The organism is Myxococcus sp. CA033 (assembly GCF_013336625.1).
In the GTDB taxonomy this organism is placed as follows: domain Bacteria; phylum Myxococcota; class Myxococcia; order Myxococcales; family Myxococcaceae; genus Myxococcus; species Myxococcus llanfairpwllgwyngyllgogerychwyrndrobwllllantysiliogogogochensis.
In genome coordinates this window covers 182645-376900 of sequence record NZ_JABUMU010000005.1, presented here as the reverse complement: position 1 = coordinate 376900, position 194256 = coordinate 182645, and the positions used below count along the sequence as shown (strand labels likewise).

Here is a 194256-nt window from a genome sequence, read left to right as displayed (position 1 = left end):
TCCGGCTGGAGCTGGTGGAGGAACCAGAGGCGCTCCTGGGCGAAGGAGGCGCGAGGAGGGAGGGAGGAGGGAGAGGGGTTGGGGAGAGGGAGGGCAGGCGCGTGGTGCTGAGCGAGTGTGGCGGCCAGTCCCGCGACGGAGGGAGAGGCGAAGAGGGAAGCGAGAGGAAGCTCGACGCCGAAGGCGAGGCGGATGCGGGAGACGAGGCGGGTGGCGGAGAGGGAGTGGCCGCCGAGGGAGAAGAAGTCAGCGTCGCGAGGGACGACGGAGAGGGAGAGGACGTCAGCGAAGAGCTGGGAGAGGAGAGCCTCTGCCTGGCCACGAGGAGCGGAGTCGGAAGAGGACTCGGCCGCGACAGCGGAGGAGATGTCGAAGGAGGAGAGGGCCGTCCTGTCGACCTTGCCGCTGGTGGTGAAGGGGAGGGAGGGGAGGGAGAGGAAGCGGGAGGGGACGAGGGCTTCCGGAAGAGAGGAGGCCAGCGCGTCGCGAAGAGAGGAGAGAGAGGGTGCGGAGTCGTCGAGGACGAGGAAGGCGACGAGGAAGGTGTCGCGAGAAGGGCGGAAGGGGAGGACAGCGGCCTGACGGACGCCGTGGAGGCGAAGGAGAGCGGCTTCGATTTCCTCGACTTCGACGCGGACGCCGCGGAGCTTGAGCTGGAAGTCGGAGCGTCCGAGGAAGGAGAGGGAGCCGTCGTCATTCCAGCGGGCCCTGTCGCCCGTGTCGTAGAGGCGAGAGCCGGGGGAGGAAGAGAAGGCGTCTGGGATGAAGCGCTCAGCGGTGAGGTGAGGAAGGGAGTGGTAGCCGCGAGCGAGGCAGATGCCGCCGATGAAGAGCTTGCCTGGGACGCCTGGGGGGAGAGGCTGGAGGGAGTCGTCGAGGACGTAGAGGCGGCAGCGAGGAAGAGGGCGGCCGAGACGAACGGGGCGGTGGGGGAGGGAGATTTCGGCGGCGACGTTGATGCTGGCTTCAGTGGGCCCGTAGGTGTTGACGAGACGGGTGGAAGTCAGCGCGAGGGATTGGACGAGAGAGTCGGGGAGGACTTCGCCGCCAGTGACGAGGACGGAGAGAGAGCGGAAGGCGTCGAAGGCACCGGGCTCCTCGAGGGCGGTGGCGAGGGAGGAGGGGGTGATGACGACGTGGGAGACGCGGTGGCGGAGGATGTCGCGCGCGAGGCCGAGGGGGCCGACGTCGCGGAGGATGACGCGAGCGCCGCGGGAGAGGCTGAAGAGGATTTCCTCCTGGTGGATGTCGAAGGAGAGGCTGCCGGAGGCGGCCCAGGTGTGGCCGGGGGCAGTGGAGTAGAGGGAGTCGAAGGCGTCGAAGCAGTGGACGACGTTCTGCTGGGTGGAGAGGACGCCCTTGGGCAGGCCGGTGGAGCCCGAGGTGTAGAGGATGTACGCCAGGTTGTCCGGCTGCGCGCGCAGTGGCTCGGCCTGCGCGGCATGCGGCTGCTGTGCGGCACCCGGCTCAATGACCACAATCCCAAGCTGCGTTCCCTCGAACAGTGAAGGCGAGGAGATGACGAGGCAGGCTCGGGACTGCTGAAGCAGCAGGGCTCGGCGTGCCGGCGGATGAGACGGCTCCAGCGGAAGACACGTTGCGCCCGCGAGATGGACGGCGAGCAGCGAGACGACGGCCTCGGAGGAACGCTCGACGCAGACACCGACAACGGCCTCGGGACGGACCCCCAGCGCGGCGAGGTGGAACGCGAGACGCGAGGCGCGAGCGTGAAGCTGCGCGAAGGTGAGCGTGGCGTCCGGAGCGACGAGCGCGACGGCGTCGGGAGTGCGAGCGAACGCGGCTTCAAGAAGAGACGCGACGGTTCCGTCGGAGTCGAAGGCCCGGTCGGTGTCGTTGAAGTCGAGGAGGACGCGGCGTCGCTCGTCGGTGTCGAGAAGAGAGAACTCGGAGAGGGGAAGCTGGGGAGCGGCGAGGGCCTGCTCCAGCAGCAGGACGAAGTGGGACAGCATCCGCTCGACGGAGGCGTGTTCGAAGAGGTCGGTGCGGAACTGGAAGTAGAGCTGGAGGGAGGAGTCGGGAAGCTCGGTGGCGGTGAGGGCGAGGTCGAGCTGACTGGTGCCGTTGTCGACGAAGACATGCTGCGATGACAGGCCGGAGAAGGAGAGAGGCGAGTCGACGCGGCGCAGGTCGAACATCACCTGGAACAGCGGCGCGTGGCTCAGGCTGCGCTCGACGTGGAGCGCATCGACGACCCGCTCGAAGGGCGCATCCTGGTGGCTGAAGGCGTCGAGCGAACTGCTCCGGACCTGGGCCAGCAGCGCGGCGAAGGTCATCCCCGCGGGGAAGTGGGTACGAAGGACCAGCGTGTTGAGAAAGAGGCCGACGATGTCCTCGGTGGCGGCGAGGGTCCGGCCGGAGACAGGCGTGCCGATGCACAGCTCCCGCTCACCGGAGTAGCGGTGGAGCAGGGTGGCGAAGACGCCATAGAGCGCCATGAACGGCGTCACCTGATGCTGTCGGCACAGGGCCTCCAGGCGCTGACGGACGTCACGGGGCAGGGCGTGGTGACGTGAGAAGCCACCCTGGTCCGTGATGACGGGCGGCCGAGGCTTGTCGGTGGGAAGCGCGAGCAACGCTGGGGCATCGGCGAGCTGCTGCTTCCAGTAGTCGAGGTGGACCTCCTCACGCGCACGAACCTCGGGAGTGCGCTGCCAGGCGGAGACATCCGCGTACGACAGGAGCGGAGTGGGCAGCACCGGAGACCGTCGCTGACTCAGCTCTGAGTATCCCTGTGCCAGCTCCACCAGGAGCCGATCCATGGACAGGCCGTCCACGACGATGTGATGGATGACCATCAGCAGCACATGCTGGTCAGCGGCCAGCCTGAACAGGCGGAAGCGATAGAGCGGCCCGTGCTCCAGTGAGAACGGGCGAGCACTCTCTTCCTCCAGGCGCCGCGTGAGCAGCGCACGCAACGGCTCTTCACCCCGAGCACCCGTCCGCAGGTCTTCCACGTGGAGCACGCGCTCGGACACGGGCTGGAATTCCATCCGAGGCTGACCCTCCGACGAGCCGAAGACGGCGCGAAGGGACGAGTGCCGCTCCGGCAACAGCCGCAGCGCCGTCTCGAGGGCCTCGGTGTCCAGCGCGCCCGTCAGCTCGAGCGCTTCGGGAATCACATACGCGGCGGAGTCCGGCTGGAGCTGGTGGAGGAACCAGAGGCGCTCCTGGGCGAAGGAGGCGCGAGGAGGGAGGGAGGAGGGAGAGGGGTTGGGGAGAGGGAGGGCAGGCGCGTGGTGCTGAGCGAGTGTGGCGGCCAGTCCCGCGACGGAGGGAGAGGCGAAGAGGGAAGCGAGAGGAAGCTCGACGCCGAAGGCGAGGCGGATGCGGGAGACGAGGCGGGTGGCGGAGAGGGAGTGGCCGCCGAGGGAGAAGAAGTCAGCGTCGCGAGGGACGACGGAGAGGGAGAGGACGTCAGCGAAGAGCTGGGAGAGGAGAGCCTCTGCCTGGCCACGAGGAGCGGAGTCGGAAGAGGACTCGGCCGCGACAGCGGAGGAGATGTCGAAGGAGGAGAGGGCCGTCCTGTCGACCTTGCCGCTGGTGGTGAAGGGGAGGGAGGGGAGGGAGAGGAAGCGGGAGGGGACGAGGGCTTCCGGAAGAGAGGAGGCCAGCGCGTCGCGAAGAGAGGAGAGAGAGGGTGCGGAGTCGTCGAGGACGAGGAAGGCGACGAGGAAGGTGTCGCGAGAAGGGCGGAAGGGGAGGACAGCGGCCTGACGGACGCCGTGGAGGCGAAGGAGAGCGGCTTCGATTTCCTCGACTTCGACGCGGACGCCGCGGAGCTTGAGCTGGAAGTCGGAGCGTCCGAGGAAGGAGAGGGAGCCGTCGTCATTCCAGCGGGCCCTGTCGCCCGTGTCGTAGAGGCGAGAGCCGGGGGAGGAAGAGAAGGCGTCTGGGATGAAGCGCTCAGCGGTGAGGTGAGGAAGGGAGTGGTAGCCGCGAGCGAGGCAGATGCCGCCGATGAAGAGCTTGCCTGGGACGCCTGGGGGGAGAGGCTGGAGGGAGTCGTCGAGGACGTAGAGGCGGCAGCGAGGAAGAGGGCGGCCGAGACGAACGGGGCGGTGGGGGAGGGAGATTTCGGCGGCGACGTTGATGCTGGCTTCAGTGGGCCCGTAGGTGTTGACGAGACGGGTGGAAGTCAGCGCGAGGGATTGGACGAGAGAGTCGGGGAGGACTTCGCCGCCAGTGACGAGGACGGAGAGAGAGCGGAAGGCGTCGAAGGCACCGGGCTCCTCGAGGGCGGTGGCGAGGGAGGAGGGGGTGATGACGACGTGGGAGACGCGGTGGCGGAGGATGTCGCGCGCGAGGCCGAGGGGGCCGACGTCGCGGAGGATGACGCGAGCGCCGCGGGAGAGGCTGAAGAGGATTTCCTCCTGGTGGATGTCGAAGGAGAGGCTGCCGGAGGCGGCCCAGGTGTGGCCGGGGGCAGTGGAGTAGAGGGAGTCGAAGGCGTCGAAGCAGTGGACGACGTTCTGCTGGGTGGAGAGGACGCCCTTGGGCAGGCCGGTGGAGCCCGAGGTGTAGAGGATGTACGCCAGGTTGTCCGGCTGCGCGCGTGAGGGCTGCGCGAGCGCCGCACCGGGTCGCAGGGCGTCCTGTGGCTGCACGAGCACCGCGTCGAGTTGAACGCCGTCAAACAGCGAAGGCGAAGTGACGACGAGGCTGGCACGGGACTGCTGAAGCAGCAGTGCACGGCGTGCTGGTGGATGAGACGGCTCCAGCGGAAGGCATGCGGCGCCGGTGAGGTGGACGGCGAGCAGCGAGACGACGGCCTCGGAGGACCGCTCCACGCAGACGCCAACAACGGCCTCGGGACGAGCCCCCAGCGCGGCGAGGTGGAACGCGAGACGCGAGGCGCGAGCGTGAAGCTGCGCGAAGGTGAGCGTGGCATCCGGAGCGACGAGCGCGATGGCGTCGGGAGTGCGAGCGAACGCGGCTTCAAGAAGAGAAGCGACAGAGCCGTCTGCGTCGAAGGCCCGGTCGGTGTCGTTGAAGTCGAGCAGGACGCGGCGTCGCTCGTCGGCGTCGAGGAGGGAGAGCTCGGAGAGGGGAAGCTGGGGAGCGGCGAGGGCCTGTTCCAGCAGCAGGACGAAGTGGGACAGCATCCGCTCGACGGAGGCGTGCTCGAAGAGGTCGGTGCGGAACTGGAAGAAGAGCTGGAGCGAAGAGTCCGGCAGTTCGGTGGCGGTGAGCGCGAGGTCGAGCTGGCTGGTGCCGTTGTCGACGAAGACGTGCTGCGAAGACAGGCCAGTGAACGAGAGGGGCGAGTCGACGCGGCGCAGGTCGAACATCACCTGGAACAGCGGCGCGTGGCTCAGGCTGCGCTCGACGTGGAGCGCATCGACGACCCGCTCGAAGGGGGCGTGCTGGTGGCTGAAGGTCTCCAGTGACATCGCCCAGACGTGCGCCAGCAGCATGGAGAAGGGCGCGGCTGGCAACAGGTGGGTGCGCAGCACGAGCGTGTTGATGAAGAGACCGACGATCTCCTCCGTGGACTCGTGGCTGCGGCCGGAGACAGGCGTGCCGATGCACAGCTCCTGCTCACCGGAGTAACGGTGGAGCAGGGTGGCGAAGACGGCATAGAGCGCCATGAAAGGCGTCACCTGGTGATGCCGGCACAGGGCCTCCAGGCGCTGACGGACCTCGCGGGGCAGCACGTGTCGACGCGAGTACGCGCCCCGGTCGGAGAGCACCGGCGGTCGAGGCTTGTCGGTGGGAAGCATGAGCAGCGCCGGGGCTCCGGCGAGCTGTCGCTTCCAGTACTCGAGGTGGATGTCCTCACGCGCGCGCACCTCGGGGGTGCGCTGCCACGCGGAGACATCCGCGTAGGTCATGGTCACCGGAGCCGGGGCGGGCTCACGGCCTTCCTGGAGGGCGGAGTACGTCCGCGCCAGCTCATTCAGGAGGATGCCCATGGACAGGCCATCCACCACCAGGTGGTGAAGCACCAGGAGCAGCACGTGCTGCTCGGGGCCAACGCTGAAGAGGCGGAACCGGTACAGCGGCCCGTCTTCCAACGAGAGCGGGCGCGCGGCTTCTTCACTCAGTCGGCGCTGGAGCACCGCCTCCGGTGTCCCCGCCTCGCGCGGGAGCCGCGACAGGTCTTCCACGGCGAGCACGGGCTCGTGCACCGCGTGGGTGCGCAAGCGCGGGCTGCCCTCGACGGGCGTGAAGGTGACGCGAAGCGCGGCATGTCGCTCCACCATCCGGCGCAGCGTGGCCTCCATCGCGGGCACGCTCAGCACGCCCCGGAACTCCAGCGCGTCGACGACGAGGTACGCCGCCGAGTCGGGCTGAAGCTGTTGAAGGAACCACAGCCGCTCCTGTGCCAGGGACGTCATCGGGACGGCGTCGGCGGGAAGCTGCGTGGGGCCCGCGAGGGGCGCTCCGAGCGACGCGGCCTTGGGCCCCAGCGCGCGCGCCAGGGAGGCCACCGTGGCGTGGGAGAACAGCGCGCTCAGCGGCAGCTCCACCCCCACCGCATGCTGTACGCGCGCCAGCAGCCGCGTCGCGCTCAACGAGTGCCCACCCAGGTCGAAGAAGTCGCTGTCCCGTCCCACCCTCTCCACACCCAGCACCTGCTGGAACAGGCCCGCGAGCAGCGCCTCCAGCTTTCCTCGAGGCTCGCCTCCAGGGACAGCGCCCGATGCATCGCCGCGCTCGAGCGGCATCACCCCCAGCGCTCGCCGGTCCACCTTCCCCGAGGTCGTCAGGGGCAGGGTGGAGAGCGTCATGAGCACGGAGGGCACCAGGTGCTCGGGGAGCTGCTGTCGCAGCCACGCACGCAGGGCCGTGCTGACACGGGCCGCATCCAGGCCCACGTCCGGGACGATGAAGGCCACCAGCGACAGCTCTCCGGCCGTCACCTCGCGCGCGAGCACCGCGACTTCGCGGACCTCGGGATGGCGCGCGAGCAGGGCTTCGACTTCACCCGGCTCCACGCGCATGCCGCGCAGCTTCACCTGTGTGTCGGCGCGGCCCGCGTACTCGAGCTCTCCGTCCGGCGTCCACCGCGCCAGGTCTCCGGTGCGGTACAGCCGCGCGCCGGGGATGGGGCTGAAGGGATGGGGCAGGAAGCGCTCCGCCGTGAGGTCTGGACGGCCCAGGTATCCACGGGCCACGCCCACGCCGCCGATGTACAGCTCGCCGGCCACGCCGGGGGGCAGGGGCTCCAGCGCTTCGTCGAGCACATAGAGCCGCGTGTTGGGCCACGGCGTGCCCAGGGTGATGGCGCCCGGTACCACCGCGTGCGGAGTGATGGCGGCACAGACGCTGGCCTCCGTCGGGCCGTAGGCGTTGAGCATCCGGCGCCCCTCGCTCCAGCGCTCGGCCACGGCGATGGGCAGGGCTTCGCCCGCGGAGATGACGGTGCGCAGCCCCTCCAGTCCCTCCGTCTCCAACTGCGCGAGCACGGATGGGGTGAGGGTGACGGCGGTGACGGCGCGCTCACGCAGCAGCGCTCGCAGGGGCGCGTCGGGAAGCAGTCGCTCCTGGGGCGCGAGCACCAGCGTCGCGCCCGCGAGCAGCGTGGCGAAGACCTCGCACACGGAGGCGTCGAAGGTCATCGACGCGAACTGGAGCACCCGGTCCTCCGGCCGGAAGCCATGCGCCTGGACCGCGGCCAAAGCCGTATTGCGCAGACCCGCGTGTGGCACCAGGACGCCCTTGGGGCGTCCCGTGGAACCGGAGGTGTAGATGACGTAGGCGAGGTGCTCCGGCGTGACCACCGCGTCCAGTCGTCCGACGGACAGGTGCGCGTACTCCGGCCGGGGGCCCTCCAGCTCCACCAGCATCTCGCCTCGCAGCGGCAGCTCGTCCATCACCCGCTGGTGCGCGAGCACCACGGGCGCGCCGCTGTCGGAGAGCATGAAGCCCTGGCGCTCGGGAGGATGCGCCGGGTCCAACGGAACGAACGCACCTCCCGCCTTGAGGATGCCCAGCATCCCCACCACCTGCTCCACGGAGCGCTCCGCGCACAGCGCCACGCGCGTCTCCGGCCCCACGCTCAACGAGCGCAGGTGGCGCGCGAGCCGGTTGGCGCGCTCATCCAGCTCCCGGTACGTCAGCCGCGTGCCCTCGAAGTCGAGCGCCGTCGCGTCGGGCGCACGGTCCACCTGCTGCTCGAAGCAGGCCACCACCGTGTCGCCGCCCTCGAACTCCCGCTCGGAGGCGTTGAAGGTGGAGAGCACCCGCTGGCGCTGCTCGTCGGAGAGGACGGGGCGCGGTCCGGGCTCGTGCGCTGGAGCGTGTTCGGGCAGAGGGGTGGCGGCGCCGGGCGCGGCGACGGAATCGACAGGGGGAACCTTCCGTCCTTGCTGGCTGGGGGAGGCCGGGGCGGAATCGTCTGGAACTGTCATGTGGGTAGGGCTCAGAGCCTGAGGCGAACGTTGATGCCCGCGCGGAACAGCCCCATGTCCACCGGTGCACCAGGCGCCACGGTGGGGTCGGGCTGAAAGCGGAACTCGCCGCCGCGCTCTCCAAAGGGAACTTCCACGAAGGCCGCGACCGTCACGTCACGCAGCCGGGAGGCGTTGATGTCCAGCCGGACGACGTAGGAGGGGTCGCCCACGTTGCCCAGCAAGGTGAGCGTTGTCGTCGGCTCGTAGATGTTGCGCGCGGTGACGGCGACCTGCGCCATGCCATAGAAGCGGCCGAAGTAGAGCGGCTGGAAGTCGCCGACGGTCTGCACCCACGTCAGCAGCTCGCGGTCATCGCTGCCCAACTGGTTGTAGAAGCCCTCCAACCGCACCACCGTCTTGAAGGTGTCCGCCACCCGCAGCTCGACCTGCATGCCGCCACTGGCCTGCACCTGCAACCCGTCCAGCGCCCGCACCTGGAAGCCACCGTCCGCCGCGCGCTCCCACGTGGCCACGTCCGCGCCATGCACCAGGGCGATCTCCGTGTTGAAGTCCAGCCGCCCCAGGCCCAGCGAGTAGTCCAGGCCATAGCGGGGGCGCCGCCCCTCATAGAACGAGCCCGTCGCCGCCAGCTCGCTGGTGCCCAGCGCGATTTCCGCGCGCACCGCGCCGCCGTAGCGCACGCGGTCCTCGTCCTCCAGTCCGCCCACTCCACTCGTCGTGTCCACCAGGTCCGCGGTGCCGATGATCCACAGGTTGGCGGCCATCTCCTCCCACGGCACGTTGACCTTCACCATGTCCACGCCGGGCCTCAAGTCATAGAGGAACAACGGGTCCGGATTGCGCGAGCGCAGGAAGTCGGTGGTGTTCCAGATCTTCGAGCTGCCCCACTTGATGTGCTGACGGCCCGCGGTGATGAAGACGTGGTCGAAGAGGCCGAAGTAGATCCACAGCCGGTCCAGGCTCGTCACGGGCGTGGAGAGCAGCGGGTCCAACGGGTCGTACGCCATCCGGCCCACCGCGAAGCTGCGCAGCCCGTCGAACGGCTTGAAGTCCAGGTACACGTCCAGCAGCGCCGGGAAGAACGGGTCCACGCCCGTCTTCGCGCTCAGCGCCCGGGTGGCGCCGGATACCTCCGCGCGCTGCAGATAGAAGCCGCCCACCGTGAGCAGCTCCGGCACCTTGAGGAATGCGGAAGGGTGCAGAGGGTCTTCCACCGCGGCCTCCTCCGTCACGGGCTGGGGCCCCTCGCCCGGCACGGAGGGGCCCGAGGTGACAGACGTCCCCATGTCCGCCACCACCACGGGCCGCAGCGAGGTGTCCACGTCAGCGGACGCTGGTGGACGCGGTGCCTGGCCCTCGCCTTCGCCGTCGATGGTCGGCACCGCCAGCGCCAGGCTCGCGGCGGCGGGCGCGTTCGCGGTGTCGGAGGCGGGCTCCGCGAAGGCCTCCACGGTGTTGCCGTCGGCGGTCTCCGTGTCGTCCTCCGCGTCGGTGCCGGACGCGGACACGGTGTCGCCCGATGCGTTCGTGCTCCGAACGCCGTCGCTCCCCGCGCCCAGCTCCAGCGGCGGCTCCACGCTGGAGGAGAGCGCGAGGCGCCCCCGGACAGGACGCTCGTAGGTCAGCGCGCGCACGTCGGCACCGGTGAAGAACACCGCCAGGCCGCGCGAGGGATAGTGGAAGTACAGCGTGGTGTCCGCCGTGGCCTTCACCAGGTAGCAGGGCTTCTTGCTCCGGCCGACCTTGGGACAGGCCGCGCCGAATTGTTTCTCCACCGAGGCGCGCGAGGGAGGCCGGGTGGGAAAGACATCGATGCGCTGGAGCCTTCGGGTGCGTGTATCCACCGTGAAACGCGCATGCCTCGTGCCCGCCGGCGAGGACTGACCCTGATAGTCGAGCACCAGCGCGCCATCCTCACGACGTCGTGAGTCGGGCTCGCCGAACAGGATGCGCAACTGCGACTCCGTCGTGGTGCCGGGTCTGGCTTTCTTCCAGGGCTCCGCGTGGGCGGTGCCATGAAGCAGACACAACATGGCCACGATGCGCACGACGGAGGGGGCAGGGGGCATGGATGAACGCAGTCTAGTGGCGTTGTGACAGGTGAGGAAAGCCACGGTGGGTTGACATTCCCCCAGCGTTCCCCCGAGCATCCGCCTCCCCTGTGTAGTGGAGGCCATCCCATGGCGTCGGAAGAGACTGCTCAGTCCCCCTCCGAATTGGCTGCTACAGCAGTATCCACATCGACTACCGCCGAGGCGGTGTCCGCTGCTCCCGAGAAGCTCGACGAGATAGAGGAGATCGACTTCCTCCTCGAGGAAATCGAAAGCAAGATCGCCCCGCTCGCCCTGGCATGAGCGCGGCCCACGAGGTCCGCCCGTACCGGGACGCTTTCGCCCCGTACTGGCATCCGGTGGCGTACTCCCACGAGCTGCGGGACGCGCCTCTTCCAGCCCGGCTGCTGGAGACGGATCTGGTCCTCTGGCGCACCGGCTCTGGCGTCGCGGCCTCTCAGCGCTACTGCGCGCACCGTGGCGCGGACCTCTGCTCAGGCTCCATCACCCCCGAGGGCCTTCGCTGCGCGTTCCATGGCTGGACGTACGGCGAGAGCGGGCGCTGCGTCCGGATTCCCTCGCAACCCCAGACGCCCATTCCGGAGCGGGCGCGGCTCGCGACGTTTCATGCCGCGGAGCGGCATGGCCTGGTCTGGGTCTGTCTTTCACCCGAGCCCGCCGCGCCATTGCCAGAATGGCCGGAGCTGTCTGACACGACGACGGTGGCCACGGTGCCGCTGCCGCGCCTGGACTGGGATATCGCCGCCGGCCGCATGGTGGAAATCGTCCTGGACGTGGCCCACCTCTCCTTCGTGCATGAGGGGACGTTCGGCAATCCGGACCAGCCCGAGGTGCCGCCCTACGACGTGGAGAAGCGGTCGGACGGACTCTCCGCGCGCATCGTGTATCCCGCGCTGGCGCCCGGTGTTGGTGGCGCGCCGCCCCGGGTGGACCGGACCACGCTCACCTATGACGTGACGTTCCCTTTCGCCGCGCGGCTGTCCTTCAAGCCGACCCTCTTCTATCCGCACACCGTCTACGCGGTGGCCTCGCCCTGGTCCGAGGAGAAGATGCAGTGCTTCTACTTCGCCTCGTACCACCCGAGGATCCGCAACTTCGCGGACCTGTTCGTGAAGTCGGAGTCGGCCATCCTGGAGCAGGACCGCCGCATCGCGGAGGGGCAGCGTCCGCGCGCGCACCCGCTGGACTTCGCGGGCGAGGTCCTGGTGAAGGCGGACCGGCTCCCCATCGAATACCGCCGGGCCCTCACGGCCCTGCGCTCGGGCCGTCCGGTGGACGGGCCCCCCTTGGAATAGGAACGGGAGACACTCGAGTGAACGCAGGGAGTCGAAGCTGGGGGTGGAGTGTGTCCGTGGTGCTGCTCGTCGCCGGGGCGGCCTGTCGTCAACGGGAAGAGGCTCCCAAGGCGCCACCTCCAGCCCCGCCCGTGGTCGCCGCGAAGCCGGTGGCGCCTCCCGCGCCTACCGTGGTGCCCGCATCGGCTGACCCGGCGCTCGTGGCCCGGGGACGGTATCTGGCGGAGTCGGTGCTCGGCTGCGTCGGCTGCCACACCGAGCGGGATTACGGCCGCTTCGGCGGGCCGGTGTCGGGGCCGGTGCTGGCGGGCGCGTGTTTCGGTGAGGAATGGGAGATGCCGGGCACCCTGTGCGCGCCCAACATCACCTCAGACCCCGAGCACGGCGTGGGGCGCTGGACGGACGAGCAGCTGCTGCGCACCCTGCGTGAGGGCTACGGCCGCGACGGACGGACGCTGTTTCCCATGATGCCGTACATGGAGTGGCGCACCACCCTGTCGGACGGTGACGCCCGCGCCGTGGTGGCCTGGCTGCGCACGGTGCCCGCGGTGGCCCGCGCCACGCCCCCCTCCAAGCTGCTTCCGGAGGTGACGGCGGAGATCCAGGACCTGGCCGCGCCCCTCCCCGGACCCGTCGCCGAGCCCGCCGCGGACCCCATCGCCAGGGGCCGCTACCTGGCGACCGTCGCCCAATGCGCCTTCTGCCACGCCAGCGCGGACGAGGAACCCAAGCCCTTCGCGGGTGGCCGCGCCGCGCCCACCCCCTTCGGCGCGGAGCCCATTCCGTCCCTCTTGCCCGGGGGGCCCGTCATGAAGGGGCTGGACGAGGACGCCTTCGTCGCCCGCTTCACCGCCTTCAAGGACCTGGGCGCCGCGCCCAGCCGCAAGGGCCAGGTCAACAAGCTGGCCATGCCCTGGCAGGCCTTCGCCTCCATGAAGGAGGAGGATCTGCGCGCCATGTACCGCTTCCTGAAGACCCAGGGGACCCCGACGCGACGCGCCAGCGGCCAGTGATTGGCGCGGCGCATTCTTAGAAAGTAGGATACACGCCTTGCCCTACACCGTCCCCTGTTCTCGGTGCGCCGGGCTGGACTCGAACCCCATGACACTGTCCCTGAAAAAGCTGGTCCTGATGCTCCCGGTGTTGGCGGTCGCCTCGGGGTGCAACCTGTTCGACACGGCCGACACGGAAGGAACCCGTGGCCGGGGTGCTCGCGCGTTCGACCCGTACGACAGCTCCGCCTCCGGTGCCATCTCCCTGTCCCTGCTGTGGTTCAAGGGCTGCGCCATCCTCCCCACGGGTGAGCCCGTGACGAAGGGGGACCTGAACCTGCCGGCCTACGGGGACACCTGCTACAACATGAATGACGGCTACCCGAGGCCGGACGCGCCCTTCGAGCCGAGCGAGCCTCACGCGCGAATGGTCGTCTCCGCCGGTGAGCTGTACTTCCTGCGCGAGTTCTCCGCGATGGACGTCGAGCTGGCACGCTTCCCCGAATACAACGACAAGCGCACGCCCGCGGCGTGGATGCGCCTGGAGTCGTACTTCAAGGACCTGGACTGGTCGGGCCTGTCCTCGGGGCGTGACGGGTGGAAGCGCCTGCAGCCGCAGACGTTCCTGCGCGAGACGTTCTACGAGAACGCCGCGTGGATGCTGGCCACGGACGACACCTTCCTGCTGGAGGTGCTGGACGCGGATGGCAACGTGCGCGTCAGCCAGACCTACTTGCGCTCGGACTTCCTCGCGGAGAGCCCCGTCACGGGCCGCACCCGCGCCAGCTTCACGGTGACGGGCCTGCAGCGCCCGCTGTTCCCCGGAGACCCCACGCCGCACAGGGCAGCGAACTACGACGCGCTCGAGTTCGCCACGGCGGTGAAGGTGTCCTTCGCCAACTCCACCAACCCCTTCAAGTCCTTCACCATGCCGGACCTGCGGGGCGAGGGCGTCATCCGTTTCACGTGGAGCCAGCTCCCCCAGAAGCCCTTCCTCTTCCCCGTCACCTTCCAGGACGCCAAAGAGCGCCCCCCCACCTGCTACGAGCTGGGGCCGGATGGGTTGGCCACGGACGTGCCCACGCCGTGCGGCTTCGGCCTCAAGCAGAAGGTGCAGGTCTCCCGCCCCCCCAACGGCAACTTCTTCAACGGTGGCGAGACGGTGGACTTCGTCGTGTCACTCCAGGACGGCGATGGCCACGGCCTGCATCCGCGCGGCTCCATGCCCTCGTTCATGACCTACATGGAGGAGGGCTCCAACGGCCTGGCCTACTTCAACGAGTTCATGCTGTTGACGTGGCGTGACAGCAGCGCGTCCGAGTCCGGCTTCAAGGTCGTCGGGCCGCTGCAGGACCTGAAGGTCGTCAACGGCGGCTTCGTGCCCACGGACTACTTCTCCTATCCCGCCTCGAGCGAGCCGCAGTTCTACGTGCCTCCGGACATCATGGCCGTCGCGGGCGGCCCGTGGGTGCAGCCGACGACGCGCTACACGGTGACGTTGCCGCCGGACGCCAAGCCCGGCACCTACGCCATCCTGCTCAAGGGCCACCGCAACTTCGAGGGCGAGCGGCTCAACCGGTTGGACCCGTTCTTCTTCCAGGTGGGCCAGGCCGAGCCCACCACGTACCCGGGCCGCATCGGCAACTGCCAGGTGTGTCACAACGGGGTCAGCTCGCTGAGCAACGTGCACCACGGCGTCTCTGTTGACCACGTGGAGACGTGCAAGGTGTGTCACCACGACGACGTCGTCGGGCACGTGTCGGACTTCGTCCACCGGCTGCACATCAACTCGCCCAAGTACGTCCAGAACAAGGGTGACTGCACCCTGTGCCACCTGACGCGCGAGAGCACGCTGCGCCCCAGCATGATTGCCTGCGCCGGCTGCCACCCGGGCACCCATGGCACGGAGTACTTCGACCTGCCGTTCCAGGAGATCAACTCCCCCCCCAACGCTTTTGGCAATTGCGCCAACGCCTGCCACGTGACCACGGCTCCCGCCGAGCACGTGCTGCCAGTGCGCTGAGCCCCGAGGACCCGATGAAGCTCCGCTCCCTGGCTTCCAGCTTCCTGCTCTGCGCCGCCGTCGGCGGGTGTGCCGACTCCGAGGCGCCCGTCATCACCCTGCCCGACACCGCGCCCGTGGTTGACCTCCCCGCGCGCACGACGAACGTCTCGGGCGTGGTCTACGACCCGGAGGCGTTCCTCATCGCCTTCATGACGCTCCCCGAAGAGGTCACCGAGGAGGCGATACCCGGCGTCTTCAACGGGCCCTACACCGCCCTGTCCGCCATCATGGGCGGGAGCGTGACGCTGTCCTCGCCCGAGGGGAGCAAGTTCGCGGCGGCTCCCTCGGACTTCGGTGGGACGTGGCAGCTGGTCGGCGTTCCGTCGGGCGACGCGGCGACGTACCTCGCGTCCGCCACGCCCCCCGAGGAGGGTGTGGTGCTGGACCCCGAGTTCCCCATCCCGCTGCCGCCGACGACGTACTTCCCCACCACGTACGTGCGGCCCATCCTCGCCAGCGTCACGCAGTGCTACGGCCAGTCCGCGGTGCTGGTGGGCAACACGGGCGCGCTGGACGCGGTGGCCCAGGCGATGACGGCGGCGGGCACGCCCACGACGCCGGCGGACCTGTTGGACTCCACGAAGACGGGCGGTGTCGCGCTCCTGTGGGTCCACGACATGAGCTTCCTGGCGGACCTGTTCCAGACGCCGGTCGGTAGCATCGCGGAGGCGTCCGCCGGCCAGCTCTTCGCGCTGGACTGGGCTCCCCCCGAAGGCTTGCCGGGCCAGTCGCCCATGGGCTTCAGCGTGCTCCCCGGCTCGGAGAGCTTCCTGGGCTACTTCGCGCTGGTGCTGCCACCCAACTCCACCGCGCCGGTGACCATCAACCTCATCGACACCTTCGTCCCGGAGCCGGGCGAGCCCGACCCCGACGCGCCGCCCCGGCCGTACCTGCTTCCGTCCGTCATCGTGGAGCCGCGTCCGGGCGAGGTCAGCGTGTACCGGGCCTTCGGGCAGTTTCCGCTTCCGCCGCCGGGCGAGGAGCCGCCGCCGGGCGGTGGCCTGGAGGACCCGCCTCCGCCGGAGCCGGAGACCACCTGGGCCTGCTACATCCCGCCCGAGCCCGTGGAGCCCCCGGCCGAGCCCGTGGGGCCCCCGGCCGAGTAGTCACGCGAGAGGTCCAGGCCTCGGGGATTCACGCCCCGGGCCGGACCTGCAGCGCGCGGAAGCGGACCGATGGCTGCCCGAAGGATACGGGCAGCGGGCCGTGGTCCAGCTTGCGGCACCCGCGCGTGGCGAAGAGGTTGAGCGCGTCGGAGCCCACGGCGTCGATGGCGGCCAGCGCCGTCAGCCCGTTGCCCCAGAGGATGCCTGGGCCCACGCGCGCCCCCGCGCGCCCGTCGCGGACCTGGCGGGCCTCGACGATGTAGAAGCTGAAGTCCCCCGACAGCAAATTCATGTGCCGTGGCGTGAGGTGCTGCACGAGCAGCCCTTGGCCCATGTCCGCGAGGAACGCGTTCAAGTTTCCCTCATGGGGCTCCACGCGGGTGTGGGCCATGCGAGGCAGCGGCGGATGGCGGAAGTCCACGCGCCGGCCGTGGCCGTTGGGCTCCATGCCGAGCGCCCGAGCGCTGCGCGTGTCCAGCAGGGGTGAGGTGACGACGCCCTCGCGCAAGAGCGGCACCGCGCGCGCCGCGTGTCCCTCATCGTCCCAGGCGAAGCCGAGCGCGTTCTGTGCATCCGTGGGGTCGTCCGACACGTGGACGAAGGGCTCCGCCACGCGCTGTCCCATCCGGCGCGCGAGGAAGGAGCCGCCGCGCGCGACGACATCTCCCTCCAGCGGATGGCCGCAGACCTCGTGGAAGAAGCACGCGGAGGCCGCGCCCGGTGGGAGGAGGATGGGCAGCGCCTCGGAGGGACATGGCAGCGCGGGAGTCGTCTCCCGAAGCTCGCGCACCAGTGCATCCACCCAGACCTCCAGGGCGGGCAGGGCCGCATGGAGGTGCGCGGCGTCGGGGTGGCTGACGCAGCGCCAGGCATCGAACCGGGGGCCACCGGGCTCGCCGTGGAAGGCCTTCACCTCCAGCAGGGCATGACGGGTGTGCTCCTCCACGAGCCGCTCGGGATGGGCATGGAGCGTCCAGCGGTCTACCTCGCGCAGCGTCACGTCCAGGTGGGCCGCGCCCGCCTCGCGAGCGACTGTCACCAGCCGGCGAACGACGTCCTCGCGAAGCGCCGCGCCTTCCGCCAGCGCGGAGGGACGAACCAGCGGCCCGCGTGTCCGCTCCAGGACCTCACCGGGGAGCAGCCCTGGCGCGGGCGCGTCCCGTGCCAGCTCCGTCCAGGTGTATTCGCCGTGGCTCGGGCTGCCCTTGCGCGCGCAGACACCGCGCTCGAAGGTCGCGGGCGGCACGCGGATGCCAGAGCGGAGATGGAGCACGTCGGAGACCTCGCGTCGCTCCACGAACCAATCCAAGGCGAGAGGCTCCTTCCGTCCGTGTCGAGGGACGCGCGAGGTATCGCGCTCCCGGGTTGTATCACGCCGCGTGGCGGACCGAGACCGGGGCTGGTGGAGGCCCTCCACGAGACGCATGATGCGAGCACGTGAGCGCGTGGCGCGACGGGGCTCGGAAGCAGGCCCTCCGGTGAATGAGTCCGCATGTCGAAAGGTGACGAGGACGTGGAAGCGACCGAGGCCGACCTGACGGACACGGCGGGCCTGTCACCTCATGACTGGAGTGTCGAGGCGCGGAAGGTGATGGACCGCCTGTGTCGCGAGCGAGGATGGCGGAGCGCGGAGCTCTACCTGCTGTCGCATGCGGACCTGTCCATGGACTACGACGTAGCCACGCGGACCTCCTCCTGTAGCTGGGGTAGCGGGTTCACCGCTTCCGCCCGGGTCTGGACCGAAGCGCTCATGGGCACCGCCGTCGAGTCCGTGGATGGCGTGGCGGCCCTGGAGCGGTTGCTGCTGTCCGCGGAAGGCAAGGCACGCACCGGTACGCCCGCGCCTCTTCCCGCCTCGCCCGCGAGCACGCCCATTTCCCAGGCCGCGTGGCGCCTGGAGACGCATCCCTCGCGCGCGCGCCTTTGCGCCGAGCGCATCGTCGAGGAGGTCCTGCCCGCGGGAGTCGTCGTCCAGGCCCTGGTGGTGAAGCAGGAATGCTCGGGGGCGTTGCTCGTGCGCAGCGATGGCTTTGAGTCCTTCCGACGGGCCGAGCATGAGGCGGCCTTCCTGCGCTGTGAGACGTCGCGTGGCGCGCTGGTGGATGCCGTGCCCCTGCTGGCCTTGATGACGAAGGGAGAGGGGGACCTTGGCCCGGTGCGCGTTCGCCTGGCCGACGCCGTGTCCGCGCTGGAAGGACCCGCGAAGCAAGCGGACCGCTCGCTTCCCCTGGTGCTGCGGCCCGCCGTCGCGGCGCCGCTCGTCGCGGGGCTCGCCTGGCTGTTGCGAGGAGACATTGGTGCGGCGATGCCCGCGCTCACCCGCGCCGTGGGCCGCAAGCTCTTCCCTTCCATCCTGTCCGTGGTGGATGACCCGCTGGACCCCCGAGGCACTCAGCACCGGAGCATCGATGACGAAGGGCGGCCCGCCCGCGTCCTGCGACTCGTCGACGAGGGCCGCCTCACGGGGTTCCTCCACACGGAGGAGACGGCCGCGCGCCTCGGCGGCGAGTCTGGGGGCCGAGGACTCCGAGAGCTCGCGCACCCCGCGACGCCCACGCCGCTCAACCTGTGTGTCCTACCGCGCGAGGATGCGCTGCCCGCCGACTACACGGAGCTGGTGGCGCGCGTGGAGAACTTCTCCACCATGCCCACGCCGGGCACGGTGTCGCTCATCGCGGGAGGCTGGGAGGTCCGCGACGGACGCCGGGTGCACCGCGTGGAGCCGCTGGAGCTGGAGCTGCCCGTGCTGGAGACGTTCCGCGGCTTGCGAGGCGTGGGCTCGGACCTGGCCTTCTTTCCCTCGGCCGAGGGGTGCGGCACGCCCACCCTGGTGCTGCCTCCCCCGGGGGGCTGAGGCCTCAGCGTCGGCGCGCGGGCACGTGGCGCCACACCGCGCGCCACCGCGCCATCTCATCCAACAGTGTGCGCACGCCCGCGCGGGGAAACGCGCGCGGAGGCAGGCGTTGGAAGAAGGACTCCTCCAGCGCGCCCACCACCTGGGGCCGGCCGGAGTTCAGCGCCTCCACCAGCGCATGGAGCCGCCGCCGCGCGCCCGGCGTGGAGCGCAGCGTCCGCGAGTATCCGTTGGCGGCCACGACGAGGCGTGCTTCGTCCAGGGGCACGGTGACGATGGGCCGCGCGGGGCTCGCCACCACCGTGTCCTCGAGCGTGAGCGGCACAAGGCCCCGCGCCTCGGGAGGAGGACCGTCCAAGGCGCCGTTGGAGAGGAAGCGCGCCCATCCCTCGGTGAGCGTGTCGCGCGTGGCTCGCAGCCCCGGGCCCCGGCCCTGCCTGGCGAGCGCGGCGCGCACCGAAGCCGGCAGCTTCCAGTCCCTGTCCTGGGGCAGCTCCCCATGGCGCAGGCTGCCAGGCCACGGCTGCTCGGGCGCGCGGTCCAGGAACATGGGCGCGCGGAAGCCGAGGCCCAGCGAGGCGGCGATGGTGAGGCCCTTGCTCGGCTCGGAGCGGTGCCAGTACGAGGAGGGCCAGTACATGAAGTCCCCCGCGCCGGCCTCGAGCACGCGCGCCTGGGCCATCATCTGACGCTCGTCCTCCGCGTCGCGCGGCACCACGCCGTGTGGCCGGTCCTTCAGCCCCGGGTCCGCATGCGGCGCCACCTCCGGCCGCGAGCTGAGCGCCTCCAGCGGCCAGAAGCTCATCCTGCGGCGGCCCTGGATGACGAAGTAGAAGACGTGCAGGTCGTCCTTGTGCACGCCGAACGGCGTGTGGCGGTAGTTGCCCAGGAACAGCGCGGAGTCCGCGCCCCCCAGCGGCACGCCGAGCGCGCCGTGGAAGCCCGACAGGAAGCTGCGCATCTGGAGCCAGTGACTCCAGTGGTGGCTCTCCGTGCTGCTCAGCACCAGTCCGAAGCGCCGTCCCTGCAGCAGTCGCTCCATCCGCCGCGCGTACCCGTCGACGTCACCGTCCTCCGGCAGGGGCAGGTAGCGCGACAGCGCGACGGCGGCGAGGACCTCCGGCGGCCCCTCCGCGGTCGCCTCGCTCTCCACGTAGAAGCGCACGGGCAGCATCGACTCGCCCTGCCGGTAGCGCATGCCCACGTTCAGCAGCGCCTCGAAGATTTCCGAGGGCGACGGGAAGTGGCGGGGGAACATCCCCGGGAACACGGTGGGTCCCTGGTCCCAGTGCTCGCGGGCGAAGCGCTTCCAGAAGGCACGAGGCAAGGCGAGAGACGGTTCAACCGGGAGTGCGGCGGAGGCTCGTGCCATGGGTCCGGGGGGATGCGCGAGGGGAAGAGTGGGTGATACTAGCATCCGGCATTCGGGCTCCACGACAACGCGGGTTCACGCGGACGCCCGGCGAGGAGAGTCGAGCATGGGGACGGATTCAGCGTCGGCGGCGCGCGTGGATGCCCTGGCGGAGCGTGGCGTGGCGGCCCTGTGGCCCGCGAAGCCGACGGAGTTGGTGGGGGACTCGCGGGTGCTGCGAGCCCTGCCCCGGGTGGAGCTGCGGCGCGTGGGGCCCTTCGTCTTCTGCGACCACTTCGGACCCTCGCCCGCCGTACCGGGCACCATGGCCGTCCCCCCGCATCCCCACGTGGGCCTCCAGACGGTGACGTACCTGTTCTCCGGTGCCCTCCGTCATCGCGACTCCGTGGGCTCGGTGCAGGACATCCATCCGGGTGATGTGAATTGGATGACCGCCGGACGCGGCATCGTCCACGCGGAGGACGTGGACTCGAGCCCCGGCGCCGCGCCGCTGCACGGCATCCAGACCTGGGTCGCCCTGCCTCGCGAGCAGCGCCACACGGAGCCCTCCTTCGAACATGTCCCCGCGTCGCGGCTGCCCCTCGTGGAGCGCGAGGGCGCCCGCGTGCGCGTGCTCGCCGGTCGCCTGGGCGACGCCGTCTCCCCCGTGCCCACCTTCCATCCCTTGACGTACCTGGACGTGGAGCTGGAGGCGGGGGCCTCGGTGTCGCTGCCCGTGCCGTCCACGCACGCGCTCGCGCTCTATGTGGCGGACGGGGACGTGGCCGTGGGTGGGACGACGGTGGAGCGGGGCGTGCTCGCGCACCTGGACGAAGGCGCCTCCACGCTGTCGCTGCGCTCGGTGAAGGGCGGGCGGGCGGTGGTGTTCGGAGGTGAGCCGCTGCCGGACCCGCTCGTCATCTGGTGGAACTTCGTGGTGGACAGCGTGGCCGAGGGGCGCGCCCGGCTGGCGGACTGGGAGGCGGGTCGCTTCCCGTCGCTCGCACCCTGAGCATCCGGGGTGACAGGCCCTCGTACCCGAGGGCCTCCTTCCCGCGTCGGGAATCCAGTGCATGCTGCGCGCCCACTCGGGAGGAGCTGGGATGTCGAGTCAGTCGTTGGCGATGAAGCTGCTGGAGGGCGCGCGGGAGTGGGCGAAGCGGCTGCCGTCCCCGCTCTCCGGAGACGTCGCGGTGGACGTGGGCGGCAAACGGCTGCGCCTGTCTCACGTGCGCGTGGAGACGGTGGTGCGCCAGCTGCTCGGCAAGGCGAAGAACGTGGAGCTGCGCCACTGGGAGGCCCGGCCGGAGCTCTATGATATCCGGCTGTCCGTGAAGGGCTGGAAGCTGCGCGTGGAGACGACGCTGGAGCGGGTGGAGTTCGTCTCGGGGCGCTATCGGTTGTGGCTGCGCACGCCCGGCCGTGTCGAGCTGGAGGAGTCGCGCGGGGCCTCGTCGCTGGTGATGGGACTGTTGCGCGCGGGCGCCGGCCGCTCCGCGCTGCGCGCCATGGCGGAGCGGCTCCTACCGCCGGGGTTCCGTTGGGACGGCCAGGTGCTCCAGGTGGAGGGCCGTCTCCCCGCGGAGGGAGTGCTCTCCGCGAGGCTCTTCGAGACCGCGTCACTCGCCATGAGCGTGGAGCACGTCGAAGAGGGACTGTGGCTGGGCGCGGAGGAGTGGCCTGGACTGGTGGACATGCTCCAGGCGGTGTTCGGCACGGAGCTGCCGCGCACGCCGCCGGGGACCTGAGCCGCCACGGCGTGTGGGCCACCCCGCCGCCGTCCCATCAGGCGAGGACGATTTTGAACCGGTGTCCGTGGGAGCGGTTGAGCGTCGAGACGATTCTCACCCGGTCTCCGGGCTGCACCTGCACCCGCTCCTTGAACTCCTTCACCTGGAAGCCCCAGCACGTCGGCGGCGCGGAGGGCGAGGTCGACAGGACGGTGTGCTCGTCCATGTGCGCGCGGAAGTAGATGGCCACGCCACCCAGGATGCCGGGAGCGTTCACCTCGAGCACCGATTCGACGGACTGCTCGTTCATCGCCTCGGTCAAATCCCCGTCGAGCTGGACGTCCCGGAGCAGGCAGGGGCGGGCGAGCAGCGTCTGCGGAGCGGTGGGGGGAATGACCATCCTGATGCGGTCCGCGACGCCATTCTCGGCGTACATCTCCAGGGCCACCTCCGCGATGGCGGACTCCTCGATGGCATAGACATGTCGTGCCCCGGCCTTCGCGGCGAGAATCGCGAGCAGGCCCGTCCCCGTTCCGATGTCGAGGACGACCTGGTCCCTGGCGTGCCGGAACAGTGACGAGCGGTAGGCGTGGACGCGCACCGTGTCGTAGAGCATCCGGTGATGCTCGGCGATATTCCCAACCGACACGCCCTACTCGTCGTCCTCCACCTTCAGCTCGCGTCTGGCCATCCCCATCACCGTGCCCATGGCATGGAACGCCAGCCCGATGCCCCAGCCCAGCGCGGGCCAGTGCACCCACCAGCCAGGGCCGGAGAAGAGGTCAATCAACGTCAGCCCGCCGAGGACGATGGTGTAGCTGAGGCCGTGCGTTGCCAGGCCCAGCAGCTCCTTGCGGTCCTTGCGCTGGTGCTGCTCCTTCTGGGCGCGGGAGACCAGGGCGACCTCCACGGCCGCCTCGCTCAGGCCCATCTCCCGCGCCATGGTGAGCACCTCCTCACGCGTCAGGGTCCGCGCAGGCTCGCGACTCGCGAGCGCATGCGCGCTGGCCTCGCGGATGATTTCCGCGGCCTCTCGCTCCGTGAAGTGCGTGGGGGGCGTTTTCTGTCGGGTGTCCGCCATGAGTCCCGGACAGTAGTGCTTCGCCCGGGCTCGCGTCGATACACCCGGGCGGCGTCGCGAACCGCGTGGCTTCAGCCGGCCTTGTGCGCCGACTTCGGCGGCTGGTAGGCCCCCGGCACCGAGCGCGCGGCGATGGCCAGCCGGTTCCACGCGTTGATGGTGGCCACCGCGCCGGTGAGGTCCGCCAGCTCCTTGTCCGTGAAGTGCGGCTTCACCGACTCGTACACGGCCGAGGACACATGCCCGTCCCGCAGGTTCGTGACGGCCTCCGTCCAGGCCAGGGCCGCGCGCTCCCGCGCCGAGTAGTAGGGGCTCTCCTCCCACGCATCCAGCCCATAGAGCCGCTGCTCCGTCTCGCCGATGGCGCGCAGGTCCTTCCAGTGCATGTCGATGCAGTACGCGCAGCCGTTGAGCTGGGAGGCGCGCAGCTTGATGAGGTGCAGCAGGCCCACCTCCAGCCCGCACTGATGCAGATACTTCTCCAGCCCCATCATCGCGGTGAAGATGCCCGGGGCCAGCTTCGCGGTCTCGAAACGCTGTGCTTCCATGGTCTTTCGTCTCCTTCAGGGAGGGACGTCGTGTCCCCCTCGCTGATGCGTGAAGTAACCGGGGGGCCCACGACGCGCGAGGGCCACTCGCACACCCCTCGATGGTGCCACTTCGGACCTGGGTGGGGGGCCACTTCCCAGCGAGCCGCGAGGGACTCTGTTCAGCGCAGCGCGCGCGCGAGCAGGCGCACGCCCTCGGTGATTTCCTTTTCGGGCACACACGCGTAGCCGAGCAGGAGCGCTCCGGGGACCGTGGACTGGGTCCGGAAGGCGGACAGGGGCTGCGTCATCACCCCGGCTTCGATGCCGCGCGTGCTGGCCTCGCGGTCCTCCAGTCCCTCCGGCAGCCAGCCCACCAGGTGCATGCCCGTGTGGAGGGGAGACACGTCCAGTTGCCCGCGCAATTCGCGCCGGGCTGCTTCCACGAGCGCCTCCTGCCGGCTCCCATACAACACGCGCATGCGGCGCACGTGGCGGCTGAAGTGGCCCTCGTCGATGAAGTCCGCGAGCACCGCCTGCTCGATGACGGGTGTGTGGCCGTCCGCGAAGCGCCGCGCCGCGCTGAAGACGTCCACCAGCGACTCCGGCACCACCAGGTAACCCACCCGCAGGGCCGGAGACACCACCTTGCTGAACGTGCCGATGTAGATGACCCGCGCGTCCGGCGACAGCCCCTGGAGCGCGGGCAGCGGACGGCCCACGTAGCGGAACTCGCTGTCGTAGTCGTCCTCCACGATCCAGGCATCCGAGCGCACAGCCCACGCGAGCAGCGCCTGCCGCCTCTCCTCGCTCATCGCCACGCCCAGCGGGAAGTGGTGGGCCGGGGTGACGATGGCCAGCCGCGCGTCCGGCCGCAGCCGCATGCCGGCGTTCACGTCCAGGCCCTCCGCGTCCACCGGCACGGGCACCAGCGTGGCGCCCGCGGCGACGAGCGCGCCCCGGCTCGCGAAGTAGCCCGGGTCCTCCACCCACGCGGCGTCGCCCGGGTCCAGCAGCACCTGCGCCGCCAGGCTCATCGCCTGCTGCGCGCCATTGACGATGATGACCTGCTCGGGGACACACCGCACGCCCCGCGAGGTCGCCAGATAGTCCGCGACGGCGCGCCGCAGGGGTGGATGGCCCGCGGGCTCCGCGCGCTTGAGCAGGTCGCCCCACGAGCGCCGCCAGCGCGTGTTGAGCAGCCGTCCCCACAAATCACTCGGGAAGGCATCCACCGACGGCGTGCCCATGCGGAACGCCAGCCGGCTTGCGGGAATGCCAGGCGCGGTGATGCGCAGGTCCGGCAGGCCGGCCACCGCCCACCCCCGCTTGGAGATTCCCGGCGTGTGCTTCGGCTTCGGCGCGGCCACGGGAGCCCCGGCGCGCCGCGAGGCATGAAGCCGCTCCGGCAGCTCGTGCGCCACATACGTGCCCGAGCCCAACTGGCCCAGCAGATAGCCCTCCGACAAGAGCCGCGAGTACGCGTTGAGCACCGTGTTGCGCGACATGTCGAGCTGCTCGGCCAGCGCGCGCGTGGACAACAGCCGCGTGCCCGGCCCCAACCGCCCCGCGACGATGGCCGCGCGCAGCGCCTCCACGAGCTGCGTCTGGAGCGAGGCGCCCGAAGCGGCGTCCAACACCAGCGACGTGGCCGCCATCACCGCCGGCCGCTTGCGTGCCCGCCGCCGAGGACCCCCCTTCGCGCCGGGCTTCGAGGGCGTCATGTCCCGCGCATCCCAGTCCCGGAGAATTCACACCGGTGATGTTTGGAATCACGAGCCATCACTGTTGGAAACGTCCGCAAGCAGGTTACGTCCCGGCCGTAGCGCGAGTCGCGGCCGTGGCCCGCCCTGGGTCCGGAAGCCTGAAGGAAGAGAAGGGGAAACGTCATGCTGGGGTGGCCCTGGTTTCACCTCATCGTCGCGCCGCCGCGCGCGGGAATCGAGGAGGGAATGCGCGAGCGGCTCCTGCACGTGGCGGAGCAGCTCGTCCGGGAGCACGGTCTGGAGTCGCTGACGCTCGCGGCGGTGGCCCGGCACGCGCACGTGGGACGCGGCGCGCCGCGCTACCACTTCGGCGGCAAGCGTGGGCTGGTGGACGCGCTGGAAGAGGCGCGCCGCGGCAACGTCGTGGAGCTTCGCGCGGTGCGCCAGCAGCGGCTCTCGGTGGCGTCCGGACGCCGTCAACGCGCCGCTGTCCACAGGCGCCGTTGAGTCCTTCACAATCCGGGTGGACGTCGCGCCCGCTCCCAGGCATGACGGGGCCGGGCGGGGGAGCTGGGGTGTCGCGGAGGTGTTGGCCGCCTGCCCGAGGAGGGCTCCGGCAGAGGCTGAATGCGCCCTTTTCGCCGGGTCTTCTTACCTTCCGGAATGCGGCGGGTGGGAGCGCCCACCGTTAAACTGAAACGAGAATTGTTCGGGTAGCTCGTGCGTTGTTCCGCGCGGGGTTGGGGTAGGTTGGTTTTTCGAGGCCTGGATGTGATGACAGGGGCCTCCTATCAGGCTAGAGGCAGTCCGGCACCCCAGATTTTGGGGTGAAAGGCGGCCTCGAATGCCGCAAGACGAAAGAAGACGCATATGGCGACTGGTTCCGTGAAGTGGTTCAACGACGCGAAGGGCTTTGGCTTCATCGCGCAGGATAATGGCGGCCCTGACGTGTTCTGCCACCACACCGCCATCCAGGCGGACGGCTTCCGGACCCTGGCCGAGGGTCAGAAGGTGGAGTTCGAAGTGCAGAAGGGGCCCAAGGGACTTCAGGCCTCGAACGTCCGCCCGATCGGCTGAGCGCGTCCGCTCCAGCACTCATGCCCGGTCTCCTTTTGAGTGAGGTCGGGCTTTTGCTTTCAGGAGGGAGGCGACATGCAAGGAAGGTCGACGAAGCGTCAGAAAGAGCAGGCGCGCAAGCAGCATCAGCAGGAAAAGGATGCCAAGCGCGAGCAGCGCAAGAAGGACAAGGGGGACAAGACGCCCCGCCAGCCTGGTGAAGTGGACCCGGACATCGCGGACATCATTCCCGGTCCGCAGCCGGTTGTGGAGTACTAGGTCCCCACCGCAGTCGGGCCCACCACGAAGCACCGTGGTGGGCCTTGTCGTATCCAGGGGGGGCGGCCGAAAGCTCACCGGTGGATAGTCGCGAACGTCGCCCGTCGACAGGCGCCTCGGGTCCGGGCTACGCGTCGTCCCCCATGCCACTTTCCGGGCATGTGGCGACGCAAAAGTCGCGACAGGGAGGATGCCGCGTATGGCGACGGGTACCGTGAAGTGGTTCAACGACGCGAAGGGCTTCGGCTTTCTCGCGCAGGACGACGGTGGCGCGGACGTGTTCTGCCACCACACCTCCATTCAGACGGATGGCCACCGCACCTTGAGGGACGGGCAGAAGGTGGAGTTCGACGTGCAGAAGGGGCCCAAGGGACTCCAGGCCTCGAACGTCCGTCCCATCGACTGATGCGGGTCTGTTCGCCCCACGGCGCTGCAATCGCGCGGGGAGCCGGAGCGTAGCAAGGCGGTCATCCCTACCGCCCCACCGCGCTCCCCATGCTGCGAATCTCCGCTGTCTCGAAGTCGTATCCCAATGGGGTTCGAGCCCTCCAGGGCATCGACCTGACCATCGAACGAGGACTCTTCGGCCTGCTCGGGCCGAACGGCGCCGGCAAGTCCACGCTGATGCGCATCCTCGCCACGCTGCAGGAGCCTGACTCGGGGCAGGTGGTGTTCGACGGGCTGGACGTGCTCGCCCAGCCGCAGGCCCACCGGCGCCACCTGGGCTATCTGCCCCAGGACTTCGGCGTGTACCCGGGCGTGTCCGCCGAGGAGCTGCTCAACCACCTGGGCCTCCTCAAGGGCCTCACGCGCGCCAGGGAGCGCCGGGAGCAGGTGCAGGCGCTGCTGCACCTGACGAACCTCCATGCGCACCGCAAGAAGGCCGTGAGCGGCTTCTCCGGCGGCATGCGCCAGCGCTTCGGCATCGCCCAGGCGCTGTTGGGCAGCCCCCGGCTGCTCATCGTGGACGAGCCCACCGCGGGGTTGGACCCGGAGGAGCGCCAGCGCTTCCACAACCTGCTGGGGGAAGTGGGGGAGCACGTCGTCGTGCTGCTCTCTACGCACATCGTCGAGGACGTGCGCCAGCTGTGTCCGCGCATGGCCATCCTCAGCGAGGGGCGGGTGCTGTGCGAGGGCGCGCCCGAAGCGCTGGTGGCGTCCCTGGAGGGGCGGGTGTGGCGCAAGACGGTGGAGAAGGGGGCGGTGGCGCGGTATCGCGAGTCGTTCCCGGTCCTCTCCACGCAGCTCCAGGCGGGCCGCACGCGCGTGCATGTCCTCGCGGATGCGCGCCCGGAAGAGGGGTTCGAGCCGGTGGCTCCGGACCTGGAGGACGTCTACTTCTCGACGCTGTCCCACCGGCGCGCGGCGTAGGGACCCACCATGCTCCGGGGCATCCTCCACTTCGAATGGCGCTACCAGACGCGCCAGGCCGTCTTCTTCGCCGCCTCCGCGTTCTTCCTCGGGCTGGGCGTCCTGTTCGTCGCCACGGGCTACGGCGGTGACGGCATCCACGTCAACTCGCCCTACAGCGTCGCGAAGTCACTGGGGTTGTTGTCGCTCACGTCGCTCTTCGTACTGGGCATCTTCTGCGCGAACACCGTGCAGCGCGACGCCGAGCACCGGATGACGGAGCTGCTCTACACCACGTCCGTCACCCAGCGGGACTACCTGCTGGGCCGCTTCCTGGGAGCGCTGCTGGCGACGCTCGCCGTGTTCGGCGTGGCGACGCTTTCGTTGATGGTGTCGCCGTTCGTGGTGGCGGTGGCGCCCGAGCAGTTGGGGCCCCTGAGTGTCGTGAGCTACCTGTGGGCGCTCGTCGTGCTCGTGGTGCCCAATGTCGTGTTCGCCGCGTCGCTGCTGTTCGCCGTCTCCGCGCTGTCGCGCAGCACGCTGGCCAGCTACGTCGGCGGCGTCCTCGTGTATGCGCTCTACATCGTCGGCGCCATGTGGGCTGACTCGCCGCTGATGGCGGGGGTGTCGCCGCAGACGCCGGAGGCCATGGCTCGCGCCGCGCTGTTGGACCCGTTTGGCCTGTCCGCCTTCTTCGAGCAGACGCGCTACTGGACGGAAGCCGAGCGCAACACGCGGCTGCTCTCGCTGGAGGGAAACCTTCTCTGGAACCGGCTCCTGTGGCTCGGCGTCGCGGCGTGCGTGCTGGGCGGGGTCCACTGGCGCTTCTCCTTCCGGAGCGCGGCGGTGAAGCCCCGGCGCGACGAGCGCTCCAGCGAGTCCGCGTCCACGGCGCCCTCCACGTACAGGCCTGTCGAGGTGGAGGCGTCCCAGGGGCGCGGCATGACGTGGGAGGTGCTGGTCTCCGCGACGCGGCTGGAGCTGCGGCACCTGCTGCGCAGCTGGCCGTTCCTGGCGCTGCTGGCCCTGTGGCTGTTCATGGTCGGCATGGAAATCGTGACGGGGGCGGGGCGAGGGGAGTACGGCACGCGTCGCATCCCCACCACGGGCCGGGTGCTGGAGAGCATCTGGACGCCGCTGTCCCAGCTCGGCACGCTGGTGCTCATCTACTTCGGCGCGGAGCTGGCGTGGCGGGAGCGCATGGCGCGCTTCGATGCGCTCCTCGACGCGACGCCCGTCTCCAGCGTCGTCTTCGTCGTGTCCAAGCTCGCGGCGCTCGTGGCGTTGGTGGGGGTGCTGACCGGGACACCCATGGTGCTGGGGGTGCTCTTCCAGCTCGCGCGCGGCCACCAGCTCCTGGAGCCGGGCCTCTACCTGTCGCTGTTCTACTTCGCCGGGCTGCCGCTGGTGTTGTTCGCGGTGGCCGTGCTGTTCATCCAGACGGTGAGCCCGCATCGCTACGTGGGCATGGTGCTGAGCCTGGTGCTGGCCATCGTCGTGGGCCAGGGCGCGGGCTGGGGACTGGAGCATCCGCTGACGCGCTTTGGCGCGGCGCCCGAGGTGACTCACACCGACCTGAATGGCCATGGCCCGATGGCCGCGTCGTTCACCGCCTTCATGGTGTACTGGAGCGCCTTCGCGGGACTGCTGGCCCTGGTCACCTGGGGGCTGTGGCGGCGCGGGTTGGCCCCTCGACTGGGGGCCCGGTTCCAGGCGCTTGCCGCTCGGTGGGGACGCGGGGGCCTGGCCGGCGCGGTGGGCTGTGGCGTGGTGCTCGTGGGCACGGGAGGACTCATCCTCCACGACACCTACGGGCTGAATGCCTACGAGTCCCGCGACACGTTCCTCGCGTGGCAGGCCGACTACGAGCGGACGTACAAAATCCACGAGGCGCTTCCGCTTCCCAGCATCGTCGCCGTGAAGTCCGCGGTGGACCTGTTCCCGGCCGAGGGCCGCTATCGCGTCACCGGGACGTACCGGCTGGAGAACAGGACGTTGTCGCCCATCGACACGGTGTGGGTCGCCGTGCCTCGGACCGCCCGGCCCGTCTCGCTGGCGCTGCGAGGCGCGGAGCAGGTGGCCCATGACGAGCGCTTCGGCATGTACCGCTTCAAGCTGGCTTCTCCGCTGCTTCCGGGAGATGTGTCGGAGCTGTCCTTCGACGTCACGCGGGAGGAGCGGGGCGTGAGGGCGGGGGACTTCGAACTGTCGCTGGTGGAGAACGGCTCCTTCATCCGGCAGACGGAGGTGTTTCCCACGCTGGGCTACCGACGGACGTACGAGATGGGCAACCCGGCCCGGCGGAGGGAGCTCGGCCTGCCGGAGATTCCGAGGATGCCTCCACTGGATGAGAGTGGCGCCGCGCCCGCGCCGTCGCCCCAGGTCTGGCACACCCTCGACGTGACGGTGTCCACGGCGGAAGACCAGACGGCGATTGCGCCGGGGACGTTGCGCAAGGAGTGGAGCGAGGGTGGGCGGCGCTACTTCCACTACGTGGTGGACCGGCCGATGACGCCGATGTTCGCCATCGTCTCGGCCCGCTATGCCGTGGAGAAGACGCGGCACCAGGGCGTCGACGTGGAGGTGTATTACCACCCCGCGCATCCCTACAACGTGAAGGCCATCCTGACGGCGATGACGCGCTCGCTCGACGACTTCGGCGCGCGTTTCCATCGCTATCCGGACACGCAGTTGCGCGTGGTGGAGATTCCCTCGTACTGGGACTTCGGCGCGTTCGCGATGAGTCAGGTCATCTACTTCGTCGAGGACCGCGGCTTCCTCACCGACATGGGGCGGGAGGACGCGGTGGACCTGGTGACGCGGCGCACGGCGCACGAGGTGGGCCACCAGTGGTGGGGCCACATGCTGGACCCGGCCTCCGTGGAAGGCGCGACGATGCTGGTGGAGTCGCTGACCAAGTACTCCGAGCAGCGGGTGCTGGCGGGGCTGCACGGAGAGCGCTCGCTGCTCCCCGTGCTGGCCTTCGACCGGGACCGCTATCTCTCGGGTCGCGCGGAGGAGGCGGAGCAGGAACCGCCGCTCTACAAGGGGACGGGCCAGTCGTACCTCTACTATGGCAAGGGCGCGCTGGTGATGAACGCGCTGCGGGACTTGCTGGGCGAGGCGAAGCTGGACGCGGCGCTGCGCCACCTGCTGCACGCGCAGGCCCGTGAGAACTCGCTGACGACGCTGGACCTGCTGGACGCGCTGCACGCGGAGGCGTCCGCCGAACAGCAGGTCCTCATCGACCAGTGGCTGAAAGAGGTCGTGCTGTACGACTTGAAGGTGGAGTCCGCCACGGTGGAGACGCAGGCGGATGGACGCTTCCGGGTGACGGCCCGGGTGTCCACGTCCAAGCACGCGCGCCGGGGCAGCGAGGCGGTCCCCCTGTCGCTGGACGAAGCCCTGGACGTCGCCGTCTACAGCGAGTCCCCGCGAGACGGCTCCGGAGAGGACGTCCCGCTGCACGTGGAGCGCCTCCGCTTCCAGGGCGCTTCGACGGAGGTGTCCTTCGTGGTGGACCAGCGCCCGACGCACGTCGGGGTGGACCCCTTCTTCCTGCGCATCGAGCGCGAGCGCGGCGACAACTTCCGGAAGCTGGAGGCGCGAGCGGAGGCGTCGGCGTCGCGTTAGTCGAGCACGGTCCGCTCGCCCGGGGTGAGCCACTTCACCCGGGCGTCCAGGCCCGCCTCGGAGAACACCTGGCGTGCCTGCTCGGGCTTCTGCCGGAAGTGGCTCCAACCGGAGTAGTGCACGGGGATGATGCGCGGGGCGTTCAAGGCGTTCGCCGCGATGACGGCCTCCTTCGCGTCGAAGGTGTAGCGAAGCGGGCCGGTGAGGGAGAAGCCCACGCTGCCCAGGTGCAGGAAGGCGGTGTGGATGCGGAACCGCCGGGCCACCTCCGCGACGCCGTCGAACCACACGGTGTCCCCGGAGATGTAGACGGGGCCGGGCAGCGCGTCCGCCTCCAGCACGAAGCCCACCACGTGGCCGACGATGGGCAGCGAGCCCGGAGGCCCGTGGCGCGCGGGTGTCGCCGTGACACGCAGGTCTCCCACGCGCGTGGACTCGAAGGGCTTGAGGCCCGTGAGGTTCGCGTGCTGGAGTCGCCGCGCCGCCGCGTGCGTCGTCACCACCTGGGCCGCGCGCGGAAGCAGCGCCCGGCCCGCGTCATCCAGATTGTCCGCGTGCTGGTCATGGCTGATGAGCACCGCGTCCAGCTTCCCCAGCTTCTCCACGGGCAGCGCGGAGGTGTCCAGGCGCCGCGAACTCGTTCCCCAGCCGAAGCTGTACTTGCGCCCCGGCGCGTCGAAGACCGGGTCCGTGAGGATGCGGAGCGGACCGATTTCGAGGAGCAGCGTCGCGGTGCTGATGTGGGTCGCGGCGAAGGGCATGGCCCATGATGCCCGAAACCCGCGTGCGGCGACGACCGGAGCGGCGAGGATGCCGCTCCGGCCGACGTGACGTCACCTGGAACTCAGGCGACCTTCTTCTCGCGCAGCTCGCGCCGCAGAATCTTGCCGACGTTCGTCTTCGGCAGCTCCGTGCGGAACTCGATGTGCTTGGGACGCTTGTAGCCGGTGAGCTGCTCACGGCAGAAGTCCATCAACTGGGCCTCCGTGAGCGACGGGTCCTTCTTCACGACGAAGAGCTTCACGACTTCGCCCGAGTGCTCGTCGGGGATGCCCACGGCGGCCACTTCCAGCACGCCGGGGTGCATCGCCACCACGCCCTCGACTTCGTTCGGGTACACGTTGAAGCCGGACACCAGAATCATGTCCTTCTTGCGGTCCACGATGCGGGTGTGGCCGCGCTCGTCCATGATGCCGATGTCGCCGGAGCGGAAGAAGCCGTCGGCGAACATCACCTTCTCCGTCTCGTCCGGACGGTTCCAGTAGCCGGCCATGACCTGCGGCCCGCGGATACAGATTTCGCCCGACTCTCCCATCGGAACGTCGTTGCCGTCCTCGTCGCGGATGGCGATCTCCGTGCCGGGAACCGGCAGGCCGATGGTGCCCGAGTACTCCGTGGCGATGGGCGTGTTGCTGGTGGCCACCGGAGACGTCTCCGACAGACCGTAGCCCTCGATGAGCGGCACGCGCGTGGCGGCGAACCACTTGTCCGCCACCGCCTTCTGCACCGCCATGCCTCCGCCGTTGGAGACCATCAGGTGGGAGAAGTCGAGCTTGCTGAAGTCCGGGTGGTTGACCAGCGCGTTGTAGAGCGTGTTCACCGCCGGGAGGATGTGGAACGGCTGCTCCGACAGCGTCTTGATGAACGCCGGGATGTCGCGCGGGTTGGGGATGAGCACGTTCATCGCGCCCATGCGCATGCCCATCAGGCCGCACACGGTGAGCGCGAAGATGTGGTACATCGGCAGCGCGCAGATGATGTTCGCCTGCTCGATGTTCCGGCCCTTCATCGCGGGCTGGAGCCACGCCTCCACCTGCAACAGGTTGGCGATGACGTTGCGGTGCAGCAGCATCGCGCCCTTCGACACACCCGTCGTGCCACCCGTGTACTGCAGGAACGCGATGTCATCGCGCGTGGTGGTGGCGGGGGTGAGCGTGCGCGTGCCTCCCTCGGCCAGCACCTGCTTGAAGCTGGTGGCGCGCGGAAGCTGGAACGCGGGCACCATCTTCTTGACCTTGCGGACCACGAAGTTGACCAGCGTGCCCTTGAAGCCGCCCAACAGGTCGCCCATCGTCGCGACGACGACGTGCCGCACCGGCGTCTTCTCCAGCACCTGCTGCAACGTGACGGCGAAGTTCTCCAGGATGAAGATGGCCTGGGCGCCGCTGTCCTTCAGCTGGTACTCCAACTCGCGCGGCGTGTAGAGCGGGTTGATGTTCACCACGATGTAGCCGGCGCGCAGAATCGCGGCGATGCACACCGGATACTGCAACACGTTGGGCATCATGATGGCGACGGTAGCGCCCTTCTCCAGGCCCCGGGATTGGAGCCACGCGCCCACGCGCCGCGACAACGCGTCCAGCTCCCGGTACGTGATGAACTTGCCCATGCACTTGAAGGCGGGCCGGTCCGCGTACTTGGTGAACGATTCTTCCAGCAGGTGCGTCAGCGTCGGGTACTGCCGGTCATCGATTTCCGCCGGAACTCCAGGCGGGTAGTGCTTCAACCAGGGCTTCTCCATCGGGCTCGCCTCCAAGGCGCGTGTCGTTGATGGGTTCGGGGACGCGGATGCTATCCCGATTGCGCGCACGACCGGCCCCCGGGTCGGCGGTTGTTGGGTGTCTGCCTTTGATGCGCTGCGGCATGACCGCGCGAGACGGGCGTCGGTCAGGTCCCGAAGGCGCGCGTGACTTCGGCCTGGACGATGCGGTCCACCCGGTAGTGCCTGCGCTCGCCGCTCCTCACGTCGAGTGCGTCCAGGCGAGTCTCGTGCCGGTCCATCACCACCGAGACGATTCGCACCTCTCGCGTGGTTTCCAGGAAGTTGCCGTCCACGTAGGTGATGCGCAGGGGCTGCTGCTCGAACCAGGCGCGCTCAATCGCCGCTCGGACGGACGCCTTGCTCGGCAGCGACGGCACTCCGAGGAAGGACAGCTCCTTGAGCCTGTCGAGCAGCTCGCGCTGCGCCGACGTGGAGAGGGCCGCCCGCACCTTGTCCAGCGCCGACTCCAGCGTCCCCGTGAAGGGCAACAGCCGCATGTCGATGGCGAAGCGCCCCAGCGCCACCAGCAGCGCCGCCTCCCGCGCCGTGAAGTTCACCGGCGGTAGGCTGTAGCTGCGGTCCAGCGCGTAGCCGCCCCCTCGCCCACGCTCCGCGGCCACCGGCATTGACGCGGCGCGCAAGGTGTCGAGGTCGCGGTAGATGGTGCGCACGGTGACACCGAAGCGCTCCGCCAGCGTCTCCGCCGTCACGCCGGTGCGGCGGCCTCTGAGGTACTCAGCGAGGGCGAAGAGTCGCTCGGTGCGTTGCATGCGGGGTGATACCTGACATACCGCTGACAACCGTGGGCGGCAAGCTGTGGGGCATGATGAGCGGCATGGTGGAGGACGAGTGGCTGTGGGGTTGGGACGCGACACCGGGCATCGTCTCGGTGTGGGCGGAGCCCGACGGCCGCGCGTCCATATGGCGGCGGATTCCGGGGACGGGGGAGCTGGTGCGCGAGGACGTGCGCTTCCGGCCCTGGCTGGTGCTCTCCACGCTGGAGGACCTGGACCACCTGGGCGCGCGGCTCAAGCCGGAGCGCGAGGGTTACGTTCCGGGCCGGGTGACGTTCCAGGAGTTGTCGGGGCCGGGGGCGCTGCGCTTCCTCATCCGCGCGGAGGATGGGCGCGCGCTGGCGTCGGACGTGCTGCAAGGCGTGTCGCGGCGGCTGGGGCGCCCGTATTCGAACCTGCGCGACTTGAGCCCGGGCACGGTGCTGTCGCTGCCGCCGGAGGAGCAGTACCTCACGGCCTCCGGTCGCACGTACTTCCGGGGGCTGGGCTTCGACGAACTGCACCGGCTCCAGTTCGACCTGGAGACCACGGGGTTGGACCCGGGCAGGGACCGCATCTTCCTCATCGCGCTGCGCGGGCCTCAAGGCGAGCCGGAGGTGCTGGAGGCGCACGGTGAAGGTGACGCGGCGGAGGCGGACCTGCTGCGCCGCTTCGTCGAGCGGGTGCGCGTGCTGGACCCGGACGTCATCGAGAACCACAACCTGCACGGCTTCGACCTGCCGTTCGTCGCGCGGCGCGCGAAGCTGCTCAACGTCTCCCTGCCCCTGGGCCGCGCGGGAGGTCCCGGGTTGCGGCACCGGCCGTCCGCGCGAGGCTCGGCGCTGGGACGCGGCGCGGAGCGCAGCGCGGACCCGATGCGGCGCGCGCGCTTCACGGTGCCCGGACGCGAGTTCATCGACACGATGGACGCGGTGCTGCGGCACGACTTCGCCGTGCGAGACCTGCCGGGCCACGGGCTCAAGGCCGTCGCGCGGCACTTCGGCATCGCGGGGCCGGCGCGCGAGTACATCCCGGGCGCGCGCGTGCACGAGGTCTTCCAGACGGACCCGGAGCGCGTGCGGCGCTATGCGCGCGACGACGTGGGGGAAGCGGAGGGACTGGCGCGACTGCTGGGCGGGGCGGCCTTCGCGCTCGCTCGCATGGCGCCCCGCCGCTACGAGCGACTGGCGGACGCGGGCGCGGCCACGGGGGTGTTGGACCCGCTGCTGGTGCGGGCGTACCTGCGGGCGGGGGCGGCGCTCCCCGCGCACGAGGAGGGAGATGGCACGTCGCACAGCGGCGCGGCGCTCCACCTGTTCGCCACCGGAGTGGCCCGGCGCGTGGTGAAGGCCGACGTGGCCAGCCTCTATCCGTCGCTGATGCGCGAGTACCGCATCGGCCCGAAGCGGGACCGCCTGGGGGCGTTGCTGTCGATGGTGGACCGGCTGACGGACCAGCGACTGGCGGCGAAGAAGCGGGCGCGCGCGGCGGCGCCGGGCTCGTCCGAGCGACACGAGAACGAAGCGCTCTCCGCGGCGATGAAGCTGGTCGTCAACTCGGCCTATGGCTACCTGGGCGCCTCCGGGCTGACGCGCTTCTCGGACGTGCACGCGGCCAACGAGGTGACGCGGCGTGGGCGCGCGGTGCTGGCGCTCCTGTGTCGCGAGCTGGCCCGCAGGGGCGTCACGCTGCTGGAGGCTGACACGGACGGCGTGTACTTCGCGGTGCCGGAGGACTGGCGCGAGGAGGACGAGCGCCGGGTGGTGGCGGAGGTCGCCGCGCTGTTGCCCCAGCGCGTCCAGCTCGAGTTCGACGGCCGCTATGCGGCCATGCTCTCGCATGAACCGAAGAACTACGCGCTCCAGGCCTACGACGGGACGCTGCTGCTCAAGGGCGTGGCTTTCCGCTCCAGTCGCGCCGAGCCCTTCGGTGAGGCCTTCCTGCGTCGCGCGGTGCGCTGCCTGCTGGCCGGAGACCTCGCGGCGGTTCGGGACGTGTATGTCTCCACGGTGATGGCGCTGCGCAGGCGACAGGTGCCCACGACGGAGGTCGCCGCGCACGTCCGGTTGACGAAGGACTCCGCGCAGTACGGCGCGTTGCGCGAGCGCCGGCGCGAGCTGCCCTACGAGGCCATGCTCGCGGCCGGAAGGAAGAGCTGGGGCTCCGGCGAGCACATCCGCGTCTACCGAGCCGTGGGGGGACGTGCGGGGCTGTTGCCGGAGCCGGAGCCCGACGACATCGGGAGCACTTCCTCTGATGCGGGGAACGAACCGCGCGACTACGACGTCGAATACTACGTGCGGCTGTTGAAGGAGACGTTCGCCGCGCGGCTGGTGCGGGGGCTGACGCCGCTCGACTTCTCCACCGTCTTCGATGACCCGGGCCAGCCGTCCCTCTTCACGCCCTCGCTCGCGCACGCGAAGCCCATCCTCACCGTGGTGGCGGAGCCGCCGGAAGACGAGGCGCCGGAGGACTCGCGGGCGGACGAGTCCCCGGGAGGTCCGTAGGTTGAATCGCCCGCTCGCCAACGTCCGGCGGGGTGTGTTGGCTTCTGGGCAGGTGAGGGAAGGGCGCGTGGGACCGCCGTGTAGGATTGAAGCCGCTGACGAGAGGTCCAGGTCGCTTCATGCAGCGCAAGTCCGCCGACCAGGGGGAATCGACCGCGGGGCACTCATCCGGAGCGAGCGCCCTGGTTCGTCGGCGCGTGCCCACGCTGACCATCGTCTCGCACCCCGACCTTCAGCGAGCGGGGGAGCGGGTGCTGCTCGAGGTGATGGAGACGCTGGGCGTGCCCATGTCCGTGTCGCGCAACGGACCGGACTTCGCGCGACCGGGCGCGAGCGGCGCGCGGCCCTTGGACGACCCGTTCCTCAGTCGCACGCCGTTGATGCTGGAGCCTCGGCCCCACGGTGGGCTCCGGCTGATGTCTCCGATGCAGGGCACCCACGTGCGAGTCGGCGACCTGACCGTCAGGAGCGGCGGCGTGGAGCTGACGCAGGCGGAGCTGGGCGCGGGTGTGCCCCTGGTGCTCGCCGAGCGCGTGGTGTTGTTGCTGCACCTGACGTCCGTTCCGGGCCCGAGAGCCGGTGGGGACCTGGGACTCGTGGGGCCCTCCGAGCAGCTCCAGCAGCTCCGGGACGACATCCTGCGCGTGGCGGACCTCCAGGTGCCGGTGCTCATCCGAGGTGAGACGGGCACGGGCAAGGAGCTGGTGGCGCGCGCCATCCACGAGCACGGCCCGCGTCGCTCGGCGCCCTTTGTCAGCGTCAACCTGGGCGCGCTCTCCAAGGAGCTGGTGGCCTCGGAGCTGTTCGGCGCGCAGCGAGGCGCGTACACGGGGGCCAGCAGGGACCGTGAAGGCTTCTTCCGCGCCGCGCATGGCGGCACCCTGCTCCTGGACGAAGTGGGGGAGGCTCCCGCCGAAGTGCAGACGGCGCTCCTGCGCGTGCTGGAGACGGGCGAGGTGTATCCGGTGGGCAGCCATGTCCCGGTGCCCGTGGACGTGCGGCTCGTCGCGGCGACGGACGCGGACCTGGAGACACGCATCGCGGAGCGGCTCTTCAAGGCGCCGCTCCTGCACCGGCTGGCGGGCTTCGAGCTGCGGGTGCCCGCCTTGCGCGAGCGCCGCGAGGACATGGGCCCCCTGTTCCTCCACTTCGCGCGTCGGGAACTGGCGGTCATCGGTGAGGCACATCGACTGATGGCGGGAGATATCCGTGGCGAGCCCTGGCTGCCCGCGTCCCTGGTGGCGCGGCTGCTGCGTTATGCGTGGCCCGGCAACGTGCGGCAGTTGCACAACGTCACCCGGCAGCTCGTCATCGGGAGCCGGGGGCTCTCCCAACTGCGCGTGGAAGCGCACCTGGAACAGCTGCTCGACTCCGCGACCACACCCGTCGGGGGACGCGCGCTTCCAGAGCCCGCCTTGCGCTGGGCCGACGTGGATGCCTTGGGGAGGACCTTGATGCCGGGAGTGTCCATCCGTCGGCGGCCGTCGGACGTGGGGGAGCAGGAGCTGCTGGCGACCCTGCGCGCCAGTGGGTGGGACCTCCAGGCGACCGCGGTGCGGCTGGGCATCTCCCGGTCCTCCGTCTACCTGCTCATCGATAAGAGCACGCTCCTGAGGTCCGCGGGCGAAGTGAGCCCCGAGGAACTCACCCGGTGCTTTCATGAGTGCGCGGGTGACGTCGATGAGATGGCGCAGCGCCTGGAGGTCTCCCGCCGCGCGCTCCTGCGCCGCATCCGCGAGCTCGGCCTGGACGGCGTCTGACGTTCGGGCGCGCCTGGCTGTTCAGAAGCTGTCCTCCCTCCGGGTGGGGACGTTGAATCCAGAGCGCCCCTGCGTCAGAGCTGGCGCGTCCGGAAGGCACTGGGAGGCCATGGGATGTGGTCAGCACCGACGGTGGACGCATCCTCTCGCGGCACGTCCCTGGCGCTCCTGACGGCGGGGGACCTGGCGGGCACCCTCGTCTTCGCCGTCGAGGGCGCGCTGACGGCGGCGCGCGCGGGGCTCGATGTCTTTGGGGTGCTGGTGCTCGCGTTCGCCACCGCGCTTGGAGGAGGACTCGTGCGCGACGTGCTCCTCGGGGCCGTGCCGCCGCTGGCGATTCGCGACTGGCGCTATGCGACGACCGCGTTCGGCGGTGGCGTGCTGGTGGTGCTGGTGAGTGGCCCCTTGGGACACGTCCCACCCACGCTGTTGCTGGCCCTGGACGCCGCGGGGCTCGCCCTCTTCACGGTGACGGGCGCGGGCAAGGCGCTCTCTGTCGGGGCGCCCGCGCTGACGGCCTTGCTGCTGGGCGCGATGACGGGCGTGGGGGGAGGAACGATTCGAGACCTGCTGTTGGCGCGAGTCCCGCTCGTGCTGCGCGCGGATGTCTACGCGGTGGCGGCGCTGGTGGGCGCGGGCGTGCTGCTCGCGGCGCGTCGGTGGGGAGCGTCGGCGGTGCTCGCGGCGAGCCTGGGCGCCGTGGCCTGCTTCGGCTTGAGGATGCTGGCCGTCCTCCAGCACTGGCGGCTTCCCTCCGTGCCAGTGCCGTGAGAGGCGGTGGACCCGCTGGCGGGACTCAGCGATAGCGCCGCTCCACCTCGAGGATGGGGATGTCGTTGGCGCTCATGTCGCGGCGGCGCATCAGTCCCTCGGCGTCGAACTCCCAGTGCTCGTTGCCATGGGTGCGGAACCATTGCCCCGTGGCGTCGTGCCACTCGTATTCGAAGCGCACGGAGATGCGGTGCTCGGTGAAGCACCACAGCTCCTTCATCAGCCGGTAGTCCAGCTCCCGGGCCCACTTGCGCCGCAGGAAGTCCGTGATGGCCTCGCGCCCCCGGAAGAACTCGGTGCGGTTGCGCCACTCGGAATCCTCCGTGTAGGCGAGCGCCACCCGCTCGGGGTCTCTGCTGTTCCACGCGTTCTCGGCGGCCTGGACCTTGGCGCGGGCCGTCTCCAGCGTGAAGGGCGGGCGAAGAGGGGAGGGCATGTCCTGCTCCTGTCTTGGGATGGGAAGCAGGGCCTCCCATGGAAGTGAAGCCTCCACCCATTGCACCCCCCGTGCCCTCGCCGCGCTCGCTGCTGACGCCGGACTGAACCAGGATGCGTACTTCACTCGTCACCACGAAATCTCGGGGTGGACGAGAAGTCGTGGCGACCCGAGGCGCGCCTGGGTAAGCAGGAGCGATGTACGCCGAGGCGCTCCAGTCCATCTCCCTGGCCATGGCCCAGGTCCGCTCGGTGGACCTGCTGCTCGCGCGCATCGTCCAGGGGCTCGCCGCGCAGCCGGATGTGGCGCTGGGCCGCATCTGGCTCATCGCGCCGGGTGACCTCTGTGGGACGTGTCCCATGCGCGCCGAGTGTCCGGACACCTCCCGGTGTCTGCATCTGGCGGCGAGCGCGGGGGGCTCCCGGAAGAGCGACGAGGCGTGGTCAGGTCTGGAGGGAGCCTTCCGGCGCTTTCCCCTGGGCGTGCGCAAGGTGGGCCAGGTCGGGGCGACCGGAGAGGCCGTCCTCCTCCAGTGCGCCTCCGGAGATGCGGACTGGCTGGTGCGGCGGGAGTGGGCGCGCCGCGAGGGCATCCAGAGCTTCGCGGCCCAGCCCCTCGTCTTCCGGGGCGAGGTGCTCGGGGTGCTGGCCGTGTTCAGCCGCCGCAAGCTGGGGCGCTCGGAGTTCTCGTGGCTGCGTGCGTTCGCGGACCATGCGGCGGTGGCCCTCTCCAACGCGCGGGCCTTCGAGGAGGTGGCTCGGCTGAGAGGGCAGCTCGAGCTGGAGCGCGACTATCTGCGGGAAGAAGTGAAGGACGCGCTCTCCTTCGGAGAAATCGTGGGCCGCGGGGGTGCCCTCCGGCGGGTGCTTCAGCAGATTCAGCCCGTGGCGGCCACGACGGCCAGCGTGCTGATTCTCGGGGAGTCGGGGGTGGGCAAGGAACTCATCGCCCGTGCCATCCACGAGCAGAGCCCTCGCCGGGAGCGGCCCCTCATCCGCGTCAACTGCGCCTCCATTCCCCGGGAGCTGTTCGAAAGCGAGTTCTTCGGCCACGTGCGAGGGGCCTTCACGGGAGCGCACCGGGACAGGGCGGGCCGCTTCCAGGCTGCTGACGGGGGAACGCTCTTCCTCGACGAGGTGGGGGAGATTCCCCTGGAGCTGCAGGGCAAGTTGCTGCGGGTGCTCCAGGAGGGCTCGTTCGAGCGCGTCGGTGAGGACGTCACGCGCAAGGTGGACGTGCGCATCATCGCCGCCACCAACCGGGACTTGAAGGGGGAGGCGGCGGCGGGTCGGTTCCGCGAGGACCTCTACTACCGGTTGAGCGTCTTCCCCATCGAGGTGCCGCCGCTGCGTCAGCGACTGGAGGATGTCCCGCTGCTCGCCGAGCACTTCCTCGAACGTGTCTCCGCACGGCTCAAGGTTCCCGTGCCCCGGATGAGTCAGGCCCAGGTGCAGGCGCTCCAGCGCTACGACTGGCCCGGCAACGTCCGAGAGTTGGAGAACGTCCTGGAGCGCGCCGTCATCCTCTCGCGCGGTGGGAGGCTGCGGTTGGACCAGGCCCTTCCGGAGGGCCGCCAACCGATGACGGGGGGCACCGCCTCCTTCCTCACCGAGCGGGAGTGGCGCCGCCGGGAGAAGGACAACCTGAAGGCGGCCCTGACCGCGGCGGGCGGCAAGGTGTACGGCCCGGGTGGCGCCGCCGAGTTGCTGGGCCTGGCTCCAACGACGCTGGCCTCCCGACTCAAGGTGCTGGGCATCAAGGTCCGCTGAGCGGCACCGCGCGTTCGTGACGCCGCGCCACGAGACTTCGTGATTCACGAATTGTCGTGGTCCCCGGACTCCCCGCGTCAATGTTTCAACTCAGTAGCAATTGACTCAGGGTGGTGTGAATCGCCGGATTATCCGCCCATCCGGAAACTATTGTATCTGAATTGACGATATTCCGGGATGACTGGCCGCTCCGGCCCCCTCCTGGAGTCTCGCGTGCTTCGTGCGCCGTGTTTGCCGCTGTGCCTGCTCGTCTTGGGGTTGTCCTCCACCGCCCTGGGACAACCCTTGGTGGACGCGGGGGCACCCTTCGGGATGCTTCCCCTGATTGACGAGGTGAACTGCGGAGACCCCGCGGATCCTCATCCCGTCATCCACGGCGCCAACAGCACCTCGACGATTCGCTCCCTCACGCTGGACGGGGTGACGCGTCCGGTGCGCGCGATGACGATGGGGCCGCGGGCGAAGTCCTTCTCCTACAAGCTGGGGGCGGGCAAGGGGCTCCAGGCCGGACGTGCCTACCTGTTGGTGGTGGAGTACCCGGATGACGAGTCGCGACTGATGGGGGTGGCCAACAAGGGCGCCGACAAGTTCCGGGGCATCAGCACCGGCACGTCCATTGGAGACTTCCGGGAGCAGTACGCCTATCCCAATCCGGAGTCGCTCAAGTATCCGCTGTCGCGCAAGTGGCAGCAGTTCCGGCAGTTCTTCTACCTGCATGACCGCTTCGCGCCCATCGTCGGTCAGCGCAACGTGGAGGACACCCGGCGCCCCGAGGGACCGGCGAATGGCTTCTGGGTCTCCGTGGGGCACTTCGCGCGCCATGGCTCACCGACGGACAAGGGCACGGCCGTCTCGCGCATCCGGCTCTTCGAGGTTCCGAATCCCGCGAGCCTGGACCTGGCCATCAACTATCCGCCTGCGCCGCTGCCTCGCAGGCATGTCTTCTGGCGGGAGGAGATGAACGACGACACGGCCATCTGCGCGCAGGGCGCGGAGACGGACTGTCAGCCCGCGACCTCGCCCGGCACGTGGTTCGACTACCGCATGAAGCAGGCGAAGTTCCTCGGCATCGACACGTACGGGCACGACCTGATGGAGTTTGGCTACACGGAGGGCTGGGACGCGGACTCGTTCTCCGCGCCGCCGTGGTACGTGCAGCCCAGGGACCCGACGCTGTGGGCCACGGCGGTGTCTCGCGCGGCGGCCAACGGGTTCTCCGTGCTGCCCTATTACGAATACACCGGTGCCATCTCCGGTGAGCGCGTCTACACGAGCACGTCGTGCGTGCAGGACTCCGATTGCAAGTCCATCTCCAAGTGGCACACCTGCATCGAGCCCTGGCAGCAGCCGCCGGTGTGTGGGCTCAAGCCGCTGGGTGAGCAGCGCCGATGCAAGCCGCTGTTCGACCGGGACGGGGACATCTACTCGCCCATCTACTGGGCGGACGACAACTGCGTGGATGTGTCGGACCCGGATGCGCTGGCGGACGTGAAGAAGTTGATGGACGCCACGGTGCTCCACTTCAAGAGCCAGGTGAACTTCCTGGGTGCGTGGTTCCGCACGCGCCCCACGGACCTGCCGGTGAGCTTCGCGCCGGAGGCGCTTGGCCGGTTCTCGAGCGACACGGGTCAGAGCGTGTCGCGCCCCATGCTCCAGACGAACGTCACGCTGCGGGCGCAATACTACGCGTGGTGGTTCGGCAAGCGGCGCGCCTTCCTGGAGGCCATCCGCGACTATCTCCGGCAGAACGGCGTGGCGAATGCGCAGGTCCTCTTCACGCCGTATCCGGAAGAGGGGCTGCCCACGCCGGAAGACCTGCCGGACATGGCGGTTACCGTCACGGACGATCCGGCCGCATGGTCCGTCATCGACAACCAGGGGTGCTGCGCGCCGGGTGACACCACGGACCTCTGCTGTCAGTACCGCTATCCCCCCACCGAGCCCGCCGCGTTCCTCCAGGACGGCACGTACCGCAAGGCCCTCACCTCGGACGAACTGCCGCCCACCGAGCACCTGAACCGCAGCTGGGGCGAGCCCTTCAACAGCTTCCCGCCGGCGGACCCTGACCGCTACAAGACCTCGGAGGGCGTCTACCTGACGTATCCGTTCAATCGCCTCTACAGCGTGGCGGACAGCGCTCTGCTCAACCGCTTCCGCACCGCGTCCGGTCTGGCGATGGTGCACCACTTCCCGCTGAACGAGGACGACGGCAAGGGCGACTACGCCAAGGACACGGCGGACGAGCGTTATGGCAACTGGCCGATGGGGGGCTTGTGGGGTTACCTCTCCATGTCGGTGGACCGGCAGGGGCCGTACTCCATGCTGGCCGAGGCGCGCGCGGTGGCCAACGGGGACCCGACGCTGCTCGGATATCTCGAAGCCTCGTCCATCAGCCGTGGCTTCCCCGAGTACACGCGGGCCTTCCATGCGGCGTATCTCGCGCTGCCCGCGTTGCCGAGCACCGTGGTGGCCGGCGCGGCGTCGGACGCGGAGGTCGTCGTGCGGAAGATGGTCTCGGCGCAGGGCAACTTCTACGCGGTGGTGAACACGTCGATGCAGTCGAAGCAGGGCGTGACCATCACGCTGCCCGGCGAGACGCAGCCCATCGTGGACCGGGTGAGCCGAGGCATCGTGTCCGGTGCGAACCTCAATCTGTACCCGGGCCAGCTCCTGGCGTGGCAGGTGGGAGGCGCGACGGGCGGCGGGACGGATGGTGGAACGGGACCGACGGACGCGGGCTCGGGGCCAGGGTGTCTTGACGCCACGGGCATGGGGGACGCGGAACCGTTCAAGGCGCTAGGCGCGGACGCCGAGGCGGAGCAGGGCTGTGGCGGTTGCGGCACGCGTGGGGGAACGGGCGCCATCACGCTGATGGGGCTCATGGGGCTCGCGCTGTGGTTGCGTCACCGACGCGCGTGAGGAAGCACGACGGCGGGTGACGCGCACCAGGTCCGCCGTTTCCGCCGAGGCTTCAGTGTGGAGCGGCGGGCCCTGGGTGTGGGTTTGCCTGCCGGGGCTCGCCTCCGTCGCTGTCGGACGCGAGCGTCATGCGGCGTGGCGATGGCTGGCGGACGTTTCCGACGCGGGCGCCCCCGTCATGCCGCTCGTCCCGACGCCGTGCCGGTATGCCCGTGCTTTACTCCCGCCGTTCAGGCCGTCCGCCGCAGCCAAGGAGCAGGAACCGGTGAAGAAGCTCGTCAATGAGCCCAGGGCCGTCGTGAGGCAGATGCTGGAGGGATTCGTCGCGCTCGCTCCGGGGCAGGTGTTGCTCGACGACGAGACGGTGGTCATCCGCGCCGACACGCCGGCCGACCCTCGACAGCGCAAGGTCTCCATCATCTCGGGGGGTGGCAGCGGGCATGAGCCGGCGCACGCGGGCTACGTGGGCGCGGGCATGCTCGACGCGGCGGTCGCCGGGGACGTGTTCACCTCCCCGAGCACGGACGCCGTGCTCACTGCCATCCGCGCGGTATCCGGCCCCGCGGGCTCGCTCCTCGTGGTGAAGAACTACACCGGTGACCGGCTCAACTTCGGCCTCGCAGCCGAGCTGGCCCGCGCGGAGGGCATCCCCGTGGAGGTCGTCGTGGTCGCCGATGACGTCGCCCTGCGCGACACCGTCGAACCCGCGCGACGTCGCGGCATCGCCGGCACCGTGCTCGTCCACAAAATCGCGGGCGCCGCCGCGGCTGCGGGCCTGTCCCTGAAGGACGTGCTCCGTGAAGCGCAGGCGGCCTCGGCGGAGCTCGGCACCATGGGCGTCGCGCTCGGCCCGTGCACCGTCCCCGCGGCGGGCCGTCCTGGCTTCACGCTGGGCGACGATGAAATCGAGCTGGGCCTGGGCATCCACGGTGAGCAGGGCGTGCGACGCGTCCCACTCCAACAGGTCGATGCGCTGGTGGACACGTTGCTCTCCACCATCATCGAGGACCGGAACCTCGAAGCACGCACCCCGGTGGCCCTGCTCGTCAACGGACTGGGTGGCACTCCACCGATGGAGCTGGCCATCGTCACGCGTCGAGCACTGACGCTCCTTCGCGAGCGCGGCCTGCGAGTGGAGCGGGCCTGGACCGGGACGTTCCTCTCCGCGCTGGAGATGCCGGGCTGCTCGCTGTCCGTGCTGAAGCTGGACGACTCGCGCCTCGCCCGGCTCGACGCGAAGACCACCGCGCCCGCATGGGGAGGGGAGGGCCGCCTCGCACCCGAGCGGCCCGTGCGTTCCGTCCCCGCCACGCCGCTCACACCTCCCAGCCAGGAGGCACGTCAACCGGGAATGGAGCGCGTGAAGGAGGCCGCGCTCGCCGTGGCCACGGCCTTCGAGGCGAGCGAGACACGCCTCACGGAGCTCGACAGCGCGGCGGGAGACGGGGACCTGGGACTCAGTCTGTCGCGCGGCGCCGCGGCGATTCGCGCCCTGCCCGAGTCCTCCTGGACGAATCCCTCGCGAGCCCTCACGTCCATCGGTGATGCCCTGCGGCGCGCCATCGGAGGAAGCTCGGGGCCGTTCTACGCCACGGCGCTGCTGCGCGCCGCGCGTCGGCTCTCCGAGGGCTCCACCGATGCTCCCGCCTGGGCGGACGCGTTCGGCCTCGCCGTCGACGCGGTGGCGCAGCTCGGCGGAGCCCGGCCCGGAGACCGCACCATGCTCGATGCGCTCAAGCCCGCCGCCGATGCCTTCGCGCGAGAGCTGAAGGCCGGAAGGTCGACCGCCGAGGCCTGGGCCGCGACGGTGCGCGAGGGTGAGCAGGGCGCGGAGGCCACCGCGCGCATGCAGCCTCGGCTCGGACGCGCCAGCTACCTGGGGAGCAGGGCGCTTGGTGTGCCCGATGCGGGCGCCGCCGCCGTCGTTGTCTGGTTGAAGGCGCTCACGCCCTTCATCGGATGAGCGTTGGAGAGTTGCCCGGCGGCGCGGCCCGCTCCGGCGGACCACCGACGGGCCGGATGGCTTCCCTGGGACGACGCGGAGGACGCCAGCCGAGCGATACCCTCAAATAGGGCGCCGGGCCCGTGGACTGGAGCAACCCCAGCTCCACCCGGTCCCGGTCCTTGTCGAGCAGCGCATAGTCGTTCAGGAAGTCGAGCCCGATGGACGAGCTGACCCAGAGGTTTCCATTGCCCAGGCGCGCATTCACCGTGGGGCCGAAGCGCAGTGCCGTCTCCCGGATGTAGTGCGGCTTGGGGCCCTGCTCGTCATACGGGATGCGAGAACGGAAGACCTGCTGATCGAACATGCCGGTGATGCCCAGCTCCAGCCCGTCGCCCACCTTGTACAACATGGCGAGCCGAGGCAGGCCCACCTCCAGGATGTACGGCCCCTTGCGGTACGCGAAGGCAATCATGGGGACGACGGGCGTGGCGTCGAACGGATACAGCGCCACCAGTCCGAACGTCAGCCGCACGTCCGGGTCTCCTCCAATCAGGTAGTTCGCCATGGCGAAGCCCGCCCACGAGGTGTCCAGCCCGAAGTCGAAGGAACTCTTGAAGTCCGTGCGCGTGTTCGCCACCGCGCCTGTCACCAGCATCCACCGGGATGTGAGCGGACGAATCAGCGTGAGTCCGAGCTGGAAGCGATGGAACTGTCTTCCCAGCTTCTCCTCGGCGACGTCCGCGAGCGGGCCGTGCTGCTCCAGCCCCATGAAGCGCGTCTCGTAGCCGAAGGAGGGCACGAGCACCGTGCGACCCAGGAACACGGGCGGGAGAGGGAGGCGCAGCTCCAACTGCTTGCGCTCATCCAGTCTGCCGCCTTGTGAGCCAATCTCGGTGCCGCGCGCGAAGGTGACGCCAACGTAGGCCCGGTCCTCCGTCGTCTGCGCACCCGCCGTCTGGGCGAAGAGCAGCGCGCAGGCGAGCAGCGCTCCCTGGGCGGCCACGCCCCGAGCACCCGCGCTCCAGAGCGTCGAAACCCACCGGACAGTCCTGGTCAATGCCACGCAGACCTCACACCGTTTTCCCGGCCGAAGCTCCCAGTATACCCGGAGCCGAGCGGCCAAGGCTTCTCATGGAGGTTCGACCAGGACATTCCACTCGTCAGGAGCCGGGCGGACTCCTAGCCTGGATGCATGACGCTCTTCGAAAAGTTGCTCCAGGAACCCTCGCTCCACGCTCACGCTGGCTCGGCCGCCAAGCGGGCCTCGCTCAAGGCGAAGCTGTCGCCCTCGGCCGAAGTGAAGCAGGTGGCCACGGACCTGAGGATCTCCGAGGGACAGGACCAGCTTCTCGACGCGAAGAGCGTCACCGTGAAGGGCAACCTCATCATCGAGGACCAGGGCCGCCTGCTCGTCGCGGGAGACCTGGTGGTGGAGGGCAACATCATCCACGAGGGCTTCGACTACTCGCTGCTCTTCGTCGGAGGCTCGCTCAAGGCGAACAACCTCCTCTTCCACGGAGAGATTGTCGTGCTGGGCGACTTCGCCCTCCAGGGTGTGGCGTGGACCTACTACAGCGACTACTCCGCCTACGCGGACACGCTGTCCGCCCGGCTCGTCGTCTCGGATGACCGCGAGGACGCCATCGACAAGGTGCGCGCGCCGCAGCACCTCGTGGGCCATTCCAGCGAAATCGGTCCCAAGCTGGGCAAGCTGCTCCACAAGGGGCTGGTGGATGAGGAGGGCGAGTGGTCCTACACCACGCTCGCGAAGAAACTCCTGAAGAAGGAAGAGCTGCTGCCGTGACGTGAGCCCCGGCCAGGGCCTCGCTCCAACGGTCCGCTCGGCTCAAGGACTTGCAGGTAAAACGAGAAAGACATCCGGATTGTCTGCGCCATCCGGAGACCTCCTGTGTCTCGGGGATAACCCCCCTCTCTTCGTCCCCCCGGGCGAAGGGCCTCTCGAGGTCGATCGATGCGCATCCCGATGGATTTTCCGAGGGCGCGGCTCGCCGCGTTCCTGCTAGCGCCCCTGCTGTCGATGTCCTGCGCGGGAGGCGCTCCTGACGAGTCGCTTCCCTCTGGAGACGGCGCCCCCGAAGTGGGCGCGCTCCCCACGACGCCGGACGCGGACCTGGCCGCCGCCGCCGCGCCTTCACTCGCGACGGTGCTCGTCGCGACGGGCGCGTCGTGGCGCTACCTGGACACGGGCGTGGACCTGGGCACGACGTGGTCGGCGACGGGCTTCTCCGACGCGGCCTGGCCCGCGGGTGCTTCGCCGCTGGGCTACGCGGAGACGGACCTGTCCACGGCGGTCTCCTACGGCTCCAACGCGACGAACAAGCACATCACCACGTACTTCCGGCACGCCTTCACCGTCGCGGACGCGGCGCGGGTCAGCGAGCTGCTGGTGCGGCTGCAGCGGGATGACGGGGCCATCGTCTACCTGAACGGCACGGAGGTCTTCCGCAGCAACCTGCCCGCCGGAACGGTGGGCTACCGTACGCTGGCGCCCGCCACCGTCTCGTTGCCCGCGGAAGAGCAGACGTGGATGAGTCAGGCCGTCGACGTGGCGGCGCTGCGCACGGGGACGAACGTCCTCGCGGTGGAGTTGCACCAGTCCGCGGCGAACACGTCCGATGCGCGCTTCAACCTGGAGCTGAGCGCCACGCTGACGACCGCGCCGACGCCCATCTCCGCGTGCTACCCGTTCGACATGCCGACGACGGCGGCGCTGCGCGCGGCGCCGAAGAAGGTCTTCGGTTTCTATTACCCCATCTTCCCCATCTCCATCGACAACGCGCAGCCCGCGTCGGACTACTGGACGGGCTGGATGACGCCCGAGTCGCGCAACGGCGAGTACGCCAACATCGGTGGACTGATGAGGGACCGGCCGTTGCCCCGCGCCCCCTGGGCCGACAGCGCGTGGCGGCAGCGTGATTTCGAGACGGAGGTGCGCCGCGCGATTGCCTCCGGCATGGATGGCTTCCTCTACGAGCACCCGTACCGCGTCTCGTCCGACACGCGGAACAACCAGCTCACCGTCATGCTCGCCGCGGCGGCGGCGGTGGACCCGGAGTTCCGCATCGTCCTCAGTCCGGACTTCCCCACCGAGGCCGCGGGCACCACGGATGGACTGGTGTCGATGATTGCCTCCGTGGCCAATCACCCGTCCGTGCACAAGCTCGATGGCGCCATCGTCCTCGCCACCTTCAACCCCGAGCGCAAGTCGGTGGCCTGGTGGACGGAGCTGAAGACGCGGCTGGCGGCGCAGAACATCCAGGTCACCTTCTGGCCGCTCCTGTCGTACACGGGCGACGTGACGAAGTACGCGGAGTGGAACCCCCTGGTGACGGGCTTCTCCACGTGGGGCGAGCGCACCGCGCAGTCCGCGGAGAACATGCGCCGCTGGAGCGTGGAGTCGCACCGCCGAGGCAAGAAGTGGATGTCCCCCGTCGCGTTCGAGGACGTGCGCCACAAGCTCACCGACAGCGAGAACAGCAGCCGCGTGTACTGGGAGGCGCAGAACAGCCTCGCGTTCCGCTCGCAGTTCGAGAAGGCGATTGAGGGCGACGCGGACTGGGTCACCCTGCTGACGCTGACCGACTACGGCGAGTCGTGGATGACGGCGTCGCAGGAGCGCGGCTACGTCATCATGGATTGGATTGCGTACTACACCACGTGGTTCAAGACGGGTCAGCGGCCCACCATTGTCCGCGACACGCTCTACTACACGCACCGCCGGCACCGCACGGATGCGCCCTTCAACGCCGCGAAGCAGACGGCGCGCGTGATGAAGCTGCGGGGCGGGGTCGCCGCGTCCAACCAGGTGGAGCTGCTCGCCTTCCTCAAGGAGCCGGGCCGGCTGGTCATCACCCAGGGCACCGACGTGCGCACGCTGGATGTGACGAGCGCGGGAGTGACGGCCTTCCAGGCGGCGCTGGTCCCCGGCACCACGCCTGTCTTCGAGCTCCAGCGCAACGGTGTCACCGTCCAGCGCCTGGAGAGCAAGACGCCCATCCTCGCGCAAACCGTTTATCAGGACCTCATGTATCACGCGGGCGGCGGACGCTCCTGCACGCGGCCCTGAGCGTCGACGGGCGCGGGCCCGGAGGATAGGGTCCGCGCCGTGACAACGCGTTACGGCTTCATCGACAAGAAGGGGGAGCTGGTCATCCCCAGCCCCCATGGCACGCCCTTCAGCTTCAACGAAGGCCACGCTCGCATGCCCGTCGAGGGCGGCTGGGCCTTCATCGACGTGAAGGGCCAACGGACGCTCGACGTGAAGCGTGCGTTCACCGGCTTCAGCGATGGGCTGGCCCTGACGGACGCGGGCTTCATCGACGTGAAGGGCAAGCTCGTGTTGCCGGTGGAGTTCAAGGCGAACTTCACGAAGTACGTCGTGGCCGGGGCGACCTACGTCAACGTGGGGCGCTTCGGCTCGGGGCTCGCGCCGGTGATGCGCGCGGGGGCGAAGGGCTCCGATTCGTACATCAACCACAAGGGCGAGGTGGTGCTGGACGGGTTCGGCGGTGGACTCGCCCGGCCCTTCTTCGACGGCAAGGCACACGTCGTCTTGAAGGAGCGCCCCAAGGCAGAGCAGAGCCGGCTCATCGACCCCAAGGGCCAGTGCCTCGCCAGCTTCGACTTCGAGACGATGGGTCGCTTCTCGGACGGGCTGGCGCTGGTCGTGAAGGGCAAGAAGTTCGGCTTCGTGGACGAGTCCGGCGCCTGGGTGCTGGAGCCTGGCTTCTCGAACTGGGACACGAGCCTGACGGAGTGCGCGTTTCGCGAGGGGCTTGCTCCCGTGAAGCAGAAGGGCGCCTATGGCTTCATCGACCGGAAGGGGGCCCTGGTCATCGAGCCCCGCTTCCAGGCGGTGAATGGCACGTTCTCGGAAGGGCTGGCCGCCGTGAAGGAGAACGGCCTGTTCGGCTACCTGCGCCCGGACGGAAGCTGGGCGGTGACACCCCGCTTCGCCTCCGCTCAGCCCTTCTCCCACGGGCTGGCCGTGGTGTTGAACGGCTGACGACGCGCGCTACTTCGACGGCGTGTCGGTGCCCGTGGTCAGCAGGTGCGCGGGCACGGGCGTGGCGGTGGCCACGTTCCAGCTGTCGGGGCGGCCGGCCACGTCACCGGTGGGCCGCACGCCGTTGCCCAGCACGCCCGTCTTGTTCCGGCCCCAGGAGTAGATGGTGCCGTCCGTCGCGGTAGCGTAGTTGTAGAACGACTGCGCGGTGTTGTGCAGGGCCGTGAAGGTAACGCCCGGGGCCACCTGCACGGGGCGGAAGACCATCTTCTCGTACTTGCCCCAGTCCCAGTTGTATGGGGAGTGGTAGGTGGCGAAATCCAGCATCGCTCCATTGCCCACCTCGCCCAGCGCGCTGTCGCCCCAACCCCACAGAGTTCCGTCGTCCAGAATCACATGGGTAACGTGGCCGCTCGCGGAGACGTGGACGACCTTGTGCGTACCGAACTCCGGGAATGACAACTTCACGGGCGTGGACACCGGGTACCAACCGCCTTGCGGTGGGCCGAGCCCCAGGTACGTCCCCTCGAGGCCCCACCCCCACAGGCTTCCGTTCTCGTCGAGCGCGACAACCCAACGGGCACCTCCCGCGGCGAGTTCCTTCACCTTGACGGGGATGTTCAACGAATTCGGTCGCGCATAGTCCGGGTTGTTGCCCCTGCCCAAGGTCTCACCGGCGGCGCTGCCGCCCCAGGCCCAGACCTTGCCGGTGTCATCGAGCGCGAAGATGCTGCTGTCGTTCGTGGTGAAGCTCGTGATTCGCACGCCCTGCGGCAGCGGGACGCGCACGGGCCGGGTGATGTTGCGCGGCTCCGTGTTGCCGTCTCCCGCGATGCCCAGTGTGTCTCCAATCGCCTTGCCGCTCATGCCCCAGACCCAGACGGAGCCGTCCGCCTTCAGCGCCATGTTGAACAGCAGCGCGCTGCGCACCGCGATGACGTTGTCGAACGTCGCGCCGGTGGCGTCCTGGAGGATGAGGTACGGCTGGCCGTTGTTCGGCGTCGTCGTGCGGTTGGGGTAGTCGTTCGTGGTGCCGTCGCCCCGCTGGCCGTAGAGGTTCTGTCCAAAGGTCCAGACGCGGCCCTGGACGTCGAGCGCGACGCTCTGGAAACCGCCGCCCGCCACGTCCTTGAAACGCAGCTCCGCGGGCAGGGCGATGTCGATGGGCGGGACCTGGTTGTATGGGTTGGCGTGGCCGACGCCGAGCTGCCCGGCGCGGTTGGAGCCGATGCCCAACACCCGACCGTTCACCAGGTAGAACAACTGGTACTCGGCGCTGGCGATGCGGGTCAGCCCCGCGAGGCTGTCGGTGGGCCCTCCACCCGCGTCCTGCGTTCCCGCATCCTGAGTCCCCGCGTCTGGTGCTCCCGCGTCTTGTGTTCCCGCGTCGTCGCCGGCCACCTCGACGAACCCCGTGTCTGGAGGGTCCTCCGTTCCCGAATCATCGGACGATGCGGAGCACCCCATGAGGACCACGGCGAGCGAGACGAAGAGCGTACGGAAAAGTGACATGTGTCTATTGTCACTTGATTGCCGCAACAAAGGGAAGTCAGGCGGAGATGGACTCCGTCCGACATCCTTCAATCGCCCCCGGTCGCGGGGCTGACCTGCCTGCTCACTCGGGCCCGCGAGCCTGGCCTTCAGAGGGGAGACCGGCGTGGATGTGAAAGCCGACGCGAGTCCGTGTACCTTGGGTGGCATGTCACGCGGACGCGGTTGGATTTTGTGGGTGGCGGCCTTCGCCTACTGGACCTTGCAGGGGCTTGCCGCCTCCAGTGAGGCGCACTCGGTGCGGGGCGTGTCCTGGGCTCATGCGCTGCTCACGGATGGCTTCGCCACCGCGCTGTGGGCGCCCGTCACCATCGCCGTCGTGTACTACGGCCTGCGCTTCCCCTTCGAGCGGCGTCGCTGGCGCTCCCGTCTGGCGCTGCATGTGGGCGGCGCGCTCGCCGTCTCGTTCTTCCGCGCCACGGTCATCTACTCGCTGGACCCGTACTTCCACTGGTACGACGCGCCCCCCGCCTACACGGCCGTCCTCGAGCACGCGCTGCTCTACAACCCGTTCATCTACCTGACGCTCCTGGGCGTGGCGCACGCCATCTACTACGCCGAGCAGCTCCGGCTTCGGGACACCCAACTCGCCCGCGCCCAGCTCCACGTCCTCAAGTCCCAGCTCCACCCGCACTTCCTCTTCAACACGCTCAACTCCATCTCCGCCCTGGTGCACCGGGACCCGATGGGCAGCGAGCGGATGATTGCTAGGCTCAGTGACTTGCTGCGGGGCACGCTGGATGCCGCGGGCCGCGAGGAGGTGACGCTGCGGGACGAACTGCGCACCCTCCAGCTCTACCTGGACATCCAGGGCGTGCGCTTCACGGACCGGCTCCAGGTGAAGCACGAAATCGAGCAGGACACGCTCGGCGCCCACGTGCCGCACCTGTTGCTCCAGCCCCTGGTGGAGAACGCCATCCAGCATGGCATCGCCCCCCGCTCCGCCCCGGGCACGGTGACGGTGTCCGCCCGGCGTGAGGGCTCGGCGCTGCTCCTGGAGGTCCGCGACGACGGCGTCGGGCTGCGCGAGGCGACCACGCCCAGGACCTCGGGGGGCGGCAAAGGCCTGTGGATTACGCGGGAGCGGCTGGTCCAGCTCTATGGCCCGGACCACCGGCTGGAGCTGCGCGGACGCTCGGAGGGTGGGGCGCTGGTGTCCCTGGCCATTCCCTTCCGGACGGAGCCGGCGACATGACTCCGCCCATCCGCGTGCTCATCGTCGACGATGAGCCGCTGGCCCGGGAGCGACTGAAGGAGCTGCTCGCGGACGAGTCGGACATGGCCGTCATCGGCGAGTGTCGCGACGGTGTGGAGGCTATCGCCGCCATTGGCAGGGAGCGTCCGGACCTGGTCTTGCTGGACGTGCAGATGCCGGAACCCGACGGCTTCGGCGTGCTGCGCGCGGTGGCCCAGGAGCAGCAGCCGGCGGTCATCTTCGTGACGGCGCACCGGGACTTCGCGGTGCAGGCGTTCGAGGCCAACGCGCTCGACTACCTGCTCAAGCCGTTCGACAGGGAGCGCTTCCGCCTCAGCCTCGCGCGGGTGCGCGAGCGCCGCCGCACCGGGGCCATGGAGTTGGACTCGGATCTCATCGAGCGGCTCGAGTCGCTGTCGCAGCGCCTGCCTCCCACGTCGGAGCCCTACGCGACGAAGTTGGTGACCAAGGTGGGCTGGCGCATGCGGTTTCTTCGCGTGGAGGACATCGACTACCTGGAGGCGGAGGGGAACTACGTCTCCGTCCACCTGGGGAAGCAGTCGTACCTGGCGCGCGAGACGATGAACGCGCTGGAGGCGAAGCTGGACCCGAAGGACTTCGTGCGCGCGCACCGCTCGCTCATCGTCCGCGTGGACCGCATCGAGGAAGTGGAGCCGCTGCCCCCGGGCGAGTTCGTGCTGACACTGAGGGATGGCACGAAGCTGACGTCCGGTCGGAGCTACCGCGCCAGGCTCCAGCGGGCCCTGGACCTGCCCTCCTGAGCGGGGTGGGGCGGCGATTCCACCGTTGGCCCCAGGACCTCCACCGTTCGTCACAACTCCATCGCGAGTCTCGGGAGGTCGGGCGACTGTGTCTCCAACACAAGGAGACGTCGCATGAATCGATTCACCCCTGGGAAGTCGTGGTCTCTTGGCCTCTTCGTCGCCATGTCCTCCATGACGATGGCGTGCGCCGCGCAGGAGCCTGAGTCCGCCAAGGTGGCGGAGGCGCTCGGCGCGCAAGAGGTGTCCAGCGAGTCGTTGCGGTTCCTGACCTGCCCCGCGGGCGGCAGCATGTTCGCGCCGGGAGAGGTCTCCCTCCCGGACCGCTCGGAGTACCGGCTCACCTTCTCCTCGGACGGCAACACGGCGTACTACCACGTGGATGCGGCGGAGGCGCCGTTCCAGGCCATCTACGAGACGCACAAGGTGAACGGCCACTTCACCCCCGGACAGTTGGTGTCCTTCTCCGGCACGTACCTGGACACCGACCCGTTCCTCACGCCGGACGGCAACTCGCTGTTCTTCTCGTCCACCCGTCCCGTGACGGGCACCGAGGAGCGCGCGGACTCGGACCTGTGGGTGGTGCACAAGCAGGCGGATGGAAGCTGGGGCGCGCCGCAGCACCTGGGCCCCAACGTCAACTCGGACCGCCAGGAGCTCTACGTCAGCGCGACGCGTGATGGGACGGTGTACTTCGCCAGCGGCACGTTCGACTCGGACTTCAACATCTACCGCTCGGAGCGCCGCGGCCCCGGCTACGCCCCCGCGGAGAAGCTGGGCACGGGCGTCAACAGCCCGGACTACTGGGAGTACAACTCGCACATCTCCGCGGACGGCCGGGTGCTCATCTTCGCCTCGCTGAACCGTCCGGAGGGTCACGGCCTGGGAGACCTGTACGCGAGCATCAACGTCGGGGGGCGCTTCACCAAGGCCATCAACCTGGGGCCGGCGGTGAACACGGAGAAGGACGAGTTCCACCCTTCGCTGAGCGTGGACGGGCGTCACCTCTACTTCGTGCGGCAGACGTGGGCGCCGTTCGTGCCGTCGGACTTCTACCAGCTCGACACCTACTGCCTGCTGTTCCAGTGACGGCGAGGGAGACCGCCACCCGGGGCGGCGCTCTCTTGACGTGAAGCAAGGCGGGGCGGGCGGGGAGTGGCGCAGGGGCACTCCACGCTCGCCTCGCTGTTTCGTCGGGGGGGATTCAGCCGGCGATGTGCCGCGCGCCTATCGCGAGGCGCGCTTCCCACGTGCGGCGGCGGCCTGCGTGGCGTACTGCCCGGGCGCGCGTCCCACGAGCGCCTTGAAGTCCCGGATGAAGTGGGACTGGTCGAAGTAGCCGAGCTGGAGCGCGAGGCTCGCCATGTCGGGCGCGTCCGCTCGCGCGAGCTGCTCGGCGGCTTCGTGCAGGCGATAGCGCTGGATGACCCACTTGGGGCTCACGCCCACGGCCGCGCTGAAGCGCCGCTGGAGGTTGCGCGGCTCCAGCCCCGCGAGCGCCGCCACCTGCTCCATCCGCGTGAGGGACGCGTCCACGGCGAGCCGCTCCACCAGGTCGCGCATCCGCGCAATCGGCTCGGGCATGGCGGGCATTCGAGGCCGCAGGAAGTCCTCGGCCAGCACCATGCACCGCCGCACGTCCGGCTCCGCGAGGATGGCGTCCTTGAGCGCGATGCTCTCCTGGCCGAACACGGAGCGCAGGCTCACCGTCCGGTCCGTGAGGCGCGACAGCGGGGCCTTGAGCCAGGGCTGGAAGGCGGCGGGACGGAACTTGATGCCGAACACGCACGACTGTCCCTGGAGCCTGCGGTGGAACCGGCGTGACTGCACGCCCGCGATGCGCGCCTGTCCCCGCTCGAACACCAGATGCACGCAGGGGTGGGGCAGGGTCTCCGCCAGCAGGGGCGGCTCGCCGCGCAAATCCCAGCGCACCGTCCAGAAGTGCTGGATGAACGCTTCCAGGTCAGCGGAGGGAGCGAAGCGCTCGTGCGCAATCCTGCCCTCGGGGGCGGGGCGCTGAAGGACGCCACGGGGCGCGTCGATGCGAGGGCGGCTCACCGGCGGGCATTCTGTCGGCGTGTCGCGTTTTTGCAATCGGCGCGGAACAGGCACCTGTATCTGGTGGGCCACTCGATGAGGGGCCAGCGCATGATGAAGCCCGGGATGATGATGTTGTTGGCGTGGGCGCTCGGCGCCGTGCTCGCACAGGGATGCGCGGGCAGTCAGGCGACGGTTCCCCCACGGACAGGGAGCGAGACGAACATGACGAAGCGTGTACAAGGGCCTTTTGACGTCAAGGTGAAGCCCATGGCCCCGGATGAGGGCTCGGCGTCGTCGCCCATCGGACGGCTGTCCATTGACAAGCGGTACCACGGCGAGCTGGAGGGCACGGGGGTGGGGCAGATGCTCGCGACGATGGATGACGGCAAGTCGGGCGCCTATGTCGCGATGGAGCGCGTCACCGGAAGCCTCCAGGGGCGCAAGGGCAGCTTCTCCATCCATCACACCGGGCGCATGACGCGCGGCGCGTCCGAGCTCACCATCCTCGTCGTCCCCGACTCTGGAACGGACGAACTCAAGGGGCTCTCCGGCTCGATGCAGATTCAAATCGACGACAAGGGCGCCCACAGCTACGTGTTCGAGTACACGCTCCCCGACTCGCCGTGAGCGTCCCACCTGGAGCCGGGCATTCCTGCTCCCCGGCTCCCCGGCTCCGGTGAAAGGCGCCAGGCCCGAGGCGCGCAGGTCCGCTCAGCGCAGGACGGAGCGCCCCGCCTTCAGCTCCTGATGGAGCGACTCGCCGAGGACGAGCTGTCCGTCCTCACTGAGGACGTGGCTTTGGAGCACCGTCTCGAAGCCGCCAATGACGGCCTCCGGCTTCACCTCCCGCCACGTCTCGTCGTCGGAGATGAGCGCGCCCACGTCGAGCGCGCCGAACTCCACCTGGTGGCCATCCTCGATGAACACCTTCGCGCTGAGCTTCCCGCTCACGCCCAGCGTGTCCATGTCGAACGAGTTGGCGTAGAGCACGTTCTGCACCTCGAGGTTGCCCGTCACCCGCACCTCCGAGCCGCAGACCATGTCCCGCGCGCGCAGGTTCCCCATGACGTAGAGCTTGGAGAAGTCGTCCTCGTTGTAGAACTGGTCCGCGAGGCAGCCCGTCACGGTCAGGTTCCCCACGACGATGATGACGTCATTGGGCTCCAGCTCGAAGTCACCCTCGAACGTGAGGTCCCCCTGGCGCAGCGCGAACTGGAGGTGCTCGTCGTCTTCGCTGAAAGGCGTCTCGAGGAGGCTCTCGAGAATCATGTTCGCGCGGGCGCTGTCGATGGGGTCGAAGGAGTCAGCCATGCGAGGCACTCTAACGAGCGCCCCCAGGGCCTCAAGCACCGCGGGCCTCCTCGTCCTCCGGGGCCCGGGCGAATGCTGGAGATTCAGCGCTTACTCGCTTCGCAGGGCCACTTGCGGATCCACCCGTGTGGCCCGGTGCGCGGGCAGCCAGGTGGCCAGCAGGGCCACGACGGCCACCAGCAGCGACAGCGAGCCGAAGACGACGGGGTCCGTGGCGCTGACGCCGAACAGCAGGCTGGACAACACGCGCGTCAATCCCCAGGCGCCCACCAGTCCCAGCGCGACGCCTCCGAGCGCCAGCCGCAGGCCCTGGCTCAGCACCATGCGCAGCACGTCCGAGGGCCGCGCGCCCAGCGCCATGCGGATGCCAATCTCCCGCGTGCGCTGACGCGCCGTGTACGCCATGACGCCGGACAGGCCCACGCTGGCGAGCAGCAGCGACAGGACGGCGAACACCGCCACGAGCATGGACACGAAGCGAGGCCGCGCGGTGGACTCCGTCACGCGTTGCTCCATCGTCCGCGTCACGCCCACGGGCAGGTCCTTGTCCAGCGACGCCACGGTGGAGCGCACCGAGGCGGCCAGCGCCATGGGGTCGCCTTCCGTCCTCGCGACGAAGGACATGAGGAACAGCGAGCGCTGGAGCGCGGGCAGATATGCCTCCGGTCGGGTCTCCTGGGTCGGCCCGTCGTACCGCACGTCACCCACCACGCCCACCACGGTGAGCCAGGGCGTGCTCGCATCACCCACGCGCACGCGTTGCCCCACCGCGTCCGTCCCCGGGAAGTGGAGCCGCGCGGCCGTCTCGTTCAGCACCACCACTGGCTGTGACTCACGGGTGTCGGTGCTCGTCACGTCCCGCCCCTGGCGCACGGGGATGCCCAGCGACTCGAAGTAGCCGGGCGTGACGACCTGGAAGCCCACGCTCGAGCGCTCCTCGGGAGTCGCGGGCGCGCGTCCCTCCACTTCCAGGCCGAACCAGATGTCGGCACCACCCAGCGGGAGGTCCGTCACCGCGCCAGCGCTCCGGATGCCGGGAAGCATCGACACGTGCTCCACCACCTGCTGGAAGAAGGCGCCCTGTCGCGCCTCGTCCGGGTACTTCTCCTTCGGCAGCGCCAGGGTCCACGTGAGCGCGGACTCCTGGCGGAAGCCTGGGTCCACGTCCTGGAGTCGCCATAGGCTGCGCAGCAACAGTCCCGCGCCAATGAGCAGCACCACCGCCAGCGCCACCTCGCCCACGACGAGCGCGCCGCGCGAGCGACCGCCTCCCACGAGCTTGCCGCCCGCCGCCTGTCGCAACACGCCATCGAGGTCCGGCCGCGAGGCCTGGAGCGCGGGCAACAGGCCGAAGAGGATGCCGGTGCCCAGCGACATGCTCAGCGCGAAGGCCAGCACCCGGGCGTCCACGCGAACCTCGTCGAGCCGGGGCAGCTCCGCCGGTATCAGGCTCAGCAGGACGTCCATGCTCCACACTGCGACAATCAGCCCCAGCGCGCCCGCGAGCAGGCCCAGCAGCACGCTCTCCGTGAGGAGCTGCCGAATCATCCGCCCGCGCCCCGCGCCGAGCGCCGCGCGCACCGTCATCTCCTGTCGCCGCGCCGCCGCGCGCACCAGGAAGAGGTTGGCCACGTTCGCGCAGGCGATGGCCATCACGAGCCCCACCGCGGCCAGCAGCACCCACAGCACCGGCCGCACGTCGCCGAGAATCTGCTCGCGCAAGGGCACCAGGGTGATGCCGGAGTGGACGTTGCTCGCGGGGTACTCCTGCTCCAGTCGCTGGGCGATGGCGCCCATCGCCGCGCTCGCGCGCTCCATCGTCACGCCGGGCTTCAGCCGCCCGAGCACGCGCAGGTACGTGGTGCTTCGGGACTGACTGAGGTCCAGCGTCCCATCCGAGCCGAGCTGCGGGATGTCGTGCGAGGGCGCGGGAATCCACAGCTCGGGCGCATCCGCGGGCGCGGAGGTCTTCGGTCCGATGTTGGGCAGGGTGAAGCGCTCCGGCATCACCCCGACGACCTGGTAGTCGCGGTCCTCGAGGCGCACGTCCCGGCCGATGATGCGCGGGTCCGCGCCGAAGCGGCGCTGCCACAGTCCGTGGCTCAGCACCACGACGTGGCGAGGCCCCGTCTCCTCGGCGACGGGTTGGAACGCGCTGCCCAGGGCCGCTCGCACGCCGAGCACCTGGAAGTAGTTGGCGGACACGCTGGCGCCGCGCAGGCGCTCGGGCGCTCCGTCCCCGGACAGGCTGACGCCGATGTGGGAGAACGCCGCGAGCTCCTCGAACACGTCGCCTTGTGCACGCCAGTCGAGGAAGTTGGCGGGCGCCACGGTCCACCGTGGCTGGCTCGGCAGCCGGGTCCAGGCCAGCACCAGCCGGTCCTGCTCGGGGAAGGGCAGGGGCGACAGCAGCACCGCGTTGACCACGCTGAAGATGGCGGTGTTGGCCGCGATGCTCAGCGCCAGCGTGAGCACCGCGACGACGGTGAACGCCCGGTGCTTGGCGAGCATCCTCACTGCGAGGCGAAGGTCTTGGGTGATGTCGGACAAGGCCCCTCCGGGGGCGAAGGCGGTGGCCCAGCCTCCGAAGCAAGGCTCGCGCCATCCCTCTACCAGGGCGTGTCGAGTGAAGCCCCGGGGTTCTCTCGCTCCGGGCTGCCCATCCCTGGGAAGTGGCTTCCCAGTTTCGGAACGCCGCTCAGGGGAAGCGCACCTGGCACTCCGGGCGCGTGTGCTTGAAGGCGTCGACCTCTTCCGAGGGCAGGCAGGTGAGCGAGACGTCGAGGGACTTGAGGTTCGGTATCCGTGACACCCACGCTGGGAGCGTGGTGATGGGCGTGGCCTTGAGGCTGAGAGCGCTCAAGCGCGGGAGCCGTCCAATCCACTCCGGAACGACGCGAAGTCCCGTGCGGTCCAGGGTGAGTGACTCGAGGTTCTGGAGTTGTTCCAGCTCGGGAGGAAGGGCGTCCAGCCCCTTGTTCCAGGACAGGTCGAGCTGTGTGAGCTGCGTGAGCCGGGCCAGCGCGGGGGACACTCGCGTCAGCTGCGCGTCCATGAGGGTCAGTTGCTCCAGCGCGGTGAACTCCCGGACCATGTCCGGCAGCACGCCCAACCGCCGCTCCTGGAGCAGGATGGACCGGGTGTCCCGAGGGAACGTGCCGAGGATGTCGGCGGCGGCTTGCTCCTGGATTCGCGCGGACACTTCTCCGTGTGACTCCTGCTCCAGGCCGAGCGGGTCTCCCAGTCCCTTGGGGGCACCACGGCGAGGCGGCTTCGCCACGGCCTTGCTCAGGGGGGCGAGCTTCTTGGCGAGCCAGGGCGTGAAGGGACCCAGCTCGCGCAGGGGCAGGCTGTCCTCGACCTCCCAGACGACGAGCGAGTCGTCGTGCTCGCTCTTGCCGAAGCAGTAGCCATTGACGTCATGGAGGTCCTCGGACGCGAACATCAGGAAGCGGTAGGCGTGATGGCCCGCCTCTCGTTCCTCGCGCACCTGGGTCCACGAGCGTTCCGGTACGCCCATGCCTTGGGACGCCTGGACGCGCCAGCGCGGCGGAAGGAATGCCAGCGCCTTCTTTCCGGTGGTGACCCAGCGAAAGCCCAGCGCCTCGGTGAATCGCTGATACGCCTCCGGGAGCATGCCCGTCGTGTCGGGGGCCTGCTCGAAGGTCATGTGCAGTGGCTCCAGGTCCGCCGGGTACTTCCCCACCGCGTCCTGGCCCAACGTGTCCCGGAGCTGTTGCTCCAAGGCTTGCCAGGTCACCTCGGGCGCGACGGCGGGAGCCGCGGACGTCTTCTTCGAAGTGGCACGAGGGGCGGCGGTCTTCTTTTGCGCCATGGGGTCCTGGCTCGGTGGTGGCCCCGATTCCCTACCGCCCCGTCAGCGGGCCAGCAAGGGCGCTGGAGAGGAGAGCCCCGCGATGGTGAGATGCCGAAGAAAGCTGACACTCCCCTGTCATCTCCGGGGGACATGGTCCCAGCCTCGACTCGCATCTCCGGAGAGACCTTCATGAGCGCGCCCACTTCCCAGAAGTCACCTGACGCAGGAGCCGGTTCGCGAGGGCCCGCTGTCGCGCGGGAGCCCGCGCTCGCGGCGCGCGTGGACGCGGGCATCGACTGGGCGCTCGCGCAAAAGCGCATCGTGGGCACCGTCGTGATGGTCGCCAGGAATGGCCAGGAAATCTATCGACGCGCGGCGGGCTTCTTCGACCGTGAAGCCGGTACGCCCATGCGCGACGACGCGCTGTTCCGGCTGGCGTCCCTGACGAAGCAGTACGTGTCCGTGGCGGCGATGGCGTTGCTGGAGCAGGGCGTGCTGCGGCTCGAGGACCCCGTGACGCGGTGGATTCCGAGCTTCCGCCCGAAGCTGGAGGACGGGAGCGAGCCCGTCATCACCGTGCGCCACCTGATGACGCACACGGCGGGGCTGACGTACTCCATCATGGAGTCCGAGGATGGGCCGTACCACCGAGCGAACGTCTCCTCGGGCCTGGACCAGCCGGGCCTCTCCATGGAGGAGAACCTGCGCCGGATTGTCTCCGTGCCGCTGTCCTATGTGCCTGGGACGCGCTGGGGCTACTCGGTCGCCACGGATGTGCTGGGAGAGGTCCTCGCCCGCGCCGCGGATGCGACGCTGCCCCGACTCGTGGAGCAGCTCGTCACCGGACCGCTGGGCTTGAAGGACACGGGCTTTCACGTGGTGGACACTGCGCGGCTCGCGACGCCGTACGGTGACGGAAAGCCGGAGCCGGTGCGCATGGGGAAGGAGCACTGGGTGAGCTGCGTGCCCAGCAACGTGCCCTTCGTGCCCGACCGCGTCTTCGATGCGCGCTCCTTCGCGGCGGGAGGCTCCAGCATGGTGGGCACGGCGGAGGACTTCCTGAAGCTGTTGGAGGCGCTGCGCACCGGCGGCGCGCCCGTGTTGAAGTCGAGCACGGTGGAGGCGTTTGCGACGGAGAGCGTGGGCGTGGAGGCCGCGACGCTGGCCCCTGGCTGGGGCTTCGGGCTGGGCATGGGCGTGCTCGTGGACCCAGGTCTGGCCCGCAGCCCTCAGCCGAAGGGCACGTGGCAGTGGATGGGCGCGTATGGGCACACGTGGTTCGTGGACCCGGTGAACCAGTTCACCATCGTCGCGCTGACGAACACCGCGTTCGAGGGCATGTTCGGTGCCTTCCCGAAGGTGGTGCGCGACGCCGTCTATGGCGTCACGCGGTGAGTGCCCGGCTCAGCGCAGGAAGCGGGTGAGGACCGCGAAGTCGTCCTTCCCGTGTCCCGCCTTCAGGGCCGCCTGGATGAGCGCATCCATGGCCCGGGGGATGCCGTCGTGGATGCCGCGCTCCTTGCACAGGTCCAGCAGGTGCTGGAACGCGACGTTGTGGGTCTCCAGCGTCGCCAGGGTCTCCTCGTCGGCGCCCAGCGAGTCCCGCTGGACGCGGGCGAACACGTCCGCCACGGCGCCATCCACGACGGGGGCGAGGGCCTTGTCGAACGTCGCCAACGTCTCGAGCGGGAGCTTCTCCGCGCGGCAGATGGCCACGGCCTGCAGCACGCCGAACAGGGAACCCCACATGTGGACGAGCAGCGCGCTGTCGAGCGCGGATGCATGGCCCACGTTTTCGCCCACGTGCCGCGGGTTGCCTCCGAGCGCGAGCAACGTGGACCGGTGTTTCTCGAACAGCTCCGCGGGGCCCGCGTACAGGAGCGTTCCCTCGGGCTGGCCGATGAAGTCCGGCGTGCCCATGATGGCGCCGTCCAGGTAGTCGATGCCGTGCCGAGCCGCCCAGTCCGCCTGCTCGCGCGCGAGGGCAGGGGAGCCGGACGTCAACTGCACGAGCAGCTTGCCGCGCAGCGCCCGGGTCACCTCGTCCTGACGGAGCAGGTGGTCGCTGGTGTCGTAGTCATTCACGTTCACCACGACGATGTCGGCGGCGTGCACCGCGTCCCGCACGCTCTCCGCGATGCGAGCGCCCAACGCGGCCAGGGGTTCACACCGGACCCGCGTGCGATTCCAGACCGTCGTCACATGTCCACTTCGAAGAAACGCCTTGATGAGCGCGGAGCCCATGCGGCCCGCGCCGATGACACTGATGTTGGGCTTCATGTTCGTGTGTCTCCTGTATCGAATCAGAACTGCGAGAGGCCGCCGTCGACGGGCAGCTCCGCGCCGGTGGTGAACGTCGCCTCGAAACCGAGGAACAGCGCCGCACGCGCCACTTCGTCGGCGGAGCCGATGCGCTTCATGGGCGTGATTTCCTCGCCCTCCTTCTCGAAGGCCGCCACCTCCTCGGGCGTGGCGCCGGTGACACCCAACGTCGGCGTCCGGGTGAAGCCGGGGCTCAGCGCGTTGACGCGGATGCCTCGGGGCAGAAGCTCCACGCCGAGCACGCGGACGAAGGCGCGGACCGCCGCCTTCGCGCCCGCGTAGGCGCTCATGCCCGGTGCACCCAGTTCGTCCGCCACGGAGGTGGTGAAGACGAACGCCCCGCCTTCGCGGACGTGAGGCGCCAGCCGCTGCGCGGCGAAGAACGCGCCCTTGGTGTTGATGCCGAAGGTCTCGTCGTACTCGGCCTCCGACACCTGGTCGAAGGGGCGCAACTTCGAGTAGCCCGCGTTGATGAGGACGAAGTCGACCGAGCCCAGTTTCTCCTTCACGAGCGAGGCCAGCACGTCGATATCGCGCAGGCTCGCGGTGTCGGAGCGCACCACGTGCGCCCGCGGCCCCAGCTCCTTGCGTGCCGCGTCCAGCCCCTGCTCGTTGCGCCCGGTGAGCAGCACCTCCGCGCCCTCCGCGAGCAGCGCCTTCACCGTCGCGAGACCGATGCCCGCGGTTCCCCCGGTCACCACCGCTTTCTTCCCTGAATACCTGCCCATGTGCATGACTCCGGACGCCTGGCTGGAGGCGTGGCCGCGCGGCGAGCGCCACCGGACGGCCACGTCGTGTTGGATGTGGGAAAGGAATACCGACGGCCCCCGCGCGGGTCGCGCACGCGCGGATGATTCGGGAGCACGAAAAGCCGGTGGCCCCTATATTCGGGCGCCATGAGCGAGCACGCGCGACGAACTCCTCGAATCAGCCTCGGTGTCGAGATGCGCGTGACGGCCGTGGGTGACTTTCTGCACGCCGCCAGCGCGGACCACTTCATCAGCATCCATTCCGGCAACCCCGTCCGGGTGGCCTGTCACTCCAGCCGCATCCGCTCACTGCGCACGCGGGGCGACCTCAGCCTGATGCCCGCCGGCGTGTCGGACACCTGGGTGGAGGACGACGCGAGCACGGCGGTGGACCTGCGACTGCCCCACTCGCTCTTGCGGATGGCCGCCGAGGACATGGGCCTGGACCCGGACCGGGTGGGGCTGGAATCGCGCCACCACTTCCGCGACGAGCAGATTGAGCACATCGCCTGGGCGCTGGAGGCGGAGTCCCGCGCGGACTTCCCCAACGGGCTGCTCTACCGGGAGAGCCTGGGGCTGGCGCTCGCGGCGCGACTGCTGGCCCGGTACCGGACCCAGGCCGAGGCGCGCGGCGGGCTTCCCGCGTCCCAGCTCCAGCGAGTCACGGACTACGTGGAGGCGCACCTGGAGGAAGGCCTCTCCCTCGCGAGCCTGTCACGCGTGGCGGGTGTCAGCGCGTCGCACTTCAAGACGCTCTTCAAGCGCTCCACGGGACTGCCCGTCCACGAGTATGTGATTCAACGGAGGGTGGAGCGGGCCCGCACCCTGTTGCTGCGCGGTGGGCTGCCCACGGGGCAGGTCGCGCTGGAGGCGGGCTTCTCCCACCAGAGCCACATGTCCCGGTGCATGCGCCGGGTCCTGGGAGTGACACCGGGCGCCATCGTCCGCTCGCGCGCGTGATTCCACGTTGCCCGTGAGGTGAGGCGCGGCGTAGAGCCGGGTCCACCATGTCAGAGACGCCCACCACGCAACTGCTCGCCTTGTTCCAGGCGAACGACCTCCACTTCGACTCCGCCGAGGACGCCTGGGCGCGAGCCAGGGGGGGCAGCCAGGCCATGGTGACCGCCTGGCTGGAGCACCAGGGCCTGGGCTCCAAGGACAATCCGGGGCGTCAGAAGGCACAGGGGGAGTTGCTCGACCTCCTGCGTCAGGCCCGGCAGGCAGGGGGCCTCGCGGAAACCTGACATACACCTGTCACTGGCAGGGTTCATAACTCCCTCCATCAACACGCCGCACCGAGGAGAACCCACCATGAGCGAGACCGCCCCCCAGAAGTCCCCCACCTTCAAGAAGTACGTCGGCGGCTGTCACTGCGGCGCCGTGCGCTTCGAGGCCGAGTTCGACCTCGCGGAGCCGGTGAACCGCTGCAACTGCACCGTCTGCACCAAGGTGGGAACGACGACGACCTCCATGCCCCCCAGCGCCTTCCGCGTTCTCCAGGGTGAGAGCGAGACGGGCGAGTACCGGGTGGGTGACAGCCAGAACTACCGCCGCTTCTGCAAGCACTGCGGCATCCAGTGCTACGGCGGAGGCTTCGTCGAGGAGATGGGCGGCCACTTCCGCTCCATCAACCTGGGCTGCCTCGACGGCGTGGACGTCTCCAAGCTCACCGTCCAGTACTGGGATGGCCGCTACAACAACTGGGAGGCCGGCCCGAGCAACCAGCCGTGGCCGCTTCGCCCCACCGCCTGATTCGCCACCACCCCTGTGTCGCCCACGCGGAGGGCGACACGCCTGGCCCCCGGAGTCATCGGCGGGCCACCGCCTCCTCGAGTCCGCGCAGGATGACCTCCAGGCTGCGTCGGAACTCCTCTTCCGGTGTGATGCGCCGCGCGCGCTGCGCGGTCTCCCGGAGGAGCGGATATGTGGCCGCATCCAGCTCCGCGAGCGCGGCCGTGCCGTCGCCGGAGAGAGAGCCCAGGTGCGACAGCTGGACGGCTCCGAACACGTAGCTCACCAGCGTGCGGAACGCGATGACCCGCGCCGAGCCGTCGAAGCCTCCCTCTGTCAGCAGGCCCAGGAGCGCCTCACCCCACGCCAGCGTGCCCTCCGTGGAGTGGCGGCGCGTGAGCAGCAGGGGCGCGACGGCGGGATGTTGGACGACCGCCTCCCGCACGCGCGTCATCAGCCCCATCACCCGGGTCGTCCACCGCGCGCTCGACGACGGGGCGGGGAGCTCGATGTCGCGCATCACCGTGTCGACCACCAGCGACTCCAGCGCCTCGCGGCCCTCCACGTAGCGATACAGCGACATGGTGCCCATGCCGAGCGCGCTCGCCACGGAGCGCATGGTCAACGCGTCCAGCCCCTCCCGGTCGATGACGGTGAGCGCGGCGGAGGCGATGGCTGACGGAGTGAGCGAGCGGGGACGGGGCATTCGATTGACAGCGTAAGGGGCACCTTCTTAGTTTAGGAGTACAACGTACGCCTACGCTGGAGGAAGAGATGTCCGCGCGAACGGAAGGCCGGAAGTGGTCCGTGGGGGAGCGGTTCACCGCGAGGGAGCTGGAGACTGTTTCTGGGGGGACGGTCCGCATCCCCGAGCCGGGGATGACGGTGCACCTCCAGTTCCGGCGCTTCGCCGGGTGCCCCATCTGCCACCTGCACCTGCGCTCCTTCGCGCGACGCCACGAGGAGCTGAAGGCGGCGGGGGTGCGGGAGGTCGTCGTCTTCCACTCGAGCGCGGAGGAGCTGCGCACCTATGAGGGGGCCCTCCCGTTCGCCCTCGTGGGTGATCCTCGACGACGCCTCTATCGGGAGTACGGCGTGGAGGCCGCGCCCCGGGCGCTCCTGGACCCTCGGGTCTGGGGCGGGCTCCTCCGGGCGCTCATCAACGGCTTCGGGGACTTCTTCACCGGGCGGCATCCGGCCCCACCGGTGCTCCCGGCGGGAGGGCGGCTGGGGCTGCCCGCGGACTTCCTCATTGGAAGTGAGGGGGAAATACTGGCCGTGAAGTACGGCGAGCACGCGGACGACCAGTGGTCCGTGGACGAGCTGCTGGCCCAGGTCCGCCCCGCTCCCACGCGCCTCCAGCCCGTCCCAGTGCAGTGATTTCAGGAGGTTGGACGCACCGACGGGAAGTGTGTGCGGTTTCCTCTTACGGAGACACAACCCGGGCTCGCAGGAATCGAGAATACCTACGCAAGCCGTACTTCAACCTCTGGGCACCCCCACCATGAAGATTCGCGCCGACCTCCCGAAGCTTCCCGTCACGCGTCCCGCTGACTCCCGGCCCGTCACCGCGGAGGTGAAGAACAAGGCCGTGGGCTTCGCCGAGGGCTCCACGTTCGAGGCGCCGGTGCGTCCCGCGCAGGTGAAGCCGGCCGCGCCGCTGGCCCCGCCGGTGAAGTCCGGTCCCGTGGCCCTGGACAGCGAGTCGAGCAAGGCCGCCATCCAGACGACGGTGGACTACCTCCAGAAGCAGGGCGCGCCCACTGTCTCGCAGCTGCTGGCCGGCAGGCCGGGCGTCAACGCCACGGACTTCGCGCCGCGCGCGGTGGAGCAGGACGACCTGGGCATGACGCACGTGCGCATGGACCGCAAGAGCGAGGGCGTCCCCGTCTTCGGTGAGCAGGTGGTCAGCCACCTGACGCGCGAGGGCAAGGTCGACAGCGTCACCGGCGACGTGTCCACCATCCCCGCGGGCCTGGGCAAGAGCCCCACGAAGCTGAGCGCGCAGGACGCGCTGTCCGTGGCCCAGAAGGAGTTCGGCGGCGCGACGGACCGCAAGCCCGTCTCCGAGCGCGTCATCTTCAAGGATGCCAGCGGCGAGTACCGCGCGGCGTACCACGTGGAGCTGAGCAACACGACGGACGTGGGCCCGGGCAAGGACCCGCGCCGCATGCACTACCTGGTCGACGCGAACACCGGCAAGGTGATGGAGCAGTACAACCAGATGGGCGGCGTGGGTCACCACGCGCACGGCGCGGGCCCCGCGCATGCCCGGCCCTCCCTCGCGGGTACGGAGCCGACGACGCCCACCGGGCCGTCGACGGAGCCCACGGCGAGCAAGGCGGACGACACCACCCAGTACAGCGGCAAGGTGGAGATCGGCAGCACGAAGAACGCGGACGGCACGTTCACGCTGGAGGACACCTCGCGCGGCGGCGGTGTGCTGACGCGTGACGCGCTCAACCGCAACCCGGATGACCCGAGGCAGGACGGCGTCCACGCCCCCGTCACCGACGCCAACAACGTCTGGGGCGAGGCGACCGACTCCGCGCGCACCAAGGACGCGGTGGACGCGCAGTACGGCGCGCAGGCGACGTACGACTTCTACAAGGAAGTGCTCGGCCGCGACTCCATCGACGGCAAGGGCGAGAAGCTCATCTCCGACGTGCACGTGGGCAACGACTTCGCCAACGCCTTCTGGGATGGCGAGAAGATGAACTACGGCGATGGCGACGGCGACCAGTTCGGCTCGCTCACCACGCTGGACATCGCGGGCCACGAAATCACCCACGGTCTGACTGAGCGCACCGCGGGCCTCGAGTACCGCAACGAGTCGGGCGCCCTCAACGAGGCGTTCAGCGACATCATGGGCGTGGGCGTGGAGTGGCACGCGAGCCAGAAGAACGACGCGGTCAAGTTCGACTGGACGGTGGGCGAGGACACGTTCACCCCGAACAACGGCGACCCCACCGACGGCCTGCGTGACTTGAGCAACCCGTCCAGCGACGGCATGTCGCCGGACCACTACTCCAAGCGCTACAAGGGCTCGCAGGACAACGGCGGCGTGCACATCAACTCGGGCATCGCCAACAACGCCTTCTTCCTGCTGTCCGAGGGCGGCAAGAACCGCACCTCCAACGTCGAGGTGAAGGACGGCATCGGCATCGAGAAGGGCCTGAAGATCTACTCCCGCGCCCTGAGCTTCTACATGACGCCGCAGACCAACTTCGCCCAGGCGAAGGAGGCCACGCTCAAGGCGGCGCAGGACCTCTACGGCAAGGACTCCGTCGAGGCCGCGAAGGTGCTGGAGAGCTGGGCCGCGGTGGGCGTGAAGTAGCCGTCCGCTTCATCGCTCCTGGGTCGGTGGCTCGTGTTTCGGAGCCCTGACCCAGAAGCGTGGACCGGGCCCCTGTGCGGCGGCCCGGTCTCCTGGATTCACGTAGCGGCAGCGGTCCAATGAGAGACAGCCGCAGCCGATGCACCCTGTCAGCCCCGCCTTGAGCCGCTCGAGCTCGGCGATGCGCTCGTCGATGCGCTGACTCCACGTCCCGGACAGCCGAGCCCAGTCCTGTCGGCCTGGGACGGTGTCGACGGGCAGTCTGGCGAGCTCCCGGCCGACCTCTTCGAGGCTGAGCCCCACGCGCTGGGCGAAGACGATGAACGCCACGCGCCGGATGACGGGCCTGGCGAAGCGTCGGTGGCGCGCGGAGGTCCGCTCGGAGTGGATGAGGCCCCGCTCCTCGTAGAAGCGCAGCGCGGAGGTCGCGACGCCGGTGCGCCGGGACAGCTGTCCAATCGTGAGCGACTCGTCCATGCCTCGATATGCGCGCACTTCGCCTTGACTTCAAGTGCACTTGAAGTCGCAGATTTCCTGGCGTGCGGCGTTCGAGTCACGAGCGGGCAGGCGGGCGGGACATGGTGTCTCGCCGCCTGGCTCCGCCGTGTCCGCGCGGCCATGGAGGGTGAAACGCATGCGCGCAATCCAGGTGTCGAGGTTCGGTGGGCCGGAGGTGTTGGAACCCCGTGAGGTGCCCGAGCCCAGGCCCGGGGCAGGTGAGGTCCTCGTGGAGGTCTCCTTCGCGGACATCATCTTCGTCGAGACGCAGATTCGGACTGGCTGGGGACGAGAGTTCTTCAAGATTGACCCGCCCTACGTGCCGGGCTTCGGCGTGGGTGGGACGGTGAGCGCGGTGGGCGAGGGCGTGGACCCGGGCTGGGTGGGTCGGCGGGTCATCGCCAACACGGAGGAGCGCGGGGGGTATGCGGAGCGTGCTGTCGTCTCGGTGCGGAAGATGGTCCCTGTGCCGGACGGGCTGGAGTTGCGCGACGCGACGGCGCTCCGGTCCGATGGTCCCACTGCGCTGGGACTGATGGAGAAGGCGGCGATTCGCCCGGGACAGTGGGTGCTCGTCACCGCGGCGGGGGGAGGGATGGGTGTCCTGCTGGTGCAGCTCGCGCACGCGGCAGGAGCGCGGGTCATCGGCGCGGCGCGGGGGCAGCGGAAGCTGGAACTCCTCCGTGAGCTCGGCGCCGACGTCGTGGTGGACTACTCCCGGCCGGACTGGGGCCAGCAGGTCTTGGACGCCACGGACGGGCGGGGCGCGGACGTGGTGTTCGACGGCGCTGGCAGCGAGCTGGGCCAGACGGCCTTCGGGGTGACGGCGCAAGGAGGACAGTTCTCCGCGCACGGGGCACCTGGTGGTGGGTTCGCCGAAATCGACACGGCCGAGGCGGAGCGGCGGCACATCTCGGTGCGCGGCATTCAGCAGGTCCAGTTCCCCCTGCCGGAGCGCCAGCGGTTGACGGAGCAGACATTGGCGCTGGCCGTGGCGGGACGGCTGCGGCCGGTCATCGGGCAGGCCTTCCCCCTGGAGCGGGCAGGGGACGCCCATGCGGCGCTCACGGCCCGAAGCATCACCGGCAAGGCGCTGTTGCTGATTTGAGCGGCGGGCCCTGTGGGCCGGAGCTGGCGAACGCCGTCAATTGGCTCCTTCATTCTTCTCCGGATTGGCCCTTGAGTAGAGCCAATCCGCCCTCCACCCTGGAACACCATCAGGAGGAGTGACTCATGAGGAGAAGTCGGTGGAAGGCCGGGGGTGCGCAGGTAGCGCCGGGCCCGGTACTCATCAGCGTGACCGAATTCACCGCCGCATACATCCGAGACATACCGGCGATCTGGTGGGAGGGCTCGAAGCTGAGACAAGCCTGGCCACAGCTCGAGGGCGCGGTGGGAACGTGGTTGTGGTTTGAGGTCCTGGGCCGAAGGTCCGGGTCGGTTTCCGTATGGAAGAGCGAAGAGGACCTTCGACGCTTCGTGCGCTGGGCCCCCCACGTGCGAGTGGTTCGACGGTTCCAGGGCCGAGGGACGATGGTCTCCACCCAGTGGCGGGCGGAGGAGTTCGACCGCCGGGCAACCTGGGCACGGGCCGCACTCTGGATTCAACGGAGGACCCACGCTCCCGACACAGTGGACCCATAGGTGTCCACACATTGACCCTTTCCAAGGGTCCAATGAGGATGGCCGCGATGGACCTCCACTTGACGGTCTCCGGACGACACGGGCTTGCCACGCAGCTCTACCGCCAGTTGAGGGATGCCATTCTCGAGGGTCGCATTCGAAGTGGCGACAACCTTCCTCCCACGCGAGAGCTGGCTGACCGACTGAAGGTCTCGCGCAATACCGTCACCGCCGCCTATGAACGACTGACCTCGGAGGGCTTCCTCTCCGCTCGCGTGGGTTCGGGCACCTTCGTTCGGTCGCCGATAGCGCCAGCCGAACATCGGCGCAACGCCCTGTCCGGAACGGGGCTCCGCCCTCTGCCCGTTTGGGACCGAGTCACCGTAGGACCGGAACGCCCGGCGCGAAAACCCGCCTTCGACTTTCGCGCCGGGATTCCGGATGCGCGACTCTTCCCGTTCGCCGCCTGGCGCAGGCTGGTGACTCGGGAGTTGCATTCAGCGGAGAACCGCAAGGCGCTCTACCAGGAGCCTTCTGGGCTGCTTCGACTGAGGCAGGCCATCGCGCGACATGTAGGAGTCGCCCGGTCGATTCAGGCGACAGCCGAGGACATCCTCATCACCAACGGAACCCAGCAGGCGCTGGACCTCATCGGCCGCGTCCTGTGGGAGCCGGGCGCCGTGGTGGCCATGGAAGACCCTGGCTACCCCATGGCGCGACTGCTGTTTCAGTCACAGGGGGCGCGGGTTCATCCGGTGCCGCTGGATGCGGAAGGGCTGGAGGTGGACGCATTGCCGGAGAACGCGGCGGTGGTCTACACCACGCCGTCCCATCAGTTTCCGCTCGGCATGCCCATGTCCCTGGCGCGGCGGATGGCGCTGCTCTCCTGGGCGGAACGTCGTCGGGCAGCCATTATCGAGGATGACTACGACAGCGAGTTCCGGTTCGACGACCGACCGCTGGAGCCACTCCAGAGCCTGGACCGAGGCGGGCGAGTCATCTACGTGGGGTCGTTCTCCAAGACCCTGCTGCCGGAACTTCGGGTGGGGTACCTGATAGCCCCGCCCTCGATTCGTCCCGCGCTGCGAGCCGCCAAGGCCCTGACGGACTGGCACAGTCCCCTCACGACTCAAGCCGCTCTGGCGCGGTTCATGGAAGAAGGGCTGCTGGCGCGGCATGTCCGCCGGGCCCGGAAGGAGTACCAGTCCCGCCGAGATCGACTGGTGAGCGCCATCGAGCGCCACCTGGGGACCTGGGCGGAGCCCGCTCCATCGGTGGCTGGGCTCCACCTGTGTGCCCTGTTCCGGGACGAGCGATTGCACGCCGACGAAGTCGCTCGCGCCGCGAACGCGGAGGGCATCGCGGTGTATCCGTTGTCTCGCTTCTCCACCGCCCCCACACCTCCCCAAGGGCTCGTCCTCGGGTACGGGAGCATTCCCGTGAACCGGATCGACGAAGGCGTACGGCGGCTGGCCGTGGTCCTCGCGGCGACGCGGTAACCACCGGGCTCGCGGCCCTGACGAACCTCATGGCGGCACGTGGCCTGCACTGGAGGCCCCCGGGCCCGACGCCGGAGGTCGGAAGAGGGCCCTTCAGGGCAGCGCCATGCGCGAAGCCAGGGTGCCGAAGGACAGGGCGACACGCGTGGCGAGGTGGGGGCCTGCCATTCCGTCACATGAGGTGAAGAACAGGCATGAACCAGAACAAGTCCAGGCAGCAGCGCCGTCGCAATCGCGGCATGACGCTCATTGAAATCATGGTGGTCATCACCATCCTTGGCCTCATCGCCGCGGCCGTCGGGGTGGCTGTCATTCCGACGTTGGGTGAGGCGAGGGGAGACCGGGCCTCGTTGGATATCAAGACCATCGAAACCGCGCTCAAGCTCCACTACTCGAAGAAGGGCCGCTTCCCAGACACGCAATCCGGGCTCGGCGCGTTGGTGGAGAGTCGGACCCTGGAGCAGCTCCCCAAGGACCCGTGGCAGAACGACTACGTGTATCTCAACGAGGGAGGCCGGCCCGTCGTCATCTCCTACGGAGCGGACGGCACCGTGGGTGGCGAGGGAGAGGACGCGGACATCTCCTCCGCGCCCGCGAACTCCCAGAAGGGCTGAGTCCGCCCATCCGACGGGTGCGGGGAACATGGCGGGCCCGCTTGTTCCCTCCGGCACCGCCCGCATCGCGGTGCCGAGTCGTTGGGGCCAGACCCCGCATGCTCTCCCCGCAGCGAGCGGGGCACCTGTCTGGGCTCTCCTGGCTCATACCGCCAGAATGCTACATCCTGAATGTCTCATGTCTGTCGATTGGGTCATGGTGTTTGTGTTTTATTGTTTCGCGGTTTAGGCATCGAAGGCCGGATTTCATCCGAACCTCCGGTGGCGCCCGTGGGGCGTCCTCTTGTCCAAGAGAAAGGCCTGACCATGAAGAAGCTGTTCCTGGGAATGTTCCTGGCAATGATGCCGCTCGTCGGCTGTGGCACTGATGAGGCGAGCCCGCCGGAGACCGGCCAGGTGATGACCACCGAGGATGGCCGCGAGCTGGTCATCGAACAGCGGACGGCTGAGCCGGGCGAGCAGGCACCGGACGCCGAAGTCGCCAATATGAGCGTGGACGAGGACAATCTCGCCTGCTGGGTGGTGCTCAATTACTGCAGACATCCGAACACGGGGCGGCCGCATTGCACGGCCACCGGCTGTACCATCGCCCAGGCCATCAAGCACTGTCAGGCGCTCATCAGAAAGACCTGCTGAGCTGTCACTGCGGGCATCCCAAGGGACCTCTCGGCCGTGGCCGGGAGGTCCCGGGACGTCGGAGCGCCATCTCGTCAAGAGAATATGTTATACCACAGCAATATGGTTGCGGAATGACCACGAATTGCCGGGGCTGACGGTGCCTTCCGGGGAACAAGAACATCAGAAATTGATTAATCTGGACATTCGAGATTAGTCAGGATTGCTTGGCCCTCCTCACCATCTCTGAATGAGGAGGCTCTGTGATTCGTTCGCGGCTTCGTGACGTATGGATGCGTGGTTTCGCCTCGCTGGGCGTGTTGCTGGTCGGATGTGGAGTTCCCGAGGACGGTGGAGCCGAGCAGGCCCTCTCCTCCACGGCCTCGCCGCTCGTGGGACAGAAGCTGGTCATCGCTCCGGCGATGGTCCAACCGGACGGCGTCCGCCCGACGCTGGGCGTCTATCAAAACCTCTATGACGAGCAGGCGCTGATAGGTGACCCGCGCGCGGGCTCGACCTTCAAGCCCGCGACGACCTGGGGCAACGTCGTCTACAGCGAGACCCAGTACCCCATGGGTTTCATCATCGACCTGGGCCAGCTCCACGACGTGACGGAAGTCGGCGTGTTCGACACGTACGACCACAATGGCTCGGTCTCCTTCCGTGTGGGGGCGCCGGGTGCATGGACCTCCACCTTCACCATCAACACCACCCTGTGGGAGACGTGGCAACTGGTGCCCGTGGGCCAGCGCACGCGCTACATCCACTTCGCGCGCACCATGTACGGAGCGTCGAACGAAATCGTCATCTATGGCGCGCCGGTGGGCCCGCCCGCCAACGTGCCTCCCACGGCCTCGGCGGGCCTGGACCAGACGGTGGTGCTGCCCACGTCGTCCGCGCAGCTCACCGGCACGGCGAGCGACTCGGACGGAACGGTGGTCTCCCGGCAGTGGACCCAGTTCTCCGGGCCGAACACCGCCACGCTGACGGGCGCGAACACCCTGACCGCCACGGCCTCGGGCCTGGTGGCGGGGCTCTACGAGTTCGACCTGCTCGTGACGGATGACCAGGGGGCCACGGCCACCTCACGCACCAAGGTGCGGGTGGAGCCCGCCAGCACCGGGCGAGGCACGACCACTGAAATCTACAGGGACACCACGAGCACGCTCCCGGGGAACTATGGCTACGTCGTGTACCTGCCGCCGGGCTACAACGCGGCCACGAACTGGCCCATCGTCATCTTCCTGCACGGCGCGGGTGAGCGAGGCGACGGCGGCACCAACCAGCTCAAGCGCGTCCGGAACATGGGGCTCCAGTCGTACATCGACAAGAACGGGAAGGACTATCCCTTCATCCTCGTGTCGCCCCAGACGAGCACCAGCAGCTACTGGAACGACCAGGAGGCCCTGGACAGCCTGAACCCCTTCATCGAGCGAATCCTGTCGACGTACAAGGTGGACAGGAAGCGCGTGTACCTGACGGGCCTCAGCATGGGCGGCGCGGGCACGTTCTCCTATGCGCAGAGCTTCCCCGCGAAGCTGGCGGCCGCGGTTCCCGTGTGCAACGGAGGCTACGGCGCCTCCGCCGCTCGCGCGCAGGCCATGGTGGACGCCAACCTCCCGGTCTGGGGCTCACACGCCATCAACGACCCCGTCTCGTATTCGGGGACACGCGAATGGTTCACCCGGCTGGGACAGGCCATGGGGGCCACGGGAACCGTCATGGACACGTACACCTATCCGCCTCGGGCGCAGACCGCGTTCTTCCGCCCGGCACTGGGGAGATGGGACTGGGTCGACGGCCAGACGGCCCAGGATGCCAATGGCAATCCTCCCGAGCGCCCGGTGCTCTTCACCCTCTTTCATGACGGCGGCCATGAAATCTGGGACCGCGTCTACCAGGACCCGAAGGTGTTGAGCTGGATGCTCGCGCAGCAGCGCCCCTGAGGTTCATCTCTCTCCGGACGGAGATGAGGTCCGAAGCCGCGGTGCAGGTCACACCGGCGGCCCGGCGTGGGGGTTGGATATCCTCCGCGCCGGTGCCGCCGGATGTTCTCGTTAATGACTAGCGGATGATTCCCTGGGCGTCGTAGATGGTCTTGGTGGAGGAGCTGGTGCTGATCACGACTTCGTCCCCGGCCAGGCCGTCGATGTTGGCGATCATCTGCAGGGTCCAGAATCCGGCGATGGGGTAGTCCCGCGTGGCGCGGCTGGCGTCCCGGATGATCCTCACGTACGAGACGTTGTTGATGATCAGCTCGGCGCCCGGCTGTCCATTCGTGTCGGCGACGCCCATCAGCGCCCAGGTGCCGCTGGAGATGGGGTAGTCACGAGTCCCTGACGCCTGGTGGTCGATGATTCGAATGGCGGCACCCGTGTTGATGGGCAGTTCAGTCGCTCCGTCGCCGGTCAGGTCATGAAAGCCCAGCGGCGTCCACGCGCCCCCGGAGATGGCATAGTCGCGTGTCGCCGAGAGCCGGTGGGTGATGACCCGGACGAAGCTCCCCGCGTTGACGGCCAGCTCCTGGCCCGCGAGTCCATCCATGTTGCTGAAGCCAATCGGAGCCCAGGCCCCGCCGGAGATGGGATAGTCGCGTGTCGCCGCGGTCCGGTGGGTGATGACCCGGACCAGGTTTCCCGCGTTGAAGGCCAGCTCGGCGCCTGGCGAGCCATCCATGTCCGTCGCCTGAAGGAACGTCCAGGCGCCCGTCGAGATGGGGTACGTGCGATTGCCGCCATTCGTTTGTTGGACCTCGATGTAGCTCAGGTTGTTGTAGACGGACTCCAGCGTGCCATCTCCATTCAGGTCCCACGCCCCCATGAAGGTGCCCGCCGCATACACGGGGCTCGCGCTCAGGGTGAGCACCAGGAGCGTCGCTTGGACGAAGGAACTGCCTGAAACCAATGCACTCTTCCGGGACATGTGCGCCTCGCGGTCTGAGTCCGGATAGGTCTGACTATCAGGACTTCTCTGGAATATCGCCAATTCGCACTGGGCGTGTAAATGACCTGCCCCGTTTCCCTATCGCCAGAGGTCCGTGGCGACGTCCGTCCCTGAATCCTTACCTGTTGGAGGATGTGCTGGGCTTGTGTGCCTCGATGAGGAAGCGTGTCGTGCGGGCGACGAAGGGGCCGTCGCGCTGGATGCGCTCGTGGAGGGCCCGGAGCTGGGGGCGGTAGCGCTCGACGGTGAAGTCCGGGACCATCCAGATGACCTTGCGCAGGAAGTAGATGACCGCGCCGATGTCGAAGAACTCGGTGCGCAGGGACTCCAGCCGCAGGTCGGTGACATGGAGTCCGGCGGACTCCGCCTGGGCACGTGCGTCGTCGGGGTGGCGCCTGCGGTGGATTTCGGCGGGCAGGGGGCCGAGGAAGAACTCCACGAGCTCGAAGACGCTGGCGGGGCCGACCTGCTGGGAGAAATAGGTTCCGCCGGGTTGGAGGACGCGGGCAATCTCCGTCCACCACGTCGTCACCGGGTGGCGGCTGACGACCAGGTCGAAGGCGCTGTCGGCGAAGGGGAGGGGCGGCTCGTCGGAGTCGGCGACGACGACCACGCCGAGCGGGTGCAGCAGCTTTGTTGCCTTCGCGACATTGGGTGGCCACGACTCGGTCGCCACGGTGAGGGGAGGCCGCTTCGGCACACCCGCGAGCACCTCGCCACCGCCGGTCTGGATATCGAGCGCGGCGGAGGCTCGGGCCATTCGCTCACCCAGTTGCCGCTGATAGCCCCAGGACGGGCGTTGCTCGGTGGCGCGACCGTTCAGCCAGGAGAAGTCCCAGCCTTCCACGGAGACACTCGCGGCCTCGGCTTCCAGTTCCTCATACGTTCGCGACATGCCCTGCCTTCTATCGCGAGGCTCCGTGCGTCGGGGTGGAGACCTGTCCTTTGTTCGCGCGGGCCAGCGTGCCGAGGACATTCAGGGCGTTCGTCGGTAGGTTCTACCCTGCGTGAGTCAGGATTCTCCCGGTCCATGATTGGGTTTGTCATGTTCGACCTCAGAGAGGGGGGTGACACCTCCGCAGCCGAGCGGTGTTCCCTGTGCATGAACATCCACACCCGGAGTCTCGAAGTCCGCCACGGTGATTCACTCGAACAGGGGCCCGCGCGACGGCCGAGCTTCACCTCGCTCTCCCTCGTCCTGTTCCTCGCCCTGGCCGGAGCCGTCAGTGGTTGCGGCGACGACGAAGAAGAACCCACGACGCTGCACGCGGACCTTCAAGCCATTCTCGAGGACGCCGTCGCCAAGGGCGTGACGCCTGGGGTCTCGCTGGCCGTTGCCTCGGACAAAGGCCCGATGTGGCTGGGTGTCGCTGGCGTCGCCGACGTCGAGCGGAATCAGCCCATGTCCGCGCAGCACCGCTTCCGTGCGGGCAGCATCCTCAAGAGCCTGATCGCCACCGCGGTGCTCCAGTCCGTTGAACGGCGCACGCTCGCGCTGGATGACACCCTGACGGAGCGACTGCCAGCGAGCGTGACGGACCGTATCGAGAATGCGGGGGCCATCACCGTGGCCATGCTGCTCGGTCACCGCTCGGGTATTCCGGAGTGGGTCACCGACGAGACGAACATGGCCATCATGGCGGACCCGGAGCACCGCTGGACGCTCGAGGAGATTCTCGGCATCTCCGGAGCGCGGCCCTCGGCGTTTCCTCCCGGTTCCCAGTATGGCTACTCGAACACCAACTACGTGCTCCTCGGCGAAATCCTCTCGGCCGCGGAAGGCCGGAGCTGGCGCGAGATTGTCCGAGAGCGGGTCATCGAGCGAGCGGGGCTTTCCCACACACGCGTGCCCGAGCCGGGAGACCTGGACTGCCCGGCGCCCTGCGCGCGTGGCTACGTTCCCTTCGACGGTGCGCTGGCGGACCTCACCGTCGTCGACCCGTCGATGGCCGGGGCTTCTGGCGGTCACGCCCTGGTGACCACCGTCTCCGACCTCCTCACCTTCTGGAAAAAGCTGCGCGCTGGTGCGCTCTTCGAGCGCAGGGAGACGCTGGAGGCCATGGTCGCGTTCCAATCGGCGCCCGACCCCGAGTCCCGACTGGTCGGCTACGGGCTCGGAGTGATGCGGCTCGAGTCCCAAGGCGTTGCCGCCGTCGGGCATCTGGGCGGCACGGCGGGCTACCAGAGCTTCATGCTCCATGTCCCCGCGACGGGCCGCTACGTCACGGGGAGCATCAATGTGATGGGAGACCTGGCCGCGGTGCTCGTGCCCATCCTGGACCGCGCGGGACGGCCCTGAGCCTCGAGCGAAGTGGGCCGGCCAGAGAGCCGCTGTTCAGGGGCCGGAAGCCTGGCGAGCCGCCCCCGTGGGTCGCGGTGCCTCCATGCGCTCCGCGCGAAACCGGCGCAGGCGTCGGCTGCTGACCAGCAATCCATCCACGCCTCCGGAGGCCGCCCGTGTGAAGGTCACCGCTCCGAGCGAGCCGATGAACCGGTCCCCACCCACGGGCTCCAGCACGACCTCGTCCCGACGGGGCCAGCGCACGGCCAGTTTTCCGTCCGCGATGCGCACCGTGTAGGTCATGGCGACCTCCTCGCCGCGATACTGGCCGACGAACGCCGCCAGGTCTGGGGGCGTGGGCATGGGCGCGCTCAGGCGGATGAAGTCCCTCGTCGTGGGCCAGGCATCCCGGATGCGCAGCTCGCGTGGGGCCTGGGGCGTCGGCGCCACGAAGCGCCAGACATGCGTCGACTCGCCCGGGCGGAACGCGCCATCGCCAATATGGACGAAGGCCTTGGGCATGCCGACCTCGCGCAGCGCTCCGTCCTTGACCTCCAGTCGCACGACCTCATCCGTCAGGGGACTCCAGTAGTTGCCGGCGAGCGCGGACAGCTCTGCCTCCGGAAATGCGACGGCGGGCGGCAGGGTGTCCTTCAGGAGGTCACCCAGATACACCTCGGCCACCTTCCACACGAGGTCCGTGACCGCAATCGAGCCGTTGTTGCACAACGCGACGATGGCCAGCCGTTGGTCGGGGAAGAGGACGGCCTCCGTGCGGAAGCCGGAACCCGTGCCGTCATGTCGCACCGTGCGCAGACCGCGATGCTCCGCCACATGCAAGCCACCGCCATAACGCGTCTCGGTGCCATTGTTCAGCTTGCCGGAGGTCTGCATCAGCGCCTTCAAGGCCGGCCCGCCGACGCGCCCATCGAGCAGGTTCTGCTCCCACTTCAGCAAATCACTGACAGTGGAGAGCAGATTGCTGGCGCCGTAGTGGTCGTTGTTGGGCATGCTGATTCCCCAGCCGCTCTCGCGGGGGAAGTAGCCCATGGCGCGCCTGGGAACGACCGCGTTGTGGTCTTCCTGGAACCCGGTGTCGGTCATTCCGAGCGGCTTGAAGAGCCGCTCGTCGGCGAATGCCCGCAGGGGCTTGCCGGAGACGCGGTGCACGATGACCGCCAGCAATGTGTACGCGGCATTGCCATACAGGATTTCCGTCCCCGGCTCGAAGTTCACACCGCGTTGCCGGGTCAGCACCTCGAGGATGTCCGCCTCGGTGTTCAGGTCGTCGCCGCGCAAGCCGGCAAGGCTCAGCAACTGACCCTGCTCGCGCAACCCGTTGGTGTGGTGCATCAGGTGCGCGATGGTGATGGTCTTGCCGTAGTCAGGTATCTCCGGCAGGTATTTGCGGATGTCGTCGTCCAGCGACAACTTGCCGTCTTGTGAGAGCAGCCCGATGGAGTACGCGGTGAACTGCTTGGTGACAGAGGCCAGATTGAAGACGGAGCGCGGCGTGATGGGGACGTCGTATTCCAGATTCGCCATGCCGTGGCCCCGCGCGTAGTCCACCACGCCGTCGCGAGAGACACCCACCGCGCAGCCGGGCGTGGCCTTGCCACTCCCTGGCGAGAAGATGGCGTCGACGCGTGAATGACGCTGGGCCCGCGAGCCTCGTGGCGTCTGGGCACTGGCGATGCTTCCAGGAAGGACCCACTGAACGACGAGGGCCAGCAGAAGAAGAGAACGGGGAAGTCGCATGCGAAGGAGGCTCCTCGAGCGGGACGTCGAGCCGCCCCGCGACGAGAGGGAGGATTCCCGAGCCCTCCGCCCCGCGCGGGGCATATCTGCGAAGCCCCGCCAGGCGTCGGTGAACCGCGCGTTTCAGGCGGTGAGCCACCGGGCACGATTTCGTTGCAGTCGGGCTCGAACTCGGGTTCCTGCCACCGGGAGCAACCGTTGTCGGGGAGTGGGACTTGAATCGGACAGCGGCCGCGCGTCATGCCCGCTTGGCCGCTCCAGGGCGCGTGGCGCGTCTATTCCCTTGAGGCAACACCACGCTCTTGGAATCGTATTCCCCCCATGTCCCTGCCGCTTCGCATCGAGTGTGGTCCCTGTGTCCTGCGCCCCTGGCGACGCGGTGACGAGGCGTCCCTGGTTCAGCACGCCAACAACCGCGAGGTGTGGCGCAACCTCCGTGACCGGTTTCCCCACCCCTACACGGCCGAGGATGCCGCGGGGTGGGTGAGCTACGCGGGAGCCGTGCTGCCTCCCACGGACTTCGCCATCGAGGTGGACGGCGCCGCGGTGGGCTCCATGGGGCTGATTCCCGGCAAGGACATCGAGTGCTATTCGGCGGAGGTGGGGTACTGGCTCGGGCAGTCGCTGTGGGGCCGGGGAATCGTCAGCAGCGCGCTCGACGCGTTCTCTTCCTGGACCTTCGCGAACAGCGACTTCCTCCGCCTGTTCGCGCTGCCCTTCGCCGACAACGTCGCGTCGTGTCGGGTGCTGGAGAAGGCGGGCTTCCAGCGCGAGGGCCTGTTGCGGCGCAGCGCCGTCAAGGACGGCACCGTGCATGACCAGGCGCTCTACGCGCGCCTGCGCCCGATGGGGCCCTGAGCCCGCCCGCGGCTCAGGGGCTTTCGCTGCTCGGCGCAGGGGGGATGGCTTGAAGGCCACGCCCCTCAATAGTTCCAGGCGGTGCAGTCGGTCGTCGTGCGGGTGACGAACTCGGCCAGCGTGCGCAGGTTCCGCACGAACGTGCTCGTGTCGAGATAGTCACCCGGCGTGGCGCCACTTCGCGGACCGCTCGGGCTGTAGGTCGTGAGCCACTTCTCGTTGTTCACCGTCGCATCCACGGCCTGGGCCGTGTCGGCGCGGAGCTGCTGGCACGAGCGCTTCATCACCGTCGTGTCGCTCGCCAGCCGGTTGTACTCCGCGCGGAGGGCGACGAGCTGGGACGGACCCTCCCACCCATAGTTCTGGTATGTCGGCGGGGCCTGGGAGAACCGCACAGGGTAGCCGCCGGGCTTCACCGTGAAGAAGCCCGTGTTCGCCGGAGCGGTGTCATCCAGTTCGATGTAGCGGTGGATGAGTGTGTCGTTCGCATGATCGACGGTCTCCAGGTACGCGAGCGCGGTGCCGACCGCGTCGCGGTTCGCCGGCACACTGGGGTCGAGCTGGTAGAGACGAAGCAGCGCCCACATGGCGTCCTGACTCTCCTGACCGGCGATGGCTGGAACCTCCCAGTTGCGCGCCCAGCGCGGCTGCATCTGGATGTCATATTGCTGCGCCCAGGCGGGCTGGGGCTGGGGCATCTGCGCCCGGCGAAGGAATCCCCCGAACGCGGTGCGCATGCCCTGATAGGTCGTGGCCTGCGCGGGATAGATTTCCTGGGCCCAGTTCAGCATCTCCACGAAGGCCGTCGCGAGGTTGTCGTTCAGGGTCGGGTCATCCCAGTACTCGTGGGTGTAGGTATTCGCATAACAGTTTGCGAGGCCACACGAGGTCCCGATGGAGGGCGGGTAGCTGGCCGTGAGCGCCGGCCGCGCGGCGACGGGACCGGTGAAGCCCTGGGGGAAGCCACCATTCGTCGGGAACTGCGAGGTCTCCACCCGCGTGCGGGCATAGGACGAGGCGTCGGAGATATCCGTGTGCGCGAACCCGAGGAGCTGGTCGGCGCGCATCATCGCGATGAGCGCGTTCTGGGTGGTCTGGTCGTCGTAGGTCGTCGTCGTACAGCCGCCGCAGCTACAGCTCGCCGTGGTGTGGCGGTAGCACGCCTTCAGCGTCGGCGTCGCCTTGAAGTCCGCGTAGAGCCGCCAGCCTCCCGACTTTACCTGCCCATGACGCAGCGCCATCGCCGCGTCCGTCGCGTACGTCTTGAGCGCGGGTGTGGCCGGGTCGGCGAGGGCCGCTTCGACGAACGCAATCACCACGTCCGACGTGCCGGGCGACTGAATCATGATCTGCTCTTCGTCGAGCTGGATGTCGCCCCAGCGCTCGCTCAGGTTGTTGGCATTGTGATGCCACGCATAGCCGCCCTGACGTGCCACCTGGTCATGGAAGTACTTCGCCGCGTTCCGCATCCGGCCGAGCGCCTTCGCGCGGAGCGGAGTCGTGGCCTCCCGCGCCGCCTCGCCAGTCCGAGTGCCCTCGTCATCGGGTTCGGAGGCCATGGGCGCGCAGGCGAACGTCGAGAGCAGCGGAAAGAGCACGAGCACAATGGGTCTTCGCATGCGCGCTACGCTAGCAAGCAGGTGGCGCGTGTGCAGCGTCGCCTCCAGGCGCCGGGTCCTGAGTGGGGCGTCGCGGCCCGTCTCCAACAACCCCTGGAGGTGGTGGGGCACCGCGCAGGCGACGAACGAGGATGAACCCCAGCGAGAGGGCCGCCACGGTCAAGCCCACGAGTCGCAGGTGTGTCCCGATGACTCCAGCCACGCCGACCGTCACCCCGAGCAGCGACAGGTACGCGGCGATGCACAGGGGGCACTTCGGGATGAGCGCGGCCAGCAGCCCCAGGGCCAGCGACACGCCCGGCGCGCCCACCGCCGGGCGGCGTGTTACCGGGTCAGCGGCCATACTGGTCTCTCAGTCGCACCCACTGCATCGGCCAAGGCAGCCCGTCCTCGTCACGGCCCTTCGAGACGAGGTCGAGGACCTGGTAGGCGGTGTTGATGACCTCGATGCCTCGTCCGTAGGTCCCGTAGGTGTGGAAGACGTCGCCGCGTTCGTCCTTCGCGAAGGCGCTGATGCCCGGCATGTCTGAGTTGGACCCTTGCAGCAGTCCGTAGTTGTAGACGGCCTCGCCGCGCTCCAGTTCATCCGGGTGGAACGACACGTTGAAGTCGAAGTTGAAGGTGTTGGCCTGGGATGACAGCCACTTGAAGCGCCAGCCCATTCGCTGCTGGAACGCCTGCAGCTTGGGCAGCGCCGCGCGGGAGATGGCGACGAAGCTCACGTCCCTCTGGGCCAGGTGCTCGATGACTCCGTTGAAGGAGTCCGCCCAGAACGAACAGTTCTTGCAGCCCGCCTCCCACTCTGGCGCGAACATGAAGTGATAGACGACCAGCTGGCTTCGGCCCGTGAAGAGCTGCGCCAGCGTCTCCTGACCGTCGGGGCCGTCGAACACATAGGGCTCGGCCACGCGCAGCCAGGGGAGGGCGCGGCGTGTGGCGCTCAGCTCATCGTGCATGCGCATGAGGGCCTTCTCCCTCGCCAGCAGTTCCTTGCGTGCGGCGAGCCACTCGCTCTTCGATTCCGTCATGACGGGTGTCACGTGATTCCTCCACGGGGATTGGGGACTCCAGACGTAATGGGTGGCGGGCGTGGGGCGGGAGTAACAAAGGCGACGGGCTTCCCAACGCAGGTGGGGTGCTGGAGGATGCGCGGCATGGATGTGCTGGTCACCGTGGCGGCTCGGGCGCTTCGTGAGGGAGACCCACTCGGTGCGCTTCAACGCGTGGCGCTCCGAGAGGACGCTCCGGCGTTGGCCCTGAGAGGGGTCGCGATGGCGCAGCTGGGCGAGTTCCCCAGGGCCCTGCATCTGTTGAAGCGTGCCGCGCGCGCCTATGGCTCCGGGGACGTCCTTGCGCGGGCGCGCTGCGGCGTCGCGGAGGCGGAGGTGGCGCTCGCATCCCGCGACTTCGAAGGCGCGGAACTCGTGCTCGTCGAGGCGCTGCGAACCTTCGAACTCCATGGCGACTCCGAGAACGCGCGCTACACGCGCCTGTTGCAGGCACGGCATGCCCTGGTGCTGGGACGTGTCGATGCAGCCGAGCGGTTGCTGGCCGAACTCGACCCGCGCGATGCGCCCGCGATGCATTCGACGCTCGCGCGGCTGCTGTCGTTCGAGGTGGCGTTGCGCCGGGGGGAGATTCGCTCCGCCCGCACCGCTCTCGAACACGCACGCGTCGCCGCCCGGAACGCGCGCATCCCCGCGCTTGGCGCCGAGGTCGAGCATGCGGCCCGGGTCCTGAGCATCCCCGCCGCGCGAGTCGTCGTTCGGGGCGAGGCGCGGCCTGTCTTGCTCGACGAGGTCGAGTCCCTGCTCGGCTCGGAGCACCTCGTCGTTGACGCCTGTCGTCGCGCGTTCCGTTCGGGCTCGCGGGTCGTGTCGCTGTCCACGCGCCCCGTGCTGTTCGCGCTCCTGCGGGTGCTGGCCGAGGCCTGGCCGGGTGACGCCTCACGCGATGCGCTCGTCTGGCACGTGTTCGGAGCGCGGCGGGTGAATGCCTCGCATCGCGCGCGGCTGCGCGTGGAGCTGGGTCGTCTGCGCACGCAGTCGCGCGACCTGGTGGACATCCAGGCGACCCCGCGCGGCTTCGTCCTGGTTCCCCGTCGTCCGGTGGAGGTCCGGGTCCTCACGCCGCCCGTCGAGGGGGCGGACGGGGCCGTGTTGGCGCTGCTCGCGGACGGTGAGCACTGGTCGACCTCCGCGCTCGCGCTCGCGCTGGGGGCAAGTCAGCGCACGGTGCAGCGCGCGCTCGCCACGCTGGAAGAGGCCGGACAGGTCCAGGTGCTGGGGCGTGGCCGCGCGAGACGCTGGGTGGCTCCCCCGGTCAGCGGCTTCACGACGACCTTGTTACTCCCCACCTCGGGTTTCCCTGGGTAGAGCGGACCACGGGACATCGGAAGGAGCGCGGACATGGACAAGACTCGGAGCGAGGTGGAGGAGACACAGCCAGCGGAGGTCGTCCGTGAGTACGGCCCGTTCGAGGGCGCCTCGCGCGTCCACGGCGTGACGTTCGACGGCGCACAGGTCTGGTTCGCTGGCGGCGAAACGCTTCACGCGTTCGACCCGGCGAGTGGTGAACCCGTGCGCACCCTGGCCGTCGCGTGTGACGCGGGGACCGCCTTCGATGGGCGGTATCTGTTTCAGCTCGGTGGAGGGCTCATCCGGAAGATCGACCCGGAGACGGGACAGGTGTTGAAGACGCTTCCGGCTCCGGGCAATGGCAGTGACTCGGGGCTCACCTGGGCCGAGGGCTCGCTGTGGGTGGGCGAGTACCGCGGCCGGAGAATCCACCGAATCGACCCCGAGACGGGCGCCATCCTGCGCACCATTGAGTCCAACCGCTTTGTCACGGGCGTGACGTGGGCGGAGGGGGAACTCTGGCACGGCACCCTGGAAGACGGCGCGAGTGATATCCGGCGGATCGACCCTGCTGACGGCCGCGTGCTCGTCAGGCTCACGTTGCCCGAGGGAGTGGGCGTCACCGGGCTCGAAGCGGACAGGGGCGACCTCTTCTACGCGGGTGGCGGCGCGAGCGGCAAGGTGCGCGCCGTGAGGCGGCCTCGACGCTCGCGCCGCTGATGAACTGGGTGAAGACCGCACGCCTCGCTGGAGCCTCCGCGATGGGAGGTCCGGCGGGTTCACCCGAGGGACGGCGGCGCGGAGCTGTCGGGCTCTACAGCCGCGTGACGCGCTTGAGCGCCTTGGTGTTGCCCTCGCCGAGCGAGAAGAAGGCGCTGCCATCTGGAGCGAAGGTGAGTGCCTCCGAATAGCCGGGGTTCGTCACCTCGCACCGGGTCCCCAGCAGCGCCGCCGGGACGCTCTGCCCCGCATGTCGCTTCCATAGGAAGGTGTGCGTATAGGTCTTGATGAGAATCTCCCCGCCGTCGGGGGAGATGGCGCCCCCTGTCACCACGCGGTCCTCCTCCGCCGTCGAGCCCGGCAGGAAGTCGAGCTCCGCCACCAGCTCCAGCGTCCGGGACACGCCCGGCGCGTTCAGCGGCACGGCATAGCGGTACACCTGCGAGTGTCCCGACGGCGCCTTGGTCACGATGTAGATGTCGCCCTGGGTGTCCACGAACATCGCCTCCGCGTTGGGCGCCACGCCGCCTGGATAGGTGAACGGGAAGCGCTCCACGCCACTCACGGGCACCGTCACGGGCGCCTGGGCCACGCTGACGGTCGGCTCGGGGAATCGCACGACTTCCCGCACGCTCGGCAGGCCATTGTTGTCACCGATGCGCCCCACGTAGACGTAGTCCACGCTGCTCACGGGGCCGGGGCCCATGGCCATGTCCTCCCAATCCAGGTTCGGGTTGCTCGACAGGGTGTAGGTGCCCAGGAAATGGCCGTCCACGGCGCTCAGCGCGTAGACATGCTCGACGCAGTTGCCGCCGCTGGCGCCACACCGGTCATTGTGCGTCCAGACGACCTGGGCGTTGGCCCTGCTGGCCGCGAGCCCCGAGGCATCGGTGAGGATGGCGATGTTGTGGGGCGTCAGATTGACCGGCGCGCCGAAGGTCGGGCACTGCGGCGTGCTCGCCGCGGGCGTGGCAGTGATGGGCGTCGCATAGCCCGAGGCATTGCCGGAGAGGTCCTCGGCCTTCACCATCAGCTCGTAGGTCGTGCCATTCACCAGCCCCGTGAGCGTCACCAGGGGCTGGGTGAGGCTGTAGCGGTAGCTGTAGGTCGCTGCCCCCGCGGCGCGGTACTTCACCGTGTACCGCCGGAAGTCCGGCTCGGTGTTGGCGCTCCAGGTCAGTCCGAGCACGGTGTCGCCTGGAGTCGCCACGAGTTGTCCTGGCACCACGGGAGGTGTCACGTCCGGCCCGGTGGGCGTAGGCGTGGCGTTCACCGCCGCGCAGTACGCCGAGGCATTGCCCGAGGTGTCCTGGGCCTTCACTTCGAAGGCATAGGTCACTCCATTCACCAGCCCCGGGAGCGTCAGGGGCGGCGCGCCCACTCCCCACTTGTAGGACGGCGTCGTCTGTCCCACGACGCGGTAGCGGACCGCATAGTCCTTGAGGTCCGCCGCGGGGCTCGGGTCCCACGACAGGATGACACCGCTGTTCGCCGCGAGGATGCTCAAGCCCGTGGGGACGGGCGGAGCTTCGGTGTCCGCCAGGGGACTCGACACACGGGCGGCTTCTGGCAGCGCTTCTTCCTCGCCAGGCACGGATGAGACGCCGCACCCCACGCAGAGGCTCAACAGAAGACTGCACAAGCCGGCGAAAGGCATGAGTACACGACGCGTCACGGTGACCTCCTGAAATGTCATTCCATGGATGGAAACACGCCGCAGCCTAAGGCCCCGCACCCGGGGCAACAATGAAGACAGGCTTCACGTGTCCATCCAGGTCAAAGTTTGACCTTCGCAATGAAAGAGCCGCTTGAGAACAAGCGTTCTGAAGTCATCGCCCGGCTCAGTCCACAGGGCAGCTCCCGCACCCTCCTGAATCAACTCCCGAGAATTGGAATGGGAGGTCTCACATGTCATTCGGTTTCCTGAATCGCATTCGCCGCAAGGTTGTCGCACGGCCCAAGCCTCCACCGCCTCCGCCCCCACCGCCTCCCAAGACAAAGTCCGCGGGGGAGCCCACGGGATACTCCCAGGTGGACAGCTTCCAGGCGCCTCGCGGCGCACGGACCATCGAGCGGGCCTCCGCGCCGGGAAACACCTGGTCCGGGGACATGCCACTCTCCGAGGCACGCAACGCGCATCGCACCAACACGAAGGAGGAGTTCCAGGCCGCGCTCCAGAGTGAGGCCAACTGGTTCGAGGGCGACGTCCGGAAGGAGCTCAACCACGACTCCCTGGAGATGCGTCACGACACGACGCACGAGAGCGGGGACAACCTTTCCCTCCATGAATGGCTGAGCATGGGGACGGAGTCGGGACGTGGGCTCAAGCTCGACATCAAGGAAGGCGAGCACATGGGGGCCGTGCTCGACGAGATTGAGCGCGTGGGTGTTCCCCAGGAGCGACTGATGCTCAACCTGGGCTTCGGCGACGTGAAGACCTGGGGAGAAGAGATTCGCACGCGCTTTCCCAATGCCATCCTCGCCATCAATCCGCCGCCCGGCGACGGAACGGTGAGGGCCGCTGATGCCCGGCAGATGGTCGACGAGGCAAGACGAGCGGGCGGAGGCCCCACCACCTTCGTGGTGCATCATGAATCGCTGACCGACGAGGCCATCGAGGTCTTCAAGACCGCGGGGACTGTCTCGGTCTGGGGAAACGCCGAGGACCCGACGAAGGTCGCCGCGGAGATGCGGGCCCGAGGTGTCGACGGGATGGTCGACATCGGCTCCAACTACAATTGGGGCTCACTCTCGAGGGCGGACGGCGTGCGTGACGGCCTCGACGCGGGGAAGAACTGGGCCCGGACGCGATGGGACAGGCTCTTCTGAACGAAGAGCGGTGACAGTCGCGACCTGGCGAGCCCGGTGCATCTGGAGTCCGGTGCCGCTGGGGCTGGTTGGTGGTGGACCGCTTCCGCTTGGAGGTGGCGGCCCGTGCGCGTGGAGGCAAGTCCCAGGGAGAGGACAGTCCACCGCCTCAAGGAACGCCAGTGTTGACCGTTGGCCTTGACGCCCCGCATCCGGTGGGTGCCGCCGTTTCTCCCGCGCCACCTGGAACGAGAACGTGCCCGGGTCGAAGTCCAGCGTCACCGTGCCCGTGGGAAGCTCCTCCACCAGCGCCAGCCCGGTGGAGCGAGGTGCTCACACCTGCTTGCGCGCGACGGACCAGACGAAGCCGTCGTACCAGAAGTGCAGCAGGGACACGACGAGGGTGAGGGACCAGAGGCTCTCCAGGTCGGAGTCCAGCAGCTCGGCCCACACGCCGTAGGTGAGCACCGTGCCCAGGAACAACGCGAGCGCGAGCCCGCGCCACTTCAGCCGCAGCCGCTCACGCAGCCGCTCGCCCTCCATGGCCCACACCAGCGCCAGGTACTGTATGGCGTGGAGCAGGTTCATGATGAAGAACGCTTCGCCCCAGGTGTTGAAGCCCCAGGAGTAGATGGAGCAGGCGCCTGTGGTGACCAACAGGAACACCTTGTGGAAGGAGAGATGGTGGCCCTTCCTCAACAGGTGTACCGAGGCCGCCACGTAGAAGACGAGGAACGTGCCCCCCACGGCCACGACGCCCATCGTCCAGGCGCGGTGGGTGGCCGTCATGCGCGCGGGCACGGAGGCGAGCCACGGCATTCCCACCGCTTCGAAGGACTCGAAGCTGCTGAAATGGTCCAGCATGGTGGCGCCAGCGAGGATGGGGCCGACGTACAGCAGGTGGTTCAGCCAGTAGTCGAGCCGGCGCCCCGCGGCGGGTGGGTTGCCTTGGTTGCGGTCATAGATGCGTGCCAGGCCAAACGTCTGCAGCCCCGAGTGCCACACGTCCCAGAACGTCGCGAGCACGGTGGCGGCGGCGGCCACCACCGCCAAGCCGCGAATGACCGCCCAGGCCAGCACGGGGACGAGGACGAAGCGCAGTGGATGGAGCCGGAAGATGGCGGGGTTGCCATGGCTGCGGAAGAACACCGCCACCAGGTGCGCATGGATGATGCTGCCCACCATCAGCCCGGCCCACGTCTTCTCCTGGCCGAAGAACTGGACGGGAGTGTCGCTGAAGTGCGTGCCTGAGATGGCGATGCCCAACCCGAGCGCCAGCAGCGGCGGCAGCAGGAAGAAGGCCCAGTCATAGGTGGGCCCTATGATGTACGAAGAGCGCGCCGATACAGGAGCGGCCTCTCGTACAGACTCCACCGGAGGTTGTGTCTCAGGAGGGCGCGGTTGGGCCAGGGCCATGGGCCGCCTCCTTTCGCACCGCGAACTCCACGCGCTCGCTGAGCTCCTCCACGAGCGCCGCGAGGAACAGGCTGGCCCCGACCAGCTCGAGTGCCTCCTCCACGTGGTCGATGAGCGCATACACGAGGTTGTCGTTGCCGTGTTGCTCCGTCCACCACCCCAGCGGCAGCTCCATGAGCAGCGCGCCACCCACGTACAGCACACCCGCCAGGATGAACTGTCCGCGCCGTCGCGGCGCGAGCCGCGCGAGGAAGGGCAGGAAGGCAAGTCCGCCGAGCACCACGAGGATTGCCGCGGGCACCACCCAGGTGAAGAACAGCACTCCACTCAGGGAGAGCAGGCTTCCGAGGTGCTCATGGAGACCCACGCTCTCGTCCAGGGATATGTACGCGAACACAAGCGCCAGGGCCCACCAGTGAATCCATCCTTGCTCCCGGGGGCGTCCCGCCACGCGGGCGATGCCCGCGAGCACGAGCGCGCAGCTCAGCAACAATGCCGAGGCGTACCAGGTGGGCAGGTTCCGCTCGTAGCTCAGGGAGAGAAATGCGACGAGGGGCTCCAGCTTCCGCGCGCCGAGCGCGGAGTAGGCGACCTCTACTCCCACTCCGATGGCAGTCAGCAGGCCCGCCAGTGAGAGGAGCCAACGGCGCAGAGAGCGGGGCGAGGGGAGGAGCATCGGAGGCGGAGGGAAAGGTTACTCGGCCGCGTGCATCCTGGAGCGGAGTGTCATGGTGCGGAAATGTTTCGTGTCCGCGGTACCGGGGTTGCTCGTGGAGCACGCGAGCAGGGACTGCAGGTGCGGGCTTCGGATGTGAGTGTGCTCGACCTCTCGGGAAAAGGGTCCGGTATAGAATGCGGCTCCGAGGGAGAACCCCACCATGTCACGGATGAATCTGGCCGGCCTGCTCGCGATGCTCCTGCTCGCTTCCGCCGGTGTGGTCGAGGCGAAGCAGTGGAGGTACGCGGGCATGCACCCCCGCACCGGGCAACCGGCGGATGGGCTGTGCCACATGGAGATGGTGCATGTGCACACCGCCGCCCCGCTGCACGCCGACACGCTCTATCGTACGCGTGAAAACGTCTATGTCTTCATTGGAGACCCGACGCCCTTTGGCTACGAGGGGCCGCGGCATGCCTATTACGGGCACCATCCCGTGGTGCTCAACGTCCTCGTCAACATCTCTGTCGACAGGGACGTGGTGGAGTACTGCTACCACGATGGGCCGCACTATCATTCCTACGAGCCTCCGCCGCGCCACGAGTTCGTGGAGAAGGAGGACGTCAGCTACTACGCGGGCGAGTATCCCCAGGAGTACAAGCAAGGGAGCCCGAGTCTGGTGCGCGTCAATACGGTGTATCGCTCCTGGAGCGCTCCGCGTCCGGTCATCACCGTGGGTCCTCCGCCCGAGTACCGCGGCCCCGTCATCCAGGTGGGCCTGAACATTCCGGTGCCCAGCGTCGAGATTCGGGTGGGAGGGCCGCCTCCGCCGCCTCCGCCACCTGAGTGGGAGGAGCGCGTCGTCCGGGAGGAGCGCGTGCATGTGCATCATGACCACTGCGACCACCACGAGCACAAGAAACACAAGAAGCACAAACACAAGAAGTACAAGGGACGGGATTGAGCGTGCCGAGAGTGGCTCTGGCGTTGATGCTGCTGTTGGTGGCGGGGTGCTCCAGCGGGGTGGATGATGTGCTTGATGCGTGGAGGGCGGCGGGAGAGTCGCCTTCGGCGTTCACCGACGTGGGCGAGAAGCTTCCGGGGGGCAAGTGCCGGGCTGGAAAGGTCAGTGGCCTGGACGCCACGGTGTGTGTGTTCGAAAGCACCGAGAAGGCACGGCAGGCCGAGGAGTCCGGCTGGACGCTCGTTGGCAATGCCGCCGGAGCCGCGACGGTCTCCGGCAAGATGGTGCTTGTCATCGCTGACCCGCGAAAGGAGGACCCGAGCGGACGGCGTATCAACGCCCTCGTGAAGGCGTTCCAGGGCGAGACTCGCTGAGAGAGCACCTGGGAGTCGCTGGAGTTGCCCTTGTCGACTCGATGGGGAAGTCAGGCCGGGTGCGTCATCGTCGTGACGCGCGCATCGAGGGCGCGCGCACGGCCGCCAGCGGCAGCAGCCGCGCCTCCAGCTCCGGACTTCGCGCGAGCGCCTCCTCCACCCATTTCGCGACGAGCCCGGCCACGGCGCTCTCGACCTCGGGGGTCTCCAACCTGTCGTGCGTGTGCCGGTGCCAGATGGGCACGGGGACGACCAGCTCCATCACCGCCGTGAGTCCCGTCGCCAGCGCGGACTTGCTGAACGGGAGCTTCACCTGTCGATAGCCGAGGGCCGCCCTCCTGGCGCTCACGGCCTCATGCAGGCCCCGCCTCAGCCCCTCGCGGGGGATGTCGCGATGCGAGCACCGCTGGAGGTTGCCCCAACAGGCGAAGCCCTCACCGGGGCGTTCACACCACTGCATCGCGAGTCGGAACCGCGTCGTGCCCGACAAGCCCTCGAAGCTCCAGGGCTCGTGGAGCGGCCCCGAGGACGCCGTGGATTCGCGACACAGGTCCGCGAGCCCCTGCTCGCGGAGGATCCGCTCCTCGCGTCCCGATGTCACGTCGTGGAACCGCCAGAGGACTCCCGGGACGAGCGCCGCCAGCTCCCGCATCCTCCGAATCACCTCCTCGGAGACATCTCGCAGGGGCTCCGCGAAGAGGGACGCGTCCGGAGTGAAGACGAGGCGCAAACCCGAGTCGGAAGCGGGCACGTCGAGCACCTCGGGCCGCATGCCTCCCTGGGGAATCCCTTCACGGAAGCGCTGTCCCCAGGCCCGTCCCTGTCCCCACACGCGGACGTCGAGCGACGAGGAGAAGACGCTGACCATCGCGAGGTCGTCGTAGCACGTCGGAAGCACCAGTCCCCGTGCGACACCTTCGGGTTTGGTGCCCCTCGGGTCGTAGCTCGTGAGGGAGAGCCAGCCCTCGACCTCCTCCGGCATGGCCTCCACTCCCGCCGGGCAACTCCAGCCGTCGAAGACGGCCGTGCAGGAGCCGTCCGCCCCCATGCGCAGGGATACCTCGCGTGTCCCTCGCTCCCTGGCGGCCACGGCGCCCGACCGGAGCACCACCTCGGCGAGTGAGTGGAGGGCAAATCCGTTGGCGCCCCCGAGATACAGGCCAGGGCGACGGCGCATGAGCCCGCGCATTTCCTCCCCTGTCTCGAACATGTCCCAACCCTATCAAAAAGGGCCTCCCCGCTCGCGACGCGCCTGACAAGCCGCATCCTCCAGGTGGAGCGGGCGGCTGCCCGTCGGCCTGCCCCTCTCCCGGAGACGACGCCCTTCCGGGCGGGTGACTCCATCTCACGTCCGAGTGATGCCTTCACGGTGGACTGACGCGAGGAGAACACATGCCCCTGCATGGAAAAGATGAAGTCCGGGACCGCATCAACGATGACGTCTACGCCTCGCCGGACCTGTCCGTCCCGATGCCGAAGTATCGCATCCCCGACGAGGAGCACAGCGCCGAGCATGCCTACGCCGTCGTGCACGACGAGCTGCTGCTGGACGGCAACTCCCGGCAGAACCTGGCCACGTTCTGTCAGACGTGGTCGGAGCCGCAGGTGCACAAGCTGATGGACGAGTGCCTCGACAAGAACATGATTGATAAGGACGAGTACCCGCAGACCGCCGAAATCGAGACGCGCTGCGTGAACATGCTCGCCGACCTGTGGCACGCGCCGCACGCGGCCAACACCATGGGCTGCTCCACCACCGGCTCCAGCGAGGCGGCGATGCTGGGAGGCCTCGCGCTCAAGTGGCGCTGGCGCAAGCGGCGCGAGGCGGCGGGCAAGCCCACCGACAAGCCCAACCTCATCTGCGGGCCGGTGCAGATTTGCTGGCACAAGTTCGCGCGCTACTTCGACGTGGAGCTGCGTCAGGTGCCGCTGGCCGAGGGCCGCATGATGATGACGCCCGATGAGGTGCTCAAGCTGTGCGACGAGAACACCATCGGCGTCGTGCCCACGCTGGGCATCACCTTCAACCTCATCTATGAGCCGGTGCAGGAGATCGCCGCCGCGCTGGATGGGCTCCAGAAGCGCACCGGGCTGGACATCCCCATCCACGTGGACGCGGCCAGCGGCGGCTTCCTCGCGCCCTTCATCCACCAGGACGTCGTCTGGGATTTCAAGCTGCCGCGCGTGAAGTCCATCAACGCCTCCGGCCACAAGTTCGGCCTCACGCCGCTGGGCTGCGGCTGGGTGGTGTGGCGCGACAAGGAGGACCTCCCCGAGGAGCTCATCTTCCGCGTGGACTACCTGGGCGGCGACATGCCGACCTTCGCGCTGAACTTCTCGCGGCCGGGCGGGCAGATTGTCATCCAGTATTACAACTTCCTCCGGCTGGGGAAGGAGGGCTACCGGCGACTGCAGCAGGCGTGTTCGGACACTGCGAATGTCATCGCGAAGGCCATCGAGCAGATTGGCCTGTTCGACATCGTCTACGACGGCCGGGGCGGCGTGCCCGGTGTGTGCTGGAAGATGAAGGACGGGGTGAACCCGGGCTTCACCCTCTACGACCTGGCGGACCGGCTGCGTGAGCGGGGCTGGCTGGTGCCCGCGTACCCCATGCCCGCCAACCTCCAGGACCTGGTGGTGCAGCGCGTGCTGGTGCGCCACGGCGTCAGCCGGGATTTGGCCACGCTGCTGGTGACGGACCTCCTCGCCTGCATCGAGCACTTCAAGCGCCACCCGGTGAGCGCGCCCATGACCCGGGAAGAGGCGTCCGGCTACCACCACTGAGTGGCTGTTGCTTCACGAGACGGGGGCGTGTCCATGGGGGGGGCGCGCTCCCGTCTCGTATTTCAGCGCCCGCCCCACGCGACCTCCTTGCTTCGCGAAACTCCGTAAGCGATAACGGAGTTCATGGACTCCCTCAGGAAGCAGGGCACCCTGGCTTTCGGGACGCGCCTGCGGCGTCTCGTGGAGCGGATGGACCGGGACGTGCTCGCCCTCTACCGCGCCGCGGGCGAGCGGTTCGAGCCCCGCTGGTACGCGGTCTTCACGACCTTGAGGGACTCCGGTCCGCTGACGGTGGGCGAGCTGGCCGCGCGGCTCGGGATTACCCATGCGGCGGTCAGCCAGGTGCGCACCGCGCTGGAGCGGGAGGGACTCATCCTCTGCAAGCCGGACCCGGAGGATGGCCGTCGTCAGCGACTGCTGCTCAGCGCGAAGGGGCAGCGGACAGCCACGCGCCTCGCGCCGCTGTGGGCCGCCATCGCCCAGGGGGCGGACGAACTGCTGCGCGAAGGCGCTCCCTCGCTGATGGCTCAACTGGATGGACTGGACCAGGCCCTGGACCGGCGAGGGCTGCGCGCCCGGGCCGGAGAGCGGCTGGGAATCGACACCTCGAATGACACCGGAGACTCAGATGAAGACGTCTAGGCCGTGGCTCGCCGTCCTTGCCTCGCTGCTCCTTCTGGGCGGAGGCGCCCATGCCCAACCGGGGGTGGCGCCTCCCGTGACGCCCGCGCGCGGGCCGCTCACCCCGGCGGAGCTGGCCACCACCCTGGACACCATCGAGTCGGTCATCCAGCGCTCGTATGTCTTCCCGGAGAAGCGCGCGGTCATCCTCGAGCGATTGGCTCGCGGCCGGAAGTCCGGGCGGTACGCGGGCAACACGCCAGGGCAGCTCGCCGAGCACGTCACCGAGGACCTGAAGGCGGCCAGCGGAGACGGGCACCTGTACCTGATTCATGACCCCGCCTGGTTCGCCGCGCAGCAGGCGGGCCCGAAAGCCTCCGCGAGCGACAGCGCCGAGGCGTTCCACCGGAAGCAGGCCCTGCGTCAGCACCACGGCCTGACGGAGCTGAAGGTCCATCCGGGCAACGTGCGCTCGATGAAGGTCACCGGCTTCATGTGGGTCCGCGACGAGACGGGCGGCGTCTATGACGACGCGATGCGGTTCCTTCGCGACGGTGACGCCCTCATCATCGACCTGCGCGGCAACGGCGGTGGCTCGCACGCGGCGGTGCAGTACCTGGTCAGCCACTTCCTGGCGCCGGACACGCTCTTGATGACGTTCCAGAGTGGCACCCAGCCGCCGGTCCAGTCGCGCACGCTGGAGCACGTGCCCGCGGGACGGCTGATGGGCAAGCCGCTGTATGTCCTGATTGATGGCCGGGTGGGCTCCGCGGGCGAGGACTTCGCGTACGACGTGCAGCAGTTCAAGCTGGGCACCCTGGTGGGCACGCGGACGGCGGGCGCGGCGAACAACAACGCGATGCTGCCGGTGGCGCCGTGCTTCCAGTTGAGTGTGTCGGAGGGCCGCCCCGTCCACGCCGTCAGCCAGTCCAACTGGGAGGGCACGGGCGTGGCGCCGGACCGGGAGGTGCCCGCCACCGAGGCCCTGGAGGTCGCCCTGTCCATGGCGGTGGAGCGCCTGGCCCAGCGTCCGGGAGCCACGGCGCAGGAGCTGGCCGAGTATGCGTGGGCGCGCGCCGGCCTGGAGGCGAAGCGCCGGCCCGTGTCGCTCTCCTCGGCGCGACTCAAGTCGCTTGCGGGGCGCTATGGAGAAATCGACGTGAGCCTGCATGACGGGAGCTTGTGGCTCGTGCGGCCGGGCCGTCCGCCTGGCCGGCTGATGCCCATGACGGAGGACGGCCTCTTCGCCGTCGAGGGCACGGACAGCTTGCGCGTGAGGCTGCCGGGCAAGGCCCTGGAGTTGTTCTGGGTGACGGAGCCCGCTCCCCGCGTCTTCTCGCGGGGGTGAGAGCGTCGCGCGCGCCTCAGTGCGGCGCGGCGGCGGCCTCGGTGGCGACGGGCGTGCCGGCGTTGCGCTGGACGCGGGGGAAGAACAGCCCCGCGATGAAGGCGCCCATCGCGAAGAGGCAGATGAGCCAGAAGTTGATGCTCAGCCCGGAGGTCAGCGCGCCGCTCAAGGTCCGCAGCGTCTCCTCGGGAATGGAGGCGTGGCCCCGCTCGGGACCGAGCAGCGCGTTGGCGGCCTCGACGGGAATCGTCGGGTCCGCCAAGAGCCGCGACACCATCACCCCGCCCATCAACCCCACGCCGAGCACTCCGCCGATGGTGCGGAAGAACATGTTGCTGGCGGTGGCCACGCCCCGCAGCTCCCAGCCCACGCTCGTCTGCACCGCGATGAGCAGCGCCGTGGACGCGAAGCCCAGGCCGACGCCGAACAGCGCCATCGCCACCTGGAGCGCGAAGAGGGGCGCGTCCTGCTTGAGCAGCAGGGCCATCAGCGTCGTGCCCACCACCGTCAGCCCCAGCCCTCCGACGATGAGCGGCCGGAAGCCCGTGCGCAGCAAGAGCTTCCCCGCGAACAGCGCCGCGAGCGGCCAGCCGACAATCATCGGCGTAATCATCCCGCCCGCCGTCGTGGGCGAGCCGCCCAGCACCGCCTGCACGTACAACGGCACATATGTGGTCGCTCCGAACATCGCCGCGGAGAAGAGCGCCCCGGCCACGGAGGAGATGGCGATGGCGGGGTGCTTGAAAATCGTCATCGGGATGACGGGCGCCGGGGCCCGGCGCTCCACCTGGACGAAGGCCACCAGCAACACCAGCGCGGCCGGCAGGGCCCACAGGTTCGTTCCCACGCCCTGCACACCGAAGAGCAGCGCCACCACGCCCGCGCACAACAACCCCGCGCCCGCGTAGTCCAGTTGCTGCGGCTTGTGCTGCACCTGCTCGTGGAAGAAGGCGACGATGAGCGCGAAGGTGAGCATCCCCACCGGCACGTTGATGAAGAAAATCCAGTGCCAGCTCAGGTACTTCACGATGAGGCCGCCCGTGACGGGGCCCACCAGTCCCGCCACGCCCCACACCGCGCTGAACGCGCCCTGCACCCGGGCCCGCTCCTCCATCGTGTACAGGTCACCAATCATGGTGAGCGCCACCGGCTGGATGGCCCCCGCGCCCAGGCCCTGAAGCGTCCGGAAGGCGATGAGCATCCCCATGGAGGACGCCAGGCCGCTGGCGATGGAGCCCGCGAGGAACAGCCCGATGCCGAACAGGATGATGGGCTTGCGACCGTACAGGTCCGCCAGCTTCCCGTAGATGGGCACGGTGATGGTGGAGGACAGCATGTACGCGGTGAAGACCCACGCGTAGCTCTGGATGCCACCCAGCTCGCCCACCACGGTGGGCATGGCGGTGGACACGACAGTCACTTCCAGGGCCGCCATGAAGAGACTCAGGGCCAGGGCCACGGTGGTGAGGGGACGGTGGGTCTTTCTCATGGTGTCGGGCGTCGAGGAGGGCGCCCACTTCTAATGGGTGCTCCCCGAGGTCGCCAGCCTCAATCTTTCCGGGCACTTGGAAAGACCGGGAAATTCGAAAACCACGTGTCGATTTGCGGGGTCCTCATTCGTCGCCGCTGAAGAGCGGCGATTGAGCGCTCGGTGCATGGCCCGGGGGGGCCCGACGTATCCATTCCTTTTGAACGCTCGGGAGTTTTCATGAAGAAGACATCAGGTGTCATCTCGACGGTCATCGTCGTGCTGCTGCTGTTCGCCATCGGCCAGCGACCCGGCACGTTCCGCGTCGAGCGGAGCGCGACCATCCACGCGCCCGCCGACGTCGTCTTCGCGCTGGTGAACGACTTCCGGTACTGGGAGCAGTGGTCGCCCTGGTGGAAGCTGGAGCCCACCCAGCAGGTTTCCCTGGCCGGAGCGGCCTCGGGCGTGGGCGCCATCTATGAGTGGCGGGGGGAGCGGACGGGCTCCGGGCGGATGGAAATCATGGAGAGCCGCCCGCCCGCGTACGTGCGAATCCGGCTCGACTTCACCGCGCCGATGCGGGCCACCAACACCACCGAGTACCTGCTCACGCCCACCGCGGACGGCGTGAAGCTGACGTGGGTGATGTCCGGGGAGAACACCTTCGCCGGCAAGGCGCTCCAGCTCTTCGCCAGCATGGACGAGATGATGGGCCGGGACTTCGAGCGGGGCCTGGCCGACATCAAGAGCGTGGCGGAGGCCTCGCGCGGCTCCTCCGCGCCCTCCGTGGGCGAGGCCGGGTTTCATGGAGACGCCCTGACTCGCGATGCCGCTCACGACGTCGTCGTCACGCGGGAGCCTCGCTTCCCGCGCGAGTAGGACCGACGCCGGGAAGGTGCGTCCCTGTGTCGTCCATTCTCAGAGGGTGTGAGTCGACCCCCGGATTCGAGGCAGCGGGCTCGGATGGGGGTGCCAGCCGTGAATAACGTGTTTTTGTTTTCAGGTTGATGCGGTTTCAGGGGCGTCAGCGGCGCCTGAAACATGGCTCAAGCAACCTTGTAGGCGTGTGCTCGATACTGATTCTGGATTTCTCCAGACAACGGCCGAGCCATGCCCACCCGGATTCCCCCACCGAGCCGTCCCGCCACCTCTTCCACGTCCCGTTCCACCGAGGCCGAGGCGAAGTCGTCGCAGCCCGCGTCCAGTCCCAAGGGCGCTGGCGCGCGCGGGCCGGCGGTGAAGGACTTCTTCGACGATGTCCGGCGGACGCGCGGCGCGGAGGCTCGGCGTGCTCCGCCGGACCACGGCCCCACGGGGCGCGAGCTTGTCCGCAAGGACGGCAGCCTGGTGGCGGAGCTGCCCCGGGCCACCGCCGTGCCCATGCCCACCCAGCCCTCCAGTCGTCCGGGCATGGGCGCCATTCCCTACGACGGCGGGAGCACCTTCCGCGTGTGGGCGCCCAACGCCCAGCGCGTGCAGGTGGCCGGTGACTTCAGCAACTGGGAGTCGGTGGAGCTCCAGCGCGAGCCGAGCGGCAACTTCTCCCTGGACGTCCCCGGCGCGAAGGCCGGTGAGCAGTACCAGTACGTCATCCAGGGCAAGCACGGCGACTGGCGCTGGAAGGGAGACCCGCGCGCCAACGACGTGACGAACTCCACGGGCAACTCCGTCATCGTCGACCACAAGTCCTACGAGTGGAAGCACGACTGGGAGTTCAAGATGCCGGCCTGGAACGAGGCGGTCATCTACGAGATGCACGTGGGCACGTTCAACGACTCGCCCGGCTGGGGCCCCGGCAACTGGCAGAGCGCCATCGACAAGCTGGACCACCTGAAGGACCTGGGCATCAACGTCGTGGAGTTGATGCCCTCGGCCGAGTTCGCCGCCGACTTCAGCTGGGGCTACAACCCCGCCTTCCCCAACGCGCCGGAGAGCGCCTACGGCAGCCCCGAGGACCTCAAGCGCTTCGTCGACGAGGCGCACAAGCGCGGCATCGGCGTGGTGATGGACGTCGTCTACAACCACCTGGGGCCCAGCGATTTGCCCCACTGGGACTTCGACGGCGAGACGTACGGCAAGGGCGGCAGCTACTTCTACACGGACTGGCGCGCGAAGACGCCGTGGGGCGACACCCGGCCGGACTACGGCCGCCCCGAGGTGCGCGACTATCTGCGTGACAACGCGATGATGTGGCTGCGCGACTACCACATGGACGGCCTGCGGCTGGATGCCACCAAGGAAATCCGTCAGGCCAGCGGCGCGGACAATCCGCAGGGCTGGCAGCTGCTCCGGGACATCAACGACGCCGTCAACCGCGAGTTCCCGCAGAAGATCATCATCGCCGAGGACCTGGGCAACGAGGGCGGCCTCACGCACCCGGATGGCGCCAACTTCGACAGCCAGTGGGACTCCAACTTCGTGCACCCCGTGCGCACGGCGCTGACGGCCTTCTCCGACGCGGACCGCGACATGAACGCCGTCGCCCGCGCGATTGGCTTCAAATACAACGGCAATGCCACCCAGCGGGTCATCTACACGGAGAGCCACGACGAGGTGGCCAATGGCAAGCAGCGGCTGCCCAGCGAGGTGGGCGGCTGGGACTCCGGGGGGTATCACGCCAAGAAGCGCTCGCTCATCGGCGCCGCGCTGACGATGACCAGCCCTGGCATTCCCATGCTCTTCCAGGGCCAGGAGTTCCTCGAGGACGGCCACTTCCAGGACGGCGACCCGCTCGACTGGCAGAAGAAGGAGTCCTTCGCCGGCATCAACCAGGCGTACACGGACCTCATCAAGCTGCGGCGCAACTGGAACGACAACACCGCGGGCCTGCGTGGGGAGAACGTCAACGTCCACCACGTGAACAACGACGACAAGGTCATCGCCTTCCACCGCTGGGACAAGGGCGGGCCGGGCGACGACACCATCGTCGTGGTCAACTTCGGCGGCAAGCAGCTCTCCAACTACGAGCTGGGCCTGCCCTCCGACGGCACGTGGAAGGTGCGTTACAACAGCGACTGGCAGGGCTACTCCGGCGACTTCGGCAATGCCCAGAGCTTCGACGTGGGCGGCAAGTGGAACGGCAAGGACGGCCTGCCCGCCAGCGGCTCCCTCAACAACCTGGGCCCGTACAGCGTCGTCATCCTGTCGCGGGACAAGTAGCCCATCACCTCCCTCGAAGCACCTGGACCCCGTCGTCTCTCAGTAAGAGGGCGGCGGGGTTCTCACGTTTCAATACCGTGGCATGTGTAGCGGTGTCGCATGAAGCCGCATAGCCGTAAAACATGAAATACTAGCTGTGTCCGGATAGCATGGTGGTTCCCCCAGGAGGGTTTCCATCATGATTTTCTCCCGCCGGGCCGTGCCCGGGCTTCGTGGTCTCGCGGTCGCTCTCACGTTGTTTCAGGTGTTGTTCGCGGCGCAGGCGATGGCCGCCGAGCGACGGTTCCTGATTGATTTCGGCGCGGACATCTCCACGACACCTGGTTGGAACAACGTCACGGTGGGCCATTCGGGGACGACGCTGAACAACCTGGTGGACTCGGCGGGTGTCTCGTCCGGGTTGACGCTCCAGATTACGGACTCCTTCTGGCAGGGCTGGACGGGGGCCAACAACGGCAACGGCACCACCAGCAGCGCGCTCTATCCGGCGACGGCGACGCAGGACTCGCAGTTCATCGGCAACCACATGGGCACGCTCGATGATCTGGCGAAGGTGCGCATCTCCGGGCTCGCGGTGAACGGGACCTACTCGGTGCGCTTGTTCGCCTCGCGCGTCACCGACGACCTCACGTCGGACCGGACGACGGTGTTCACCATCGGCGCCCAGTCGGTGGAGCTGCAGGCGCGCAACAACGTGAACAGCATCGCCGAGCTCACGGGCCTGGCCCCGTCGGGCGGCGCGCTGGAGGTCACCGTGTCGCTCAAGCCGGGCGCCATCTATGGCTACCTGGGCGTGCTCGAACTCATCGAGCACGACGGCGTGGTGGTGAACCGTCCCCCTGTTCCCAACGCCGGCGCGGACCGCACGGTGCCGCTGCCCACCAACACCGTCGCCATTGCTCCAGCGGGCACGGACCCGGAAGGGCAGGCCATCACCTTCCAGTGGACGCAGGTCTCCGGCCCCAACACCGCGCGCATCTACCAGAGCCCGTGGAGCCCGCTGGTCGCGAGCAACCTGGTGCAGGGCACCTACGTCTTCCGCCTCACCGCGACCGACAGCGAGGGCGCCAGCGCCGCCGATGACGTGAGTGTGTCAGTGGTGCAGAGCACCGGCAGCGGCTCGCCCTTCCAGCGCACCGTCACCCAGAAGGCCGTCACGGCCAACAGCAAGGTCATCCAGTATTACGAGTCGCTGCCCCGGGGCTACAACACGGACCCCACCCGCAAGTGGCCGCTCATCGTCTACCACCACGGCCTGGGCCAGCGCGGCAGCACGCCGGAGAGCCTGCCCATCATCCTGGGCACCAGCATCCCCGTGGAGACGGGCGCGCAACTGGAGTACGTGAACAACGGCGTCACGGAGTCCTTCATCGTCCTGCAGCCGCAGCTGCACGAGTCCTATGGCGAGTGGCAGGACTTCTTCACCCAGGCCATGCTCGACACGGCCCGGACGAACCTCCGCGTCGACCCGGACCGCGTCTATCTGGTGGGCTACTCGCTGGGCGCGTTCCAGACGTGGACCTTCCCGCAGCGCTCGGACGCGAACGCGCTCCAGGTCGCCGCGATTGCGCCGGTGGCCGGTGGGCGCGTGCACACCTCGGGCGGCGTGTCGCAGCTCTGCCGGCTGGCGAACCAGGACGTCGCGGTGTGGGCGTTCCACGCGGTGGATGACCAGACGGTCGGCGTGGGGACGACGGATGGCGCGGTGAACGGGCTCAATGCCTGCTCACCGGCTCCGGACCCCGCGCCGAAGTACACGCGCTACGCGGATGGTGACCACTGGGTCATCGGCCGTGCGACGAATCCGACGGCGCCCGAGGCCTCCAACCTCTACCAGTGGCTGCTGAGGCAGCGCCGCAACGCACCGCCCGTCATCTCCACCCCCCGGACACTCACCGCGCGGTCCACCACCGTGCCCAAGCTCTACAACACGACCATCGGCTACTACGAGTCCCTGCCGCCTGGCTACAACGTGGACCCCAACCGCCAGTGGCCGCTCATCGTCTTCCTCCACGGCCTGGGCCAGCGAGGCAACGGCACGACGGAGCTGACCAAGGTGCTGGAGACGGCGCTGCCCTTGAAAATCAAGGACGGCGCGCAGCTCGAGTACGTCGTCAACGGGGTGACGGAGTCGTTCGTGGTGTTGATGCCCCAGATTTCGGCGAGCACCTCCGGGTGGCACCCGTACCACGTGGAGCGGATGCTGGACCTCGCGCTGGCCAACCACCGCATCGACCCCAAGCGCATCTACCTGACGGGCCTGTCGCTCGGCGGCTTCGGCACCACGGCCTTCCCCGAGTTCTCCCTGGCGAATGCCCAGCGGCTCGCCGCGATTGCGCCCACGGATGGCGCCCACTACGGCGATGTCGTCTGGGCGCCGGACCTGGGCAACGTCCCCACGAACACCTGCTACATCGCCCAGGCCGGTGTGAAGACCTGGATGTTCTACGGCGCGGTGGACAACGACTGGGGCTGGTCGGCCTCGCAGTTCGTGGACCGGCTCAACGCCTGCGCGCCCACGCCTTCGCTCAAGGTCTCTGTCTATGCCGGTGTCGGCCACGGGGCCTGGGGGCGCGCGTATGAGACGGGGGCCGCCTGGCACACCCCGAACCTCTACGAGTGGCTGCTGGCCCAGCGTCGTCCGTAGGACGCTGGATGCATGGAGGCGCCCCGCGGTGTCCGTGCGGGGCGCTTCGCGTCTTCCTCCGAACCCTGTCGCTTGAGAGACAAGGGGCAGGAACCCGTGGGCAATGTCGTGCCCGCCGCGCATCCGGCACAACCGTCGGCATGGTGGGAAACACGTTGGTGGTGGTGGCGCGTCCGGAGTGGGTGTCAGGCGGCGGTCCCTGGGGGTCGACCTTCAAGGTGACGTTGCTGAACCTGTCGGACGAGGTGGTGGTCAACCCCGTCATCACCTTCAAGGTGGAGGCGAAGCAGGTCATCCAGAACAACTACGGGCTGGTCTGGACGCGGAGCGGGGAGGTGGTGTCCGGTCGGCTCGTGGCTGAACGCAACGTCATCCCTCCTCGCGCTTCGACGGAGTTCCGGCTGTCGGTGCGAGGGGAGGGACAGGACCTGGGGCCGCTCCCCCGCGACTTCACCGTCAACGGGCGCCCCGCGGACCCTCCTCGAGACAGCGAGCCTCCGACGACGCCCAAGCGGGTGCGCGCAACCCTCGTGGGCTCCGCACTCGTCACCCTGGGTTGGGACGCGTCCACGGACAATGTCGCCGTCGCGGGCTACCGCGTGACGTACTCGAAGGTGGGCGGCGGTGTGGCCCAGACGCTTTCGTCGACGCGGCCGGGTATCACCCTGATGGGCCTGTCGGCGGGGAGCGAGTACCAGGTCTCCGTGGTGGCGCTGGATGTGTCCGACAATGTGTCGGCGTCCTCGGACACGGTGAAGATTCGCACGTCGGCCGCGCCGCCGGACGCAGGGGACTGGGACGTGCCCCGGGCCCCATTCGTGGACTACACGTCGTGGCCCACGCCGCGCGTGTCCGAGTACGGAAGAGAGGCCGGCCTGGATGGCTTCTTCCTCGGCTTCCTCGTGGCGCGACCGGACGGGGGTGCCAGGGCAGTGTCCTGGGGTGGCAACACCACCCTGGTGGACTCGGAGGATGGCCAGTCGTACTCGGGGGACGCGACGGTCTCCGACTACGGCAAGAGGGACATCGAAGCCTTCCGTCGAAGCGGCGGCACGGTGGTGCTGTCTTTTGGTGGCGCGTCGAACATGCCCCTCGAGGCCGAGGAGACCGATGTGGCGACGCTTGTCGCGACCTACGCGGCTGTCCTTCGCAACTACGGAGTCCGCCACCTCGACTTCGACTTCGAGGGCGCGTTCCTCCATGACGAGGACGCACAGGTGCGCCACCTCGCGGCCCTCTCCCAGTTGCTCGCCGTCTACCCCACGCTGAAGCTCTCCTACACGCTGCCCGCGGACGGCGCGCCGGGCTCGCTGGTGGGCTTCAACGACGGTGGGGTGCGCTTCCTCCAGAAGCTGTCCTCCGCGGGCATCGAGCCTTCGCTCATCAATGGCCTGCTGATGGAGTTCGGGCAGTCGGCACCAGTTGACGCACTGGAGTGTTGTGTCCACGCGCTCCGGGGCATGCACGCGCATGTCTCCGCGGCCTTCCCTCGGTGGGACGCGGCGAAGGTGTGGCGGCGCCTGGGGGCGTGCCCCATGTTCGGGCGTCATCCCAATGGACGGGAATTCACCCTGGAGCACCAGCGGGGCCTGGTGGAGTTCGCGCGAGAGCACCAGCTGGGCTGTCTGTCGGGCTGGGATGCCACCCGGGACGCGAACCAGGGACGGCTGCCCGAGTGCGAGCGGGGCTCCGGAGGTGACCTGTCCCGGTGCACGCTCACCCCGCAGCAGCCGTTCGACTTCGGCAGATGCATCTCCGCCCATGGCGCGAAGGCCCCCTCGAAAGAAGTCGTCGCGGAGTAACGAGTCGCGGAAGTACGACGTGCATCGTTGACAACATACGACTGACGTCGTACTTAGGTGGCATGACGACGGATGCCATTCCCACGGACGTGGAGCTCGCCATCCTGGGCGTGCTGTGGAAGCGCGGTCCCAGCACCGTGCGCGATGTTCACGAGGCGCTCGGGCGGGAGGACGGCAAGAGCGCGGGCTACACCACCACGCTGAAGCAGCTCCAGGTGATGTCCGCCAAGGGGTTGGTGAGCCGTGATGAGAGCTCGCGCAGTCACGTGTACGCCGCGAGCGTCGCGGAGGGCCGCACCAAGCGTCAGCTGGTGAAGGACCTGCTCGACCGCGTCTTCGGGGGCTCCTCGGGTGCGCTCGCCGTGCAGGCGCTGTCGCTCAAGCCCGCATCGAAGGAGGAGCTCGAGGACCTGCGCCGGTTGCTGGACGCGGACAAGAAGGGGGAGAAGTGATGAGCCCCGTCTGGCTGATGGCGGAGTGGGGGCGAGGCGTGGCCCTGTGGCTGGCCCATGGCGTGTGGCAGACGAGCGTCGTGGCCCTGGTCGCGGCCGCCTCGCTGTGGTTGTTGCGGCACCGCTCGGCGCGGGCTCGTTATGCCGTGGGGTGTCTGGCCCTGGCCGCGCTCGTGCTCGCGCCCGTGGTCACGTTGCTGCTGTCGTCGCCGGACTCCGTTCCGGCGCCGCTGGACGTTGGAGTGAGCGGGCGCGTGACGTCCATCGTCGAGGACTCCCAGGCGCTCGCGGGAGCCTCCCTCCCGAGCCCGGCGTCCCAGGCGGCGACGGAGCCCGTGGCCTTCGACATCTCGTGGCCCATCGTGCTGGGCGGTCTCTGGTTCAGCGGGGCGTGTGTGGCGCTCTTGCGCCTCGCCCTGGGCTGGTGGCGGATGACGCGGCGACTGGTTCGCCTCGCGAGGCCGGCCTCCTCGTCGGTGCGCCTGACGGTGTCGTACGTCGCGGAGCGGCTGGGCCTGCGCCGCGGGGTGGAGGTGCGGGAGTCCTTTGTCGCGCCCTCTCCGTTGGTGCTGGGGCTGGTGCGGCCGGTGCTCGTGCTCCCGCGTGGCGTGGATGAGCGACTCACCCGGGAACAGTTGGAGGCGGTGGTGGCACACGAGCTGACGCACGTGCGGCGCCATGACACCGTCGTCAACTTCGTGCAGTGCCTGGTGGAGGCGCTGTTCTTCTTCCATCCGGCGGCGCGCTGGCTGTCCGGTCAGGTGCGACTGGAGCGAGAGCACTGCTGCGACGACGCGGCCGTGGGCTTCTGTGGCGATGTCCGCGTGTATTCCGGCGCGCTGCTGGGGCTCGAGGAGCTGCGGCAGGAGGGCCCGATGCTGGCGCTGGGCGCGGGTGCACGGCCGCTCGCGGCGCGGGTGCGGCGGCTGCTGGGGCAGTCGCCCGTGTTGGAGGTGCCTCGGAAGGCCCGGCTCGTGGGTTTCGTCGGGGGTGTGCTCGCGACGTTGGGGGTCTCGGGCGCGGCCTGGGCGTGGGGGGTGCCGCTGGAGATGTCCCTGCCTCCACGGTCCTCGCAAGGGCTCGCCACGGCGGTGTGCTCCCGCGTGGTCTATCCCAAGGACTTCACCGCCGTGGCCTCCTACCGGAGCGGCGGGCGCACCTTGCGCAGCCGCATCTTCGTCTCCCGCTGTGGGCGCATCCGACTGGAGTCCGAGAATGGCTCCTCGGTCCTGGTGCTCCTCTATGACGTCAACACCCACGAGCAGGTGAATTTGGATGTCAGGGCGCGCACCTACGACGTGTTTACCGACGATGGGGACCTGGGGCTTCCGCTGCACCTTCCTGGCGGGTGCACGGAGAATCAGGCGGGCTGCGTGCTCCAGGGGGAGGACATCGTCGAGGGACGCCTCACCCGACGTTGGCACCGGAGCCACGCTCCGCATGACACGTTGACCCAGTGGGTGGATGCCGAGCTGGGCTATGCCATCCGTGAGGAGTCCGACCTGTTCGGCTCGCTCACTCTTTCGGACATCCAAGTGGTCGAACCGGTCGTCACGCGCTTCGTCATCCCGAGCGATTTCCTGGCGGACGCTTCGCCGTAGCGGTCACCGTCGGCGGTCCGCTGCGAGCGGAGCGATGAGCGGGGGAGTTCTGTTCCCCGCACCCGATTTCATCCGAGCACTCGCGCGCCGTCGCCGTTTGTCACCGGTGAGCGCCTCCTCCCAAGGAGGCCCGCGCCCCGCTTCATCCTGATGTCCATTCGCGCCGGACGTGCACGGTCACCCGCGCCTTGTGCGTCCCAGCCGAGTCTCTCTCGTCCATCCCGAGGTCGCTTCACGGCGACGCGCTCAGCCTCCTGCGTCCTTCGCGTCCCGCCGAGTCTCTCTCGTCCATTCCAAGGTCGCTTTACGTTGGACGTGTTGGGGCTCGTGCGCCCTTCGCGTCCCAGCCGCACTCCCGTTGTCCATCTTGAGGTCACTTCACGTTGGACGTGTTGGGGCTCGTGCGCCCTTCGCGTCCTGGCCGCACCGCCGTCGTCCGTCCCGAGGTCGATTCACGTGGGGCGTTCTGGTCCTTCTGCGCCCTTCGCGTCCCAGCCGCACTCGCGTTGTCCATCCCGAGGTCGCTTCATGGCGACGCGCTGGGCCTCCTGCGCCCTTCGCGTCCTGGCCGCACCCCCGTCGTCCGTCCCGAGGTCCGCATGAAAGTCCTTCGCCTGCTGTGCCTGATGCTTTCCCTCGCGTGCGCCGGCTCCGGCACGCCACGTGTTCCGGTCCCTTCGGTCGCTCCCGCCGAGAAGGCAGCCCCCGCTGTCGCCACCGTCACGGTGGACGGCCGGGTCCGGAGCGCCACGAACACGCCCGTGGAGGGCGCCGTGGTCGCGCTCGTTCCCGCCCGTGAGGACTGGAACCCGGACCTCGCACCCCCGGCGGCTCGCATGCGCACGGGACCGGATGGCCGCTTCCACTTCGCTGACCTGCTTCCCGGCCAGTACGGCCTCACCGTCAGCGCGACCGCTCACGAGGCGGGCTTCCTCATGGACGTGAAGCTCACGGCCAGCGAGGCCCCGCGCCAGCTCGACGTGGTGCTCGCTCCGCCAACGCAGGTCCTCCGAGGGAGCGTGAAGTCGGAGTCGGGCAAGCCGCTCGCGGGCGTGTGGCTGCTCCTGGGACGCTACAGCGATTTCCTGGGCGACATGCTCTACGTCCAGACGGATGCGAGCGGCGCCTACGAGGTGGCCCTGCCCGTCGGCGGGTATGGCGCCGCCGTCCACGCCGAGGGCTTCATGCCCATGGGGCGCTCGCTGGAAATCGCGGCCAACAAGTCCGTGACGGTGACGGACTTCACCGCGCTGGCGCTCCCGGAGACCACGCCGCCATCTCCGGAGGTTGTGTCGTGGGTGAAGCAGTCCCTGGTGCCGCTCACCTCGGTGGAGGCGGGACATGGGTTCGCCGACCTGCAACCGCTGAAACCGTGGCTCACCGAGGCCCGCATCGTGGCACTGGGTGAAGCCACACACGGCACCCGCGAGTTCTTCCAGCTCAAACACCGGATGCTGGAGTTCCTCGCCACGGAGCTGGGCTTCACCGTCTTCGCGATTGAAGCCAGCTTCGGAGAGGCGCTCGCGCTCAACGAGTACGTCCTCACCGGCAAGGGCGACCCGGCGAAGGGCCTCGCGGGCCTCTACTTCTGGACCTGGGACACCGAGGAGGTGCTGGCCCTCATCCGGTGGATGCGCGCCTACAACGCCGACCCGCGCCACGCCAGGAAGCTCAAGTTCTACGGCGTGGACATGCAGGCCACCGCCGCCTCCTCGCGGGCGGTCCTCGACTTCTTCGCCCAGGTGGACCCCGCCTTCCACCAGCGACTCGCCGGGCCGATGGCGCCGTTCCTCGACCCGCGGCAGGGCCCCGCGCTTCGCAAGGTGGAGACCGGCCAGGTGCTCGCGGGGCTCGTCGCGGACATCGAGGCCCGCCTGCGTCAGCTCCCCCCACGCAAGGCTTCCGCGAAGGCCCAGGCGCTGGTGGCTCGCCACGCGAGGGTGCTTGGTCAGTTCGCCGAAACCGTCGTGGGCCAGCTCTCCGATGACAACCTCCGGGACCGGGCGATGGCGGAGAACGCACGCTGGATTCTCGAGCACGAGGGCCCCGAGGCCCGGATGGTGCTCTGGGCGCACAACGGTCATGTCGCCGCCACGGGCCGCGACGCGGTGACGCCCATGGGGCAGCACCTGCGCGAGGCCCTCGGTCAGCAACTGTATGTCTTTGGCTTCGCCTTCAATCAGGGCGCGTTCCAGGCCGTGCACGTGCCGAGTGAGCCGAACGAGCCGCGACGGGGTCTCACCGCCCACACCCTCCCTCCCGCGGAAATCGGCTGGCTCGATGGAACGCTCGCCCAGGCTCAAGTGTCCGCGTTCGCGCTCGACCTGCGGAGCCTGCCGCGCGGCGGCGGCGCGGCGGAGTTCTTCCTGCAGCCCCGGTACACTCGCAATTATGGTGCCGTCTACAGCAAGGCCATCCAGCCCCGGTCCATCCGAGCCGCGTCCGCCTATGACGGGCTGCTCTTCGTGGACCACACCCACGCGGCGGTCTCCACTCCCACGGGCAGGCGTCAACCTCCAGGACAGCAGGCGCAGGGCGCGCCGTGAGGGCACGCCCGCCCTTGTATCGAGCCCCTTCCATGACTTTCTTTCGGCATGTCTCGCTTTTCATAAGACTTCCGTGAGGCCGTCTCGTTGATGCGTTGCATGGAGCGAGTACGGCTCCGGTCCGACGGGCAGGGGTTCGTCGGACCTCATCGACGGGGAGTACGGGTCATGCTGAAGAAGATGGTGGTTTCGTGGATTCTCCTGGTGGGCAGCACGACGCTGTTCGCCGCGTGTGACAGCGAGCAGAAGAAGGCGGAGGTCATCGACTCGCACGGCACCGGAACGGTGGTGCTGCTCATCGAGCGCGAGACGGGCGAGGGCCCCTATGTCGAGGGGACGCAGGAGCGCTTCAAGGTCACCGCCGCGGGTGAGGTCTTCAAGGCCGTGCGCTGGAGCGCCAACGCCGGCGTCGTCGCGGCCGAAGCCGAGCGCGTCACGTGGACGCTGCCGAAGGAGGGGACGGCGTCGCTGTCCGTCTCCGTGGAGACGGAGTCGGGGAAGACGGCCGAGGGCTCGTTCAACTTCAGCGTGGTGGCCTCCGCCGTCGTCGTCCCGGTGACGGGGGTGGACGCGGGTCCGGACGTGACGGGGGTGCTCTGCGAGCTGGCCTTCGACAACGCCGGCAAGGGGCACCTCGTCTACACGAACGAGACCCACCGGGGGCTGTGGTACGCGACCTGGGACGGTACGACGTGGACGACGGAGCAGATTGATGGCCCGGGCTTCAACAACGGCGGCACCTACGTGTTGAACTGGAACATCGCCCTGACGCTGGACGTGGCGAGCGGGACGCCGCACGTCGTCTATCTCAAGGGGCCGGGCCTGCCCGGCACGACGGCGGCCAACTGGCGGATGAACTATGCCACGCGCGTCAATGGCAGCTGGGTCCGCGAGGAAGTCGAGCCCACCAACCGCACGTCCTATACGCGGGTGAGTGTCGCGCTCAATCCCAACCAGGGCCTGCAGCCCACCGTCGTCTTCAGCGATGGCTCGGCCGGGACGGGAGTCCGCGTCGCCACCCGGACGGCGCCGGGCACCTGGGGCATCGCGCAGCACAACATGTCGATCCTCATGGGCGACGTCAACTTCGACGCCTCGGGCGCGCTGTACATCCCGTCCAATGCGAACTCCAGCTCGGATACCTACGTGAGCGTGAGGCCCGGCGCGGCCACCGACCGCACCCGTCTGGACGGTGTGACGCTGGAGAACACGTTGTGGCTCTCCGCGGTCTGGGGGCCGAGCCAGCACCTGCTGCTCCTGTCCAGCGGCGGCGTCGACGGCGCGAGGAGCGCTCTGCAGGACATCACGGTGAAGTCGCCCATCACGTCCAGCACCCTGGCCACCTCGCCGGTCGACTTCGAGAACGACTCGAACGACATGACCTACGGCGGAGGCAAGGTCTTCATCGCCCAGCGCCATGGGACGAAGCTGGAGCTCATCGCCCCGGATGCGCGGGGCTTCTGGACCTATACCCAGCTGGGCACGGTGCAGGAGGGCTCACGTCCGAGCGTGGCGGTCCGCCCGACGGACAGCACGCCCCACGTCTGCTACCAGCGCGACGGCAAGGTGAGCTTCCAGTAGCAGGCCCCGCCTTCATGCCCGTCTCCGGCGCCAGCCTCGACCGAGGGCTGGCGCGTCGGGGCCTTGGTGTCGCGGGAAGACGCGCTCACCACTCAGGCGCGGGTGCTCATCCCCGGGCCGCCCGTCGTCGGCAGTCTCTTCATGGGAATCCGGAGGGTGAAGGTCGAGCCGCGCCCCAGCTGACTCTCTACCTGGATGCTCCCGCCATGGGCCTCGACAATCTGGTGGGTGATGAAGAGGCCCAGTCCCATGCCGCCGTAGTTGCGCTCGGAGACGGCGCGCACGAAGCGCTCGAAGATGCGGTGCTGCTGCGTGGGGGCGATGCCAATGCCCTCGTCCTGCACGGTGAGCACCACGGTGGTGTCGTCGGCGCTCAGGCTCAGACGGATGGGCTTGCCCGCGCCGTACTTGATGGCGTTGGTGACCAGGTTCGTCACGGCCTGGTCCATCCGCCGCCGGTCCCACATCCCCTCCAGGCTGGTGGGGACGTCGAGCTCCAGGCGACACCCCGCGGCGGCGGCCTGGGCCTCGTAGCGCGTGGTGACATCCCGCACCAGGGCGGACAGGTCCATGCGCGCCGGCTCCAGCGGGAGCCTGCCCACGTTGATGCGCGACACATCCAGCAGGTCATCGATGAGGTCGGCGAGCTTGCGCACCTGACCGCTCGCCGCGGCGAGCTCCCGGGCGAGTCGTCCGTCCGCCACGAGCGCCTCGGGGTTGCTCTCGGCGGTGCGGCGCATGGCGGACAGCTTCAGCTGGAGGGGCGTGAGCGGCGTCTTCAGCTCGTGTGAGGCCACGGACAGGAACTCGTCGCGGGCGTGCAGGGCCTCGCGCAGCCGCTCCATCTCTCGCGTCTCCTCGGCGTGCTTGCGCTGGGTGAAGTCCCGCGTCACCTTGCCGAAGCCGCGCAGCTCGCCCGTCTCGTCGAAGAGGGCGGTGATGACGACGTTGGCCCAGAACCGCGTCCCGTCCTTGCGGATGCGCCAGCCCTCGTCCTCGAACCGGCCCAGCCGGATGGCGGACTCCAGCTCCCACTCGGGCTTGCCCCAGGCGACGTCCTCGGGCGGGTAGAAGCGGCTGAAGTGCTGGCCCAGGATTTCCTCGGCCAGGTAGCCCTTGATGCGCTCCGCCCCCAGGTTCCAGCTCGCGATGTAGCCGCGTACGTCCAACGTCAGGATGGCGTAGTCCGTGACGCTGGAGATGAGCAGACGGAGCTGGTCCTCCGTGTCCCGACGGGAGTGTTCACCTCTCGAATAGGTGATGGCTCCGTTACCGGAGTTCAGAAGGTGGTCGTGGTTGTCGCCCAAGGTGCCCCGCTTCCAGCCACCTAGGAGAACACGCAATTGTCGCCATGCAAGCGGCTGTCTCACCCTTTCGTCCAGTAGACGAAGGCGCCACCTTCCCCCAGTGGCGATGGGCGGGGCGGAAGCCTCCCTGCCCGGCGGTGTGGGCCGGGACAGGGCGTACGGGCAGGCAAGAGGCCTGACTTCCAGAGGGCGCGCGCGTCGCCCAGGTCAGCTCACGGCGCCTTCGCTGAAGGCTCGCTCGATGAGGGCCTTCATCGGGGCGTGGGCGGGCAGGGTCCCGAAGCAGTTGCCGTGCGCGCCTCCGAGCCGGGACTCGCAGAAGGCATCGGCGACCTGGCTGTTGCCGGCGCGCAGCAGCAGGGAGGCCTGGAGCGCCAGGGCGAGCCGCTCCACGACGAAGCGCGAGCGCGTCTCCAGCGTGGCGGTGTCCGAGAAGTCCTTGGCGATGCGCGCCAGCTCCGCGTCGAGCGCGGGGTGGCCGCCCTGGGCCGCCATCAGCTCCTGGAACAGGGCCTCGCGGCTGGCGGGCTCTCGGGTGGCCGCGCGCAGCACGTCCAGGCACTGGATGTTGCCGCTGCCCTCCCAGATGGAGTTCAGGGGCGCCTGCCGGTACAGCCGCGCCAGGTTGGACTCCTCGACGTAGCCGGCGCCGCCCAGGCACTCCTGCGCCTCGTTGACGAAGGAGGGGGCGCGCTTGCACACCCAGTACTTGCCCACGGCGGTGGCCATGCGCGCGAAGGCGGCCTCGCGCTCGTCGCGGTGGCTTGCGTCCACGGCGCGGGACACGCGCGCCGTCAGCACGGTGTGGGCCTCCGACTCGAGCGCCAGGTCCGCGAGCACGTTCATCATCAGCGGCTGTTCGATGAGCCGCCGGCCGAACGCCTTGCGGTGCCGCGCGTGGTGGATGGCCTGCACGAGCGCCTGACGCATCAGGCTGCTGGAGCCAATCATGCAGTCCTGCCGCGTGAGGGCCACCATCTCCAGGATGGTCGCCACGCCCCGGCCTTCCTCGCCGACCATGAAGGCCACCGCGCCCTGGAACTCCACCTCCGAGCTGGCGTTGCTCCAGTCGCCCAGCTTGTCCTTGAGCCGCTGGATGCGGATGGCGTTGCGCGTGCCCTCCGGCGTGAAGCGCGGCAGCAGGAAGCACGACAGGCCGCCCTCGGCCTGGGCCAGGACGAAGAAGGCGTCGCTCATGGGCGCGGAGAAGAAGAACTTGTGCCCCACGAGCGCGTAGGGATTGCCCGGCCCCTTCGCGCCCAGTTGGTGCGCGCGCGTGCTGTTGCTGCGCACGTCGGAGCCGCCCTGCTTCTCCGTCATGCCCATGCCGATGGTGACGCCCTTCTTCTGCTCGGAGGGCTGGAAGCGCGAGTCGTACGTGGTGGACGTGACGAGCGGCAGCCACTTCTCCGCGAGCCCCGCGTGTGCCCGGAACGTGGGCACGCACGCGTACGTCATCGTCAGCGGACAGCTGGTCCCCTGGTCGGCCTGGTTGTGCAGATAGGAGAGCGCCATCCTCGCGACGTGGGCACCGACCGTCTTCTCGTGTCGCCACGCGAAGTTGGGGATGCCGTGGGCGACGGCCGCCTCCATGATGCGGTGGTAGGCCGGATGGAACTCCACCTCGTCCAGCCGGTTGCCATAGCGGTCGAAGGGCTTGAACTTCGGCTTGTTCTCGTTGGCGGTGAAGCCCAGTTGCATCAATTCGCCGCCCGCGAGCGGGCCGTACTTCGCGATGTCCGCCTCCGCCCAGCCTCCGCCCTCGCGTGCCACGGCCTCGCGCAGCGGGAGGTCTGTCTTCCAGGCGTCGTACACCAGGGGGGGCGCCTGATTGGTGACTTCATGGGTGACGAAGGTCGTCGCGATGGGGTCGGAAGAACTCATGGTGCGAGGATAGGCGAGCGGCCCAGGCTCCGCGAGCGCAACGTCCGCGCCGGAGCGCCTCCCCGGGCGCATGCCCTGCGTCCCAGCGGCTCCTGGTGACTCGCACGCCTGTGTGAGCACGGGGGCATGGGGCTCGCGGGTCAGAAGGTCACTGTCACCACCAGCGTGTCGGAGTAGCTGCCCGCCGGCACGCTCTGCTGGGCGGGGACGCGGCCATGGATGGGGACGGTGATGTCCTGGCCCAGCAAGGGGAGGACCGGCCCATAGCGGGACGTGCCGGACAGGCCATTGCCCCAGATGCTCAGGCGGGTGGCGTCCAGGTAGAGGTTGTAGACGAGGGTGCTGGAGGACGGGCCCTGCATGCGCCGGAGCGCGTAGTTGTTGGAGCCGCCCTGGCTCAGGTCGATGGTGACAGGGGTGAGCTGGATGAGGCTGCACCGGAAGGTGATGCTCCCCGTGGTGTCGAGCGGCAGCGTGGAGGTGGGGGTGTAGTTGAGGAAGCGCAGGCCCACCACGTTGCGAATCTCACACGAAGCCCGGGCGCTCGCGGAGAGCAGCCCGCACAGGCCCGCCAGCATGAGCGCCAGGTCACCGCGCATCCTCATCCACGCACCTCACCGTTCCCAGGTCGATGACCTCGCCCGCCAGGGATGGGACGTCCAGCGTCGCGGCGCAACGTCCCCCGGGGTAGATGACGGTGGCCGTGTGTTTGCCGGCGGGGAGGTCCACCAGCTCGAACTCGCCATTCCTGCCCACGGGGGAGCTGACGCGCGCACCCGCGACGTCGACTTGAAGCTCGCCATGCGCGGGTGTCCGCCGGGCCGTGTCGTCGGCGAGCACCAGCCGGCCTCGGAACGCGCGCACCCTGTCCACCTGGAAGTCGAGCACCACGCCGCCGCGCCGCCACGGCGCCACCAGCTTCTGCGTCGTCCTGAGATAGACCTCCAGCGGCAGGTCCTCGTCCGTCAGCGACAGTCGGTTGGCCCCGTAGGACTGGAGCCGCGTCACCATCAGCTCACCGCGCGAGTCCGTCCGGCCGATGAGGTGGTTGTCGAGCCTCACGCCGATGCCCTCCACGCCCTCCACGCGCACCAGCGCATACCCCTGGTCCACCGCGCGGGTGGGGCGAACGCGGCCCCCGAGCGCCACCAGCCCCCCGGAGACCTCGGCCGCGGCCACCAGCACGCCCTGGCGCCACTCCAGGCCGCCCGAGGCGCGGCCCACGTTCGTCTCGTAGTCGACGCGGCCGAGGGCCTGGTGGTGAAGGCCCGTCTGTCCCTGGACCTGGAAGCCCAGTCCGCCTTCCACGGGGACACCGCGTGAGACATCCACCGAGGTGATGCCGCCTCCCCGGTTCTGGATGTGGCCCAGCGAGCCCGTCGTCCTCGGGTCGAGGATGGCGTTCAGGGACACCATGCCTTCCAGCGTGGAGGGGCCCAGGAGCAACTGGCCTCGGCTGGCGGAGAACGAAATCAGGGTCCGCTCGGTCAGTTGCGCGGAGGTGGATGCGCTCAACCAGGTGGACCAGCCGCGTGTCCTCCAGCGCGTCACCAGCGCCTGTCCGCCCACGCTCACCCGACGGCCCAGCGCGACGAAGAGGTTGCCCCCCGACTCCACCAACGGGTGCGCCGTGTCCGGGGCGAGGCTGCTGTGCGCATAACGCGCGCTCATCGCCCGGCCGAAGACCGACCCTCCCAGCCACCGCCCCTGGACGGACCAGGCCGCGCCGGCCGCCACGCCGGTGTGTCGCTCGGAGCGACTCACGGCCTGGGACACCTCCAGCTCTCCGAGCGGCAGCTGGAACCACTGCACCGCGCCGGTGCTCAAGAGGTCCGGTGAAATTTCCAGCCGCACGCCCGGCGTCAACCAGGGCGTCACGCCCATGCGGAAGGTGCCCAGCAGCAGCGGTCGTCCGTAGTCGAAGCTGCGCGTGCCGGGCGACTCCCGCTCGACGCCCAGCGACAGGTGGTAGTCCGCCACGCCGGGCGACAGCAATTGCGCGCCCAGCGAGTACGACGCATCCACCTCGCTGACGCGTCCGAAGGCATCGCGCACCACGTAGCGCGCGGTGCCTTCGCCCCGGGGCACGGTGAGGTTCTCCAGCCGGTAGGGGCCCGGTGGCAGCTCGGTGCGGCGCACCAGCCGGTTGTTGACGTAGATCTCCAGGGTGGAGGGCGTGGTGACGTCGCCCGCGAGGTCCTGCACGGGGTTGCGCACGAAGTAGGGGTTGAGCTCGAAGGAGCGCATGACGTGCAGGCCCGCCACCACCGCGCCTCCGCCGAGCACGCCGCCCAGGCCGGTGGCCTCACCCGCGAGGGCGCGCACCATGACCTCCGGAAAATCCACCGACAGTTGGGTCAGTCCGCGCAGCGGTGTCGTGCCAGGACTCCACCGCCCCTGGGTGGTCAACAGGCCCCGGCCCACCGACGCGCCGACCTCGCCGAACAGCGCCAGCCGCGTGTTGCGCAGGTGCGCGGCGTAGTTGATGAACCCGCTCGGGCTGCCGGTGACGGCGTAGCCTTCGGGGGGCGCGGTGCCCAGGTCGATGCGCGTCGGTACGAAGGCGGTGGAAGGCAGCTCGCAGTGCAGGGAGGTGGTGCGCTCGTCGAGTTCGAACCGGCCCCGGGGTGCCAGGGATTGCAGCGAGACATAATCCTGACCCTCGATGCGCTCGAGGCGCGCCCCCAGCCGCGTCAGGTCGACCCCGTTCGCCTCCAGTGTGGCCGCGGGCAGCAGCACGTCCGTGCCTCTCACCAGCGGGAAGACGTCACCTCGGGGGACGCCGTTCAGCGTGAACTCCACCACGATGGGAACCACGCGCTCGGGCTCGTCCGAGGACGCGCGCCAGGGCACCAGGCTGAAGGCGCACGCCAGCGCCAGGGCCAGCGCGCCCCGGGCCGCCGACTTCTGGAATCGGCTCATGGCGACGGCGTGGGTCCACAGGGCGCGGCGGCGGTGACGGGGGCGCTGTGGCGGAACACGCCCCGGTCCGTCTCCACCTCCACTTCCAGCGAGCGGATCCGCTGGCAGTGCTCGGCGGAGGTGTCGAGCGCGAACACCTGCGAGCCGCCCGGCAGCACGTACCAGCCCACCTGGTCCTTCTCCACCAGTCGCTGGCCCTGGGCATCCAGGCCGCGCACCCGCGTCTGACGGATGAAGAAGTTCACCGTGCCCGGGTTCCTCACGCGGAAGTGGAACCGGGACTGGCGCAGGTCCACGTCCTCGACGCGGCCCTGGACGTCCTTGTGCCTGGGCGCGACGAACACGGGGAGGGAGACGCGGGTGAGAATCTTCAGGCCCATGGAGGGTTGAGCCGGCGCGAGCGGAGGCAGCTCCTCGACGATGAGTCGGAAGGAGCGCTCCGTGTCTCGCGGCGCCGAGGAAATGCCCACCCGGATGGGGCGGGATTCCCCCGGCTCCAGCGTCAGCATCGACGGGAAGAAGAACAGCTCCCGCGTCGGCTCCAACGTCATGCGCCCTTCTTCATCCTGGACCCAGGTGTGGACCGAGGCCTGGAAGCGCGTGGTCTCCGTGCCCTGGTTTCTCACGGTGACCACCACGCCCCGGGCTCCGGTCTCCAGCTCGAGCCGGACGGGATTGACCTCGAGCGACGCGGCGTGTCCCGTCCTGGGAAGGACCCCGCTCAGGACGGCCATCAATCCCAGACATCGGGACCAGGCGGAAGGACGGAGGCGCATGAGAGGGAGGTCTTTCCGTTAGAAGGTGATGGTGGCGACGACGGTGTCGTTGTAGGTGCCGGAGGGAACGTTCTGTCCCCTGGGCACGGTGCCGAAGACCGTCACCGGCGTGGACAGCCCCGTGCCGATGTACGGCAGGCCCGTGCCGGGCGTGTTGCCCCAGACCACCAGTCGCGTCAGGTCCTGGTACAGCGAATAGGACAGGTAGTCGGTGGACGTCGTGTGCAGCATCCGGCGCAGCGGCACCGCATCCGTGGAGCCCGTGTTGGCGTGCGCGCCCTGGCCCAGCGTGACGACCGCGGTGCTCAGCAGGGTGCACTGCACCGTCAGCGTCCCGGTGCCGAGAAGGTCCACGCCCGCGCTGCCGTTGAGGAGCACCGGGTCGTAGTTGCCGAAGTTGAGCGAGCCGGAGTTGATGCTGCACGCGGAGTTCACCGTGGCCGTCACCGTCAGGTTGGCGGTGGCGGTGGCCGCGTCTGCGGGAGACGCGACGGCGAGGGAGGCCGCGACGGCGGTCGCGGCAATGGCACTCTTCAGGGTTTTCATGTGGACAGCTCCAGCTGCGAGAAGACCGGTGCATCCCGGTTGGCGTCTGGCCATTGCAGACTGGGCGCCAACCTCGTGGGCGCCAAGGCGGCCAGACTGGTGGCCCCCGCTCACCGCACGCTTGATGCGTGTGCTGGGTGGCAGACCCGGAGCCGCGCCAGCCGGGGCATTCACTGCGAGGCGCTCACCTGTCCATGGAGGGCATCCCCTCGGTCCAGCGGCCAACAGGGCCTGGGCCGAGGGGAGGTCTCCGGTGCGGGGCCGAGGAGGCTGTCGGCTACCCACTCAGGGTGGTGCGTTTCCCCGGGCTAGGGGAGGAAGGCGCCCTTCACCGCGTCGAGTGGAGGGTTGGCTCCCGTCACGGGGTTGGTGCAGCCCTGGTTGAGGGTCCAGATGATGGTGCCGCCGAAGCCGTTGGCGCGCGCATAGGCGCCCTTGGCGGCAATCGCTTGCGGCGAGTCATAGGAAATCCAGCGCACGGTGCCATCCACCACGGGCGTGGCGAAGGTGACGTAGCTGGACTGCGCCACGGAGTCCCAGTGGTACACCCCACCCGTGGCGGTCAACGCGAGGATGCGCCCGTAGGTGAAGTCATTGTCGCTGCCCACGTAGTCGGACCAGTCCGTGTAGGGCTGATACGGGCCGGTGATGTTGCGCCAGGCCATTCCATAGAAGGGCAACCCCATGCCCAGCTTCGCCTTCGGGATTCCCGCGGCCACCCAGGCATTCAGGCTGGACGCCACCGAGGTGGGGTGGGTGCCCGACTCTCCCGTCAGGGCGGAGGAGTACCAGGAGGTCCACCCGCCCCACGGCCCCGTCATCTCGTAGGACATGACGTTTATCTGGTCCAGGTAGGGCACCAGGTTTAGGAACCACGGGTCGGCGTCCTCGGGGAAGTTGGAGTTGATCCAGTTGATGGGGAAGGTGAGGAGCATGCCGGGACGGGCCGTTCGCAGCTCTCGCACCAGCGCGAGCAGGAAGGGCTTGTCGGCGGCCTCCACCGGCTCCCAGTCGATATCCAGGCCGTCGTAGCCAAAGCTGTCCATGGCGGCCAGGAGGTTGCTCACGAAGCGGGCGCGGTTGGCATTGGAGGCGGCGCCCACCCAGCCGTCATGCTCGCCGGAGCCTCCCACCATGATGATGGCCTTGCGGTTGGCCGCGTGGGCCCGCGTGGAGAGGGTGCGGGCGATGGCGGGGCCGTTGTCATTGTCGAACTGGGTGTTCACCGTGCCGTCGGGATTGGGAGTGACGCGGCCGACCACGATGTGGGTCATCGCGCTGAAGTCGACCTTCTCCGGAGGATAGAGGTCCGCGTTCCAGCCGGTGTAGTAGCCCGACACCCAGAGCCCGCTGGCCGGTGCGGGGGTGACCCTGACGGGAGCCGACGCGGACTGCGTGGGGTCCGCGACGCTGGTGGCCACCACGTGGTACGTGCCTGGCGTCCTGGGCGCGGTGTAGCGGCCCGAGGTGGTGATGGAGCCGCCCGCCGCGCCCTCGAGGACGGACCAGGTCACCGCCGTGTTCGTGCTCCCCGTCACCGTGGCGATGAAGGTCCGGGAGGTTCCGGCCGTCATCGAGAGAGAGGCGGGGTTGAGGGAGACCACCACGGGGGACGGGATGCGCAGTCCCTCCGCGCGCAGCGAGTCGAAGTAGAGCGTGGGCAGCGTCACCCCGCGCCCTTCCTGGAGCACGAGTCCCTTGATTCGCGCACCCGGGGTGACGAGGGCGGAGAACGGCACGGTGCACGTCACCCAGGTGTTGGCCAGGATGCGTCCCCCGGTGCAGCGCGGCCCCAGCTCCGTGCCGGTCGTCAGCGTGTCGTCGGCGTAGGCCCTGACGCGCACCACCGCGCCCGTCCCCGCCGTGCCTCCGTGGACGCGCAGGACGAAGGTGGCTCCCGCGTCGGCGACGTGCGGCGACGTGTAGAAGTACAGGGCCTCCTCGCTGCGCATCGTCGCGGAGATGGAATACTGCCCCTCCGCGACGGGCGAGGTGGCCCTGAGTGAATGCGTCGCCCAGGAGTAGTCGAACCAGGGCGACTCCATGGCATCGCGGTAGATCCAGTTCGTGGCGAACGTGTCGGAGTTCGCGGGGGCTTGTGGCTCCTGCTCCGTCGCGCTCGCGCCCCAGGCCCACAGCAAGGCCATCCCCAAGGATACCCAACCCACCCACCTCTTCATGTGTGCTCCTCTCGAGACCGGCCGGGCACCGCGCTCGCGCAAGGCGTGGCGGAAGTCCGGGGCTCGAAGCCTGTCCGGGATGGACGGGCCACGCGGCAAGCTGGGGTGAGCAGCCCGTGTCAGCAACGCCCGCCTGTCCCCGAGGGGGCTCGCGAGGAGACACTGCGCAAGGGAATTGGAGGAAAGGACTAGTACCAATCCCTTACATGCTCAGAAGCGTCTCGGTACGAGGGCTCCGGGTACGAGGAGCCGGGGCACAAGCAGGGCGATGACGGGGCAGCCCGGCGGGCTCCGGTACCCGCGCTCCAGCTGCATGGACGGCTGGACCTGCGCGGGCGGCCCCCGCGGCTCGCGCACGTCCGCTCCGCGCGGGGGCTTCTGGAGGCGGGGTGTCAGGGCTGTCTCGGGTGTATCGAGCCCCAGGGGTTGGGCGCCCGTCGGCCACGGTCCTGGCGGACCCTGTGTCTGGGATTGAGCCGGATGGGTGCGAGGGCGTCCGGAGGGGCTGACCTGCTTCACGTGGAGCCGTGGCGCGTCCTGGTGGATTGGCCCTAACATCCCAGGCGAGTCGCGGTGGAGGCGTGCGGGCTCGGATGCGGCTGTCATGGCGGCTGGGGGTGGTTCGAGATGAGCAAGCTGGCCCCGGGCAGGCTGCTGGAGGCGGAGGAGCCGCTCGCCTCGGGCTCGCTCGTGGAAGGCTTTCGCGTGCTGAAGCTGCTCGGCGAGGGCGCTTCGGGCAGGGTGTATCTCGCGCAGGACCTGGCGCTGGGGCGACACATCGCGCTCAAGTTCCTGCGGCCGGAGCTGCTGGGGCCCCAGAGCGCGGAGCGGCTCCTGGAAGAGGCGCGCACCACGGCCCGCTTCAACCACCCCCACATCGTCACCGTGCACGCGGCGGGTGTGTATCAGGGCCAACCCTTTCTGGCCTTGGAGTACCTGGAGGGCGAGACGTTGCGCGAGCGGATGTCTCGGGAGCGGATGTCGCCGGGGGAGGTGCTGCGCGTGGGGCGCGCCATCGCGGACGCGCTCGCGGAGGCGCACCGTCATGGCATCGTCCACGCGGACCTCAAGCCGGAGAACATCCTCCTGCCGAGGGACGGGCGGCTGCGCGTGGTCGACTTCGGGCTCGCCCGTCACGCGGGCACCTCCGCGGGCGCGGCGTCCGGAACCCCCGCGTACATGTCGCCCGAGCGCTGGAGGGGGACCCCGCCCGCGCCGGCGATGGACCTCTGGTCGCTGGGAGTGATTCTCCACGAGCTGCTGGATGGCCGCCGCCCGGTGGACGACGCGAGTCTCCCCGCGTTCGCCTTCACGCCGCGCCCGCTCCCGGGCCCGACGCCGGAGCTCGCCGGAGCGGCGCTCGTGAAGGACTGTCTCTCGCTGGCGCCGGAGGCCCGGCCGACGGCGGAGTCTCTGGCGAGAGCGCTGACGGACTTGCTGGAGCCGGCCCGGAGGCAACTGGAGGCAGACCCCGAGCGGCATCCGTTCCGGGGGCTGCGGGCCTTCACGGAGGGAGACGCGGAGGACTTCTCGGGCCGGGAGGCGGAGGTGGCGGCGCTCGTCGAGCGGCTGCGGCAAGCGGCTCCGGTGGTGCTGACGGGCCCTTCGGGTATCGGCAAGAGCTCGCTCGTGCATGCGGGCCTGGTGCCGCGACTGCGGCAGATGGCGAGCTGGGAGGTGGTCGCCTTTCGTCCTGGCCCGCGTCCCCTCCATCGGTTGACGGAGGTCCTGTCGCTGGACGCGGGAGTCGCGCGGACGCTGGTCCTGACCCCCGGGGCCATCGTGGAGTTGCTGCGGGCGCGCGCTCCGGCGCCCGCGCTGTTGTTGGTGGATGCGTTCGAGGAGGTCTTCACCCTGGGGGCGGCGGAGGAGGCGATGGCCCTGGTGCGGTGCCTGTTCGCGGTGGCGTCCGCGGGCATCGGGTGGCGGGTGCTGGTGGTGCTGCGTGATGACTACCTGGGGCAGTTCGCCCGGGTGGAGCACCTGGGGGCCTTTCTCGGCAATGCGTTCGTGGTGGGGCCGTTGTCGCCCTCGGCGCTGGTGGAGGCCGTCACTGGTCCCTTGCGTCGCGCGGGCCATGCCACGGACGAGCCCGGGCTGGTCGAGCGCATCGTCGCGGATGTCCGTGCCCAGCCCGCGGGCCTGCCGCTCTTGCAGGCCACCTGTTCGGCGCTGTGGGAGCGCAGGGACAAGGAGCGGCGTCTGCTGCGCGCGGCCGTGTACGAGGAGCTGGGCGGCGTGGCGGGGGCCCTGGCGGCGCAGGGACGTCAATTGCTGGGACAGCTCCCGGCGGATGACATCCACACGGTGCGACTGCTCCTGCTTCAATTGCTCACGCCCGAGGGGACCCGACGCCCTCGGGTGCGCGAGGAGTTGTTGGAGGAGCTGGGCGTGGGCGCGGGGAGGGTGCTCGACTCGTTGCTCGCGCACCGGCTGGTGGTCGCCTCCCGCGACGTGCGCAATGACGGGGCGCTGGTGGAGCTGGCGCACGAGGCCCTGGCCACGGCGTGGCCGGAGCTGGCGCGCTGGCGGCAGGAGTCTCGTGATGAGCACCTGCTCGTCACGGAAATCGACCAGGCCGCGGAGCTGTGGCATCGGCGCGGACGCCGGGACGAGGAGACGTGGGGCGGTGATGCGCTGGGGCAGGTGCTGCGGCGGGTGGCGGACTGGAAGGTGCCGCTCGCCAGCCGCTCGCGCGCGTTCCTTGACGCAGGGCGCAAGCGGGAGCAGGGGCACGTCCAGCGGCGCCGGGTGGGGATTGCCGTGGTGGTGCTGCTGCTCGTGCTCGCCACCGGGGTGGGCACGTCGGTGGTGTTCGCGTTCCAGCAGAACCAGCAGGAGACCGCGCGCCAGCAGCGGGAGATGCGGCTCATGGCCGCGGACATGGGGGACTTCGACCTGGTGCTGGAGTTCTTCGACTTCGACGCGCGCGCCCTGACGTGGACCCGTGCGCCCGTCACCGCGCCCGTGCGGTGGGCGCTGGAGCTGAGCCCGGAGGCACGGCCGGACGAGCTGCCCATGAAGGGGGCACCTCCCGAGGGACGGGTGGATGAGCAGGGGGCCTGGCGCGAGCGCGTGGAGGCGCCCTCGCGGGCCGCGTGGCTCACCGTGGAGCGAGGGGACTGTCCTCCTTCGCGGATACGCCTCCTGCGACTTCCCGGCTACGCGCAGCGGGCCCGCCGAGAGGAGCTGCGGCTGCCGGTGCCGACCTGCGCCACGTCCCGGGCCGGGCAGGTGCTCGTCCCGGCGGGCGGATACTGGAGGCCCGAGCTGTCGCTGAAGGAGGAGGCGCGCTTCGAGATAGGCGCGTTCGCGATGGACAGGACGGAGGCCACCAACGCCGAGTTTCGGCTGTTCCAGGAGCGAATCCTTCCGCTCATGGGTGGCGCGCGGGAGGCCGCCCCCGCCCATCCGGACTATGAGCCGGCGAACCTGCCCAGGATTCCCGTCACCGGAATCGACGCCGGGGTGGCCGAGGCCTATTGCCACTTCATGGGCAAGGAGTTGCCGACCTACGACGAGTGGTCGAAGGCGGGGCGGGGCGGGGAGGTCCTCGACGCGAAGGGCGAGGTGCCCAATCCCGCGCCCCGTCGTCGGACTGTCTGGGGTGACGACCGGACGGTGCCGCCCGCCAATCTGAATGGGAAGGATGCCTTCGCCACGCTCGCACCCGTGGACTCGTTCCCGGAGGACCGCAGCCCCTATGGAATCATGGACCTCGCGGGCAACGTGGCGGAGTGGACGGCGACCATCGCCACGGAAGGTGACTACCCGGGCTTCCGCATGGTTGCGGGTGGGCGCTGGGACGCGCCGCCCGAAACGCGGCAGCACTGGCTCTTCTGGGCCAACCACCTTCCTTCGCGTCGCTTCGAGTTCGGCATTGGCACCCGCTGCGTGGAGCGGGTGCCTGCTCCCTGACGGCTTTCACACGGCGGTGCGCTGGGGACGGTAGATGCGGTGCGGCACGGCGTTGCCCCGGTATGCGACGACCAGCGAACTCCACACCGGATTGGCGTCGTGCATCTGCTTGAGCTGGCGCAGCATGCGGGACTGGAGGGCGCTCAGGTCCGCGCCGGGCGTCAGTCCGGAGACCATGGCGGCGGCGACGAGGTGCGCTGCATAGGTGCCTTCGGTCAGGTCCGTGGGCAGGCCCGGAGGTCCGTGCAGCAGTCCTCGCGCGAGTCGTTGGACGCGCGCCTCGTCCGTGTCGCGCCAGTTCTGGATTTGTCCCAGGGCATGCCCCTCCAGCGCGGCGGCGCGGTGCGTGACGAGCACCTCCGCGACGGCCCCGGCGGAGTGCTTCGCGAGCTCGCGGCTCACGGAGACGCCCTCGACGACGATGCGCTGCCCATTCACATCCGCATCCACCTCCCGTTCGATGAATCCCGCCCAGTGGGCCCGGTTGGCGAACAGGAGCTTGTCGACGGTGGCCGCGGCGAGGTACCCGCGCAGCACGTCCGCGGGGTGGGAGTCGTCGGACGGGCCGTCGCGGCGCAGCACCGGGCCACCACCCCAGGCGGCGTTGAGGCCCCGGAAGTAGCCCAGCAGTCCGATGCCCGACGTGGGGCCCATGTTGAGGATGCCGAGGACGTCCGCCGCCGTCTCGTCGATGCGGTCGGCCCAGTAGGTCGCGAGCGAGGGATACGTGTCCTTGAGCTTGTCATGGACGGCGTTGGACAGCTCCGCCGACAGCCCCGAGTCGGCATCCAGGATGTCGTGCCCCGCGGCCTCGTGCGGGAGCGCGGCCCACGCCAGCAATCCCTGATGCGCATTCGCGGGCGGCAGGCTGACCACACCCGCCATCAACCCGAGCACGCTCGAGGTGGCATCCACCGGCCAGGTGTACGGACCGGAGTCAGGACTGCCCCATTTCACCAGCGGCGGCAGGATTCCCTGGTCCGGCGGGGAGACACCCCGGCGACTCTCCGCGCTGAGGAATCCATCGAAGAGGTCGCTGACGACCTCCTGGAATGCATCCGTGGCGAGGAGCTCATAGCGCTCCGCGTTCTGGAGGACGGCGTGGGTGGCATCGAGCAGGAGGCCCGCGACGCCCGTGCGCCTCGGGTCCTGTTGGAGCAACTGGGCGAAGCGCGTGGCCCCCATCTCACCCAGCTTGTTGAGGAGGGGTTGATAGAAGGTGTCGCGATACGCGCCGGGAAGCGTGTCGCGCGCGGCGGAGAGGCGGCTGAACAGCTCCTGGTAGTTCGACGGCTCGCGGGGGCCGGGCTCTCCCATCAGTGCCGCGTCGCGCGCGTCCTCGACGAGTGCGGGCAGGTTGTGGGGCTCCCCAGGCGAGAAGACCGCGGGACCGTCAAGTGGCCCGCCAGGGGGCTCCGCCGGCATACGACGCGGGGACAAGGACGAGACAGGGACCTTCTTGGGTCGTGACATGGGTTCCTCGGGTGAAAGGTCCCCTGCTCATGGGGACAGGTGGACTCCGAGTTCCTGTCAGAGCAATCACCATGCCTTGACGAAGGTCGGGACGATGCAGACGTATGGCCAAGGAAGGGTCGAGAGTGTTTGTCCACTGTGTTGGACAACGCGCGACCTGCTTGTCAAATCCCGTTGACGTTCGCGACACCTCTTCCGCCGCGTGTCGCTCTCACGGAGTAAATGGCTCGCTCCCTGCAGTGTATGCGGGAGCCCATGACCTACGACTGGCCCACCAGCATTGCCGTGCATCGACCGGGTGATATGTTGACAGACATGGTCACCCCCGAGGCCCGCTTTGCCCGCGAGCGAGATCTCTATCTCGCGGTGCTCCGAGTCATGGATGCGCCGAGTCCCCTTCAACCCCTGCAGGATGTGCTGACCTGTCTGGTCGAGCTGGCGGATGCCCAGCGCGCGGGACTGGAGCTGTATGGAGAAGGCTCCGTGGCGCGTCGTGAGTGGTCGCTGTTCCATGGTTGCTCGGAGCTGGAGCGCGAGGAGATCCGGGCGTTGACGTCGCGCGGAATCGTCGCCTCGACGATTGCGGCCGGCAAGTCGGTGCACACGGCGCATGCGTTGCTGGATGCGCGCTTCGCCAGCTCGGCCAGCGTCAAGGCGCAGCGCCTGGAGGCGGTGCTCTGTGTCCCCTTGGGTGGGCGTCTGCCGGGGGTTCTCTATCTGGAGGGAAAGCGCGGCGCGGGGCCGTTCTCGGAGGGGCTGGTGCAACTGGCGGAGTCGGTGGCCCACTTCCTGGGCACGGCGTCCGAGCGGGCGCTGCTCCAGAGAGGGGGCGACAAGGAGGACCCGACGCGCCCCTTCCGGGAGCGCTTCCAACTGGAGGACATCATCGGCAGGAGTCCGGGGCTGGCGCATGTGTTCGCCCAACTCGCCGTCGCGGCGCCGCTGGATGTGACGGTGATGATTGGGGGGCCGTCCGGCACGGGGAAGACGCAGCTGGCGCAGGCGCTCCATGTCAACAGCAAGCGCAGGTTGGGGCCCTTCGTGGAACTCAACTGCGCGGCTGTCCCGGAGGGGCTCTTCGAGAGTGAGTTCTTCGGTGCCTTCCCAGGAGCCTTCCCGGGAGCGCGGCGGACGGTCGGCAAGGTGGAGGCGGCGGAAGGAGGGACGCTCTTCCTCGACGAAATCGCGGAGATTCCCCTGGCCGCGCAGGCCAAGCTGCTCCAGTTGTTGCAGTCGCGGCAGTACTTCCCGCTGGCCAGCCCCAAGGCGTTCAAGGCGAATGTCCGGCTGGTGGCCGCGAGCAATGCCAACCTGGAGCAGTTGGTCCGTGAGCGGCGCTTCCGCGAGGACCTGTTTTACCGCCTCAATGTCTTGTCGGTGCGCATGCCGGCGCTCGCCGAGCGGCGAGAGGACATTGTCCCGCTGGTGGAGGCGTTGGTGGAGCGGTTGGCGGAGGAGAATGGGTTGCCGCGCCTGCGACCCTCACCGGCCTGTTTCGCGGCGTGCGAGTTGGCGGAGTGGCCGGGCAATGTGAGACAGCTCCGGCATCGACTGGAGGCCGCGCTCATTCGCGCCAGCGCGGAGGCGGCCTCGTTCCTGGAGCCACGCCACCTGTTCGAGGGCATGGAGGCGCAGGGGATGGCGCCAGTGTCCTTTCACGAGGCGACCCGACGTTTTCAACGAGACCTGCTTCGCCGCGAACTGGATGCCACTGATTGGTGTGTGTCCGATGTGGCGCAGCGGCTCGACCTGACCCGTCAGCATATCTACAACTTGATGAAGGCATTCGGCCTGACGAGGGATTCCCAGCCGCCTGAAAGTTGAAGGTCTCACCCGCAGTCCCCTGGAGTGTCTCATGCCGAGTACGCCGTTCTTTGGGCAGTCGACCATCAAGCCGCAGACTTCCGCCGCGGACCTGAAGTTCTGGTGGATGCCGGAGGTGAACGGCATCGGCTGGGGGTATCGCGCGTACAAGGTCCAGGTGAAGAGTCTGGACCCGAGGCGCTTCACGTTCGACCTGGTGGCGATGGTGCCGGGCGTCCCCACCCTGGTGGGGTTGGAGGTCGACCTCTTCAATGCCTCGCACGTGTGGCCCGGAGCACCCTCCACCGCCGTGAATGCTCAGCCGGGTCAGTTCGGCTACCTGTTGTTGACGGAGGAATACCTGTCGAGCCAGCAGGTCAGCAGCCTCGACGCGTACTCGGATGGTCGGGGCAAATGGCCCTTCGCCGCGGATTTGTCGAAGCGGCGGCGGGAAGGGGCCTCTCGAGGCAATGAGGTGATGCGTTCTGTCTCGGCGCTTCTCCAGGTGCTGTCGAACGAGCAGGAAGAAGGGTGAGAGGCCCGTCATGCATCTGACCATCATTGCCTATGCGTCTCGGCTCGACTGGGACATCGAGCGTGCTGTCTTCCGGGTGGACGGAAGGAGCGACCCACTGCGGAGGTTCGCGCGTTGCCAGGAGCGAAGCCAGCTCCAGTGGATCGTGAACGAGGTGGTCAACGAGTCCAACCAGAAGGTGGCGAGACTGGACATCTTCGGCCACGGGAAGTCCGGGACGTTGACGCTGGGAGATCAGGGGCAGGAGGTGGTGACCCAGCACGAGGCGAGCTGGGACCTATTTCCTGACCTGAAGACGGATGACCTTCTTACCGACAACGCAGAGGTGCGGCTGCTGGGCTGCGATACCGGGACGCTCGCGGAGGGCCGAGCGGTTCTCGAAGGGCTCGAGGCGAAACTGTCGAAGGGGGGCAAGACGCGGACGGTCTGGGGCAGTCTCGCCTCGATTGCTCACTCCGACTTTGGACCCGAGGGGTTCCGGGAGGAGGTCGCCAGCAAGTTCCTGAGGACCGCCAGCAGGATGAGTGCATCCGAGACAGGGGTGCGGCGCTTGGGGGGCATCGCCGAGAACGCCGCGGTGAATGTCCAGGGCGTCATGCAGTTGCTCCCGCCGGGCTACGTTCTGGATGGGCTCGAGGACATGCCCGCTGGCATCGTCGACGAGCGATTCCCTGTCAATGACCTGATTGTCACCCTCTGCGTGGATAGACGGGTCGTCGCCATCAAGTCGAAGTCATCGAATCGAATCGCGGTCTATCGGTGGACGGCCGGATCGCAAGCTCCGAGTCGTGAGCAGATCAAGGCTCACCTGCCTGCCCACTGAGCATCGAGTCGTCGCAGGTTCCGTGTTTCTCTTCTGAACTTCTGTCTGGAATTGTCGCGTCGGGCGAGGCCCGTCGTGAGGCGCTTCGCGCGTCCGAGAGAAGTGTGTCCCGGTCGTGTCTGATTAATTCGCGCCCGTCGAGGTCCGGCGGGCGCTGCATTTCGATGAGCGTAGGGGGATATATGAGATGTGTGATGCGGTCTGTCTTGCTCCTGTGGTTCGCCTTGGCGCCGACGGCGGTCTTGGCTCAGTCCCCGGCTCCACCGACACCCAGAAAGGAATCAGTGCTGGCAGGGCTCAAGGTGGAATCCCGAGAGAAGAACCAGAAGGTCTACGTGGAGCCTCATGGGTGGGTGAAACCGCTGGCGTATCCAAAGAGCGCCGATGCCTACTTTGGCGAGGATGCGCCGAAAGTGGCGGAGTATCTGTCTTTCACCGGGGTGTCCGAGTCAGGGTTCAGTGTCGCCGCGAAGCTGCTCAGTTTTCGAGTGTTCTCCAATCTTCAGTTGAGCTTGCATGCCGCAGTTACCTCGACGAGGACCCCGTCCAGCGGCACCGGGCCGGACGAAAAGACCGCCAAGGAGGGTAATCTCGAGAATTTCATTCAGGCTGGAGGGAATGCGACGATGTTGGCGGAGCTGCCAATGGTGGCCTATGTGTCCGCGGTCGACGATTCCGAGGGGGTGCAGAATATCGCGGTGCTGAGCTTCATGCCCTCTATCAACATGGACATTGCTCCACTGGGAGCCCCACAGGGGAATGGAGTGAGGGTTGGCCAGCTTGGGTTTCGCCTCTTCGGACAGAAGGCAGCCATCGAGGATGCCAACATCGCCGTGTTTGGCGACATCTGGATGGGTGGCTTGAAGGGAACGCCCGAGTTTTTTGGAGCCATCGGGCAGCCCGGACGTAACTCGGCGCTCTATGGCAGGGCAATCGTGGGGGTGGTCGTCCTGAAAAAGGTCCGGTTGAATTTGACCAAGGTTTTCATGGGCCCCCACGGGATGCGCACTCCCTGGATTGTCTCCGTCGCCGCTGCTCAGTAGTCGCCCACCCGCGAGTGATGAACTCGGTCACCCCATCACCGCAGCAGTGAGCGCGCGGTGGGCTCCAGCACCAGTGACTCGGGTGCGGCTTTCAGGTGCTTGAGCAGGGCGGGGCGCACGGTGTCGTTCCAGCGCCGTGAGTTCGCGAGTCGTTCGACATGGGCGAGGTATTTCTCCCGACTCGCGAACACGGTGAACGCGACGAGCACATGTTCGCCCTCGCGCATGGGGAGGGCCGGGAAGGTGTTCGGGGCGTACTCCGTCTGGAGCAGGGTGAGCGGCGCGCCGCCCGTTTCACTCAGGACAGGCTCGAGCTGTTGCTCGACGAAGCGCAGGAACGCGGCGTCCACGGGGGCGTCACGATGGAGAATCGTGACGACGACGACGGAGTTCGGGGTCGGGTGGTTCCCCTTGTCGGGTCTGGGGGAACCCGGCGGGGGGAACCCCCGACTTCCGGTGACGGGGCGCAACAGCAGGACGTTGCTCGAGTCCTGCATCGTCGCGTTGGCCGCCTCCCGGTGCGCCTTCCACACGGGCCCACCGTAGAACCGCTTCAAGGTCTGCTCGCGAGACACCATGTCCGGGAAGCCGCGCAGCCAGACGAAACGCTCGGGCCGCGCCGAGTCCCGGAACTGTCCGACCAGGTGCGCGCCCTGGGCTTCCTGACTCTCGACGAACTCACGCTCGAACAGGTCGATGAGCACATCGCGCTGTCCCGGGTTCAGCGTGTACTGCCGCAGCTCCAGCACGGCACAGCAATCACGAGAGGCAGGTTTCACGGCGGTGGCTCCTGACGGTGGCGTCGGTGGGAGCGCACTCGCCTTCCACGTGAGCAAGAGCAGGAGCGTGAAGAGCTGGCGTCGCATCGGGCCTCCGGTAGTGGGTATCGGAGGCACCGTACGAGCCCACTAGGACAGTTCCGGTCCTGATTCGGACCGTGACAATCCCCCGCGTCTCAAGGCACGTAGGCGATGCAGTCGATCTCCACGAGCAGCCCGGCCTCAGGGAGCGCGGCCGCTTGCACGGTGGTGCGGGCGGGGCGGTGCCCGGCGAACACGCGCTCGTAGACAGCGTTCATCCGGGAAAAGTCCTTCATGTCCACGAGGAACACGCCGCAGCGCAGGACGTGCTGGAGGCTGGAGCCACCCGCCAACAGGATGCGCTCCAGGTTGCGGAGGACCTGCTCCGTCTGCGCCTCGATTCCCTCGGCCTGCTTCCCGGTGGCTGGGTCCGTCGCGGCCTGTCCGGAGACGAAGAGCAGCGAGTCCAGCCGCATGCCCGGGGAGTAGGGACCCACGGGCTTCGGCAGTCCAGGCGCGGTGACGGGCTCGTGCTTCGTCGCGGTCATGTGTCCCTCCAGGAGACCCAACGGGGCCCGCAGCCTGCCATCCTGCTCGGGAGGATGACCAGCCTCCGCCTCGGGCGTGTGTTTCCCCTCGCGGGAAAGCGACGCTCCTGTTGAACAACGCGTCACTTGTGCCGCCTGTGTCCCAGACCCCTGGCGTCCTTTTTTCGAGGCGTCGGTGAGGACCCGGTGGGGTGAAAGCGTGATACAGCCGGAGGCAACACGCGCACGCTCGCCAGCCGTGGCGGCCCTCGCGCGTCAGCCCGTGCCACACGCATGGGTGTGGAGGGTGACAGATGCAGTCGAGACGCGTCTCGCGATACCTGGTCGTGGTGGTTGGTTGTGCCCTGGTCGCCGCATGCGAGCAGAAGCAGGACCTGCCGGCTTCAGCGGAAGCGCTCGCTCTGGCTCGGGCCTACTTTCCGGAGCTGACCACGGAGGAGGCGCCGTCGAAGGTCTTCTCCTCCTCGGAGGTCCCCCTCACCGTCGCGGACTCCCGAGCTCTCACGTCGCGGCTCTCCGCGAGCGGGACGCTGGAGTTGACGACGCGGGGCCTGCTCTTCCGCGTCGAGCAGGGAGCTGGCGCCGATGACGCCGGTACCCTGCTTCGCGAGCGAGCGGTGTCCTTCGCGGGCCCGCGACACTTCTGGTTCCCGGTGGGTGATTCCGCCGAGGTGAGCCAGGGGTGGCGCTCCTCGCGGTTGGAGGAGGCCTGGGTGGTGGATGGCTCCGAGCCCCTCCACCGCGCGGAGTACCACGTCACGCTGCCCCCTTCGGTGACGCGCCTGCGGGATGTGGGCGAGTACGTGGAGTTCCTCGACACCGACGGGCAGCCGGTCCTGCGCTTCCACCCGTCCGAGGTGCGCGATGCGCGGGGCGAGTCCCGGCGTGGTGACACGCGCCTGTCGGGGGTTCGCGCGTCATCGCTCGCGAACGTGTTCGAGGTGGAGGGCCCTCGCGTGAGCCTCGTCACCGAAGTGGCGCTCGCCGGACTCACCGCGCCGCTGGTGGTGGACCCGGGCTGGTCGTCGACGGCCAGCATGGCGACCCCGAGGGCGCAGCACTCCTCGCTGCTCTTGACGGATGGCACGGTCCTCGTGGCCGGCGGGGTCAACAGGCTGGGCTTCGTGACCACCGCGGAGCGGTTCGACCCGGAGCGCGGGACCTGGGCGTCCGCCGCGGGCCCCGGCATCCAGGGCAATATCGCGGTGGGCGTGATGCTGCCCACGGGACGGGCGCTGGTGATGACGGACGGCAGCCTGACGGGACGCATCTACGATGCCCAGACGAACACCTGGACCGCCACGGGCGCGATGGCCGCTTCGCGCAGCCTGCCAACGGCCACCGTGCTGCCCTCGGGCAAGGTGCTCGTCGCCGGTGGCTCCAACCTGGCGACCGCGGAGCTCTACGATGCCGCGACCAATACCTTCACCTCCACGGCTCCCATGGCGGTCATCCACCGTGCCCACACGGCCGTGCTGCTGAGGAATGGACGGGTGCTGGTGATGAGCGGCTTCAGCAATCTCATCCCGGGCGAGGTCCCCGAATCCGAGCTGTATGACCCCGTCTCCGAGACCTGGTCTCTCGCGGCGCCTGCCCTGGTCCCCCGGCACTACGCGACGGGGACGCAGCTTCCGGATGGCCGGGTGCTGCTCGCGGGCGGCTTCACGGCCGGAGGGGTCACCACCCATGCGGAGCTCTATGACCCGGCGGCCAACACCTGGACCGCCACGGGAGCTCTCACCCATCCGCGCAATGGCCACACCGCCACGCTGCTGCCCAACGGCAAGGTGCTCGTCCAGGGGGGCGCGGACGCGGCCCGCAACACGCAGACTGTCTCGGAGCTGTATGACCCCGCGACGGGGACCTGGAGCCCGGCCGGGGCGTTGGCGGTGGGGCGTGAGAACATGGTGGCGACGCTGCTGCCCACGGGGCAGGTGCTGGTCAACGGTGGCTACGCCTCCAACCCGAGCCTCACCTTCTTCGCCAACGCCGACGTCTATGACGCGTCCAGCGATGTCTGGGCTCCCGCCGGCAATCTCGCGGCGGCTCGCGCTTCCAGGGCGGCCGTGTTGTTGCCCTCGGGGCAGGTGCTGGTGGCCGGAGGACGCGGCCCGGGCGGCGTGCTGGCGACGGCGGAGCGCTACACGCGCGCGAGCAACGCCTGGTCGCCCGCCGCTTCCCTGGCGACGGCGCGCGAGCGGGCCACGATGAGCCTGTTGCAGTCGGGCCGGGTGCTCGTCGTCGGCGGAGCCAATGGCGCGGGAGCGCAGGCCTCCGCCGAGCAGTATGACGCCACCGCCAACGCCTGGTCGGCCGCGGGCAACATGGCCACGGCCCGCGATGGCCACACCGCGACGGTGCTCGGCTCGGGCCGGGTGTTCGTGGTGGGCGGCGCGGGTGCGGCGACGGCGGAGTTGTATGACCCGGCGACCAATACCTGGAGCGGGGCCGCATCCGCCGCCACGCCTCGCTCGCGGCACGCCGCCGTGTTGCTGAACGACGGGCGTGTCCTCGTGGCGGGTGGTCAGAACGCGGGGGCGCTGTTGGCCACGGCGGAGCTGTATGACCCGACCACCAACACCTGGGCTCCAGCGGCGAGCCTCGCGCAGGGACGCGAGTCCTTCACGCTGACGGTGTTGTCCTCGGGCCGTGTGCTGGCGTCGGCGGGCACCACGCTCGCGGCGGAGCTGGCGTCGGCGGAGCTGTATGACCCGGTCTCCAACACCTGGACTCCGGCGGGCTCGCTCGCGGAGGCGCGGGCCTTCCACTCCGCGGTGCTGCTGCCGTCGGGCCGTGTGCTCGTCGCGGGAGGCCAGGGGCCGGGAGGCGCGGTGCGCGCCACGGCGGAGCTGTACGACGGCGCGACGAATACCTGGAAGCCCGCGACGAATCTCGCTGGGCCCAGGGCGCGCTTCGCCGCAGTGGTGCTGCCCACGAGCGAGGTGCTCGCGCTCGGGGGGCAGTCCGCGGCCAACGCGTGGCTGGCGAGCGCCGAGCTGTACGAAGACACGGGGGCGCAGCCCTCATGGCGTCCGGTGGTGACGGGGCCGGACGAGGTGACGCGCGCGTGCTCCGCCCGAATCACCGGCGCGCGGTTCCGAGGCATCTCCGGTGCCAGCTCGGGCGACTACAAGGACTCCTCGGCGGACTTCCCGCTGGCGCGGCTGCAAGGCGTGGAGGGAGGTCGGCTCTGGAGCCTGCCGGGGACGGACCTGTCCGCCACGGGCGCGACGGTGACCATTCCCGCCAGCGCGCCGCCTGGCACCTATGCGCTGTCCGTCTTCGCCAACGGGATTGGAAGCGGGCGACTGGTGACGGTGCTGGAGAACATCGCGCCGGTGGCGCAGGACCAGACGGTGGAAACGGGCTACGGAGTCCCGGTGAATGTGACCCTGGTGGCCACGGATACCGAGGTGGGGCCGCCGCTGACCTACGTCATCGTCACGCCTCCGGCGAACGGCACACTGAGCGGGACGCCTCCCGCCGTCACGTACACGCCGAATCCGGGCTACGTGGGGCCGGACAGCTTCACCTTCATGGCCCGGGACTGCGGCCTGGACAGCAACGTGGCCACGGTGACGGTGGGCGTGGTGGATGAAACGCCGCCGACCATCACCTGCCCGGCGGACCAGCAGGTGGAGGCGACGAGCCCGGCGGGCGCTGTCGTGACGTATCCCCCCGCCACCGCGACCGACGTCATCACCGGGAATCCGACGGTGACGTACGCACCGCCCTCGGGCGGCACGCTGCCATTGGGGATGACGACCGTCACGGCGACGGCGGAGGACGCGGCCGGCAATCAGGCGTCGTGCACGTTCCAGGTGACGGTGCGGGACACGACGCCTCCGACAGTCACCTGTCCGGTGAACATGGTGGTGGAGGCGACGGGCCCTTCGGGTGCCCCTGTGACCTATCCGGCGGCGACGGCGTCCGATGCGGTGACGGCCTCGCCCACGGTGACGTACTCACCGCCGTCGGGAAGCACCTTGCCGTTGGGGGATACGACCGTCACGGCGACGGCGGAGGACGCGGCGGGCAACCGGGCCACATGCACGTTCCTAGTGACGGTGCGAGACACGACGCCTCCGACAGTCACCTGTCCGGTGAACATGGTGGTGGAGGCGACGGACCCTTCGGGTGCCCCTGTGACCTATCCGGCGGCGACGGCGTCCGACGCGGTGACGGCCACGCCCACGGTGACGTACTCGCCGCCGTCGGGAAGCACCTTGCCGCTGGGAGATACGACCGTCACGGCGACGGCGGAGGACGCGGCGGGCAACCAGGCCACGTGTACGTTCCTGGTGACGGTGCGGGACACGACGCCTCCGACAGTCACCTGTCCGGTGAACATGGTGGTGGAGGCGGCGGACCCTTCGGGTGCCCCTGTGACCTATCCGGCGGCGACGGCGTCCGACGCGGTGACGGCCACGCCCACGGTGACGTACTCGCCGCCGTCGGGAAGCACCTTGCCGCTGGGAGATACGACCGTAACGGCGACGGCGGAAGACGCGGCGGGCAACCGGGCCACGTGCACGTTCCTGGTGACGGTGCGAGACACCCTTCCGCCCGTGCTGACGTGTCCGGGGAACCAGGTGGCGGAGGTGGGGACCGCGGTGACCTATCCGGCGGCGACGGCGTCCGACGCGGTGACGGCCTCGCCCACGGTGACGTACTCGCCTCCGTCGGGAAGCACCTTGCCGCTGGGGGATACGACGGTCACGGTGACGGCGGAAGACGCGGCGGGCAACCGGGCCACGTGCACGTTCCTGGTGACGGTGCGAGACACGGTTCCGCCCGTGCTGACGTGTCCTGGGAATCAGGTGGCGGAGGCGGAGACCGCGGTGACCTATCCGCCGGCCACGGCCTCCGACGTGGGGAGCACCCCGCTGGTGACGTACTCACCGCCGTCGGGAAGCATCTTGCCGCTGGGGGACACGACGGTCACGGTGACGGCGGAAGACGCGGCGGGCAACCGGGCCACGTGTACGTTCCTGGTGACGGTGCGAGACACCCTTTCGCCCGTGCTCACCTGTCCCGCGGACCCGGTGGTGGAGGCCCAGGACGCTTCGGGCGCCGTGGTGACCTATGAACCCGCGACCGTGACGGATGGGGGGGCGGCGGACCCGGTGGTGGCCTACTCAGCGCCGTCGGGAAGCACCTTCCCGTTGGGAGTGACGACGGTCACTGTGACGGCGGACGATGCGGCGGGCAACCGGGCCACGTGTACGTTCCAGGTGACGGTGCGGGACACGACGGCCCCGACGTTGAACTGCCCGGAAAACCTCCAGGTGGCCTCGGACGAGCCAGGGGGCGCGCAGGTGACGTACACGCTGCCCACGGCGACGGACTCCGTCTCCGGGCCGGCGACCGTCACCGCGTCGCCGGAGTCCGGCTCGCGCTTCTCTTCGGGACAGACGCGCGTCACCGTCACGGCCACGGATGCTGCGGGGAACTCGGCGCAGTGCTCGTTCGAGGTCTCCGTCCAGGCTCGGTTGATCTCGATTGCCGGAGGTGGCTGTCAATCCACGGGCGGCGGTGGAGACGCGGTGCTGGTCGTGCTGTCGGTCCTCGCCGTCTGGGCGGGCCGTCGTCGCGGCCGGGAGCGAGTCGCCCCGTGAGCCTCTTGAATCCTCTCATTCGACTCTTCAGCTTGAAGGACCTTCCCTTGCGTGAATTGGCACGGACTGGTGTGCTCGTCGCGGCCCTGGCCGCCACAACCGCCTCGGCGCAGGCACTCTCCAGCCCCCTGGTCGCGTTCGATGCGGAGCGCTTGCGTCTGAGCGCCGCCGCCACGGACTCACTGATGGTGGACACGGGCCGGGTGCTCTCCGAGGGGGGCTTTCGGCTCAGCCTCCTCGCCAACTACGAGCGCGGCATCCTCGTGTTGGAGGGCAGTGACGGGAGCGAGCACTCCATCATCCATTACAGGACCTCGGCCTGGCTCATGGGCGCGTGGTCTCCGGTGGACCGGTTGGAGGTCTCCGCCAGATTGCCCGTCATCATCTCGCAGGGCGGGCATGGGGCGAACAGGCTGGCGGGTGTCGCGGAGCCCTCGTCCTCGGGGCTCGGCACGCCCGAGGTGGGGGCGCGCTATTCGCTGCTGCGGCGCGAGGAAGGCGCGCCGTTGTCCCTGGCGGTGGGGCTCGACGTGGGGCTCCCGGGTGGACGGGCGAGCGCCTTCGGACGTCAGGAGCACTGGGCGGGCCTCCAGTTCTCGCCCCGGGTCTCCCTGGGGCGCGAGGTGGGCATGTTCGCGCTCGGCGCGAGCGTGGGCGCGCGGGTGAGGTCCACGGAAGTGGAGCCGGGCCGCGACGTGGGCACGGAGCTGGAGCAGTCCGTGGTGGTGGCGACCCGGGGTGACGGCCTGCGCGGCGAAATCGCCCTGCAGGTGGCGGAGTCGTTGGTGCATCCGGACGTTGCCGTGGAGCTGCTCGGAGGCGTGCGGCTGCCCATTGGCATGGGCTTCGAGCTGAACGCGCTCGCCGGGCATGGCTTCACGGATATCCCAGGGACGCCCTCGTGGCGCGTGGGCGCGGGAATCGCGTGGGCGCACAACCCGGCGGCTCGCGAGGATGTCTGCAAGGGCGGACGCACGCACACGCCTGAGCAGTGCCCCGACTCCGATGATGACGGTGACTCCGTGCCCAACAAGTCGGACCGTTGCCCGCTGGAGGCGGGGTCGCCCGACAACGCGGGTTGCCCCGACCGCGACTCGGATGGCGATGGCGTCGTCGACCGGCTGGACAAGTGCCCGAACGAGGCTGGGAGCGCGGAGACGAGCGGCTGCCCTGACTCGGACGGCGATGGCGTGCCGGATTCCGAGGACAAGTGCCCGAACGAGAAGGGCACCGTGGAGAACCAGGGCTGCCCCGCGCCCGCGACGGACACGGATGGTGACGGCGTGCCGGATGAGTCCGACAAGTGCCCGGAGGAGAAGGGCACCGCGGAGAACCAGGGTTGCCCCGCGCCGGTGGCGGCGACGGACACGGATGGCGACGGCGTGCCGGATGACTCCGACAAGTGCCCGAGTGAGAAGGGCTCCGTGGAGAACGAAGGCTGCCCCGCCCCCAAGGACACGGATGGGGACGGCGTGCCGGACGACTCCGACAAGTGCCCGAAGGAGAAGGGCACCGTGGAGAACGAGGGTTGCCCCGAGCCGGCGAAGGCGCCGACGGAGGAGCGGCTCTCGCTGGCGGACCGTCGCGTCACCTTCCCGGTGGGGACGTCCGAGATTCAGGGCGAGGGCGCGAAGGTGCTCGACGAGATTGCCGAGCAACTGAAGGCGCGGCCCAAAGTCGCGGTGCGCATCGAGGGGCACACGGACAACACCGGTCCGGAGGACCTCAACCGCACCTTGAGTCAGGACCGCGCGGAGGCCGTGCGCGCCTACCTCATCCGCCGAGGTATCGACGGCTCGCGACTGGAGGCCCGGGGTTACGGTCCGACTCAGCCCATCGCGACGAACGACACGCTGGAAGGACGCAGCGAGAACCGCCGCGTGGAGTTCGTCATCAAGCGGTGAGTCGGTGTGCTCGGAGTCGCGGGGCCACGTGCCCCGCGGCCCGTTGAGGCCGAGCAGGCCAGTCACTGCTCGGCCCCAGCGGACCGTGAGGAGGCGGGGATGGACCGGTTGGACGTCATGCGGCTGTTCACGCGCATCGTGGAGCGCCGCAGCTTCACGGTGGCTGCTCAGGACCTGGAGCTTCCGCGCTCGACGGCCACGCAATCCATCAAGCAACTGGAGGCCCGGCTGGGCGTGCGACTGCTCCAGCGCACGACACGCCATGTCCGGCCCACGCTGGATGGCGAGGACTACTATCGGCGCTGTGTCGCCATCCTGGGCGAGGTGGAGGATGCCGACTCCGCCTTCAGCGGCGCAAAGCCGAAGGGACAGCTCCGCGTCGACGTCCACGGCACCCTGGCGCGGCACTTCGTCCTGCCGGCGCTGCCCTCATTCCTGGCCGAATACCCGGACCTGAAGCTCCACCTTGGCGAAGGAGACCGGCTGGTCGACCTGGTGCGGGAAGGCATCGACTGCGTCCTGCGCGTGGGCGACCTCCAGGACAGCGCCATGGTGGGGCGGCGCGTGGCGCTGCTCAAGGAGGTCACCTGCGCGAGCCCCGCCTATCTGGCCCGCCACGGGACACCCACCCGGCTGGAGGAACTCGAGGGCCACGTGGCGGTGGGCTTCATCTCGTCGGCCACGGGGTCGATGATTCCCCTGGAGTTCAGGGTCGACGGCGCGCCGAGAAACGTCACCCTCCCAGCGACTGTCACCGTCACGGGGGCGGAGACCTACGCCTCGGCGGCGAAGCTCGGGCTCGGGTTGATTCAACTGCCGCGCTACCACGTGGAGAGCGAGCTGCTCGCGGGGACGCTCGTGGAGCTGCTGCCCGAACATCCCCCGTCGCCCACGCCCGTCTCGTTGCTCTATCCGCGGAGCCGCCAGCTGTCGCCCCGGGGGCGCGTCTTCATCGACTGGCTCTCGCGGGTGTTCGCCAACGCTTCCTCGGTGGCGCTCGCCGTCGAATAGGTCCGCTCAGCCCGGCGCGCGCAAGGTCTTCAAGGCCCGGGACCATGCGAGCACTTCGTCCAGCAGCGTGTGCAGCGCGGCCTCCTGGGCGGGCGCGGGCGACCAGTTGCCCGGGTCGGTGAACAGCGCGACGTCGGTGTACTTCGACAACGACACCTGCGCGCGCACGGTGGCGACCTTCACCTCGGCCAGCGTCGTGCGCAGATGCTCCACCGCGCGGACGCCTCCGAGTCCCCCGTAGCTCACGAACCCCGCGGCCTTGTCGTTCCACTCGGCATAGAGGAAGTCGATGGCGTTCTTCAGCGCGGCGGGGAATGAGTGGTTGTACTCCGGCGTGACGAACACGAAGCCGTCGAACGCGCCCACCGTGGCGGCCCACTTCCGGGTGTGCGCGTGGCGGTAGTCCCCGCGAATGGCGGGGATGGGCTCATCCAGCAGCGGCAGGTCGTGGTCCGCCAGGTCGACGAGCTCCAGGGTCGCGTCCCCCGCCACGACGGCGGCATGCCGTTGTCCGGCGGCATGGACCCAGCGGGCGACGACCTCCGCCCTGCGTCCGGGGCGGGTGCTTCCAATGACGATGCCGAGCCGGGTCAACTTCAGCCTCCCTTGATGCGTGCGCGAGAACGGGCGCCAGGGTACAACGTACGTTGTACTGAGTAAAACGATGGTTGTACCCGTGCAAAAGGAACGAACATGCCCCGAGCAGACCGGACGAAGCCGCGTGGAGGGCAGGGGGACAAGCGTCAGGCCCTCCTGATGGGGGCGCTGACGGTCTTCGCTCGGGACGGCTACACCCGCGCCAGCATCGACATGATTGCCGACGAGGCGGGTGTGTCCACGCGTACGCTCTACAACCACTTCCAGGACAAAGCGCGGCTGTTCCAGGCCGTCATCCAGGAGAGCGCGTCACGGGTCGCCGAGGCGCAGACGGCCCTCCTGGACAGGCACCTGCGAAAAGTCACGAACCTGGAAACGGACCTCATCGAACTCGCCCTGGCCTGGGGGACACCGATGCCGGACTCCGCCGAACATTTCGCCCTGGTGCGACAGGTCAACGCGGAGGCGGGCCATATCCCCGCGCCCGCAATCAAGGCGTGGCGCGAGGCCGGGCCGCTCCAGGTCCGCCGGGAGCTCGCCCGCCACCTGCGACGGTTGGCGGACGAGGAACTCTTGCGAGTCGAGGACCCGGAGCGCGCGGCCCTCCACTTCACCCGCCTGGTCTCCGTCCCAGGCCCCCATGACGGAGGGCTCACGCTCACCAGGAAGGAGCGCGCCGAGCACGTGGCGTCCGGTGTCCGGGTCTTCCTGTATGGCTACGGCCGCTGAGGCGCGGGGAAGCCTCGCTCCCGCATCAAGGCGTCCAGGTTCGCCTCCCGCCCCCGGAAGGCCCGGTAGCCCTCGAACGGGTCCACGGTGTTGCCCACGGACAGGATGTGCTCGCGAAGCCTCGCGGCCACCTTCGGGTCATAGGCACCGCCAGCCTCGGTGAACGCCTCGAAGGCATCCGCCGACAGCATCTCCGCCCACAGGTACATGTAGTAGCCGGCCGCGTACCCGTTGCTGGCGAAGACATGCCCGAAGTGGGGCAGCCGGCTGCGCATGCCGACCTCTTCCGGCGCGCCAATCTGGCGGAGCACGTCGCGCTCGAACGTGTCGGGGTTGATGCGGCGGGCACCCGCGAGGTGCAGCTTCATCTCGACGAGCGCGGAGGTCAGGTAGTCCACCGTGTAGAAGCCCTGATTGAACGTCGCGGCCTTCTGGATGCGGGCCACCAGGTCCGCGGGCATCGGCTTGCCCGTCACGTGGTGCACGGCGAACCGGCTGAGCACCTCCGGAGTGGACAGCCAGTGCTCGAACAGCTCGGCGGGAAACTCCCCGAAGTCGCGCACCACGCGGCCACCTCCGAGCGTCGGGTACGTCACGCTCGCGCTCAGGGAGTGCAGCGCGTGGCCGAACTCGTGGAAGAGCGTCAGCGCGTCGCGCCAGCCCAGCAGCGCGACTCCTCCGGGCCCCGGCTTCACGAAGGGCATGCTGATGGCCACCAGGCCCGTCACCTCGCTCCGGAAGCGCTCCTGCACGCGGTACGTCTCGGTCTGCCCGCCGTTGTACTTGCCCGGCCTCGCGTAGGGGTCGAAGTACAACAGCCCCAGGGGCTTCCCGCTCGTGCGCTCCTTCACCGCGAAGACGCTCACGTCCGGGTGGTAGACGGGCACGTCCGGCGCGGGAGTGAAGGTGTAGCCGAACAGCTCGCCGGCGGCCCAGAACATGCCGTCCCGCAGGGAGTCGAGTCGCAGGTACGGCTTCACCTCGGTGTCGTCGAGGTCGTACTTCGCCTTGCGCACCTTCTCCGCGTAGTAGCGGTAGTCCCAGGGGGCGATGGTCTCCGGCTGCCCGTCGCGCCGGGCAATCTCCTGCATCGCCGCGACTTCCTCGCGCACGCGGGCGACGGCGGGCGTCCACATCTGCTCCAGCAGTCGCATCGCGCGCTCGGGCGTCTTGACCATGGACGTCGCGAGCTGCCGATGGGCATGGGTGGGGAAGCCCAGGAGCTTCGCCTGCTCGGCGCGCGCGGCGAGTATCTGGGTGATGACGCCGTTGTTGTCGTGGGAATCTCCGTGGTCCCCCCGGCTGTCGTAGTTGCGCCACACCTTCTCGCGCAGCTCGCGGCGGTCCGAATAGGTGAGGAAGTCCGCCACCGCCGAGCGCGTGTTGGCCACGGCCCACTGGCCCTTCTTCCCGCGCGCCTCCGCCTCCGTGGCGGCGGCCTTGCGCAGCGGCTCCGGCAGGCCCGCCAGGTCGGCTTCCGTTTCCAGGAGGGTGAAGCGCTTCTCGTCGGCGAGCACGTTCTGGTTGAACGTCGTGTAGAGCGTGGCGAGCTGCTGGTTGAGCGCGGTGAAGCGCTTGCCGGCCGCCGCGCCCAGGTTCGCGCCGGAGCGGACGTAGACGTCGTGGTAATGCGCGACGAGCCGCCGCTGCTCGGGCGTCAGCTTCGCCTTCGCGGCCGAGTCGTGGACGGCCTTGATGCGCCGGAAGAGGCGACGGTTCTGGGTGCTCTCGTCCCAGAACGCGGCCAGCCGGGGCGCCATCTCGCGCTCGATGACCTGATACTCGGGCGTGTTCACGAACGAGGACCACGCGTTGTAGACCTCGAAGACGCGAGTGAATCCCCGGCCCGTGTCCTCCAGCGCGGCGATGGTGTTCTCGAACGTGGGCGGCTCGGTCGAGTCCGCGACCCGCGCCACTTCACGCCGCTCCTGCTCCATCGCTTCCTCGAGCGCGGGACGGAACTCCTCCAGCTTCACCCGGTCGAACGGGGGCGCTCCGCCGTGAGGGCCGGACCAGGGCGCGAGCAGGGTGGCGCCCTTGCCGGGAGGGGTTTCAGGAGCGGCGACGGCCGCGCCCGCCAGCAGGACAACGAGTGCTCCAATTCGGTATCGTGTCATTGACACAGAATAAGAGGCAGCTTCGGGTCGCATCCATCGAATGAAATTCGTCCAGGAACCCCAGATGACCCCCCTCGACCGAATTGATCGCACGATTCTGGAGGCCCTCCAGAACAATGCACGGCTGTCCAACAAGGCGCTCGCCGCGCAGGTGGGGCTCGCGCCCTCTTCCTGCCTCGCGCGCGTGAAGCGGCTGGAGACGGAAGGCATCATCCAGGGCTACCGCGCGGAGCTCAACGTGCGCTCCATGGGGTTGGGTCTTCAGGCGCTGATCGCCGTGCAGCTGCGCCAGCACGTGGACGAGGCCTTCGGCAACATCGGTGACCACCTGCGCTCGTTGCCGGAGACGGTGGCTGTCTATTGCCTGGGCGGGACGACGGACTTCCTGGTGCACGTGGTGTGTCGCGACACCGAGCACCTGCGGGTGCTGACCATCCAGTCCTTCACCAACCGTCCCGAGGTGAGCCGCATCGAGACGTCGCTGGTGTTCTCCTTCACGCGACTGGGCGTGCCCGTCGACAAGGGCGCCTGACAGGGCGGGATTACTCGTCCAGCTCCGCGCGCGAGCGGCTTTTGGGCTCCAGTCCCAGGGCAATCTCCTTCAGCTCGAAGGTCAGCTCCCGGATGGGAAACGGCCGCACGTTGCCGAGGACAATCACCGTCAGCTGGTCCTCGGTGTAGTGGTGGAGGTTGGAGAGGAACCCATCCATGGAGCCGCCGTGCCGCACCAGCACGCCACGCTCCTTGCTGCCGGGGCTCCGCTGGTACTGCTGAATCCGGAAGCCATAGCCGTAGTAGCCGAGCGCGCGACTCTCTCCCGTGAAGAGCCGCTTCTTGCTCGGAGCGGACACCAGCCCCGAGCCGAAGAGCGCCTGGTCCCAGGCGTACAGGTCATCCACCGTCGAGTAGATGTCTCCGGAGCCCAGGGCATAGGAGACGTTGTTCTCGTCGCGCGAAACGCCCAGCAGCTCCTTCGCGTAGCCGAAGGCCCGCTTGGGCGGAACGCTCGTGCTCCGCTCGATGCCCGAGTCCGTCATCGCAAGCGGCCCGAACGTCTTCTCCTGGAGCACCTCCGCGTAGCGCTTGCCGGTGACGGCTTCGATGATGAGGGCCGCGAGGTGGTAGTTCAGGTTGGAGTACTCGTGTTTCGCTCCGGGCTTGAACGAGACGCGCGCGGTGTTGATGAGCCGCAGGATTTCCGCCGAGGAGACATCCGTCTCTGCTTCACGCTCCACCAGCGAGTCCAGATGCGTGGGCAGGCCGGACTGGTGCTTGAGCAGCAGGTGGAGCGTCAGGCTCTTGCCCAGGTCCGCGCGGAGCTTCGGCAGATAGCGGGAGATGGGGACGTTCAGGTCCAGCGTGCCCGCGTCCACCAACTGCATGACCGTCACGGCGGTGAAGGACTTGGTCAGCGAGCCAATCAGGAACTGGGAGTCGACCTGGTTTGCGCGCCGGCCCTTCTCGTCCGCCAGGCCGTAGGCGGCGCGATGAAGCACCTTCCCGTCCTTTGCGACGAGCACCGCGCCTCGGAAGCCCTCCTTGTCGACATAGGACTGGAGGTGGGCGTCCAGCTTCGCGGAGACGGAGGCCTGGGGTGCGCCTGGCGCCTGGGAGGCGAAGCACGCGACGGCGAGAAGCGAGAGGAGCGGGGCGTGGGAGGACATGTCGGGCGTGGGCCTTAGTTGTTGGACCAGATGACGGAGGCAATCTTCCAGCCGGCGCCCGTATTCACCAGGTGCCAGCTCTCCTGGCCGCGATTGATGACGCGCTCGCCCAGGTGGAAGGTGAACTCGAAGGAGACCGAGGCGATGGTTCCGTCCGTGTCGATGCGGACGTTGGTGAACTTCTCCTCGCTACGCTCCGCGTCCGCCACGATTTCATCGATGAACGTCGTCGGGTTCTGCCGTGCATCGAGCTTGAGCCGGGTCGCCTTGGGGTTCTTCTGGAGGCGGCGCTTCAGGAGCTCCTCTCCATCGACGGACTGCCACGTGGCGTCCTCGCGCAGGAACAATCCGAGGAACTTCTTCCGGTCCTTCTGGATGATGGCCTCGCGGAAGTCGTCGACCACGGCGGTGATTTGTTGCCGGGCGACGGCGGTGTCCTTGGGCTTCTCCTCCGCGAAGGCGGGCAGGGACACAAGGCAGGTGAGCAGCAGGAGCGACAGCTTCACGAAGGACTCCGAGGCGAGGTGGCGGGGTGTGTTCGCGCGGCCGGCCAGCAACCCGGGCACTTCGCGATTATTCCGCCGCATGGCCTCATGAAGCAGGAACGGCCCGGCCTGAACGAGCGCCGGGCCATCCCTGTCCACGCGTCAGCGACGCGCCCGCCTCACTCGCAGGGGTTGCCGTTCAGTGTGCAGTTGAAGGGCTGTCCGAGTCCGATGGTCGTGAAGCCGAACTCCTTGCTCGCGCCCGCCTTGATGGTGGTGTTGTGGCTGACGGGAAGGAACGTGTAGTGGTCCCCGTTGCGCGTCATCGTGGAGGAGAACGGGCTCTGCGCAATCGTCCCGGCCGGCAGGTCGAACTCCAACTGCCACCCGGTGACGTTCACCGTGCCCAGGTTCTCCACCGTGTAGCGGCCCGTGTAGCCATTGGCCCAGGAAGAGCTCACGGCGAAGTGGGCGACGAGCCCGGAGGGCGCGGGCGGAGCCGTGGTCGCGATGACCGGGGCGCTCGGCGCCGACACGTTGCCCGCCGCATCCCTCGCGGTGGCGGTGAAGGTGTACGCCGTGGCCGGGCTCAACCCCAGCAACGTCACGCCCAGGCCCGTCGTGGTGGCGGCCACGTTGCCGCCGAGCCAGACGGAGTAGCCGGAGACGCCCCGGTCGTCGGTCGCCGCGTCCCAGGCCAGGGTGACGCTCGTGGAGGTCACCGCCGTCACGCGGAGGTTGGAGGGCGCGCTCGGCGGGGTGGTGTCCGGAGGCGGCGGCGCACCGACGCTGATGAGGAACAGCGAGGGCGCGGTGTCCGTCCTCGTGGTGTCCACGCCATGGCCACCGGAGTAGTCGAGCGTCTCCGCGTGTGCCCAGTCGGCGATGGGCGTCCCGTTGATGTCCAGGTGCTTGTACGCCGCGCCCGACCAGCCGAACTGGTAGATGCGCGAGGGCTCCGAATAGAAGTCGGCGTAGGGGGACGTGTCGGTGCCCACCTGCTTGCGCAGGACGTTGTTGAAGAAGACGTTCTGCGGCCCCGTGGCGCCGGACCACTTCACGGCCTTCTTCCCGGCGCCCCACCAGATGGGATACCAGTTGGAGTCATCCGGGCCGCCGCCCCCTTCCTCTCCGCAGTGGGAGCTGCAGTTGCCGGAGCGGTGCGCGTACGGAACCGTGCTGATGTTGCGCTCGAAGAGGTTTCGTCGCTCCCAGCCGCCGTGGAGGTTGAGGTCGGAGTCGAAGTCATTGCCGATGACGACGTTGCCGGACGCGGACCACTGGAAGGTGAAGTGCCGCAGGTTGCGGGACGTGTTGCCGGCGTAGAGCGAGTCCCAGACGCGGGAGCCTCGGAAGTAGCCGTTGCCGCCCTTGCCCTTGTTCCATGCGCCGTCGAGCACGTTGTCGACAATCTGGAGGTTCTTCGCCTCCTCCGTGACGATGGGATGCGAGCCCGTCATCTCCGCGCGGATGCCCCGCACCCACGAGTCCGCGGCCCACTTGAAGACGATGCCGTGCATCTCGTACGCGGGCGCCAAATTGCCGTAGTTGTGGAGCGCGGCCGAGGCGCTCACCCCCGGCACCTCCTGCGTGAAGTACAGGTTCTCGATGCCCACGCCGACGATGGGGTCGACGAGCGGGGCCGCCTTGGAGTCGTACACCGAGCCGTCGATGGCGGTGGACCCGTCCGAGGTTGACGTCACCGGCACGTCGTATTCGAGCGGCTTGTCCAGGGTGAGCGTCTTGTTGCCCGTGTCGACGGCGGCGATGCGGAAGAGCTGCTGACGCATGTGCAGGTTGGACAGCGCGTGCTGGGTGGGCAGCGCCTGCTGCTCGGCGTAGAAGGCCCGTGAGTTGGCGGCGCGGATGTTGACGAGCCTGCCCACGGCCAGCGCGGCGGAGTTCGCCGCCAGGTACACCACGGTGTCGCCCGTGCGCGCGGCGAAGCCGGTGTCACCCGGCTTCACGCGGAGCTTCACGCCGACCTTCCAGTGGACATTCACGGTGCCCTCGAAGATGTCCGCCCGGTTGGGAGGCGCCGTCTGGTAGTCGTCGTTCTCGTCCTCGTTGTACGAGGTGTGGACGCCGCGCGACTGCACGCGGAACAGGCCCCGTCCGGGCCACAGCCAGCCGCCCTTGCCCTCCCCGTGCGTCATGCCGTCTTCGTCCCAGTCGCCACCGTCCGACGTCAGGGTGTCGTAGCGGGTGTTCACATCGGGGCGGAACACCAGCTTCGTGCCCGTCACCGGCGAGGAGCCCGCGCCACGGATGATGAGGTAGCTGGCGTCCACGCCCAACTGTCGGGACACGTCGAGCTGGCCCGCGGGAAGTGAGAGCAGGGAGAGCTTCGTGTACGAGGCGCTGGGGGTGCACGCCGTGCGCAGGTGGTCGATGGCGGCCTGCAGACCCGTGGTGTCGTCCACGCCATCATTGGGAATCACGCCGTAGGTCGTCGCCAGCTCCGCCGGAGTCACCCGGCACGTGGCGTCCGGATTGATGTCCCCTTCACCCGGGAGGTTCTGCCCGCCCCGGTAGCCCGCCTTGGACCAGTCCGGCAGCCCGGAGATGGGCACCCTGCGATTCGCCGGCGACAGGTCAAGCACTGTCTGCGCCCAGGTCGGCGTCGAGCCCAGGACCGCCACAGAGGAAAACGTCAACAACACCAACCGGAGCAAGCCGGTTCTTCGAGTGAGCATGAACAACTCCAGTCTTGGGTGTCCGCGTGGCAGGTGTTGCACCACTGATACGGATTTATCCAAGACTAGTCAGATATGCTCGGATAACAGCTCTAGCCCGTCCGGCGTCCGGACGGCCAGAAAGGTCCTACACCCATGAAGCCCTCCTCGCTGCGTGCCGCGCTCTGTGTGTTGTCCGCCGTCGCCGCTCCCTCCGCCTTCGCGTGGGGCAGCACCTATTCCATCCCCTTGTTCGAGTCTCGGATGACGGCGGCCCGTGCGAGTGGAAGCACGGGTGGGACGACGGTGATTCGCTCGGAAGTGAAGACCGCGCTGGAGTCGTTCCTCAGCTCCGACGACGGGCAGACGGACGCCGCCGAGTACGCCTATCTCGCGGGCAAGGTCGCCAGCCCCACGTTCCTCACGGGCATCGACACCTCGGCCCGGGACTACCTGTTCCGCTATCACGAGCTGAATGACGGGGCGGCGACCACGTCACCGCTGGACGTGGCCTCGCCGGCCCAGACGCCCGCGCAGATTTTCGGCGCGAGCGGCCGGCTGGCGAGCAACGCGTGGATTCAGGAGGGTGGAATCCCCGAGGGCGAAGGTGTGGCGAACCAGACCACGCTCCAGTGGACCTACTACGGCTACTTCGGTCCGCAGTCGTCCACCTTCGCGCCCGTCACGTACGCGGAGCTGAGCGCGAGGCTCGGCTCGACGATTTTCGGCCAGGCGCCGAGCGCGGCCGAGGTCAACGGCGCGCTCGCCTGGCTGAGCGCGCACGCGGGCACTGGAGCCCGCTACTACGTCGCGTCCTGGCATGACTCGTACGGCCGCACGGGCCCCGGGGACATCGGCGGCTACGTGGTGGCGTCCGTCAACAACACGCGAGACTCCGTCCGCTACATCGAGGTGATGACCTGGTCGGATTAGCGACTCAGGCGACGGCCACATAGGCGGCGACGGCGACCATGCAGGCGCCGAACGTCCACCCCTGGATGCGCAGGGCGCGCTCGGAGCGGAAGCGTCCCAGGATGAGCTTCCCTCCGTAAATCCAGGGGAAGTGGCACGCCACGCAGACGACGAGGAAGGCCGCGGTGAGCTGCGCGGCCTGCGAGAGCAGGGCTCCCGCCGGGTTCAGGAACTGGGAGAACATCACCAGGACCATCGAGTGAATCTTGGGGTTGAGGGCCACCGTGAGGAGGCCCTCGACGAAGCCGAGCCGCTCCGGTTCGTCCTCCGCTCCGGAGGGCGAGCTGGAGGCACGGAAGAAGCCCCACGCGAGGTAGAGCAGGTACACGACGCCGCACCAGCGCAGCACGTGGTGCAGCGAGGGAATCCCATGCAGCACCCGGCCCAGCCCCAGTCCGTAGAGCAGGCAGAGGGCGACATTGGCCGCTTCGAAGCCCGTCCAGAACGGCAGCGAGCCCCGGATGCCGAAGCGTCCGCCCGCGGTGGCGAGCACCGTGTTGCCGGGCCCGGGGCTGAACACCATCGGCACGGTGTAGCCCAGGAACATCACCCACACTTCAGCGGGAATCATGGCGAAAGCCCCCACGCGCCCTCGTGGTGGTGATGGGGCGCGAGCAGGGACACAAACTCCATTTCGAGCCGAGCACCCAGCGAGCTATCCTCGCGCGCTCGATAAAGGGAGCTCATCGAGCATGCGCCGCATTCCACCGCTCGGCGCCCTTCGTGCCTTCGAGGCCGGGGCGCGGCACTTGAGCTTCACCCGCGCCGCCACGGAGTTGCGTGTCACCCAGGCGGCCATCAGCCACCAGGTGCGCCAACTGGAGGACTGGCTCGGCGTCTCGCTCTTCGAGCGCCGGGGACATGCGCTGACGTTGACGACGAAGGGCAAGGCGTATCTGCGCGAGCTGACGCCCGTGTTCGAGCGACTGTCGGAAGCGACCACGCGCCTGTACGAGGCGGAGCAGGGGCCCCTGCGGCTCACCGTGCTGCCCTCGTTCGCTTCGTCCTGGCTCCTGCCGCGCCTGGAGGGATTTCGCCGGCTCCATCCCGACATCGAGCTTCACCTGAGCAGCGTGTCCGAGCTGTGGGACTTCCTCGACGACCGCTTCGACGTGGGCATCCGCTCCGGGCTGGGACGGTGGACGGGACTGAAGGCGGAGCAGCTCGCGCCGGAGGTGCTCGCGCCCGTGTGCAGCCCGGCCCTCGCCAGGAAGCTGCGCGCGCCGTCGGACCTGGGGAAGGTGCGCCTCCTCCATGACACGCCGAAGGACGGGTGGCGCCGCTGGCTCGATGCCGCTGGCGTTGACGGCGTGGACACCGGGAAGGGCTTCGCGTTCAACGATGCCGGGCTCGTGCTTCAGGCCGCACGGCAGGGTGATGGCGTGGCGCTCGGGCGATTGCTGCTCGCCGCGGATGACCTGAAGGCGGGGCGGCTGGTGCGGCCCTTCGCGACGGTGCTGCCCAACGATTTCGGCTACTGGCTGGTCCACCCCCGGCCGCTCTCGAGCCGGAGGGACGTCGTCGCGTTCAAGACGTGGCTGCTCGCCGAGGCCCAGGCCACCTCGAAGGCCTTGGGGCTGGTGCCCGAGGTCGCGCGGAGGCGGGAGTAGACCTTGTCGTGCTCGGTTACCCTCCCTCGGAGGAAGTGACCCTGCACCTCGAAAAGACATCTTCCGTTGTTGCTGTCATGGGGTTGCTGGTGCCCCTGGCCGTGCCTGGAGGCGTGAGGAGACTCAGCGCATCCCGGCGAGCGTGAAGTCACACGACCCCCATGGGTCATCGCGAGGCCGGCGACCAGGGATGGGACTGGAAGTGCTCGGTGAGCAGCTCCAGCAGGGCGCGCACGGCCGGCGACACGTGACGGGCGCTCGGGTACACGGCGAAGAGGGGCACGGGAGGTGGCGCGAAGCGCTGGAGCACTTCGCGGAGTGTTCCGGCGGCCACCGCCTCGGCGGAGTGAATCTGGGAGAGTCGCGCGAGGCCCACGTCGGCTACGGCCAGGGCGACCAGCACCCGGAAGCTGTTGACCGCGACGCTCGGGACGATGGACACGGAGAGAGGCTTCTTGTCTCCCCGGAAGGTCCACGTCGTCGGCGTATTGGAGCCGGTCATCGCCAGGCAGCGGTGCTTCATGAGCTCCCGAGGCTCCTTGGGCGTGCCCGCGCGACGCAGGTATGCGGGGCTCGCGAACACCCCTATCTGCTGAGGCGCGCCCAGGCGCCGGGCGATGAGGCGTGAGTCGTCCAGGGTGCCTGCGCGGACCGCGATGTCGTAGCCCTCCTCGACCAGATTCACGCGCCGGTCGGTGAGGTCCGCCTCCAGCTTCACCTCGGGATAGCGGGAGGCGTAGACGGCGAGCAGGGTGTCGAGCACGTTCTGCCCCAGCTCGAAGGGCATCGTCATTCGCAGGCGCCCGCTCGGATGGGCCTGGAGCTTGCCGACCACGGACTCGGCGTCGCGCAAGGCGGCGATGGCCGGGGCGACCTCGCGCTGGTAGCTGGCGCCAATGTCGGTGAGCGTCAGGCTGCGAGTGGTCCGCGCGAAGAGCCGCGCGCCGAGGTGCTCCTCCAACCCCGCCACCCGCTGGCTGAGCGTCGACTTGGGGATGCCCAGCTTGCGCGCGGCGCCCCGGAAGCTGCCCTGCTCGGCGACCTCCAGGAACGCGATGACGGCGTTGGGGTCCGCCTGACGGATTGTCCGCATGGCCGGACAGTACTTCCCAAATCATTCGATTGGCCACAATACCCCACGGGAGCACATTCCCTGGCGTCACCCCGCCAAGGAGCGGACTCATGAACCTCTTTTCTTCCTACCGTCTGGGCCCCACCGAACTCACCAACCGCGTCGTGATGGCGCCAATGACTCGCAGCCGGGCGCCAAGCGCGCTGCCCAACGCGCTGATGCGCGAGTACTACACGCAGCGTGCCTCCGCCGGGCTCATCATCACCGAGGGCATCGCGCCGTCTCCGAACGCGCTGGGCTATGCCCGCATCCCGGGCCTCTTCTCTCCGGAGCAGGTCGACGGGTGGCGCGCCATCACCCGGAGCGTCCACGAGGCGGGCGGGCGCATCTTCGCCCAGCTCATGCACGTGGGGCGCATCGCGCATCCGCACAACCTCCCGGCGAACGCCCGCATCCTCGCGCCGAGCTCCGTGCGTCCCGAGGGCACCATGTACACGGACCAGGCGGGCCTGCAGCCGTATCCGTCCCCGGAGGCGATGAGCGAGGCGGACCTCCGCGCGACTCGCGACGAGTTGGTCCAGGCGGCGCGCAATGCCATCGCGGCGGGCTTCGACGGCGTCGAGTTCCATGGCGCCAATGGCTACCTGCTGGAGCAGTTCCTCCACCCGCACACCAACCGTCGCGAGGATGCCTACGGTGGCAGCGCGGAGAACCGCGCCCGCTTCGTCGTGGAGGTGGTGCGGGCGGTGTCCGAGGCCATCGGCGCGGAGCGCGTGGCCATCCGGCTCTCGCCCTACAGCACCTACAACGACCTGCCCGCCCACGAGGGTGTCCAGGAGCAGTACACGGTGCTGGCGCGTGAGCTGCGCGGCCTGGTCTACGTTCACCTCATCGCGAGCGTGGAGAAGGGGTTCACCGCGACGGCGGACGCCATCCGACGTTCCTTCGGCGGGCCCATCATCCTCAACGGGGGCTTCACCCGTGACCGCGCGCAGGCCGCGCTCGACGCGGGACGCGCCGACTTGATTGCCTTCGGCCGGCCCTTCATCGCCAACCCTGACCTCGTCGCACGGATGAAGGGCGATGCCGAACTCGCGGCCCCTGACTTCCAGCGGCTCTACACACCGGGCGCGGAAGGCTACGTGGACTACCCCGCGCTCGGCTGACGGCGAGCCCACGGCCCGGACAAGGCCCCGCGTCATCACGGCATCGGTGACTGAATGGCACCTACATCGGAGATACCGCTTTGTATCGCTGACATTCCGTGGGCAGATGAGGGCCGTTGCTGACAGCAGCCTCGAGCGGAGGACCTCGTGTCCACGGATACGTACTATGTGCGGGTGGGGAAGACAGCGGGGCGGGAAGTCACCCTGCACTGTCTGACCGGCTTTGGTGGCGGCTTCACGGACTACGCTTCAGGCCGCGCCTTCGGCTTGATGCTGCTCCTGGACGCGAAGAGACGCGCTGACCCTACCGAGTTTCTGGTGAGGGGCTTGCCGAAGGCCGTGGCGAGGGAACGGGTCGCCCTGGCGAAGAAATCAAGCAAGGCAAAGTCGCCCCTTCATGCGGAGCTGGGCGAGCCCCCCGTCTGGGACGCCGCGTGGCACGCCGAACACACGCCGCGCTTCGTGGCGCGCTCCCACCTTCTCGCGCGGCACAACGCGGTCGGCGAAGGGCGGCTGCAGAAGATCATCGACGAGCTCTCCCCCCTCCAGCAAAAGGGGAAGGGACTCTTCCTGGACGCCGCCTGGGCGCGTCTTCATCACTTCGACCTCTCGGTGGAAGTGACGGATGAGAAGTACCTCCAGCACCTCGTGGAGGGGCACGTCTTCGGAACGACGGCCTACGACGCCTGGATCGAGAAGCAACTGCCCCCGAAGAAGAAGGTGTCGGCGAAGAAGCCGAAGCTGGCGAAGCCGAAGCTGACGAAGCCAAAGCTGACGAAGCCGGCGAAGCAGCCCGTGACCGCCCGGCGCAACGAAAAGAAGCGACGACCCTCCAGGGCTGGAACCTGAAGGGCTCCTCGTTCATCGGACGTTCGACCTCTCGACGTTGACGGTGTCGGCGAGCCGACGCCGCGCTACCAGCGGGCGTGGGGGTTGGCCACCTGCCGCGTCGTCGCGTTGAGCCGGTTCCAGAGGTTGACCAGGCCAATGGACATCACCAGGGTCCCCAGGGCCGTCTCGTCGTAGTGCCGGGCCGCTTCCTTCCAGACGTCGTCGGGGACGGGGTCCGAGCGGTCGCTGAGCCGGGTGACGCACTCGGTGAGTGCCAGCGCGGCGCGTTCGGCGTCGGTGAAGTAGGTCGTGTCGCGCCAGGCGGCCACCGCGAAGAGGCGGTCATCGGTTTCCCCGGCCTTCTTGGCCATGCGCGGGTGCATGTCCACGCAGACGCCACAGCCGTTGATTTGACTGGCGCGCAGGTGGACCAGGTCGAGCGTCTTCTGCGGCACGCCGCCCTTGTGGGTGGCCGCCGCCAGGGCCTGCAGGGCGTTCATGGCCTCGGGGACGACCATCGCGGGGTTCTTCATGCGGGAGTTCATGGTGAGGACGCTCCAAGGGCCTCCAGGGCCCTGGCTGATGGGTGGACCGAACATCCGCGTGCGTGTCATTCCGGCTGCGTTACGTTCGGCGCCGCGGTGACGGACCTCAGCGAAAGAGTGTGACCGGTGGACGAAAAGAATCTGCGGGCCGAGGGCTTCGAGGCACACCGGGTCCACTTGCGAGCGGTGGCCTATCGGATGCTGGGTTCACTCAGCGACGCGGAGGACGCCGTCCAGGAGTCCTGGTTGCACTTCAGCCGGGCGGACACCGGTGACGTCGCGAACCTGCGGGGCTGGCTGACCACGGTCGTCTCGCGCGTGTGCCTGGACCAGTTGCGCTCACGCGAGTCGCGCCGTGAGGAGCCCTCGGAAAGCAAGGGCGTGGAGCTGCTCGCCAGTCACGCGGCCAGCGGCAACCCCGAGCAGGAGTCGCTCATGGCGGACTCGGTGGGGTTCGCGCTGCTCGTGGTGCTTGAAGCCCTGAGCCCTCCCGAGCGCATCGCCTTCGTGCTGCACGACATGTTCTCCCTGACGTTCGACGAGATAGCGCCCATCGTCGGGCGCAATGCGACGGCGGCCCGGCAGCTCGCCAGCCGCGCGCGTCGTCGCGTACACGGCGCGGCCCTGTCACCGGAGGCGGGCCTCACCGCGCAGCGAGACGTCGTCGCCGCCTTTCTCTCCGCCGCGCGCAGTGGAGACCTCGATGCGCTGCTCGCCGTGCTGGACCCCGAAATCGTCGCGCGCACGGATGCGCGGGTTCTGCCCGCGGGAGCACCGAGGGAGGCTCGCGGGGCGAGAGAGGTTGCCCGGCAGGCGCAGATCAACGCGGCCCGGGGCGGCTTCGCTCAACTGGGGCTCATCAACGGAAAGGTCGGACTCATCGTGGCTCCGGGAGGACGGCTGCTCTCTGTCCTCGTCTTCACCATCAGCGATGGGAAGGTCCTCGCCCTCGAATCCATCTTCGACCCGGAGCGTCTGGGGCGGCTGGAGCTGGCGGTGTTCCCGGCCTGAGCCGCGTCGACTTCCGGGAGGCGCTCGTCACCAGGCCGCGCCGCTCAAGCTGCTCTCCCGGAGCAGGCCGTCGGGCAGCACGGTCAGGAAGCGGCGGGCCGCCGGGTGCCACGCCGTGGGCACCACGGTGGAGTCTTGGAGGAGCCGCTCGCCCGTCCCCACATCCCACACGGTGGTGCCCGTGTCCTTCGCGCTCACGAGCAGCAGGTTCCCGTCGCACCTGAACGCTCCGCGCGGTCCTGGAAACCATCGCACCAGCTTCCCGGTCTCGACGTCGAAGAGCATCGCGGCGTCGAGCAGGGTGTCGACATCCCCGCCGAAGCCCCAGACGGCCAGGGTGCGCGGGCCCACGAAGCACAGCGGGCCATCCCAGTGGTACGAGCACTCGCGCAACTGCTTCAGGGAGGGGCCGTCCTCGGACTCCCAGACGTTCTCGTGGACCCAGCGCCGCAGGGAGAAGGCGGTCAGGATGCCCACCGGGTGCCAGACCCACCCGTCGTCCACGAGCCAGTTCCCATCCGGAGACACCGTCAGGCCGCAGTGGAAGTAGTCGAGCTCGTGTTGTGTCCGGGGCTCGCCGGGCTTGCCTCGCCGGGTGGACTCTCGCGGTGTCAGCAGCTCCCCGGTGGCCGGGTCCGACACGTCCAGTCGGTTCCAGGCCGTTGCGTGCGCCAGCAGCGTCCTGGTGCCGTCGCGAAAGAAGGCCACGGGAAACTCGCAGCGCTTCTCATGGTACGAGCCCCGGTCCAGCGGCATCGTCACCTTGCCGGAGGCCAGCTCCATGACGAGGCCTTTCGCGCCGCGCGAGTTCACCACCGCCACGTAGCGCCCGCACGGCGAGACGTGCAGCACCAGCTCGGCGGAGAGGTCGAGCGTGCCCGTGCCCACGACACCTGTGTGCGTGAGCGAACCCTCTTCGAGGTCGAGGCGAAGCAGCTCGCCCCGTTCGTTCACCGCGAGCCACTGCGAGCGAGGCTCGGTGCCCAGCGCGATGAGGCCGCGAAGTGTCTGGCCCGCGAGTGCGGGGAGGGAGTGCTCCCGGTGCTCGAAGTGGAGCGCGGTCGCCCGCGTGCGCACGCCGGGGCGTCCGATGATGCCCATCAGCGCGGAGGTCCTCCCCAACCTCACGTGCTGGCAGGCCGCGCAGATGCTCCGGAACTCCTGGCCAGGCAGGGCCACCCGAGCGCAGTCCTCGCAGAGCAGGTCGTGGTGGACGCCCTGGCCCGTGAAGCGGACGTGGTAGCCCGCGTCCTCGTCCTCCACGAGGTGCGCACACCACTGTCCCGCGAGAGGTGCGGCATGGCCACATGCGAGCTGGTTCATCATCTGTCCTCCTGGTTCCACTTCAAGGTCGACTCGGCGAAGCGCGACCCTGGGTAGGACGAGCCGCTCGCGGGCGGGTGGCTCGAGTTCCAGGCATGAAATAAAGCTTCACGAACATCCCCCTGGTGCATCTCGTCGGGCGAGAGGCTGTTCGGCAAGGTACCCGAGGCCGCTCAACTCCGCATCCGACGCGAGCGCTGGTTCGTTCGATGAAGCGTGTGACTCCTCAAGGCACGGCCGTGTTCCTCGCGAGCTCCGACGACATGAACGCGTGAATCTCGGAGACGACCGTGTCCGCGTGGTCCTCGAAGAAGAAGTGGTGTGCGTTGGCGAACTCGATGGTGTGGTGGCTCGGAAACGTCTGTTCCCAGCGGACACGGTCCGCCTGAGGAAAGCCGGGGTCGTCGAGCGCCCAGAAGATGAGTGCCGGCTTGTGGACGAGGGCAGGCAGGCCCGCTTCGACCTCCTCGAAGAAGGTGTGCGCCTTCGTGATTTGCCCTGGATAGAAAGTGGCGATGCCACGGCGCTCGAGTGGCTGGAAGGGCCGCAGGTAGACGTCGCGCACATCGCGAGGAAGCTCGCGGACGATGCTGTCCTTCAGCCCGAAGGAGGCGATGGCGTTGAAGTGGTGCTGCGCGAACGCGCCAATGGGGCCGCCCGCGATGACGGACCAAATCCCCCGGGGCTCGCTCGTGCTCGTCTTCCACGCCCAGGTGCTTCCCAGGATGACGCGCTGGACGAGCTCGGGGCGCCGCGCCGCGAAGTGCGTGCCGATGGGACCGCCCCAGTCCTGCATGACCAGCGTCACGTCGCGAAGGCCGAGGTGCTCCGCGAACTCCTCCAGGACGCGACTCTGCTCGCCGGGTGTGAAGCCGAAGCCGGGAGGCGCTGTCGACAGGCCGAAGCCCGGGTAGTCGAGGGCGACACAGCGGTAGGAGCCGCGCAGTCCTCGAATCAAATCCCTCCACTGGAAGGACCACGAGGGGTTGCCGTGCAGGAAGAGCAGCGTGTCGCCCGTGCCCTCGTCCACATAGTGGATGCGCGCGCCACTGGGGAGGTCGACGAACCGGTGCTCGGCGTCGAACATCGCGCGAGGAATCTCGCCGACGAGGGACTCCGGGCCGTGGGGCAGTTCGTGCTCCCCCGCGAGCGCCGTCACCACGCCCGCGGCTTCGAGCGCGCCGAGGAGCACGAGGGCGACTGTCCGCACGCGTGAGCGCGAGGGCTGTTCGACCGCGCGTGGAGCGAGCCAGGCCACGGCGAGCGCCACGGTGATGAAGGTGGGGAGTGCCGCGACGGCGAGTCCGTCACGGCCCAGCACGGCCATCCCGAGGAGCAGCACCAGCGCCAGTCCCAGTGTGGCGATCGCCAGCATCGAACGGGGCCGGGAGACTCGCCCGGTGAGCCAGCCGTGGCCGAAGGCGGCGAGTACAGCGACGAGGACACACATGGGAGCCAGGACCGCGTACCGCAGCTCCGGGAAGAAGGAGAGCCCGTGTGCAAGGGGCCGTGCCTCCATCGCGAGCGTCGCGAGGAGGACGGTGGGCACGGAGGCACGCAGGCCCGAATGGAGCAGGTGGAGGACGCGGGGCCGCGTCCACGTCATGGGGGCGCTGGGACGGAGTGATTCGAGGGACATGGGGGTTCTTCCGGAAGACGAGGTGAGGGGGCTCGCTGGCGGCGATGCGCGCGGCGAGCCCGAGGAGGACCGCTGTCGCGGGGCTACCTGAACGCGGCGGCGTGTTCGTTCGCCCACGCCGCGAAGGTGCGGGGCTTGCGTCCCAGCACCTGCTCGATGGCGGGGGACACCGTCACGGCGCCGCCGGCCTTGATGGTCGCCATCACCTCCAGCATCCCCTCGACGAGCGGCGCGGGCATGCCCGCTTGCGACATCGCGTCGCGTGCCGCCGAGGGAGGCACGTCGACGAAGCGCAGGGGCCTTCCCACCGCCGCGCCGATGAGCGCCACCTGCTCGTCGAAGCTCAGCGCCTCGGGGCCGGTCAGCTCGTAGCGCTTGCCCTCGTGCCCCGGTTGGGTGAGCGCGGAGACAGCGACGGCGGCGAGGTCCCTGGGGTCCACCACCGCCACCTTTCCTTCTCCCGTCGCGGCGAACGCGGTGCCCTGCGTCTTGAGGGTGTGCGCCCAGCCGAGCGCGTTGGTGTTGAACCCGCCCGCGAGCAGGACGGTCCACGCGAGCCCGGAGGACTCCAGCGCCGCCTCCACGTCACGATGCCAGTTGCCGATGGCCAGCGCGTCGCGGGTCGGACCAAAACCCATCGAGGAGAACTTCACGACGTGGCGCACGCCAGCGGCCCTGGCCGCGTCGAGCCCGTGAAGTTCGATTCGCGCGGGCCCCGTCGTCAGCAGGAAGAGCTTCTCGATGCCCGCGAAGGCCGCGCCGAGTGTCTCGGGCCTCGCGAGGTCTCCTTGGACGACCTCCACCGCGCCGCCGTGCTTGGACGCCTTCGCCGTGTCGCGCACCAGGATGCGCACCCGCTGCCCCGCTTCGACGAGCTGCTGGACGACCAGGCTGCCGACCGTTCCATTCGCTCCAGTGACCAGAATCATGTGGGAACCTCTCTTTCGCGAAGTACAGTACGTCCCGAGCGGAGGACTTTCAGTGCCTGAAACTCCAGATGAAGTGTCCAATCGTCCAGACGGAGCGGCTCCATCGGGAGTCGACCCTTTCAGCGACGTGTTCACCGCGATGCGGGTCCGGAGCGCGCTGTACTGCCGGATGGAGGCGACCGCGCCCTGGGGTGTGCGTTTCCCCGGCTCACCGCACGCGAAGTTCGGACTGGTGACGCGGGGGAGCTGCTGGCTGGAGGTGACAGGGCAGCCCAAGGCCATCCCCCTGCGTGGCGGGGACTGCTACGTCGTCGCGGCCGGGCTGGGCGTCACGGTGCGCGATGCGCCGCGCACGCGTGCCCAGGATGGGGAGGCCCTCATCCGCACGAAGACGGGAGACCTCCTGCGCTTTGGCGGTGGCGGCGCGGCGACCCAGGTCATCACCGGGCTGTTCGAGTTCGACGCGTGGAGCGGCCAGTCGGTCTTCGAGCTGTTGCCGAGCGTCCTCTGTGTGCGGGGTGACGAGGCGCAGGCCAGCGCGCTGGGGGCGACGCTCAACCTCCTGGCGCTCGAAACCGCGACGTCCGCCATCGGCTCACCCGTGGTCATCAACCGGCTGGCGGAGATCCTCTTCGTGCAGATGATTCGCGCGCACTACACGTCGGGAGGCGCGGGGGAGCTGGGGTGGCTGGCGGCGCTGGGGAACGCACCGCTCGGGGCCGCGCTGCGGGCCATGCACCACGCGCCCGCACAGCCCTGGTCCGTCGAGGCGCTCGCCCGCATCGCGGGCATGTCACGCTCCGCCTTCGCGCTGCACTTCAAGGCGAAGGTGGGTGAGACGCCGCTGGAGTACCTGACGCGCTGGCGGATGTACAAGGCGGGCTGCCTGCTGCGGGACGGAGACCTGGGGCTCGCGGAGGTCGCTGACGCCGTCGGGTACGAGTCCGCCGGGGCCTTCAATCGGGCCTTCCAGCGCGTCCACGCGCGGACGCCGGGAGAGTTCCGGCGGTTCATCCGTCAGCAGACCCCATCGAGTGCCACGGGCGCGCCCGCCTGAGGCGCTCTCTGTTCAGGAGCGCGGCACGTCGGAGGAGGGCGCGGCCTCCTGGGCGTCGACCACCTCGACGTTGCGGAAGTTCTGGCAGGCCTGCTGGAAGCCGAGCACGTACTTCAGCGAGCGCGCCTCCTGCGTCAGCTTATGCCACCACCTGCGGGGCAGGCTGGGGCCAATCGCCGCGGGCAGCTCCTGGGCGCTCTCGTTCAGGTCCAGGTAGTGCGTGGCCGTGCGGCCCAGGCCCTCGAACTCGTGCTCGAGCCCCCGGGTGAGCTGGCGCAGCTCCGGCTGGAGCTGCTGGTGCACCGAGTCGGTCATCAGGAAGTACTCGGACACGGGGACGTCGTTCTTCAGCATCCGGTGCACGAGGATGACGTCCACGCCCGCCAGCTCGGTGAGGTGCTTCACGCGCTGGAAGGCGACCTCTCCGGAGTGGGCCACGAACTTGAGCGTCAGGCCGCCGACCTGCATGCAGCCCTCGCACTTGCACATGCGGTCGACGATGAGCCGCTCGCGTCGGGCGAGGAAGGCGCGGCGGATGTCGGCGATTTGCCGGGCCAGGACGCTGCAGTCGTCGCCGACGGCGTAGAAGAACGCCGCGTCCCCTTCGAGCTTCGCGAGCTTGAACTTGCCGGAGGCGTCGATGACGGCTTCGAGCAGCTGCGCCACCGTGTCTTGCGCGTGCGCGAGACTGAAGCGGTGGTGTTTCATGAACCGGGTGTAGCCGCCGATATCCGCGATGAGCAGCAGCGCCTTCTCTGTCGCCATTCGCGTTTCAGCGTATCGCAGGGAGCAGGGGAGGCATAGCGGTGCCTCTCCCTGCCTCGAAGGCTCTAGCCACCCACGACGACGGCCTTGTCCTTCTGCTTCTCCGCCCAGGGCAGGTAGTGGCGCTCCATGAACTCCTGCTTGAAGTCCCGGTACGACGTGATGGCGCCCAGGTAGGACCACCCGCGGATGAAGTGCCAGGCGGGGTCGAACTGGTAGGACAGGAAGCCCGCGCGGGCTCCGTGCGGATAGAGGTGGTGGTTGTTGTGCCACTCGCCCGTGATGAGTCCTGGCCAGAGCTGGTTGATGGACTGGTCCTTCATGTTGAAGTCCACGCCATCGCGTCGGCGGTCCTTCCCGCCTCCGTGTCCGTCATAGTTGAACGTCCGCACGCCCACGGCCCACACGCCGGACCAGCCGAAGAGGGCCAGCGCCAGGGCGTGGCCGCCGAGCAGGAAGAACACGCCGTACCAGACCGCCCAGTTGGCCAGGAAGTGCGCCACCGTCCAGGCGGGGTGACAGAGCGAGCCCCACTTCTGGTACTGCGCATGGCTGTTCAGGTGCACACCCGTGTGCTCCATCAGCTTGCACAGCTGCGAGTAATCCTTGGCGTTCAAGTCCCTGCGGATGCCCTGATGATTCACGTCCGCCAGGAAGCAATAGAGCCAGCCGGCCTTCGCGTTGTAGGGGTCCCCCGGCGTCTCCACCTTGGCGTGGTGGACGTGGTGGGAAATGACATACGCCTCTTCCGAAATCGTCTTCACCACCAGGTTGCGGCAGAGCTCACGGAAGAAGGCGTTCTTGAACTGGAAGGCCCGGTGCGTCGAGTACCGGTGGAACCAGATGGTGCCGTGTGTGCCCAGGACCACCATGCTGTAGATGAAACCCACGAGCAGCAGCCACCAGCTGAAGTAGTGGGTGAAGAAGAGGGCGAGTGGGATGCCGAAGCCCAGCGTCGTGGTCCACCCGATGAGCGCCAGCCAGTTCTTCCGCGTCCGGAAGATGTTCAGCCGCGCGAAGAACTCCGAGAAGATTTCCCGGTGGGTCGGCACGTAGAGCGCGCCGTTCTTCTCGTAGCCGTAGCTCGGAGGGTCGAGGATGCGGTCCAGAAATGACATGAATTCCCTGAGCAGGCGGCTGGGCGCGTGAAGTGTCGCGGAGTTTGTCATGAAACTCCGGTGGCGGCGCGAAGTGCTACCCGACAATTTCTTCGAGGCGCGGGGGGCGAGGACTCCACGAGGGCGGAAGAATGGGCCCCCAGCGGAGGCAAACGCCTCTGGGCTCCGGGCTCATCCTGAAGGTCCGTGACGACCCCGCCCCCTGCCTGGAGCACGGGCGGAAGCCCTGGGTCGCCTGCCTGCTTGTCACAATCAGGTTGTGACGGCGCCCCAGAACAGCACCGCGAAGCCTCCGAGCTCCCCCGCGATGAGGGCGACCATGGAGGCCACCATCACCGCGGGAGGCACCACTGCACGCCCGAGCCTGTGGGGGCGCTCGAATTGATTGTCCGTGTCTTTCAGGAGGCCGTGGATGGCGTAGGTCGAGACGCCCACCGCGAAGAAGCCGATTTGAGCGATGACGGCGATCAGCTCGATGGTGTCATCCAAGGCGCTGAGGACGACGAAGCGTTCGACGACGAGGCACGCGAACGAATAGAGGAGCGCGGCCCGGTGGGCGATGTCGACGTAGGGCGAGGCCTGGGCCTTGGGGCTCTGCGAAATCTGGAGATATTTCCAGACGCCGAAGAGCAGGCCAGCGAGCAGGAAGCCACCGGCTGAAAAGGCCGCGATTTTCTGGGCGAGGTTCATGGCGCGAGTGTGGGACGCGCGTGTTCCCTGGCGCTTGTACGAACCGGCTACGATGGTGGGATGTTTCAGGCACGCGTCGACTTGCGGAACGCCGAGGGCGTCTGCCCGAAGCGCCGACGGAACGCGCGGTTCAGTCCGGACTGGCTCTCGAACCCGACCGCGTGGGCGATTTCGGCGATGGACTCCTCGCCATCGCGCAACCGTCGGGTGACGAGCTCCAGGCGGAGGTGGGCCAGATAGGCCACGGGAGGCTGGCCGATGCGCTCCTGGAAGAGCAGGGCGAAGCGCGTGCGGGACATTCCCACCCGCGAGGCCAGCTCCTCGACGGACCAGGGCCGCGCCGGGTCCATGTGGAGCAGGTGGAGCGCCTCCGCCAGTCGAGGCTCGCGCAGCCCCGCGAGCCACCCGGGGGGCCCCTCGTCCGATTCGAGCAGCAGCGTGCGCAGGACCTGGACGAAGAGCGCCTCGGTGATTCGCGCGGCCGCCGTGGCGGCTCCGGGGGCCGTGGAGCCCGCCTCGTGGGAGAGGGACGTCAGCAGCGCGCGGAGGGCGGGAAGCGCGTGCAGCTTCTCGCGTCCCAGGTGTACGACGGGGGGAAGCCCGCGCAGCATCCGGAGACCCTGCTCGCCCTCGGCCGCGAACTTGCCGCAGACCAGTCGGGATTGCGCACCCGGGCCCTCGACGTGATGAACCCCCGCGACGGGTGGGTGCCGCACGAGCAGTCGTGACAGGGGCGTGACCGAGGCCGCCCGCGAGGAGAGCAGTTGATGCGCCTGGCCGCCGAAGAGGACCACCAGCTCGCCAGCCTCCAGGGGCAGGACGTCCTCGCCGGCGCGCAGCCAACTGCTTCCCTGTTCCATCCAGTGAAAGGATGCGAAGGGAGCCTCCGGCAGGTCCATGCCCCACGGGGCCCGCAGCTCCCAGGCCGCGTAGATGCTTCCCTTCAGGTTCATCCCACGCAGCACCGCGGACAGCGGCTCCATCCCCATCCCTCCCTTTGGAACGCGAGGCCCACGAATCGGAACGGCCGACAAAGCGGGGGTCCTCCCGCCGTCCTTACAGTGGCACGGCTGGGCGGGAATGCACCCTCGAAACCAGGCCCCGCCCTGGAGGTCGTCCGTGTCCGGGAAGTCTCGTCGTGTCGCCTTGTTCCTCCTCGTCGCCGCCCTGGGCGTCGCGGGGATTACCGCCGCACCCCGTCCGTCGAAGTCCTCATCGAACAAGGAGCAGTCCATGATTGTCGAATACATCCGCTATGACATCCCGGCCGAGCGCGCCGACGCGTTCCTCGAAGCCTACCGGGCCGCGGGCGAGCACCTGCGCGCCTCGCCGCACTGCCTGCGCTACGAAGTGAGCCGAGGCTCCGAGGAGCCCCACCACTTCGTGGTCCGCATCGAGTGGGACTCTCTCGAAGGACACATGAAGGGGTTCCGGGGCAGCGCGGCCTTCCAGAAGTTCTTCGTGCTCGTGCGGCCGTTCGTCTCCGACATCCAGGAGATGAAGCACTACGACGTCGACACGGCGTGGACCCGGCCGTGAGCGACGGCGGTGATGCGTCCGCGGTGCCCACGCTGTACGCGTGGGCGGGTGGGGCGCAGGCCCTGGCGCGGCTGACCGAGTGTTTCTATGCCCGGGTGCGCACCGACGCGCTTCTCGGCCCCATCTTCGAGCGCATGTCCGCGCGGCACCCGGCCCACGTCGCCCTCTTCCTGGGTGAAGTCCTGGGCGGGCCTCGTGCCTACAGCGAGGCGCATGGCGGACATCCCGGGATGCTGCGTCACCACCTGGAGCGGCACCTGACGGAGGCGCAGCGGCGACGCTGGACGGACCTGCTGCTCGACAGCGCCAACGAGGTGGGGCTGCCCTCGGACCCCGAGTTCCGCTCGGCCTTCGTCGCCTACGTCGAGTGGGGCTCCCGGCTCGCCGTCATCAACTCCCAGCCCGGCGCGAGCGTCACGCTGGACGGGCCCATGCCCACCTGGGGCTGGGGTGTCCCTGGCGGGCCCTATCGCCCGGAGACTTGAACGGTGAACTTGTTGGTCGTACAGTAAGTTCACGATGGTCGCCGCCGCGAAGAAGAAGCCCGTGCTGACGAGGGACCCGGAGGGGGTCCGGAAGCGGATCCTCACGGAGGGCACGCGGCTGTTCGCGGAGCGTGGCTTCGCCGGGACGTCCTTCCGGGATGTCGCCAACGCGGCGGGCGTGTCCGTGAGCCTGATTCAGCACCACTTCGGGACGAAGGAGTCGCTCTACGCCATCGTGAAGGCCCACGCGGTGGAGGACTCCGCGCGGGCCCACGCACCGGCTCCCGATGATGACGGCCTGGGGCTGCTCACCGAGGAGGGGCTCCAGCAGCTCGTCGGCTTCTTCCGGGCGAGTCCGGAGTGGTCCCGCCTGGCCGCCTGGGCCGCGCTGGAAGGGGACTTGGAGATGTGGCCGGGTGAGGACGACTTCGTCGAACGACAAGCCGCCCAGGTCCGGGCCGCGCAGCGCAACCGCGCCGTCGCGAAGGACGTGGACCCGGAGCTGCTCCTCATCGCCCTGGCGGGCCTCATGAAGGCCTGGGTCAGCTACAGCGAGCGCCATGCCCACCGGCTGCGGCACCTGGGCAGCCGCGCTCAGCGGGAACGCGCGTACCTGGCGCTCTGCCTGAAGCTGCTGCGGAACGGTGTCCTGCCCTCCCGCGCGTAACGGGTGGGGACCTGTGCCCCGGTTCGTCGATGCCGCTGGTCAGGCGTCGATAATGAATATTATTATCGAAATCAAGTCAATGGGAGGTCGTCCGTGAGTGTCGTCGAGGAGTCGCCGAGTCATCCGCCGCCTGGCCTGCGAGGGTTGGTGTCGCTGCTGGGTTTGCAGGGGCCGCTGGTGGGGCTCGCGGCGCTCAGCTCGACGGTGGCCGCCGCGCTGGGGTTGGTGCCGTTCTTCATCGTCGCGCGCATGGCCACGGCCATCTACGCGGAGCCGCCGAAGCTGGACGAGGTCCGCACGCTGGCGCTCGTCGCAGTGGGGGCGCTGGTGCTGCGCTACCTGTTCGTCGCGGGGGCGACGATGGCCGCGCACATCGCCGCATTCCGAATCCTCCATGCGCTGCGCCTGCGAATCGCGCGGAAGCTCGGCGCGGTGCCACTGTCGTTCTTCAGCCGTCGGTCCACGGGCTCGCTGAAGACGACGCTGATGGACGACGTGAATCAGATTGAGTCGTTCGTCGCGCACAACTTCCCGGACGCGGTGGCCGCCATGGTGGTTCCGCTCGCCACGGCCGTCGCGCTGCTGTGGGTGGACTGGCGGATGGCCCTGGCGAGCATCGCCGTCGCTCCCTTGGCCGTGGGCGCCATGGCGCTCGCGATGCGCGATGTCGGCAAGGCGCATGCGCGGTGGAACGAGATTCAGCAGCGGATGAACGCGTCGCTCCTGGAGTACTTCCGGGGCATCAAGGTCATCAAGACGTTTGGCCTCTCCGCGGCCCGCTTCGGGGACCTCTCGCGCTCCATCGAGGAGGGCCTGGCGTGGATGGAGGGCTTCATGCGCACCAACGGGCGGGGCTATGGCGCCTTCGGCGCGCTCATCGGCTCCAGCCTCGTCGTCCTCGTGCCCCTGGGAGGCTGGCTCTACGTGCGAGGCGGGCTCTCGCTGGAGTCGCTGGTGTTGTTCCTGGTGCTGGGACCCCAGCTCCTCATGTCGCTGATGCGGCTGATGTTCGCGTGGGGCAACGTCGAGCGCGTCACAGCGGGCAACGAGCGCATCCACGACATCCTCCTGGCGCCCGACCTGGAAGACGTCGCGGGCACCGAGTCGCCACGACATGACGGAATCTCCTTCCGCGAGGTCGACTTCCGCTACGACAGCGCGGGGAAGGACGTGCTCCACCGCGTCACGTTCGATGCGCCGGCCGGGAAGGTGACCGCGCTCGTGGGGCCCTCGGGCGCTGGCAAGTCGACGCTCGTGAAGCTCGTGCCCAGGCTGTGGGAGGCCCATGGCGGCACGGTGGAGCTGGGGGGCGTCGACGTGCGCAAGCTGCCGCTCGACACGCTGCTCTCGCGCGTCTCCATGGTGTTCCAGGACGTGTTCCTCTTCCATGGCTCCGTCCGCGAAAACCTGCGGCTGGGACGCGCGGAGGCGACGGACGCGGAGCTGGAGGCCGCATGCCGCGCCGCGCGGGCGCATGACTTCATCCTCGGGCTGCCCCAGGGGTACGACACGATGCTGGGCGAGCGCGGCGCGCGGCTGTCCGGTGGAGAGAAGCAGCGGCTGTCCATCGCGCGGGCCCTGCTCAAGGCCGCGCCCGTGCTCCTGCTCGACGAGGCGACCGCGTTCGCGGACCCGGAGAACGAGGCGCGCATCCAGGAGGCGTTGTCGGAGCTGTGCGAGGGGAGGACCGTCGTGGTCGTCGCCCACCGGCTGTCGACCATCGCCACCGCCGACCACATCGTCGTGCTCGACGGAGGACGGGTCCAGGACCAGGGCCCGCATGAGGTATTGCTCGCGCGCTGCGCGCTCTACCAGCGGCTGTGGGCGAGTCACTCGGATGCACGGGACTGGTCGCTCGGCGGTGCCGAGGCAGAAGCCCCGCGTGGTGTGGAGGTGGCGTCATGATTGGAGAGTTCTTCACGCTCGGAGAGCGGCTGGCGGGCCAGAAGGACGCGCGGCTGCGGCGCGGCTTCCTCTTCGCCTTCGGTGAGGCGGTGGCGACGGCGCTGCCCTATGCGCTGGTCCTGTTCTTCGTCCGCGCGGCGTTGGAGCGACGGTTCACCCTGGAGCTGACGGGCCAGGTGACGGGCGGCATCGTCCTCGCGGTGCTCCTGCGGATGGTGTTCACCCGGTCGGCGATGTCGAACATCTTCACCGCGGCCCATGCGTTGATGGGACAGGCCCGCATCCGCACGGCGGACCACCTGCGGCGGTTGCCCATGGGCTTCTTCACCCAGCACCGCAGCGGCGAGCTGATGGGCGTGCTCACGACGGACCTGGCGCTCGTCGAGGACATCTGGTCGCACATCATCGGCGTCTTCGCCGCCAGCTTCGCCCTGCCGATGCTGGTGGGCCTCGGGCTGTGCTTCCTCGACTGGCGGCTGGGGCTCGCCGTCCTCGCGATGTTGCCCGTCGCGCTCGTCGTCCTGGCGGCCACGACGCCCCTCTTCGTGCGGGAAATCACCTCCGTGCTCGAGGCGACGGCGGACGTGAACGCGCGCATCGTCGAGTACGTGCAGGGCATCGCCGTGCTCCGCGCCTTCGGTCGACACGGTGAGGTGTACCAGCGCTTCGTGAAGGCGATGGAGCGGCTGCGTGACGCGCTCATCCGCGCGGAGGTGGCGCCGTCACCGCTCCTGTCCGTCTTCGGCTTCCTGGTCGAGGCGAGCTTCGTCGTCGTGGCGTTCGTGGGCAGCACGCTGGCCTTCCAGGGGACGCTGGCTCCGGGGACGCTCCTGGTGTTCCTCGTGGTGAGCGTGGGCGTGACGCGACAGGTGGCCGAGCTGGGCGTGGCGCTCCTCATGCTCCGAGGCTCCCAGCGCGCGCTGGAGCGCGTGGACCGGCTCATGGCCGAGAAGCCGCTGAGCGAGCCTTCCTCGCCGGCGGCGCCTGTCACCCGCTTCAACGTGGAGGTGGAGGCCGTCTCCTTCGCGTACGAAGGGGAGCACGTGCTGAAGGACGTCTCCGTCGAGTTCCGCGAGCAGTCGCTCACGGCGATTGTCGGTGCCTCGGGCTCGGGCAAGTCGACGCTGGTGCATCTGGTCGCGCGGCTGTGGGACGTGCCGCGAGGGCAGGGGGCCATTCGCATCGGCGGAGTCGACATCCGGGATTTGCCGTTCGAGGAGCTGCACCGGCACATCGCGATGGTGTTCCAGGACGTGGTGCTGTTCTCCGGGACGGTGCTCGACAACCTGCGCGTGGGCCGCGCGGATGCGTCCCGGGAGGACGTCGAGCGCGCCGCCAGGGCCGCGAGGGCGCACGACTTCATCCAGGCGCTCCCCCAGGGCTTCGACACCGTGCTCACCGAGGACGGTGGCTCACTCTCGGGAGGCGAGCGGCAGCGGCTGTCCATCGCGCGGGCCATCCTCAAGGACGCGCCCATCGTCCTGCTCGACGAGGCCACGGCTTCGGTCGATGCGTCCGCGGAGGCGGAGATTCAGCGGGCGATTGACGAGCTGGTCCGGCACAAGACGGTGGTCGTGATTGCGCACCGGCTGCGGACGGTGCGTCGCGCGCACCGCATCGTGGTGCTGGAGCGCGGACGCGTGGCGGAGAGCGGGACTCACGACGAGCTGGTGCGTCGCGAGGGGCCCTATGCGGCGCTCTGGCGTGAGCAGGAGCGGGCCAAGGGATGGCACCTGGGCCCGCGGCGAGAAGTCCCCCGGGCCGAGCAGGGGTAGGGCCGTCGCTACCGTCGACGGAGTTCTTCGTTCACGTCCTCGCGGAGGCGGTGCAGTGCCTCCGCGAGCGGGTCGTCGGAGTACACCCGAACCCAGGCATGCAGGCCCAGCACGGCCTCCAGCTCGACGAGCGCCTTCAGCACGCGTCCGGGTTCCATCGTGTTGACCCGGACCGAGAGGCTGTCGTTCCCGGGTGCCGATTCCACGCGGTCGTCCGGTGTCAGGTACGGACGAAGGTGCGGGACGACGTCGGGCGGGCCGCGCTTCGGCTGCGAGAAGGAGCCCCTCACGATGACGCGCTGACTGGTGAGCATGAGCGCGGTGCCACCCTGGCGCTGGGCGAGGTAACCCAGGCGGGGGCCAAAGTGGTCTTCCTCCAGCAGGACGTGCGGGCCCGCCACCGTGACGTCGCCGGTCAGGTCCTTCGCATAGCGGCTCGCCACCTCCGCGGACTGGAACAGGACCCACAGGCGCAGCCGCCCCGCGTGAGGGCCGCGCGAGGCGAGGCGCTGTTCGAGGCGCAGGTCCTTGGGGACCTCCACCAGCTCCGCCGCGACGACCGCGCCGTTCTCCTGGGCGAGTGTCTTCAGCCTCGCCACCACGGTGTCGAGGGACTCCCTGCCACCAGGGGCGCCCCAGTAGCCCACGAGCCCGTGGAGCTGGTTCGCATGGCGGATGAAAGAGCCGTGCACTTCCTCTTCCAGCACGCGCTCCAGTGCGCCCAGGGTCGCCGTGTCCCGCACTCCAAACGCGGTCGCCAGCTCGAATCTACCGTGCCCGTGAATCTCCGAGTGGACCATGCGCCCCTTGCGCTTCCACAAGAGGGTCCGCAGCGCGGGGAAGTCGTCATCCAGCGTCATCTCGGTGTGCAGCATCACCACCCGGCCCAGCGAGGCCATCAAATCGGGGACGCGCTCCTCCGCGCCCACCGGGATGCCCTCCGCCGCGAGCAGCTCCTTCCATCGCTCCGGGTAGGCGCGTCCCGACTTCCAGTCTGGCAGGAGCGTGTCGAGGTAGGCCGTGGCCTCTTCAGCCGTCTCGAAGCGACCCACGAGCACGCAGTCTCCGCTGTTGTTTCCGGAGAACCCGCGCCACACGCGAACGCCGTCGGTCAGCGCCTCTCCCAAAGGCGCCCCCGCGCGCGCACAGCCCGCCAGGGGCGACGGCGCGGACAGCACGTCTCGCCGCCCGTTCCATCCCGCGAGCACATCCTCCGCCGAGGTGATGGGAAGTCCCCCGCCCTGAAACGAGCACGCCTTCAGCCGTCGGTCCGACGTCAGGGTGACGAAGTCGAGCCCCGCGCCGCAGTCGCCGCCGAAGAGCCGGGGGACCTCCGTCAGCGTGTCTCCGAAGCAGACCGACAGGCGCGTGCGCAGCGGGCTGTCCGCGAGCACCTCCGTGAGTCGTGCCTCATCCGAAGGACTCAGTCGGAGCTTCGCGTCGTCGCCGACGTAGCGCAGGAGCGCGGCATCTCGACAGCCCAGCGCGTGAAGCGTCCGGAGCTGTGCGGGCAGCGTGGGCAGTCGCTCCGGGGTCGCGAGGATGTTCACGCCGAACGTCTGTCCGGCGCGGGCGAGCCGCTCGACACACGCCTCCCAGTCGTTGTCGTCGTAGAGCGACACGCGGACCTCTCCCAGGTGGGGCGCGAGTCGTGCGAGTCGCTCGTCGGAGAGCAGCATCCCGTTGGTGGTGAAGTGGATGGCGAGCGGCGTCTCGTTCGACAGCCGCCGCACCAGCTCATCGAGGCCACGAAAGGCGAGGGGCTCGCCGCCACCGAACGCGACCTCCAGCGTGCCCGCGCGGGCCAGGCCCGCCAGCACGTCGAAGGCGGAGTCCACCGTCCACTCGCTCTTCGCTTCCCGCTCTCTCGAACAGAAGGTGCACGCGAGGTTGCACGCGTTGGTGATGCCGAAGAGGACCAGCCGGGGCGCCCTTCGCCGCAGGTGGCGCGTCCGGGGTCCGTCCACGCGGAGGTTCGTGCCGGTGATCCGGTGGAACCAGAGGAGGGCGCCATCGAGCGCGTGGGGGCGCCAGTCGGAGTGTGGCTGCATGAAGGTCCTCGCAACCCCCTGGATTCAGGGGCAATCCAAGGGTGGGGCGTGGTTCTCAGCCTACAAGAAACAATCGACGTTCCAGGGCCGATAACTCCAGAGTCAGCCGAAGTCTGGCCGCCCACACCCCCCGAGGTCCCACCCACATGGGTTTCAAGATCCCCAGCTTCAACGACGTTCGGAAGACGGTGACGAACACCGTCAACGACGTGAAGGACACGGTCGTCGACAAGGCGACGGACGTGAAGAAGGCCGTCGTCGACACGACCAAGGACGTGTTCGAGGACGTGAAGCACAACCCCGTCACTGACGCGTTCAAGAAGGCCATCACCGACCCGAAGGACCTGGCCCGCGACGTGTTCCAGACGGGCCTGCGCACCGCCTACCACGGCGTCACGAAGGTGCTGCCGGACGGCGCCGCCGACCAGCTGGTGAAGGCGGCCGAGGGCGGCATGGATGCCCTGGCCAAGACGTCGGAGCTGCTCGTCGGCAAGGACTCCTCCATCACCCAGAGCCTGAAGACGCTGGGCAAGGTGGACCTGGAGGGCATCACCCGGACGACGGACCCGGTGACGGGGCAGAAGCTGCAGGGTGACTGGCCCAAGCTGTGGGGCACCTGGCTGCTCGAGGAGAAGCCCAAGGACCTGGGCACCTGGGACAAGACGGACAACGGCACCGAGCGCGTCACCGTGCGCGACAACGCGTACACCGAAGACCTGGCGGGCCGTCCCCACCAGCAGCAGGTGACCGAAGAGTTCTTCAAGATGTACCCGAACCCGAAGCCCGGCGACGTGTTCCCTCCCGCCGAGGCCACCGACGCGCAGAAGGACAAGGCCCTGTACCGCTTCACGGGCCCGGGCACCGACGAGAAGAGCAAGGAGAAGTACACCTCGCTGGAGTGGTTCATCGGCTCCTACCGCACGCAGGTGACGTGCACCGGCATCGACGAGAAGACCGGCAAGCCCAACCTCCAGTACGAGGTCGTCAACAACTCGCACCTCGAGTCCGGCACCCGCGTGCCCGCGTCCTTCCAGGACAAGGGCCTGCCCCCCGCGCTCGTCCAGGACCGCCAGCGTGAGACGGGCCTGGGCGTCGGTGGTGACTGGATTCAGCGCTACGTGTGGACCAACAACGGCGTGGACAACCCCACCAAGTAGCCCCGTCCCCGGTCGTTGACGAAGGCCCGGTGGTCGCGAACAGCGGCCCCGGGCCTTCTGCTTTCTGGCGTCCGGGTTCGCGCGATGCCTGCGCCAACGTGACTCGGAGCGCCGTGGGTCGCCGCCGAAAGGTGTGACGTCCTGCGTCACATCACGCCCCTCGGTTTTTCCTAGGCGTCAGGAAACATTTTCGGCTGATTCGCGAAGATGTAGGTATCCCCCCTTCAACACGAGGCGCTGTCATGGCCGGTATCTCCTCTGTGAACAGCAGCGCAGCCGAGTCCGCCCGTCGCCGAGCGGAGGCCGCGCGCGTCGCGGCCGAGCAGCAGACGGCGGCCAAGGCCAAGCCCAAGGCGAAGCCCGTGGAGAAGGTGGAGACGGTCTCCACGTTCGAGGGGCCTCGCAAGACGGGGGCGGAGAAGCTCACCGGGGAGAATGCCCCGCTCGCCGCCAAGGGGCCGCTGGACAGCGCGCCCGCGGACCCGAAGGCCCGCGCGGGTTGGTGGAAGCAGCTGTCGCCCACGGAGCAGTCGCAGGTGGTCAGCTCGGACCCCAAGAAGCTCGGCTCCATGGATGGCCTGCCGGCCTCCGTGCGTGACACCGCGAACCGCACGCAGCTGAAGAATGAAATCGCCCAGCTCAGCGCGGAGAAGTCACCCTCCAAGGACCAACAGCGCCAGCTGGAGAACGCGCGGGCGGTGCAGACGCAGCTCGACCGGGTGGCGAAGGAGGCGGGCTCCGCGCAGTTGCTCGTCTATGACTCGACCTTCGTCAATGGCGAGGGCCGTGCGGCCATCGTCGCCGGCAACCTGGACACCGCGAAGCATGTGTCGGTGAGCGTGCCGGGCCTGAACTCGGACGTGCGCGGCTACATGGACAACATCACCAGCGACGCGCTCAAGCTCCACAAGGCCTCGGGCACGCAGCAGGGTGAGGTCGCGACGGTGGCCTGGATGGGCTACGACGCGCCGGGCTTCCAGAACGTGGCGTCCGACAACGCCGCGGAGAATGGCGCCAAGCTGCTGGCCGCCGACGTGGCCGGCATCCGCGCCGCGCGCGACGGAAACCAGCCGCACCTGACTGTCATTGGCCACAGCTATGGCAGCACCACCGCCTCCATCGCCGCCGACAAGAACGGCCTCCAGGCGGATGACCTGGTGCTCATCGGCAGCCCCGGCGCGGGCAGCGCCAAGTCGGTGAAGGACTACGACGGCGCGCTCGCCAACGGCCACGTGTGGTCCGGCTCGGCCAGCCGGGACGTGGTGTCCTGGCTCAATGGCAGCAACCTGCCCGGGGACCCGCTGGGACAGGACCCGTCCGAGAACAAGTTCGGCGCCAACCGGTTCACCGCGGAGGCGAAGGACCGCGGGGACAAGAGCAACATGGGCGACCATTCCAAGTACTACAAAGAGGGCTCCGAGTCCCTGGCCAACCTGGCGGACATCGTCACCGGGAACTACGGCGGAGTGGACCGGGCCCAGCAGCGCTACGGCGAGCATGACTGGTGGAAGGGCAACCGCGTCATCGACCCCGAGGCGAAGCGCGCCGTGGAGTGAGCCGGATGTAGAGCGGGCCCAAGGTCCGCTCCACCGGAATCCCTTACAATTTTTTCGCGGGACCGGCCGGTGCTCTGGCGGGTCCCGCTTGTCTTGAGTGGACCTGGGAAGGTCGTGCATGCGCTTGTCGAACGTGGTGTTGAAGAGCCCTGACGTGGGCTCACGGCTGTCGTCTGTCGAAGTGGTGCAAGGCAGTCTGGTGAGCGGACGCGAGCGGGTGCTCGTCAATGCATCCAACACGAATGGCCAGCTCGGCTCGGGTGTCTCCGGCGCCATCCGCCGGGCGTGCGGCGAAGGCTTCCAGGAGCACATCCTCGCGGCGCTGAATGCGCGCTTCGGTGGACCCATGGCGCCGGGAGAGGTGCTGGTGACGGAGGCGGGCGCGCACCCCACGGCGAAGTGGGTGGCCCACGTCGCGGTGATGGACTATCGCGAGGGCATTCACGGGGGCTCGTTCCCGGACTCGCAGCGCATCCGCGCGGCCTGCGTGAAGCTGTGGGAGACGCTGGAGCAGTTGGACGAAGCAGACCTCTCCGTGGCCATGGTCGCCCTGGGGGCCGGCACTGGAGGGCTCTCGCTGCGTGAATCGGTGGACCTGGCGTGCTCCACGCTGAGCGAGCACCTGAGCGCCAGAGAGGGTTCGCGGCTCGGGCGTCTGGTCTTCTACGGCTACAACCTGCCGGAGTACATCGCCACCGTGGATATCGTCTCGCGCTACTTCGCGCTGCCGGAGGGCTCCGTGTCGCGCGAGGTGCTGGACTTCGTGGAGCGCTGTCGCGAGCAGGAGCAGCGCGGCAGGTAGTCGCCGCGCGCTCACGGGCGCAGCCGGTCAGCCGAACCGCTCGCGCAGCGCCGACGCATGGCTCCGGCTGAGCGGCAGAGGCGCTTCCAGCCCGCGCAGGTAGACGTCACCCCCGCCACTCAAGCCCCGGTCCACGCGCTCGACGTAGGTCAGGTTGACCAGCGCGGAGCGGTGGATGCGCGCGAAGGTCCGCTCCGGCAGGCGCAGCTCCCACTCCTTCAAGGGGCGCGGCGACAGCGTGCACTGGCCGTCCGCCGTGACGAGCTCCACGTAGTCGCCCGCGCCGCGAAGGCAGACGAGCTGCTCCACCCGCACGAAGCGCGACTTCGCGCCGTTCTCCAGGAACAACACGTCCGCCTCGGTGAGCTTCTGGCGGGTGGGGCCCTGCGCGGGCGCCGGTTTACCCTGCTCCCGTTCCACCAGTCGCTCCACGGCCCGCGCCAGCCGGTCCGGATGCACGGGCTTGAGCAGGTAGTCCAGCGCGTTGACCTCGAACGCCCGCAGCGCGTGCGTGTCGTGGGCCGTGACGAAAATCACCTGGAATGGCCGCTCGGGCAGGCGGGCGAGCAGCTCGAAGCCACCCTCTCCGGGCATCTGCACGTCCAGGAAGAGCAGCTCCGGCCGCAGCTCCTCGATTCGCTCCAGCGCGGACTTCACGCTGTCCGCCTCGCCCACGACCTTCACATGGGGAGACGATGACAGCATCTCGCGCAGCTCGACTCGGGCGAGCCGCTCGTCATCCACGAGCAACGCGCGCAGGGGCAGCGTCATGCGATTCCTCCGCGAGTATCGGGGTCCATTCCATGGCGGGAAGCTCGACGACGATGTGGACCCAGCCGTCCGTCTCCGACGTCTCCAGCTTCGCGCGGTCCGCGTAGAGGTGGGCCAGTCGCTCGCGCACGTTGCGGAGCCCGGTGCCCGTGCCCTGGGGGCCCAGCTCGCGCGCCGCGGGCGCCCACGTGCCGGTGTTGTCCACCTGGATGCGCAGCACGTCCCGCACCCGCGTCACCCGCACACGCACGCGCACCGGCAGCACTCCGGACGCGAGGCCGTGCTTCACCGCGTTGTCCACCAGCGGCTGGATGAGGAACGCGGGCACGGTGAGCTGCTCGGTGCCGGGCTCCACGGAGAGGCTCGCGTCCAGCTTCTCCTCGAAGCGCACCGACTCGATGCTCAGGTAGCTGCGCACCATGGACAGCTCCTCCTCCAGCGGGACATGCGGGTAGTCCCCCTTCTGGAGCGAGAAGCGCAGGAAGTCCGCCATCTCCGTCACCATGCGCCGCGCACGGGCGGGGTCCTCCCCGATGAGGGCGCGCACGGAGGTGAGCGCGTTGAACAGGAAGTGCGGGTGCATCTGGTGACGCAGGGACGCGAGCCGCGCCTCCTGCGCCAGGGTGTCCGCTCGCAGGGCGCGCTCGCGCTCCTCCTGCCAGGCTCGGGCGTGTTTGATTCCGAAGTAGAGCCCGCTCCAGCCCAGCAGCGTGACGCCGTATTCCAGCGAGAGCCGGGGAAGCGACATCTGGTGTCGATGCCAGTCGTACGTGGGATAGAGCCAGATGGCCCACAGCTCACCCAGCACCGTCCAGAGGACTCCGAACGCCGCGCTGGTGACCATGGCCCAGAGCGTCTGCCGCCGGAAGGTGCCCGGAAAGAGGCGCCGGTAGGCCAGCCTCATCACGCTGGTGAGCGCCAGTCCGTACAGCGCGCGGTGCGCCTTGGCCACCACCAGGTGCAGCGCGCCGCCATCCGCGTTGATGGCCGGATAGAAGGTGATGATGAGCAGGATGGCGTAGAGCCCCCAGCCCCCGAGCTGCAGGGTCCAGAACGCTGGAGCGGGGGCCAGGCGGTGTTTCATGCGCGGGAACCTACCAGAGTGAATCCAGCCCGACGACGCGCGAGCGCCTCGGGGATGCGTGCGCCTGTCTGTCTGCTCTCAGGTCTTCAGCATGGAGCGCAGGAGCGTTCCGAACGCGCGCATCTCCTCCACCGTGCCCAGCGTCAGGCGCAATGCGGAGTCGTCCATGGAGATGGGGACGTTCGGGTTCGTCATCAGGTGGAAGCCATGGGGGGCGAAGCGCACGGGCAGGTCCAGTTGCTGCCGGGTCAGGGGAATCCAGAGGAAGTTGCCGTGGCCCGCGACGTACTTCATCCCCAGTTCGTCCAGGACGCGGGTGGTGACCTCGCGAGACTCGGCGGTGAGCTTGCGCATGCGGGCGAGGAAGGGCTTGTCCTGAAGGCTCGCCGTCGCGGCCAGGATGGACGTGGAGTTGGGGAGGGACATCCGCAGCTCGGACAACCGCTGGATGACCTGGGGCTGGGCCAGGGCGTAGCCCACGCGCATGCCGGCCAGCCCATAAATCTTGGAGAAGGAGCGGGCGATGATGACGCTGCTTCCCGCGCGCACCTGGTCCACCATGGACTGGCCCGGCGCGGGCTCCAGGTAGTTCAGATACACCTCGTCCACCAGCACGGTGGCGCGGGGAGACACCGCCTCGCAGAAGGCGCGCAAGCGGGCCGGGTCGACGATGGTGCCCGTGGGGTTGTTGGGATTGCACACCGAGACGAGCTTCGTGCCCGCGCCCACGCGGGCCTCCATGGCCGCAAGGTCATGCGTCAGCGTGGCGTCGAGCGGAACGCGCTGCACCTTCCCTCCGACGCGCTCGGCGTAGTTGGCGAGGACGGGAAAGGTCAGGTCCGCGCACACGACGCCGCCCCCACCGGAGGCGTACTCCGCCGCGATGAGCGTCAGCGCCTCGAAGGAGCCCGCGGTGAGCAGGACGTGCTCGGGCGTCAGGCCCTCCTGCTCGGCGATGAGGCGCTTGAGGGCATTGACGCTGTCGGCCGTGGCGTAGCGGCTGCTGAGGTGGAGGGACTCGCGGATGGCTCGCTTCGCGCCTTCAGAAGGGCCGTAGCGGTTCTCGTTGGAGAAGAGGCGGACGGGGTCCTCGCTCGGCGCACGCCTGGGCGCGGGGGCGGCCCGTGCGGGTTCGGGCCGGAGCGCCAGTCCGGCGGTGGTCGCCGCGGCGCCGGCGAGGAGGGCCCTGCGGGTGGGAAGGAAGTGGGACACGTCGATTCTCCCGGCGCTGAATGGGGTGGACGTCTCAGCGCGAGGAGAAGGTTAGGGGCGTGGCGGGGCTCAATCGCGGGTGCATCTGTGAAGGCCCGCACGCAGCCGGCGAGCGGTGTCCTTCACCTGTGAGCGGCGGGGGCGGCGCATCCCAAGCACCTTTTCGTGCCATTCCCCGACAATTGAGAATCGGAGGATGCACCATGCCTTTTGAGCACGGCGGTCGGATTGGTCCCAGGGTCGTCCCGCTCCCCAAGCCGTCTCCTCCGCCCCCGGCGCCCGAAGTGAAGGCCGTCGCTCCGGCGACTGTCGCCAAGGGCCACTCCCAGGTGGACAGCTTCCAGGCCACCACCGCCAGCGCGAAGTCCGCCGAGTCCCCCGCTCCAGTGGACAACACCTGGTCTGGGACCCAGCCGCTCTCCGAGGCGCGCAACGCGCATCGCACCAACACGAAGGAGCAGTTCGAGGACGCGCTGAACAGCGGCGCGAACTGGTTCGAAGGTGACGTCCGGAAGGAGATCAACAAGGACTCTCCGGAGATGCGCCACGACAAGAACCACGAGGATGGGGACAACCTCACCCTCAACGAGTGGCTGACGATGGGGAAGGAGTCCGGGCGCGGACTCAAGCTCGACATCAAGGAGGCCGACCAGATGCCGGCCGTCCTCGACGAGCTGGAGAAGGTGGGCATCTCCGAGGACCGGTTGATGCTCAACCTGGGCTTCGAGGACATGCAGGAGTGGGGGCCGAAGATTCGTGAGCGCTTCCCCAATGCCATCCTGGCCATCAACCCGCCCACCGGGGGAGAGGTGAAGGGGACGGATGCACAGAAGATGGTCGACCTGGCGAAAGAGCTGGGCGGGCCCGCCACCTTCGTGGTGCGTCACGACAAGCTGACCGACGAGGCCATCAAGACCTTCCTGCCCGCTGGGAGCCCCGCCGCCGGCACCATCTCGGTGTGGGGCGATTCGAAGGACCCCGTGAAGGCCGCCGAGGACCTGAAGGCCCGAGGCGTCAACGGGATGATCGACATCGCCGGACCCCATGGGAACAGCTGGGGCGACAGGGCCGACGCCGTGAAGAACTGGTTCAAGACCGGCTGGGACAAGTTTCTCTAGCCGCGTTGCTGGGAACGCGTGAGCGGCAGCCGGTGTCAAAGCCGCCCGCGTTTCCGTGGCGCCGGGGATGTGCCGCGCGTGTGTCGCTTTGCGGCGCCGCCGCGCGACGTGCCACGCTCCGGGCATGGCCTTCGAGTGCAAGGGATTCGGCGCGAGCCTGAGAGGATTCATTCCTCGGTGGGCTCTTGCCATGGGATTGGGGCTGAGTCTCCGCGTGCATGCCCAGGTGGAGACTCCCCGCGAGGAGCGGGCGCGGCTCGCGGAGCGCTTCGTGCTCGCCGCGCGAGAGGTGTTGGGCGTGCCTTATGTGTTGGGTGGGCGCCTGCGGGAAGGCGGCGAGGGGCTCGATTGCCAGGGCGTGTTGTTCTACGCCGCCGAGCGGGTGGGGCGCTGTGGCTGGAAGTCCTTCTCCGTGCTGCCCACGGTGTCGGTGCCCGCGGAAGAGTTGGGGGCGTCGGTGTCGGGCCTGTCCCCCGTGGCGTCCTCTTCGCTCGCGGTGTCCCGCCTCCTACCCGGTGACGTGCTGTGGCTGGTGGGGTTCGACGCCAATCCCGCGGAGGGTGCCGTGGGCGAGCTGTCGGGCCGCCCTGTCTGGGTCTGGCATACCGGGCTCTACAGCGGGAACGGGAAGTGGATTGTCGGTGACCACTTCGCTGGCGAGGTGGTGGAGGTGGACCTGGTGACCTACTTGAAGGAACACGCGGACACCTACTCGGGTCTGGTGGTGACGCGGATGGATCAGGGTCCTCGGCCTGGCCGCTGTCGTCAGCATGCGCCCATGCCGAAGCCTCGTGCGACGCGCACGGCACCTCCCGGGGCTTCACTCCCGCGCCGCGATGGTGGCACGTGAGTGGCTTTGGATGGACGGTGACAGTTGCCATCGGGTAGTCCGTGCGGCTGCGTTTCACTTCGGGGAGCGTGAGCGTGAACATCAAGGGACTGACAGGGCTGGCGGTCCGCATCGAATTCAAGAACGCGCCGAGGAAGGAAGCGGCCTGGCTGCGAAGCCGGCTGGAGGGGCAGAAGCGCTCCGTCGCCCAGCGCCTCGAAGAGCTGCGTCAGCGTCCGCTGGTCGACCTGGGCTGGCTCTCCAGCCCCATCGAGCTCTGCTATGCCGTGGCCGACGCGGAGGCTCCGGCGGAGCGCGCGTTCCTGGAGGCGCTTCTCGAGCTGGCCGTGCGGAAGGGGGGACGTGGCGAGCTGGCGGTCTTCGCGCTCGACGGTGACGTGCGGTGCTTCCTCTGGGAAGGCACGAAGCGCGCGCTGTCCGTGCGTCACTCCGACTCGCGTGTGAAGACCGACTTCGTCACCTTGCGGAAGCACCGCCGGGAAGCGGCGCTGCGGTACGTTCCTCCCCGGACCGACGCCTTGCGCTGCGCGTGTGGTGTGCCCGTCGCACCAGCGGCCGTGGCCTGCGCGAGCTGCGAGCGTGACTTCACCGCGCCCATTGGCATCGAGTCGCGGCCCGAGGACCTGGAGCGCTTGCGGCCCATGCGCGACCGGCTGATGGAGCTGAGGATTCCGCTGCCCGAAGGGGACGTCTTCCTGGCGAACGTGTTCCGACCGCGCAACGCGTTCGAGGCGGTGACGTACGAGGAGCTGCTCCCCGCGGTGGGCCTCAAGCAGCTGAGCCGCCGCGAGATGAAGCGCCGTGTCGAGCTGCTGTCCGAGTTCGAGACCTGGCCGAAGCGCTACGCCCTCCCGGGGATGTCGGGCGAGTGGAGCTTCTCGCAGTGGTGCGTGGGCCTGGTGCGCCAGCTCCGCCCTTCGGCACGCAAGGTCCTGGAGCGACTGGCCAGGGAGCAGGGGGACCTGTTCGAGGAGGTCAAGGCCGTCGTCCGCGACGAGCCGGGCTGGATGGCGGCGGGAGAAGTCAGTGGAAGCTCGTTGCCCGCCTCCTTCCAGCAGGAAGCCATCGCCCATGCCCTGGACTTCATCCGGCGCTTCGGTGGCGACCGGGTGGAGCTGCCCGACGAGTATCTGCCGGCCCTCCAGCACGTCGCTCCGGACCTGCTCACCGCGAAGGAGCTGAAGCGCGGCGAGCAGTACCTGGATGAGCGCGCGATTCGTTCGGGCGTTGGTTTCGGGGACTACTTGAAGCGTCGGGGCACGAAGGCGAAGTCGAACACCCACGCGCTCGCGGCGGCGCTCAAGCAGGCGGGAGACCCCGACGCTGAGGACCGTGCGCCAGATGCGTTCCAGAACCTGGCCCGTGGCGTGGTCGAGTGGCTGGTGGATGGCCGCCGACCCGAGGTGGAGGATGTGGATGGCGACTGGCTCGTTCGGGAGTTCGAGGCGCTGAAGCGCTCGAAGACCCTGCCGAAGGTCATCCTCCAGCGCGCGGAGGAGGCTCGGCGCCTGCCCGCGCCCTTCGGCCTCACGGGCGCGCGGTGCTGGGACGTTCAGCCGGCGCGACTCTCCGACGAGGACCTCAAGGCCCGGGCGGCCTGTCCCGAGTGCAATCGGCGCGTGAAGCCGACGCGGGTGTTCCACATCCCCTCGCTCGACACCGACACGGAGGCGCGCACCCTCCGGCTCTATGAATGCGAGCCGTGTGACAGGGCCACGCTGTTCGCCCGCGCCGTGAAGCCGGCCCGTTCGACGAGGGCCCGTGCGCGTGTCTTCCTCGAGTTCAAGAACGCGCATGAGGTCAAGCGGCCGCTGCCGGAGGGCTTCGTCAAATGGCGCCACGAGCGCTTCGTGTCCCGTCAGGTGGGGGGCAAGCCGCTCGCGCTCCAGCTTCGAGGGCTGCCGCTGGTGCTGGAGGCCCATGACGCGGACTTGGATCAGGACCTCGGCTGTGGCCATCCCTTCGTCCGGATTCGCATCCATGCGAGCCAACTGGACCTCCAGCCCGGCTTCGGTGGAGGCACCGTCATCGGCGGGCTGTGCATGACGCCGGGCTGCAAGAAGCCGGACGTCCGGAATGTCCGCGACGACTGACGCCTGACGCGCGCGGCCGTCAGGTCTCGCGGGGCCACGTGAGCCGCACCTGCGTCCCGTGCGGCTCCAGGGGACTGATGGCCATGTCCCAGGTGAACCGGCGCGCCAGCCGCTCCACGAGCGACAGTCCGATGCCGAAGCCCGTGTGTCGGGGTTCGACCCGGCCGAAGCCCACACCCGTGTCGCGGATGCTCCAGCTGTCGGGGGAGATGTGGATGACGATGCGTCCCTGACTCGTGTAGGCGAGCGCGTTCTTGATGAGGTTGCCCAGCATCACCCGCGCCACGGACCCTGGCAGCGACACGAAGACCTCGCCCTCCGCCTCGATGACGAGCTCCACGTCGCCGCGCTGGCGGGGGCCGCCGTACAGTGCGGCCATCTCGCGGGAGATGCGCACCAGCTCGCAGTCCTCGTCGGTGCGGCCCGCGCGGGCCAGCCAGAGGATGCCCTCGGTCAGCAGGCCCATGTGGTGGACCGCCTGACGCAGCCGCTCGAAGGTCTCCACGTCCGACGGTGGGTCCTGCTCCAGAATCTCCACCGCGCCCTGGGCCACGGCCAGCGGCGTGCGCAGTTCGTGGCTCGCATCGCGGTTGAAGGCCCGCTCGCGCTCCAGCAACTCCTGGATGCGGGTGTCTCGGGCGCGCAGGGCCGCCGCGAGCGAGCGCACCTCGGCGATGCCGCCGTCTTCTTCCGGGCGCGGGGTGGCATCCGCTTGCACCCGTGACACGAGCTGCTCCAGGGGACGGCTGAGTCGTCTCGCGACGATGCGGGAGAGCAGCGCGGCGCCCAGCAGGGCCAGCAGGGCGCTGGTCACCAGCAGGTTGGCTGTCCGTTGGAGATGGCGCGTGGTGCTCGTCAGCTGCGTCGTGTTGAAGACCACGTAGCGCGTGGGTCCCTGGGCCTCGTCCGGGCGCACCGCGACATGGAAGTGGCCATGGTCCTGGGTGAACACCTCGCGCTCGCTGAGTGGAGCGTCCTTGGGCACCGACTCCTGGATCCACGGTGGAAGGCTGGCGTGGCCGACATAGGTCGTCATGCCGGACGGGACGACGCTGGCTTCGCCCGGGCGCCGGTCCGCCTCGGTGGCCACCAGCCGGCCGAAGATGGCGTCCTCCAGGTCGTAGCTGAAGACGGTGAAGAACGCTCCCATCAGCACGAGCGCGAGCACCGCGGACAGCGTCATGGCGCCCAGCAGGAGGCCTCGGACCGACCTAGTCTTGGGGCGCATCCAGGCTGTAGCCCTCATTGCGTCGGGTGGTGATGGAGGGGCTCATCCCCAGCTCCGCGAGCGCGCCTCGCAGGGCATAGACATGGGTGCGCAGGGCGCTGGATTCCGGGGCCTCGTCGCCCCAGAGCTGGTGGGCCAGCTTCTCCGTGGAGACAGGCTTGGGCGCGGCCTCCATGAGCAGCTTCAAGATGAGCGCCTCCGTCCTGTTGAGGCGCACGGTGCGCTCGCCCAGCCGCGTGTAGCCGGTGTCCGGCTCCAGGGTGAGCTGTCCCACCGTCAGCCGTCGTCCACTCGGAGGCACGGGGCGTCGCGCCAGGGCCTCGAGGCGCAGGCGCAGCTCGCGCAGGGAGAACGGCTTCACGAGGTAGTCATCCGCGCCCGCGCGAAAGCCCTCCTCCTTGTCTTCGAGCGTGTCCCGCGCGGTCAGCATCAGGATGGGGACCAGCCGGGGCGCGAGCTCCCGGTAGCGCTGACACAGCTCGATGCCGTTCAAACCCGGCAACATCAGGTCCAGGACGATGACGTCGTATTCATGGCCCAGCGCGAGCGTGAGTCCCTGCGGCCCCGTGGTGGCGAAGTCCAACTGGAAGTCCGCTCCCAGGAACCGGGCGATGTTCGCCTGGAGGTCGCGGTTGTCTTCGACGATGAGCACTCGCATGGGGATGCCCGGGAGGGCAGGGGACCTTGGAAGGAGAGGGCCCCAGGTTATCAGTCGCCGCGTCAACCGGAGGTCAACCCGGCGTTGACGCGTGGCTGACGTGGGCGTTGGCAAGGTGGCGGGGCCTCTCACTTCGAGGAATCCCGACATGACTCGCCTGCTCTCGCTGTGCCTGCTGCTGCTGTCCGCCTCCCTGGCCCACGCCGCCGAACCGGGGGCCCCGCTGGACGTGCGGGGCGCGGACGGAGAACGCATCCCCACCCAGGTGCTGGAGCCCGAGGGCGGCGCGGCGAACCCGCCAGTGGCCATCCTCCTGCACGGCCTCACCCGGAAGAAGGAGGACTGGCTGTCGGACGCGGCCCCCACGCATGGCGGTGTGTTGAAGGACGCGCTGCTGCGGGCCGGCTACCGCGTCTATCTCATGGATGCGCGACGACACGGGGAGCGGGCCACCCCCGAGGCGAAGCCTGGGGCGCTCGCCAAGCAGGCTCACCGTGGCGAGCCCGGCCCGTATATCGCGATGATTGCCGACACCATCAAGGACGCCCACGCGCTGCTCACCGCCGTGCTGGCGAAGGGCAAGCCGCCCAGGGTGCTCGTCGCCGGGTACAGCATGGGCGCCCAGGTGGGGCTCGTGCTCGCGGCGCGTGAGCCTCGTGTCACCCACCTCGTCACGATGGTGCCGCCCCACATCGAGCCGACGATGGAGGAGATTGCTCCCTCGCGACACATGTCACGGATTCACCAGGACTGGCTGCTGCTGACGGCGAACCAGGATGACTTCGCCCCTGTCGCGGAAAGCCGTGCGCTGTTCGACGCGGCCCCGTCTCGTCGCAAGGTGCACAAGACCTTCGACAGTGGTCATGCGCTTCCGCGTGAGTACCTGGACGAAGTGAGCCGCTGGTTGCAAGCGGACCGCCGAGCGCCCGCTGGTGGCAAGCGCCCCTGAGCTCGGTTGTCGTCCGTGTGGCGAGTCATCGGCCGTTGAAGAACGCGGCCTGCTGGAATCGCAGGCCCGCGAGCACCTGCTCCACCCGCTGCGCGGAGAGCGTGCCGATGTACTCGCCCAGTCGCGTCTTCTCCACGGAGGAGACTTGCGACACGACCAGCACACTGTGCTTCGGCAGGTTGCCTTCACCCACGTCGAGCAGCACGTTGCCCGGCTCGTTGGCGCGCTTCAGGTTCGACGTCACCGCGCAGACGACCACGGTGTGGATGCGCGAGTGGTTGAAGACATCCTCCTGAATCACCAGGTGGGGATGCAGGATGGGGGGAATCGACCCTCGCGCTTCATCGGACTCCATCCAGTAGAGGTCGCCTCGGTGGAGGGTCCGTGGAGGCCGGGGCTCTTGCATGGCGGTCCTTGTAGCGCTCCGGGTAGGCCCTGTCCTCGCTTCAGTTCAGGCGCGCGAGCAGGGCCGCCAGTTCGCCCGTGAGCTTCGGGGACTTGAGCGCGCTCTTGAGGAGGCGGGTGAGGGGTTCGCGGTCGGCGGGTGTCGCCGCGCTCAGCCGGGGTGCCCAGTCCGTGCCCAGCTCCTCCGCGAGCTTGCGCTGGGGCCCGGGGTGCGCGAGCAACCAGGCGCGCAGCTCGGTGACGAGCGCTGAATCAGGGACTGCTGGCGTGAGCCGTGCCTCGACGCCCGGCAGGGTCCGCCCGTTCAACACCGCGTCGAGGTGGTCCCATGCATCGAGCAGGTTCCACGCCCCATGCGTCCCCGCACCAACGCAGGCGCACAAGGTCAGTACGCGCTCCACGTTGCTCTCGGTCGGGTCCGACATCGCGAGCGCCGCGGCACGCGCGAGGAGCCGACCGCGTCCCTCGGCGGTCGTGAGGTCGATGGCGCGCTCCGTCCACCCTTCGAGCGAGAGTTGTCGCAGCAGGTCTCTGGAGCCAGGGCTTCCCGAGTGCAACGCGTCGAGCGCGGAGCGGAGCCCCTCACCGCCGAGCGAGCGAGCACCGGCGCGTTTGAGGGCCCAGCCCATGAGCTTTCTTCGCTCCGGTTCATCGAGTCGTGCCGCGAGTTGCCCCGGACCTGGGTAGTCCCAGGGCCAGGCCACGCCTTGCGCCATCAGGTCGAAGGGAATGCCAGGGCGTCCTCGACGGCGGTCCTGCCGCACGCCTTCGAGGACCCGCTGGAGCAGCGCGGTGTCGCGCGTGCCGCTCGCGACGCGGCGCCAGTCGACGTCGAGTTTCTCCCAGCGGAGCCCTCCTCTGGCGATGCGCGCCTCGGCCGCCGTGAGGGCCGCTGCCTGCTGTGCTTCGAAGGACTCCGCGCCTGAGGAAGGGGGCATGCGTTGTTCGAGCCCCTCGCGCGGCAGGCTCCGCCACCGGGCCTCGATGTCCTGGAGCCTCGCGGCGAGCCAGGAGTGAACGTCGGGAGATGCGAGCGGCAGCGGTTCGGTGGGGCCCACGGGCTGGGTGCAGACGAGGTCTTGATGGTACTGGCCGACGCTCGGGCCACTCATCCCTCCGAAGCGGGCATCGAGCGCCCAGGCGGGTTCGAGGTCTCGCTCCGTCGTGAACAACATCCACTGCTCGGCACGGGGCACGCCGTTGAGCTCGGCCAGCTCCAGGTGGCGGTCGTGTTCGTCGAGCAGCCTCGGCTCGCTGAGCAGGCGCAGTCCTGGAGCTTCGTCACCGTCGTCGAGTTCGATGGGAGAGACCCACACGAGGCCCCGTGCTTCGAGCAGCTCGCGCAGGTCGCCCCGCAGCTCGAACCCGCGCCGCCAGAACGCGGCCTCGTAGCGCTCCAGTTGCTCTCGCGAGAGTGGCTCCCCGCCGAAGAGCGCGCCAAGGCCCGCGTGTGTCTGGCGCGCGCTCCACGCATCCCACAGCTCGACGATACGCGACATGGTGCGCTCTCCAGATTCACCGTGGAGCGAAGTCCTGCTCGCCCCATCCCTGGACCATCGCCGACGATGACCCGTGAGGCCATGGGGGAGTGGGCGTGGAGAAGCAGATGTGGTCAACCCAGGGGCTGTCGAGACGGCCCACCGCGCTGACACGTCAACGGACACGTCAAGAAGCGCGAGGAGCGACTTTTGACACACCCGACCCCGTGCATCGGGTGGGCCTCGCCCCTCTGGAATGGATGGAGCCTGACTGGCCTGCTTGTTGCTCTCGGGCTGTTCGCAGTCACTTCGACCCCCCGAAAGCGACACGCCCCCATGAACCCCTCATTGAAGTTCGCGAACCTCGCGGCCCTGTGTCTGGGCTTGATGTCTGTCACCGCCAGCTCCCAGGCGGTCGCGCAGCCGCTCCCCGCCATCGCCCAGGTCCCGCCGAGCCCCCCTCCCGCGCTTCCCGCCGGTACCAAGGTGACCTGTACGCAGGGACCCGGCACGGGGGCCGCGGCCGCCACGTGTCCCGTGCTCAAGTACGACGGCTACACGTACTGGGCGCTCAGCTACGGCGACAACCGCATCGGGATGACCATCGCGGCGTATGACGCCACGGGCGCGCTCGCGGCGAAGTGGGAGAAGCCGGGCGCGCGTTATGTGTATGGCATCACGGTGAACCCCACGAACAAGACGGTGACGTTCGCCGGGCAGACGGACGCGAAGATCACCATGACCTGGGACGAGCTGGTGCCGCCTCCCGTGGTCGTCCTGGTTCCTCCCGCGCCTGCGCCCGCGATTCCCTCGGGGATGAAGGTCACGTGTACGCAGGGGCCAGGCACCGGAGCGGCCGCCGCCACCTGTCCGGTCATCAAGTGGAAGGGCTACACCATCTGGGCCTTCAGCTACACGGACAACCGCGTCGGCATGGGCATCGTCGCGTACGACGCCGCGGGCAAGGTCGTCGCGCAGTGGGAGAAGCCGGGTGCGCGTTACGTGTACGGCATCACCGTGAGCACCACGGACAAGACGGTGACGTTCGCGGGCCAGTCGGATGCGAAAATCACCATGAAGTGGAGTGATTTGCTGGCGTCTCCGACGCCGCAGTGGGTGCTGCAGCCGGGTCCCCAGGGCGCGACGCTCAAGCAGATCTCCGTGGGGAGCGCGAACGCCGTCTGGGGCCTTGATACCGCGGGCTTCAACTGGAAGTGGACGGGCGCGACCTGGCAGAAGATGGGCGGCACGGTGACGAACATCTCCACGGCCTCGGATGGGACGCTGTGGGCCACCAATCCCCCGGACTCGCTGCGCGTGTTGAAGTGGGATGCGACGGGCAACAAGTGGACCTGGAACATGCCCACGGGCATGAAGCAGGTCACCGCCATCAACGCGACCACGGCCTGGGGGCTGGACAACGGGGGCTCGTTGTTCCGGTGGACCGGCTCCGCGTGGGAGAAGAAGGGCTGCTGCGTCAGCCAGCTTTCCGTGGGCGCGGATGGCGAGCTGTGGGCGACGAATCCCGCGGACTCCAACCGCGTGCTCCGCTGGGACGGCACGAAGTGGACCTGGAACATCCCCGCCGGAATGACGTTCGTGTCCGTGGGCAACGTGAAGAACATCTGGGCGCTGGACGGCTCGGACCAGGTCTACCAGTGGAGTGGGACGGCCTGGCAGAAGGTGCCCGGCGCGCTGCGCAACATCTCCGCCGCGGGCGATGGCTCCGTGTGGGGCCTCAACGCGCAGGGCCTCGTCTACAAGTGGCAGTAACGGACGGGTAGGCGCGGGGGCGAACTTCACGCTCGATGGAACGGCTGGATGGGCCGGGGGTGTCTCTTCGAGTCACCCCTGGAGGTCCTTCTTGCTGACCCTCGTGTTGCTGAGCCTGCTCGCCGTGCCTCCCGTGGCGGCGGTGGAGGTCGAGGTCTTCGTCCCGCTGTGTGACAACGCCTTGATTCAGTGTGGCCGTGCACCGGCGGGAGCGCCTCGTGCCCTGGAGACGAACCTCTACTGGGGCGCGATGTATGGCGCGGAGCGGTTCCTCTCACGGGCCCCGGGATTCAAGGTGGTGAGCCGCGAGGCGGGGCCGGCGGAGTCCGCGGTGTTGCGCGTGCTCGTCCTGGAGCGGACCGCTGGCAAGGGAGAGCGGCCCGTGCGGCTGAGGCTCCAGGCCTATGCGGGCGACCGGATTGACACCGCGCTGGAGGACTTCCTTCGTGCGGCGGCGGGCGCGAGCCGGGCCGACCTGCTGGTGTGGGCCGGACATGACCGGCTGATGGACCGCGCGCCGCCTCAGGTGGAGACGCCGCCGGGCGCCGCGCCAAGGCCCGTCGTCGTCCTGGCCTGCATGAGTGAGCAGTTCTTTGGCCCGGTGCTGAAGACGCTGGGCGCGAAGCCTGTCGCGCTCACGCGAACGCTGATGGCACCGGAGGCCTATCTCCTGGAGGCGCTGGCCACCACCGTGGCGCGGCATGGGTCCACGGAGCCCACGGCCATGCGCACCGCGCTCGTGGAGGCCTATGCCCGCTATCAACGCATCTCCCACCGCTCCGCCAGCTCGGTCTTCTCCAAGGTGGGTGAGGCTCACGAACGCCAGGCGGGCCGAACGCCCATGGCCCCGAGGAGCAGCGCCGTCAGCGCCGAGGGAACCCCGACGAACAGCGGCGCGGTGAGGGCATTGGGACCTCCGTTGAGGAAGTAGGGGAGGTCCAGCAGGAAGAGGACGACGCTCGCCGCCGCGAGCAGCATCAATGCGCGGAGGTCCTCGGGTTGGCTCTCCGCGTTGATGACCAGCTTGACGGCACGCCAGAAGGTCACGCCTCCGAGCAGCCCCTCCATCAGATTGGAGACGGGCGGGAACTCGTAGCGATTGGCGAGGAAATTCACCACGACGGGAAGGATGAGCCCCAGCAGCAGGGCGACGGTACCGCCGAGCGCGGTGAGTGTGGCCGCGATGGGGACCAGCCAGCGGGGGAGACGTGGAGGCCGGGCGTTCGCGAAGGCCAGGTCCTCTTCGGGTACCTCGCGTGCCTCTGGGACATCGAGTGAGCGCAGCGCCTCCACCGCGAGCTTCCGACACGACTGTCCACGGCGGTCGCGCACATGCGTCAGCGCCCTGGATTGAAGCAGGCCCAACAGGACCTCGCCCAGGGCGGGAGGCCCGCCCCGCTCAACGACTTCTCGCAGCCTCGCGCTCAGCGCCTCGACGTCGAGCGTGGCCTCACCTTGCTGAGCGAGCAACGCCTGCTCGGCGAGTCCGCGCAGGGTCGCCACCTGCATCGTCGCGAGGTCAGACGGTTCTGGCTCGTTCACAGCGCCATCCTACGCGAAGCCGTCAGTCCCCTGTCTTGCCCGGCCGTGCTCTCGTCCCGAGGTGCCTCTCTAGCGCCAATGCCGGTCAGTGAGGGCGGGGCGTTCCACCCACTTCTTGCGAGGGAACGACGTGGGGGACGATACGGTTCGCGGTGACATCCGAAGGCACGGGGGCTTCCTGGCTCGGCTCCACCGCCCCATCCTTTACCCGGATGTCATTTACAACACAGAAACGAATCGGCGGTGGACCCGGTGCGCCGCCGCGCTCAGGGGCGCGCCTCGATTGGAGGGAGCGGGACGGCGCGCAGGTTCTTCTCCCCTCCACCAAGGGCCAGGGAGGCCCCATCGCGGGAGAACGCGAGGGCGCGGAACGCGCGGCTTCCGGCCTTGTACGCGCTCCAGCGCCCCTCCTTGCCGAGTTCGATGACGAGGCCGTTGTTGGTGACGATGACTCCCAGTCCATCCGCGCGGAAGCCGAGGGCGGCCCCTCGCGTGGACGGGCCCGTCGTCAGGCCGCGCGCGAGCATCGACAAGGAGTGGCGCGCGAGTTCCTCGCCGCTCGTTGCGTCGAGCACGAGCATGTCATGGCTCATCCCGCCACCAACGGTCACCAGGCGGTGCAACGCGGGGTCGAGCGCCAGGTCCGTGACGGTGCCGTCGATGACATTCCGAGACGGCGGGCGCTGCCACAGCAGCCGGG

The 194256-nt window shown here is 68.9% G+C and carries 154 protein-coding genes (1 of these 154 running past the window's edge); 86 read left to right on the top strand and 68 right to left on the bottom strand.

Going from position 1 to position 194256, the window contains the following annotated elements; all coding sequences use genetic code 11:
• Together HUA78_RS16620 and HUA78_RS16615 are read right to left on the bottom strand one after the other, a co-directional pair.
• Positions 1-8375 (bottom strand): non-ribosomal peptide synthetase (locus HUA78_RS16620; RefSeq protein WP_174476697.1); only part of this gene is annotated, 8375 nt, incomplete at its 3' end.
• Positions 8376-8386: 11 nt separating this feature from the next.
• The gene (locus tag HUA78_RS16615; RefSeq protein WP_174456471.1) at positions 8387-10447 is read right to left on the bottom strand and encodes a hypothetical protein; all 2061 of its coding nucleotides are present in this window, start codon (positions 10445-10447) and stop codon (positions 8387-8389) included.
• 111 nt (positions 10448-10558) lie between these two features.
• Between HUA78_RS16615 and HUA78_RS16610 the strand changes: the two genes are divergently transcribed.
• The 5 genes from HUA78_RS16610 (at position 10559) to HUA78_RS16590 (ending at position 15908) form a co-directional block, all read left to right on the top strand.
• A complete protein-coding gene (locus HUA78_RS16610; protein WP_141643698.1) occupies positions 10559-10732 on the top strand; it encodes a Xan family putative trans-acting RiPP leader peptide in 174 nt (57 codons plus the stop codon).
• Positions 10729-11745, top strand: a complete 1017-nt coding sequence (locus HUA78_RS16605) for an aromatic ring-hydroxylating dioxygenase subunit alpha (protein ID WP_174476696.1) — start codon at positions 10729-10731, stop codon at positions 11743-11745. Before HUA78_RS16610 ends, HUA78_RS16605 begins: the two co-directional genes overlap by 4 nt.
• Positions 11746-11801: 56 nt before the next feature.
• A complete protein-coding gene (locus HUA78_RS16600; RefSeq protein WP_371745597.1) occupies positions 11802-12758 on the top strand; it encodes a c-type cytochrome in 957 nt (318 codons plus the stop codon).
• Between the two features lie 88 nt (positions 12759-12846).
• The gene (locus tag HUA78_RS16595; protein ID WP_174456469.1) at positions 12847-14760 is read left to right on the top strand and encodes a hypothetical protein; all 1914 of its coding nucleotides are present in this window, start codon (positions 12847-12849) and stop codon (positions 14758-14760) included.
• Positions 14761-14774: 14 nt separating this feature from the next.
• Positions 14775-15908 carry a hypothetical protein gene (locus HUA78_RS16590; protein WP_254614574.1) on the top strand — a complete coding sequence of 378 codons (1134 nt, stop codon included), beginning with the start codon at positions 14775-14777 and terminating at the stop codon, positions 15906-15908.
• Between the two features lie 28 nt (positions 15909-15936).
• Here the strand turns inward: HUA78_RS16590 and HUA78_RS16585 are convergent, their stop codons facing one another.
• Complete coding sequence (locus HUA78_RS16585; RefSeq protein ID WP_254623745.1) at positions 15937-17217, bottom strand: TldD/PmbA family protein; 1281 nt, start codon at positions 17215-17217, stop codon at positions 15937-15939.
• 183 nt (positions 17218-17400) lie between these two features.
• Between HUA78_RS16585 and HUA78_RS16580 the strand changes: the two genes are divergently transcribed.
• Positions 17401-18762 (top strand): metallopeptidase TldD-related protein, encoded by a 1362-nt coding sequence (locus HUA78_RS16580; protein WP_174462784.1) that lies wholly within the window; start codon positions 17401-17403, stop codon positions 18760-18762.
• A gap of 4 nt (positions 18763-18766) precedes the next feature.
• Here HUA78_RS16580 and HUA78_RS16575 read toward each other — a convergent pair whose 3' ends face one another.
• Entirely contained in the window at positions 18767-20089 is a 1323-nt protein-coding gene (locus HUA78_RS16575; protein ID WP_174476694.1) for a cupin-like domain-containing protein, read from the bottom strand.
• A 151-nt stretch (positions 20090-20240) separates the two neighbouring features.
• Here HUA78_RS16575 and HUA78_RS16570 point away from each other — a divergent pair, with 151 nt between their 5' ends.
• Together HUA78_RS16570 and HUA78_RS16565 are read left to right on the top strand one after the other, a co-directional pair.
• Positions 20241-21125, top strand: a complete 885-nt coding sequence (locus tag HUA78_RS16570; RefSeq protein WP_174476693.1) for a pirin family protein — start codon at positions 20241-20243, stop codon at positions 21123-21125.
• Between the two features lie 91 nt (positions 21126-21216).
• Positions 21217-21861: a hypothetical protein gene (locus HUA78_RS16565; protein ID WP_141643690.1), complete on the top strand. Its 645-nt coding sequence runs from the start codon at positions 21217-21219 to the stop codon at positions 21859-21861.
• Positions 21862-21898: 37 nt separating this feature from the next.
• On the opposite strand, the gene HUA78_RS16560 is transcribed toward HUA78_RS16565, so the two are convergent.
• The 4 genes from HUA78_RS16560 to HUA78_RS16545 all read right to left on the bottom strand — a co-directional run bounded on the left by HUA78_RS16560 (position 21899) and on the right by HUA78_RS16545 (position 25175).
• Complete coding sequence (locus HUA78_RS16560; RefSeq protein ID WP_217442499.1) at positions 21899-22492, bottom strand: 50S ribosomal protein L11 methyltransferase; 594 nt, start codon at positions 22490-22492, stop codon at positions 21899-21901.
• 3 nt (positions 22493-22495) lie between these two features.
• Positions 22496-22924 (bottom strand): 2TM domain-containing protein, encoded by a 429-nt coding sequence (locus tag HUA78_RS16555; RefSeq protein ID WP_174456463.1) that lies wholly within the window; start codon positions 22922-22924, stop codon positions 22496-22498.
• A gap of 71 nt (positions 22925-22995) precedes the next feature.
• A complete protein-coding gene (locus HUA78_RS16550) occupies positions 22996-23472 on the bottom strand; it encodes a carboxymuconolactone decarboxylase family protein (protein ID WP_141643687.1) in 477 nt (158 codons plus the stop codon).
• Positions 23473-23633: 161 nt separating this feature from the next.
• Positions 23634-25175, bottom strand: coding sequence for a PLP-dependent aminotransferase family protein (locus HUA78_RS16545; RefSeq protein ID WP_174476692.1), 1542 nt, complete (start codon positions 25173-25175; stop codon positions 23634-23636).
• 165 nt (positions 25176-25340) lie between these two features.
• Here HUA78_RS16545 and HUA78_RS16540 point away from each other — a divergent pair, with 165 nt between their 5' ends.
• The 6 genes from HUA78_RS16540 (at position 25341) to HUA78_RS16515 (ending at position 31475) form a co-directional block, all read left to right on the top strand.
• Complete coding sequence (locus HUA78_RS16540; RefSeq protein ID WP_174476691.1) at positions 25341-25664, top strand: helix-turn-helix domain-containing protein; 324 nt, start codon at positions 25341-25343, stop codon at positions 25662-25664.
• A 363-nt stretch (positions 25665-26027) separates the two neighbouring features.
• Entirely contained in the window at positions 26028-26234 is a 207-nt protein-coding gene (locus HUA78_RS16535) for a cold-shock protein (protein ID WP_141643684.1), read from the top strand.
• A gap of 75 nt (positions 26235-26309) precedes the next feature.
• The gene (locus HUA78_RS16530) at positions 26310-26492 is read left to right on the top strand and encodes a hypothetical protein (RefSeq protein ID WP_141643683.1); all 183 of its coding nucleotides are present in this window, start codon (positions 26310-26312) and stop codon (positions 26490-26492) included.
• Between the two features lie 199 nt (positions 26493-26691).
• Positions 26692-26898, top strand: a complete 207-nt coding sequence (locus HUA78_RS16525) for a cold-shock protein (protein WP_141643682.1) — start codon at positions 26692-26694, stop codon at positions 26896-26898.
• A gap of 89 nt (positions 26899-26987) precedes the next feature.
• A complete protein-coding gene (locus HUA78_RS16520) occupies positions 26988-27863 on the top strand; it encodes an ABC transporter ATP-binding protein (protein WP_174456461.1) in 876 nt (291 codons plus the stop codon).
• 9 nt (positions 27864-27872) lie between these two features.
• Positions 27873-31475: a M1 family aminopeptidase gene (locus tag HUA78_RS16515; RefSeq protein WP_174476690.1), complete on the top strand. Its 3603-nt coding sequence runs from the start codon at positions 27873-27875 to the stop codon at positions 31473-31475.
• Here the strand turns inward: HUA78_RS16515 and HUA78_RS16510 are convergent.
• The 3 genes from HUA78_RS16510 to HUA78_RS16500 form a co-directional block, all read right to left on the bottom strand.
• Positions 31472-32236 carry an MBL fold metallo-hydrolase gene (locus HUA78_RS16510; RefSeq protein WP_174456459.1) on the bottom strand — a complete coding sequence of 255 codons (765 nt, stop codon included), beginning with the start codon at positions 32234-32236 and terminating at the stop codon, positions 31472-31474. The two genes, HUA78_RS16515 and HUA78_RS16510, sit on opposite strands and share 4 nt — an antisense overlap.
• An 83-nt stretch (positions 32237-32319) precedes the next feature.
• Entirely contained in the window at positions 32320-33996 is a 1677-nt protein-coding gene (locus tag HUA78_RS16505; RefSeq protein WP_174476689.1) for a long-chain-fatty-acid--CoA ligase, read from the bottom strand.
• Between the two features lie 146 nt (positions 33997-34142).
• The gene (locus tag HUA78_RS16500; protein WP_141643678.1) at positions 34143-34787 is read right to left on the bottom strand and encodes a YafY family protein; all 645 of its coding nucleotides are present in this window, start codon (positions 34785-34787) and stop codon (positions 34143-34145) included.
• Positions 34788-34843: 56 nt separating this feature from the next.
• Here HUA78_RS16500 and HUA78_RS16495 point away from each other — a divergent pair, with 56 nt between their 5' ends.
• From HUA78_RS16495 to HUA78_RS16485, 3 genes are all read left to right on the top strand, one after another.
• Entirely contained in the window at positions 34844-37297 is a 2454-nt protein-coding gene (locus HUA78_RS16495) for a DNA polymerase domain-containing protein (protein WP_174476755.1), read from the top strand.
• Between the two features lie 119 nt (positions 37298-37416).
• Positions 37417-39057 carry a sigma 54-interacting transcriptional regulator gene (locus tag HUA78_RS16490; protein WP_174476688.1) on the top strand — a complete coding sequence of 547 codons (1641 nt, stop codon included), beginning with the start codon at positions 37417-37419 and terminating at the stop codon, positions 39055-39057.
• A 114-nt stretch (positions 39058-39171) separates the two neighbouring features.
• Entirely contained in the window at positions 39172-39828 is a 657-nt protein-coding gene (locus tag HUA78_RS16485; RefSeq protein ID WP_174476687.1) for a trimeric intracellular cation channel family protein, read from the top strand.
• A 25-nt stretch (positions 39829-39853) separates the two neighbouring features.
• Here HUA78_RS16485 and HUA78_RS16480 read toward each other — a convergent pair whose 3' ends face one another.
• Positions 39854-40264, bottom strand: a complete 411-nt coding sequence (locus HUA78_RS16480) for a nuclear transport factor 2 family protein (protein ID WP_174456456.1) — start codon at positions 40262-40264, stop codon at positions 39854-39856.
• A gap of 197 nt (positions 40265-40461) precedes the next feature.
• On the opposite strand from HUA78_RS16480, the gene HUA78_RS16475 reads away from it, so the two are divergent.
• The 3 genes from HUA78_RS16475 to HUA78_RS16465 all read left to right on the top strand — a co-directional run bounded on the left by HUA78_RS16475 (position 40462) and on the right by HUA78_RS16465 (position 46915).
• Positions 40462-42033 (top strand): sigma 54-interacting transcriptional regulator, encoded by a 1572-nt coding sequence (locus HUA78_RS16475; RefSeq protein ID WP_174466734.1) that lies wholly within the window; start codon positions 40462-40464, stop codon positions 42031-42033.
• Positions 42034-42246: 213 nt separating this feature from the next.
• Entirely contained in the window at positions 42247-44952 is a 2706-nt protein-coding gene (locus HUA78_RS16470) for a hypothetical protein (RefSeq protein ID WP_174476686.1), read from the top strand.
• Positions 44953-45217: 265 nt separating this feature from the next.
• On the top strand, positions 45218-46915 hold the full coding sequence (locus HUA78_RS16465) for a dihydroxyacetone kinase family protein (protein WP_174476685.1): 1698 nt from the start codon (positions 45218-45220) through the stop codon (positions 46913-46915).
• On the opposite strand, the gene HUA78_RS16460 is transcribed toward HUA78_RS16465, so the two are convergent.
• Positions 46905-47960, bottom strand: coding sequence for a hypothetical protein (locus HUA78_RS16460; RefSeq protein ID WP_174476684.1), 1056 nt, complete (start codon positions 47958-47960; stop codon positions 46905-46907). The genes HUA78_RS16465 and HUA78_RS16460 overlap by 11 nt on opposite strands.
• A gap of 129 nt (positions 47961-48089) precedes the next feature.
• Here HUA78_RS16460 and HUA78_RS16455 point away from each other — a divergent pair, with 129 nt between their 5' ends.
• From HUA78_RS16455 to HUA78_RS16445, 3 genes are all read left to right on the top strand, one after another.
• Positions 48090-48701, top strand: coding sequence for a hypothetical protein (locus tag HUA78_RS16455; protein ID WP_174456451.1), 612 nt, complete (start codon positions 48090-48092; stop codon positions 48699-48701).
• Positions 48702-48869: 168 nt separating this feature from the next.
• Complete coding sequence (locus HUA78_RS16450) at positions 48870-50984, top strand: endo-1,3-alpha-glucanase family glycosylhydrolase (protein ID WP_174476683.1); 2115 nt, start codon at positions 48870-48872, stop codon at positions 50982-50984.
• 39 nt (positions 50985-51023) lie between these two features.
• Positions 51024-51923 carry a WG repeat-containing protein gene (locus HUA78_RS16445; RefSeq protein ID WP_371745596.1) on the top strand — a complete coding sequence of 300 codons (900 nt, stop codon included), beginning with the start codon at positions 51024-51026 and terminating at the stop codon, positions 51921-51923.
• Positions 51924-51932: 9 nt separating this feature from the next.
• Here HUA78_RS16445 and HUA78_RS16440 read toward each other — a convergent pair whose 3' ends face one another.
• Positions 51933-53435 carry a hypothetical protein gene (locus HUA78_RS16440; protein WP_174462771.1) on the bottom strand — a complete coding sequence of 501 codons (1503 nt, stop codon included), beginning with the start codon at positions 53433-53435 and terminating at the stop codon, positions 51933-51935.
• Positions 53436-53622: 187 nt separating this feature from the next.
• Here HUA78_RS16440 and HUA78_RS16435 point away from each other — a divergent pair, with 187 nt between their 5' ends.
• The 3 genes from HUA78_RS16435 (at position 53623) to HUA78_RS16425 (ending at position 56540) form a co-directional block, all read left to right on the top strand.
• Entirely contained in the window at positions 53623-54669 is a 1047-nt protein-coding gene (locus tag HUA78_RS16435; protein ID WP_174456448.1) for a sensor histidine kinase, read from the top strand.
• Positions 54666-55451, top strand: a complete 786-nt coding sequence (locus tag HUA78_RS16430) for a LytTR family DNA-binding domain-containing protein (RefSeq protein WP_141643908.1) — start codon at positions 54666-54668, stop codon at positions 55449-55451. The genes HUA78_RS16435 and HUA78_RS16430 overlap by 4 nt, the downstream gene beginning before the upstream one ends.
• A 114-nt stretch (positions 55452-55565) precedes the next feature.
• Positions 55566-56540 carry a PD40 domain-containing protein gene (locus HUA78_RS16425; protein WP_174456447.1) on the top strand — a complete coding sequence of 325 codons (975 nt, stop codon included), beginning with the start codon at positions 55566-55568 and terminating at the stop codon, positions 56538-56540.
• Between the two features lie 138 nt (positions 56541-56678).
• Here the strand turns inward: HUA78_RS16425 and HUA78_RS47715 are convergent, their stop codons facing one another.
• The gene (locus HUA78_RS47715; protein WP_174462770.1) at positions 56679-57509 is read right to left on the bottom strand and encodes a helix-turn-helix transcriptional regulator; all 831 of its coding nucleotides are present in this window, start codon (positions 57507-57509) and stop codon (positions 56679-56681) included.
• Positions 57510-57599: 90 nt separating this feature from the next.
• Between HUA78_RS47715 and HUA78_RS16415 the strand changes: the two genes are divergently transcribed.
• Positions 57600-58118, top strand: a complete 519-nt coding sequence (locus HUA78_RS16415) for a DUF3224 domain-containing protein (protein ID WP_254614572.1) — start codon at positions 57600-57602, stop codon at positions 58116-58118.
• A gap of 84 nt (positions 58119-58202) precedes the next feature.
• Here the strand turns inward: HUA78_RS16415 and HUA78_RS16410 are convergent, their stop codons facing one another.
• The 3 genes from HUA78_RS16410 to HUA78_RS46440 all read right to left on the bottom strand — a co-directional run bounded on the left by HUA78_RS16410 (position 58203) and on the right by HUA78_RS46440 (position 62637).
• A complete protein-coding gene (locus HUA78_RS16410; protein WP_174456445.1) occupies positions 58203-58802 on the bottom strand; it encodes a hypothetical protein in 600 nt (199 codons plus the stop codon).
• Positions 58803-58892: 90 nt separating this feature from the next.
• On the bottom strand, positions 58893-61352 hold the full coding sequence (locus HUA78_RS16405; protein WP_174476682.1) for an ABC transporter permease: 2460 nt from the start codon (positions 61350-61352) through the stop codon (positions 58893-58895).
• A 148-nt stretch (positions 61353-61500) separates the two neighbouring features.
• Positions 61501-62637: a leucine-rich repeat domain-containing protein gene (locus HUA78_RS46440; RefSeq protein WP_254623744.1), complete on the bottom strand. Its 1137-nt coding sequence runs from the start codon at positions 62635-62637 to the stop codon at positions 61501-61503.
• A 171-nt stretch (positions 62638-62808) separates the two neighbouring features.
• On the opposite strand from HUA78_RS46440, the gene HUA78_RS16395 reads away from it, so the two are divergent.
• Positions 62809-64014, top strand: coding sequence for a serine hydrolase (locus tag HUA78_RS16395; RefSeq protein ID WP_174476681.1), 1206 nt, complete (start codon positions 62809-62811; stop codon positions 64012-64014).
• 9 nt (positions 64015-64023) lie between these two features.
• Here HUA78_RS16395 and HUA78_RS16390 read toward each other — a convergent pair whose 3' ends face one another.
• The gene (locus tag HUA78_RS16390; RefSeq protein ID WP_174476680.1) at positions 64024-64899 is read right to left on the bottom strand and encodes an NAD(P)-dependent oxidoreductase; all 876 of its coding nucleotides are present in this window, start codon (positions 64897-64899) and stop codon (positions 64024-64026) included.
• Positions 64900-64922: 23 nt separating this feature from the next.
• Positions 64923-65669, bottom strand: a complete 747-nt coding sequence (locus HUA78_RS16385; RefSeq protein WP_174456441.1) for an SDR family oxidoreductase — start codon at positions 65667-65669, stop codon at positions 64923-64925.
• Between the two features lie 168 nt (positions 65670-65837).
• Here HUA78_RS16385 and HUA78_RS16380 point away from each other — a divergent pair, with 168 nt between their 5' ends.
• The 3 genes from HUA78_RS16380 to HUA78_RS16370 all read left to right on the top strand — a co-directional run bounded on the left by HUA78_RS16380 (position 65838) and on the right by HUA78_RS16370 (position 67442).
• Positions 65838-66650, top strand: coding sequence for an AraC family transcriptional regulator (locus HUA78_RS16380; protein ID WP_174476679.1), 813 nt, complete (start codon positions 65838-65840; stop codon positions 66648-66650).
• Positions 66651-66697: 47 nt separating this feature from the next.
• On the top strand, positions 66698-66934 hold the full coding sequence (locus HUA78_RS16375) for a hypothetical protein (RefSeq protein WP_174476678.1): 237 nt from the start codon (positions 66698-66700) through the stop codon (positions 66932-66934).
• A 67-nt stretch (positions 66935-67001) separates the two neighbouring features.
• Positions 67002-67442 (top strand): GFA family protein, encoded by a 441-nt coding sequence (locus HUA78_RS16370; RefSeq protein ID WP_174456438.1) that lies wholly within the window; start codon positions 67002-67004, stop codon positions 67440-67442.
• A gap of 55 nt (positions 67443-67497) precedes the next feature.
• On the opposite strand, the gene HUA78_RS16365 is transcribed toward HUA78_RS16370, so the two are convergent.
• Entirely contained in the window at positions 67498-68127 is a 630-nt protein-coding gene (locus HUA78_RS16365; protein ID WP_174462764.1) for a TetR/AcrR family transcriptional regulator C-terminal domain-containing protein, read from the bottom strand.
• Positions 68128-68195: 68 nt separating this feature from the next.
• Here HUA78_RS16365 and HUA78_RS16360 point away from each other — a divergent pair, with 68 nt between their 5' ends.
• Both HUA78_RS16360 and HUA78_RS16355 read left to right on the top strand, forming a co-directional pair.
• Complete coding sequence (locus HUA78_RS16360; RefSeq protein WP_174476677.1) at positions 68196-68801, top strand: peroxiredoxin-like family protein; 606 nt, start codon at positions 68196-68198, stop codon at positions 68799-68801.
• 124 nt (positions 68802-68925) lie between these two features.
• Positions 68926-70758, top strand: coding sequence for a M4 family metallopeptidase (locus HUA78_RS16355; RefSeq protein WP_174476676.1), 1833 nt, complete (start codon positions 68926-68928; stop codon positions 70756-70758).
• Between the two features lie 9 nt (positions 70759-70767).
• On the opposite strand, the gene soxR is transcribed toward HUA78_RS16355, so the two are convergent.
• A complete protein-coding gene (gene soxR, locus HUA78_RS16350; protein WP_141643923.1) occupies positions 70768-71235 on the bottom strand; it encodes a redox-sensitive transcriptional activator SoxR in 468 nt (155 codons plus the stop codon).
• Between the two features lie 157 nt (positions 71236-71392).
• Here soxR and HUA78_RS16345 point away from each other — a divergent pair, with 157 nt between their 5' ends.
• The 5 genes from HUA78_RS16345 (at position 71393) to HUA78_RS16325 (ending at position 77553) form a co-directional block, all read left to right on the top strand.
• Positions 71393-72364: a zinc-binding dehydrogenase gene (locus tag HUA78_RS16345; RefSeq protein ID WP_174462761.1), complete on the top strand. Its 972-nt coding sequence runs from the start codon at positions 71393-71395 to the stop codon at positions 72362-72364.
• Between the two features lie 583 nt (positions 72365-72947).
• Entirely contained in the window at positions 72948-74378 is a 1431-nt protein-coding gene (locus HUA78_RS16340; protein ID WP_174476675.1) for a PLP-dependent aminotransferase family protein, read from the top strand.
• A 194-nt stretch (positions 74379-74572) separates the two neighbouring features.
• Positions 74573-74992 carry a type II secretion system major pseudopilin GspG gene (gene gspG / locus HUA78_RS16335; protein WP_174456432.1) on the top strand — a complete coding sequence of 140 codons (420 nt, stop codon included), beginning with the start codon at positions 74573-74575 and terminating at the stop codon, positions 74990-74992.
• Positions 74993-75298: 306 nt separating this feature from the next.
• The gene (locus tag HUA78_RS16330; RefSeq protein ID WP_141643927.1) at positions 75299-75628 is read left to right on the top strand and encodes a hypothetical protein; all 330 of its coding nucleotides are present in this window, start codon (positions 75299-75301) and stop codon (positions 75626-75628) included.
• A gap of 272 nt (positions 75629-75900) precedes the next feature.
• Entirely contained in the window at positions 75901-77553 is a 1653-nt protein-coding gene (locus HUA78_RS16325; protein ID WP_174476674.1) for an alpha/beta hydrolase-fold protein, read from the top strand.
• Positions 77554-77671: 118 nt separating this feature from the next.
• Here the strand turns inward: HUA78_RS16325 and HUA78_RS16320 are convergent, their stop codons facing one another.
• Together HUA78_RS16320 and HUA78_RS16315 are read right to left on the bottom strand one after the other, a co-directional pair.
• Positions 77672-78529, bottom strand: a complete 858-nt coding sequence (locus HUA78_RS16320) for a hypothetical protein (protein ID WP_174476673.1) — start codon at positions 78527-78529, stop codon at positions 77672-77674.
• A gap of 139 nt (positions 78530-78668) precedes the next feature.
• Complete coding sequence (locus tag HUA78_RS16315) at positions 78669-79445, bottom strand: class I SAM-dependent methyltransferase (RefSeq protein ID WP_174476672.1); 777 nt, start codon at positions 79443-79445, stop codon at positions 78669-78671.
• Positions 79446-79595: 150 nt separating this feature from the next.
• On the opposite strand from HUA78_RS16315, the gene HUA78_RS16310 reads away from it, so the two are divergent.
• Entirely contained in the window at positions 79596-80849 is a 1254-nt protein-coding gene (locus tag HUA78_RS16310; protein WP_217440408.1) for a serine hydrolase, read from the top strand.
• Between the two features lie 36 nt (positions 80850-80885).
• On the opposite strand, the gene HUA78_RS16305 is transcribed toward HUA78_RS16310, so the two are convergent.
• Positions 80886-82589 (bottom strand): serine hydrolase, encoded by a 1704-nt coding sequence (locus tag HUA78_RS16305; RefSeq protein ID WP_174476671.1) that lies wholly within the window; start codon positions 82587-82589, stop codon positions 80886-80888.
• Between the two features lie 321 nt (positions 82590-82910).
• On the opposite strand from HUA78_RS16305, the gene HUA78_RS16300 reads away from it, so the two are divergent.
• On the top strand, positions 82911-83447 hold the full coding sequence (locus HUA78_RS16300; RefSeq protein ID WP_174456427.1) for a GNAT family N-acetyltransferase: 537 nt from the start codon (positions 82911-82913) through the stop codon (positions 83445-83447).
• A gap of 65 nt (positions 83448-83512) precedes the next feature.
• Here the strand turns inward: HUA78_RS16300 and HUA78_RS16295 are convergent, their stop codons facing one another.
• The 3 genes from HUA78_RS16295 to HUA78_RS16285 are packed head-to-tail and all read right to left on the bottom strand — an operon-like array spanning position 83513 to position 86094.
• Positions 83513-85066, bottom strand: coding sequence for a hypothetical protein (locus HUA78_RS16295; protein WP_174456426.1), 1554 nt, complete (start codon positions 85064-85066; stop codon positions 83513-83515).
• A 10-nt stretch (positions 85067-85076) separates the two neighbouring features.
• The gene (locus tag HUA78_RS16290) at positions 85077-85409 is read right to left on the bottom strand and encodes a hypothetical protein (protein WP_174476670.1); all 333 of its coding nucleotides are present in this window, start codon (positions 85407-85409) and stop codon (positions 85077-85079) included.
• A complete protein-coding gene (locus HUA78_RS16285; protein WP_174456424.1) occupies positions 85399-86094 on the bottom strand; it encodes a thioredoxin family protein in 696 nt (231 codons plus the stop codon). Before HUA78_RS16285 ends, HUA78_RS16290 begins: the two co-directional genes overlap by 11 nt.
• A gap of 126 nt (positions 86095-86220) precedes the next feature.
• Here HUA78_RS16285 and HUA78_RS16280 point away from each other — a divergent pair, with 126 nt between their 5' ends.
• Both HUA78_RS16280 and HUA78_RS16275 read left to right on the top strand, forming a co-directional pair.
• Complete coding sequence (locus tag HUA78_RS16280; protein ID WP_174456423.1) at positions 86221-87441, top strand: HTH domain-containing protein; 1221 nt, start codon at positions 86221-86223, stop codon at positions 87439-87441.
• Positions 87442-87474: 33 nt separating this feature from the next.
• Positions 87475-88143, top strand: coding sequence for a PQQ-binding-like beta-propeller repeat protein (locus HUA78_RS16275; protein ID WP_174476669.1), 669 nt, complete (start codon positions 87475-87477; stop codon positions 88141-88143).
• A 94-nt stretch (positions 88144-88237) separates the two neighbouring features.
• On the opposite strand, the gene HUA78_RS16270 is transcribed toward HUA78_RS16275, so the two are convergent.
• Positions 88238-89818 (bottom strand): fibronectin type III domain-containing protein, encoded by a 1581-nt coding sequence (locus HUA78_RS16270; protein ID WP_174476668.1) that lies wholly within the window; start codon positions 89816-89818, stop codon positions 88238-88240.
• Positions 89819-90051: 233 nt separating this feature from the next.
• On the opposite strand from HUA78_RS16270, the gene HUA78_RS16265 reads away from it, so the two are divergent.
• The gene (locus HUA78_RS16265) at positions 90052-90972 is read left to right on the top strand and encodes an FAM151A/B family protein (RefSeq protein WP_174462746.1); all 921 of its coding nucleotides are present in this window, start codon (positions 90052-90054) and stop codon (positions 90970-90972) included.
• Positions 90973-91284: 312 nt separating this feature from the next.
• Here HUA78_RS16265 and HUA78_RS16260 read toward each other — a convergent pair whose 3' ends face one another.
• A complete protein-coding gene (locus tag HUA78_RS16260) occupies positions 91285-92367 on the bottom strand; it encodes a hypothetical protein (RefSeq protein WP_174462745.1) in 1083 nt (360 codons plus the stop codon).
• Positions 92339-93043 (bottom strand): hypothetical protein, encoded by a 705-nt coding sequence (locus HUA78_RS16255; RefSeq protein WP_174462744.1) that lies wholly within the window; start codon positions 93041-93043, stop codon positions 92339-92341. Before HUA78_RS16255 ends, HUA78_RS16260 begins: the two co-directional genes overlap by 29 nt.
• A 202-nt stretch (positions 93044-93245) precedes the next feature.
• Here HUA78_RS16255 and HUA78_RS16250 point away from each other — a divergent pair, with 202 nt between their 5' ends.
• Both HUA78_RS16250 and HUA78_RS16245 read left to right on the top strand, forming a co-directional pair.
• The gene (locus tag HUA78_RS16250) at positions 93246-93989 is read left to right on the top strand and encodes a hypothetical protein (protein WP_174476667.1); all 744 of its coding nucleotides are present in this window, start codon (positions 93246-93248) and stop codon (positions 93987-93989) included.
• A 2-nt stretch (positions 93990-93991) separates the two neighbouring features.
• Positions 93992-94363: a hypothetical protein gene (locus HUA78_RS16245; RefSeq protein ID WP_174456417.1), complete on the top strand. Its 372-nt coding sequence runs from the start codon at positions 93992-93994 to the stop codon at positions 94361-94363.
• A 64-nt stretch (positions 94364-94427) separates the two neighbouring features.
• Here HUA78_RS16245 and HUA78_RS16240 read toward each other — a convergent pair whose 3' ends face one another.
• On the bottom strand, positions 94428-95540 hold the full coding sequence (locus HUA78_RS16240) for a DNA gyrase subunit B (RefSeq protein WP_174476666.1): 1113 nt from the start codon (positions 95538-95540) through the stop codon (positions 94428-94430).
• A gap of 215 nt (positions 95541-95755) precedes the next feature.
• Here HUA78_RS16240 and HUA78_RS16235 point away from each other — a divergent pair, with 215 nt between their 5' ends.
• From HUA78_RS16235 to HUA78_RS16225, 3 genes are all read left to right on the top strand, one after another.
• Positions 95756-97147 carry a glutamate decarboxylase gene (locus HUA78_RS16235; RefSeq protein ID WP_174456415.1) on the top strand — a complete coding sequence of 464 codons (1392 nt, stop codon included), beginning with the start codon at positions 95756-95758 and terminating at the stop codon, positions 97145-97147.
• A 123-nt stretch (positions 97148-97270) separates the two neighbouring features.
• Complete coding sequence (locus HUA78_RS16230; RefSeq protein ID WP_141645254.1) at positions 97271-97789, top strand: MarR family winged helix-turn-helix transcriptional regulator; 519 nt, start codon at positions 97271-97273, stop codon at positions 97787-97789.
• The gene (locus tag HUA78_RS16225; RefSeq protein WP_174476665.1) at positions 97776-99116 is read left to right on the top strand and encodes a S41 family peptidase; all 1341 of its coding nucleotides are present in this window, start codon (positions 97776-97778) and stop codon (positions 99114-99116) included. Before HUA78_RS16230 ends, HUA78_RS16225 begins: the two co-directional genes overlap by 14 nt.
• Positions 99117-99132: 16 nt before the next feature.
• Here the strand turns inward: HUA78_RS16225 and HUA78_RS16220 are convergent, their stop codons facing one another.
• On the bottom strand, positions 99133-100605 hold the full coding sequence (locus HUA78_RS16220; protein WP_174476664.1) for an MDR family MFS transporter: 1473 nt from the start codon (positions 100603-100605) through the stop codon (positions 99133-99135).
• 219 nt (positions 100606-100824) lie between these two features.
• Between HUA78_RS16220 and HUA78_RS16215 the strand changes: the two genes are divergently transcribed.
• From HUA78_RS16215 to HUA78_RS16180, 8 genes are all read left to right on the top strand, one after another.
• A complete protein-coding gene (locus HUA78_RS16215) occupies positions 100825-101463 on the top strand; it encodes an SRPBCC family protein (RefSeq protein WP_174456412.1) in 639 nt (212 codons plus the stop codon).
• 231 nt (positions 101464-101694) lie between these two features.
• Positions 101695-103743 (top strand): alpha-amylase family glycosyl hydrolase, encoded by a 2049-nt coding sequence (locus HUA78_RS16210; RefSeq protein WP_174462741.1) that lies wholly within the window; start codon positions 101695-101697, stop codon positions 103741-103743.
• A gap of 178 nt (positions 103744-103921) precedes the next feature.
• The gene (locus tag HUA78_RS16205; protein ID WP_174476663.1) at positions 103922-106390 is read left to right on the top strand and encodes a hypothetical protein; all 2469 of its coding nucleotides are present in this window, start codon (positions 103922-103924) and stop codon (positions 106388-106390) included.
• 140 nt (positions 106391-106530) lie between these two features.
• Positions 106531-108192, top strand: coding sequence for a fibronectin type III domain-containing protein (locus HUA78_RS16200; protein ID WP_174476662.1), 1662 nt, complete (start codon positions 106531-106533; stop codon positions 108190-108192).
• Between the two features lie 62 nt (positions 108193-108254).
• Positions 108255-108644 (top strand): BlaI/MecI/CopY family transcriptional regulator, encoded by a 390-nt coding sequence (locus tag HUA78_RS16195; RefSeq protein ID WP_141645248.1) that lies wholly within the window; start codon positions 108255-108257, stop codon positions 108642-108644.
• Positions 108644-110245: a M56 family metallopeptidase gene (locus HUA78_RS16190; protein WP_174476661.1), complete on the top strand. Its 1602-nt coding sequence runs from the start codon at positions 108644-108646 to the stop codon at positions 110243-110245. Before HUA78_RS16195 ends, HUA78_RS16190 begins: the two co-directional genes overlap by 1 nt.
• Positions 110246-110844: 599 nt before the next feature.
• Positions 110845-112791: an erythromycin esterase family protein gene (locus HUA78_RS16185; protein ID WP_174476660.1), complete on the top strand. Its 1947-nt coding sequence runs from the start codon at positions 110845-110847 to the stop codon at positions 112789-112791.
• Between the two features lie 168 nt (positions 112792-112959).
• Complete coding sequence (locus HUA78_RS16180) at positions 112960-114372, top strand: hypothetical protein (protein WP_174476659.1); 1413 nt, start codon at positions 112960-112962, stop codon at positions 114370-114372.
• A gap of 92 nt (positions 114373-114464) precedes the next feature.
• On the opposite strand, the gene HUA78_RS16175 is transcribed toward HUA78_RS16180, so the two are convergent.
• From HUA78_RS16175 to HUA78_RS16145, 7 genes are all read right to left on the bottom strand, one after another.
• Positions 114465-115715 carry a HAMP domain-containing sensor histidine kinase gene (locus HUA78_RS16175; protein ID WP_217442498.1) on the bottom strand — a complete coding sequence of 417 codons (1251 nt, stop codon included), beginning with the start codon at positions 115713-115715 and terminating at the stop codon, positions 114465-114467.
• Between the two features lie 171 nt (positions 115716-115886).
• The gene (locus HUA78_RS16170; RefSeq protein ID WP_174456404.1) at positions 115887-117563 is read right to left on the bottom strand and encodes an isovaleryl-CoA dehydrogenase; all 1677 of its coding nucleotides are present in this window, start codon (positions 117561-117563) and stop codon (positions 115887-115889) included.
• Positions 117564-117703: 140 nt separating this feature from the next.
• Entirely contained in the window at positions 117704-118168 is a 465-nt protein-coding gene (locus HUA78_RS16165; protein WP_174476658.1) for a spore coat U domain-containing protein, read from the bottom strand.
• On the bottom strand, positions 118152-120485 hold the full coding sequence (locus HUA78_RS16160) for a fimbria/pilus outer membrane usher protein (RefSeq protein ID WP_174462734.1): 2334 nt from the start codon (positions 120483-120485) through the stop codon (positions 118152-118154). Before HUA78_RS16160 ends, HUA78_RS16165 begins: the two co-directional genes overlap by 17 nt.
• The gene (locus tag HUA78_RS16155) at positions 120482-121261 is read right to left on the bottom strand and encodes a molecular chaperone (RefSeq protein WP_174476657.1); all 780 of its coding nucleotides are present in this window, start codon (positions 121259-121261) and stop codon (positions 120482-120484) included. Before HUA78_RS16155 ends, HUA78_RS16160 begins: the two co-directional genes overlap by 4 nt.
• Positions 121262-121279: 18 nt before the next feature.
• Positions 121280-121807, bottom strand: coding sequence for a fruiting body spore coat protein U (gene pru / locus HUA78_RS16150; protein WP_174456400.1), 528 nt, complete (start codon positions 121805-121807; stop codon positions 121280-121282).
• Positions 121808-122115: 308 nt separating this feature from the next.
• On the bottom strand, positions 122116-123987 hold the full coding sequence (locus HUA78_RS16145) for a glycoside hydrolase family 18 protein (RefSeq protein WP_174456399.1): 1872 nt from the start codon (positions 123985-123987) through the stop codon (positions 122116-122118).
• A 627-nt stretch (positions 123988-124614) separates the two neighbouring features.
• On the opposite strand from HUA78_RS16145, the gene HUA78_RS16140 reads away from it, so the two are divergent.
• Positions 124615-127905, top strand: coding sequence for a bifunctional serine/threonine-protein kinase/formylglycine-generating enzyme family protein (locus HUA78_RS16140; protein ID WP_174476656.1), 3291 nt, complete (start codon positions 124615-124617; stop codon positions 127903-127905).
• A gap of 6 nt (positions 127906-127911) precedes the next feature.
• On the opposite strand, the gene HUA78_RS16135 is transcribed toward HUA78_RS16140, so the two are convergent.
• Positions 127912-129378 (bottom strand): hypothetical protein, encoded by a 1467-nt coding sequence (locus HUA78_RS16135; protein WP_217440406.1) that lies wholly within the window; start codon positions 129376-129378, stop codon positions 127912-127914.
• A gap of 315 nt (positions 129379-129693) precedes the next feature.
• On the opposite strand from HUA78_RS16135, the gene HUA78_RS16130 reads away from it, so the two are divergent.
• From HUA78_RS16130 to HUA78_RS16115, 4 genes are all read left to right on the top strand, one after another.
• Positions 129694-131202: a sigma-54-dependent Fis family transcriptional regulator gene (locus tag HUA78_RS16130; RefSeq protein WP_254623743.1), complete on the top strand. Its 1509-nt coding sequence runs from the start codon at positions 129694-129696 to the stop codon at positions 131200-131202.
• A 31-nt stretch (positions 131203-131233) separates the two neighbouring features.
• Positions 131234-131716: a hypothetical protein gene (locus tag HUA78_RS16125; RefSeq protein WP_141641498.1), complete on the top strand. Its 483-nt coding sequence runs from the start codon at positions 131234-131236 to the stop codon at positions 131714-131716.
• Between the two features lie 145 nt (positions 131717-131861).
• Entirely contained in the window at positions 131862-132539 is a 678-nt protein-coding gene (locus HUA78_RS16120; RefSeq protein WP_174476654.1) for a DUF4347 domain-containing protein, read from the top strand.
• Between the two features lie 353 nt (positions 132540-132892).
• A complete protein-coding gene (locus HUA78_RS16115) occupies positions 132893-133582 on the top strand; it encodes a hypothetical protein (protein WP_174476653.1) in 690 nt (229 codons plus the stop codon).
• A 35-nt stretch (positions 133583-133617) separates the two neighbouring features.
• Here the strand turns inward: HUA78_RS16115 and HUA78_RS16110 are convergent, their stop codons facing one another.
• Both HUA78_RS16110 and HUA78_RS16105 read right to left on the bottom strand, forming a co-directional pair.
• Positions 133618-134361 carry an NIPSNAP family protein gene (locus HUA78_RS16110; RefSeq protein WP_371745595.1) on the bottom strand — a complete coding sequence of 248 codons (744 nt, stop codon included), beginning with the start codon at positions 134359-134361 and terminating at the stop codon, positions 133618-133620.
• Between the two features lie 176 nt (positions 134362-134537).
• Positions 134538-134930 carry a RidA family protein gene (locus tag HUA78_RS16105; RefSeq protein WP_141641494.1) on the bottom strand — a complete coding sequence of 131 codons (393 nt, stop codon included), beginning with the start codon at positions 134928-134930 and terminating at the stop codon, positions 134538-134540.
• Between the two features lie 293 nt (positions 134931-135223).
• Between HUA78_RS16105 and HUA78_RS16100 the strand changes: the two genes are divergently transcribed.
• From HUA78_RS16100 to HUA78_RS16095, 3 genes are all read left to right on the top strand, one after another.
• Positions 135224-140548 carry an HYR domain-containing protein gene (locus HUA78_RS16100; RefSeq protein WP_254623741.1) on the top strand — a complete coding sequence of 1775 codons (5325 nt, stop codon included), beginning with the start codon at positions 135224-135226 and terminating at the stop codon, positions 140546-140548.
• A gap of 32 nt (positions 140549-140580) precedes the next feature.
• Positions 140581-142452, top strand: coding sequence for an OmpA family protein (locus HUA78_RS46435; RefSeq protein ID WP_254623740.1), 1872 nt, complete (start codon positions 140581-140583; stop codon positions 142450-142452).
• 99 nt (positions 142453-142551) lie between these two features.
• On the top strand, positions 142552-143463 hold the full coding sequence (locus HUA78_RS16095) for a LysR family transcriptional regulator (RefSeq protein WP_174476651.1): 912 nt from the start codon (positions 142552-142554) through the stop codon (positions 143461-143463).
• A gap of 6 nt (positions 143464-143469) precedes the next feature.
• Here HUA78_RS16095 and HUA78_RS16090 read toward each other — a convergent pair whose 3' ends face one another.
• Positions 143470-144057, bottom strand: a complete 588-nt coding sequence (locus tag HUA78_RS16090) for an NADPH-dependent FMN reductase (RefSeq protein WP_174462726.1) — start codon at positions 144055-144057, stop codon at positions 143470-143472.
• 99 nt (positions 144058-144156) lie between these two features.
• On the opposite strand from HUA78_RS16090, the gene HUA78_RS16085 reads away from it, so the two are divergent.
• A complete protein-coding gene (locus tag HUA78_RS16085) occupies positions 144157-144789 on the top strand; it encodes a TetR/AcrR family transcriptional regulator (protein WP_174476650.1) in 633 nt (210 codons plus the stop codon).
• Here the strand turns inward: HUA78_RS16085 and HUA78_RS16080 are convergent.
• Positions 144777-146906, bottom strand: a complete 2130-nt coding sequence (locus HUA78_RS16080; protein WP_174476649.1) for a M3 family metallopeptidase — start codon at positions 146904-146906, stop codon at positions 144777-144779. The genes HUA78_RS16085 and HUA78_RS16080 overlap by 13 nt on opposite strands.
• Positions 146907-146970: 64 nt before the next feature.
• On the opposite strand from HUA78_RS16080, the gene HUA78_RS16075 reads away from it, so the two are divergent.
• Positions 146971-147438, top strand: coding sequence for an Lrp/AsnC family transcriptional regulator (locus tag HUA78_RS16075; protein WP_174456387.1), 468 nt, complete (start codon positions 146971-146973; stop codon positions 147436-147438).
• 10 nt (positions 147439-147448) lie between these two features.
• Here the strand turns inward: HUA78_RS16075 and HUA78_RS16070 are convergent, their stop codons facing one another.
• From HUA78_RS16070 to HUA78_RS16060, 3 genes are all read right to left on the bottom strand, one after another.
• Entirely contained in the window at positions 147449-148570 is a 1122-nt protein-coding gene (locus HUA78_RS16070; protein ID WP_174476648.1) for a serine hydrolase, read from the bottom strand.
• A 14-nt stretch (positions 148571-148584) separates the two neighbouring features.
• A complete protein-coding gene (locus HUA78_RS16065; protein WP_217442497.1) occupies positions 148585-149157 on the bottom strand; it encodes a nuclear transport factor 2 family protein in 573 nt (190 codons plus the stop codon).
• A 77-nt stretch (positions 149158-149234) separates the two neighbouring features.
• Positions 149235-151751 carry a cellulose binding domain-containing protein gene (locus tag HUA78_RS16060; protein WP_174476647.1) on the bottom strand — a complete coding sequence of 839 codons (2517 nt, stop codon included), beginning with the start codon at positions 151749-151751 and terminating at the stop codon, positions 149235-149237.
• 135 nt (positions 151752-151886) lie between these two features.
• On the opposite strand from HUA78_RS16060, the gene HUA78_RS16055 reads away from it, so the two are divergent.
• The gene (locus tag HUA78_RS16055; protein ID WP_174476646.1) at positions 151887-152663 is read left to right on the top strand and encodes a hypothetical protein; all 777 of its coding nucleotides are present in this window, start codon (positions 151887-151889) and stop codon (positions 152661-152663) included.
• A 4-nt stretch (positions 152664-152667) separates the two neighbouring features.
• On the opposite strand, the gene HUA78_RS16050 is transcribed toward HUA78_RS16055, so the two are convergent.
• Positions 152668-153273 carry a LysE family translocator gene (locus tag HUA78_RS16050; RefSeq protein ID WP_174462720.1) on the bottom strand — a complete coding sequence of 202 codons (606 nt, stop codon included), beginning with the start codon at positions 153271-153273 and terminating at the stop codon, positions 152668-152670.
• Between the two features lie 121 nt (positions 153274-153394).
• Here HUA78_RS16050 and gcvA point away from each other — a divergent pair, with 121 nt between their 5' ends.
• Entirely contained in the window at positions 153395-154312 is a 918-nt protein-coding gene (gcvA, locus tag HUA78_RS16045) for a transcriptional regulator GcvA (RefSeq protein ID WP_174462719.1), read from the top strand.
• A 166-nt stretch (positions 154313-154478) separates the two neighbouring features.
• Here the strand turns inward: gcvA and HUA78_RS16040 are convergent, their stop codons facing one another.
• Positions 154479-155405: a LysR family transcriptional regulator gene (locus HUA78_RS16040; RefSeq protein WP_174476645.1), complete on the bottom strand. Its 927-nt coding sequence runs from the start codon at positions 155403-155405 to the stop codon at positions 154479-154481.
• An 89-nt stretch (positions 155406-155494) separates the two neighbouring features.
• Here HUA78_RS16040 and HUA78_RS16035 point away from each other — a divergent pair, with 89 nt between their 5' ends.
• Positions 155495-156550 (top strand): alkene reductase, encoded by a 1056-nt coding sequence (locus HUA78_RS16035; RefSeq protein WP_174465204.1) that lies wholly within the window; start codon positions 155495-155497, stop codon positions 156548-156550.
• A gap of 147 nt (positions 156551-156697) precedes the next feature.
• On the top strand, positions 156698-157399 hold the full coding sequence (locus HUA78_RS16030) for a hypothetical protein (RefSeq protein ID WP_174476644.1): 702 nt from the start codon (positions 156698-156700) through the stop codon (positions 157397-157399).
• A 65-nt stretch (positions 157400-157464) separates the two neighbouring features.
• On the opposite strand, the gene HUA78_RS16025 is transcribed toward HUA78_RS16030, so the two are convergent.
• Positions 157465-157926, bottom strand: coding sequence for a carboxymuconolactone decarboxylase family protein (locus HUA78_RS16025; RefSeq protein ID WP_141641480.1), 462 nt, complete (start codon positions 157924-157926; stop codon positions 157465-157467).
• 126 nt (positions 157927-158052) lie between these two features.
• Between HUA78_RS16025 and HUA78_RS16020 the strand changes: the two genes are divergently transcribed.
• Complete coding sequence (locus tag HUA78_RS16020) at positions 158053-158937, top strand: sigma-70 family RNA polymerase sigma factor (protein ID WP_174476643.1); 885 nt, start codon at positions 158053-158055, stop codon at positions 158935-158937.
• Between the two features lie 27 nt (positions 158938-158964).
• Here HUA78_RS16020 and HUA78_RS16015 read toward each other — a convergent pair whose 3' ends face one another.
• From HUA78_RS16015 to HUA78_RS16005, 3 genes are all read right to left on the bottom strand, one after another.
• Positions 158965-160263 carry a WD40 repeat domain-containing protein gene (locus tag HUA78_RS16015; protein ID WP_174476642.1) on the bottom strand — a complete coding sequence of 433 codons (1299 nt, stop codon included), beginning with the start codon at positions 160261-160263 and terminating at the stop codon, positions 158965-158967.
• A 223-nt stretch (positions 160264-160486) separates the two neighbouring features.
• Positions 160487-161899, bottom strand: coding sequence for an alpha/beta fold hydrolase (locus HUA78_RS16010; protein WP_174476641.1), 1413 nt, complete (start codon positions 161897-161899; stop codon positions 160487-160489).
• Positions 161900-161982: 83 nt separating this feature from the next.
• Complete coding sequence (locus HUA78_RS16005; protein ID WP_174476640.1) at positions 161983-162828, bottom strand: SDR family oxidoreductase; 846 nt, start codon at positions 162826-162828, stop codon at positions 161983-161985.
• Positions 162829-162901: 73 nt separating this feature from the next.
• Here HUA78_RS16005 and HUA78_RS16000 point away from each other — a divergent pair, with 73 nt between their 5' ends.
• Positions 162902-163885, top strand: coding sequence for an AraC family transcriptional regulator (locus HUA78_RS16000; protein ID WP_217442496.1), 984 nt, complete (start codon positions 162902-162904; stop codon positions 163883-163885).
• A gap of 12 nt (positions 163886-163897) precedes the next feature.
• Here the strand turns inward: HUA78_RS16000 and HUA78_RS15995 are convergent, their stop codons facing one another.
• From HUA78_RS15995 to HUA78_RS15980, 4 genes are all read right to left on the bottom strand, one after another.
• The gene (locus HUA78_RS15995) at positions 163898-164650 is read right to left on the bottom strand and encodes a DUF2652 domain-containing protein (protein WP_174456373.1); all 753 of its coding nucleotides are present in this window, start codon (positions 164648-164650) and stop codon (positions 163898-163900) included.
• A gap of 65 nt (positions 164651-164715) precedes the next feature.
• Positions 164716-165768 carry a fatty acid desaturase gene (locus HUA78_RS15990; protein WP_174456372.1) on the bottom strand — a complete coding sequence of 351 codons (1053 nt, stop codon included), beginning with the start codon at positions 165766-165768 and terminating at the stop codon, positions 164716-164718.
• Between the two features lie 252 nt (positions 165769-166020).
• The gene (locus tag HUA78_RS15985; protein WP_174476638.1) at positions 166021-166458 is read right to left on the bottom strand and encodes a hypothetical protein; all 438 of its coding nucleotides are present in this window, start codon (positions 166456-166458) and stop codon (positions 166021-166023) included.
• A gap of 65 nt (positions 166459-166523) precedes the next feature.
• Entirely contained in the window at positions 166524-167441 is a 918-nt protein-coding gene (locus HUA78_RS15980) for an AraC family transcriptional regulator (RefSeq protein WP_174476637.1), read from the bottom strand.
• Between the two features lie 136 nt (positions 167442-167577).
• Here HUA78_RS15980 and HUA78_RS15975 point away from each other — a divergent pair, with 136 nt between their 5' ends.
• The 5 genes from HUA78_RS15975 (at position 167578) to HUA78_RS15955 (ending at position 172829) form a co-directional block, all read left to right on the top strand.
• Positions 167578-167997 (top strand): putative quinol monooxygenase, encoded by a 420-nt coding sequence (locus tag HUA78_RS15975; protein WP_371745594.1) that lies wholly within the window; start codon positions 167578-167580, stop codon positions 167995-167997.
• A complete protein-coding gene (locus HUA78_RS15970) occupies positions 167994-168482 on the top strand; it encodes a group II truncated hemoglobin (protein ID WP_174476636.1) in 489 nt (162 codons plus the stop codon). The genes HUA78_RS15975 and HUA78_RS15970 overlap by 4 nt, the downstream gene beginning before the upstream one ends.
• 34 nt (positions 168483-168516) lie before the next feature.
• Entirely contained in the window at positions 168517-169149 is a 633-nt protein-coding gene (locus HUA78_RS15965; protein WP_174476635.1) for a TetR/AcrR family transcriptional regulator, read from the top strand.
• Between the two features lie 93 nt (positions 169150-169242).
• On the top strand, positions 169243-171054 hold the full coding sequence (locus tag HUA78_RS15960) for an ABC transporter ATP-binding protein (protein ID WP_174476634.1): 1812 nt from the start codon (positions 169243-169245) through the stop codon (positions 171052-171054).
• Positions 171051-172829, top strand: a complete 1779-nt coding sequence (locus HUA78_RS15955; protein WP_174476633.1) for an ABC transporter ATP-binding protein — start codon at positions 171051-171053, stop codon at positions 172827-172829. Before HUA78_RS15960 ends, HUA78_RS15955 begins: the two co-directional genes overlap by 4 nt.
• Positions 172830-172837: 8 nt before the next feature.
• Here the strand turns inward: HUA78_RS15955 and HUA78_RS15950 are convergent, their stop codons facing one another.
• On the bottom strand, positions 172838-174880 hold the full coding sequence (locus HUA78_RS15950; RefSeq protein WP_174465367.1) for a radical SAM protein: 2043 nt from the start codon (positions 174878-174880) through the stop codon (positions 172838-172840).
• 146 nt (positions 174881-175026) lie between these two features.
• Here HUA78_RS15950 and HUA78_RS15945 point away from each other — a divergent pair, with 146 nt between their 5' ends.
• The 3 genes from HUA78_RS15945 (at position 175027) to HUA78_RS15935 (ending at position 178395) form a co-directional block, all read left to right on the top strand.
• Complete coding sequence (locus HUA78_RS15945; protein ID WP_174476632.1) at positions 175027-176037, top strand: hypothetical protein; 1011 nt, start codon at positions 175027-175029, stop codon at positions 176035-176037.
• Between the two features lie 242 nt (positions 176038-176279).
• A complete protein-coding gene (locus HUA78_RS15940; protein ID WP_174476631.1) occupies positions 176280-177593 on the top strand; it encodes an alpha/beta hydrolase in 1314 nt (437 codons plus the stop codon).
• 118 nt (positions 177594-177711) lie between these two features.
• Entirely contained in the window at positions 177712-178395 is a 684-nt protein-coding gene (locus HUA78_RS15935) for a macro domain-containing protein (RefSeq protein WP_174462702.1), read from the top strand.
• A 27-nt stretch (positions 178396-178422) separates the two neighbouring features.
• Here HUA78_RS15935 and HUA78_RS15930 read toward each other — a convergent pair whose 3' ends face one another.
• From HUA78_RS15930 to HUA78_RS15920, 3 genes are all read right to left on the bottom strand, one after another.
• Positions 178423-179166, bottom strand: a complete 744-nt coding sequence (locus HUA78_RS15930; protein WP_141641462.1) for a LytTR family DNA-binding domain-containing protein — start codon at positions 179164-179166, stop codon at positions 178423-178425.
• The gene (locus HUA78_RS15925; RefSeq protein ID WP_174476630.1) at positions 179132-180250 is read right to left on the bottom strand and encodes a sensor histidine kinase; all 1119 of its coding nucleotides are present in this window, start codon (positions 180248-180250) and stop codon (positions 179132-179134) included. Before HUA78_RS15925 ends, HUA78_RS15930 begins: the two co-directional genes overlap by 35 nt.
• Positions 180251-180328: 78 nt before the next feature.
• Complete coding sequence (locus HUA78_RS15920) at positions 180329-181462, bottom strand: histidinol-phosphate transaminase (RefSeq protein WP_174476629.1); 1134 nt, start codon at positions 181460-181462, stop codon at positions 180329-180331.
• 203 nt (positions 181463-181665) lie between these two features.
• Between HUA78_RS15920 and HUA78_RS15915 the strand changes: the two genes are divergently transcribed.
• From HUA78_RS15915 to HUA78_RS15905, 3 genes are all read left to right on the top strand, one after another.
• Complete coding sequence (locus tag HUA78_RS15915; RefSeq protein ID WP_174462699.1) at positions 181666-182580, top strand: FAM151A/B family protein; 915 nt, start codon at positions 181666-181668, stop codon at positions 182578-182580.
• Positions 182581-182770: 190 nt separating this feature from the next.
• Positions 182771-183430 carry a hypothetical protein gene (locus HUA78_RS15910; RefSeq protein WP_174476628.1) on the top strand — a complete coding sequence of 220 codons (660 nt, stop codon included), beginning with the start codon at positions 182771-182773 and terminating at the stop codon, positions 183428-183430.
• A gap of 68 nt (positions 183431-183498) precedes the next feature.
• Positions 183499-185523 carry a hypothetical protein gene (locus tag HUA78_RS15905; protein ID WP_371745593.1) on the top strand — a complete coding sequence of 675 codons (2025 nt, stop codon included), beginning with the start codon at positions 183499-183501 and terminating at the stop codon, positions 185521-185523.
• Between the two features lie 19 nt (positions 185524-185542).
• Here the strand turns inward: HUA78_RS15905 and HUA78_RS15900 are convergent, their stop codons facing one another.
• Positions 185543-186751, bottom strand: coding sequence for a HAMP domain-containing sensor histidine kinase (locus HUA78_RS15900; RefSeq protein WP_254623739.1), 1209 nt, complete (start codon positions 186749-186751; stop codon positions 185543-185545).
• On the bottom strand, positions 186735-187409 hold the full coding sequence (locus tag HUA78_RS15895; RefSeq protein ID WP_141641457.1) for a response regulator transcription factor: 675 nt from the start codon (positions 187407-187409) through the stop codon (positions 186735-186737). Before HUA78_RS15895 ends, HUA78_RS15900 begins: the two co-directional genes overlap by 17 nt.
• A 148-nt stretch (positions 187410-187557) precedes the next feature.
• On the opposite strand from HUA78_RS15895, the gene HUA78_RS15890 reads away from it, so the two are divergent.
• Positions 187558-188358, top strand: coding sequence for an alpha/beta hydrolase (locus HUA78_RS15890; RefSeq protein ID WP_174463956.1), 801 nt, complete (start codon positions 187558-187560; stop codon positions 188356-188358).
• A 25-nt stretch (positions 188359-188383) separates the two neighbouring features.
• On the opposite strand, the gene HUA78_RS15885 is transcribed toward HUA78_RS15890, so the two are convergent.
• Positions 188384-188764: a type II toxin-antitoxin system PemK/MazF family toxin gene (locus tag HUA78_RS15885; protein ID WP_174456358.1), complete on the bottom strand. Its 381-nt coding sequence runs from the start codon at positions 188762-188764 to the stop codon at positions 188384-188386.
• A 40-nt stretch (positions 188765-188804) separates the two neighbouring features.
• Positions 188805-190262, bottom strand: coding sequence for a hypothetical protein (locus HUA78_RS15880; protein WP_174476627.1), 1458 nt, complete (start codon positions 190260-190262; stop codon positions 188805-188807).
• A 315-nt stretch (positions 190263-190577) separates the two neighbouring features.
• On the opposite strand from HUA78_RS15880, the gene HUA78_RS15875 reads away from it, so the two are divergent.
• Together HUA78_RS15875 and HUA78_RS15870 are read left to right on the top strand one after the other, a co-directional pair.
• Positions 190578-192014 carry a tectonin domain-containing protein gene (locus tag HUA78_RS15875; RefSeq protein WP_174476626.1) on the top strand — a complete coding sequence of 479 codons (1437 nt, stop codon included), beginning with the start codon at positions 190578-190580 and terminating at the stop codon, positions 192012-192014.
• A 91-nt stretch (positions 192015-192105) separates the two neighbouring features.
• Positions 192106-192945, top strand: coding sequence for a hypothetical protein (locus HUA78_RS15870; protein WP_254623738.1), 840 nt, complete (start codon positions 192106-192108; stop codon positions 192943-192945).
• Here HUA78_RS15870 and HUA78_RS15865 read toward each other — a convergent pair.
• Together HUA78_RS15865 and HUA78_RS15860 are read right to left on the bottom strand one after the other, a co-directional pair.
• Complete coding sequence (locus HUA78_RS15865; RefSeq protein WP_174463954.1) at positions 192828-193556, bottom strand: hypothetical protein; 729 nt, start codon at positions 193554-193556, stop codon at positions 192828-192830. The two genes, HUA78_RS15870 and HUA78_RS15865, sit on opposite strands and share 118 nt — an antisense overlap.
• A gap of 266 nt (positions 193557-193822) precedes the next feature.
• Positions 193823-194256 carry the end of a hypothetical protein gene (locus tag HUA78_RS15860; protein WP_174456354.1) on the bottom strand. The gene runs 670 nt beyond the window's last position, so only the last 434 of its 1104 coding nucleotides appear in the window; the start codon falls outside the window, past its right edge; it ends in the stop codon at positions 193823-193825.

Coding starts and splice junctions, on each gene's coding strand:
- HUA78_RS16615 (WP_174456471.1), bottom strand. CDS start 10,447: ATGCCCCCTGCCCCCTCCGTCGTGCGCATCGTGGCCATGTTGTGTCTG.
- HUA78_RS16610 (WP_141643698.1), top strand. CDS start 10,559: ATGGCGTCGGAAGAGACTGCTCAGTCCCCCTCCGAATTGGCTGCTACA.
- HUA78_RS16605 (WP_174476696.1), top strand. CDS start 10,729: ATGAGCGCGGCCCACGAGGTCCGCCCGTACCGGGACGCTTTCGCCCCG.
- HUA78_RS16595 (WP_174456469.1), top strand. CDS start 12,847: ATGACACTGTCCCTGAAAAAGCTGGTCCTGATGCTCCCGGTGTTGGCG.
- HUA78_RS16590 (WP_254614574.1), top strand. CDS start 14,775: ATGAAGCTCCGCTCCCTGGCTTCCAGCTTCCTGCTCTGCGCCGCCGTC.
- HUA78_RS16580 (WP_174462784.1), top strand. CDS start 17,401: ATGTCGAAAGGTGACGAGGACGTGGAAGCGACCGAGGCCGACCTGACG.
- HUA78_RS16570 (WP_174476693.1), top strand. CDS start 20,241: ATGGGGACGGATTCAGCGTCGGCGGCGCGCGTGGATGCCCTGGCGGAG.
- HUA78_RS16565 (WP_141643690.1), top strand. CDS start 21,217: ATGTCGAGTCAGTCGTTGGCGATGAAGCTGCTGGAGGGCGCGCGGGAG.
- HUA78_RS16555 (WP_174456463.1), bottom strand. CDS start 22,924: ATGGCGGACACCCGACAGAAAACGCCCCCCACGCACTTCACGGAGCGA.
- HUA78_RS16550 (WP_141643687.1), bottom strand. CDS start 23,472: ATGGAAGCACAGCGTTTCGAGACCGCGAAGCTGGCCCCGGGCATCTTC.
- HUA78_RS16545 (WP_174476692.1), bottom strand. CDS start 25,175: ATGACGCCCTCGAAGCCCGGCGCGAAGGGGGGTCCTCGGCGGCGGGCA.
- HUA78_RS16540 (WP_174476691.1), top strand. CDS start 25,341: ATGCTGGGGTGGCCCTGGTTTCACCTCATCGTCGCGCCGCCGCGCGCG.
- HUA78_RS16535 (WP_141643684.1), top strand. CDS start 26,028: ATGGCGACTGGTTCCGTGAAGTGGTTCAACGACGCGAAGGGCTTTGGC.
- HUA78_RS16530 (WP_141643683.1), top strand. CDS start 26,310: ATGCAAGGAAGGTCGACGAAGCGTCAGAAAGAGCAGGCGCGCAAGCAG.
- HUA78_RS16525 (WP_141643682.1), top strand. CDS start 26,692: ATGGCGACGGGTACCGTGAAGTGGTTCAACGACGCGAAGGGCTTCGGC.
- HUA78_RS16520 (WP_174456461.1), top strand. CDS start 26,988: ATGCTGCGAATCTCCGCTGTCTCGAAGTCGTATCCCAATGGGGTTCGA.
- HUA78_RS16515 (WP_174476690.1), top strand. CDS start 27,873: ATGCTCCGGGGCATCCTCCACTTCGAATGGCGCTACCAGACGCGCCAG.
- HUA78_RS16510 (WP_174456459.1), bottom strand. CDS start 32,236: ATGCCCTTCGCCGCGACCCACATCAGCACCGCGACGCTGCTCCTCGAA.
- HUA78_RS16505 (WP_174476689.1), bottom strand. CDS start 33,996: ATGGAGAAGCCCTGGTTGAAGCACTACCCGCCTGGAGTTCCGGCGGAA.
- HUA78_RS16500 (WP_141643678.1), bottom strand. CDS start 34,787: ATGCAACGCACCGAGCGACTCTTCGCCCTCGCTGAGTACCTCAGAGGC.
- HUA78_RS16495 (WP_174476755.1), top strand. CDS start 34,844: ATGAGCGGCATGGTGGAGGACGAGTGGCTGTGGGGTTGGGACGCGACA.
- HUA78_RS16490 (WP_174476688.1), top strand. CDS start 37,417: ATGCAGCGCAAGTCCGCCGACCAGGGGGAATCGACCGCGGGGCACTCA.
- HUA78_RS16485 (WP_174476687.1), top strand. CDS start 39,172: ATGTGGTCAGCACCGACGGTGGACGCATCCTCTCGCGGCACGTCCCTG.
- HUA78_RS16480 (WP_174456456.1), bottom strand. CDS start 40,264: ATGCCCTCCCCTCTTCGCCCGCCCTTCACGCTGGAGACGGCCCGCGCC.
- HUA78_RS16475 (WP_174466734.1), top strand. CDS start 40,462: ATGTACGCCGAGGCGCTCCAGTCCATCTCCCTGGCCATGGCCCAGGTC.
- HUA78_RS16455 (WP_174456451.1), top strand. CDS start 48,090: ATGACGCTCTTCGAAAAGTTGCTCCAGGAACCCTCGCTCCACGCTCAC.
- HUA78_RS16450 (WP_174476683.1), top strand. CDS start 48,870: ATGCGCATCCCGATGGATTTTCCGAGGGCGCGGCTCGCCGCGTTCCTG.
- HUA78_RS16440 (WP_174462771.1), bottom strand. CDS start 53,435: ATGTCACTTTTCCGTACGCTCTTCGTCTCGCTCGCCGTGGTCCTCATG.
- HUA78_RS16435 (WP_174456448.1), top strand. CDS start 53,623: ATGTCACGCGGACGCGGTTGGATTTTGTGGGTGGCGGCCTTCGCCTAC.
- HUA78_RS16430 (WP_141643908.1), top strand. CDS start 54,666: ATGACTCCGCCCATCCGCGTGCTCATCGTCGACGATGAGCCGCTGGCC.
- HUA78_RS16425 (WP_174456447.1), top strand. CDS start 55,566: ATGAATCGATTCACCCCTGGGAAGTCGTGGTCTCTTGGCCTCTTCGTC.
- HUA78_RS16415 (WP_254614572.1), top strand. CDS start 57,600: ATGATGAAGCCCGGGATGATGATGTTGTTGGCGTGGGCGCTCGGCGCC.
- HUA78_RS16410 (WP_174456445.1), bottom strand. CDS start 58,802: ATGGCTGACTCCTTCGACCCCATCGACAGCGCCCGCGCGAACATGATT.
- HUA78_RS46440 (WP_254623744.1), bottom strand. CDS start 62,637: ATGGCGCAAAAGAAGACCGCCGCCCCTCGTGCCACTTCGAAGAAGACG.
- HUA78_RS16395 (WP_174476681.1), top strand. CDS start 62,809: ATGAGCGCGCCCACTTCCCAGAAGTCACCTGACGCAGGAGCCGGTTCG.
- HUA78_RS16390 (WP_174476680.1), bottom strand. CDS start 64,899: ATGAAGCCCAACATCAGTGTCATCGGCGCGGGCCGCATGGGCTCCGCG.
- HUA78_RS16385 (WP_174456441.1), bottom strand. CDS start 65,669: ATGGGCAGGTATTCAGGGAAGAAAGCGGTGGTGACCGGGGGAACCGCG.
- HUA78_RS16380 (WP_174476679.1), top strand. CDS start 65,838: ATGAGCGAGCACGCGCGACGAACTCCTCGAATCAGCCTCGGTGTCGAG.
- HUA78_RS16375 (WP_174476678.1), top strand. CDS start 66,698: ATGTCAGAGACGCCCACCACGCAACTGCTCGCCTTGTTCCAGGCGAAC.
- HUA78_RS16370 (WP_174456438.1), top strand. CDS start 67,002: ATGAGCGAGACCGCCCCCCAGAAGTCCCCCACCTTCAAGAAGTACGTC.
- HUA78_RS16365 (WP_174462764.1), bottom strand. CDS start 68,127: ATGCCCCGTCCCCGCTCGCTCACTCCGTCAGCCATCGCCTCCGCCGCG.
- HUA78_RS16360 (WP_174476677.1), top strand. CDS start 68,196: ATGTCCGCGCGAACGGAAGGCCGGAAGTGGTCCGTGGGGGAGCGGTTC.
- HUA78_RS16355 (WP_174476676.1), top strand. CDS start 68,926: ATGAAGATTCGCGCCGACCTCCCGAAGCTTCCCGTCACGCGTCCCGCT.
- soxR (WP_141643923.1), bottom strand. CDS start 71,235: ATGGACGAGTCGCTCACGATTGGACAGCTGTCCCGGCGCACCGGCGTC.
- HUA78_RS16345 (WP_174462761.1), top strand. CDS start 71,393: ATGCGCGCAATCCAGGTGTCGAGGTTCGGTGGGCCGGAGGTGTTGGAA.
- HUA78_RS16340 (WP_174476675.1), top strand. CDS start 72,948: ATGGACCTCCACTTGACGGTCTCCGGACGACACGGGCTTGCCACGCAG.
- gspG (WP_174456432.1), top strand. CDS start 74,573: ATGAACCAGAACAAGTCCAGGCAGCAGCGCCGTCGCAATCGCGGCATG.
- HUA78_RS16330 (WP_141643927.1), top strand. CDS start 75,299: ATGAAGAAGCTGTTCCTGGGAATGTTCCTGGCAATGATGCCGCTCGTC.
- HUA78_RS16325 (WP_174476674.1), top strand. CDS start 75,901: ATGCGTGGTTTCGCCTCGCTGGGCGTGTTGCTGGTCGGATGTGGAGTT.
- HUA78_RS16320 (WP_174476673.1), bottom strand. CDS start 78,529: ATGTCCCGGAAGAGTGCATTGGTTTCAGGCAGTTCCTTCGTCCAAGCG.
- HUA78_RS16315 (WP_174476672.1), bottom strand. CDS start 79,445: ATGTCGCGAACGTATGAGGAACTGGAAGCCGAGGCCGCGAGTGTCTCC.
- HUA78_RS16310 (WP_217440408.1), top strand. CDS start 79,596: ATGTTCGACCTCAGAGAGGGGGGTGACACCTCCGCAGCCGAGCGGTGT.
- HUA78_RS16305 (WP_174476671.1), bottom strand. CDS start 82,589: ATGCGACTTCCCCGTTCTCTTCTTCTGCTGGCCCTCGTCGTTCAGTGG.
- HUA78_RS16300 (WP_174456427.1), top strand. CDS start 82,911: ATGTCCCTGCCGCTTCGCATCGAGTGTGGTCCCTGTGTCCTGCGCCCC.
- HUA78_RS16295 (WP_174456426.1), bottom strand. CDS start 85,066: ATGCGAAGACCCATTGTGCTCGTGCTCTTTCCGCTGCTCTCGACGTTC.
- HUA78_RS16290 (WP_174476670.1), bottom strand. CDS start 85,409: ATGGCCGCTGACCCGGTAACACGCCGCCCGGCGGTGGGCGCGCCGGGC.
- HUA78_RS16285 (WP_174456424.1), bottom strand. CDS start 86,094: ATGACGGAATCGAAGAGCGAGTGGCTCGCCGCACGCAAGGAACTGCTG.
- HUA78_RS16280 (WP_174456423.1), top strand. CDS start 86,221: ATGGATGTGCTGGTCACCGTGGCGGCTCGGGCGCTTCGTGAGGGAGAC.
- HUA78_RS16275 (WP_174476669.1), top strand. CDS start 87,475: ATGGACAAGACTCGGAGCGAGGTGGAGGAGACACAGCCAGCGGAGGTC.
- HUA78_RS16265 (WP_174462746.1), top strand. CDS start 90,052: ATGTCATTCGGTTTCCTGAATCGCATTCGCCGCAAGGTTGTCGCACGG.
- HUA78_RS16260 (WP_174462745.1), bottom strand. CDS start 92,367: ATGGCCCTGGCCCAACCGCGCCCTCCTGAGACACAACCTCCGGTGGAG.
- HUA78_RS16255 (WP_174462744.1), bottom strand. CDS start 93,043: ATGCTCCTCCCCTCGCCCCGCTCTCTGCGCCGTTGGCTCCTCTCACTG.
- HUA78_RS16250 (WP_174476667.1), top strand. CDS start 93,246: ATGTCACGGATGAATCTGGCCGGCCTGCTCGCGATGCTCCTGCTCGCT.
- HUA78_RS16240 (WP_174476666.1), bottom strand. CDS start 95,540: ATGCGCCGTCGCCCTGGCCTGTATCTCGGGGGCGCCAACGGATTTGCC.
- HUA78_RS16235 (WP_174456415.1), top strand. CDS start 95,756: ATGCCCCTGCATGGAAAAGATGAAGTCCGGGACCGCATCAACGATGAC.
- HUA78_RS16230 (WP_141645254.1), top strand. CDS start 97,271: ATGGACTCCCTCAGGAAGCAGGGCACCCTGGCTTTCGGGACGCGCCTG.
- HUA78_RS16225 (WP_174476665.1), top strand. CDS start 97,776: ATGAAGACGTCTAGGCCGTGGCTCGCCGTCCTTGCCTCGCTGCTCCTT.
- HUA78_RS16220 (WP_174476664.1), bottom strand. CDS start 100,605: ATGAGAAAGACCCACCGTCCCCTCACCACCGTGGCCCTGGCCCTGAGT.
- HUA78_RS16215 (WP_174456412.1), top strand. CDS start 100,825: ATGAAGAAGACATCAGGTGTCATCTCGACGGTCATCGTCGTGCTGCTG.
- HUA78_RS16210 (WP_174462741.1), top strand. CDS start 101,695: ATGCCCACCCGGATTCCCCCACCGAGCCGTCCCGCCACCTCTTCCACG.
- HUA78_RS16205 (WP_174476663.1), top strand. CDS start 103,922: ATGATTTTCTCCCGCCGGGCCGTGCCCGGGCTTCGTGGTCTCGCGGTC.
- HUA78_RS16200 (WP_174476662.1), top strand. CDS start 106,531: ATGGTGGGAAACACGTTGGTGGTGGTGGCGCGTCCGGAGTGGGTGTCA.
- HUA78_RS16195 (WP_141645248.1), top strand. CDS start 108,255: ATGACGACGGATGCCATTCCCACGGACGTGGAGCTCGCCATCCTGGGC.
- HUA78_RS16190 (WP_174476661.1), top strand. CDS start 108,644: ATGAGCCCCGTCTGGCTGATGGCGGAGTGGGGGCGAGGCGTGGCCCTG.
- HUA78_RS16185 (WP_174476660.1), top strand. CDS start 110,845: ATGAAAGTCCTTCGCCTGCTGTGCCTGATGCTTTCCCTCGCGTGCGCC.
- HUA78_RS16180 (WP_174476659.1), top strand. CDS start 112,960: ATGCTGAAGAAGATGGTGGTTTCGTGGATTCTCCTGGTGGGCAGCACG.
- HUA78_RS16170 (WP_174456404.1), bottom strand. CDS start 117,563: ATGAGTTCTTCCGACCCCATCGCGACGACCTTCGTCACCCATGAAGTC.
- HUA78_RS16165 (WP_174476658.1), bottom strand. CDS start 118,168: ATGAGGATGCGCGGTGACCTGGCGCTCATGCTGGCGGGCCTGTGCGGG.
- HUA78_RS16160 (WP_174462734.1), bottom strand. CDS start 120,485: ATGAGCCGATTCCAGAAGTCGGCGGCCCGGGGCGCGCTGGCCCTGGCG.
- HUA78_RS16155 (WP_174476657.1), bottom strand. CDS start 121,261: ATGCGCCTCCGTCCTTCCGCCTGGTCCCGATGTCTGGGATTGATGGCC.
- pru (WP_174456400.1), bottom strand. CDS start 121,807: ATGAAAACCCTGAAGAGTGCCATTGCCGCGACCGCCGTCGCGGCCTCC.
- HUA78_RS16145 (WP_174456399.1), bottom strand. CDS start 123,987: ATGAAGAGGTGGGTGGGTTGGGTATCCTTGGGGATGGCCTTGCTGTGG.
- HUA78_RS16140 (WP_174476656.1), top strand. CDS start 124,615: ATGAGCAAGCTGGCCCCGGGCAGGCTGCTGGAGGCGGAGGAGCCGCTC.
- HUA78_RS16135 (WP_217440406.1), bottom strand. CDS start 129,378: ATGTCACGACCCAAGAAGGTCCCTGTCTCGTCCTTGTCCCCGCGTCGT.
- HUA78_RS16130 (WP_254623743.1), top strand. CDS start 129,694: ATGGTCACCCCCGAGGCCCGCTTTGCCCGCGAGCGAGATCTCTATCTC.
- HUA78_RS16125 (WP_141641498.1), top strand. CDS start 131,234: ATGCCGAGTACGCCGTTCTTTGGGCAGTCGACCATCAAGCCGCAGACT.
- HUA78_RS16105 (WP_141641494.1), bottom strand. CDS start 134,930: ATGACCGCGACGAAGCACGAGCCCGTCACCGCGCCTGGACTGCCGAAG.
- HUA78_RS16100 (WP_254623741.1), top strand. CDS start 135,224: ATGCAGTCGAGACGCGTCTCGCGATACCTGGTCGTGGTGGTTGGTTGT.
- HUA78_RS16095 (WP_174476651.1), top strand. CDS start 142,552: ATGGACCGGTTGGACGTCATGCGGCTGTTCACGCGCATCGTGGAGCGC.
- HUA78_RS16085 (WP_174476650.1), top strand. CDS start 144,157: ATGCCCCGAGCAGACCGGACGAAGCCGCGTGGAGGGCAGGGGGACAAG.
- HUA78_RS16080 (WP_174476649.1), bottom strand. CDS start 146,906: ATGACACGATACCGAATTGGAGCACTCGTTGTCCTGCTGGCGGGCGCG.
- HUA78_RS16075 (WP_174456387.1), top strand. CDS start 146,971: ATGACCCCCCTCGACCGAATTGATCGCACGATTCTGGAGGCCCTCCAG.
- HUA78_RS16070 (WP_174476648.1), bottom strand. CDS start 148,570: ATGTCCTCCCACGCCCCGCTCCTCTCGCTTCTCGCCGTCGCGTGCTTC.
- HUA78_RS16065 (WP_217442497.1), bottom strand. CDS start 149,157: ATGCGGCGGAATAATCGCGAAGTGCCCGGGTTGCTGGCCGGCCGCGCG.
- HUA78_RS16060 (WP_174476647.1), bottom strand. CDS start 151,751: ATGCTCACTCGAAGAACCGGCTTGCTCCGGTTGGTGTTGTTGACGTTT.
- HUA78_RS16055 (WP_174476646.1), top strand. CDS start 151,887: ATGAAGCCCTCCTCGCTGCGTGCCGCGCTCTGTGTGTTGTCCGCCGTC.
- HUA78_RS16050 (WP_174462720.1), bottom strand. CDS start 153,273: ATGATTCCCGCTGAAGTGTGGGTGATGTTCCTGGGCTACACCGTGCCG.
- gcvA (WP_174462719.1), top strand. CDS start 153,395: ATGCGCCGCATTCCACCGCTCGGCGCCCTTCGTGCCTTCGAGGCCGGG.
- HUA78_RS16040 (WP_174476645.1), bottom strand. CDS start 155,405: ATGCGGACAATCCGTCAGGCGGACCCCAACGCCGTCATCGCGTTCCTG.
- HUA78_RS16035 (WP_174465204.1), top strand. CDS start 155,495: ATGAACCTCTTTTCTTCCTACCGTCTGGGCCCCACCGAACTCACCAAC.
- HUA78_RS16025 (WP_141641480.1), bottom strand. CDS start 157,926: ATGAACTCCCGCATGAAGAACCCCGCGATGGTCGTCCCCGAGGCCATG.
- HUA78_RS16015 (WP_174476642.1), bottom strand. CDS start 160,263: ATGATGAACCAGCTCGCATGTGGCCATGCCGCACCTCTCGCGGGACAG.
- HUA78_RS16010 (WP_174476641.1), bottom strand. CDS start 161,899: ATGTCCCTCGAATCACTCCGTCCCAGCGCCCCCATGACGTGGACGCGG.
- HUA78_RS16005 (WP_174476640.1), bottom strand. CDS start 162,828: ATGATTCTGGTCACTGGAGCGAATGGAACGGTCGGCAGCCTGGTCGTC.
- HUA78_RS15995 (WP_174456373.1), bottom strand. CDS start 164,650: ATGGCGACAGAGAAGGCGCTGCTGCTCATCGCGGATATCGGCGGCTAC.
- HUA78_RS15990 (WP_174456372.1), bottom strand. CDS start 165,768: ATGTCATTTCTGGACCGCATCCTCGACCCTCCGAGCTACGGCTACGAG.
- HUA78_RS15985 (WP_174476638.1), bottom strand. CDS start 166,458: ATGAACCTCGCCCAGAAAATCGCGGCCTTTTCAGCCGGTGGCTTCCTG.
- HUA78_RS15980 (WP_174476637.1), bottom strand. CDS start 167,441: ATGGAGCCGCTGTCCGCGGTGCTGCGTGGGATGAACCTGAAGGGAAGC.
- HUA78_RS15965 (WP_174476635.1), top strand. CDS start 168,517: ATGGTCGCCGCCGCGAAGAAGAAGCCCGTGCTGACGAGGGACCCGGAG.
- HUA78_RS15955 (WP_174476633.1), top strand. CDS start 171,051: ATGATTGGAGAGTTCTTCACGCTCGGAGAGCGGCTGGCGGGCCAGAAG.
- HUA78_RS15950 (WP_174465367.1), bottom strand. CDS start 174,880: ATGCAGCCACACTCCGACTGGCGCCCCCACGCGCTCGATGGCGCCCTC.
- HUA78_RS15945 (WP_174476632.1), top strand. CDS start 175,027: ATGGGTTTCAAGATCCCCAGCTTCAACGACGTTCGGAAGACGGTGACG.
- HUA78_RS15940 (WP_174476631.1), top strand. CDS start 176,280: ATGGCCGGTATCTCCTCTGTGAACAGCAGCGCAGCCGAGTCCGCCCGT.
- HUA78_RS15935 (WP_174462702.1), top strand. CDS start 177,712: ATGCGCTTGTCGAACGTGGTGTTGAAGAGCCCTGACGTGGGCTCACGG.
- HUA78_RS15930 (WP_141641462.1), bottom strand. CDS start 179,166: ATGACGCTGCCCCTGCGCGCGTTGCTCGTGGATGACGAGCGGCTCGCC.
- HUA78_RS15925 (WP_174476630.1), bottom strand. CDS start 180,250: ATGAAACACCGCCTGGCCCCCGCTCCAGCGTTCTGGACCCTGCAGCTC.
- HUA78_RS15915 (WP_174462699.1), top strand. CDS start 181,666: ATGCCTTTTGAGCACGGCGGTCGGATTGGTCCCAGGGTCGTCCCGCTC.
- HUA78_RS15910 (WP_174476628.1), top strand. CDS start 182,771: ATGGGATTGGGGCTGAGTCTCCGCGTGCATGCCCAGGTGGAGACTCCC.
- HUA78_RS15900 (WP_254623739.1), bottom strand. CDS start 186,751: ATGCGCCCCAAGACTAGGTCGGTCCGAGGCCTCCTGCTGGGCGCCATG.
- HUA78_RS15895 (WP_141641457.1), bottom strand. CDS start 187,409: ATGCGAGTGCTCATCGTCGAAGACAACCGCGACCTCCAGGCGAACATC.
- HUA78_RS15890 (WP_174463956.1), top strand. CDS start 187,558: ATGACTCGCCTGCTCTCGCTGTGCCTGCTGCTGCTGTCCGCCTCCCTG.
- HUA78_RS15885 (WP_174456358.1), bottom strand. CDS start 188,764: ATGCAAGAGCCCCGGCCTCCACGGACCCTCCACCGAGGCGACCTCTAC.
- HUA78_RS15880 (WP_174476627.1), bottom strand. CDS start 190,262: ATGTCGCGTATCGTCGAGCTGTGGGATGCGTGGAGCGCGCGCCAGACA.
- HUA78_RS15875 (WP_174476626.1), top strand. CDS start 190,578: ATGAACCCCTCATTGAAGTTCGCGAACCTCGCGGCCCTGTGTCTGGGC.